A 224,407-nucleotide genomic window follows, 5' to 3' on the forward strand; every position below is an offset into this window, starting at 1 on the left:
GCGTCGACGCGGACGAGCGCGGCACGATCGACCTCAAGCTGCAGGGCACGGCCGTCTTCGTCGACGCCGCGCGCCTGTTCGGCCTGGCCCATGGCCTGCCCGCAACTTCGACAAGGGAGAGGTTGTCGGGCGCGGGCGCGCGCCTGGGCCTCGCGCCCGCGGAATACGAAGCTTGGGCGGCCGGCTTCGAGTTCCTCCAGATGCTGCGCCTGCGCGTGCAGCTGGAGTCTCCGTCGGCACCCGAGCCGAATCGGCTGGCAGTCGCCGCCCTGAACCACATCGACCGCCGTATCCTGAAGGAGTCGCTTCGCGTCGCCCGTTCGCTGCAGCAGCGCCTCCAGCTGGATTACGAGCGCTAGCATGAACTGGCTCGGCCGGTTCCGAAAGTCCCGGCCTGCGGTCGACGAAACGCGCTGGGTCGTGCTGGACGTGGAAACGAGCGGGCTCGACGCCGGGCGCGACAGACTGCTGGCCGTGGCCGCGATCGCGATGCGCGTGGACTGGGGAAGGAAAAGGTTGGCGATCGTCCCGGGCGATAGTTTCGAGGTCGTGCTGCGCCAGCACGAGGCCTCGGAACCGGACAACATCCTGCTGCACGGGATCGGCGCCCAGCGCCAGCGCAGCGGCGTCCCGGCGAGCGAAGCCCTGCGTTCGCTTCGCGATTACGCGGGACGCTCGCCGCTGGTGGCGTTCCACGCGGCGTTCGACCGCAGGATGATCGAGCGACATATGCATCCCGCGCTCGGCACCGAATGGTCGCCGGCATGGGTGGATATCGAGCAGCTTTGCGCGGCCACGCATGAGGGCGTTGCGGCCCGGTCGCTCGACGAGTGGATGGCGCACTTCGGCGTTCGCTGTGCGTTACGGCACCAGGCGGCTGCCGACACGCTGGCGGAGTGCGAACTGCTGCTGCGCATCTGGCCGCGGTTAGCGGCGGAGTGCGGCAACTGGCGCGACGTCGAGCGGCTCGCGGCGCGCCACCGCTGGATCGCCCGCGCCTGAGCGTCAGGTGACCTGTACCCCGATCGCGGCCCCGAAATAGAAGGCGATCTCTCCCAGCTGCTGCGTCGCGCCCAGGCTGTCGTGGGTGAAGCCTTGCAGCCGCCGCGCCAACATCCGTCGCATCCACAGCAAGGCCAAACCGCCGGCCATGACCGGCAGGATGGCGAACCCCGGGCCCTGCGCCACCCATGCCAGCGCCAGCGCCACCGCGGACCACGCGCCGGCGATGCCCAGTGACCGGTTTGTGACGCGTTCTGCCAAGGGCTTCCCGGCTGGGGCCGCGTCACCCAGATAGGCCAGTCCCGGCAGGCCGGGCAGCCCGCGCGCCAGCAGGAGGGGCCAGAAGCGCGACACCACGTGGCCCGCGAGCAGCGCCACCAACACTGCCACAGGTGACTGCGCCGCCAGGACGGCCAGGAGCGAGACTTTGGCCAACAGCGTGAGGACCAGCGCCAGCACGCCGAAGGCCCCAATGCGCGAATCCGCCATGATCTCGAGCGCACGCGCCACGTTCGCCGGCCCGCCCAATGCGTCAGCGACGCGAGCCAGGCCATTTTCATGCGCGCCTCCCGTCAATATCAACGTCGCAACCGTGCAGCCGACGGCCGCGGCCAACGGGGCGAAAGGGCTGCCGGGCAACAGAAGGCCCACCAGCGCGAAGGCGGCGCACGCCACGATGCCCACCAGCCAGCCGACGCCCGGGAAGTGCGCGGCGCTGGCCCGGGCATCGTCCGGGCCAGCGGCACCTATCCACTGAGCGAGCGCCCCGGTGACGGGAACGCGCGTGAAGGAGTGGACGGCGGCGAGGTAGTGGCGCATGAAGTTCACGCGCCGATGGTAGACCGGAAAAACAGCTAAAGGCCCGCGTCGTGCGGCTGGCCGATGAAACCGACCGACAAGGCGTTGGCGCCGGCGTTCACCGAGTTCGTTGGCGCCATCTCTTGCAAGGTGACGGTCACGTTTTTCGCGCTGGCTTCCTGCGCGAGTGAGCGGTACTCGGGCAGCGCCTCGACATCGGCCGTATCGCCCGAATAGCTCAGGCACACGAAAGGCGCGAGCAGCCCGCGCCCCAGCTCGCGCCGCGCCAGGTTGAGCACGTGCTGGCGCGCCGCCGCGGTGCCTCGCACCTTGGCCACGGCTTCGGTCTTGCCCTGCCACCCGCGCAGGATGGGCATGATGCCCAGCATCTTGGCGGCGGCTTGGCCCAGCATGCCCACGCTGTTGTCGCCGCGCGCGCGGGCGCGGGCCAGCAGGTAGTCGAGGTTGGAAGGCGCCAGATAGCCGTAGGCCGACTTGCTGAATGCCTGCATGTTGCTCCGGATGCTGGCCGCCATCGGTTCGGCCTCGAATTCGCGCAGCGCTTCCATCACCTGGACGCCGTAGCCCGAGAACAGGTTCATGCTGTCGTAGCACTCCACCAGCAGCGGCCCCTTGATGCCCGCGCGCATGCGCACCGGCATCGAATCGGTGATGACGCGCGACGCCGCCTCGAAGGCGCTCTTGAAGATCGGCGACCGCGTGGACATGACGAACAGGCCGAACACATGATCGAACTCCGTGGAGACCTGTTCCAGCAGGAACTTGCGGATCTCCACTTCGCCCGGCGGCATCGATTTGGACACTTCGGCCGTGCGCATGTCGAGAAGGCGCGAGTTGAAGTCCCGCGTGGCGGCGGGCTTGCGCTCGTCGATGTAGGTCTTGTCGCCGATGCGGATGCCCACCGGCAGCAGCCGCACGTGCGGGTTCTCGACCACATGCGGCGGCACTTCCGCCGCGGAGTCGATCACGATTCCGAGTCTGAGCATCAGCCTGCCTCCGGACGTCTCTTGTACTTCGGCCCCTGGCGGCAAGGCGCCGCCGGGTAACTGTTACATGCTACGTCTGAAGAAACAATCGGTAAACCGGGTTGTCCGTCTCTTCCACATAGGGATAACCCAAGGTCTCCAGGAATTCCTTGAACGCCTTGCTGTCGGCCTTGGGCACCTGCAGCCCCACGAGGATGCGGCCGTAGTCGGCGCCCTGGTTGCGGTAGTGAAAGAGCGAGATGTTCCAGTTGGGGCGCATCAGCGAGAGGAACTTCATCAGGCTACCGGGCCGCTCGGGGAAGACGAAACGCAGCAGGCGCTCATCACGCGCGAGGGACGAATGCCCACCTACCATGTGGCGGATGTGTTCTTTCGCCAGGTCGTCGTGCGTGAGGTCAAGCGTCTCGAAGCCGTGGCGCGTGAAGTTGGCCGCGATCTTCGCGGACTCGCCCTTGCCGTGCGTCGTCAGGCCGACGAACACATGGGCCTGCGCGGAATCGCTGATGCGGTAGTTGAACTCCGTCACGTTGCGCGTGCCGCCGGGCAGCGTGCCGATCAGCTCGCAGAAGCGCCGGAAACTGCCGCGCTCCTCGGGAATGGTCACCGCGAACAGTGCCTCGCGCTCTTCGCCCACTTCGGCCCGCTCGGCGACGAAGCGCAAGCGGTCGAAGTTCATGTTGGCGCCGCACAAGATGGCCGCGTAGGTTTCGCCGCGCGACTTCTTCTGCGACACGTACTGCTTGATCGCCGCAACCGCCATCGCGCCCGAAGGCTCGACGATGCTGCGCGTATCCACGAAGATGTCCTTGATCGCGGCGCAGACGGCATCCGTGTCGACGGTGATGAATTCATCCACCAGCTCGCGGGCCACGCGGAAGGTTTCCTCGCCGACCAGCTTCACCGCGGTGCCGTCGGCGAACAGGCCCACGTCGGCGAGCGTGACGCGCTTCTTCGCCGCCACCGACTGCATCATCGCGTCGGAGTCGTTCATCTGAACGCCGATCACCTTGACCTCGGGACGCACCGCCTTGATGTAGTTGGCCACGCCCGAGATCAGCCCGCCGCCGCCGATGGCGACGAAGACCGCATCGAGCGGCCCCTGGTGTTGCCGCAGGATTTCCATGGCGATGGTGCCCTGGCCCGCGATGACATCGGGGTCATCGAACGGATGGACGAACGTCAGCCCATTCTTTTTTTCCAGCTCCACTGCATGCAGATAGGCGTCGGAGTAGCTTTCACCGTGCAGCACGACCTCGCCGCCCAGGGTCTTGACGCTGTCGACCTTCAATTGCGGCGTGGTGACAGGCATGACGATCACGGCGCGCACCCCCATCCGGTGCGCCGACATCGCGACGCCCTGGGCATGGTTGCCGGCCGAGGCGCAGATCACGCCGCGCTTGAGCTGTTCGGGCGCGATGTGCGCCATCTTGTTGTAGGCGCCGCGCAGCTTGAAGCTGAACACCGCTTGCTGGTCTTCGCGCTTGAGCAGAATCTTGTTGTGCAGCCGGCGGCTGAGGTTCTTTGCCGGCTCCAGGGCCGACTCCACTGCCACGTCATAGACCTTCGCGTTGAGGATTTTCTTGAGGTAATCGGCCGGAGTTAGATGCTTTTTCATGACCCGGGAATCATAAGGGTCGGGTTAAGCCAAGAAAAAAGCCCCCGGGCCTTGCGATCCGGGGGCTGAATCCACCAAAGGAGAGGTGGAGGAGACAATCGGTAGCATGACGATTTCGTTATGCTGTGAAATCAGTATAGCCTGATATTTGTTGCGTTGCAGCACGATGGTTTGCCTCAAGGTGAGACAAACTTCACGAAGCTGCTTTGATAGGACGACACGATGGAATGCACAGTCAGTTGGACGGGGGCCACCGGGGCCCGGTCGGGGATGGGTTTCCTGGCGGAAACCGGCAGCGGCCATGTGCTGGTGATGGACGGCGCGCCCGACGAGGCCAAGCCGGAAAACGGTGGGCAGAACCTCGCGCCCCGCCCCATGGAAACGATGCTGGCCGGCGCCGGCGGATGCACGGCGTATGACGTCGTGCTGATCTTGAAGCGCAGCCGCCTCGACGTGCGCGGCTGCTCGGTGAAGCTCACGTCGGAGCGCGCGCCCACGGATCCCAAGGTGTTCACGAAGATCCACATGCATTTCACCGTGACGGGCAAGGATCTGACGGACAAAGCGGTGGAGCGCGCTATCGCCCTCAGTCACGACAAGTACTGCTCGGGGACGATCATGCTGGGCAAGACCGCGGAGATCACGACCAGCTTCGACTTGCTCTCGCCGGATGACAAATGACGCCGGCTACGCCGGGCATGACAAATGACACAGCGGGCGCCCGGCAGTCATTTGTCATGAGTCAGATGTAGTGGGCCGTGGTCGTCATGACCTTGGCCGCGGCCCGCATCAGCGCCTTGGCGGGCGCGGGCAGCTCGATGGCACCGGCCTGAAGCGCCTGCGCGGCATGCTCCGCTTCGTCTTCCTTCATCTGCACCACGATGGCGCGGGAGGCATGGTCACCGGCCGGCAGGCGATCCAGGTGGCCTTGCAGGTGCGCCTCCACCTGCTTTTCGGTCTCGACCACGAAGCCCAGGCTGATGCGGTCGCCCAGTCGCCCGGCCACCAGGCCCAGGCCGAATGCGCCCGCATACCAGAGTGGGTTGAGCAGGGAAGGGCGGGCGTCGAGTTCTGCCAAGCGGTCCGCCGTCCACGCGAGATGATCGGTTTCTTCCGCCGCCGCTTTTTGGAAGTGCCGGCGCAAGGTCGGATCGCTGGTGGCGAGCGCCTGCGCGGTGTACAGCGCCTGCGCACAGACTTCGCCCACGTGATTGACCCGCATCAGCGCTGCTGCGTGGCGCTTCTCGTTTTCCGCGAGCCGCGTTTCGTCGCCCGGCACCACCGGACAAGGCCGCGCGGCACGGGGCTTTGCGAAAAGGGTCTTCAATGCGCTGTCTGCGGCGCCCAGGAGTCGGTCCATGCACAGAGTTTAGAGGACCTCGCACCGCAAAGAGGCTGTAATTCCTGCGTTGTACTGCCCGTTCAGGGTTTGCCCGCGTTTTTTCGCCATCCGAAAGATCGCCCGGCGTTGTTGTGTGCATTCCACTGAGCAGTTCGTTTGTGTTGTCGGGGTGCAACGAAACGCCAGTTCGACGGCTAAATCCTTTGCGAAAGGAATGCCCCTCTGGTGCAATAACGACAACCTTCCAAAAGGAGGTTGGCCCGGGGATCCGGCGGGAGCACAAGAGTGCCTGCATTACGTGACCCCTTCGCACCGGAGCCCTATGTTTAACCTTGGAGAAACTTGCATGAAAAAGTCCCTGATTGCTCTGGCCGCGCTGGCATCGTTCGCCGGCTTCGCCTCTGCCCAATCTTCCGTCACGCTGTTCGGTATCGTTGACGCCACCATCGCCCACGGTTCGGGCTCCATCGCCGACAAGACCCAGCTGACCAACTCGGGCTACAACAGCTCGCGTCTGGGCTTCCGTGGCACGGAAGACCTGGGCGGCGGCATGTCCGCTTCGTTCTGGCTGGAAGCCGGCCTGTCGAACGACGACGGCCAAGGCGCTGGCACGAACTCGAACAACCAAGCTTCTGGCGCCGGCGCTGCTGTTGCCGGTCGTCAAGGCCTGACGTTCAATCGTCGTTCGACGGTCAGCCTGGCCGGCGGCTGGGGCGAACTGCGCCTGGGTCGTGACTACAACCCGCAATTCTGGAACCTGACCGTGTTCGATCCGTTCGGCACCAACGGCGTGGGTACCAGCCAGGTCCTGAACTCGAATTCGGCCCTCACCGGCGCGGTCAACGTTCGTTCTTCCAACAGCATCGGCTACTTCCTGCCGGGTAAGCTGGGCGGCTTCTACGGCCAAGTCCAGTACTACATGGGTGAAAACGCACAAAACGGCGCCGCAACGGAAGACGACGGCACCGGCATGGGCGCTCGCGTCGGCTTCGCCAACGGCCCGTTCAACGTGGCTCTGGCCCTGGCTCGCACCAAGTACGCCGCTGGCGACCTGAAGACGGTCAACGTCGGCGGCCAATGGGACTTCGGCGTTGCCAAGCTGATGGGTCAGTACAGCCGTGACCGCGTGGAATCCGCTTCCACCGTGACCGGCAAGGGTGGCGTCATCGGTGCTCTGGTGCCGGTTGGCGCTGGCGAAATCCGCGTCGCTGCTTCGACCTACAAGTTCAGCCCGTCCGATGCCAAGACCAACAAGCTGGCTCTGGGCTACGTCCACAACCTGTCCAAGCGCACGGCCCTGTACACCACGGTCGCTCGCGTGAAGAACAGCGGCGGCGCAACCCAAGCCCTGAACGGCGCCTCGACCGGCCCGAACACCTCGTCCAGCGGTTTCGACCTGGGCCTGCGTCACTCGTTCTAATCCCACAGCTGGCCTTGTGCCAGCTTCGGATGAACAAGCTCAAAAAGCCGCCCTCGGGCGGCTTTTTTTATGGGGAATGCTCCCTGCCCAGATCGGGGCATTTCCGCTATGGTCGAGTCGGGCTAAGAGAACGTTGGGACTCATTCGATGATTTGCCGCTGGATTGGACAGGCCGGGCTGTGCGCACTCGTTGCGTCGGCGCTGGCTGGATGTGCGTCATATCCCCAACAAGGTGAAGGCGTTACGTTCCGCGGGAGCCCGTGGGCGGCGCAGTCGACGGGGCATGCGCCGGCATTGCCAAACCATGCCCCCGATGCCGGGTGGCAGCACCAGGCCTTTCCCGGCAAATCGCCGACACGCTTCAACTATGCGCGTAAGGACGGCCGTGATGCCCTCGCCGTGCTGGCCGCCTCTTCCGCGAGCATGCTTCGCACCAAAGTGCGAATCGAACCCACGCAACTGGCGGGTGTCCGCTTTTCATGGAAAGTGCCCCAGCTCATTGCGGGCGCGGACCTGGCTTCGCGGGATGCCGATGATTCGCCGGTGCGCGTGGTGCTGTTCTTCGAAGGCGATCGCTCGCGTTTCTCCGCGCGCGATTCCATGATGTCCGAACTCCTTCGCAGCATCACCGGCGAGGAAATGCCCTACGCGACGCTGATGTACGTGTGGTGCAACAAGCGCGAGCCCGGCACCGTTATCACGAGCCCGCGCACCGCGCGTGTGCGCACGGTGGTCGTTGAATCCGGCGCCCGCAAGTTGAACCAGTGGCTCGATTACGAGCGCGACATCCGCGCCGACTACGAGCGCGCGTTCGGCGAAGCGCCCGGCGCACTGGTGGGCATCGGCATCATGTCCGACAGTGACAACACGCGCAGCACCACCCAGGCCTGGTACGGGCCGGTGCGGCTGGATGGCCAGCCCACGCTGACCCGCTGACGCATCTGCGACAGTGACGGCCCGCGCGATGCGGCCGTGTCCGATTCTTTAAGCCTGAAGGAAATCCCTGTGTCGGCGCGGGCCTTGCTCTGCTAGCATCGCCTGTCGCTTTACTGCCTTCAAACAGTAGGAGTCAGAGCTGAAGATCTGACTCTCAATATCACACGATGTTCGCCTTCGTCCTGCGCCGCCTGTTCCAGGCTGTGATCGTCATGGTCGCAGTGGCGTTCATCGCCTTCATGCTGTTCCAGTACGTCGGCGACCCGATCGTTTTCCTGCTGGGCCAGGACGCCAAACCCGACCAGATCGCGCAGCTGCGCTCCGATCTGGGGCTCGACCAGCCCTTCTTCGTGCAGTTCTGGCACTTCCTCGTCAACGCTGCGCAGGGAGAGTTCGGCTTGAGCCTGCGCCAGGGCGCCAAGGTTTCGCGCTTGATCAGCGAGCGCTTCCCGGCCACGCTGGAGCTGGCGCTGGTGGCAGCCTTCGTCGCGGTGCTGGTCGGCATCCCGATGGGCGTTTACGCGGCGCTGCGCCGCGGCACCTTCATGAGCCAGGTGTTCCTCACCCTGTCCTTGCTTGGCGTTTCGCTGCCCACTTTCCTGATCGGAATTTTGCTGATCCTGGTGTTTGCCGTGGTGCTGGGCTGGTTTCCGAGCTTCGGCCGCGGCGAGGTCGTGTCGGTCGGCTGGTGGAACACCGGGCTGCTCACCATCGACGGCTGGCACCACATCGTGCTGCCGGCCATCACGCTCGCGATCTTCCAGCTCACGCTCATCATGCGCCTGGTGCGTGCCGAGATGCTCGAAGTGCTGCGCACCGACTACATCAAGTTCGCGCGGGCGCGCGGCCTGCCCGACCGCGCCATCCACTTCGGCCACGCGCTCAAGAACACGCTGGTGCCGGTGATGACCATCATCGGGCTGCAACTGGGAACGCTGATCGCTTTTTCCATCATCACGGAGACGGTGTTCCAGTGGCCCGGCATGGGCCTGCTGTTCATCCAGGCCGTGACCTTCGCCGACATTCCGGTGATGGCCGCGTACCTGTGCCTCATTGCGCTGATCTTCGTCATCATCAACCTGGTGGTGGACCTGCTGTACTTCGCGGTCGATCCGCGCCTGCGAGTTGCCAGCGCGAAAGGACATTGATGCTCGCTCCTCGACTCAGGGCCAACGGCCGCGCCTTCGCGCACATCGCGCAGTTCCACCCGGAGCTCACGGCGCTGCGGCGCGACCTGCACGCCCACCCCGAACTCGGCTTCGAGGAGGTGTACACCTCGGCCCGCGTCAACGAAGCGCTGAAGCTGTGCGGCGTCGACGAGATCCACACAGGCATCGGCAAGACCGGCGTGGTCGCGGTGATCAAGGGCAAAAGCACGGCGAGCGGCCGCATGACCGGCCTGCGTGCCGACATGGACGCGCTGACGATGGTCGAGCAGAACGACTTCTCCTGGAAGTCGACGAAGCAGGGAATGATGCACGGCTGTGGCCACGACGGCCACACGGCGATGCTGGTGGGGGCCGCGCGCTATCTGGCCGAGACCCGCAATTTCGATGGCACTGCGGTGCTCGTGTTCCAGCCCGGCGAAGAAGGCTTCGCGGGCGCCAAGCAGATGATCGAGGACGGCCTGTTCCAGCGCTTTCCGGTCCAGGCCATTTATGCCATGCACAACTGGCCGCAGATGAAGCCCGGCACCGTGGGCCTCAATCCCGGCCCGATGATGGCCGCGGCCGACAAGGTCACCATCGAGATCACCGGCAAGGGCGGCCATGGCGCGCATGCTTACCTGGCGATCGATCCGGTGCTGGTCGCGGCGCACATCATCACGGCGGTGCAGAGCATCGTCTCGCGCAATGTGCGGCCGATCGACGGAGCCGTGATCAGCTTGTGCGCCGTGCAGGCCGGCGACCTGCACGCGATGAGCGTCATCCCCGGCAAGGCCACCATCGTCGGCACCGTCCGTACCTTCAATCCGGAGGTGCAGGCACTGGTCGAGCGGCGCCTGAGCGAGCTGTGCAGCGCCGTGGCCCTGGGCATGGGTGCCACGGCAACGGTGCAATACGAGCGCATCTATCCGGCCACCACCAACTCCGCCGCTGAAGCGAAATTTGCGGGCGATGTGGCCGAGGGCCTGGTCGGCCCCGAACACGTGGACCGTGACATGGAGCCCAGCATGGGCGCCGAGGACTTCTCCTTCATGCTGCAGACCAAGCCCGGCGCGTACCTGCGCATCGGGCAGGGTGGCGAAGGCAACTGCTTCCTGCACAACGCCCGCTACGACTTCAACGACGACATTCTGCCGCTCGGCTCCGCGTTGCACGCGAGCCTCATCGAGCAGGGCATGCCACTCACCGCCTGATTCAAACGTATTTCTTCCAGAGGAGTTCACGATGAAATTCAATCCCACCCTGCTCATGGCCGCACTGGCCACGGCCAGCTTCGGCGCCGGCGCCGTCACGCTCAAGATCGGTAACCAGGGCGACGCGTTGTCGATGGACCCGCAGTCTCTCAACGAGTCGCTGCAGCTGACGGTGACGGAGAACATCTACGAACCGCTGGTGATGCGCGACCGCAACTTCAAGCTCGCGCCCGCACTCGCCACGTCATGGAAGCAGACCGCGCCGACGGTGTGGCGTTTCGAACTGCGTAAGGGCGTGCAATTCCATGACGGCACGCCGTTCACGGCCGACGACGTGATCTTCAGCTACACCCGTGCGATGGACCCGGGCAGCGACGTGCAGACCTACGTCGGCATCATCAAGGAGATCAGGAAGGTCAACGACCACACGATCGACATCGAGACCAAGTCGCCGTTCCCGATCCTGCCCGAGCTGTTCACCCACTTCAACATCATGAGCAAGAAGTGGTGCGAGACCAACCAGGCCACCAAGCCGGTGGACCGCCGCAAGGGCATCGAGAACGCCGCCTCGTTCCGCGCCAACGGCACCGGCCCGTACCGCCTGCGCGAGCGCCAGCCGAACGTGCGGACCACTTTCGTGCGCAACGGCAATTACTGGGGCAAGGTCGAAGGCAACGTCGACGAGGTGGTGTTCAACGTCATCGGCAACGACGCCACGCGCGTCGCCGCATTGGTCACCGGCGAAGTCGACATCATGGAGCCGGTGCCGGTGCAGGACATCGAGCGCATCAAGTCCGATTCCAAGCTGCAGGTGCTGCAAGGCCCCGAGCTGCGCGTGATCTTCCTGGGCATGGACCAGAAGCGCGACGAGCTGCTCTTTTCCAGCGTGAAGGGCAAGAACCCATTCAAGGACAAGCGCGTGCGTCAGGCCTTCTACCAGGCCATCGACGTCGAAGGCATCAAGCGCACCGTGATGCGCGGCGCGGCGACGCCCATCGCGGTGATGTTCCCCAAGCAGGTGAACGGCTACGTGCCCGAGCTGGACAAGCGCTTCCCCTATGACCCCGAAGCGTCGAAGAAGCTCCTGGCCGAGGCCGGTTATCCGAGCGGCTTCGAAGTGACGATGAACTGCCCCAACGACCGCTACGTCAACGACGCCGGCATCTGTCAGGCAGTGTCGGCCAATCTCGCGCGTGTGGGCGTGAAGATCAACCTGCTCGCCGAGACCAAGGGCACGTACTTCCCGAAGATCCTGCGCCGTGACACCAGCTTCTACATGCTCGGCTGGACGGCCAGCACCGTCGATGCGCACAACGTGATGGCACCGATCATGTCCACGCCGGGCGAAGGCGGACGCGGCCAGTTCAACCTGGGCGCCTACAGCAATCCCAAGGTTGACGAGCTGACGGTGAAGGTCGCCTCCGAGACCGACCAGAAGAAGCGTAACGAGATGATCCGTGAAGCCGTCAAGCTGCACCAGGACGACATCGGCCACATCCCGCTGCACCAGCAGGCGCTGAACTGGGGTGCCAAGAAGAGTGTGCAGGCCGTTCAGTGGCCGGACAACGGCATGCCGTGGAAGTACATCACGGTCAAGTGATGACGGGCGCCACAGGAGGCTGGTTCCACAGGGTTTGGCACAGCGACGTCGGCTACAGCTTCCGCACCTCACCGGTCGCGGTGGGCGCGGCCGTCGTCGCGTTCGTGTGCATCTTCTGCGCTGTCTTCGCCAACGTCGTCGCGCCGCACCAGCCGTTCGACCTGGCGACGCTGGAGCTGGGCGACGCGTTCCTGCCGCCCGCGTGGGCGCAGGACGGTCGCGCCAAATACCTGCTGGGCACCGACGATCAGGGCCGAGACATCCTGTCGGCCATCATGTATGGCGCGCGCATCTCGCTGCTGGTGGGGCTGGCCTCGGTCGTGCTGTCCGTGCTGATCGGCGTCAGCCTCGGGCTCCTGGCCGGCTTCATCGGTGGCCGCCTCGACGCGATCATCATGCGTGTGTGCGACGTCATCCTGTCCTTCCCCGCGATCCTGGTGGCGCTGCTGATCGCCGGCGTGGGCCGTGCGATGTTCCCCAATGCGAGCACGCTGGTGGCGTTCGTGGTGCTCGTGCTGTCGATCTCGCTCGCCGGCGGCGGAGGCTGGGTGCAGTACGCGCGCACGGTGCGCGGCTCCACACTGGTGGAGCGCAACCGCGAGTATGTGCAGGCAGCGCGCGTCACCGGCGTGACGCCGCTTCGCATCATGCGCAAGCACGTGCTGCCCAACATCCTCGGGCCGGTCATGGTGCTGGCGACCATCCAGGTGGCGACGGCCATCATCACCGAGGCGACGCTGTCCTTCCTCGGCGTCGGCGCACCGCCCAATTCGCCCTCGCTCGGCACGCTGATCCAGGTGGGCAACAAGTTCCTGTTCTCGGGCAACTGGTGGATCACGGTGTTCCCCGGCCTGATGCTGGTGATGATCGCCTTGAGCGTGAACCTGCTGGGCGATTGGCTGCGCGACGCCTTAAATCCAAGGCTCCGCTAATGACACTGCTCCAGGTCCAGAACCTCGTCGTCGAATTCCCCAGCCGCCACGGCACGCTGCGGGCGCTCGACGACATCAGCTTCGACATCGCGCCGGGCGAAATCCTGGGCGTCGTTGGCGAATCCGGCGCGGGCAAGTCGCTCACGGGTGCCGCCATCATCGGCCTGCTGGAGCCGCCGGGGCGCGTTGCGTCCGGGCAGATCCTGCTGGAGGGGCAGCGTGTCGACAACCTGTCGCACGAGCAGATGCGCCACATCCGCGGGCGCAAGATCGGCGCGATCTTCCAGGACCCGCTCACTTCGCTCAACCCGCTCTACACCGTCGGGCGCCAGCTCACGGAAACCATCCAGGCCCATCTGCCGGTGAGCAACGCCGAAGCGCGGCGGCGCGCGATCAGCTTGCTGGAAGACACGGGCATTCCTGCTGCCGCCGAGCGCATCGAACACTACCCGCACCAGTTTTCCGGCGGCATGCGGCAGCGCGTCGTGATTGCGCTGGCCCTGGCGGCCGAGCCCAAGCTGATCGTGGCCGATGAGCCGACGACGGCACTCGACGTTTCGATCCAGGCGCAGATCATCCAGTTGCTCAAGCGCGTCTGCAAGGACCGGGGCGCCGCGGTGATGCTGATCACGCACGACATGGGCGTGATCGCCGAAACCTGCGACCGCGTCGCCGTGATGTATGCGGGCCGCATCGCGGAAGTCGGCCCGGTGCACGAAGTCATCAACCAGTCGGCGCACCCCTATAGCATGGGCTTGATGGCGGCGATTCCCGACATCGCCATCGAGCGCGAGCGCTTGAACCAGATCGATGGTGCCATGCCCCGGCTGAACGCCATTCCGAAGGGCTGCGCGTACAACCCGCGCTGCCCTCGCGTTTTCGATCGTTGCCTGGTGGAACGGCCGGATTTGATTGAAGCCGGTGCGACGCGTGCGGCTTGCTGGCTGCATGACGTCAAGGTGGCTGCCTGATGAATCCCCTGGTTCAAGCTACCGATCTGGCCAAGACCTTCGACGTCTCGCCGCCATGGCTCAATCGCGTGCTCGAAGGCAAGCCGCGCCAGCTACTCCATGCCGTCGATGGCGTGAGCTTCGAGATCGCGAAGGGCCAGACGCTGGCCCTCGTCGGGGAGTCCGGCTGCGGCAAGAGCACGGTCGCCAAGCTGCTCGTCGGGCTCTACGAACCCACGCGCGGTGGCTTGACCTTTGCCGGTGAAGACGCGCACGCCACTTTCAAGACGCCGCAAGGCCGCCAGCTGCGCCGTCGCATCCAGATGATCTTCCAGGACCCGTACGCCAGCCTGAACCCGCGCTGGACGGTGGAAGACATCGTCGGTGAGCCGCTCAAGGAGCACCAGATCATCACCGATGCGGCGCGGCTGGAAGACAAGGTGGGCGAGCTGCTGAAGTCGGTGGGCCTGTCGCCGCTCGACATGGTGAAGTACCCGCACCAGTTCTCCGGCGGGCAGCGCCAGCGGATCTCGATCGCCCGTGCGCTGGCGACCGAGCCTGAATTCCTGGTGTGCGACGAACCCACCAGCGCGCTCGACGTGAGCGTGCAGGCGCAGGTGCTCAACATCATGAAGGACCTGCAGCGCGAGCGCGGCCTCACGTATCTCTTCATCTCGCACAACCTCGCCGTCGTGCGGCACGTGAGCGACCAGGTCGGCGTGATGTACCTTGGGCGCTTGGTGGAGCTGTCAGGCAAGCACCAGCTGTTCGGCAACCCGCGACATCCGTACACGCGCATGCTGCTGGATGCGATCCCGAAGATGCACGACACGGGCCGCGCGCGCACGCCGGTGCAAGGCGAGGTGCCGAACCCACTGAACCCGCCGAGCGGCTGCGCGTTCAACCCGCGTTGTCCGCACGCCAATGAGCGTTGCCGCGTCGAGCGGCCGGCGCTGCTGGAGATTGAAGGGATCCGCATCGCATGCCATGCGGTGGAAGAAGGGCGGATTTAGCGCCCGCGTCAGGCGTACCGCTTGTTCCGCAAATTGTTCTTCATCTCACGCAACAGCGGCTGCAAGCGCGGCCCGATGCGCAGCGCAACGGTCGTTGCGAGCACGTCGATGATCATCAGGTGCAGCAGCCGCGACACCATCGGGCTGTAGCGGTCGTAGCCTTCCGGGTGGTCCGCCGCCAGGTGGATATGCCCGGCCGACGCGAGCGGCGAACCGGTGGCCGTCATCACGATCGTGGTCGCGCCGTTCTTGCGGGCGATGTCGCAGGCATCCATCAGGTCCCGCGTGCGGCCCGAATTGGAGATCACCACCACGCAGTCGCCGGGGCCTAGCATCGATGCGCTCATCACCTGCATGTGGCCGTCGCTGTACGCAATGGTGTTGACGCCCAACCGGAAGAACTTGTGCTGCGCGTCCTGCGCGACGATGCCGGAGTTGCCGACGCCGTAGAACTCGATGCGGCGGCCCGTCTTGTAAGTGGCGGCCAGCGCCTCCACCGCCTTTTCGATCGCGAAGGTCGAGGCGTCGTTGCGATACTTGAGGAACGCCGCCACCGTGTTGTCGATCACCTTGACCAGCACGTCGCCGGTCTTGTCGTCGACGTCGACGCTGCGGTGGATGAAGGGCACGCCCTCGCTCACCGTGCCGGCCAGCTTGAGCTTGAAATCCGACAGGCCGTCGTAGCCGATGCTGCGGCAAAAGCGCACGACGGTCGGCTTGCTTACGTGCGCGCGGTCGGCCAGTTCACTCACCGGCAGGTTGGCGAAGGAGCGCGGATCGCTCAGCACCAGCTTGCCCACGCGCTGTTCGGCGGGGGCGAGGGAGGGCAGGGACGCCTTGATGCGGTCTAACATGATCGTGCCGCCGACGGGCCGCCCCTAGGCGGCACAGCCCCCTCGGGGGGCAGCGCACTACACGAAGTGAGAAGCGTGGGGGCTAACATTCTTCACTCCAGCAGTAAGCGTCGCGCGCGATCATCGCGCTGGCGGCGCTGGGCCCCCAGGTGCCCGCCGCGTAGGGGCGCGGGCCGGTGTTGTCGTTGCGCCAGAACTCCATGATCGGCTCGACCCAGCGCCAGGCTTCTTCCTGCTCGTCGCTGCGCACGAACAGGTTCAGGCGGCCATCGATCACGTCCAGCAGTAGCCGCTCGTAAGCACCCACGCGGCCGGAGCCGAAACGCTTGTCGAAGTCCAGGTCGAGGTGCACCGGCGACAGCGACTGGCCCGCGTTCTTCTGCTGCCGGTTGTCCTGGCCCTGGGCCAGCAGGTGCAGCTCCAGCCCGTCCTTGGGCTGCAGGTGGATCACCAGGCGATTGGCCGCGCCGGGCGGTGAGTTGAAGATGGCATGCGGCGCGGGGCGGAAATTGACGACGATGCGCGCATCGCGCCCGGCCAGCCGCTTGCCGGTGCGAATGTAGAACGGCACGCCGGCCCAGCGCCAGTTGGCGATCTCGGCACGCAGCGCGACGAAGGTCTCGGTCATGCTGTCGGGGTTCACGCCCGGCTCGCTGCGGTAACCGGGTACTTGCTCACCCGCGACGTTGCCGGCGCTGTACTGCCCGCGGATCACATCCTGCGCCAGGGCCTGCGGCGTCCAGGCCTTGAGCGAGCGCAGCACCTTGAGCTTCTCGTCGCGGATCGCGTCGGCATGCGCGTTGATGGGCGGTTCCATCGCCAGGGCGCAGAGCAGCTGCAGCGCGTGGTTCTGCACCATGTCGCGCAGCGCACCGGTCTGGTCGTAGAACGCGCCGCGCTTTTCGACGCCGAGGTCTTCGGCGATGGTGATCTGGATGTTGGCGATCGTCTCGCGCCGCCACAGCGGCTCGAACAGCGAATTGCCGAAGCGCAGCGCGAACAGGTTCTGTACCGAGGGCTTGCCCAGGTAGTGGTCGATGCGGAAGATCTGCTTCTCACTGAACACGCGTCTCACCGTTTCGTTGATCGCGCGGTTCGAAGCGAGGTCGTGGCCCAGCGGTTTTTCCAGCACGATGCGCGTGTTGGGCGTGTTGAGCCCCGCGGCGGCCAACTGCTCGCACGCGGCGGTAAAGAGCGATGGCGCCGTGGCCAGGTACATCACCACCGTGTCTGCGTTGCGTTCGCGCAGGTCGGCGGCAAGGCGCTGGTAGTCCTGCGGTTTCGATAGATCGACGCGCAGGAAATGCAGCAGGGCGGCGAAGCGGTCGAACTCCTCGGGCGAGGGTCGCTTGGCCAGATCGACCTCGTCGAAACGCGCGCGAATCAAAGCGCGGTACTGCTCGTCGCTCAGGTCGTCGCGGGCGACGCCGATGATGCGGCCGCCGGCGGGCAGCGTGCCGTGGCGGAAGGCCTGGAACAGGGCGGGCATCAGCTTGCGCCAGGCGAGGTCGCCGGTGCCGCCGAACAAGACGAGGTCAAAGCTCATGGTCGAGGTAGGTCAAACGAAAGGACGAAGGCGTAATGTAACTTAGTTTCACGAAAACACGAAAAACAGGCCCCTGCTGGTGACGGCATCCGGGATTTCCCCAGCGTGTTTCCCCCAAGATGGAGGGGCCGCGCCGCTCGCTATGCTTGAGACGTAATCCAGTTACGACCGAGGGACGATCATGAAGAAATATTTCGCTGCCGCCGCACTGGCCGGCTTCTCGCTTGGCGCCGCCGCGCAGGGCCAAGTCAACATCATCTGCTCGGTGCAGGCCGAGTGGTGCAACATGCTGTCCACGGTGTATGCGCGCACCACCGGGGTCAAGGTCAACGTGTCGATGAAGGGCTCGGGCGAAGCACTGGCCCAGCTCATCGCCGAGAAAGAAAACCCCAAGACCGACATCTGGTTCGGCGGCACGGGAGACCCGCACTTGCAGGCGGCCGAACAGGGGCTGACGCTCGAGTACAAGTCACCTTCGCTGCCGCAACTGCACGAATGGGCTCAGCAGCAGGCCAGGCAATCGAATTACAAGACCGTGGGCATCTATTCCGGCCCGCTGGGCTTCGGCTATAACCCGGAGCTGCTGGCCAAGAAGAAGCTGGCCGTGCCCAAGACCTGGGCCGACCTGACGCGGCCCGAGTACAAGGGCGACATCCAGGTGGCCAACCCCGCGTCCAGCGGCACGGCGTACACCATGATCGCGACGCTGGTGCAGTTGATGGGCGAAGAGAAAGCCTTCGACTACCTCAAGAGCCTGCACAAGAACGTGAGTGCCTATTCGCGGTCCGGCACCGGGCCGATCAAGGCCGTGGCGCGCGGCGAGACGGCGGTATCGATCAGCTTCGTGCACGACGGCCCCGGCGAAAAGATGCAAGGCTTTCCGGTTGAAACCATCACACCGGCCGACGGCACAGGCGCCGAGATCGGTTCCATGAGCATCATCAAGGGCTCCCGCAACCTGGAGGCCAGCAAGAAGTTCTACGAATGGGCGCTGACGCCGGGCGCGCAGGAAATGGCCGCCGCTGCCAAGCAGTTCCAGCTGCCGAGCAACAAGGCCGCCAAGGTCGATGCGCGGGTGCCCGATTTCAAGAAGATCAAGTTCATCAACTACGACTATGCGAAGTACGGCGCCAGCGCGGAGCGGCGTCGCCTGATCTCGCGTTGGGAAAAGGACGTCAACTCCCTGCCGCGTTGACGAGGCGCAGGCGTCCATGACTTCGTCTGCGCAGGGCGGCGAACTCGCACCGGCGGGGCTTGACCTCTTCTCCGCCCGCCGGCCTTCGGCCAACACCGCGTTGTGGCTGTGGTTGGCCCTGGGCGTGATTGGTTTGGTGGCACTGCCCTGGTATGCGCTGCAAGACGGCAATGGGCTGCTTGCGATCCCGCGCGTGTTCGGCGGCGACGACGCCGCCAGCGGCATCGTGCAGGCGGCCGTTCACGGCCGGCCGTGGCTCTGGCTGGGCCTGGTGGGGCTCGCGCTGTGCGCGCTGGCGGCGATGCGCACGCCCGGCCGCGCACAAGGCGCGCTGCTCGTCGCCGGTGGCTTGCTCGGCGCCGGCGGGCTGGGCCTCTCGGGCTTTCTCATCGGCGCGAAGGGCTGGAGCAGTGCAGCGTTGACTGGCCTTTTCGGAGAGTTGTCGCGCAACCAGTTCGGCATGGGCTGGGGCGGCTTCGTCGTGCTGGCGTCGCTGGTCGTGCTCATGGCATTCGGCATCGCTCGGCGCGGCTACTTCAAGGGCGACCTGTTCGTTGCCGCGGCGGTCGTTGCCAGCGGAACGCTGATGGCCGTGTTCATCCTGTTCCCCGTGCTCAAGGCGCTGTCCAGCGCGCTGTTGACCGAGGACGGGCAGTTCGCTGCCGGCGCATTGTGGGAGCGCGTGGCGAGCGAACGCAACTTCGGCCTCAGCTGCCTGGTCGGCGGCGTGCGATGCGGCGTGGCCTGGAACACGCTGTTCCTCGGCCTGCTCACGGCCACCACCACAACGCTGCTCGGCACGTTGATGGCCCTGATGTCCGAGCGGTCCGGCAAGCGGTACGGCCGTGCGCTCAATGTGCTGGCCATGCTGCCCATCATCACACCGCCGTTCGTCGTGGGCCTCGGCCTGATCCTGCTGTTCGGCCGCGCCGGCATCGTGAACCAGTTGCTCGAATCGGTGTTCGGCCTCGCGCCTTCGCGCTGGTTCTACGGCTGGTTCGGCGTGTGGGTGGCGCAGACCTTCGCGTTCACGCCGATTGCGTTCATGATCATGCGGGGCGTGGTGCAAGGCGTCGCGCCCAGCCTGGAAGAGGCGGCGCAGACGTTGCGCGCGAGTCCGCAGCGCACCTTCATGACGGTGACGCTGCCCCTGCTCACGCCAGGCCTGGCCAACGCGTTCCTCGTCGGTTTCATCGAAAGCATGGCCGACTTCGGCAACCCCATCGTGGTCGGCGGCCAGTTCTCCGTGTTGTCGACGGAAATTTTCTTCGCCATCGTCGGTGCGCAGTACGACCAGGGCCGAGCGGCTTCGCTGGCGTGGATCCTCACGCTGTTCGCACTGGCCGTGTTCGCGCTGCAGCGCGCCGTGCTCGGCAAGCAGAACTACACGACCGTCAGCGGCAAGGGCGACGGTGGCATGGCGATGGCGTTGCCGCCGCGCGTGCGGCTCGTGGTCAACAGCGTGGCGCTGCCATGGATCGCGTTCACGCTGCTGGTCTACCTGTTCGCGTTCGCCGGCGGCTTCGTGCAGACCTGGGGGCGCGACTACACGCTCACGCTGAACCACTTCAACACGGCGTTCGCGCTGGAGTGGGGCCAGTTCGGGATGGTGTGGGCCGGCACGGCCTGGAATTCGTTCTTCACGACGATCAAGCTGGCTGCGATCTCGGCGCCGTTGACGGCGGGCCTCGGCTTGCTCATCGCCTATCTTCTCGCACGCACCGAGTTCAAGGGCCAGGGCCTGTTCGAGTTTTCGGCGCTGCTGGCCTTCGCGATTCCCGGCACGGTGCTCGGCGTGAGCTACATCCTCGCGTTCAACGTGCCGCCGTTCGAGCTGACCGGCACCGGCCTCATCATCGTGCTGTGCTTCCTGTTCCGCAACCTGCCGGTCGGTGTGCGCGCGGGCACGGCGGCGTTCAAGCAGCTGGACCGCTCGCTGGACGAGGCGTCGATCATGCTGCGCGCATCGAGCATCCAGACGCTGCGCTACGTGGTGCTGCCCCTGCTCAAGCCGGCCCTTGTGGCCGCGCTGGTCTACAGCTTCGTGCGCGCCATCACCACGGTGTCGGCGGTCATCTTCCTCGTCACCGCCGAGAATGAACTGGCGACCACCTACATCATCGGCCGCGTCGGCAACGGCGACTACGGCGTGGCGCTCGCCTACTGCACCGTGCTGATCGTCCTGATGAGTGCTGCCACCGCGCTGATCCAGTTGCTGGTGGGCGAGCGCAAACTCGGGCGGCGCAAGGCGGCGACCGCACCCGCACTCACTTCGACCCAGGGAATGACATGAGCTCATCGGACGCAGGCATCGAATTCCGCGATGTCACCAAGCGCTACAGCGCGGATCCGTCAGCGCCGCTCGCCGTCAAGGGCATCAGCTTCCAGGTGCAGCGCGGCACGCTCACCACCATCCTGGGACCGTCGGGATGCGGCAAGACCACGACGCTGCGCATGATCGCGGGCCTGGAGGCGCCCACTTCCGGCACCATCCTGGTGGATGGCAAGGACGTCACCACGCTCGGGCCGGCCGACCGCAACGTGAGCATGATGTTCCAGAGCTACGCGCTGTTCCCGCACATGGACGTGGTGGAGAACGTCATGTATGGCCTGCGCATGTCGGGCGTGCCCAAGGCGACGGCGCGCGCGCGGGCGGTGGACGCGTTGCGCAATGTCGGGCTGGTGGGCTTCGACCTGCGGCTGCCGAGCGAGCTGTCCGGCGGCCAGCAGCAGCGCGTCGCGCTCGCGCGCGCCCTGGTGCTGGAGCCGGCCGTGCTGCTGTTCGACGAACCGCTCTCCAATCTCGACGCGCGCCTGCGCCGCGAGATGCGCGAGGAGATACGCTCGCTGCAGCAGCGGCTCAAGCTCACGGTGGCGTATGTCACGCACGACCAGAGCGAGGCTTTGGCCGTGAGCGACCAGATCATCGTCATGGACCACGGCATCATCGCGCAGCGCGGCACGCCGCAGGCGCTGTACGAATTCCCGTCCACCGAATTCGTGGCCGGCTTCATGGGCGAGGCGATGCTGTTCCCTGCCAAGGCCGACACGGGCGGCACCGTGTCGCTCGGGCCGCTGCGCATCAAGCCGAGGCAGGGCATGGTCGAGGGCGCGGTGAAGGTCGCGGTGCGTCCCGAAGCCTGGAACATCGGCCCGCCAGGCACCGGCCTGGGCGCGCGCCTGGCCAAGCTGGCCTACCTCGGAAGCAACTACGAATACACCTTCGACACAGAGCTGGGCCCGATCTTCGTGGTCTCGTCGGACCTGGGCCGGGTGCTCGAGGTGGGCAGCGACGTCGGGCTGGGGCTGGCCGACCATGGCGTCTCGGTGGTCCAGGTTTCGTAACGCCGACGACGCCACGGCCGGCGCGGGGCGCCCGATAATCCCCCGCATGAATCAACTCGAAGCGCTCAAGCAGTTCACCACCGTGGTCGCCGACACCGGCGACTTCAAGCAGATCGCGCAGTTCCGCCCGCGGGACGCCACCACCAATCCGTCGCTCATCCTCAAGGCCGTCAAGAAGCCCGAGTACGCGCCGCTGGTGTCGGAGATCGTTTCGAAGTTCAGGTGGGAGCCATTGGATGAGGTGATGGACCGGCTGCTGGTGCGCTTCGGCTGCGAAATCCTCTCGCTCATCCCTGGCCGCGTCTCCACCGAAGTGGATGCGCAGCTGAGTTTCGACAAGGCGGCGACCATCGCACGCGGCGAGCGCCTCATCGAGCTCTATCGCGCCGAAGGTATTCAAAGCGACCGTGTGCTCATCAAGGTGGCCGCCACCTGGGAAGGCATCCAGGCCGCCCGCGCGCTGGAACAGCGAGGCATCCACACCAACCTCACGCTGCTGTTTTCGGCGCACCAGGCCATGGCCTGCGCCGAGGCGAAGGTGAAGCTGATCTCGCCCTTCGTCGGCCGCATCTACGACTGGTACAAGAAATCGGCGGGCAAGGACTGGGACGAGGCCGCGAATGCCGGCGCCAACGATCCCGGCGTGATGGCGGTGCGCTGGATCTATGAAAACTACAAGCTCATGGGCATCAAGACCGAGGTGATGGGGGCGAGCTTCCGCAACCCCGGGCAGATCCTCGCGCTGGCGGGCTGCGACCTGCTCACCATCAGCCCCGAGCTGCTGGCACAACTGGCCGCGGCCCCTGGGCCGGTGCCGCGCGTGCTCGAGCCGCAGCCAGCGCAGGACATCGAGACTCGGCCGTACACCGAGGCGGAGTTCCGCTTCTGCATGAACCAGGACGCGATGGCGACCGAGAAGCTCGCCGAAGGCATCCGCGCCTTCGCGGCCGACGCGGTGGAGCTCGAGCAGCTGATGAAGGAGTTGCAGTCATGAGCGAAAGGCAGCCTTGCCACCAGACAGCGGCCTGGGCCGCCCTGGAAGACCACTACGACAAGGTCGGCAGCAAGTTCGATCTGCGGGATGCTTTCCAAAGCGACGGCAAGCGCTTCGAGACGTTCAGCCAGGACGCACCGCATGTCTTCGCCGACCTGTCGAAAAATCGGATCGACGCCACTGCGCAGATGCGCCTGTTCGAGCTCGCGCGCGCGTGCGGCCTGGAGCGGCACCGCGATGCGATGTTCGGCGGTGAACCTGTGAACAACACAGAGCAGCGTGCCGTGAAACATTGGCTGTTGCGCGTGCCGAAGGGTGCCAGTGTCGACCCGGATCTTGCATTGGTCCACGAGACGCTCGATGCGATGCTGGCCTATGCCGACCGGGTGCGGGCCGACAGTGCGATTACCGACGTGGTGAACATCGGCATCGGCGGCTCCGACCTGGGGCCGCAGATGGCCGTGACGGCGCTGCAAGCGTTCGCTGCTCAAGGCAAGCGCTTGCACTTCGTCTCCAACATCGACGGCCACGAGCTCGACGCGGTGTTGGCCACCGTGCGTCCGCAGAGCACGCTCTTCCTCATTGCGTCCAAGACCTTCACCACGCTGGAGACGATGACCAACGCGCGTTCCGCGAAGGCGTGGTTCGAAGCGCAGGGTGGCAGCGATATCGCGCGGCACTTCGCGGCGCTGACCACCAACGTCGCCGCCGCGCGCGAGTTCGGCATCGACACCACCTTCGGCTTCTGGGACTGGGTCGGCGGGCGCTATTCGATGTGGTCGGCCATCGGGCTGCCGATCGCCATCGCCGTCGGCGCGCAGGGCTTTCGCGATCTGTTGTCAGGCGCGCACGACATGGACCGGCACTTCGTCACGCAGCCGCTGGAGCGCAATTTGCCGGTGCGCCTGGGGTTGCTGGATGTGTGGAACCGCAACTTTCACGGCTTCACCAGCCGCAGCATCGCGCCGTATCACAGTGCGTTGCGGCGTGTGCCCGCCTTCCTGCAGCAGCTGGAGATGGAGAGCAATGGCAAGCGCGTGGATGAGCAGGGCCGTGCACTCGCTTTCGAAACTTCACCGGTGCTCTGGGGCGAGCCCGGCACCAACGGGCAGCACGCTTACTTCCAGATGCTGCACCAGGGCACCGACGTGGTGCCCGTGGAATTCATCGCCGTCGCCCGGCCCACGCACAAGTTGCCGACGCACCATGACTTGCTGCTGGCCAATGCCGTGGCGCAGGCGCAGGCACTGATGCAGGGCAAGGCCGACGCCGGCGGCCATCGCAATTTTCCCGGCAACCGGCCCAGCACGTTCTTTCTCTTGGACTCGCTCACGCCGAAGAGCCTGGGCGCGTTGCTGGCGCTGCACGAGCACCGCGTGTTCGTGAGCGGCTCGATCTGGGGCATCAACAGCTTCGACCAGTGGGGCGTGGAACTGGGCAAGGTGCTGGCGCTGGATGTGGCCGCGCGCCTGGCCAGCGGAGACGTTTCAGGGCTCGACGGGTCGTCTGCCGGCCTGCTTGGACGCCTGCGGGAATCGATGCGACAACAGTAGCGTCGCACGCGCCAAACGCCTATCATGGCGCGGGCAATTGGCCCGGAGAAGGAGAAGCGATGGATGACATTATTTCAGCAGTGAAAACCTGCTTTCAGAAGTACGTGGATTTCTCGGGCCGCGCTACGCGACCGGAGTTCTGGTGGTTCTTCCTGTTCCAGCTCGTGGTGCTGATCGTCACTGGGATGGTGAGTAACATTGTGTATGGCCTTGCCGCGCTCGCGATGTTGCTGCCCGGGCTGGCCGTGGGTGCCAGGCGCCTGCACGACATCGGCAAGAGTGGCTGGTGGCTGCTGATCGGCCTCATTCCCCTCGTCGGTCTTTACCTGCTGTACTTGCTCGCGCAACCCACCGGTCCCGCCAACGCATACGGCGGCGGCGCCGGCTCGCCGGACGCGCCGGCTGTCATTCCGCCCGGCCAGCAATAGCGCAAAGTACAGCACATAGCAGATAGCAAAAAGCGCCCAGGTGGGCGCTTTTCGGTTTCAGTTGGACACAATCTGGAGGGACGTATGGAAGAAGCAGAGATGGCAGGTGGTTCTCGGCGGACGGTGGATTCCGGGCGCGGCGTGGCCTGGTGGTCGGAATCGTGGACGCTGTTCATGAAGAATCCGGGGATGTGGCTCGTGTTCGGGCTGATCGTCCTCGTGGGCTTCATCGTGCTCAACTTCGTCCCCCTCATCGGCGGGCTCGCGGCCGCGGTGCTCGCTCAAGTCGTCGTCGGCGGCTGGGTGCTCTGCGCGCGCAAGCTCGATGGCGGAGAGTCGATCGACGTCAACAATTTGCTGGACATTTTCAAGGACAAGGAAAAGCTCACACCTTTGCTGGTGCTGGGCGTGCTCGCGGCAGTGGGCAGCCTGGTCATCGGTGTCGTGGTTGCCGTCATGGGCGGCGGCGCCCTGTTCGGGCTGATGGCTGGTGCCGGCGTGCGCAGCACGGGCGGCATGATGGCCGGCGCGGTGCTGGGGATGCTCGCCGTCCTGGTCGGCCTGGCGATGGGTTTCGTTCTGGGAATGGCGCTCTGGTTCGCCGCCGCGCTCGTGACTTTCCGCGGGCTCACTCCGGTGGATGCGTTGAAGACGAGTTGGTCTGCTTCTCTGGCGAACGTCATCCCCTTCCTGGTCTATGGCCTCATCTGGATCGTCGCTGCAGTCGTCGCTTCCATTCCGTTCATGCTGGGCTGGCTGTTGCTGGCGCCGCTGACGATGCTCGGCATCTACGTCTCTTACAAGGACATCTTCGAAGGCGCGCCAACCATCATCCTGGCGCCCGGCCAGCAGTAAGAGAAACAAAGGGCGCAACGCCCCACCCCCCGCAGGGGCACAAGGATCGCGCGAAGCAACGCGCAGGGCGATCCCTCAATAAAAAAACCGGGCTAAGCCCGGTTTTTTTATCTGTTCAGACCACTCCGAAATCGCAGCAGCGATTTCGGAGTGAAGGACTTTACATATCCATACCGCCCATGCCACCCATGCCGCCCATACCACCCATGCCAGCACCGCCGGCGCCGGACTCTTCCTTCGGCGCTTCGGCGACCATGGCTTCGGTCGTGAGCATCAGGGAAGAGACGGAGGCTGCGTTCTGCAGGGCCGTGCGCGTCACCTTGGTCGGGTCCAGGATACCCATTTCGATCATGTCGCCATAGGTGTCGTTGGCGGCGTTGAAGCCGTAGTTGCCCTTGCCTTGCAGCACGGCATTGACCACCACGCTCGGCTCGCCGCCGGCGTTGTAGACGATTTCGCGCAGGGGCGATTCGATGGCCTTGAGCACCAGCTTGATGCCGGCTTCCTGGTCAGCGTTGTCGCCCTTGATCTCGCCAGCGGTCTGCTTGGCGCGCAGCAGCGCGACGCCGCCACCGGCCACGATGCCTTCTTCAACGGCGGCACGGGTTGCGTGCAGCGCATCTTCGACGCGGGCCTTCTTTTCCTTCATCTCGACTTCGGTGGCAGCGCCAACCTTGATCACGGCAACACCGCCGGCCAGCTTGGCCACGCGCTCTTGCAGCTTTTCACGGTCGTAGTCGCTGGTGGCTTCTTCGATCTGGACGCGAATCTGCTTGACGCGCGCTTCGATGTCCGCGCCGGCGCCGGCGCCGTCGATGATCGTCGTGTTTTCCTTGCCCACTTCGATGCGCTTGGCTTGGCCGAGGTCGGCCAGCGTGACCTTCTCGAGCGTCAGGCCCACTTCTTCAGCGATGACCTTGCCGCCCGTCAGGATGGCGATGTCTTCCAGCATGGCCTTGCGGCGGTCGCCGAAGCCCGGTGCCTTGACGGCCACGACCTTCAGGATGCCGCGGATGGTGTTGACCACCAGCGTAGCCAGCGCTTCGCCTTCGACTTCTTCAGCGATGACCAGCAGCGGACGGCCGGCCTTGGCGACTTGTTCCAGGATCGGCAGCAGGTCACGGATGTTGCTGACCTTCTTGTCGTACAGCAGCACGAACGGGTTGTCGAGCAGCGCGGATTGCTTTTCCGGGTTGTTGATGAAGTAGGGCGACAGGTAGCCGCGGTCGAACTGCATGCCTTCGACGACTTCGAGTTCGCTGTCGAGCGACTTGCCGTCTTCAACGGTGATCACGCCTTCCTTGCCGACCTTGTCCATCGCGTCAGCGATGATCTTGCCGATGGTTTCGTCGCTGTTGGCCGAGATGGAGCCGACTTGCGCGATTTCCTTCGACGTCGTGGTGGCCTTCGAAGCCTTCTTCAGCTCGGCGACCAGGGCCGTCACGGCCTTGTCGATGCCGCGCTTCAGGTCCATCGGGTTCATGCCGGCGGCCACGTACTTCATGCCTTCGCGAACGATGGCTTGGGCGAGGACGGTTGCCGTCGTCGTGCCGTCACCGGCGATGTCGGAGGTCTTGGAAGCGACTTCCTTGACCATCTGCGCGCCCATGTTCTGCAGCTTGTCCTTCAGCTCGATTTCCTTGGCCACGGACACACCGTCCTTGGTCACGGTGGGGGCGCCGAAAGAGCGCTCGAGCACCACGTTGCGGCCCTTCGGGCCCAGGGTCACCTTGACTGCGTTGGCCAGGATGTTCACACCCTCGACCATGCGCGCGCGGGCTTCACCGCCGAAAATTACGTCTTTAGCTGCCATGTTGAATAGCTCCTTGAATGTGTTCGGGTATTACTTGGATTCGACGACTGCAAAGAGGTCGTCTTCCTTCATGACGAGCAACTCGTCGCCATCGACCTTGACGGTCTGGCCGCTGTACTTGCCGAACAGGACGCGGTCGCCCACCTTGACGTTCATGGCAACCAGCTCGCCCTTGTCGGACTTCTTGCCGGGGCCGACGGCCAGCACTTCACCTTGGTCCGGCTTTTCAGCGGCGGCGTCGGGGATCACGATGCCCGAGGCGGTCTTGGTTTCGCTGTCGATACGCTTGACGATCACGCGATCGGCGAGGGGGCGAAGTTTCATTGCATCTCCTTGACTTGAAACTGAGGAACGATAAAAAGCGCCAACGAAGTTAGCGCTCAGTAACTTTGGAGGATGGCTCTGCTGTTAGCACTCATCTCCCGCGAGTGCTAATGATAAGGCCATTTGGCGGGGATTCAAGCCCTGGCGTTGTGCCAGGTCGCCGATGGACGGGGTCGGAGTCGGCCTTGTGGCGTCTCTTCAAGTGAGGCATGACCTCGACGTGCTGGCCACTGCTCAAGAGGTACATTCATCAGCAACTGAGGAAGCCCATGAGAACCTTGTCCGTATCTGCCGTCCTGCCAACGATCGTGGCGGCCGTTTTGGTGGTGATCGCGGCGACCGGCTGCGCCGAGATGCTTCGTTCAGACAACGCGAATGCGCAGCACCAAAGCGCGCGGGCCAACAAAGAGGCCCTGGCCGCGGCGAAGGTGGCGACCAACCAGGCGGTGGCGGCACGACCGGTAGGCGGCGATGCCCTTGTGCGCTTGCTCGCCGGCAATACGCTGGTGAATGAATACCGCAAACAGGTGGCAGACGCCAAGCCCTACTTCACCACCTATGAGTACTTCAGCCCTGATGGGGCCTATATCGCGCGCGACACCTATTCACGCCGAACAATTCAGTACCAGGCGGTTGGCCGTTGGCGGGTCAGCCAAGACGTCTTGTGCATCAACGACAGGGCGGACCATGCAAGCGACAGGTGCTTCACCATCAAGATCACCTCTGCCAATGCCATTGAGTTCTGGAACCACAAGCCCGGCGATCCCTTCCACAACCTCATTGCGTCGACCGTGGCTATCGTGCGCCCCGGTTTGCAAACACCGGAATACGTCACCACATCGTCTCCGTATCAGCGATGAAACGCTGACCGTCGATATCCAATGAAGGGTGACTCTCGTTCGCACGGTCTGTGGGAGGCTTCAGCGTCAGCCGGGCCTGCCACGCCCGTGCTGCAAGGGCACACGCACGCCGACGTGGTCGTCATCGGCGCCGGTTTCACCGGCCTCTCGGCCGCGTTGCATCTGGCGGAAGGAGGCGCATCGGTCGCCGTGTTGGAGACGGTCGACATCGGGTTCGGCGGATCCGGGCGCAACGTTGGCCTGGTCAATGCCGGCATGTGGGTGATGCCGGAAGCCTTGCCGGGCGAACTGGGTCCCTTGCATGGCGGCCGGCTGCTGGAGCTGCTGGGCGACGGGCCTTCTCTTGTCTACGACATCGTCGAACGTCACGGCATCGACTGCGAGGCGGTGCGCCGCGGCACGCTGCATTGCGCCGTCGGGGCATCCGGGCTGGCCAACATCACCGAGCGGGCGCGGCAATGGCAAGCGCTTGGGGCGCCCGTCACGCTGCTGGACGCCCGAGAGACGGCGGAGAAAACCGGAACACATGCTTATCGCGGCTCGCTGCTCGACATGCGCGCCGGCACCATCCAGCCGCTTGCCTACGTCCGCGGACTCGCCCGCGCGGCGGTTGCCGCCGGTGCGCGCCTCCACGCGCACAGTCCTGTCGATGGGCTGGAGGATGTCGGCACGCATTGGCGCGTACGCAGTTCCACCGGCGGGGAAGTCCAAGCCCAATGGGTCATCGTCGCGACCAATGCCTACACGGGCCCCAACGGCGTTTGGCCCGAGCTGGGCGCGGAATTGGTTCGCCTGCCCTACTTCAACATGGCCACGCGGCCCTTGAGTGCAAAGACCCGGGAGCTGATATTGCCGGGCCTGCAGGGAGCCTGGGACACGCGGGACGTGCTCTCGTCGTTCCGCCTCGACAAAGCCGGCCGGCTGATCTTCGGCAGTGTCGGTGCGCTGCGCGGGACGGGTCTGGCCATTCACCGGTCCTGGGGCCGGCGGGCCCTGGCCAAGTTGTTCCCCGTGCTCGGGGGCGTCGAGTTCGAGCACGAGTGGTACGGATGGATCGGGATGACGCCCAATGCACTGCCCCGCTTTCACAAACTCGCCCGCAACACCGTTTCCTTCAGCGGCTACAACGGCCGCGGCATCGCGACGGGAACAACATTCGGGCAGCAGCTCGCCAAGCTGGTGTTGGGGCAGACCAAGGAGGAGGATCTACCGCTGCCGGCGACCCACGCCGAACCGGTTTCGCTGCGGCCGGTACGGGAGGCGTACTACGAAGTTGGTGCACAGGTGGCTCACCTCGTCTCGGCGCGCCTGTAGGCGGCCTGCGCGACTTCTTCCGGCGGCGCCGGCGACGCATCATCGCCCTGCGCGCCACGCACCAGGCACACCGCCTCCTCCGGCAGCGTGTCCAGCGCGATCCATTCGCCCCAGCCGGCCACGAGGTGCGGCTTGACCGGCAGCACCTCGCCCTTGCCGCGTTGCCAGTAGATCGTCATGCTGTGCCCGCGCAGGTTCAGCTTGATCCGGAACCACGACCAGTGGCCCGGCACGCGCGGGGCCAGCGAGAAGCCGTCCGGCCGCACCGTGAGGCCCAACAAGGTCTCGATCGACGCGCGATAGAGCCAGGCCGCCGAACCCGTGTACCAGCTCCATCCGCCGCGCCCCACATAGGGCGGCGCGCTGTAGATGTCGCCGGCCATCACATAGGGCTCCAGTTCGTACGCGGCGGCACGCTTCGGGTCGGCCGCGCGATGCGCCGGGCTGAGCGACTGAAAACTTTTCCACGCGCCCTCGGTGTCGCCCGTCATGGCCTGCGCCATCATCGCCCACACCGCGCCGTGCGAGTACTGGCCGCCGTTCTCGCGCACACCGGGCGGATACGCCTGGATGTAGCCGGGGTTGTCCATCGAGTGCTGCAGCGGTGGATGCAGCAGCCGCAACAGGCCGGCCTCACGGTCGATCAGCTGCTGGTCCAGAGCCTGCATCGAGGGCTGCGTGAAAGCGTCGGTGGATGCGCCCGACAGCACCGACCAGGCCTGCGCGATCAGGTCGATGCGGCACTCCGCGTTGGCGCTCGATCCCAGCGGCGCGCCGTTGTCGAAGAACGCGCGGCGGAACCACGCGCCGTCCCACCCGTGCGAATGCAGCGCCGCGATCCAGCCGGTGCGGGCATCCTTCCATCGTTGCGCGCGCTCCTGGTCGCCACGCGCCTGCGCGATCGGCGCAAACCGTTCGACCACTGTGCACAGGAACCAGGCCAGCCACACCGACTCGCCCTTGCCTTCGTGGCCGACGCGGTTCATGCCGTCGTTCCAGTCACCCGTCCCCATCAGCGGCAGGCCGTGTGCGCCGGTCCTGAGGCTGCGGTCGATGGTGCGTGCCGCATGTTCGTACGCGCTCGCGCTGTGGCCCGAAGGGTTGGGCGTGTAATACGCATCTTCGGCGCCATCGGGGATGGCCGGTCCGTCGATGAATTCGACCTGCTCGTCCAACACGCCGGCATCGCCGGTGATGTCGATGTAATGGGCCATCGCATAGGGCAGCCACAGCAAATCGTCGGAGAAATGGGTGCGCACGCCCGCGCCGCCGGGCGCGTGCCACCAGTGCTGCACGTCGCCTTCGGGAAACTGGCGCGACGCATTGAGCAGGATCTGCTCGCGCAGCCGCAGCGGATCGGCCAGGGCCAGCGCCATCGCGTCCTGCAGCTGGTCGCGAAACCCGAAGGCGCCGCCGGCCTGGTAGAAGCCTGCCTTGGCCCATAAGCGGCAGCTCACCGTCTGGTACAGCAGCCAGCGGTTGGCGAGCATGTCGAAGGCGGCATCGGGCGTGCGCACCTGCACCTGCCCGAGCAAACGCGACCACCATCCTTGGGCTTTCGCCAGTTCGGCCGTGCTGATCCTTGCGGACCAATCGGCCGCGAGTTGCCATGCGCCGTCGGGCGTGTCGGCGTGGCCCAGCAAGAAGGTGATCGTTACTTCTTCGTGCGCACCCAGTTCGATGTCGGTCGCCAGCGCCGCGGCCGGATCGACCGTGCCGCTGCGGCCCGCCATTGCACCGGGCAGTTCCATGCGGCCCGTCGTATCGAAAAACTCCGACCGGTCGCAGGTCCACTGCGAGACCGGCGCGTTGCCCGCGAGCGCCAGGAAAGCCGTGGCCCCGCCGAAACCGCCGCGGTGTTCGCGCTGCTCGGCAAAGAGCGCCTGGCCGCTGTCGCCGCGCCAGGTGCGCACCGTGCGCCGTTGTGCGTAGCTGTCGCCCAGCTGCCACTCCACCATGGCGAACACACGCAACCGCCGCTTGCCCGCGCCTTCGTTGCGGACGACGATGCGTACCAGCTTCACCGATTCGTCGATGGCCGCGAACCATGTCGTCTCTGTGTGCAGGCCGGCGCCGCTGGACTCGATCACCGAATAGCCCTGGCCGTGCCGCACGGAATAGGTCACCCGCGCCGGGGACAGCGCGCTGGGCGCGAGCGGGTGCAACCGCCGGCTGTCCTGGTCCTGCAGCAGCCAGTGCTCGCAGGCCGGGTCGCGCACCACGTCGTTCGACCACGGCGTCACCTGATGCATGCGGCTGTTGACGGCCCACGTGTAGCCGCTGCCGCGCTCGGACACCTGGAAGCCGAATCGCGGATTGGAGATGACGTTGACCCAGGGTCGCGGCGTGGATTGCCCGGGGCGCAACTCGAAGCAGAACTCGCCGGTCGACGGGTCGAACGCGCCGGTGACCGGTGCCGAAACCGTTGCGCCCGCGGCGGGAATGTCGGCCGCGTTGCGCTCCCAGCCGCGCGGCAGCGAGCCGCCCGCGCGCGCCTTGGCCCACGCGTCACGCAGGGCATCGACCTGCACGTCCAGCGGGCGCCCGTCGGCGTTGAAGACCGCTCGTGCCAGCCCGGCCAGCGTCGACTTCTCGGCCGCCGACAGTTCCTGCTCGCGGAGCAGGAAGAAGCCGCCGCCTTGCTGCTGGCCGAAGCTGTGCTGCACCGTTTGGAGCAGGCGGTCGCGCAGCGCCAGGATGTCGCGCTGCAGCGGCATCAGGTATGCCTGCGCCTCGCTGTTGAGCACCACGATGTCCACGGCCAGGCCGCCGAAGGTCCACCAGGGCTGGGCCCGCAGCAACGAGCTCACCAGCCGCATGCCGTTCGCAGAGTGAATGCGCACCAGCACGATCGGCTTGTCGCCCGAGATGCTCAGGCGCCAGAGTTGCCGCTGGTCCACCGCCGTGTGCTCCGAACCCAGCCGCGGCGCGCTGTACATCAGCGACGTGGTCAGGTCCTGCAGCGCGGCGTTGTCGTCGGGCGACAGGCCCAGGTCGCGCAGCCGCACCTGCGCGAGCGTGGCAGCCATGCGCATGGCGCGCTGCAGCTGCATCGGCTGCAGGTACTGGTCGATGCGGGCGGGCAGCTCTTCCCGCGTGGCCGCCGCGAGCGTGGCAAAACTCAGCCGCGCGGTCGCGCCCGGCGCAATGCGCAGTTGCACGCGCAGGCACGCAATCGGGTCCAAGCCCGTGGGCACCGGGCCTTCACCGGATTGCGCGTGCAGCGGGAAAGCCGGCGCCACCATTCGCGGGTTGCGGCCGAGGAATGTGTGCCGGTCGGCCACGCAGCCCACCGCGACGGCGTCGGCTGTGGCAGATGCAAGCATGTGAGCCACCGCCATCACCGCTTCTCCCTGCAGCCGTGGGTTGCGCCACAGCGTCAGCGCACGCCACTCGGGTTGCCATGCGGCCTGTGCGAACAAGCCCGAGAAAGCGGGGTGGGCCTCATCGGCGCGGGCGGGCGCCAGCACGGCTTCGAAATACGACACGAGCTCGCAGCGCAGCTCGGTGTCGCCGGTGTTGTGCAGCGTGACCATGCGCAGCTCGGTGTCGTCCTCGGGGCTCACCAGCACCGTCACCGTGCTGGTGATGTCGTCTCCCTGCGCGTCGAACTGCACCCGGTCGGCCATGAAGCGCGCTCCGTAGCGCCATCGCGCGCCCGGCGCGGGATTGGCGGTGAGCGACACGCCGTCTTCCTCGCCCTGCCGGCGCAGATAGAAGAACGTGCCGTACTGGTCGCGCAGCAGGTCGTCGCGCCAGCGCGAGACGGCCTGCCCGCGCCACCGGGAAGCGCCGGCGCCATTGGCGCGCAGCGCGACGCTGTAGTTGCCGTTGGACAGCAGCTGGGTGGGGTTCCAGCCGGGCACCAGCGGCGTGAGCTCGCGCGACTGGAAGGCCGGTGCCGGGTCGCCGTGCGCGGCCGCGGGCGGGGGCCGCGGGTCGGGCGTGCGCACGATCTGCCGCGGAGTCGCCTCCTGCAGCAGCGCATCGTGCGCGTGCACGATGGGTGCCGAAGCGAACCACTCCCGGGGGCCGCGCGCGCACAGCAGGTTGCAAAGCGACGCGAGCGACATGCCGTGGTGGTGGGCCATGTAGGTTTCCACCACGCTGTGCGACTGCTCCAACGGCTGGCGCGAGACGGTGAAATCGAGCGACTCGTACATGCCCAGCTCGCCGCGGCCGCCCAGGCGCTCGAGCGCCTTCAGGTTTTCCACCGCTTCAGCCGGCGCGAACATGGCGGCCATCAAGGTGGCGTAAGGCGCGATCACCTGGTCCGTCGGCGGCGTGCGGCGCAGCGCCAGGCGCGGCACGCCGAACGGCCCGTATTGGTAGGCGAGCGTGTGGTCCTGCGCGAAGTAGGCCGACTCGGACACACCCCAGGGCAGGCCGCGCTGGCGCCCGAACGCCTGGTGTTCGCGCACGGCGGAGCGCGCGGCGACGTCGAGCAGCCCGCCGCGCGGCTCCGGCATCAGCAGCGACGGCATGAGGTACTCGAACATGGACCCCGACCAGGACTTGAGGCCCGGCTGCGCGCCCACCGTCAGGTAAGGCCGGCCCAGCGCCAGCCAGTGCCGGCGCGGTACCTGGCCGGTGCCGATGGCCAGGAAGCTGGTGAGCCGTGCTTCCGATGCCAGCAGGTCGTAGTAGCCGGCGTCCAGCTCGTCTTCCTCCACCCGCAGGCCGATGTGGAACAGATGGCGGCGCGAGCTGTAAAGCGGGCGGAAGTCCATCGCGTCCGAGAGGGCCTGCACTCGCCCGGCCAATGCGATCAGGTCGTCGCGCGTATGTGATTCTTCATCGCGAGCGGCCAGGGCCCGGCAAGCCTCGCCCACCGTCAAAAGCAGGCAGGCCAGGTTGCCGCTGTCCACCGTCGAGACATAGGCCGGCGGCAGCACAGCCAGCGAGCGCGTGTCGTACCAGTTGAACAGGTGGCCGTGGTGCCGCCCCAGGCGCTCGATGCTGTCCAGCGTGGCCTGCAGGCGCGACACCAGTTCGGGTGTGCCGATCCATCCGAACTCCCGCGCGCAGCAAGCCGCCAGTAGGTACAGGCCGATGTTGGTCGGCGATGTGCGGTGGGCGATCGTCGGCTCCGGCACCATCTGCAGGTTGTCCGGCGGCAGGTGGTTGTCCTCGGCCGTCACGCAGCGCTCGAAGAACGACCAGGTGTCCCGCGCCACGGTCCGCAGGTAGGCGGCGTCGTCGTCTTCCAGCGCGTCCGGCGCGGCGAGGGGGCGGCTGGCCCACCAGCTGTAGACCGGCGCCAGCGTCCAACACAGGAACACCAGCGGGCCCGCGATGGGGTGCGGGCCGGAGGCCGCGGCAGCGGCCAGGCCTGCGGACAGCACTACGACGAAAGCGTCCTTGCGCACGAACGCGGCCAGCTCGGTGTGCGCCTGCGCATGGGCTTGCTCGGCCGTCATCCATTCCAGCAGCTTGCGGCGGCTGAAGGCCATGCGCCAGAGCGAGCGCAGCACGGCGTCGGCGAGGCGGCAGGCGGCAGCCCCGAGTTGCCCGAACTGCCACGCCGCCGCGACGAGGACCCTGGCGAGTTCGGCGCCGCCGCCGGCAAAGAAGTGCGGCAGCGTGATGCCACGGCGCGTGGGGACGAGTCCGGCGACGGCGCCCATCAACGGCCCCGCCAGCAGCGCGGCGCCTACGACCAGCAGGCAGGTCTTCAACGGCAACGCGCCGCTCAGCAGCACCCAGGCCAGCATGGCGAAGGAAGCCGGTATCACCAGTGACCGGCGGAGGTTGTCCCACATCTTCCACTGGCCCAGTGCGTCCAGCCCGTAGTGGCCTGGACGGAGCATCAGCGGCAGCAGCTGCCAGTCGCCGCGTGTCCACCGGTGCACGCGCGAGTTGGCCACGGCGGTGAGGTGGGGATGGTCCTCCAGCAAAGCCACGTCGCTCACATAGCCGCAGCGCGCAATCGTGCCTTCGAGCAGGTCGTGGCTGAGCACGGCCTCGCCAGGCAGGCGATCCGTCAGTACCGCGTGAACCGCCTCGACGTGGAGCAGGCCCTTGCCGGTGAAGCTGCCTCGGCCGAACAGATCCTGGTAGACGTCCGACGACACGTTGCCATACGGGTCCATGCCGCAACGCCCGGCGAAAAGCACGTGGTAGGGCGTGCGCTCCGGCCCGGACGGGATGGGCGCCACGACGCGCGGCTGCAGGATGCCGTAGCCCGCGGTCACGCGGCGGGTGTGCGGGTCGACCTTGGGGGCGGTGAGGGGGTGCGCGGCCACAGCTACCAGTTCGCGCAGCGTTCCCGGTGGTAGCCCCGTGTCGCTGTCGAGCGTGACGACGTACTTGATGCCGGGCAGCAACCGCATCCCCGGTGCCATCGGCAGGAAGCCCGTGGCATCTCCCGTGGCCAACAGGCGAACCAGCATCTCCAGCTTGCCGCGTTTGCGTTCCCAGCCCAGCCAGCGGCGTTGGGTTGCGCACCAGGCGCGTGGCCGGTGCAGCAGGACGAAGCGCGGCGGCTGCCCGGCGGGTGCGGGGTGGCAGATGTTCAGCTGGGCCACCTGTCGCGTCGCGTCCTCGAGCCGCTCGGCATCGGTGGGGATGGTGGCCTCGTCGGCATCCGCCCAGTCGGTCAGCAGCGCGAACTGCGCGTTGTCCTCGGAATTGGCCAGCCAGTGCAGCCGCAGCCGCTGCACCAACGCCTCGATCGATGCCGGCGACCCGAGAATCGACGGGATCACGACGAGGACGCGGTGCTCGGGCGGGATGCCTTCCGGGAAATCCAGGCGCGGCAGGATGTCGATCTTGATCGACTCGGACAACAGCCGATGCAGGAACGACGCGGCGGCTTCCGATGCCGGCAACGCCAGCAGCAGCAATGCGACGAGCGTGGGCCAGCCCTGCGAGGGAGCGAAATGCGCCGCCGCCCAGACCATCGCGGTGGTGCCCGCGGCGATGGCGCCGATATAGGCCGCCAGCCGCCAGCTTCGGCTGCGCGAAGGACGCACGCGCATCGGCATGCCCAGCTCGGCTGCCAGCTGCGATTGGCCCGGGCCGAACAGGTGCCAGCCGGCGGTCTGCCGCGCGGGGTCGTCTGCGGCGGCCGCGCGCGCGGCCCGCACCACAGCGGCCGCGACTTCGCACTCGGTCTTGCCGCTGCGGCGCGCCACGCGCTCCATGGAATAGGTGATTTGCTTGCGGGTGGATTCGCTTTCGCGGGCAAAGCTCGGCAGCTCGTGCAGCAACTGGAGCGGGCGGCTGAGCGGCTCGATCAGATCGACCCACCTCACCTGCCCGATCAACCGCAGTGTGGTGATGACGTTGCTGACGGTGAGGTTGGACGCCACCTGCGCAATCTGGCTTTCGGTCATCAACGCGTGGCCGTTCGGGCAATGCGACTCCACCCAGCCGACCATCGGCGGTGCGTTGTCCAGGCGCTCGGCCGGCAGGCGCTGCCACAGTTGCGTGAGGAAGCCGCGCTCCATGCCGCGTTCCTGCATCAGGGCGTGAAGCGCGTCCAGGTCTTCGAGCGTCAGGGCATCGGCCTCGTCCCATGCCGCGTGCGCCACTTCCCGGGCGACCTTGCTGAAAGCGATGTCGTCGGCCACCCGGCGCAGGTTTTCGAGCAGGACCACGCGCAGCGTCGTGGGCAACGCCCACAGCTCGGACAATCGCAGCTCGCTCACATCCTGGTAGGCGTTGAGGAAAGCCGCGAGGATGTTCGGGTTGAGCACACTGTCGGTGTGCGCCACATAGGCCCAGGCAATGCCGTAGACGCGCGGCAGGCCGTGCAGGTACGGCACGCTGAGCTTGGGCAACTCGGCGTAGTAACGCCGTGGCACGCCCTCGCGGATCTGCTGCAGCTGCGCCTCGACCAGGTGGAAATTGTCCAGCAGCCACTCGGCGGCCGGGGTTACGTAGTGGCCCGTCAGCGAGGTGAGGGCGACGTAGTCGTAGGCGCGGCGCAGGGCATGGATGTTGTCCTCGACGCGGGGGAAGAACGAAGGGCCCTTGGCACGGGTGCCGCCTTCCTCATCGATGTGTTGGGCCTGGGCCAGGCTGCGGCCGTGCTGCTCGAACCTCTGCAGTCCGAAGATCTCGGACCGCACCGGCGGCTCGGCAAGCTGCGGACCTTGGGTCAGGAAGCGGCGGGCAAAGGCTGAAAGCGCTCCGAGCTTGCTTGCGACGGCGGCGCTCACTCCGTCATACGAGTATGGACAGCGCGATGCCGCACGCCAGCACCACCGCTCCACTGGTCACGATGCGGGGCGCGGCAAGCCCATGCAGCGCCTCCAGCAGGAAGCGCACGCGAAACAGCCTGCCGCCGGCGCGCTGGCACACGCTCATGTGCGATTGCAAGGCAAGAAAGTCGCTGGCGACGAAGTCGTTGAACGGGACGGAGTGGTTATTGGGTTGCAGGCGGAGCATGGTTCTTTCTGACCGTCTCGAAGGGAAACCTCATCGTAGGAAATGCAGCACAAAACGTGTATCAGACGGCGCCTGTATTCATGTAGGCCATCACCGACAGAGTTGCTCGCTTGCGGCCAGGCCTGTGCAGTGCTACCGTGTGTTCACCCTTCAACGAAGGAGCTGCCATGAAGATCCTGGTCCCGGTGGATGGTTCGCCGCTTTCCCTCGAGGCGGTGCGGTACGCGCTGGCCCTGGTCAAGGAAGGCCTGCGGGCCGACCTGGTGCTGGCCAACGTGCAGGCACCGGCTTCCTTGTATGAGATCGTCGTCGTGCGCGACGCCGAGCTGATCCACGGCGCCAGCGCGGGTGCGGGCGCCCACTTGCTGGAGCCGGCGCAGGCGCTGTGCCGCGCGGCGGGCGTCGCCTTCGAGTGCGAGGTCGTGTCCGGCGACCCGGTTCCCGCGCTGTGCGACCTCGCGGAAGAACATGGCTGCGCGGCCATCGTCGTCGGGGCGCATGGGAAGGGCGCGCTGGCGAGTGCCTTGCTCGGATCGGTCTCGCATGCGTTGTCGCACGCATCGCCCGTGCCTGTCACCATCGTCCGGCTGCTCGATGATGACCGCGCCGAAGCCGGCCGCGAGCGGGCTGATTTGCCCGTGGCAGACGACCAGGAGCAGGCACCGCCGAGCTAGGAACGCCCCATCCGCGTATAGTCTCCGTCAATGGAGACATGCCGTGGCAGTTGAGAACGGTGGGCGCATCAAGCGCCACTTCGTGCTGCGGCGCGCGGCGCTGGCGCAGCGGCGCGCTTCGCGCCTGGACCCGGTGGTTCGCGGCTTGCTGTGGTCGGGCGCCGCCGGGTTGCTCTTCACCGTCCTGAACACGACCATGCGCGTGCTCGCCCAGGAGCTGCATCCGCTGGAAACCCAGTTCCTGCGCTACCTGTGCAGCCTGCTGGTCATGCTGCCGCTGGTGGCGAGTGCCGGACTCGCGGCATTCCGTCCCAACAACATCCCCAGCCAGTTCTCGCGCGGCGCCGTCCATACGGTGGGCCTCGTGATGTGGTTCACCGCGCTGCCATGGATATCGGTGGCCGACACCACCGCCATCGGCTTCACCGGCCCGATCTTCATCATGCTGGGCGCCGCATGGTTCTTCGGCGAGCGCATGCGCTGGGACCGGTGGGTCGGCGCGGTGATCGGCTTCGTCGGCGTGCTGATCGTTGTGGCGCCGAAGATGAACGCCAGCGGCGGTCCCTACACGCTGCTCATGCTCGCGTCGGCTCCGGTGTTCGCCGCCTCCTTCCTGATGACCAAGGCCTTGACCCGGTCCGAGCGCCCGACGGTGATCGTCATCTGGCAATCGATCACCATCACCTTGTTCAGCCTGCCCCTGGCCGTGCCTGTGTGGCAGTGGCCCAGCGCAATGCAATGGCTCGCCTTCATGGTCTGCGGCGTGCTGGGCAGCACGGCGCACTACTGCCTCACGCGGTCGTTCACCGTTGCCGACATTTCGGCCACCCAGTCCGTGAAGTTCCTGGATTTGGTGTGGGCCTCGATCGCGGGATGGCTCGTGTTCGCGGACATCCCGAACCGCTCGACGCTGATCGGCGGTGTGATCATCTGCGCGTCGACCTTGTGGATCGCGCGGCGCGAAGCGCGTGGTACCGTGCGGCCCTGAACATCATGCACACCACAGCACTCGTCCTTTTTTCCGGAGGCCAGGACTCCACCACCTGCCTGGCCTGGGCGCTCGAGAAGTACGAGCGCGTCGAAACCATTGCGTTCGACTACGGCCAGCGCCATCGCATCGAACTGCAGGCGCGTTTGACGGTGCTGGAGCAGTTGCGGCAGCAGTTCCCGCAGTGGGCGATGCGCCTGGGGGAGGACCATCTGCTGGACCTTGCGGTGCTGGGGCAAGTCAGCGAAACCTCGCTCACGCGGGACATGGCGTTCAGCATGGAGCAGTCGGGGCTGCCCAATACCTTCGTGCCCGGGCGCAACCTGATGTTCCTCACGCTGGCCGCGGCGCTGGCGTACCGGCGCGGGCTGCAGGTGCTGGTGACGGGTGTGTGCGAGACGGATTTCTCCGGCTACCCGGACTGCCGCGACGACACCATGAAGGCGATGCAGCTCGCGCTCTCGCTCGGCATGGACCGCCGCTTCCTGATCGAGACGCCGCTGATGTGGATCGACAAGGCGGCCACGTGGGAGCTTGCCCTGAAGTTGGGCGGCGATGCGCTGGTCGGCCTCATCGTCGAGCACACGCACACGTGCTACCTCGGCGAGCGTGGGCAGCGCCACGAATGGGGCTACGGCTGCGGCACGTGCCCTGCGTGCGAACTGCGGCAGCGCGGTTGGGAGCGCTGGCGGGCGTAGCAGGGCTGTCATTGCGGCTATGTCGACATGGCGGTGCGGGATCGGGGCGGCGGGGCACTCTGCGCTGCGAATGTCCCCCGTCGCGGCAAGCCGCTCCCTCCTCCTTTATTTCGCAGCGCAGAGCGCCCCACCACCCCGATCCGGGAGACGTTGCTGGTATTCGACCGTCGCGCGCCACCCGGCGTCCATGGCGGCGCACACGGTTCACTCTCGAGACACGGGTGCCGGATCGAGTCCGGGCATGACAGCCCGTCTATCCTTCGCGAAGCCGATAGACGGCGCCACCACCATCCCGCGCCGCCTCCAGCTCCCATCGCCTTGCATGAAATTCATCGAGCGCCGGCCGGTGTGCGATCGACACCATCGCGCCCCCTTTTCGCTTCACCATCGCCGCGAGCCGCTGGTAGAGCGTGCGCTCCGCCGGTTCATCCAGTGCGCTGGTCGCTTCGTCGGCGAGAACCCAAGCCGGTTGCTTGAGAAACACGCGAGCGAGCGCCAGCCGCTGCCGTTCCCCTCCTGACAGCTTCTGGCTCCACGCATCCTGGTCGTCCAGCCGCGTCGCGAGCTGAGGAAGCAGCGCTTCTTCCAGCGCCTGGCGCAACGCTTCATCGCTGTAACGCGCAGCGGGCTCGGGATACGCCAGCGCATCACGCAAGGGCCCGTCCGGGAAATACGGGTTCTGCGGGATCGCCATCGTGTCGGCAGGCAGGGACACTTTGCCTTGCGCGAAAGGCCAGATGCCGGCGAAGGCGCGGAACAGGGTGGACTTGCCACTGCCGGACGGGCCCTTGATCAACACGGAGTCGCCGGACGCGACCCGTAGCGAGAGACCGGACAGCAGTGTCGCGCCGGTGGGCAATTGCAGCGTGAGGTCATGAGCCGCGAGCCCGCTTGCGTTCGCTTCAACTTCCGGCCGCTGTGCCTGCGTTTGCGCGACGACGTTTTCCTCGAAGCTGGTGAGGCGGTCGGCGGTGGCGCGCCAGATCGCCAGACGGTTGTAATTGTCGATGAATCAGGACAGCGAGTCGTTGACCTCGCCGAACGCCGATGCGATCTGCTGCAGTTGGCCGAAAGTGATGGCGTTCGCGAAAAACCGCGGTGCAGCCACCAAATAGGGAAACACCAGCGCAGCCTGGCCGAAGAAGCTGGCGAACCAGACCAGGTTCTTGCGCGCCCGGATCAACTGCAGATAGTTGGTGGCCACGGCGAGAAACCGCCGGTCCAGATGGAAGCGCTCGACGTTCTCGCCCTTGTCGAGTGCGATGGCCTCGCAGTATTCGCGCACACGCACCATGTGGTGGCGGAAGTCGGCCTCATACCGCTGTTGCCGGAAGTTCAGCGCGATTTGCGGGCGGCCGATGTAGTGAGTAATGACGCTGCCGATCACACAATACCCCACCGCGGCCCAGACCATGTACCCGTGCAGTTGCATGTCATAGCCGGCGAAACTGAAAGCGAAGCCGCCGGACAGGCCCCACAACACGCCGACAAAACTGAACAGCGTGATCAGCGCATTGAGCGCGCCCATGGTCAGCGTCAAAGTGAAGTCGGTGAACTGGGCGAGATCTTCCTGGATGCGCTGGTCGGGGTTGTCGGGCACGCCGGTTTGATTCGAAAATCGTCCGAGTTCCATCCGGTAGAAGGCCTGGTCCGACAGCCACCGCTGCAGGTAGTACTTGGTCAGCCAGGTGCGCCAGCGCAACTCGAGCAGTTGGGTCAGGTAAAACTTGTAGACAGCGATGACGATGAATGCGAAGCCCAGGTAGAGCCAGCGCAGCAGCTGCACGCCGAACTCCGCCGCATCGCGTTTCTCTATCGCGTCGAAGAACGTGCGCTGCCAGTCATTGAAGAGAACGGCGTTGTAGACGTAGGCGAAGTTGAGCAGAACAATGGCCAGCAACAGGCCGCGCGCCTTCCACTTTTCTTCCGAATTGAAGTAGGGAGTGGTCAGGTCCCAGATCTTCCTGGAGGTGGACTTCACCAGCGCCAATTTTTCTGATGCGTTCATCCGGACGGGTCCTTCGCAATGGAGGCCCATCGTAGCGCGGCAGAATTTAAGCCCCCACGTTGGGGCGCCCCGGCGCTACCGCGGCACGTTCGAGATGCCGCTCGCCACATGCCCCGACGGCACATGGCGCGCGGCGTGGTCGACGTGGCCGGTCTGGTCGTCGAAGAAGAAATCGGGCTCGAACTCACGCAGGAATTCGCCCTTGGGCAGGCCGCCCAGGAACATCGCCTCGTCCACGCGGATGTCCCAGTTCATCAAGGTGCGAATGGCGCGTTCGTGCGCCGGTGCACTGCGCGCCGTGACGAGTGCGGTGCGCAGCCGCATCTTGGGCGTGCCCGCCTGCTGCATGCGGTGCAGCGCCACCAGCAGCGGCTTGAACGGGCCCTCGGGCAACGGCTGCGTGGCCTTGCTCGATTCATGCTGCTGGAACGCGTCCAGTCCTTCGGACTGGAACACGCGCTCGGCTTCGTCCGAGAACAGCACCGCGTCGCCGTCGAACGCAATGCGCACTTCGTTCGGATAGTTGTTGCCGGCGAGCACGGATTCGGTGAGCACTCGCGCGGCCGGAAAGCCCGCCGCCAATGCTTCCTTCACGTCTTCCGCATTGGCCGAAAGAAACAGGTGCGCGCCCAGCGGACGCAGGTAGCGGAAGGGCGAGCGGCCTTGCGTGAACACGCCGCGCTGCAGACGGATCTCGTTGGCCAGCCCCGAGCGGAAGATGCGCATGCCCGACACCGGGTCATTGCGCGAAAGGATCACCACCTCGACGCGTTGCGTCGCCGTGTCGTTGAACGCCAGCAGCTTCTTGATGAGCGAGAACGCGATGCCCGGCCCGGCCGGGAGGTCCATGCGCTCGAACTGCAGCTTCATGTAGGCCTGGGGGTCGCCGGATTCGTAGACCTTGTTCTCCTCTTCGAGGTTGAACAAGGCCCGCGAAGAGATCGCGACCACCAGCTTGTCGTCGAGCGAGACAGCCATCTTGCTACTTCACGAATTGATTCAGCTGGATGATCGGCAGGAGCACCGCCAGCACGATCAACATCACAACCAAACCCATCGCCACGATCAACAGCGGCTCCAAGATCGTGGCCAGCTGCACCGCGCGGCGCTGCACTTCGGCGCCGAGCTGGTTGGCGGCGCGTTGCAGCATCACCGGCAATTGGCCCGTCTGCTCGCCCAGCCGAGCGAACATCGGCAGCAGGCCGGGGAAGCGCTTCTTCTGCGCGATGGCGGATGCGAGTGGCGCGCCTTCGCGCACCAGCACGAGAGCGTCCATCGCGTCGGCCCGCATCGCGCGGTTGCTCAATGTTTCGGCGGCGGCTTGCAGCGCCTTGAGGATGGGCACGCCCGCACCGGCGAGCATGGCCAGCGTGCTGGCGAAGCGCGCTGCGTTGTAGCCGCGCGAGAGCCGGCCCACCAGCGGCAATTTGAGCCAGGCGGCGTCGAAGCGCTCGCGCGTGGCGCTGTTTCGCAGGGCCAGCCGCAAGGTCACGGTACCCGCTATGGCCACCGTGGCGGCCAGCCACCACCAGTTGCGCACCCCGGCGCTGACGGCCAGCATCGCGACGGTGAGGAAAGGCAACGAACGCTTGGTTCCCGCGAAAACATTGGCGACCTGCGGCACGACGTAGGCCACCAGGAACATGACAATCGCGAACGCGATGACGGTGACGATGGCCGGGTAGAGCGCCGCGCCCAGCAGCTTGGCCTGCAGCGCCTGGCGCTCTTCCAGGTCGTCGGCCAGCCGGTCCAGCACCAGGCCCAGGTTGCCGCTGGCCTCGCCGGCGCCGACGACGGCGATGAAGATGTCGGGGAATTCGCGCGGGAAGCGCGCCAGGGCCTTCGCGAACGACGAGCCCGCGTTGACTTCAGCACGCAGTGCCGCGACCAGATGGCGTTCGCGTTCGTTCTCGGTTTCGTCCGTCAGGGCCGTGAGCGCGCGCTCGAGCGGCAGGCCGGACCCGACCAGCCCGGCGAGTTGCCGCGTCCAGATCGCAAGGCCCGTCGAATTGAAGACAGCGCGGCTGAATGCGCGATCGCTCCAGCCGAAGCTCTGCTCATTGGCGGCCACGCCCGAGCTGACCGGTACCACTTCCAACGGCACCAGCGCCTGGGCCCGCAGCAGGCTGCGCACCGCCTTGGCGGTGTCGGCTTCCATCACGCCGCGGCGGGTGTCGCCCTGTGCGTCGAGGGCTTCGAAGGAATAAGCGGGCATCGGGGGATTATTCACCAGCAAATCGCTGCGCGATTTGCTGGTGGCCGATCAGTTGAAAAAGGCCGGGAAACCCGGCCTTTTTCAAAGGGGGCCGCACTCCATGTTATTGCGTGCGGCCTCGCTTACGGCATTCACGACTGCCGCAACTTGAACCGCTGCAGTTTGCCCGTCTCTGTCCGCGGCAGGCTGGCGACGAACTCGATCTCGCGCGGGTACTTGAACGGTGCGATGCTGGCTTTCACGTGGTCCTGCAGCGCCTTGGCCATCGCGGCGTCGCCGGTGTGGCCGGGCTTGAGCACGCAGAAGGCCTTGACGATCATGCCGCGTTCTTCATCCGGTTTGCCAATCACGCCGCATTCGGCCACCGCCGGGTGGCGCAGCAGGGCGTCTTCCACCTCGGGGCCGCCGACGTTGTAACCCGCCGTGATGATCATGTCGTCGGCACGGGCCTGGTAGAAAAAGTAGCCGTCATCATCCTGCATGAAGGCATCGCCGGGATAGTTCCAGCCGCCCTTCACGTAGTTGGCCTGGCGGGGGTCGTCCATGTATTTGCAGCCCGTGGGCCCGATCACGGCGAGTTTGCCGATGGTGCCGCGCGGCACTTCGTTGCCGTCGTCATCCACCACCTTCGCCGTGTAGCCGGGCACCACCTTGCCGATCGCACCGGGCCGGATGTCCGCGCCGGCCGACGAGATGAAGATGTGGAACATCTCGGTGGCGCCAATGCCGTCCAGCATCTCGATGCCGCTGGCCTGCTTCCACAGCTGACGCGTCGCGTCGGGCAGGCCTTCGCCGGCGCTCACGCTGATGCGCAGCTTGCCGACGCCGTGCTCGCGCGCGAACGGCGCCATCTGGCGATAGAACGTCGGCGCGGTGTAGCAGATCGTCGCACCCACTTCATTGATCGTACGCACCAGGCTCTCGGGCGAGTAAGGTGCGTCGGGGAAGTAGACGCTGGCGCCGGCCCACATCGGGAACACGAGCAGGCCGCCCAGCCCGAAGGTGAACGCCAGCGGCGGCGAGCCCACCACGATGTCGTCGGGTGTTGCACGCAGCGTGTGGCGCGGCCAGGCTTCGCAGGCTGCCATCACGTCGCGGTGCGTGTGCACGGCCGCCTTGGGCTTGCCCGTGGTGCCCGAGGTGAAGGCCATCATCGCGATGTCGTCGGCGTCCGTGGGGCAGGGCGCGAAGCCGCCTTTCTTCTGCGCGGACAGCACGGCGAGAGATCCCGGCGCGTCCAGCGTGTTGAACGGCACGACCGTACGCAGGGCGGTGTGATCGCGCCGCGCCACCTCGAGCTCGTCCAGCAGCTTGATGTCGCACAGCGCCGCCACGGGCTGCGCCTTGTCGATGATGTCGCCGAGCTCGAGCGCGCGCAGCAAGGGCATGGTGGCCACCGCGACCAGCCCGGCCTTGGTGACGGCCAGCCAGGCCAGCGCCATCGCCACCGAGTTGCCGCCGCGCAGCAGCACCCGGTTGCCGGGCACCAGGCCGAGGTCTTCGGTCAAGACGCGGCAGATGCGGTCGACCCGCTCGCGTACCTCGGCATAGCTCAGGGTGATCCTGCTCGATCGCAGCAGCGGCCGGTCACCCCAACCCTTGGCCGGCGCCTTGTCCAGCAGCTCCTCGACCAGGTTCAGGCGTCCTGAAAACTGAAGTTCGGGAAAGTCGTAGCGCAGTTGGGGCCAGGCCTCGCGCGGTGGCAGCCGGTCATGGACGAAGCGGTCTTGCTGGGCGGACATCGCGTGCTTCTCCCCCGCGTTCACGCCGCCGCATCGGCCCGCGACTGCGCGTGGTCCTTCACTTTGCCGAGCAGCTTGTGCAGGGTGGCGATGTCCTTCTCGGAAAGGCCGGCGAACGCGTCCACGATCCAGCTCTCATGCTGGTGCGCCATGTCGTGAAACAGTTTGCGGCCTTTCGGCGTCAGCCGCACGCGGTAGGCACGCCGGTCGCCCTCGACGTCGACACGGTCCACCAGGCCTTCGGCCACCAGCTGGTCGGTGATGCCGGTCACGTTGCCGCCGGTGACCATCATGCGGCGCGACAGCTCGTTCATCTTCAGCCCGTCGGGGGCCCGCTCGAGCTGCGCCATCAGGTCGAAGCGGGGCAGGGTGGTGTCGAAGCGCTCGCGCAACTGGCTGCGCACCTGTTTCTCCACGATCTGGGTGCAGGTGAGCAGGCGCAGCCAGAGGCGCAGCGCCTCCGGGTGTTCGCTGTGGGCGCGGGCTTCCATGTCCATGGCCGGGATCCTAGGCATCATCGTCTAAATAGTTTAAGCCTAAACGAAACGGTGTCAACCCGTGTTGCCCCGCTGTGTTGCCCCGCAAGGCCGATCGCGCCGGAAGCCCACCGCCGAGATGAAAGGGCCCCTGTCCTACAGGCCCAGGCGTTGACGGAAGAGCCAAAACTTGGCAAGAATTTGCGGATGGACACACTCCTGCGCAAGATCGAGTCACAGCTCGCCGGCTTGCCGGTGCCGACTGCGGTGCAGCTGCCGAAGGGCCAGCGTGTCGGCCCGCCGGCTGCGGCCGTCACGCTGTCCTTCAGGGACTGGTCGGCCCTCGCGAGCATGGCGGCTGGCCAGATCGGCCGCATGGCCGAGGACTTCGTCGAAAGCCGGGTGCAGCTCGATGGGCGCATGCGCGACCTGATGGCTGTCGCGGCGCGCCTGCTGCCCGGCACGCCCGTGGCCAGCGACACGGGGTGGTGGACGCAGTTGCTGCGCCGCGCGAAGTCGCTGTCGCTGCACTCGCCGCAGAAGGACGCGCGGCAGATCCAGTTCCACTACGACGTCTCGGACGATTTCTACGCGCTCTGGCTCGATCCCCGGCGCGTCTATTCGTGCGCCTACTTCCGCGAGACAGGCATGTCGCTCGCGCAGGCGCAAGAGGCCAAGCTCGACCACATCTGCCGCAAGCTGATGCTCGAGCCCGGCGAGCGCTTCCTGGACATCGGTGCCGGCTGGGGCGGGCTCTTGATGTGGGCGGCCGAGAACTACGGCGTCGACGCGACGGGCATCACGCTGTCGAAGAACCAGCATGCGCACGTGCAGCGGTTGATCGAAAGCAAAGGCCTGGCCGGCCGCGTGAAGATGGAGCTGCGCGATTACCGCGAGCTGCGCGAAGACGAAGGCTTCGACAAGATCGCGTCGGTGGGGATGTTCGAACACGTGGGACAGGCCAACATGCCCACGTATTTCGCCAAGATCCACCGGCTGCTCAAGCCCGGCGGCCTCGTGATGAACCACGGCATCACGGCCGACAGCATCGTGCCCAGCCAATTGGGCGCGGGCATGGGCGACTTCATCGAAAAGTACATCTTCCCGGGCGGCGAGTTGCTGCACATCAGCCACTTGCTGCGCGACCTGGCCGCGGCGGGGCTGGAGATGGTCGACACCGAAAACCTGCGGCCGCATTACGGGCGCACGCTGTGGGCCTGGTCGGACGCGCTGGAGTCGCGGCTGGATGAAGCGCAGCGGGTGCTCGAGACCACCGGCAATGCGCCGGACGCGCAGAAGGTGTTGCGCGCCTACCGGCTCTATCTCGCGGGCTGCGCCATGACGTTCGAGCAAGGCTGGATCGGCCTGCACCAGATTCTGGCGACGCGGCCGACCGGCGAGCTGCACGCGGGCGAGCTGCCGGGAGCACAATCGCCCTATCCCTTCAACCGGGGCTATATGTACAGCCCGTCCTAGATGCTCTACAAATTCAAGTCCAAGGCCGCCGGCGACGTCATCATGCTCGAGCCCAACGGCCGCCGCGTGCTGGAGATCGTCGGCAAGGATGCCGGTCCCAAAGGCATCATCCAGCCCGGGGAAATGCCGGCCGCCATCTCAGCGCTGGAAGCAGCCATCGCGAAGGAGGAGGCGGATCAGAAGGCCATGACAGACGAAGCCAAGGCCAAGGGCGAAGTGCCGCCCAAGTTCGAGGGCGTGTCATTGCGCCAGCGCGCCGTGCCTTTCGTCGACATGCTGCGCCGCTGCCAGCAGGCCAACGCCGAGATCGTCTGGGGCGTATAACCATTCACATTGAAAATGCTGCGCGTTTTCAATGTGGTTTGATCAGATGCAAAAAACGCGGCAAAGCCGCGTTTTTTGATAGGGAGCCGCCCTGCACGTTGTTTCGTACGGCAGGTTCCCCTGCGGGGATGCGATCTCAGTCCACCTTCGCGCCCGACACTTTCACCACCTGCGCCCACTTCTTGTGTTCCGCGTCAATGTGGCGCGCGAACTCGGCGGGGGTGTTGCCGCTGGGGATTGCGCCTTGCGCAAGCATCTTTTCCTTGATGGCCGGCGTGTTCAGCGACTTCGCGACTTCCTGCTGGATGCGGTTGACGATGTCGGCGGGCGTGCCGGCGGGCGCCAGCAGGCCGAACCATGAGGTGGCGTCAAAGCCCTTGATGCTCGCGGCCTCCTCGATTGTCGGGACGTCGGGCATGGCCGCCGATCGCTGGCGGCTGGTGACGGCCAGCGCCTTGAGTTTGCCTGCCTTGATCTGCGGCATCGACGAGGGCAGGTTGTCGAACATCACGTCCATGGTGCCGCCCACCATGTCCAGCAGCGCCGGGCCGGAGCCGCGGTACGGAAAGTGGACCATGTAGGTGCCGGTCATGCTCTTGAACAGCTCGCCGGCCAGGTGGATCGACGTGCCGTTGCCGCTCGAGGCCATGTTGACTTTGCCCGGGTGCGCCTTGGCGTACTTGACGAAGTCGGCCACGTTGTTGATGCCCAGGGTGCGCGCTTTCTCGGTCTGCATCACCATCACGTTGGGCACGCCGGCCACCAGGGTGACGGGCGCGAAGTCCTTGATCGGGTCGTAGGGCATCTTCTCGTATAGCGCGCGGTTGATACCGTGCGTGCCCACCGTTCCCATCAGCAGCGTGTAGCCGTCGGCGGGCGACTTGGCCACGATCTCGGCGCCGACGTTGCCGCCCGCGCCGGCGCGGTTGTCGACGATGAACTGCTGGCCGAATGCCTTCGACAACTCGGGCGCGATCGCGCGCGCCAGGATGTCGGTGGTGCCGCCGGCCGCGAACGGAACGACGATGCGCACGGGCTTGTTGGGCCAGCCGCTTTGTGCGCGGACCGGCAGCACAGCGAGCCCTGCGGCCGATGCGAGCGCCTCGAGGACGAGACGACGATTGGGTTGGGAAAAACTAGTCACAGCAAGTCTCCTGTTTTGGTGCTTCATCGACCCGATTGATGATGCCATCAATCGAACGAAAACAGGTGCCATGTGGGGGGTCACCGCGGAACCGGCTTTGCCGGGCCGCTGGTGGCGCCCCCTGAGGGGGAGGCGGCCGCAGGCCGCTTCGGGGGGGAGCCAGTTAATCGGCGTAGACGCCGGCGGCCTTGATGATGGGGCTCCACTTGGTGATCTCGGCCGCGACGAACTTCTTGTGTTCAGCTGCGTCGACGCGTTTGTCGGCCACGACGATGGCGCCCAGGCCTTCCTGCTTCTTGATGAAGTCCGGATCCTTCAGGGCCGCCTTGAGGGCGTCGTTCAGCTTCTTCTGCACGTCGGCGGGCGTGCCCTTCGGTGCGTACAGGCCGTGCCAGATGGTGACCTGGAAATTCGCCAGGCCCGACTCCTGCAGCGTCGGCAGGTCTTTCAGGGCCGGCGTCGGCAGGCGTTTGGAGGTGGTCACGGCATAGGCCTGCACCTTCTTGGCCTCGATCTGGCTGGTGGTGTTGGTGGTCTGGTCGCACATCAGGTCGATCTGGCCACCGATCAGGTCGGTCATGGCCGGGCCGGTGCCCTTGTACGGCACCGGGGTCATGTCGACCTTGAGCGCGTTTTGGAACAGGAGGCCGCACAGATGCGAGGCCGAGCCCACGCCCGCGTTGCCCAGGTTGATCTTGCCCTTGTTCTTGTCGATCCAGGACATGAGCGACTTGTAGTTGCCGGCTTCCAGCGTGGGACGGCCGATGAGGGTCATCGGCACTTCATTGACGAGGCCCAGGTATTCGAAGTCGCTGTCGACCTTGAACGGGATGTTGCGGACCAGCGTGGGCATGGTGGCCATGCCGATGTGATGCATCAGCAGCGTGTAGCCGTCCGGGTTGGCCTTGGCGACCTTGTTGGCGCCGATGGAACCGCCGGCGCCCGCAGCATTGTCGACCACGATCGTCGCACCGCCCATAGGCTTGCGCATGGCTTCGGCGAGGTCGCGCGCCACGCGGTCGGTGGGGCCGCCGGCCGAGAACGGCACGACGATGGTGACGACTTTGCCTGCGGCAGGGTAGCCCTGCGCGTGGGCGCCGAAGGCCGCCAGCGCGAGCAGGGCGACGGGCGTGAGGGTCTTGAGGATTTGTTTCATGGGTAGGGTCTCCTTGGTGGAACCCCTGAATCGTAGGCGCGGCCCGTGCGCTTGCCATCACGGGAAATACGTACCGCCGCCCTCGGGGAAGCCCTAGCTGAGCGGAATTTGACCCGGGTCAACTATTTGTAGCTGCGCGCGTCCTCGATCACCTTGCCGTCGTTAGGCAGGGAGCCCGGCTGCAGCAGTTGCACGTCGCCGCGCAGCTTGGTCACGTCGCGGATGGCTTCACCGATGCGCGCGTGCAGGTCTTGCGGCGCGGATGCGGCCTCGACCTTGAGCGTCATCACGTCGTTGGCCATCTCGCCGCTGACCACCAGCCGCGCCTTGATGACTTCAGGGAAGCGCCGTGCGATGTCGGCCACCTGGGCCGGGTGCACGAACATGCCGCGGATCTTGGTGGTCTGGTCGGCGCGGCCGAGCCAGCCCTTGATGCGGGTGTTGGTGCGGCCCGTCGGGCACCGGCCCGGCAGCAGTGCAGACAGGTCGCCGGTGCCGAAGCGGACAAGCGGGTAGCCAGGGCTGAGCGTGGTGACAACAACCTCGCCGACCTCGCCTTCAGGCACCGGATCGCCGGTGCCGGGCCGCACGATTTCCACGATGATGCCTTCGTCCAGCACCATGCCCTCCAGGCTCGCGGTTTCGTACGCGATCAAGCCGAGGTCGGCCGTGGCGTAGCTCTGGTACACAGTGACGCCGCGCTCGCCGAACCATGCTCGCAGGCTGGGCGGCAGCGCCTCGCCGCCGGTCATGGCCTTGCGCATGCTCGCGACATCGGTGCTGGCCTCCTGGGCTTTTTCCAGCAGGATGCGCAGGAAGCTCGGCGTGCCCACGTAAGCGTCGGGCTTCAGCTCGGCCATCGCCTGCAGCTGTTGTTCGGTCTGCCCGGTGCCGGCAGGAAAGACCGTGCAGCCCACGGCCCACGCACCCGATTCCATCAGGAAGGCGCCAGGCGTCATGTGGTAGCTGAAGGCGTTGTGCACCAGCTCGCCACTGCGGAAACCCGCCGCGTACATCGCCCGTCCCATGCGCCAGTAGTCTTTGCCGCTGCCCTCGGGTTCGTAGATCGGCCCGGGCGAGGCGTAGACCCGCGGCATCTTGGGCCCGCGCACCAGCGCCGAGAAGCCGCCGAACGGGTCGCTCGCCCGCACCGCCTTCTGGCGCTCCAGCAGTTCATGCTTGCGCGTCACCGGCAGCCGCGCCAATGCCTCGCGCGACGTGATGCTGTCGGCATCCACGCCCGCCAGGATCTGCGTGAACGCGGGGGCATTGGTCTGCGCGTGCGCAACCTGCTGCGGCAGCGCCGCCATCAGCGCGGCTTCCCGCGCGGCGGGATCGCGGCCTTCCAGCGCGTCGAAATAGTCCATCATCGAAGGTTCCGGGTTTGATCGGGGGCCACCGCGGAACCGGCTTCGCCGGGCCGCTGGAGGCGCCCCCTTGAGGGGGAGGCGCCGAAGGCGCTTCGGGGGTGGGTCATCACGCCAGCCAACGCTTGCGACGCTTGTAGCTTTTGACGTCGCGGAAGCTCTTGCGCTCGCCGCCGCCCACGCCCAGGTAGAACTCCTTGACGTCTTCATTGGTGGCCAGCTCGGCCGCCGGGCCGTCCATCACCACACGGCCGCTCTCCATGATGTAGCCGTAGTCGGAATACTTCAGCGCCATGTTGGTGTTCTGCTCGGCGAGGAGGAAGGTGACTTTCTCCTTGGTGTTCAGGTCCTTCACGATCTCGAACACCTCTTGCACGATCTGCGGTGCCAGGCCCATCGAGGGTTCGTCCAGCAACACCATCGTGGGGTTGGCCATCAGCGCGCGGCCAATGGCGCACATCTGCTGCTCGCCGCCCGAGGTGTACGCGGCCTGCGACGTGCGTCGCTGCTTGAGGCGTGGGAAGTAGGCGTAGACCTTGTCGAGGCTGGCCGCGACTTCACCCTTGCCTTTGCGCGTGTACGCGCCGGTCAGCAGGTTCTCTTCGATCGTCAGGTGGGCGAAGCAGTGCCGGCCTTCCATCACCTGCACCACGCCGCGCTGCACCAGGTCGGCGGGCGAAAGGTTCTCGATGCGCTCGCCGCGCAGCTCGATCGAGCCCTTGGTCACGGCGCCGCGCTCGCCCTTGAGCAGGTTGGAAACGGCGCGCAGCGTCGTGGTCTTTCCCGCGCCGTTGCCGCCCAGGATGGCCACGATGCCGCCTTCGGGCACCTGCAGCGAGACGCCCTTGAGCACGAGGATCACATGGTTGTAGATGACCTCGATGCCGTTGACGTTCAAGACGATGTTGGGTTTTTCCATTGCTTGCCTTTACCAATCGAAAGGAGCGCATCGCGCGTCCCTTTCGATTGGCGGCTCCTTGGAGCCGCTGTCCCTCCCGCTTGGCGGGAGGGGTTGGGGGAGGGTGCCGTCAGTACAACCCTGCCAGGGTGATCGGCGCTAGCCGATCAAGACTGGCAATCCGCAGGCGTCCGCGGAGTCAGCTTCTTGTCGGCCGCGTATTTCGCTGCCGTGCTCTTCACCAGCGGCTTGATGATCTGCTCGTCGCCTTGCAGCCAGTCGGAGGTGAACTTCCAGGCCTTGCCGTCCCAGGTGTGAATGCGGGCCCACGCGGCGCCCATGTGATCCACACACGAAGTGCTGATCGGCCGCATCACGCCGGCGAAGCCCAGGCCGTCCAGCTTGGCCTGCGTGAGGTTCAGGTTCTCCAGGCCATAGCGCACCTGCTCACCGGTCATGACCTTGCCCTTGCCGAAGCGCTCTTGCGCCGCGCGGATGCCTTCCAGCGCCAGCATCGCGCTCATGGCGCCGCGCATGTACAGCACCTGACCGACTTCGTCCTTCGGGCCGGTGCCCTGGCCCTTGCCGTGCACCATCGCCAGGATGTCCTTGACCACCTTCGACTCCGGCTCGGCGCCGTGCTGCATGGTCACCGCGTTGTAGCCCTTGGCGCCATCGCCCACGTCCTTCACGTCCGGCTCGGCACCGGACCACCACACGCCATACATCTTCTCGCGCGGATAGCCGGTGGCCTGCGCTTCCTTGATGGCGGTGGAGTTCATCACGCCCCAGCCCCACAGCAAGGTGTAATCCGGGCGGGCCTGGCGAATCTGCAGCCAGGTGGCCTTCTGTTCCACACCCGGTGATGCGACCGGCAGCAGCTGCAGATCGAAGCCGTGCATGCGGCTGCGTTCCTGCAGCAGCGCGATCGGCTCCTTGCCATAGGGGCTGTCGTGGTAAACCAGCGCGATCTTCTTGCCCTTCAGCTTGTCGAGCCCGCCTTCCTTCTTGCCGATGGCCTGGATGATGGCGTCGGCGGCGACCCAGTAGGTGCCGGCGATCGGGAAGTTCCACTTGAACACGGTGCCGTCAGCGCTTTCGCTGCGGCCATAGCCGATGCTCACCACCGGGATCTTATCGACCGGTGCCTTCTCGGTGATCGCGAAGGTCGCGCCGGTGGACAGCGGCTGGATCAACGACGCGCCGCCGTTCTTGCCCTTCAGGCGCTCATAGCACTCGACGCTGCGGGCCGTGTCATAGCCGGTTTCGCACTCTTCCCAGCTGAGCTTCACCCCGTTGAGGCCGCCCTTGGCGTTCATCAGCTTGAAATAGTCGACATAACCGTTGGCCCATGGCGTCCCGTTGGGGGCGAACGGGCCGGTGCGGTACGAGAGTATCGGGATGAACTGTTCCTTGGCTTGCGCCAATGCGTTGGTCGTCGCGACCGACGCGAGGGCCGCAACTGCCGCCACGGCCAGTGCGATGTTTCGAAGCTTCATGGTTTGTCTCCTGTCATAAAAAACTGAGTTGCCAGTAAACGGGTATTGCGAAAGAAGGGCATCGGTACTTGCGAGTAAATCGTTGGCGCTAGTGCGGGAAGGGCCAGAGCCGCAGCTTCTGCTTGCCGGTGGACCAAAGCTTGGCCAGGCCGTGCGGCTCCACGATGAGGAACCAAACGATCAGGCCACCGAAGATCATCAGCTCCGCGTGCGAGACGCCGGCCGTGGACATCGTGATGCCGAACAACCCGGTGAGCCAGGGCAGGAACTGGTTCAGGAAGATCGGCAGCACCACGATGAAGGCCGCGCCGAAAAAGCTGCCCATGATCGAGCCCATGCCGCCGATGATCACCATGAACAGCAGGCGGAACGACATGTCGACCGAGAACGCCGCCGGCTCCCAGGCGCCCAGGTAGACAAAGGCCCACAGGGCGCCGGCCACGCCGATGATGAAGGAGCTGACCGCGAACGCCGTGAGCTTGGCGTACATCGGGCGAATGCCGATCACGGCCGCTGCGACGTCCATGTCGCGGATCGCCATCCACTCGCGGCCGATGGCGCTGCGCACCAGGTTCTTGGCCATCAGCGCGATGACGGTCAGCACGGCCAGGCAGAACAGGTACTTGCTGGTGGAGCTTTCGATCGGAATCCCGAACACCTGCAGGTTCGACACCGCCACCGATCCGGAAGGCGTGTCCAGCGTGAACCACTTGATGCGCAGGAACATCCAGTCAGAAAAGAACTGCGCCGCCAAAGTCGTCACCGCCAGGTACAGCCCCTTCACGCGCAGGCTGGGCAAGCCGAACAGCAGGCCGAACGCCGTGGCGCACAAACCGCCCAGGATCAGCGCGGGGATGAGCGGCAGGCCCGGCAGCCGCACAAAGAAGTTGTATGCGCCGTAAGCGCCGACGGCCATGAACGCGCCCGAGCCGAGCGAGATCTGCCCGCAGTAGCCCACCAGGATGTTCACGCCCAACGCCGCGAGCGACATGATCAGGAACGGGATGATGATGGCGCGAAACAGGTAGTCGCTGGCAAAGGCCGGCACGACGATGAACGCGACTGCGAGGATCAGCAGAATCGCCAGCCGGTCCTGCGAGATCGGGAAGATCTGCTGGTCGGCGCGGTAGCTGGTTTTGAATTGACCGTTTTCGCGGTAGATCATTGTTTAATTTCCGATCGATGATCTTTTAGCTCCGACTAACTTTGCTTCGCAAAGTAAGTCTGCGCTGAAAGATTTTTTACTCGCGTATTTCATACGCGATCAATAATCTTTTCGCCGAAGAGACCTTGCGGCCTCACCAGCAGGAAGCCCAGCGCCAACACATACGCGAACCAGATCTCGATGCCGCCGCCCAGATAGGGACCAAGGAACACCTCGGCCATCTTCTCGCCCACGCCCAGGATCAGGCCGCCGACGATGGCCCCCGGCACGGAGGTGAGACCGCCCAGGATCACCAACGGCAGCGCCTTCAGCGCCAGCACCGACAGCGAGAACTGCACGCCGAGCTTGCTGCCCCAGATCATCCCGGCCACCAGCGCCACGAAGCCGGCGACGCTCCAGACGATGACCCAGATGCGGTTGAGCGGGATGCCGATCGACTGCGCCGCCTGGTGGTCGTCGGCCACGGCGCGCAGGGCGCGGCCCGTGCCCGTGTACTGGAAGAACGCGGCCAGCGCCGCGACCAGTGCGGCAGCGATCACCGCGGCCGCCACGTCTTCCTTGTTGATCAGCAGGCCGCCCTGGAAGGTGCTCTCCAAGAGGAAGATCGGGTCCTTGGGCATGCCGATGTCGATCTTGTAGATCGACGAGCCGAAGATGGTCTGACCGAAACCATCGAGAAAGTACGAGACGCCCAACGTCGCCATCAGCAGCGCGACGCCTTCCTGGTTGACCAGCTTGCCCAGCACCAGCTTCTCGATCAGCCAGGCCATGATGACCATGACCACCATTGCGCAGACGAAGGCCAGCGAGTTGGCGAGCCACTTGCTCTCCAGCCCGGTCCACTGCGGAATCCATTCGGCAAAGCGCGCCATGGCCAGCGCCGCGAACAGCACCATCGCGCCCTGCGCGAAGTTGAAGACGCCGGATGCCTTGAAGATCAGCACGAAGCCGAGCGCCACCAGCGAATACAGCATGCCCGACATCAGGCCGCCGATGATTGTTTCGAGATAGGGACCCATTTGCCAGCCTTATTCGGAGGTGCCCAGGTAGGCCTTGATGACCTCCGGGTTGTTGCGTACTTCGTCGGGCGTGCCGTCGCCGATCTTCTTGCCGTAGTCGAGCACCACCACCCGGTCGCTGATGTCCATCACCACGCCCATGTCGTGCTCGATGAGGACGACGGTGGTTCCGAACTCGTCGTTCACGTCCAGCACGAAGCGGCACATGTCCTGCTTTTCTTCGACGTTCATGCCGGCCATGGGTTCGTCCAGCAGCAGCACCTGCGGCTCCATCGCGAGCGCCCGGCCCAGGTCGACGCGCTTTTGCAGTCCGTAGGGAAGTTGCCCGACCGGCGTCTTACGGAAGGCCTGGATCTCCAGGAAGTCGACGATGTGTTCGACGAACTCGCGGTGGCGGATCTCTTCGCGCTCGGCCGGCCCGATGCGCAGTGCCTGCATGAAGAGGTTGCTCTTGATGCGCAGGTTGCGCCCCGTCATGATGTTGTCGAGCACGCTCATGCCCTTGAAGAGCGCCAGGTTCTGGAAGGTGCGGGCGACGCCCATCACCGCCACCTGGTGGCTGTTCATGTGCTTGAAGGTCTGGCCGCGAAAGGTGATCGATCCCTGCTGCGGCTGGTACACGCCGTTGATGCAGTTGAGCATCGAGCTCTTGCCGGCGCCGTTGGGGCCGATGATGGCGCGGATCTCGTGCTCCTTCACATTGAAGGAGATGTCGGTGAGCGCTTTCACGCCGCCGAACGACAGCGAGATGTTGTTCACGTCGAGGATCACATCGCCCGTCTTGCGGGCGCCACTCGCGGCCAGGTGTTCGGCTTCGGTCATCATGTTCATGCTGCCACCTTCACCGGAGCGAATGTCTTGGTGTCGACGATCTTCAAGGTGGCGCTGACGCTGCCGGTGCGGCCGTCCTCGAACTTCACCTGCGTTTCGATGTACTGCTCGCTCTTGCCACCGTACAGCGCATCGACCAGAACCTGGTACTTTTCGGCGATAAAGCCGCGCCGGACCTTGTTGGTGCGCGTGAGCTCCCCGTCGTCCGCGTCCAGCTCCTTGTGCAGCACCAGGAAGCGGCTGACCTGCGATCCGGCCAGCAAAGCGTCGGCCGCCAGGTCGGCGTTGACCTTCTCCACGCAGTCCTTGATGAGTTCGTAGACCTCGGGTTTTTGCGCGAGATCGGTGTAGCCCGCGTAAGGCAGGTTGCGGCGTTCGGCCCAGTTGCCCACCGCGTCGAAGTCGATGTTGATCATGGCGCAGACGCGCTCGCGGCCGTCGCCATAGGCCACCGCTTCCTTGATGTAGGGGAAGAACTTCAGCTTGTTCTCGACGTACTTCGGGGCGAACATCGCGCCGTCGTTCGCGCCGCCGGCGATGCGGCCAACGTCCTTCACACGGTCGATGATCTTTAGGTGGCCCTGCGCATCGAGGAAGCCCGCGTCGCTGGTGTGGTACCAGCCGTCGGCGGTGAGCACCTCGGCCGTGGCCGCCGGGTTCTTGTAGTAGCCCTTGAGCAGGCCACCCGAGCGAACCAGGATTTCGCCGTTGTCGGCCACCTTGATCTCGACGCCGCTGATCGGAATGCCGACCGTGTCGGCCTTGGCCTGGTCGTCCGGCTGCAGGCACACGAACACGGCCGTCTCGGTCGAGCCGTACAGCTGCTTCAGGTTGATGCCGATGGATCGGTAGAAGGTGAACAGGTCGGGCCCGATCGCCTCGCCCGCCGTGTAGCCGACGCGCACGCGCGAGAAGCCCAGGTTGTTGCGCAGCGGCCCGTAAACCATCGCGTCGCCGAGCTTGTACATGACGCGATCGAGCAAGCCCACGGGCTTGTGGTCCATCAGCGCCGGGCCGACACGTTTCGCGAGATCCATGAACGCATGGAACATCTTCCGCTTGAGCCAACCGGCGTCTTCCATGCGGATCATCACGGTGGTGAGCAGGCCCTCGAACACACGCGGCGGTGCAAAGTAATAAGTCGGCCCGATCTCTTTCAGGTCGATCATCACGGTGCCCGACGACTCGGGGCAGTTCACGACGTAGCCGCAGCACAGCCACTGCGCGTAGCTGAAGATGTTCTGGCCGATCCACGCGGGTGGCAGGTAGGCCAGCACTTCCTCGCGGTGGGTGAGTTTGTCGAACTGCGCGCCAGCGTGCGCGCGGTCGAGCAGCGTGCGGTGCGAGTGCACCACGCCCTTCGGGTTACCGGTGGTGCCCGAGGTGTAGAACATCGCCGCGACGTCGTCGGGCTTCGCGTTCGCAACCACGTCCTGGAAGAACCCCGGGTTCTTCTGCGCAAAGGCTTCGCCCGCCGCGATCAGCGCGTCCAGCGACTGCAGGCCCGGCTCCGCGTACTTGCGCAGGCCACGCGGGTCGTCGTAATAGATGGCAGCGAGCTGAGGGCACTGCTCGCGCACTTCCAGCAGCTTGTCGACCTGCTCCTGGTCTTCGGCGAACGCGAAGCGCACCTCGGCGTTGTTGATCGGGAATACGCACTCGGCGGCCACCGCGTCCTGGTACAGCGGGATCGGGATCGCGCCCAGCGATTGCACGGCGAGCATCGTGGCGTACAAGCGCGGCCGGTTGGCACCGACCACCACCATGTGTTCGCCGGCAGCGAGGCCTGCGGCGTGCAGCCCGCAGGCGAGGTGACGCACCAGCTGCGCCATGTCGGCCCAGGTGTGCGTCTGCCAGATGCCGTATTCCTTCTCGCGCATGGCCGGATCGGCGGGGCGCTGGGCTGCGTGCTGAAGCAGCAGCCGCGGGAACGTCGTCTCCATTTGCGTGTCCTTATTCGAAGCTCGGGTGAGATGGGCGAATGCTAGAAGTCACTTTGACGTTCCGTTGTCTTTGCGACGACATTCCTAGGGAATGTCCTAGTAGGGGCTGTCCGGAGCTTGATTCGCGTCAACAAAACGCGGATGTCGCCCCCAATTGGAATCATTCGCCTTTGGAACGACAATTCCTTCGCCATGACCACCGATCTGACTTTGCACCAGCGGCGCCGCGACCCGACCGCCGAAGAGCTGGAGGGCATCCCGTGGCTGAAGGTCCTCAAGCCCGACGAATACGCGCGCGCCGCCGGCCAGGTGAGGGTGGGCGACGCGATGCCGGGCGACCATGTGTGCCGCATGGGGCGGCCGGTGACCTACTGGTTCGGTGTGGTCGAAGGCCTGCTCAAGATGAGCAGCGACAACGAGCAGGGCCAGACCATGACCTTCAGCGGCCTGCCGCCCGGCGGCTGGTTCGGCGAGGGCACCGTGCTCAAGCGCGAGACGTACCGCTACAACGTCTCGGCGCTGCGCAAGAGCGTGGTCGCCGGCTTGCCGGTCGACAGCTTCCATTGGCTGCTGGATCACTCCATCGGCTTCAACCGCTTCGTGATGAACCAGCTCAACGAGCGGCTGGCGCAGTTCATCGCCGCGCGCGAGATCGATCGCATGCACAACCCGGATCTGCGTGTAGCCCGTAGCTTGGCAGCGCTGTTCAACCCGGTGCTCTTCCCCGGCGTCGGCGATGTCTTGCGCATCACGCAGCAGGAGCTGGCCTACCTCGTCGGCCTGTCGCGTCAGCGGGTGAATGAGGCGCTGACGGCGCTCGAGGCACAGGGAACTATCCGCGTCGAATATGGCGGCCTGCGCATCCTGCGCCTGGAGGCGCTGCGTTCGAGCGCGTTCGCGCGCGGTTCTGCGCTTCCCGAGACTTAGACTCGCGTCTCACGTTTGGCGCTCGTAGACCTCGCGGCAAAGCTGTGCGTGGGCGGGCTGCGGCGCGATGGCTACGGCGTTCGGCATCGCCTGCTTCGCAAGCTCCTGCCGAATCCCTTGCGCCGGGAGACCCCGCGACCCGCGCGAAAAAACTCTCTCCGCTTTGCTCCGTTCAAACAATTTTCGCGAGCATGAAACGGTCGCACGGCTGAAGCCGTGCTGGGTCGCGGGGTCACCCGCCGCAAGCGCCTGGGCTCTATTCGCGCCGCAGCCCGCCCACGCACAGCTTCGCAAACCATTGAGGCGCGCAACCGGTGGGGTGCCACCGCTTCGCTGTCCGCCCGGGTTTCGGCACGCCACCGCAGGCCCGCCACGCGCTCACTGCAACGCCGTGCATGGCCGGGCCGCGGCGCGAATAAAGCTCAGCGCGGGGACTCCGGCAGGAGCTTGCGAAAGCGAGCGATGCCGGACGCCGTAGCCATCGCGCCGCGGCCCGGCCATGCACGGCGTTGCCGCGAGGTCCCAGTGTGGGGTTTTGCGCGCACGCGAGGCATGGATTGCGAATCAAGTCCGCAATCACAGCCTGAGGTCAAGCACGCGACGACTGCGCCAAAGCTGCGGGCACCGCCAGCGTCGGCAGCCGCAACGCCCGCGCAATCGCGTCTTCGTGCCGTGCCATCACCGCGCTCCAATCGAATTCGTCCCGCGCGCGTGCGCGTCCCGCGTTGGCCAACTGGGCGGCGAGTGCTGGTGTGTGCAGCACCCGCGCAATGGCGTCGGCCAGGGCCCCTGCGTCGGCGGGCGGAACCAGAACGCCGTTGACGCCATCGCGCACCACGCTGGGCGTGCCGCCGCTGGCGGTGGCCACCAGTGGCAGGCCGGCCGCGTTGGCTTCGCACAGCACGCGGCCCATGGTTTCGACGTCGCGCACGGCGCCGCCGGCGTGGCGGCTTTCGTAGCTCGCCAGCACGAACAGGTCGCTGGCCCAGAAGTAGGGCGGCACGTCGTCATGCGGCACGCGGCCCGCGAATCGCACCATGCCTTCGAGCCCGAGCGCCTTCGCCCGCGCCTCGTAGGTCTTGCGCCTGCGGCCGTCGCCGACGACGATGAGCTTCAGCCGTGGAAACGCGGACTGCAGCAGGGTCAACGCGTCGAGCAGCACCTCCACGCCCTTCTTGGTGACGAGCCGGCAGACGGTGAGCAGAACAACGTCGTCGGGCGCCAGGCCCAGTGCCGCGCGTGACGATTCACGCCCTCCGGGGCTTGGCGCGAAGCGCCGGCTGTCGACGCCGCCGGAGACCACGTCGATGCGCTCGCGCGCGATGCCGATGCCCATCAGCAGGCCGGCGGTGAATTCGCTATTGGCCAGGATGCCGCAGTGCCCGGCCGCCGCGTCACGCATCAGCTGCTCTCGGGCGCGGCGAAAGACGCGGTCGACCCAGTCGGGGTGCTGGCCATGCTCCAGCCACCAGCGCAGCCCGCGCTGCACCGCCTGCGACCCGATGGCGCGGCTGCAAAGCGGGTAGGGATAGCCCAGCCAGGGCCGAAGGATGTCGTTGCCGACCGATCGGCACAAGAGCGGGACCGCAGTGCGCGTCCGCAGCAATCCGTAGAACACCGTGGACGCGTAGACGGCGTCGGGTGCGAATTCGCGGATCCGCTGCAGGATCAGCGCGATGTTGTGCCAATACCCCAGCCGTGACAGGATGCGGCGAACCGGATAGCCGCACTCGGCATCGAAGGCTTGGGCCTGCGCGGCCAAGGCCGGATCGGCCACGCGGTACGTCAGCACTTCGATGGCGGCGCTGGTGCGCGCGAGGTGCGAAGCCAAGTGACGCGCGTGCGTCTGCATGCCGCCCACCGACGGGGGCGCTTCGGTCAACACCAGCAGCAGGCGGGGGCCGTCCATGCTCATCAGTTTAAGGCGTCCGAGGCGGCACAATCGGGTCTGCCATGGAACCAACGCAACCGACCTCCCGCCTCAACAAACGCATGGCCGAATTGGGCCTGTGCTCGCGACGGGAGGCCGACGACTGGATCTCGAAAGGCTGGGTGCGCGTGGACGGTGCGGTCGCGCCGATGGGGCTGCAGGTGGGGCCCCAGGCCAGGATCGAGGTCGATCCCAAGGCGCGTGGCCAGCAACAGCAGCAGGTCACCATCCTGTTGAACAAGCCGATGGGCTATGTCAGCGGCCAGGCCGAGGACGGCCACGAGCCGGCGGTGGTGCTGGTGCACGAGCGCAATCACTGGAAGGGCGACGCCTCGAAAGTGCGGTTCGCATCGTCGCAGCTGCGCGGCCTCGCACCCGCGGGGCGGCTGGACATCGACTCCATCGGCCTCCTCGTGCTCACGCAGGACGGCCGCGTGGCGCGCCAGCTGATCGGCGAAGACAGCGGCATGGAGAAGGAATACCTGGTGCGTGTGACGTTCGGCGAGGTGGCCGCCGACGTGCAGAAGGCATTTCCCCCGGCGCAGCTGGCCCGCCTGCGGCACGGCCTGTCGCTGGACGGCCAGCCGCTCAAGCCGGCCCAGGTGGAGTGGCAGAACCCTGAGCAGCTGCGTTTCGTGCTGACGGAAGGCAAGAAGCGGCAGATCCGCCGCATGTGCGAGCAGGTCGGCCTGAAGGTGGTGGGCTTGAAGCGGATCCGCATCGGCAAGGTGGTACTGGGTTCATTGCCCGTTGGACAATGGCGTTATCTCGCTCCGCACGAGCGCTTCTAGGACCTCACATGAAAACGGCAATCACTGCATTCACGTTGGCGCTGGGCTTCCTGGCGGGCGCGCAGGCCCAGACCGGCACCGTCAACGCGATCTGCAGCACCGACCAGCCCTGGTGTGAACTGGCGGCGAAGGAGTTCACGCGGGCCACCGGCATCCGGGTCAACCAGTCCCACAAGCCGACCGGCGAAGCCCAGGCGCAGTTGCGGGCGGAGGCTGCCAACCCCAAGACCGACATCTGGTGGGGCGGCACGGGCGATCCGTACTATCAGGCGGCCGAAGTCGGCCTGCTCGACGCGTACCGGCCCGACTACCTGGGCGACCTGCACGGCTGGTCCGTCCGGCAGTACGCGATGAGCCAGAACCACGTGGGCGGCTTCTACACCAGCGCCATCGGCTTCGGCTGGAACGAGGAGTTGCTGAAAAAGAAGAAGCTTCCCGCGCCCCGGTGCTGGAAGGACCTGCTGGACCCGCGCTACAAGGGCGAGATCGAAACCTCGCACCCCGGCTCCAGCGGCACGGGCTACACCATCGTCGCGGGACTCGTGCAGCTGATGGGCGAAGACCAGGCTTTCGACTACCTCAAGAAGCTGCACAAGAACGTCACGCAGTACACCCGCAGTGGCCAGGCCCAGGCGCGCAACGTCGCCAAGGGGGAAGTGGCGATCGGTGTGAGCTTCATCTTCGGATTCGACAACGAGCGGGTGACCAACAAGTTCCCGGTCTACTCGGCCGCGCCTTGCGAGGGCACGGGCTACGAGGTCGGCGGCATCGCGCTGGTCAAGGGTTCGCGCAACCGGGAAGCTGCGAAGCGCTACTACGACTGGCTGATGAGCCCCGAGGGCCAGCAGGTGGGTGCCCGGGCCAACAGCCTGCAGGTGCCGGCCAACAAGACCTTCAAGCCCGACCCGCGGATCCCCGCCCTGGACAATGTCCGGCTGGTCAAATACGACTTCGAGAAGTACGGAAAGGCCGCCGAACGGCGCCGTCTGCTCGACCGTTGGGTCAAGGAAGTGGAGTCTCAGCCGCGTTAAGAAGCCCTAGAGGCCCCTGTCCAGGCTAATTCGGGGCTAAATATCCGGGCATAAGCTGTGGCTATTCCAATCAAGGAAGCACCATGCACACCCATCCGCTCCAACACCTGGCACTGGCTTTGCTCCTGTTTTTCGGCGTGGCCGGCACCGCCGTCGCGGCGGCCGCCGCCTGGGTTTTCGGCCTGACTGCCTGGCTGGCTTGCGTTGCCCTGCTGCTTTCGGCGATGCTGGTGGCCGGCGCCGTGAAACTCTATGAAGCATGGCGCGAGGCCCGCTGGGATGCGGGCCAGACGCTGCGATAGGAAGCCAAGATGCGTGTCCTGCTGGTGGAAGACGACGAGATGATCGGCCAGAGCCTGAAGCAGGCCCTGGGCGCCAACGGCTGGTCGGTCGATTGGGTCAAGGAAGGGCTGCTCGCGCAAAGCGCGATGGCCGACGGCGGCTACGCCTGCGTGCTGCTGGACCTGGGCCTGCCCAAGCGGGACGGCATCGAAGTGCTGCGCAAGGCGCGCAGCGTCGGCGACCACACGCCCGTGCTGGTGCTCACCGCGCGGGACGGCATCGACGAACGCATCACCGGCCTGGACGTGGGCGCAGACGACTACCTGGTCAAACCCTACGAATTCCGCGAGCTGCTGGCGCGCATGCGTGCGGTGATCCGCCGCCGCGACGGCAGCGCCCATTCGGTCATCGGCGGCGCCGATGTTCAGCTGGACCTCACCACGCGTGAAGTGCTGGTTCAGGGCGAGCGTTCCCAACTGTCGGCGCGTGAATTTGCGCTGCTCCATGCGCTGCTGGAGCGGCCCGGCGCCATCCTGTCGCGCGACCAGCTCGAAAGCCGCATCTATGGCTGGGGCGAAGAGGTGAGTAGCAACGCGGTCGACGTCCTGATCCACGGCATGCGGCGCAAGCTGGGGGCCGACACCATCCGCAACGTGCGCGGCCTGGGCTGGCGCATCGCGGCTTCCGGGCCGATGCCGGCGGCAGCCACCACGACTGCACCCGCCGGGAGCACGCCATGATGAAATTCCACAGCGCCGGCGCCGCGACGGTGCAGGGCTTTCCACAGGGCGGTTCGAACGCCGGAAAGCGTTTCCATGTGTTCCCGGAAGGGCGCATGTGCTCGCTCCGGCGCGTGTTGCTGATGTGGCTGGTGCCGCTGTTCCTGATCGTGGGCGCCGCTTCGGCCGCGTTCTCGTATTGGAGCTACAGCACGATGGTGCGGGAGTTCATGGACAGCCAGATGTCGCTGCTGGGCGAATCCATCGCCATGCAGGACGAACACCTGGTGCCGACCGTGCCCTCCGCTGAGCGGATCCACAAATGGGGTGCATACGTCGTGGAGGTGTACGGCACCGACGGGAAGCTCGAGGTTTCGTCCTGGCCCCGCCTGGTCGCCGGCCCGCAGGCCGCCGCCGGTTTTGCCGACATTCGCATCGACGGCGGCTCCTGGCGCGTGTATTCCACCGACCCCGCGGCCCATGGCGGCCGCCGCATCCAGGTGTTCCAGAGCGGCATGTTCCGCGCGCACCTCGCGGCAGAGCGGGCCGGCGCGGCGATCGCACCGGTGCTGATCCTGCTGCCGCTCGCCATCCTGATCCTGTGGGGTGTTTCCGGGGCGATGTCGCGTGCCGTGCAGGACATCGGCCGCCAAGCCGCCCAGCAGGACGAGCACACCATCGCCGAACTGCCGCTGGACCGCGTGCCCTACGAGCTCAGGCCGATGGTGGTGTCTTTCAACAGCCTGCTCGCGCGGCTGCGCGATGCCTTCGCCGCGCAGCGCCGCTTCGTGCAGGACGCCGCGCACGAGTTGCGCACACCGATCACCGCGGTGGCGCTGCAGCTGGAGAACGTGCGCGCCGACATGCCCGCCGGTGCCTGCCAGCAAAGCTTTGGCCAGCTCGAAGCCGGTGTGAGCCGTGCCCAGCGCCTGATCGACCAATTGCTCAAGCTGTCGCGCCAGGAAGCGCCGATGGTGGAAACGGTGGCGAGCGTTGACCTGCACGCGCAGCTGCATGAAAGCATGAACGCCCTGATCGCACTGGCGGACCAGCGCAACATCGATCTCGGCCTGGTGGGGCCGGAGCTTCAAGGGCCTGCACCCTGCTGGCCCTGTTCCGCGCACGACCTGCGCAGCGTGATCGACAACCTGATCGAGAACGCGTTGCGCTACACGCCCGAAGGCGGCGTGGTGGACGTGCGGCTCGTGACCGACGGCGCGAAGCCCGCGATCGAAGTGATCGACACCGGCCCGGGCATCCCGCCCGACCTGCTGCCGCGTGTGTTCGACCGCTTCTTCCGTGTGCCCGGCAGCAATGCTCGCGGCAGCGGCCTGGGCCTGTCGATCGCGCAATCGGCCGCGCAGCGCTGCGGCCTGCGCATCAGCCTGCGCAACCGCGACGATCGCAGCGGCCTCGTCGCGCGCATCGAGCCCGCGTAAACACGTCATCCCCGCGCAGGCGAGGACCCAGGGCGCCCGGATGCCCTGAATTCCCGCCTGCGCGGGAATGACGGCAAGTTCATCGACTCGGGCAAGACACATCTTCTTGCTAACCCGCAGCTAAGCAAACGCTAAGCCCCACCTAAAGACCGGCGCCTACAGTTCATTCACGGTTGATGCAGACAACAAGACACCAACCGAAATGTTCATCTCTACACACTGAAAGGTCTCCATCATGAATTCCAAAGCCATCCTCGCCATCGCCGCTTTCGCAGCTCTTGCCGGCACCGCCGCTCGCGCCGACGACATCACCGTCGACAACACGCCCTTCAATTCGGTGAAGACCCGCGCTGAAGTGCAAGCCGAACTGACGCAGTTCCAGAAGTCCGGCGTCAACCCCTGGTCGATCCGCTACAACCAGCTCGCCGGCTTCCAGTCGACCAAGAGCCGCGCACAAGTGCAGGCCGAATACGTCACCGAGCGCAACCAGGTCGCAGCGCTGACGGCTGAAGACAGCGGTTCCGCCTACCTGACGCAAGTCGCAGCTTCGCGCCAAGTGGGCACCACGCTGGCCGGCACGCCCGTCAACGGCCAATGAGCGCAACAAACGCGGGCTCGTCCCGCATCAAAGAAAAACCGCCTCTTGAGGCGGTTTTTCTTTGGCCCTGTGCTCGGAGCGCTGCACTTTGCGTTCTGAGACCTCGCGGCAACGCCGCACACGGCTGGGCCGCGGCGCGATGGCTACGACGTCCGGCATCGCCTGCTTCGCAGGCTCCTGCCGGATACCCCGCGCTGAACGGTCTTGCGGCCCGCGCGGCATAACTCCCTGCGCTTCGCTCCGGTCAGACAGATGCCGCGAGCATGAAACAAGGGGCCGCAAGACCGTCCACCGCGGGCGTCTGGGCTTTACTCGCGCCGCGGCCCAGCCGTGCGCGGCGTTGCAGTGAGATGGTGGCATGCCAGCGGTGGCGTGCTGAAATCCCGGCGGCCGACTAAGCATGGGCAAGCGACCAGTGGCGCGCTCAGAGGGTGGTGCGAAGCTGTGCGTGAGCGGGCTGCGGCGCGAGTAAAGCCCAGGCGACTGGGGTGGGTGGCCCCGCGGCCCAGCATGGCGGCGAGAGCGTGCAAAGCGCGCGTATCGCATCGTGCTAACTCTCAGCTAAGCCAACGCTAAGCCTCGCCTAAATAGCGGCGCCTACAGTTCATTCACGGTTGATGCTGAAGACAAACAAAGACACCAACCGCAAATTTTTTAACCCAGTCTCTCTTCACTCACTTTGAAAGGTTCCATCATGAACACCAAGTCCATCCTCGCCGTCGCCGCTTTCGCCGCCATCGCTTCCACCGGTGCTTACGCCGACGAAGCCGACTCGTCGCAGTTCGCCGTCAAGTTCGAAGGCAACCGCACCCGCGCTGAAGTGATCGCCGAAGCCTCCACCGTGTCGGCCACCCGCAGCACCGAGCCGGCTGGTTCGCGCGTTGCCGCTCCGCTGAAGTCCGGCACCGACGTGAAGGTCGTGCGCGCTCAAGCCGCAGAGGCCGTGCGCCTGGGCCAGATATCTTTCGGCGAAGCCCGCCCGCTGTAAACAGCGCCGCATTCCTCCAGAGAAACAAAAAACGCCCTTCGGGGCGTTTTTTTGTTTTGAGGGCGCAACGAAGCTAGAAGGTGATCGTGAGCACCGCGCCGCGGGCGGGAACCACGGCGGCGTGCAGCGGCTCTGCGGCCTCACGCGCCGCCAGGTCGATGCTGACGGTACCGCTCATGGCAGGCTCGAACGCCGCATGCACAGGCACCAGCTCCAGCGGCAAGGTCAGCGTGTGGGCGTCCCGGATAGCCTGCGCCGCAGTGCCGGAAGACTCCAGCACGAAGGCGGAAAACGGCAGCAGGTCGATGTTCATGGGCTTGGGGCGATTCGGGCGATGTTTAGGGAACCAGCAGGGGCGCGGTAGGCGATATTCTTAGGGCTGGGTGCGTTGAGGTAATGTAACGAGCTGTTTACCCTTCGCCAAGCATCTTGCGCCTTTCCGGCCGTTCAAAGTTGGGCTCGCGTCGACTTTTTCACGAGAAGGCGTCCGGGCTCGTCTCTCGCGTACATTTCCCTGCGCCCGAGGCGGTCTTGAAAACCGCGGCGCCGGCCCCAAGGTCAGGGGCGGTCAAAGCTTTCCTTTTCGTCCGAGAAAAATTGCCATGAGCCAGAAACAAACCCTCTCCTTCCAGGCCGAAGTGGCCCAGCTGCTGCACCTTGTCACCCATTCGCTCTATTCGAACAAGGAGATCTTCCTGCGGGAGTTGATTTCCAATGCCTCCGACGCCTGCGACAAGCTCCGCTTCGAGGCGCTGAACAACACCGGGCTGTATGAAGACGCGCCCAACCTGGAAGTGCGAATCAGCTTCGACAAAGACGCAAAGACGCTCACGATCGCCGACAACGGCATCGGCCTGTCGCAGCAGGAGGCGATCGACAACCTGGGAACCATCGCCAAGAGCGGCACCCGTGAATTCATGAACCGCCTCTCAGGCGACCAGAAGGCCGACGCGCAGCTCATCGGCCAGTTCGGCGTGGGCTTCTATTCAGGCTTCATCGTGGCCGACAAAATCACGGTCGAGTCGCGCCGCGCCGGCCTGCCGCCCGAAGAAGGCGTGCTTTGGGTCAGCACCGGCGCCGGCGACTTCGAAGTCGAAAGCATCGCCCGTCCCGCACGCGGCACCAGCGTGACGTTGCACCTGCGCGAAGACGCGTCGGACTACCTTTCCACCTGGAAGCTCAAATCGATTGTCGGCAAGTACTCCGACCACATCTCGCTGCCCATCCTCATGCAGAAGGAAGAATGGAAAGAGGGCGAGGAAGCATCAGGAGGCCCCGCCGGGGCCACGACGGGCGGCTCCATGGTCGTCACCGACGAGTGGGAGACGGTCAACCAGGCCAGCGCGCTGTGGACGCGGCCCCGCAAGGACATCACCGCCGAGCAGTACCAGGAGTTCTACAAGCAGATCAGCCACGACCACGAAGCGCCGCTGGCCTGGGCGCACAACCGCGTCGAGGGCTCGACCGAGTACATCCAGCTGCTCTACATCCCGTCGCACGCGCCTTTCGACCTCTTCAACCGTGACAAGGTGGCGGGCGTCAAGCTGTACGTCAAGCGCGTCTTCATCATGGACGAGGCCGAATCGCTGCTGCCCGCGTACCTGCGTTTCGTCAAGGGCGTGATCGATTCTTCGGATCTGCCCCTGAACGTGAGCCGCGAACTGCTGCAGGAAAGCCGCGACGTGAAAGCGATTCGCGAAGGCTCGACCAAGCGCGTGCTGGGCATGCTCGAAGAGATGGCCAAAGCCGAGAAGCAGGACGGCGCGTCGGAGGAAGACAAGAGCAAGTACGCGAAGTTCTACGCCGAGTTCGGCGCGGTGCTCAAGGAAGGCCTGGGTGAAGACTTCACCAACCGCGACCGTTTGGCTAGCCTGCTGCGCTTTGCCTCGACCAGTTCCGACACGACGAGCGTTTCGCTGGCGGACTACAAGGCGCGCATGAAGGAAGGCCAGGAGGCCATCTACTACATCACGGCCGACACGCTCGCCGCGGCGAAGAACAGCCCGCAGCTGGAGGTGTTCCGCAAGAAAGGCATCGAAGTCCTGCTGATGACCGATCGCGTGGACGAGTGGGCGCTGAACTACCTGAACGAATTCGACGGCACGCCGCTGCAATCGGTGGCCAAGGGCGCGGTCGACCTGGGCAAGCTGCAGGACGAAGCCGAGAAGAAGGCCGCGGAAGAGGCGGCCGAAGCCTTCAAGCCGGTGCTGGACAGGTTGAAGGAAGCGCTCAAGGACAAGGCGCAGGACGTGCGCATCACCACGCGCCTGGTCGATTCACCCGCTTGCCTGGTGGTGTCGGACCAGGGCATGAGCATGCAACTGGCGCGGATGCTGAAGCAGGCGGGGCAGAAGGCCCCTGAGGTCAAACCGGTGCTGGAGGTGAACCCCGAGCACGCCCTCGTGAAGAAGCTCGAAGGGTCCGATCGCTTCGACGACCTGGCGCACATCCTGTTCGACCAGGCCCTGCTGGCGGAGGGTGGCCTGCCGGAAGACCCCGCTGCCTACGTCCGGCGCGTGAATTCGCTGCTCGCTTAAAAAAAGAAGGGCCCCGTCGGGGCCCTTCTTACAACTGCGGGGATCACAGGCGCACATCACAGGCGCGTAACGCCGAGGATCGTTCCCACCAGCTTGCCATCGACATACAGCGCGCCTTCCGGGGCGCCGCTGTCGCCATACAAGGCGTGGAACTCGACGGTGCCCAGCGGCAGCGCACGTGCGGCGCGCGCGGCACTTTGCCTGAGGGCCAACTGCGTGAGCAGCTTGCTGGCGGCCTGCAAGGCGTCGGCCACGAGGTGAAGCAACGTGGCGCTCAAGGGGCGGGTCGTATCGGTGTCGGCCCAGCTCAAGGTCTTGGTCATTTCTCTTCTCCAGGAGGGCCGCCCCGCGCAGTGTGTGCTGTGGCGGCCCGGGTTTCAGGGGCTGTGGTTTCTCAATCGGCCGAGCTCGCGTCGCAGGGCCTGGGCGGCTTGCTGGCGGACGCCGTGGCCGGCGGTTTCGTGTCGGCCCGCCTGGCGCATGCGCGCCGCTGCGACCAGCGGGTTGCGTGGCTTGCGGGAACTGAGGGTCAAGGCGTTGGTATTCATCGAACGTTCTCCAGGAAAGGGGCCGCAAAAAGCAAAACGGCCCGGGGGCAATGCCACCGGGCCGTTCGCACCGCCTGCAAAAATCAGCAGGCTGGGGTGCGATGCCCCGGGGGGTTGTCGGCTCGCGATACAAAGGACTCATTGCCGCTACGGATACGCGGTGCGCCTGCCACGCACGAGAGGCGGGCGGCAACCAGGGTGATCGAAGGGGCGATGAAGAGCATGTACTGCGGGCTGGGTTGAGGGGATGGGCCTCGTCGACTGCCAAAACCGTCGACTTGCGCAAATGATAAAGAAATGTACTTTTTGCGCAAGTGATATTTATCACTAGACCTGGACGCGGCTGCGCCTGTCGCGTCCAGGCGACAGGGCGCGCGCGGTCAGCGCTTGCGTTTGAGGGGGGCGACGCCGGCCTGGGAGCGCTGCCACACGGCGTGGGCGTCGTCCTCGGCGCTGGGGGCGGGGCTGCGTGTGGCGGGAGCGGGCGCTGCCGGTGGGGCGCCGGTGGCAGCCGGCATCAGCACCTCGCCCAGCAGGTCCAGCAGGCGGGTGCGGGCGCGTTGCGGATGGCGCCGGTAGTAGGTGAGCACCAGCCCGACGATGAAACGCTCGTCGTCGTCCTGGGGCACGGGGCTCTCGCCGGCAGGCGGCGCGGCCGTACGCTGCGCGACTTGCCCGCCTGCGGCCGCGCCGTGGGACACGTCCATCCAGCCGGAAGGCTTGTGGCACAGCACCTCGAACTGGCGCGCCAGCCGTTCGCCGATCTGGCGGGAGCGGCTCTTGATCTGGCTCCAGTAGCTGGGCTGGATCTGCAGTCTTTCGGCGAAGCGCCCCTCCAGCCCGCGCAGGGTGGCGGTGTCGGGGTCTTTGACGGTATTGCGGACGAATTCGTCGAATAACGCCAGTGCGTTGTCCCGCCGGATCTGGGCAACGTCATGCTGGCCTGCTTGCATGGACCGCAATGATAAATCTTTCTGCATCTTGTGGTGCAGATGGCGATGCAATTGATAAAGGCAAGGGCGGCATGGCAAAAGCCGCGTCGCCCTGGGCCGGGGCACTCAAGCGGCGTCGAACCCGCCCTGGCGGCGCAGCGTGGCGCTCTCGTTGCCTGCCAGCAATTCGATCAGCGCCGCGGCTGCCGCCGGCTGTGCGCTGCGGCTGCACACCGCGGCTGTGTAGATGGTCGCCAGCTCGAACTTGTCGGGCAGCACGCCGGCCAGCTTCACGCCCGGCGTGTAGAGGATTTCAGTGACCTGGGTGCAGCCCACCAGGCTGTCGCCCGGCGCCGCCGCCATCTCGCGCATCGCGGTCACGCCGTTCGGGAAGGGCCGCAGGTGGGCCGCCCGCTCCTGGTCGAGGCCCAGCGTGCGCAGAACCTTCATGAAGTGGATGCCCGCAGTGGCCTTTTGCGGATCGGGGAAGTAGATGCCCTCGGCCTTGCGCAACAGGGCTTCGAGTGCCTTGGACGTTTCCACCGGCGGCAACGGCGCGCTCGCCTTCACCGCCACACCGGTTTTCACGCGTCCCAGCGCCCGGGCGCTGTTGGGGCGCATTTGGCCCTTGGACGCCAGTTGGGAAATCTGCTCGCCGGTGAGGATCATCACGTCGCAAGGCTCGCCGGCCAGCAGCTTCTCGCGCATGAGGCCGACGGGACCGAACGTGCCCTCGATCTTGCAACCGTGCCGGGCCGCGAACTGCTCCTGCAGTTGCACGACGAGGCCTTGCGCGGCGCCGCCGCTGAGAACGTGAAGCGTATCCATGTTGTTCGGTACCTTTATTCGACCTTGCCGATCTTCTTGACCACGTCCACCATGCGGCGGACGTCGGCCTGCACGTACTTCTCGAAATCCGGCGTGTCCTGGTACAGCACCGGGCTGCCGGCGTTCAGGATCACGTCCTTGACCTTGGCGTCGTTCGCCGCTGCGCGCGCGGCGGCGCGAAGGCGCTGCGCGACGGGCTCGGGCGTGGCCGCGGGGATGAACAAACCGGACCACTGCGCGTACTCGGCGTCGTAGCCCGCGTCCTTGAGGGAAGGCACGTCGGGCAGCGCGTCGAGCCGGCCGTTACCCCAGTGCGCCAGCACCCGCACCTTGCCTGCCTTCACATGCTGCAGCACCGTGGCCGGACCGGTGGAGACCGCGTCGATCTGGCCGCCGAGCAGCGCGACGATGGCGGGCGCCGCGCCGGTGAAGGGCACGTGCGTCATCTTGATGCCGGCGTTCTGCGCGAGGATTTCCATCGGGACGTGCATCGTGCCGTAGTTGCCGGACGAGCCGTAGTTGATGGCGCCCGGGCGCTTCTTCACGTCTTCCACGAAGTCCTTGACGGTTTTCCACGGCGCATCGGCACGCACCGCCAGCACCGTCGGGTCGGCCGTGAAGCGCGCAATCGGGCGCAGGGCGTTGAAGCTGTACATGGGCGCACGGCCGAGCAGCGCGTCGGCCTCCGGGATCACGCTGAAAGACGACAGCGCCATCAAGACGGTGTAGCCGTCGGCCGGCGCTTTCGCCGCTTGCGCCATGCCGATGCCGCCGCCGGCGCCGCCCTTGTTTTCGATCACCACGGGCTGGCCGAGCTCACGCGACATCGCCTCAGCCACAGGGCGCGCGACGATGTCCGCCAGGCCGCCCGCCGGGAACGGCACGATCATCGTGATGGGCTTGGACGGATAAGGCGTTTGCGCACCGGCGAGCCCGGCCGCGAACAACAAGGCGGAAGCGATGAGCAGGCGGCGATGCATGACGCGAATCTCCTGTGACGAGTGGCCCGAATTTTGGTTAGCATGCTACGTTCGCTACGCCATCGCGAGAGAGTTTTCCCCATGAAGTATTCCCTATGAAGATCGCCGCTTACACCCATCAGGGCCAGCCCGCTGTGGGGCTGGTTTCAGCCGACCTGAAAGAAGTCCGCCCGCTGGACTTGCCTGCTCATCTGCGGGCGTTTGGCGCGCTGCCTGTGATCGAGGCGCTGGCCCGTGGCGAGCCGATGCCGGCGCTGGGCCCGGCCGTGGCGCTGGAGCACATCCAACTCACCGCACCGCTGCCTCGGCCGCGCCGCAACATCTTCTGCGTCGGAAAGAACTATCACGCGCACGCGAAGGAGTTTGCGGGCAGCGGCTTCGACAGCAGCGCGAAGGCGGGCGGCGACATCCCCACCGTACCCATCTATTTCACCAAGGTGCCGGAGTCGGTGATCGGGCCGAACGAACCCATCCTCGTCGTGCCCGAAGTGTCCACGGCGATCGACTACGAAGCAGAGCTCGCAGTAGTGATCGGCACGGGAGGAAAGGGTATCAAGGCCGCGGATGCGATGAAGCACGTGTGGGGCTACACCATCATCAACGACGTGACGGCGCGCGACTGGCAGAGCCGCCACATGCAATGGGTGCTGGGCAAGTCGTTCGACACCTTCTGCCCGATGGGCCCGTGGCTGGTCAGCGCGGACGAGTGCGACGGCACGAAGACCAGCGTGCGCTGCTACGTCAACGGCGAGGAGCGGCAGAACGCGTCGACCACCGACCTGATCTTCGACATCCCGACGCTGATCGAGACGCTGTCGGCCGGCATCACCTTGTACCCCGGCGACGTCATCGCCACCGGCACGCCGGCCGGTGTTGGCATCGGCTTCAAACCGCCGAAGTACATGAAGGCGGGAGATGTGGTGCGGGTGGAGATCGACGGGATCGGGGTGCTGGAGAGCCCGGTTCGCTGACATGCTGGGGCGTCGGTTCGATGTGGCTCCCGCACTGGGCAACTGCTAAGATGTGACGAGTTACGTTGTACGCCGGAGGCTCGCAATGACCCACTCCAGTATCGAAGAACTTGAATCTGCCGCGTTGCAGTTGCCGCAGCCTCAGCGCGCCCAATTGGCCGAGCGGTTGCTTGCGAGCCTGGACGAGGATGACGAGGTTCTCGCTGCGTGGGTGGAACAGGCCGAACTGCGAGCCGATGCGCTGGAAAGCGGGCAGTCCGTCGCTATTCCGATCGATGAGGCCATCGCTCAGGCTCGCGCGGGCCTGCGCCCGTGAACCTTGTCGTTGAAGCGCAGGCGCAGGCCGAGCTCAACGACGCGCGAGACTACTATCTTGAGCACGCATCCGCGAATATCGCGAGAGCGTTCCTGGAGCAATTCGAGCGCGCTGTAAATCTTCTGCGTATGCATCCTGCCCTTGGCACTCCGGTATCGGCTCGATTGCGCAAGTTGCCGCTTCGCCGATTTCCATACTGGTTGATTTATCGGCTTCATGGCGAAACGCTCAGCATCCTGGCCGTCGCGCACCAGCGGCGCCGACCGGGGTATTGGAGTCGGTGGCGTTGAGCGTGGCCGGGCTTCGCATATCTTCGCTAGACAATGAAAATGCGCGATACCGGTAGCTGGCGCTTGGTTGTCGACCCTCCTCCGGCCATTCAGCCAGACCGGAAAATCTGCCTCTGACGCGCGATAGTGCTGACATTGGTTGGCGGGTTCTCTCTCCAACCAATGTCATAGCTCCCTCTCTCACCCTGGATAGCTACAGTCAGTCCGTCAGCCCCTGCACAGCCTCCGGCGGGAAAGAAAATTCGCAATGGTTGTCGAACTCCACGACGATCTTGTGACTGCGGGCGTTGAACTTGGCCGCAATCGCCAATGGCGTGTCTGAATCCCTGCGTCGCCCGCGTGCACTGGCTTCTCGAGCCTGGGCTTGCGAAATCCTGCTGGTCATACCCATTCTGTAAAAAGTCCACCAAGCCCTACACCACCAGCGCCGGCTCTTCCATCGCCTCGATCTGCTCCTCCAGCATCAGCACCTGGCCCTGCCAGTAGTCGCTGCTGCCGAACCACGGGAAGTTGATCGGAAAGATCGGGTCGTCCCAACGCCGCGCGAGCCATGCGCTGTAGTGGATCAGACGCAGCGTACGCAGCGGTTCGATCAGCGCGAGTTCCGCGCGGTCGAACTCGCGCATCTGTTCGTAGCCGTCGACCAGCGCGCCGAGTTGCCGTTGTCGTTGCGCCCGGTCGCCGGACAGCAGCATCCACAGGTCCTGCACCGCCGGCCCGGTGCGCGCGTCGTCGAGGTCGACGAAGTGCGGCCCCGCATCGGGCGTCCACAAGATGTTGCCGGGGTGGCAGTCCCCGTGCAGGCGGATCATCTTGATGTCGCGGTCCACGCGGTTGCCCAGCACGGTGTCGGCGATCATGCCCAGCGCCTTTTCACACTGCCTTTCCCATGCCGATTGCACGTCGAGCGGAATCATGTGGTGTTGCAGGAGCCAGTCGCGCGGCTCGACGCCGAAGGTCTTGAGGTCGAGCGCCGGGCGCGTTTCGAATGGCTTCGTTCTGCCCACCATGTGGATGCGCGCCAGGAAGCGGCCGATCCATTCCAGCACTTCCGTGTCGTCCAGTTCCGGCGCGCGGCCGCCGCGGCGCGGGCTCACGCTGAAGGCGAAGCCCTCGTGATGGTGCAGCGTCGCGCCATTCAATACCAGCGGCGCGACGGCGGGTACTTCGGCCGCCGCCAGCTCGGCGGAGAAGGCATGCTCTTCGAGGATCTGGGCTTCGCTCCAGCGGCCGGGCCGGTAGAACTTGGCGACCACCGCGCTGTGGCCTTCGACGGGTTCTTCCAGGTGCGCCTGGTAGACACGGTTTTCGTAGGAGCTCAGCGCCAGCAGGCGGCCGTCGCCGTGCAGGCCGACCGAGGCCAGCGCGTCCATGACCGCGTCAGGCGTGAGTGTTTGATAGGGGTGGGCCGTCGACATTCGGCATTGTCGCCTCTGGCTGCACGGTTACATCCGCGGCGCCGCTTCCCAGCCGGTCGAACGGCAGGCGCTGCTTGACCAGCATCACGCTGCAGGGCGCATCCATGGCAACGCGCACGGGCACGGTGGTAATGAGCCGCTGCAACTTCAGCCCATGCGTCGCCGCGCCGAGGATCATCAGACTGACGTCGTTGGCGCGCGAATAGCTCAGCAAAGCGGCCGCGACATCGCCGGACTCGAGCACGTGGAACGAGACCGGATGGGTCTGCAACTCCAGGCCTTGCGCCCACTGCCGGAGCCTATCCAGCTGGGAGCGGTGCACCTCCGTCTCGCTGATGCGCGAATCGGTGGCGTCGGTGTCGCCGGGGGCGATGACGGTCACGCAAGCCAGGCGCGCGCCCGGCCGCAGGCCCAGCGAACGCCCGGTGGCGCTGCGCAGGGAAAACAGCGTCGCGTCGGTCGCGTCCCGCCACGGCACCGCCACCATCACGATCGGAGCCTGCTCGATTTGCGCGGACGGCAGGGGGCTGGGCTGGTAGTGGAGACCGGCGGCTCTGAACCAGCGCTTGAGGTGGACTCGCCAGGACGTTCGAGTGGTGCGCTCGCCCCGCGCACCCACGAGCACCTGGTCCGGGTACGCGAGGTCGAACGCCAGCTGCGCGGCGGAACCGTAGCGCCGGCCGGCTTCGGGCTCCAGGCAGCGCAGGATGACCTCCTGCAGCCAGGCAGGGATTTGCGGGTCGTGCGCGCGCGGCGGCGCCGGGTCCATCCACAGACGCTGGCGCAGGCCACCGCGCGTTTCCGGATGGCCGAAGGGCAGCTCGCCGGTCGCCAGCTCGTAGAGCATCACGCCGATGGCGAACACGTCGCTGCGCGGGTCGCCGCGCACGCCCACCACCTGCTCCGGCGCGATCCACGGCGGCGAGCCGATGGCGACCCGCATCTCTTCGGCCAGCAGGTCCGGATAGTGGGCATGCCAGCTCAGGCCGAAGTCCAGCAGCACCGCGCTGCCGTCGGGCCGGATCATCACGTTGCCGGGCTTCAAGTCCAGGTGCACGGCGTCCTGCTCGTGCAGGCTGTGCGCGGCCGTGGCCATGGCCGCTCCGAGCCGTGCGATCTCCCGCGCATCGGGACGCCGCCGTTCCAACGTCGCGCGGTCGAGCCGATGCTGCAAAGGCTCGCCATCGATGTGCTCCATCACGAGGTAGGGCAGCCGCGCGAGATCGCCCGCGGCGACGAATCTGGGCACGTGCGGCCCGGCGAGTACCTGCAGCAACTGGTACTCGACTTCGAAGCTCACGATGTTTTCGGCGCCGTCGCCGGGCGTCATGCGCGGCACCTTCATCACCATCGGGAACGCGGCCGCGCGCGCGGGATCGGCGTAAGTCACTGCATAGATATGCGCCATCCCCCCGGCATGCAGGCAGTCGCCAACGAGGAATCCGTCGATGCGGGTGCTGGGTTCCAGCAGCTTCATCGTGTCAGGTTCCCTCGGCCAGCCGCGCCGCATCGGCCTCGGGCAGGCCGGCGGCACGGATGGCGCGCGCGGCGGCCGCGTGGTCGTAAGGCACTCGCAGGAAAGTGAGCGTCAGCGCCGCGGCGTCGAACAGCGCATACATCGCGTCGCTGCGGCCGTCGCGGGGCTGGCCGGTCGAGCCCACGGTGGCCAGCCAGCGCCGATGGCGCTGCACCGGTATCGCGATGCCGGGCGTCGGCTCGAACGGCATGGCCTTGCCCGAGGCGCCGCGATAGAAAAGCCGCTGTTCATGCACGTGGCCGCCGAACACGTGGGTCGCACCCCCCGCGTGGTCGAGGCTGTCGCCCGCGCGCCGGGCGTCCACCACGTAGGTCCACTTCGCCGGGTCATGCGTGCTGGCGTGTACCAGCAGGATGAAGTCCTGGCGCAGCGTGAGCGGGAGCGCCGAGAGGAAATCGCGTTGTGCGGCGGTGAGCTGCGTCGCCGTCCAAGCGGCACCGGCTTGGTCGGCGCGGTCGCTGCCCGGGGTCGGTGCCAACGCGGCGTCGTCATGGTTTCCGCGCACCACCCATGCGCCTTGCGCCGCCATCTCCATCACGGTGTTCATCACCGGACCCGGATCGCCGCCATAGCCCACGAGGTCCCCGAGAAAAGCGTACTGGTCCGCGCCGCGAGTCCGTGCATCGGCCAGGCATGCGTCGAGCGCTTGCCGGTTCGCGTGCAGGTCGGACAGGAGGGCGAGTTTCACAAAGCGATTCGGTCGAGCTTCCCATCATCCGCCGTCGGCCTCGCTGGGCACCGGCCGGCGGGCGCTACCGGTTGATGAAGATCAAACGAAGCACAGGATGTGCCCAACACGCGGGTCGCCTCGACCGGCCAGTACCTGGCCATACGCTTGCGCCACTTCCTCCGCGCCACGATGCTGCTGCACACTCAGCCAGGGTTGCTGCGCATCGGTGGCGCGGGCGCTGAACGCGTGCCAGGCCGTAACCAGTTTTTTGCCGAGTTCCGCCGGGCCCCAGTCGGCCTGGCGCTTCTTGATCTGTGCCGGAGCGAAAAACAAGGTCGCGCGCGGGCCGGGCAAATCCTTCCCGCCACCCAGCTGCTCCACGTGCGTGCCGCCGATCGAGCAGCTGTATTTCAGGTTGGCGAAGCGGGTGTGGATTCGCTTGCGCAAGTCGGCGTTGCCTGCGAAGTCGATGTACACGCACTCTGCGTCGGCGGCCACCTGGTCGAGTTCCTCGTAGGTCAGGACGTGGCTGTAGCAGCCCAGGCTTTCGCAGAAGGCCTTGTTGCCGGCCGACGTGAGGCCGACGACTTCGATGCCCGGGCGCTGGATGAGCTGGAAGGCTGTGCCATAGGCCGTCTTGCTCGAAGCGCTGGACAGCAGCGCGATGTCGGCACCGAAGAAATCGTTGTCGGCGAAGAAATCGTCGATCAGCCAGGAGGTGACGAACAGCGGGCGCAGCAAGGCCTGCACGTCTTCCGTGGCGGGGTTGTAGAACGGGTCGGCGGTGGTGCGCAGGTAATGGTTGTAGACGGCATGCAGGGCAGCGCGGTGCGGTGCCGCGTCGCTGAAGCCGGCGGCTGAAAGCCGGCCGGGCTGCAGCACCGCCTCGTTCGCCATGGGCCAGTAGCCGTAGAGGCGCTCGCCCACGGCCACGCCCGGGTGCAGCGATTGCAGCACGGTGCCGAAGCCCCACACCGGCACGATGCCCCAGCCTGCCTCCCCCGTGGGGAAGAACTGCCAGTAGTTCATCGCGTCGCCGAACGCGGCATAGGTGATGTTGTTGGACGTCAGCGCGAAGGAGTCGACGCGCACACGGATCTGGCCGTCAGTCAGGGGTGCGGGCTCGCGCGTGTCGATGCGTGTGGTGCCCAGCTGGTCCTGGCGCACGAGGAGGGTGGTGGTGCTCATCGACGAACCCTAAACGAAACGGCCCGCCGGTTCAACACCGGCGGGCCGCGTATGTGACTCCCCCCCGAAGCGGCTGCGCCGCCTCCCCCTCAGGGGGCGCCACCAGCGGCCCGGCGAAGCCGGTTCCGCGGTGGCCCGTGACGGGACTGCCTGGGTTAGACGAGCGTAACAGCGACGGCGATGTTGCCGCGGGTGGCGTTGGAGTACGGGCACACCTTGTGGGCGGCGTCGATGAGGCCCTGCGCGGCGGCGCGCTCCATGCCGGGCAGCGTGACGTTCAGGCGGGCGGCGATGCCGTAGACGGCGCCGACCGGGCCCAGGTCGACTTCAGCGTCGACGGCCAGGTCGGCCGGCAGCGTGATCTTCATCTTGCCGGCGACGGCCTTCATCGCGCCGATGAAACAGGCGGAGTAGCCGGCCGCGAACAGTTGCTCGGGGTTGGTACCGCTGCCGCCCATGCCGGGGGGCGAGAGCTTGATGTCAAGCTTGCCGTCGTCGGTGCGCGAGGCGCCGTCACGGCCGCCGGTCGTGTGGGCCTTGGCGGTGTAGAGGACTTTGTCGAGTTGCGTGGTCATGGTGGCTCCTTGAGTTCAGGTTGAGAAAAAGGGTTGGGATAAACAGGGGAATCAGCCGGCGAGCTGCGTGCGCAAGTCGCGCAGACGCTCCTTGAGCTGCATCAGCTCGCCGATGGAACATTGGCTCGCGGCACGGATGCAGCCGGGGATCTTTTCTGCGCGCGCCTTGAGCTTGCGGCCCTGGGCCGTGAGCGTGACGTGCACGCGCCGCTCGTCTTCCACGGCGCGGATGCGGGCCACGAAGCCCATCGCCTCCAGGCGCTTGAGCAGCGGCGTCAGCGTGCCGGAGTCGAGAAACAGGCGCTCGCCCAGCTCGGACACCATCACGCCGTCACGCTCCCACAGCACCAGCATGGCGAGGTACTGCGGGTACGTCAGCCCCAACTCTTCGAGCAGCGGCTTGTACAACTTGGTCATGGCCAACGACGTGGAGTACAGGGCAAAGCACAGCTGGTTGTCCAGCAGCAGGGCCTGGTCGGGGTCGTATTTTTGCGGCATGGCTGAATTGTAGCGTCAAATTCAATTGTGTGCAATTTAATTGCCAGGCACCGCTTGTCGCGGGAGGAGGGTGAGGCTTTTGTGTCGTCAGCGACCGGCGAAACGCGCAGGCCGTTTTTCCACGAACGACCGGACGCCCTCGGCCGCGTCCTCGCTGTTGGCGAGGCGCTGCTGGACATCGATGAAATCGCCCATCGCCGCGAGCGGCCCTTGTTCGACCGCCTTGAGTGCGTTCAGCCGCGTGGCCGTCACCGCCAGCGGCGCTTGTTCTGCAATGGCCTGCGCAATGCGCAGCGCTTCATCCAGCTCGTGTCCGGCGGGCACCACGCGCTGCACGAAGTTCAGGCGCAGGGCCTCGCCGCTGCCGAACTCGTCGCCGGTCAGCAAGTGCAGCATCGCGTTGCCCAGCCCGGCACGCTCGGCCATGCGCAGCGTCGCGCCGCCGGTGGCCATGATCCCGCGCTTGACCTCCAGCTGCGAGAACCTGCAGTCGTCGGCGGCCACCACGATGTCCGCCGCCAGCATCAGCTCGATGCCCAGCGTGTACGTGATGCCCTTGACGGCCACCACCATGGGCTTGGTGCGGCGCCGGTAGCCGGGCGTGCCCAGGTCGGTCGGCTCGACCAACCCCAATGGAATCGCCTTCTCGCCGCGCTGCATCAGCGGCGCGATGGTCGGCAGGTCCAGGCCCGCGGTGAAATGCTTGCCGAAAGCGTGCAGCACGCCCACACGGAGTTCCTCGTCGTCGTCGAGCCGTGTGTACGCCTCACCCAGTTCGCGAAACATGCGCGGGGTGAAGCCGTTCAACTTGGCGGGGCGGTTGATGCCGATCAGCAGCAGCGTACCGCGCCGCTCGGTGGTGATGGTGCCTTCCGGCGGCGGGGTCTCGGGGTTCATGGCGTCAGGAGAAGTGCAGGTTGGAAATGCGGATCCAGGGCAGCAACAGGCCGCCGGTGTCGATGCGCTCGCGGCTCACGCCGGCGATGTCGCGCAGCATCCGCGCCATGTTGCCCGTGACCATGCACTCCGACAGGGCCGCGCCGACCGCGCCATCGCGGATGACGAAGCTGTTCTTGATCACCCCGGAAAAGTCACCGTTCGCGGCCGGGTTCCCCATCGAGAACTGACCCACCACGGCGCCGCGATGAACACCGGCCACCAGCTGCTCACGCGGTGTCTCGCCGGCGGCGATCTCCCAGCCGGAGGCGGCCGTCGCGACGTGAGGCAGACCCGTCTTTCTGCTGCCGTACAGGCTGGGCGTCAGCGTCTGAAGGACGCCGTTGCGCACCACGTCGACCGACGGCGCGATGAAACCGTCTGGCGATACCGGCGCCACGCCGGGCGCGTCGAACCTGCTGCGCAGCGAAAGCAGGGGCGCTGCAATCGCCTGGCCGACGCTTTCGCGGAACAATGAACTGCCCGCGATCAGCTGAACGTCGCCCAACTGTCCCTGCAGCCAGCCCAGCAGCGATGCGACAGCGTGCGGCGACAGGACGACGTCGCCCACGAACTTCTCACCGAGCGGGCGCGCATGGATCTGGTGCTCGGTCTCGCGCATCATCTCGCCGATGCCGAAATGCGCGTGGGCCGGCCCGATCTGCAGGTCGTCCGCCGCGCCATAGGCATAGTTGAGCGAGCTCACGGCTTTGCCTTCGCGGGCGCCGCCTTCCACCATCATTCCGTACCAGCCCACGCTGCCGCCCAGCGCGCTGCCGCCGGTGGTGAGCGTCTGCCACTGGTAGAGCGTGTGTTTGGCATCTGCCGCTTCGATCGTCATCTTCGGCGTTTCGCGCACGCGAAACTCGAGCAGTTCGCTCATCTTGCCCGCCAGCAGGTCCAGCTGCGGCTCCTGCGGGCCTTTGACGATGCGCTTGCTCTGGCCGGACGAGACCGCGTTTGCCGGGTCCTGAGGCGCGGAGGCCGCATCGGCGAATAGCCCGGCGATGCGTATGCGCACTGCCTCCGGGTCCAGGTCGGCCACTTCGGTGCTCGCCATGCGACCATGGACGATGCCCATCAGCGAGAGCTTGCGCGAATCGGTGCTGCGCAAGAGGCTGGGCTCGTTGTGGTTGACGTTCAGCTCGTTGAGCTGGGTGTGGCCCGCGGTGACCTGGGCCTGCTCGAACCCGGCGGCGCGCATCTGCGCCAACGCCTGCTCGGCGACGTCGTGAAGGGACGGGGCTTGCATCATTCGCCTCCCAGATGGGCGCGCACGCGCAGCGCCGGGCCGCCCATGGAAACGACCATGGGCTGCTTCTTGCCGCAGTAGCCGGAGCAGTTCCACGACATGTCGTCGGAGACAGCGTCGGCGGACTGCAGCACCTTGATCGCGGAGCCCGACATCGTGGTGTCGCGGATGGCGCGGCCCAATTTGCCGCCCTTGATCTCGTAGGCGAGCGGGATGCCGAACATGAATTCGGTGGTGGAGTCGGCCTGACCGTTGGCCGTCTTCATCAGGTAGTAGCCGTCGTCGACCTCGGAGATCATCTCGGCCAGCTTGCGCGTGCCCGGCAGGATGACGGTGTTGCGCATGCGCACGAGGGGCTCGTCGGTCGGCGCGTAGGCTCGCGCGCTGCCGGTGGGCTGCAAGCCCAGGCGCTGCGCCGTTTCGCGGCTGCTCATGAAGTCGGTGAGAACGCCGTCCTTGATCAGCACCGCGTCGCGCGCGGGCGTGCCTTCGTCGTCGCAGTAGACCGGGATCATCGCTTCCTGCCCGTTGAAGGTGTGCGCCACATCGATCATGCTGACCAGCTCGCTGGCGATGCGCTGCCCGACGAGGTCCCCCGTCACGGCGCCGCCCAGCACGATGTCGGCTTCGCACGGATGGCCCATGGCCTCATGGGCAAGAATGCCCGCGAGCTCCGGGGCCAGCACGATGGTGTGCTGGCCGCCGCGTGCGGCGACGGCGTGACGCTTGGCCTGCAGGTGGCCGTGCAGTTCGTCGAGCCAGCCGGCCAGCGCCTCGACCGAGAGATCCAGGTCCGCCAGGCTGCCCTTGGCCGAGATCGGTTCGGACAGCTCCACCGGCGTGCCGCTGTCGCCGATGGCGGTGAACGTCACTGCGCAGGCAGCGCGCTGGATGCTGTTGAGCACGTCGCTGCCGGTGCTGGTGGACACCCATTTGCTGTGGTGCTCGTCCTGCATCCCGATGCGCACGGACACGAGTTCCGGATAGCGCTGCTTGCACCAGACCTGGATGGCCGTCATGCGGTCCACGCAATCGGCCTGGCTGAGGGCCGGGCGGCCGCGAAAGACATGCTCGCCGCGGTAAGTGCCGCCGGGCAGGGGCCGCGTGTCTTTTGCGCCGAACCGGGCCATCGTCTGGGCGTTCTGGCCGGCCTGCGCCTTCATGCGTTCGACACTGGCGCCGCTCGTGTCGTTGGTGGACGCAAAGCCCCAATAGCCGGCGCGGTAGGTGCGCGCACTGGCGCCTGCTTCGGTGGTCTGCGAGTTGAGGGTGAGGTTGCCGTCCACCATGAGGATGCGGCGCTTGCGCAGCTCGTGGCGGCGCGTTTCGGTGTAGTCCATGGGTGCTCCCTGATTTGGGAGCTCCATTAAATCAAAAGCCGGGAACTCATCAATGCGAGTCAGAACACCGATTCGGCGGGCTCCGTCCGCAGGTCGAGCACGTCGTCGAGCACCTCGTCCAGCAGCATCAGGTCGCGGTAGACGCCCAGCCCAAGCAGTGGCGGGCCGCTGCTGGCCTTGCGCACGTCGTTCTCGCCCAGCATCCAGCGCAGCACGAACATGCGTGACTCGCGGTAGGGCCAAATCTGCTCCAGCTCGGCGGACAGGTGCGGGTCGGCCAGCAGCTCGCTGCTTCTTGTCGACGGCTCTTCCCACACCGGCGCTGTCTGGCCGAAGCGCTGCCTGAAGGCCACTCGCGCGACGTCCCACTCGCTCTTGCGATCGAGCTGTTTGTACAACTCGAGCAACTCCAGGAAGACCCAGGGGCTCGTGTAGCGGAAATCGACCAGGTGCTCTTGCAGCAGCAGCACCGCCGCGACGTAGTCGCCGCGCTTGCGCCGCCGCTTCAGCTTGCCGTCGAGCTGGTGCAGGTCGATCAACGTGGCCTCGCGCCGCGAGATCGTTTCGCCGATTGCCGTCACATAAATGGCGCGTGCGGCCTCCGCCGGGTTCGGGCTGTCGGGCAGGATCTGGCTGAGGCCCCCGGCGGTCGTCATGATGGATGCGCCGGGGGGTTGAACATCGGCCCACAGCACCGAGTCCTTCTCGGTCTCCAGCAGACGCCGGCGCCTGCGTTCGACCAGCCATCCGAACGTCGCGGCGGCGGCTGCGCCGAACAGCAACCAGCTGCTGGTCGATGTCGCCGTACCCCTGGTCACCATGCCATTCGGCGGCGGCTGCTTGCCCGCGGCCGCCGATGCGGCTGGCGCCGGCCCGTCCACTTGCTGCACCGGTATCCACGCCAGCTCACGCGAGGGCCGCAGCGCCAGCGGCTCGCCTTCCTCCGGCAGGCCGACGGGGTCCACTGACGTGACGCCGGTGGTGGTCATGAGGGTTGCGATCGGCTCGTGGCGCCGCAGCGCCGCTCAGTAGGTGTACACGCCTCGCCCGCTCTTGCGGCCCAGGTGGCCGGCGGCCACCATTTCCTTGAGCAGCGGGCATGGGCGGTACTTGGAGTCGCCGTATTCGGTGAGATAGACCTGCATCACCGCCAGGCACACATCGAGGCCGATCATGTCGGCCAGCGCCAGCGGGCCGATCGGCTGGTTGCATCCCAGCTTCATGCCGGCATCGATGTCCTCGGCCGTCGCGAGGCCTTCGGACAACACGAAAAATGCCTCGTTGATCATCGGCACCAGGATGCGGTTGACGACGAAGCCGGGCGCATTCTTCACCGTGATGGGCGTCTTGCCCAGCGCCAGCGCCAACGCCTTCACGGCGTCGTGCGCGGTGTCGCTGGTTTGCAGGCCGCGGATGATCTCCACCAGCGCCATCATCGGCACCGGGTTGAAGAAGTGCATGCCGATGAACTGCTCTGGACGCGAGGTGGCCGCGGCCAGTTGCGTGATCGAGATCGACGAGGTGTTGGACGCGAGGATCACATCAGGCGCCAGGATCGAATCGACCTGCTTCAAGATCTTGACCTTGAGCTCGTGGTTCTCGGTCGCGGCTTCGATCACGATCTGTGCGGCCTTGAGGTCGTCGTAATTCGTGCTGCCTTTGATACGCGCTACCGCCGCGTCCTTGTCCGCCGCGCTCAGCTTGTCTTTCTTGACCAGCCGGTCCAGGCTGCCGGACACGGTGGCCAAACCCTTGCCGACCGCGGCGTCGCTGATGTCGACCATCACGGCCCGCAACCCGGCCACGGCGCACACCTGCGCGATGCCGTTGCCCATGGTGCCCGCGCCAATGATGCCCACAGTTTGAATACCCATTGCTTTTCTCTTTCGTAAGACAGCCCGCAATGGTACAAGCAGCCTGCCCACGTCGCTACTTTCGTTGTAAGGTGTCGGCATTGATTAGAGGTGTGAGATGGCAGACCAATTCGACTACGTCATCGTGGGCGGCGGCTCCGCGGGCTGCGTTCTGGCGGGGCGCCTCAGCGAGGACCCGGGCGTGAAGGTGGCGTTGCTGGAGGCCGGCCCGCCCGATCGCAACGTTCTGATCCACTGCCCGGCGGGCCTGGCGGTGCTCGCCAAGAACGGCGAGGCCAACTGGGCTTTCCAGACCGTGCCGCAGCCTGGCCTCAACGGCAGACGCGGTTACCAGCCGCGCGGCAAGGTGCTGGGCGGATCGAGCTCGGTCAATGCCATGATCTACGCGCGCGGCCACCGCAGCGACTACGACAGCTGGGCGGCAGAAGGCAACTCCGGCTGGGCGTGGAGCGACGTGCTGCCGTACTTCAAGCGGGCCGAGCACAACGAGCGTGGTGCCGACGACTTCCACGGCACCGGCGGCCCGCTCAACGTGATGGACCTGCGCAGCCCGAACCGCTTCGGCCCGCTGTTCATCGAAGCGGCCGTGCAGGCCGGCTATCCACGCAACGACGACTTCAACGGCGCGCACCAACAGGGCGTCGGCATGTACCAGGTGACGCACAAGAACGGCGAGCGCTTTTCCGCGGCCAAGGCGTACCTCACGCCCCATCTGGGACGGCCCAACCTGCAGGTGATCACCGGCGCCCACACCACGCGCATCCTCATGGACGGCAAGCGCGCCACCGGCGTTGAATACCACCAAGGTGGCCAGGTCAAGCAGGTGAAGGCGGCACGCGAAGTGCTGCTCTCCGCCGGCGCGCTGATGTCGCCGCAGATCCTCATGCACTCGGGCATCGGCCCCGCTGCGCACCTGCAGAGCAAGGGCGTCTCGGTGCTGCACGACCTGGCGGGGGTCGGCCGCAACCTGCACGACCACGTCGACGTGGTGCAGGTCGTCGACGCGCCCGCACTGAAGGATTTGTTCGGACTCTCAGCGGCAGGCGTCGTGCGCGTCGTCAAAGGCATTTTCGAGTGGCGGAAGCACCGCAGCGGCATGCTCACCACCAACTTCGCCGAAGCCGGCGGGTTCATCAAGAGCAGCGCGGCCGAGCCGGTGCCTGATCTGCAATTGCACTTCGTCATCGGCAAACTGGTAGACCATGGCCGCAAGACGGTGTTCGGGCACGGCTACTCTTGCCACGTGTGCCTGTTGCGACCGGCCAGTCGCGGCAGCGTGCAGCTGGCCGGCAACGACCCGATGGCCGCGCCGCTCATCGACCCGAATTTCCTGGGCGAACAAGCCGACGCACAGCGCCTGGTGGACGGCTTCAAGATCATGCGCAACATCCTTCAGCAGCCCGCACTCGCAGGCTACGGCGGGCGCGAGCTGCCCGCGTCGGCAAACGCGCGCAGCGACGCTGAGATCGAGCAGTTCGTCCGTGACCGCGCCGACACGATCTACCACCCTGTTGGCAGCTGCCGCATGGGCAGCGGCGAAGGCGCCGTCGTCGATGCACAGTTGCGAGTGCACGGTATTGCCGGGCTGCGCGTGGTGGACGCGTCCATCATGCCCAGCATCGTCGGTGGCAACACCAACGCGCCGACCATCATGATCGCCGAGAAGGCCGCGGACATGATCAAGGCCGCCGCCGTGCGTGAGCGTGAAGCAGTTCACAACTACGCGCCCGCCGACGCCGCCGCCGGGGAATTTAAGGAGTCTTTAGGGATTGCTTAAGCAATTCTTAGCGGCGCGCGCCGCCTCGCGTTTCTAGACTTCGCTGCATGGTTCGGTGCACGGTGCACCGGCCTTCATCCGAAGAAAGAAACGCAAATGAAGAACGATTCCAACGAAGTGCGACAGGTTGCCGCTGTACAGGCGCAACACACGACGGAGCAGCACACTACGCAGCCGCAGAACACGGCGCAGGCCCCCCGCGTCGACATGTACGGCGGCATCCACAAGGCGCTGCGCGCCCTGATGGCCGATACGCTGCTCGCCGTGGGCCGCATGGACGCCGAGGACGATCTCGAGCTCGCGCAAGTCACCGAGCGGGTGCTCGCGCTGCTCGATTCCTGCGCTTCGCACCTGAAGCATGAAAACGAATTCGTGCACGCGGCCATCGAGGCGCGCGCTCCAGGCGCGAGCGAGCGTATCGCGCACGAGCACGATGAGCACGAAAAGCACATCGCTTCATTGGCCGACGCGGTCGTTGCATTGCGCGGGTGCGCGGCCGAACAACGTGCGATGAGCGCACTGGAGCTCTACCGCGCCCTCTCGCTCTTCATTGCCGAGAACTACCAGCACATGCACATCGAAGAGACCGCGCACAACGCCGTGCTGTGGGCGCGCTACACCGATGCCGAATTGATGGAGATCCACGATCGGCTTGTCGCCTCGATCCCGCCCGCGGAAATGATGGAGATCGCGCGCTGGATGATCCCGTTCATGAACCCGGCCGAGCGAGCCGGTATGCTGGGCGGCATGAAGCAGCAGGCGCCCGCGCCCGCATTTCAGGCCGTGCTGGACACCGTGCGGCCGCACCTGACGGAACGAGAGTGGGTGAAGTTGGCGCGGGCGCTGGACCTGCCGGCGGTGGCTGGCCTGGTTGCCTGAGAGTCTGTCATCCATGCACCCGGAAATCCCTCGGTGCTGTTAGGCCGCGCGCGGCAACGCCGTGCATGGCCGGGCCGCGGCGCGATGGCTACGGCGTCCGGCATCCCTTGCTGTCGCAAGCTCCTGCCGGAGTCCCCGCGCTGAACGGTCTTGCGGCCCTGCGCAAAACAACTCACTTCGCTTTGCTCCGTTCAAACAAGTTTTGCGAGCATGAAACGGTCGCGTCGCAAGCGACGCTGGGCCGCAAGACCATTCACCGCGGGCGCCTGTGCTTTATTCGCGCCGCGACCCGGCCATGCACGGCGTTGCGGTGAGGCCGTCGGGTGCCGCCGGTGAGGCGCGGTGTTGTGATGAGGCCGTCAAGTGCCGCGGTGATGCACGGTCTTGTGACGAAGCATGAAGCGTCGGGACCCACTCGTGGATCACCTCGATGGTGATGCGAAGCTGTGCGTGGGCGGGCTGTGGCGCGAATAAAGCACAGGCGCTTGCGGCGGGCGACCCCGCGACCGTCTCATGCTCGCGAAAACTGTTTGACCGCAGCGAAGCGCAGGGAGTTTTTTCGCGCGGGTCGTGGGGTCTCCCGGCGCAAGGAATTCGGCAGGAGCTTGCGACAGCAAGCGATGCCGAACGCCGTAGCCATCGCGCCGCAGCCCGCCCACGCACAGATTCGCCGGCGCGGCCCACGAACACAAAGACAGAAGTCATGGATTGCGGATCAAGCGAAGCCCGCACTGACAGTCAAGCCAATCACTGAGCTTCAGCAAGCTCGATCGGGCGCTGCACTTCCAGGCGGAACCGGCCGCGGCCGGTCTTCTCGATCCGGATGTGCGGTCCATGTTCTACCAACCGGCGGCGCAGCAACACCAGGCGTGCTTCAAGATTGTCGGCGACGTCCGGCAGCGGGATCGATGCATCCAGCCGCAGCTCGCGATTGGAGAATTCCGTTCGGCCGTGCTGCACGTAATCCTTGAGCAGCTTCCACAAGATGGCCCCGGCCACGCCCTTGATCAGGTAGGCGTCGCCGATGAACACGCTGTCGTTGATGGGGAAATGCCGCACCTGCAGCGCCCGTTCGGGCTGAGCTTGCTGAAGCTCCTGGACCGGCTCAGGGCGAACGGGGGCATCTGCAGTCGCGTCCGGCGCTTCGGTGCCCGCGTGCATCAGGTCGATGGCCGCGCCCAGGTGGCCCGCCATCGCAACCAGCATGTCCTCGTCCTCGAAGCCGAACTGCATATCGCGCGGGCTCTCGACGAAAAGCACACCCAACAACTTCCCCGCGGACAGCACCGGCACCGCAAGCTGGCTATGCGGTTCCGCGAGACCGGGGTAGGGGATTTCGGTAATGGCTTCGATGTCGGGCACGTTGGCCTCGAAGCTGCTGCGGATGGCCTGGCTGTACAAGTAGGCATTGGCCATGTGCATGATGCGCACCGGCGTCCGTTCGCGCGCGGCAACGCCGATCACGCCTTGACCCATGCCGACTTCCGAGCCGACGCCGGAGGTGGCATAACCGCAACTCGCCACGGTGTAGAGCCGTTCGGCCGCGCTGTCGTGCATCAGCACCATGGCGTGCTGCACGCCCATGAAGTCGGACAGCGTGGCCAGCACGGCGCTGAGCGCTTCGTCCAGCGAGGTGCAGCGCGCCAGCCGTTCGCTGCAGCGGCGCACGGCCGTGAGCATGCCGCTGCGCGGCGGCGGGGCGGGCATCGGATCGCCTTCGACAGCCTCGATCAGCGCCACCTCGTAGACATCGGAGCCGAGCAGGCGGAACACGCCCTGCATGCCGGTGTGCGACGCGATGCCGGCGAGCTGCGCCTTCATGCCCTCGAAGAGCGGCCCTTCGGTCTCGGTGCGCAGGTAGCGGATGTTCAGGCGGAAGTACCCCGCGGTGTGTGGGTGGATCAGCAGCACCGTGGCGTACGGATTGGCCAGTATGTTCTGGCGGGTCTTGTTGAAGAACTGGAACGACAGTGCGACGTGCCGCTCGTCGACGTAGTACACCTGCGAGATGTAGGCCACGTTCGGCATGCCGTCCGCGCCGCAGGTGGACATCACCGCCGGGATCGCGCCCTCCAGGCACAGGCGAATGTCGCCCAGCTGCGCGGTCTTCATGCGCCACCGCCAGACAGCCGGGTCCCGGCTCTGGGACCGGGCGTTTGGTCATAGGCCAGCTCGGGCTCGAAGGTGACGGCCACAACGTCTTCGAGGCGGTGCGCCAGCATGGCGCGCGGCACCTCCGGCGGATAGCCGACCAGCTGGATTTCGTGTTCCATGGATGCGAGGTAGCGCGCCAGCACCGGCGCGTCGGCCGCCTCGGCATCGCGCAGCGTGGCGCGCGTGGCCTTGACCTGCACGGTGCGATGGGTCGACGGCTCGCTGAACACCACCGCGATGTGGCCGGTGGCGGCGATGTCCTGCACCAGCTGGCGCGATTGCCGGCGCGACACGTAGACCGTGATGGCGCGCCCTCCATCGGCCACGCTGCTGCCCACGGCGCGCATCAGGCTGGGCCGCATGGCGGCGTCGCGCGACGCCACGTTGACGGACACGCCGCGCTCCATCATGGCGGCCAGGTCCGGGGGCAGGAGGCTCGGTGAACTCATGGCTTCAGGCCTTGAATCGTTTGCGGGTCAGCGCCAGCGCGACCCAGAAAGAACCAACCGTATACACGAGAAGCACGAGCGCGTTGCGCAGCGGGTGTGCCGGCCACTGGTCCATGAACATCGGGCGCACCAGTTCCACCGCGTTCGAAAGCGGCAGCCAGTCCGACACCACGCGCACCCCCGCCGGCAACTGCTCACGCGGGAAGAACACGCCGGACAGGAACATCATGGGCGTGAGGAACAGGGTGAAGTAGTAGGTGAAGAAATCGTAGCTCTTGGCCAGCGCGTTGAAGATGAGCGCGATGCACGAGAAGGTGATGCCCGCGCCCAGCAGGACGAACCAGGCGGCCACCAGCTTGGGGCTGGCGCTGATGCCCAGGCCCAGCATCACGCACAGGATGGCGGTGACGGTGAAGATGGCCTTGAAGCCGGCCCACAGCATCTCGGCCAGCACGATGCTGTCCAGGCTGACCGGCGCATTCATGATGCCGTCCCACGTCTTTTGCACGTGCATGCGCGAGAAAGCGGAGTAGAGCGCCTCGAAGGACGCGGCGTTCATCGAGCTCATGCAGATCGAGCCGCTGGCGAGGAACAGGATGTAAGGCACGGCCGTGGTGCCCGCCGTGGTGGTGATGTTCACCTGCCCGACGAGCGCGCCCATCCCGTAGCCGAAGGCCACCAGCCACATCAGGGGCTCGGCGATGTTGCCCACCAGGCTGGGGATGGCCAGCTTGCGCCAGACCAGCAGGTTGCGCAGGAACACCGGCCACCAGCGGAACGACAGATCAGGGAAGCGCCAGATGCTCATGGCAGCAGTAGAGTTCATGCCTCCTCCCTGATCTGCCGGCCCGTGAGTTTGAGGAACAAATCCTCCAGGTTCGCCGGCCGGTGCAAGGTGCGCAGCCCCGGATGCGCCGCAAGGCCATCGAGCAGCGGCTTCGCGTCCAGCGTATAGAAGAAAACCGTTTCGCCGCTCACCTCGACGCGCGCCGCCATCGCCTTCAGCGGCGAATCCACCAGCGCCAACGCGCCGTTGCCATAAGCCTCGACCACGTCAGGCTCCAGGTATTGGGCGATCAGGTCGCGCGGCCGCCCTTCGGCGATCTTCCGGCCGTGGTCCAGCACCAACAGGCGCGAGCAAAGCCGCTCGGCTTCGTCCATGAAGTGGGTGGTGAGCAGGATCGACTTGCCCTGCTGCAGCAGCAGTTGCAACCGCTCCCACATCAGGTGGCGCGCCTGCGGGTCCAGGCCCGTGGTCGGCTCGTCCAGCATCAGCAGGCGCGGATCGTTCACCAGGGCCCGGGCCAGCGACAGCCGCCGGCGCATGCCGCCCGACAGCTCGCCGGGCTTGGCATCGGCCTTGTGCGACAGCGCGGCGAATTCCAGCAGGCGGGGAATGCGCTCGCGGATCTGAGCGTCCTTCATGCCGAAGTAGCGGCCGTACACCAGCAGGTTCTCGGCGCAGGTGAAGTCCGGATCGAGCGTGTCGAACTGGCTCACCACGCCCAGCTGCGCCTTGATGGCCAATGCGTCCTGCGGCATGGACAGGCCCAGGGCGGAAATCCAGCCCTGGCCGGGCGGCGTGAGGCCCAGGCACATGCGGATCGTGGTGGTCTTCCCCGCGCCGTTCGGCCCGATCACGCCCAGGCATTCGCCCTTGGCGATCTTGAACGACAGGCCTTTGACGACCTCGGTCTCGCCATAGCGCTTGCTAAGCTCGCGCGCCTCCAACAGATGCTCCGTCATGCCTTTATTGTGGCCCACGGCCCGGGCCGGTTGGCGTCAGCATAGAATTTTCGCTTTTCGCAACTACCGGTGATCGAATTGCCCAACCGCCTGGCCGTGACGCCGCAATACCTGCTGCCCAAGCGGCTGCTCACCGTGTTCGCCGGCCAGGTGGCGAACATGCGCGGCGGGCCGATCACCCGCGCCATCATCCGCAGGTTCGTCGCCAAGTACCGCGTCAACATGGCCGAGGCGGCCGATTCGCGCATCGAAAGCTACGCCACCTTCAACGATTTCTTCACGCGCGCGCTGCGCGAAGGCGCGCGGCCCATCGCCGATGCGCCTTTCATCTGCCCTGTGGATGCGGCCATCAGCCAGTACGGGCCCATCGAGCACGACCAGATCTTCCAGGCCAAGGGCCACAGCTATTCGACGCGCGCGCTGGTCGGCGGTGACCAGCAGCTCGCGCACCAGTTCGACCACGGCCATTTCGCCACGCTGTACCTCGCGCCCAAGGATTACCACCGCATCCACATGCCGTGCGACGGGCGCTTGACGCGGATGATCTATATCCCGGGCGACCTGTTCTCGGTCAATCCGCTCACCGCGCGCCACGTGCCCAGCCTGTTCGCGCGCAACGAGCGTGTGGTGTGCGTGTTCGAGACGGCTCATGGCCCGTTCGTCAACGTGCTGGTCGGCGCCACCATCGTCGGCAGCGTGGCGACAGTCTGGCACGGCGTGGTGAACCCGCCGCGCACCCGTGACATCCGGGAATGGCGCTACGACAAGGAAAACATCGTCCTGCACCAGGGCGCGGAGATGGGTCGCTTCCTGCTCGGCTCCACTGTCGTCATGCTGTTCCCGAAGAACGTGGTGAGCTTCCACGCTGATTGGGCGCCCACGAAACCGGTGCGGCTGGGGGAGGCGATGGCGACGGTGGCTGCGGGCGACGGCGCGCTCTGAGGAGAGCGATTCGGTCGTCAATCCAGAAAAGGGTTGCGAATGCGCAGCGTGCGGTCGATCAGCAAGCCGTGCTGCATGTCTTCCGAAAATAGCGTGGTGCAATTCGCAACCAACGCGGACGCGACGATCATGGCGTCGTACACACTGAGGCTGTAGCGCTCCGCCAGGCGCCTGCCTGTGTCGTGCGTCTCCACCGTCAGCGGCTCGACGGGGCAAGAGGCGCGGATGGCTTGGGCCAACTCGTCGATTTCTTCCCAACGCATGGCCAGTTTGCGCCGCGCTACGTTGGTCAGTTCGTTGAGAACCTGCACGCTGATCCGCGCGCCGCCGCCCACCAGCGCTTCGGCCCGATCGGCCTTTGCGCTGTCCGCGGACAGCAGGTAGAGCAGAACGTTGGTGTCGACAAACGCCTCAGCCGCGGGCATGGGCGTCGTCGCGGTCGAACTTGAAATCGGCAGGCAGCTTGCCGCGCAAACGCCTCAGGCGCGCCAGCAGCGCGCCGTTGCCCGGCTTCTTCCGGACCTGGAAGCTCCGTTCGCCGGCGACCACCACTTCCACGTCGTCACCTTCCTGCAGTTGCAGGACGTCCACGACCGCGGCGGGCAACCGGATGGCAAGACTATTGCCCCACTTTGAAACTTGCATGACGCGCCTTTCGGCTGGATATACACAAAGACAATGTATATCCAGCCGGCGCCGGCGTCAACCTAACAGCGTCGCGGCATCCACATACGGATACCCCAGGTCGCGCGCCACCGCCTCATACGTCACTTTCCCCTGGCACACATTGAGCCCGCGGCGCAGGTGCACATCGTCCTGGAGCGCCGCCTTCCAGCCCTTGTCCGCCAGCGCGAGGGCATGGCCGATCGTGGCGTTGTTCAAGGCGAACGTGGACGTGCGCGCCACCGCGCCGGGCATGTTGGCCACGCAGTAATGCACTACTCCGTCGACCCCGTACACCGGCTCAGCATGCGTCGTCGCGTGCGATGTTTCGAAGCAGCCGCCCTGGTCGATCGCCACGTCCACCACCACCGCGCCCTTCTTCATGCGCGAGATGTGGGAACGCGTCACCAGCTTGGGTGCCGCGGCGCCCGGCACCAGCACACCGCCGATTACCAGGTCCGCATCGAGTACCGCGTCCTCGATGCTCTGCGCGGTGGAGTAGAGCGTGGTGATGCGGTTGCCAAAGACCAGGTCCAGCTGCCGCAGACGGTCAACGTTCTTGTCCAGCACCGTCACGCGTGCACCCAGGCCGAGTGCCATTTGCAGCGCGTGCGTTCCGACGACGCCCGCGCCGATCACGGCCACATGGCCCGGCGCGACGCCCGGCACACCGCCCAGCAGCACCCCGCGACCGCCGTGCGCGATCTCCAGGTAATGCGCGCCGGCCTGCACCGACATCCGGCCGGCAACCTCACTCATCGGCGCGAGCAGCGGGAGCCCGCCGCCGGGGCCGGTGATGGTTTCGTAGGCGATGCACACGGCGCCCGATTCGACCAGCGCCCGGGTCTGCTCCGGATCGGGCGCGAGGTGCAGGTAGGTGTAGAGGATCTGGCCCGGCCGCAGCATGCGGCATTCCTGCGGCTGGGGCTCCTTCACTTTCACGATCATGTCGGCGTGGGCGAAGATGTCGTTCGCCGCCCCGGCGATCTGTGCGCCCGCCGCCTGATACTGTTCGTCGGCCAACCCGATGGCCGCGCCGGCGCCGGCCTGCACCCACACCTCATGCCCGTGCGCGGAGAGCTCGCGCACGCTGGCCGGCGTCAGGCCGACGCGGTATTCATGGTTCTTGATTTCCTTGGGCACGCCGATGCGCATGGCTGTCTCCTGTCGTTGTGACGACCATTCTGGAGAGATGCGCGGCAATAAGCCAACAGGTTCAACCGGTTGGCGCCGGTATTCGGGCGGCTAATGCACCGGCCGGCTCGCCAGCCAAGCCCTCGGCGACGAGCCCGACGCCTGCGCGAAGGCGCGCGAGAAAGAGGCGGCGCTCGCGTAGCCCAGTTCGCTGCTGGCCTCCTTCACAGATGCGCCGCCTGCCAGCATCGTCTGCGCGATCGAGACGCGCCAGCGCAGCAGGTAGTCGGCGGGCGCGATTCCGAGCAGCGCCTTGAATTCCGAGGCGAACGCACTCCGGGACATGCCGGCCGCCTCGGCCATGGACGCCAGCGACCAGGGCTCGCCCGGCCGCTCGTGCAACGCCGTCAACGCGCGGGCCAATTTGGGATGGGCGAGCCCCGTCAGCAAGCCGCGCGGGATGCCCGCCTCTTGCGGGTGATCGAGCAGCCAGCGCAGCAGCTGCAGCACCAGCACTTCGAACAGCCGGTCTGCCAGGAGGCGGTGACCGCAGCGCAGCCGTTCTGATTCGGCGAAGAGCAATGCCAGCGTGTGCTCCAGCCCTTCGGCCGAGCGCAGCGGCAGCACGATGACGGGCGGCAACGCCACAACCAGTGGATGCCGGTCGCCGCCTTCGAAGTCCAACGTGGCACATACGAATTCGGCGCCTTCGGAGGGCGCGTTGTGGAAGTGATGTTCGAGCGGACGCGGGTAGAACAGCAGCGTGGGCTCGGCCACCTTGATTTTTCTTGGCACGCCGGAACGGCCGCGGTGCGTGACGACCAATTCGCCGCGTCGCAGCACGTGCAGGAAGCCGCGGCCGGGCTCCGCGGCGAAGTGGGTGACACCGCACAGCGCGCCGCTGTGAAAGAGATGGGCGCGCACGCGAAAGCGCTCCAGCAGCGCCGACAGCCGGTCGATGGGCGGGAGCAGGGTCGGGGGCTTCACTTGGATGATTTGGTATGAAACATGGACTGAATGGCGCTAATCATACGAGACCAGGCCGGACACTGATGCGGTGCGTCGCAGCACATCGCGCAATTACCGAAAGACAACACATGACACACCGGATCCACCTTCACCCACTCGCCGCGGCCTTGGTCCTTGCAATCTCAGCGCAGGGCAGCCTGGCGCACGGCAGCGACCACGCCGGGGGACTGGCGAGCCAAGCCGCGCCCGCCGTCAAGGCGCCGTACGACATCGTCCACACGAAGATCACGACCGAGGGCAACACCGCGGTGTTTCACATGGCCGTATCCGGAAAGGCCGGGGCGCTGAAGCCTTCAAAAAGCGGAAAGCTCGCGGGCGCCAGCGTGTTCTCTTATGTCTGGCCGACCAGCCTGGACCCATCGACGGTCGGGTTCGAACCGAAGTCCGGCATCCTCGCGTTCGCCGTGACAGCGCATCCCGATTTCGACGACACGCCGTTGTTCGACGAGGACGGCGATGGCAATCCGGGAAACGACGGCAAGCTGTGGCACTCGCACTGGGTGGTGCTCCAGCCCGACGAGGCCTGCGGGCCGCGCGCGCTGAAGGTGGTCGACATCCCCGAAGGCAGCAAGCCGCGCGTGCCGAAGACCTGGCCCGGCCTGCCACTCCTGATCGACAGCCCGGGCTGGCAGCCCTCGTTCAGGAAGGGCACGTTGCAAGTGCGGGTGCCCTTCGACGACATCGGGGCCGTGCAGGAAGCGCGCTTCGATGGCGTCACCGCCGGGCTGCGCGTGAATGCCAGCGTGCACGCGCCGCTGCTGTGCGTGGTCAACGTGTTCAAGGTCGCGTCGGGCGACCTTTCATTGCCCGGACGGGTGGGCCGCTAGCCGCCTGGTATTGCTCGTCCGTCAGCCCGATGGCCGCGCCGGCCGCGGCCTCAACCGGTTGGCGGCGGCATTCGGGCGACCAAGGAAAAGCCTCTTTGACCTGCCTCAAGTCAGGGTCGAAGCTGCTGCCATAACCTGGGCTTGTCCGAACGCATCGAAAGCTTTGGGCCGTTCGACCCATTGGCTCAGCCTGTTTCAACTCTTGGGGTAGCAATCATGAAATCTTTTCGCATCAGCAAACTCCTGGCAGCCGCAGGCGCCGCACTCGCAATCTCGGCTGCAGGCTTGCACCTGCCGGCATTCGCGCAGACCGACGCTGCGGGGACACAGACCACGGTCGAGCGTGGCGTCACCGTCAAGGTGACGCCCAAAACCCTTTCCGGCGCAGTATGGGAGTTCGCAGTCGTCCTGGACACCCATGCCGAAGACCTTAAAGACGATCTCCAGAAGACAGCGGTGCTTGTGGTCGACGGCCGGGAGATCCAGCCGATTGCCTGGCAGGGTCCTGGCGCGGGAGGTCACCACCGTGAAGGCTTGCTCACCTTTGCCGCGCCCGCAGGCGCAGCCGGCCTCGTCGAGGTTCGGATCAGGCGCGAAGGGGAGGCCGCTCCTCGTGTGTTTCGGTGGAACACGGCAACGCTGAAATGAGCGCAGTCCGCAGCGGCTTCAGGGAACCGGCCGTTGGCGGGCCTTGGGAGCTGGATCAAGTTGAGAGCCGGCGCTCATTTTTCGGCCCTGAGCGAGTCCTCTTCCACTCGCACGGTCCTCAACCGCAGTGCGTTGGCGATGACGCTCACGGACGACAGCGCCATGGCCGCGGCCGCGATGATCGGTGAGAGCAGCCAGCCAAAGAACGGGTAGAGCACCCCGGCAGCGAGCGGCACGCCGGCCACGTTGTAAACGAAGGACAGGAAAAGGTTCTGACGGATGTTTCGCATGGTGGCGCGCGACAGCCGGCGCGCGCGCACGATGCCCAGCAGGTCGCCCTTCAGCAGCGTGATCCCGGAGCTTTCCATCGCGACGTCGGTGCCGGTGCCCATGGCGATCCCGACTTCCGCGGCGGCCAGTGCGGGCGCGTCGTTCACGCCGTCCCCCGCCATCGCCACGATCCGTCCCTCGCTGCGCAGTCGCTGGACGATTTTCGCCTTGTCTTCCGGGAACACTTCCGCGACGACTTCGTCGATCCCGAGCTGCTCGCCCACCGCCAGGGCAGTGGTCTTCCCGTCGCCGGTGAGCATCACGATCCTGACGCCCGCTTCGCGCAGTGCGTGGAGGGCTGCAGCCGTGGTCTGCTTGATCGGATCGGCGATGGCGACGAATCCGGCAAGCCTGCGGTCCCAAGCCACAAAAATGACCGTCGCGGATCGTGCCCTCTGTTCCTCTGCGGCGGCCTGAAGTGGCGACACATCGATGCGGTGCTCGGCAAGGAACTTGGCTGCCCCGCTCACAAGTTGGACCCCGCCAAGGCTGCCGACCACGCCTTTGCCAACCGGAGAGTCGAAGTCGGTCACTTCAGTGAAAGGGAGCTTGCGATCCTGGGCCGCGGCCACGACGGCCATCGCCAGCGGGTGTTCGCTGGCGCGCTCCACGCTCGCGAGCTTCTGAAGAACGTCTTCAGCCTCAAACCCCACCGCCGGTTCAATGTGCACGACCTTGGGCCGGCCTTCGGTCAACGTTCCGGTCTTGTCGACGACCAGCGTGTCGACCTTCTCCATGCGCTCCAAAGCCTCGGCATCGCGGATCAGCACGCCATGCTGGGCACCGCGCCCAACCCCCACCATGATGGACATGGGCGTCGCGAGACCCAGCGCACAAGGGCACGCGATGATGAGCACCGCCACGGAGGTGATCAGCGCATAAGAGAGCGCGGGGCTGGGCCCCCACAGCAGCCACACGGCGAAAGTGACCAGGGCCACGGCGATCACGACTGGAACGAACCACCCGGCCACCTGGTCGGCCATGCGTTGAATGGGCGCGCGGCTGCGCTGTGCGGCCGCGACCATGTGCACGATCTGAGAAAGCAGCGTGTCGGCGCCCACCTTTTCCGCACGCATCACAAAGCCGCCGGTCTGGTTGATCGTTCCGGCGGTGACTTTGGAACCTGGCACTTTGGATACGGGCATGGGTTCACCGGTCACCATCGATTCGTCCACCGTGCCTTTGCCCTCGACGAGCTCGCCGTCCACCGGCACCTTCTCGCCCGGGCGAACCCGCAGCCGCTCACCGGCCTGGATCGCGTCGATCTGAACCGTTTCGTCCGATCCGTCGGCACGGACGCGGATCGCGGTTTTGGGGGCCAGGTCCAGAAGGGCCTTGATGGCGCCCGAAGTCTTCTCACGGGCGCGCAGCTCAAGCACCTGGCCGAGAAGGACCAGGACAGTGATCACCGCGGCGGCTTCGAAGTAGATGGCGACCGCCCCGTGATCGCCGCGCAGTTCAGCGGGAAACAGTCCCGGGGCGAGCGTGCCCACCATCGAGTAGATCCAGGCCGCGCCCGTGCCGAGTGCGATCAAGGTGAACATGTTGAGACTGCGGTTGCGCACGGACGCCCAGGCCCGTACGAAGAAGGGCCATCCTGCCCACAGCACGGCAGGCGTGCCAAGCGCCATCTGTATCCAGTTCGAAGTCTGGGGCCGCAGCCAATGGCCGATGTCGAGGACGTGGCTGCCCATTTCCAGCGCGAACACCGGTAAGGTGAGCACCAAGCCGATCCAGAACCTGCGGGTCATGTCCCTCAGTTCGGGACTGTCGCCTGCGTCACCGCTTGCCACGACGGGCTCGAGTGCCATGCCGCAGATCGGGCAACTGCCCGGCCCCATTTGGCGGATCTGCGGATGCATCGGGCAGGTGTATTCACCGGCCGAAGCCGGCGTGGCTACGCTGTGCACGCGATGATCGTGTCCATGCTTAGCTGTTGCGCGGGCCATTGTTGTCCCGACTCTCGCCACGCGAATGGCCGCCGTGATCATGTCCGCGATGCATGAAGATGTGCATCAACGGACAGGCGGCCAAAAACGCAAAGGGAAGCAACGCCAGCACGTGGTCTTTGTGTGCAACCCATAGGTAGGCGCTCGCGACCACGGCGACGATGGTCGAGACGACGCCGAATGGCGTCTTCCAGAAAGAAGGGCGTGGGTGCTGCTGGTCCATGGTCGGCTCCTGAACTATCCGCAGCATGAGCCGGCGGCCGGTGCAGACGCTTGACCTGCCTCAACTGACTCGGGCTTTCGGGAGCCACAGCCACAGCCGCATCCGGCTTCGCCGCTGACGCGGACCCGCTTTCGCGGGACGTCGACCTCGACGCGCGCGGACTCATCCACTGCGGAGACCGCCTTGGCGATGGCGCTCGCGCAATGCCCGCAGGCGATATCGCTGACTTGGAAGGTAACCATGGCTTGTCCTTTTGAAGTGATGAAGCAACTATCAACCCTCCCATGGTGTCAAGGTCAAGAACTTTTTTTCCAGAATCGCCGCTGAGTTCGTCCTGTTCGAAGCACGTTGATCCATGTCAATGGGCTGGGCGGGGGACACGCGTAATGTGGAGTTCCAGCATTCCATTCCCCCCAGTCAACCTTGAAGGAAATTCCATGAAGCTGATTTCACGAGTAGTTCCGTTGGTTTCATCCGCGCTCCTGGCAGTGGGGCTGGCCGGCTGTGCCGCACCGCAAAAGAGCAACGCTCATGCTCATTCGGACACCGGCTCGATGGACATGCAGGCCATGTGCGAGATGCACAAGAAGATGATGAGCGGCAAACCTCCGGCAGAACAGCAGGCAATGATGCAGGAGCACATGAAGTCCATGGCGCCGGAAATGCGTCAGCGCGCGCAGGCAATGCACGAGAAGTGCAAGTAGGCTCACCACAGCTGGCCTGCCTTACTTCACCGGCTGTATTTCGGTGACTGTAAATTTCCCACCGTCATTGGCTGCCCGGAAGCGGACCTTGTCGCCGGGCTGAACCTTGTCCAGCATGGCGTCGTCCGTGACGTTGAAGACCATGGTCATCGGTGGCATGTCCAGGTTCCGGATCTGGCCGTGCTTGAGCGTGATCTTCCTGTTCTCCTTGTCCACCTTGCGAACCTCGGCGTCGGTCATATCCGCGGGCTGGGTCAATGCAGGCGTGGACACCAGTGCGGCAACTGCGAGCAGGCTCGTTCCCAGAATCGATCGGGCGATTTTCATGATGTACTTCCTTCATCGTTTCAATGAATGATCAGTGGGGCATCAGTTCTTCTGGCCCTTGGCTTGGGCCGGCGCCTTCGCATCGGCGACGACCTTGATCTTGCCCACCATGCCGGCCTGGTAGTGGCCCGCGATCAGGCACGCGAAATCGAAATCGCCGGCCCGGTTGAAGCTCCACACCAGGTCACCGGTCTTGCCGGCCGGGACGTGAGCCTGGTAGGGCTCGTCGTGCTCCATGGTCGGAAACTTGGCCATCAGGGCGGCGTGTTCGTCGAGTTCTTTTTTGGTGCCGATGACCATCTCGTGCATCACCTTGCCGGTGTTCTTGACAACGAACCTGACCGTCTCGCCTTGCTTTACTTCGATCTTGTCGGGGGTGAAGCGCATGGTGTCTGTCATGGTGATTTCGACGGTCCGCTTCACGGCCTTCGAATCACCGGCGATGCCCCAGTCTTTCTGTTCCTTCTTGACGGGGCCGTCCTTCTTCTTGTTGTGGTCCTCGCCTTCGTGGGCGGCCGCCGCCAGCGACAGGCCGATCAGGGCCACGGCGCACAGTGCGTTGATTCGTTTCATTTTTGAGTCCTTTCAAAAGGGGTCAATGGCCCGAGTGGCCGGATGGGGGTTTGCGGATCTGGACTTCCACGGGCTTGCGCGGCGCGGAACTGTTGTTCGGTGCCGTCCTGGCGGGCATGGAGCCGGATCCGGAATGGCTGGCGCGCGGCGCAGCGGGCAAGTTGCCTGTGAACTCGTACGCCACCGTGCCGGGCGGGTGCTTGAACCACTCCGGGTTGCGGTAGTCACCCGGCTTCTGGTCGCGGCGCACCTTGAGGACGGTGAACATGCCGCCCATCTCCAAGGCGCCGAACGGGCCATCGCCACTCATCATGGGAGCCGTGTTGTCCGGCAGCGGCATCGTCATCTCGGCCATGTCAGCCATGCCGCGCTCGCCCATCACCATGTAGTCCGGTACGAGGTTCGTGATCTCCTTGACCACCTTCCTATGGTCCACACCGATCATGGTAGGCACGTCGTGGCCCATGGCGTTCATCGTGTGGTGGCTCTTGTGGCAGTGGAACGCCCAGTCCCCTTCCTCGTCGGCGAGGAACTCGACCTGCCGCATCTGGCCGACGGCCACATCGGTCGTGACTTCGTGCCAGCGGGTGCTCTTCGGCGTCGGCCCGCCGTCGGTGCCGGTGACGACGAACTCGTGGCCGTGCAGATGGATCGGATGGTTCGTCATCGTGAGGTTGCCCATGCGGATGCGCACCTTGTCTCCCTTGCGCACGTTCATCGAGTCGATGCCTGGAAAAATCCGCGTGTTGAACGCGAAGAGATTGAAGTCCAGCATCGTCATGATCTTTGGCGTGAAGGAGCCGGGCTCGATGTCGAACGACTGCATGAGGAACACGAAATCGCGGTCGACCGGGTCGATCAGCGGATGGCGTTCGCGCGGGTGCGTGACCCAGAAGCCCATCATTCCCATCGCCATCTGCACCATCTCGTCGGCATGGGGGTGGTACATGAACGTGCCTGGGCGCCGCGCGGTGAACTCGTACACGAAGGTCTTGCCCGGGGGGATGTGCTTTTGGGTGAGGCCGGCCACGCCATCCATGCCGTTGGGCAGGCGCTGGCCGTGCCAGTGAACGCTGGTGTGTTCGGGCAGCTTGTTGGTCACGAACATGCGGACGCGGTCGCCTTCCACCACCTCGATGGTCGGGCCGGGCGACTGGCCGTTGTAGCCCCACAGGTGGGCCTTGAAGCCCGGCGCCATCTCGCGCACGACGGGCTCGGCCACCAGGTGGAATTCCTTGACGCCGTTGTTCATGCGCCAGGGCAGCGTCCAGCCGTTGAGCGTGACGACCGGGTTGTAAGGGCGGCCGGTGTCCGGCGCCAAGGGTGCGGCGGTATCCGGCTTCGTCCGGAGGGTGGGCTCGGGCAACGCGGCCATGGCGACCTTGCTGACCGAGGCGGCTGCCACCGCGCCGGTGATGGCGCCTGCGCCTCGGAGGAAATTTCGTCTGTCGTTCATTGGGTGATCCATGTCGGGGTCAGTGCGCGTCTTCGCCGGCGCTGCCAGTTCGGGTGGAAACCGGTGTGGCGCCCATCGCGATGGGCTTGCCGATGAGCGCGGCGGCGAGGGCGGCCTCTGCAAGCCAGAACTGCTGCTGGGCATGGATCGCGGCCATCACGGTCGCGATCTGGTCGCGGTTGTCGGCCAGCAGCTCGAAAACCCCGATCAGCATGCCGTTGTAGCGAAGCACGTTCTCTTCGGAGATCGTGGCGCGCAGGGGGACCACCTCGTCGCGGTAATGCCTGGCCAGATCGAGCGCCGTGCGGTAGGCCGAGTAGCTCTCGCGCAGCTGCGACGAGGCCGAACGAACGACCGCGTCGTACCGGTTGGCGGCGAGCAAAGACTGCGCGTTCATGGCCGCGCGTTGCGGTCCGCCCCAGTCGAACAGCGGCAAACGGACTTCGAGTTCGAAGCCGCGCGCGGTCTGCCGGGTCCCTTCGCGATTGTCGAAGACGGTGTCGCGCCGCACGCCGGCCTCCAGGTCGAGCAAGGAATTAAGTAACGCAATGCCCTGCGAGCGCCCGGCCGCCTCAAGCTGCAGCTTGGCGAGTTGCACGTCGAGACGCTGTTGCAAAGCGGCTGCGCTCACGTCGGCGGGTGCCTTCGGTTCCTTGGGCAGATCCGGCAGGCGGTCGGGCAACTTCAGTCCGCGCGCCTGTTCGGTGGCCAGGCCCAACTGGCGGACCAGCTCCTCGCGCGCGGCGGTTTCCGCGTGCCTCGCGGACGCCAGCTGCGAGGTGGCATCCGCATAGAAAGCGTGCTGCCGGGCGCGCTGCAATCGGGTGAAGTTGCCCACCTGCTGCATGCGGCGGGCGAGTTCGGCGCTGGCTTGCGCGCTTCGGTTGACCTGCTCGGCGTATGCGAGCAGTTGACGCGCCGCCACGGCGCGCACCCAGGCTTGGCGGACCTGGCTGACCTGTTCGACGACGTTGGCACTCAGCTGCGTCTTGGCCTGAGCGACCTGGTTGCGCGCAATCACCTGGCGTTGCGGCAACGTGAGCAGATCCAAGAGCCCGAACGACAGCAGCCGTCCGATCTCGAGTTCCTGGCCGACGCGCACACGCTCGAAGGTGAAGATCGGATTACCGATGCGGCCGGCCTGGTTGGCGTTCGCCATGTCGGCCCAGCTTTGGGCGATCAATGCCTGCACCGATGGGCTGTTGGCCAGCGCGAGCTGCACGGCATCGTCCATGGAAAGTGGCTTGTCGAGCAGTTCGACAGACAGCCGCTCGCGCGCCTGGCGCTGCAGGTCCGTGCGTGACAGTTCGAGCTTGCCGTTCGTGAAGCCGGGCGTGGCCCGGCTGGTCTCCTGCACGGCGTCATCGATATTCACGGTGGCGCAGCCGGCAAGGACCAGCACGGCGGCGGCAGCAACGGGGAAGCGTAGTTTTCTTGGCATGGCCGTCCTCGTCATGGCTTGGCGTGGCCCGAGTGCGGGCCCTGGCCGGCCGGGGCCGTGCCTTGCGCTTCGTTGGCGTAGGCACGCCAGCCGCCGATGCGGCCCACGTTGTCGTTCGCCTCGCGCCACGCCAGCGGCTTTGGGTCAGCGAATGGCTGGTAGCCCTCCAGCGCGGAGCGGTACGTCAGGCCGTTGGCCACCGCAGCCGATGCGGCGGGCCGAGCGGCCGGGGCCGCCGGCGCTGGCGCAGACGGCGCCGCAGTCTGCTGGGCGTTGGCCGCCAGTGCGCCACTGAGAGTGAGCAGGACGGCCCAGCTTGGGCTGGAGAAAAGGGATAGGGGGAACATGTAAACCTCGCGCGAAATGGATGGCGCGTGCCGGGTCGCATTGCCGGCACGGACGAGCGTGATCCCGGCGCCGCGGCATCAGCCGCGACGCGCCAGGGGGCTCAGGCGCGAGGTGGTTTGTCGGGAACGAGCAATGGCCGGCTGTGCGCCGCCATCAGAGGCTCACCCGGATCGGCGCGGCCGGGCACGTCCGGAGCCACGACCCAAGGAGTCTGGGCAATGGCCACTGCGTGGCAACACGTGGCGCAGGCGCTGCACTTGTGCATCAGGTTCGAGGCGGAAGCGCCGACGCTGGTCTTGACGATGCTTTTGTCTGCCGGGGCCTTGGCCTCCGACTGATGCTTCGCATGATCGTGCCCAGGCGTGCCGGTCGCATGGTTGTGCTCTGCCGCGGCGACTTGCACTTGCACTTGCGCGTGGTGTGCCGTCCCCTGCCCGCAGAAGAGCATGGACGCAGCCGCGAATCCCTGAATGGGAACCGCGAACATGACGATCCAGGCCAAGAACAATCGAAGGTACGGCATCGCGTTTTGATTCTAGCGAACTCGAAAGCCCAGCAGTGGTCTCTACTCCGGCTTCACCCCGGCCTGGCGGGCGATCGCGCCCCAGCGTGCCACTTCGCCGCGCATGAAAGTTCTCAGTTCGTCGCGGGATGAAGCCTTGAGGTCGATACCGAGCGTGCTCAGCCGCTCGCGCGTCGAAGGATGCGCCAGCGCGGCCGCGATCTCGGCGCGCAACCGCTCGACCACCTCGATCGGCGTGGTCGCCGGCGCGACAACGGCCCACCATTGGTTGAAATCCATGCCATCGATACCGGCTTCGCGTGCGGTGGGCACATTGGGCAGGGCGGGCAGCCGGACTTGGCCCGTCACCACCAGCGGCGACAGCTTGCCGGCGCCGTAGAGGGAGCTGCCGCTCGCCAGCGTAGCGAAATGCGCGGCCACCATGCCCGCGGCCACGTCGGTCAAGGCCGGCGCCGAGCCGCGATAGGGTACGGCGACGTACTTGAAGGCGCCGCGCGATGCGAACACCTCCGCCGCCAAGTGGCTGCTGGAGCCCGCACCGCTGTGCGCGATCGCCAACGGCGCCGCCGTCTTCCTGGCGCGCTGAACGAACGCCTTGGCATCGCCGGCCTTGAATTCGGCGGGATTCGCAAACAGCACAAGGGGCGAAGTCCCGACGAGGCTGACCGGAGTGAAGTCGCGCAGCAGGTCGTAGGGCAGCTTGGCGACCACGGCCGGCTGGATGGCATGCGGCAACTCCACGATGGCGAGCGTGTAACCGTCGGGCGCGGCCTTGGCCGCGGCGTCGGTGCCGATCTGCCCGGATGCGCCGGAGCGGTTGTCGACGATGACGCTCTGGCCGAGCGTGGCGCTCATGCGCTGCGCGATCGCCCGCGCGATGGCGTCGGTGCTGCCACCGGGCGCCCACGGCACGATGAGTTTCACGGGCTTGTCGGGATAGGCGGCGTGCGCCATTGTGGTGGCGGCGGTGAGGGCCGCCGCGACGATCAGGGAAGTGAGGGAGCGAAGCATGTCAAGCCTTTCGAGTCAGGATAAAGCAGCGGGTTCGAAGGGATCGCGGTCACCCTTCGCGGTCAGGATGAGCAACGCGTGTTCGGAAGGGGCGATTCGCTGGTCTGCCAGCAGTTGCGTCAAGGCGCCGACGGTGGAGCCGGCGCAGAGTTCCACCCACAGGCCTTCCTGCGCGAGACGGGTCGCGCCGCGGAAAGCCTGGCCGTCATCGACCACGGCCGCGCCACCGCCGCTGGATCGCACGGCGTGCAGCTGCTGCAGCGTCACAGTGCCGCCCGCGATCGAGAACTGCGCCGTCGTGCCGGGAAACTCGTTTTGCGCCGGCGCGCCTTCCAGCACCTTGGCCAGGCGCGCAAACGGCTCGACCACCCACAGCCGTGGCAGCCTCTCGATGAGCCCGGCCGCGAGCAGGTCCCGGAATCCGCTGTAGATGCCCCACAGCAGGTCGCCGCGCGCCGTGGGCACGAGCACGTGATCAGGCACGCAACCGTCGGCCACGCACTCCAGTGCGATCGCGCGATAGCCCTCGACACCGAAGGCGGGACTGCCGACGGGCGGCAGGCAGTAGTTGGTCAAAGCGAACGCGCCGTCATCCTCCACTCGCCGGCGCACATGCTCCCATCGGTCGGCGCCGCGATCGAAGGCCACGCGACGCGCCCCCAGGCGCTGCAAGGCGCGCACAAATGTCTCAGGCATTGCCTGATAAGTCGCCGCCTCGCAGGCCAGGCCCGCGGCGGCGCAGTACGCCGCCGCCGAGATGGCTGCGTTGCCGCTGGAGGCGAGCACCACGGACTGCGCGCCGGCATCCAGTGCGCGCGTGACGCCTTGCGACGACATCCGGTCCTTGTGGGAGCCGGTCGGGTTCATGCCTTCGTGCTTGACGCTCAGCCGCGCCACGCCAAGGTCGGCGGCCAGGCGCGGCAACTCCATGCACGGTGTCTCGCCTTCGCCCAGCGACACGCCGGAGAGGTACGGCAACCACGCCCCCCAGCGAAAGCCGGAGCCGGAGGGTTGCAGCGATGTGGGCAGGTCGGCGTAGACCGCTTCGAGGCTCGAGGGCTTTTGGGTCCGTTCACAAACCGGGCAGCCGCGGGGGTAGTCGCCGATGTCCAGCACGTGCGAACAGCTGATGCAACGCAGGTGGGACAGGCGCGGGTTGCGCTGGAAACGGCGGGGGTTCATCGTTGACTACTGCGTTGTAAAAAAAGAAGGGCTGGAGATTCAGAAGCGGTGCCGCAGACCCGCGACCAACGACGACGGCGACGGACCGTTGAGGCCGTTGTCCAGGCCGAAGGTCGCGCCATTCTGGTTGCGCAGCTTGGCGTAGCGGAAATACAGATCCGTTCGCTTGGACAGCAGGTACTCCGCGCCGATGCTGTAGCCCTTGGCGTCGCGGTCCGGCGCGGTCTTGTCGTTGACGCGGCCGACGGTGGCCTGCAGCGTCAGCGCCCCAATCGGTACGCCGACGCCGATCCAGTAGTTGGCCTCGTCCAGATTGGCCGCGCCTTCCTCGCGGATGCGGTAGGCGCCATAGAGCTTGGCGGCACCGAAATCGTAGGAGCCGCCCAGGGAGTGCCAGGTGCGGCGATCCGTCGCGGCAGCGTTGCGCAGGCTGTCATAGCCGTACGCGAGGTACAGCGGGCCGTTGTAGTACTGCAGCGACGCGCCGACATCATCCAGCGCGCCGGAGACTCCACCGGCGCGCTCGCCGAACGCGTACATCACGCGACCGACGAAACCGGCCATGCGCGGCGTCTCGTAGACGATGGCGTTGTCGGAGCGGAACACCGTGTTGGCATAGGTGTTGGGCGGCGAAGCGACGGAGCCGGCATCGAACGGGTCCATGCCGAAGACGGCGCGCGCCTCGGGCCGGAACTGGCGCCCGAAGGTGACCTGGCCCCAGTGGCCGCCCAGGCCGACCCAGCTCTGGCGGTTGAACATCAGGCCGCCGCCGGTGCCGGCGCCGCTGCCGTTGTCGGCGTTCACCGCGGCTTCCAGGCTGAAGATGGCACGCAGGCCGCCACCGAGGTCTTCGGTGCCACGGAAACCCAGTCGCGACGCCGAGCCTTGGCCGGAAACCAGACGAGTGGCCGAAACGCCGGCGCCGTTGGAGGCGCGCTCGACGGCGGTGTCGACGATGCCGTAAAGCGTCACGGAGGATTGCGCCCAAGCGCCGCAGGCGCCGGCCGCAAGCGCCGCGGCGAACGCGGGCTTGAACAGGTTTTTTGTTTTCATTGTGTGGAGGTGTGTGAGCTGATCGTGAGAGCGGATCGATCTACTTGGAGGGGGCCGCTTCGATCAGCTTGAGGGCCTGCTTCATGTTCTCGACGGCCTCGGTCTCCAGCGCCTCGTAGACCGGCCTCTCGTGGGCGAGCTGCGCGAAGATCTCGCGCGCCTTGGCGATCTTGGCCGGATCGGTCGCCTTGGGATTGGCCAGCGCCGCCTCGAGCCGCTTGTACTCGCTGGACAGGAAGGCCGGCTGCTCGCCCAGTTCGCGCAAGCCGGCGTTGGTCAGGCTGCGAATTCGCAGCAGCATCTTGATGTCGGCCTGGTCCATCTGGCCCTGGGCTCGCTCCAGCGCGAGCCGGGCCTGGATGGCTTCCTTGCTGTCCAACTTCTTGGCGGATGCCAGCTGCTGATACCTGGCGATGTCCGGTCCGAAGTCGTGGGCCTGCGCCGCGGCGGCGAACAGCAGCAGGGATGGAATCAGTGCGATGCGAATGTTCATTTTCTCTCTCCTGAGTAGTGATCGAGCATTGGCAGTCTAGGAAGCAGGCGATAAGATGATTGATAGAGTTCTTATCACTTGATAAGCAGGATTTATATGCGTGTGACCGAGATCGAGACCTTCCGCGCGCTCATGTCGAGCGGCTCCGCACGCAAGGCGGCCGCGCTGCTCGGGGTGACGCAGCCCGCGGTCAGCCAGTCGCTCAAACGGCTGGAAACCGAGGCAGGCTTCGAGCTGTTCCAGCGGCTGCGGGGTCGGCTGCATCCCACGCCAGAAGCCAAGGCCCTCCTGATCGACGTCGAGAGGATGTTCGTCGGCTTGAGCGCCATCGAACACCGGGTCCGCACCCTGCGCGAGTTCGGGCTGGACCAACTGCAAGTCGCTTGCTATCCGGCCTTTGGCCTGGGGTTCATGCCCCGATGCCTGGAGAAGCTGGCCGCGTCAACCAAGGCTGAAGGTCGGCCCCAGGTGTCGCTGCAGATCCTGAGTTCCAAGGAGGTTCGTGAACGCGTTGTGACGGGGCAAGCCGACTTCGGGCTGATGGCGGATGAAGTGTCGGTGGAGGGACTCGAAGCCACGACATTCGCCAGATTCGCCGGTGTCGTCGTGATGAAGAAGGGGCATCCTTTGGCGCGGCACAAGCACATCCGCCCCGAACAATTGGCGGAAGTGCCGTTTCTCGCGCTGAATCCGGAAGACGCGTCCCGCCGGCGCCTGGAGGCCATGCTGGCCGAGCACGGCGTCTCGCTGTCGGTTGCCGTTCATACGCCCTACGCGGTGAGCGTGTGCGAGATGGCACTGCGCGGGCTGGGCGTAGGGATCATCAATCCCATCACCGCGGTGGACTACGCGGAGCGTGGGCTGGTGATCCGGCGATTGAGCATCGACGTGACGTTCTCGTGCTACCTCGCGATTCCGGCGGGCAAGGTGTTGTCGGGCACGGCGAAGCGGTTTCTTTCGCTCATGCGCAAGCAGCTCCAGGAGGACGAGCAGAAGTTGCGCGACTACCTCAAAGCCGTGTAGGCGAACGAATATTCGGTGCCGAAAGACGGCGCCTACTGGAAAGCCACCTCGTCGAAGCTGCGCAGCTTGCGGCTGTGAAGCCGCTGGCTGCCTTCGTCGCGCAGGATCTCGATGGCGCGCATGCCGATGCGCAGGTGCTGGTCGACACGCTCGCGGTAGAAATGGTTGGCCATGCCGGGCAGTTTGATTTCGCCGTGCAGCGGCTTGTCGGAGACGCACAGCAGCGTGCCGTACGGCACGCGGAAGCGGAACCCGTTCGCGGCGATGGTGGCGCTTTCCATGTCCAGCGCCACGGCGCGGCTCTGGCTGAAGCGGCGCTGCGGCACATTGCCGGGCAGCAACTCCCAGTTGCGGTTGTCGGTGGAGGCGACGGTGCCGGTGCGCATGATGCGCTTCAGGTCCGCGCCGTTGAAGCCGGTCACGTCGGCCACGGCCTTTTCCAGCGCGAGCTGGATTTCGGCCAGCGCGGGAATCGGCACCCACAGCGGCAGTTCCTCATCCAGCACGTGGTCTTCACGCACGTAGGCGTGGGCCAGCACGTAGTCTCCCAGCTGCTGGCTGTTGCGCAGGCCGGCGCAGTGGCCCAGCATCATCCAGGCATGTGGGCGCAGCACCGCGACGTGGTCGGTGATGGTCTTGGCGTTGGCGGGGCCGACACCGATGTTGATCATGGTGATGCCGCCGTGGTTGGGGCGCGTCAGGTGGTAGGCCGGCATCTGCGGCAGGCGCGGCGGCACGGCGCCGTAATCATCGGCGGCTTCCCTCGTGATGCCCGCGCGCCGCGTGACCACGTTGCCCGGTTCGATGAACGCGGTGTAGTCGCTGTCCGCCTTGGCCATCTCCTCGTGCCCCAGGCGCACGAACTCGTCGATGTAGAACTGGTAGTTGGTGAACAGCACGAAGTTCTGGAACCAGTCGGGCGCGGTGCCGGTGTAGTGGCGCAGGCGGTGCAGCGAATAGTCCACGCGCGCGGCTGTGAAGAGGGCGAGCGGCTGCGCCTCGCCGGGGCGCGCCTCCCAGGTGCCGTTGGCGATGCCGTCGTCCATGGCGCCGAGATCGGGCAGGTCGAACACGTCGCGCATCAGCATCCGCCGCTCGGGGCTGAGCGTGCCTTCGATGTGGTCGTTCTCGGCAAACGAGAAGTGGATCGGGATGGGCTGCGTGCTGGTGCCGACTTCCAGCTCGACGCCGTGGTTTTGCAGCAGCAGCCGGAACTGCTCCAGATAGTAGTTGCCGTACAGGTCGGGCCGCGTCAGCGTGGTTTCGAACCGGCCGGCGCCGGCGACGAAGCCATACGACAGCCCCGAGGCTTCCAGCGCGGCCTGGCGCACCACCGTATCGGTGTGGATGCGCACGAACGGGTAGCAGGCGCGCACGTGCCCGGGCATGGCTTCACCGGCCACGAAGCGCTGCATCGCGCTGCGCAAATGGTCGATCTGCTGGGTGTAGATCGTGCGGACCTGATCCAGCGCGCTGACCGGGTCGCTGTGGCGGGAAGGTGCGATGAACGGCGGCATATAGGGCATATGGGCCTATTGTGCAACGCACGAAAGCCGCCTGCTTCGTACCGCTGATGTACCGCTGACGTACTGCTGAGTGTGCGAGAAAGCGTCCTACAAGCTGTAACGAAGGCAGATGACGTTACAAGACCTCTGCCTCGGCCAAAGTTCACCCCACACCAACAAGGTTTGAACCTCACAGGAGTTGAGCGAATGAGAACAGAAGCAATGGCCGGCAATCCTTTTGCACTGATGACCGATCCGGGCACGGTGCGCCAGATGATCGAGAGCTCCGAATCTCTGAGAAGGTTGAGCCAACGGCAATGCCATCCGCTGGACAAGGCCGTGATTCGTAGCGCCAGCGCCGAACTGGCCGCCTACGACGCCAAGATCGACCGCACCACCATCTACCTGCCGCCCGAAGAAGACAAGTCGACGACCGCGCTGGTGCGCTCTTCGTACCCCGAATCGGTGAACTGAGCGACGCTTTGTCATTGCGGGCTTGACCCCGCAAATCCATGCCTCGCGTGCACGTGCCAAACCCCGCACTCTGAGACCTCGCGGCAACGCCGTGCATGGCCGGGCCGCGGCGCGATGGCTACGGCGTCCGGCTGCGGCGCTGTCGCGCCTATAGCCGGATTCCCCGCGCTGAACGGTCTTGCGGCCCTGCGCAAAACAACTCACTCCGCCTTGCTCCGTTCAAACAAGTTTTGCGAGCATGAGACGGTCGCGTCGCAAGCGACGCTGGGCCGCAAGACCGTCCACCGCGGGCGCCTGAGCTTTATTCGCGCCGCGGCCCGGCCGTGCACGGCGTTGCAGTGGCGGGTGGCGTGCCTGCGGCGGCGCGCCGAAACCCGCCCACGCACAGCTTTGCCGCGCGGCCTCAGAACCCAAAGAACGAATTCGGGGTCATGGATTGCGGGGCAAGCCCGCAATGAGAGCCCGCATTAGCAGTTAGCTGCGGCCCCGGCCGTGGCCGCGCCCGCCGTCGTCGCCGCCTTGCCCGCGGCCCTCGTCGCGGGACTCACGGCCCTGACGGCCTTCGCCACGCCCTTCGCCGCGTCCGTCACCCTTGCCTTCGCCCCCACGGCGCTGCTGCGCTTCGGGCGATGCGCCTTGCGGCGGCGCCTGGCGTATCGCGCGCTGCTGCACTTGCTGCTCTTGCATCTGCTGGCGGTGCAGCTGTTGCTGCTGTTGCCGCACGGCGTGGTCCTGCGCCGCCTGTTGTTGACGCACCGCCCGCTCCTGCTGCATCTGCTGCTGGCGGATCGCGTGTTCCTGCGCTTGCTGTTGGCGGCGCAGCTCGTCCTGCTGGCGCTGGCCTTGCATCTGCATTTGCTGTTCGCGTTGCGCGCGTTGCTGCTCACGGACGGCACGTTCCTGCTCACGCGCCCCGCGCTGCTCCTGGTGCATTTGGATGCGGCGCTGCTGATCTTCCTGCCGCTCCTGCTGCCGGCGCGGCTCCTGCCATTGACGGCCCGGCAGCTGATTCTGGAACACCGGTGGCGGGAGATTGGCGACCACACCTGCACTCACGCCCAGCGGTGGCGGTGGCGTCACGCGCAGGCGCGACGCGCGGATATCGGCATAGCGGTTGGCGTACGGCTGCGGCAGGGCGGGCTGGGGCATCACGTGCACGCGGCCCACGTCGGCGACGCCGTTGCGCTGCCAATGCCGGTGCACCGGACGGCCGCGGCTGAAGTCTTCCGTGCGAACGGAGGTCCAGACGCCGGGCCGGTTCTGGTACAGGTAATGATCGCCGCGATGGCGGTGGTCCACGACGATGTACCGGTTGACGCCGCTGATGTAGCGCGGGCTCGTGCGGTAGGCGGGGCGCCAGACCTCGCCCGGGCCGAGCGGGAACCAACCCACGCCGGAGCCGAATGAAAAGGTGGCACTGCCGCCGCTGCCGACGAATGCGACCAGCGCTGGCGCATAGACCGGGCGCGGACCGATGCGGCCCGGCACCCAGGCCCAGCGCGAGCCGATCAGGGCCCAACGGCCGTAGTGGAAGGGTGCGAAGCCCCAGGGCGCGTCGTCGACCCACGTCCAGCCCCACGGCGCGATGAAGTCCCAATGGCCGTAACGATAGGGCGCCCAGTCGGCGACGGTCACGCGGGGGTACCACACGGGGCCATAGTCGGTGTCTTGCGACCAGGTGCCGTTGCTGTCCAGCTGCTGATAGCCCACGACTTCGCGCGGAACGTAGCGCGCGGTGAGCGATTGGTCTTCGGCCCGGTTGAGGTCGGCGGCCCAGCGGTCGAAAGCATCTTCGCCAGGCATGGCGCGCACGGAGACGCGTTCAAGATCCCGGCCGGTGAACGTCACGACCTGCCCACCCACGAGTTCCTGCGCCTGGCCATTGGCGCCATAGACCAAGGCGGCGCCGTCGCGCACCGTCACGCGCGTTGTGCCCTGCGCCGGATCGACGTCCAGGCGGTAGTCGCCCGGCTGGGTCGCCCGGAATGCCAGCTGCGGCGTGTCGATCTCGAAGTTCTCGCCACTTTGCACCTGTCGCACGCGGGCGTTGAGGGTGCCTGCGTTCAGGCTGGCCTGCAGCGCCTCGGCGTCCAGCGCGGCCACATCCAGGAAAGTCTGGCTGTCCATGTGCAGCGCCGCGGAGCCGACGTGCAGTTCGGCGCGCGCGCCCTTGTCCGTCCAGAGCCGGTCACCGCGCGTGATGGGGCGGTTCGGGATGGCGTCCAGCCAATCGGTCTCGCCGGCGGGCGCGAACACCACGGAGCCTTCGATCTGGCTGAGGGTGGCAACGCGCGCCGGCGGATCGGCGGCGACTTGTGCCGGCGCCTGTGCCTGCGCCTGGGCGACGCCCCAGCCGAACGCCAGCAGCAGCGGCAACGCGCGTGCAATCGCGAAGCGGGCAAATGATCGAGTGGTCATGGCAGTCTCCATTGTCATTGTGTTTGGAACGCGCGGGGCCCGCATCAGCTCATCGGCCCGGAGTTGAGGATCGGGATGCCGCGCGAGCGGCGGTCGTCGCGCAGGTCGGGCCGGCCGCCACGCAGGCGCAACTGCTGTTGCTGCTGCTCCCACGCCTGCTGGTCACGCCGCCACTGTTCGGCCAGCGCCTGCTGCTGGCGCGCAATCGCCGCGCGCTGGGCCTGCTGCTGCGCCAGTTCGCGCTCTTGCCGTTCCTGGGCCTCGCGCTTCGCCTGCTGCTCTTCGCGCTGCATGCGTTGCTCGCGCAGTGCCTGCGCGTCGCGCTCGGCGGAACGGCGGGCCTGCTCGACGTGCTGGGCATGCAGTTCGCGGCGCTGCTGTTCCTCGCGGCGGGCGACGGCCTCGCGCTTGGCCTGCTCGGCTTGTTTGGCCAACTGCTCGCGCTTCAGCTGCTCGGCGCGCTTGGCGGTCTGCTCGCGCTGCAGCTCCGCGCGCTTGGCCGACTGCTCGCGTTTCGCCTGCTCGGCTTGCCTGGCCAGCAGCTCTCGCTTGGCGGCCTGTTCGCGCTCGCGCTTCGCGACCAATTCACGTTTGGCCTGTGCTTCCGCCAGCTTGGCCTGTTTGGCCGCGGCGATTTGCTCCCGCTTCGCCGCGGCGAGCTGCTCACGTTTTGTTTCTGCGATTTGCTCGCGCCTGGCTTCCGCGCGGCGAGCCAACTGTTCGCGCTTGCTCTGCTCGGCGCGGCGCGCCTGCTTCTCGCGCCGGGCTTGTTCTTCCGCGCGGTCCTGCTCCAGCTTCGCCTGCTCAATGCGGGCCTGCTCCGCCGCTTTGGCGCGTTCGGCCTTGGCGCGCTCTGCAGTGGCACGTGCGGCCTTCGCGATTTCCGCCTTGGCCTTCTCGGCCTTTGCCACTTCAGCCTTCGCCATTTCGGAGTTCACCACTTCTGCCTTCGCCGCTTCGGCGCGCTTGGCAGGTGCCGCGGCCTGAGGCTGCACCGCAGGCAGCACGGCCGGCACAGCGGCGGCAACCACGGGCGGCGCTGCCGGTGCCTTCGCAGCCGCAACAACCGGCACGGCTGCCTTGGCCTGCTGTTGACGCGCTCGTTCGGCCTCTGCCCGTTGTTGTTGCGCCGCTTGCAGAACACGCTGCACTTCGGCTTGCTGCTGGGCGGCGGCTTGCACGCGGGCGGCATGCGCTGCAGCTTGTGCCAGCGCCGCAGCCTGCACCGCGGCTTGCGTCGCTGGCTTGGGTTCCGAAGCGGGCTTGGGTTGCGATGCCGGCGCAACCGCGACCTGTGTCGCTGGAGCGGCAACGCGACGCGGTGCCGGCGGCGTGTCCGGTTGGGGCACCGTCACTTTCGCCGGAGCAACGCGCGACATCGCGATGGTGCCGCCGCGTTCGGGCATGGGAGGCGGCGGCACGATCTGGGCGTTGGTCAGCGAGTTGGCGGCGATGCGCAGCCAGCCCGCGCCGGCCGGCTTGCCGCGATGGAATTCCTCGGCGGGAATCGACGTGAGGGCTTCGGGCTTGCGCTGGTTCGCGTACGTTGGGTTGGCTTCCAGCTTGAGGTTCTGGTTGAGGTTGCTCATGTAGACCGGGCTCGCGCGGTAGCCGGGTTGCCACACTTCGCCGGGTGCCAGCGGGAACCAGGCCACGCCGGGCTTGCCGGCAATGACGGGAAGGTTCCATTGGGTGGCGCTGCCGTTGCCGCCACCGACGAACGCCACCAGCGCCGGCGCATACACCGGTTTCAACGACAGGCGCCCCGGCACCCAGGCCCAACGCGAGCCGATCATTGCCCAGCGCCCATAGTGGAAGGGCGCGAAGCCCCAGGCCGCGTCGTCCATCCAGGTCCAGCCCCAGGGCGACATCCACTCCCAGTGGCCGTTGCGGTAGGGCGCCCAGTTCGCAGGCATTCCCTGAGGGAACCACACCGACCCGTGGGTTGCGTCCTGCGACCACTGGCCGGCGGAATCGAGCTCCTGGTAGCCGACGACTTCGCGCGGCACGTAGCGCGCGGAGACCGATTGCTCCTCACGCCGGTTGCGGTCAGCGGCCCAGCGGTCGAAATTGTCTTGCGGCGGCGACTCCTGCACGGACACCTGCGCCAGCGTGCGGTCGCGGAACGTGATCTGCTGGCCGCCGCCCAGTGGCAAGACCTGCCCCGCCTCGCCGTAAACGGCGCCGGTCCCCGAGTGGATCGTCACGCGCGTGATGCCGCGCACCGGATCGACGTCGATGCGGTAGTCGCCCGGATAGGCGGCGCGGTACGCGAGGTTCGGCGTGTCGATCTCGAAGTTCTCGCCCTCGGGCAGCGTGCGGATGCGCACGTACACCGAGCCCTGCGTCACGCTCAGCTGGGCGGCCCGGTCGTCGAGCTGCAGGATTTCCACGTGCGTGCTGGGGGCCATGCGCACGGCCGACGAGCCCACCTGCATCTCGGCGCGCGAGCGGCGCTCGGTCCACACCCGGTCGCCGCGTGTGAGCGGGCGATTGCGGATCGCGTCGGTCCATTCGTTGTCGCCCGCCTGCGAGAAAGCCACCGCGCCTTCGGCCAGGTTCACGCGTCCCACGCGGCTCGGCGGATCGGCCTGCGCCATCGCGCGCGCGCCTAACAGCGCCAGCAGCACCAAAGGTAACAGGCGCGCAAAGAAAACGTGAAGAAGGTGGGCAGGGCTCATGAGCATTCTCTCCAGGAAGTAGAACGCTTTCGCCCCCGAAAAGATCGCAAAGCCCAGGTAAAGGCGGGCTCTCTCGCCCGCGTTTTTTGTAATGCTGTGTAAAGCCGCTGCGCGTCAGCCGGCGAGGGGCTCGCGCATCGTGACAAATTCCTCAGCGGCGGTGGGATGGATGCCGATGGTGCTGTCGAACACCGCCTTGGTCGCGCCGGCCTTCATCGCCACCGCGAAGCCCTGCACGACCTCGCCCGCGTCGGGGCCGACCATGTGCAGGCCGATCACGCGATCTGTCGCCGCATCGACCAGCAGCTTCATCAAGGTGCGCTCGCCGTTGCCGCTCAAGGTGTGCTTCAGGGCCCGGAACTCGCTGCGGAATACCGTGACTTTCTCAAAGGTCTTGCGCGCTTCGCCTTCGGTGTAGCCGACGGTGGCGATGTTCGGGTGCGTGAACACCGCGGTCGGGATGAAGTCGTAACCCATCGTGCGTTTGCCCTGGCCGAACAGGTGGTCGACCACCACCATCGCCTCGCCCAACGCAACCGGCGTGAGCTGTATCCGCGCGGTGACGTCGCCCAGTGCGTAGATCGAGGGAACGGAGGTGCGATAGAGCGCATCGACGACGATCGCGCCGGCCTTGCTTTGCGCGACGCCGGCTGTGTCGAGGCCCAACCCTACGACGTTCGGCACGCGGCCGGTCGCATAGAGCACGGTGTCGGCGGTGACGGTGCTGCCGTCCAGCAAGGTCACTTCGAGCCCCGACGATGTCTTGCGGATTGCGCGGACGTCGCTGCCGGTGCGCAGGTCGATGCCGTGCTTGCGCGTCTCCTGCGTGATGAAGGCGCGCACGTCGGCGTCGAAGCCCCGCAGGATCTGCTCGCCCCGGTAGAGCTGCGTCACCTTCGAGCCCAGGCCGTTGAAGATGGAGGCGAACTCGCACGCGATATAGCCGCCGCCCACCACCAGCAGGCGTTTGGGGAAAGGGTCGAGATCGAACATGCTGTCGGAGGTGACGGCGTGCTCGCAGCCCGGGAACTTCGGCACGCTCGGCGTGCCACCGGTCGCGACCAGGATGTTCTGCGCCGTGATATTTTTCTCGCCTTCTTCGGTGCGAACCTTCGCCGTGTGGCCGTCCACCAACTGGGCCCAGCCGCGCACGATCTCCACACCCGGGCCCTGCAGCAGTTGCTGGTAGACGCCATTCAACCGCGTGATCTCTTTCGCGCGGTTCGCTTTCAGCCGGGCCCAGTCGAATTGCGGCGGCTTCACGTCCCAGCCGAACCCGGCGGCGTCCTGGAAGTCGTGGGCGAAATGCGCAGCGTAGCTATAGAGCTTCTTGGGAATGCAGCCGACGTTGACGCAAGTGCCGCCCAACGCGGCCGCCTCGGCAAGCCCGACGCGCGCGCCGCGCTGCGCCGCCATGCGCGCGGCGCGCACACCGCCGGAGCCGCCGCCGATGACGAAGAGGTCGTAGTCGTGAGCCATGGAATCGTGTCCCTTTTTCAAGTTCGAAAAGCGGTGATGTCGTTGCGGATCCAGTCGATGAACAACCGCGTGCGGGCCGGCAGCAGCCGTGCATGCGGGTAGACCACGCTGATCGGTCGGGGCGGGCGCTCGAATCTTTCAAGCACGATCTTCAGGCGCTTCTGCGCGATGAAAGGCGCCACCTGGTAGGAGAAGAACATGCCGAAGCCCGCGCCGTCGGCGCAGGCCTGCACGGCGGGCAGCACGTGGTTGAAATCGAGGTTGCCGGACACGTTCACGCGGAACGCGCGGCCGTTCTCCTGGAAGTCGCCCCAGGTCGGCTTGCCCGCGATCATCCGGATGCAGTTGGCCTGCTGCAGGTCGCGCGGATGCTTCGGAACGCCATGCTTGCGCAGGTAGGCCGGGGTGGCGACGACGACACGGCGGATCTGCCCCAATGGCAGGGCGACCAGAGACGAATCCTCGAGCGCGCCGATGCGGACGCCCAGGTCCATGCCTTCTTCCAGCAGGTTCACCACCCGGTCCAGCAGCACCACGCTGCAGCGCATCTGGTCGTACTGCCGCACGAAACGCGTGACGGCCGGCGCCACCCACATCTGGCCGAAAGCGACCGGGGCGGTGATGCTGAGGTGGCCGGCCGGCTCGGTCGCGCCGGCCGTGAGCGCCGCTTCCGACTCCTCCAGCGCCAGCAGCACCTGGCGGCAGTTGTCCAGGTGCTGGCGGCCTTCTTCGGTGAGCGAGATGCGTCGCGTCGTGCGATTGAACAGGCGCACGCCCAATTCCGCCTCGTAGGCAGCCAGCGAACGCACCACCGCCGGAAGCGAGGCGCCGGTGCTGCGCGCCGCGGCCGTGAGGCTGCCTTCGTCGGCGATCCGAACGAAGGTTTGCATGGCTTTGAATTTGTCCATCAGGCCCTGATTAATCCATATATCGGAAGAGTCCTGTGCAGACCGGGGTATTTATTCAAACGGGCGCAGCAAACAGAATCCGGGCTTCCCCATCCAGGAGCCCTCCATGAACAACGCCTCGCCCGCCCGACCGATCCGCCTGCACCGCATGGCCTTGTCGGGGCATTGCCACCGCATCGAGCTGTTCCTCTCCCTGCTCGGGCTGCCGTACGAACTGGTGGAGATCGACCTCGCCGCCGGCGCGCACAAGTCTCCGGAGTTCCTGCGCATGAACCCTTTCGGCCAGGTGCCGGTGATCCAGGACGGCGATGTGACCCTGGCCGATTCGAACGCCATCCTGGTCTATCTGCAAGGACGTTACGCGCCCGGGCAATGGCTGCCGAGCGATCCGCTGGCCGCTGCGCAGGTGCAGCGATGGCTGTCGGTCGCTGCCGGGCCGCTGGCCTTCGGTGCGGCGGCTGCGCGCGTGATCCAGCTGTTCCGGCGGCCGGACGACCCTGCGGCCGCCATCGCGCGCGCCAATGCGCTGCTGAAGGTGATGGATGCCGAACTGGCTACGCGCGCATTCCTCACGAGCGATCAGCCGACGATCGCCGACATCGCCAACTACAGCTACATCGCGCACGCGCCGGAAGGCAATGTGTCGCTCGAGCCCTACCCGCATGTACGCGCCTGGCTGCAACGGATTGAAGCCTTACCGCGCTTCGTGCCGATGATGAAGTCGGCAGTCGGCCTGGCGGGCTGAGCAAGCCATGAGCGGCGACACTTTTCACGAAGGCGAAACGGCGCTGCAAGAACGCACGGGCGTGCGTGCGCGGCTCGCCGACGCCGGCCCGCGCGTGATCCGCGACCACATGCCGGACCAGCACCGCGAGTTCTTCGCGCAGTTGCCCTTCCTGGTCGCGGGCACGGTCGATGCGCAAGGCCAGCCCTGGGCTTCAGTGCTGGCCGGCGCGCCGGGTTTCGTGACGTCGCCCGATCCGAAGCGGCTGGACGTGCGTGCCCAGCCGCTGTCGCATGAACCCTTGTCGGAGAACCTAGCGGCCGGTGCGCCTATCGGCCTGCTCGGCATCGAGCCGCACACCCGGCGGCGCAACCGGATGAACGGGCACGTCTCGCGGTTCGACGACAGTGGCTTCAGCGTTGTCGTTGAACAGAGCTTCGGCAACTGCCCCAAGTACATCCAGGCGCGGCGTCCGGAGTTCACCAGCGCGTCTTCAACGGGGCCTGCACAGCGGCTGGATGCACTCGACGAAGCGGCGCGCGCGCTGATCGCCCGCGCCGACACCTTCTTCATCGCGACCGCCCATCCCCAGGCGGGTCGGGGCGACGCGCGGGCCTTCGGCGTGGACGTGTCGCATCGCGGCGGCAAGCCGGGCTTCGTGCGGGTCGACCGCGACGGCACGCTGACTGTGCCGGACTTCATCGGCAACTTTTTCTTCAACACACTCGGCAACCTGTCGGTGAACCCGCGCTGCGGCCTGCTGTTCATCGATTTCGACAATGGCGACATGCTGCAGGTCGCGGCGCGCGGCGAGATCATCCACGACGACGCCGAGGTGCTGGCTTTCGAAGGCGCGCAGCGGCTGCTGCGGTTTCAAGTTGTGTCCGTCTTGCGCTGGCCAAGCGCCTTGCCGCTGCGCTGGGGCGAGGCGGAAATGTCGCCGGTACTGGCGGCGACGGGCTCCTGGCGCTGACGGCCCTGGAAGTCGACCGTCTATGATTTGCGAATGACGGTCCTGTCTCACAGCGCGCGAAAGCTTGGCCATGCCGGGCGGGCGCCGCTGCGCTGGCTCGCCGGCTGGTGGCGCATCATCTTCTTCGGCGCATCGGTGCTGGTGCTGGCGCTGTCGCCCTCCAGTTACGGGCGGGAAACGCGCCAGGCCCTGATGCGCCACATCTATGTCGATACGGCGCCCATCCTCGGCTGGTTCACTGTCCTGTGTGCCTTGCTCACTTTGGTGATCACACGCATCGTGGTGGTCACGGCCATCAGTTACGGCTTGTCTCGCTATGCCCTCGAGATGGTGATCCGCGTTCTGGTGCTGGAATTGATCCCGCTCACGGCGGCGCTCTTCGTCGCCTTGCGCTGCACGATCCCGAACGGGGCCGCTCTGGCGGAGATGCGCCGAACCGGCCAATTCGATGCGCTGGCCGCGCGCGGCGTCGACCCCGTGGTGACGCAGGTGCTGCCTCGCGCGCTGGCCGGCATCTTCGCCACATTGACGCTGGCGGCGCTCAGCTGCGTGGTGGCGCTGGTGCTGGCCTACCTCGCGGTCTTCGGCTGGACGTTGGCGGGTGTGGCTGCCTACACGCATGTGTTCGGCCATGTGTTCAATCCGGCGGTCGCGCTGATCTTCGTGCTCAAGACCGTCTTCTTCAGCCTGGCCGTGTCCATCATTCCGATGGCCTCGGGCCTGTACGACATCGAGGGCGACGGCTCTCGCGAAAGCGCCGCGTTGCAGGGGCTCGTGCGCATGTTCGCCGTGCTGCTGCTGCTCGAGGCGGCGTCGCTCGCAGGCAACTACACCTGACGCCCATGGAAGAAAAACCCGACACACCGGTCAGCAATTCCGAACCCGCGCCCTCGCGGCCGGTGCGCAATCTCGAGCTCAAGGCGGCGCTGCTGCTGGTGTTCACCGGTCTGCTCATCGTGGGCTCGGTGCTGTACCTGCTCTACGCGCGCGGCGTGTTCCAGGCGACGCAGACCTTGGTGCTGGTGACGGAAGACTCCGAAGGCGTGGTTGTCGGCATGGACATGACCTTCGCGGGCTTCCCGATCGGGCGGGTGCGTCGCGTCGAGCTCGCCCAGACCGGCAACGTCCGCGTCATCATCGACGTCGCCCAGAAAGACGCGCACTGGTTGCGCACATCCAGCGTCTTCACGCTGGTGCGCGGCCTCGTGGGCGGCACCAACATCCGTGCCTATTCGGGCGTGCTCACGGATCCGCCGCTGCCCGATGGTGCCGAACGGCCGGCGCTGCGCGGCGACGCCACGGCGGAGCTGCCGCGCGTGCTGGCGTCCGCCAAGGAAGTGCTGGAGAACGTGAGCGCGATGACGGCGGAGGACGCCGCGTTGCGCGCGTCGCTGGCGAACCTGCAGGAAGTGACGGCCAAGCTCAAGGGTCCGCGCGGCGCGTTGGGCGTGATGTTCGGCAACGACGCCGACGCGCAGAAGCTCGTGGCCGCGCTGGACCGCACCAATGCGTTGTTGGCGCGAGTCGATGCGCTCACCGCGAAAGCGGACACCCAGGTGTTCGGCCCCGACGGTGTGATGAAGGAAGCGCGGGCCACGGTGTCGCAGCTCAATGGCCTCCTGGCCGAAACCCGCACGAGCCTCAAGAAAGTGGACGCGGTGCTGGTCGAGGCGCAGGGCATCAGCGCGAACGTGAAGGGCGCGACCAACGACCTCGGAAGCCTGCGTGCGGACGTCGAAGCCAACCTTCACAAGGTCGAGGGCCTCATCAACGAGCTGAACCGGAAGTGGCCCTTCGCTCGCGAGACGGAGGTCAAGTTGCCATGAGGTTGATCCTGTCCTTGGCCGTCGCCGCGGCGCTGCTGGCCGGCTGCGGCAACAAGCCGCGCGCGCCCGACTGGCAGATGAACGCCCACGACAGCCTCGAGCGCTACGTCACGGCGTACATGACGGGTAATGCCCGGGTCGAGGCGGCGGAATTCGAGCGCGCACGCAACGCGCTGTCGGCGACGGGGCAAGCGGGGCTGGTGGCGCGTGCGGAGCTGACGCGGTGTGCCGCGCGCGTGGCCAGCCTGGCCGTCGAACCCTGCGAAGGCTTCGAGCGGCTGCGTGCGGATGCGCCCGCGGCCGAGCGCGCCTATGCGGATTACCTGGCCGGGCGCATCGCCCCCACCGATGTGCCGCTGCTGCCGGCACAGCACCGCGCCGTGGCCGCAGGGCAGGGCGACGCGGCGGCGTTGGGCGCGATCGAGGACCCGCTCTCACGCCTGGTCGCAGCCGGTGTTTTATTTCGCAGTGGCAGGGCGTCGCCGCCGGTGCTGGTGCTGGCCAGCGACACGGCCTCGGCCCAGGGCTGGCGCCGGCCGCTGCTGGCCTGGCTGGGCGTGCAGGCGCAGCGTGCGGAGCAAGCGGGCGCCACCGAAGAAGCGCAGCGGCTGCGCCGGCGTATGGCGTTGGTGGCGGGGGAAAAGTAGCCGTGCTGCTCAAAGTAGGCGAACTCGCGAAACACGCGGGCCTCACGGTGCGCACGCTGCACCACTACGACGAGATCGGCCTGCTCAAGCCTTCGGGCCGCTCGGAGTCCGGCTACCGGCTGTACAGCCGCGAAGACGTCGCGCGCCTGCACGGCATCCAGGCGCTGCGCCAGCTGGGCCTCGCGCTGGCGGATATCGGCGCCATGCTCGAGAAGGGCGGCACGCCGCCGGGCCTGATCATCGACCAGCAGATGCGGGCGCTGGATCGCGAGATCGCACGCGCCACCGAACTGCGGGACCACCTGGGCTTGTTGCAGCACCAACTGGCGAAGGGGAACGAGCCGGGCATGGCGGACTGGCTGGACACGCTGGGGCTGATGAAGACCTACGGCAAGTACTTCAGCGCTGCGGAGCTCAAGACCATATTCGCGAACTGGAACCTGATCGAAAACGACTGGGAGCCGCTGGTTGCCGCAGTGCGCGAGGTGATGAACCAGGGGTTTGCGGCCGACGCGCCGGAAGTGCAGCCACTCGCGCAGCGCTGGATGCGGCTGATGCTGCGCTGGATGGACGGCAACTTCGACCTCATCGACCGCTGGGGCGAGATGTACGAAAAGGAGCCTTCCGCGGCAGGGCGCAATGGGGCGCCCCAGTCGGACATGATCGAGTTCATCCGCCGCGCCATCGACCTGCGCATGGCGTTGCTGTGCAAGTACCTGACGCTCGCGGAGATCCGGCGGTTTCGCCATATTCCGGACGAAGAGTGGCAGGCCATGGCGTGCCGGGTCAAGGAGCTGATGGACCGCGGCGTTGCCCCCGGCAGCGACCCCGCGCAGGCGATGGTCGGTCAATGGCTGGCGCTGCTCGACCGGTTGGTCGGGGACGACCAAGCCGTGCGCGCTCGCCTGCTGCTGGCCCAGGCCAGCGAGCCGCTGCTGCAGGCCGGGTCGACGCTGCCCGCGCCGGCCCGGGCCTATCTGCGCCAATGCATGGCCCAGGGCTTGACCCTCACGTGACGTGAGGGTCTAGAGTCGGCTTCCATGACGGAACCGACTCCAACAACAACTCCCGAACACCTGCCCCCGCAGCGCCTGCATGCGCTGGACAACCTGCGCGCGCTGGCCATGTGGCTGGGCATCGTGCTGCACGTCTCGGCGATCCATTGGGTCAACCCGTCCCCGCTGCCTTGGCGCGACGAGCAGCGCACCATCGTCGCGGATTTGCTGGGCGCGTTCATCCACAGCTTTCGCATGCCGGTGTTCTTCATCCTGGCGGGCTACTTCGTTGCGATGCTGCTGCATCAGCACGGCGCGGGCGGCATGCTGAAGAACCGCGCGAAACGGCTCGGCCTGCCGTTCGCCGTGTTCTGGCTGCCCATCTTCAGCGCGTGCGTGGTGCTGGCGCTGCTGTTCGTTCATCGCATGGCGCGCGGCACCTGGGGACTCGACCCAGTATTGCTGCAGCGGCAGGCACCGAACGTGCCCCAGGGGCCGTCGACCATGCACATGTGGTTTCTGTGGATGCTGCTGTGGCTCTGTGTCCTCACGGCGGCGCTGCATCGCTTCGGCGGCGCCCCGGTGCGCCGCATCGGGTCGGCCCTGGCGGCGGCATTGGGGTTCATCGGCGCGAGCTGGGGGGGCTTCATGGTGCTGGCGCTTCCGCTGGCCGTGACCGGTGCGGTCTATCCGAACGGGATCGTCACACCCAATGGCTCGTTCCTGCCGCCGCTCGCGGAATGGGTGCACAACGGCCTGTTCTTCGCGTTTGGCTTGTCCGTCTACGCGTGCCGCGAGCACTTGCTGCCGCTGTTCACGCGCCGGGCCTGGGCGTACGCCGCGGCGGGCCTGCCGTTCTTCTTCGGTACGCTGGTACTGATGGAGATGCTGCGCCAGCCGGACCGGCCGATCGCGCACCTGCCGTTCTGGATCGCGCTGGCCTACAACTGCGCCACGTGGCTCTGGAGTTTTGCGCTGATCGGCCTGGCGCTGCGGTACATGCCGCGCCGCAACGCAGTGCTGGGCTACCTTGCCGACAGCTCGTACTGGGTCTATCTCGTGCACATGCCCGCCACGATCGGCTTCGGCGCGCTGCTCTTCGGCGTGCCGATCCCCGCGTTGGGCAAGATGGGGCTGAACATCGCCGCGACCACGCTGCTGTGCCTGGCTACCTACCACCTGTTCGTGCGCTTCACGCCGGTCAGCATCTTGCTGAACGGCAAGCGCCATCCCCGAAAAATCCAAGGAGTGCTGGCGCATGCCAACCCATGACAACCCGGCGCGAGCCGAACTTTTCCGCGACCGCAATTTCCGGTGGCTGATCGGCGGCGGCAGTCTCTCGCTGCTGGGCGACCAGTTCACGCTGATCGCCTTGCCGTGGCTCGTGCTGACCATGACCGGCGACACGCTGGTGCTGGGCACCGTGCTGGCGCTCATCAGCGTGCCGCGCGCGCTGTTCATCCTGGTGGGCGGCGCCATCGTCGACCGCTATTCGCCCAAGCAGGTGCTGATGATCACCAAGTACGTCAACACCGTGCTGCTGGGCGCACTGGCAGCACTCGTCTTCACCGGCACGTTGACGCTGCCGCTGGTCTACGCTCTGTCGCTGGGCATCGGGCTGGCAACAGCGTTCAGCATCCCGTCGGGCACGGCGATGATGCCGCATGTGGTGCAGCCCGCGCAGCTCCAGGCCGCGAACAGCATCCAGCTCGGCCTGCGCCAGTTGTCGATGTTCGTCGGCCCGCTGCTCGCGGGCCTCCTGATCGCGCTGTTCGGTGACGGCGCCGGAGGTGCAGGCAGCGCCATGGCCAACGCCCAGGGCATCGCCGTGGCTTTCGCGTTCGACGCGTTCAGTTTCGGCATCACGATCTGGACGCTGGCCCAAGTGAAGACGCGGCCGACGCCCCCACGCACGGCAGGGCCCACCCCGGCGGTGTGGGCCTCCATCGCCGAAGGCCTGCGCCATTTCTGGCGCGACGTCGAACTGCGCACCTGCTTCATCTACTGGTCGGCGATCGCGCTGCTGATCATGGGCCCGATCCACATCGCGCTGCCGGTACTCGCCAGCACGCAACCTGGCCTGGGCGCCGCGGCGTTCGGCATCATGGTCGGCGCCCACGGCGCCGGCACCCTGGCCGGCATGATCGCGTCCGGCGTCAAGTCGAACCTGCGCATCGGCAGCCTGGGCACCACCATCCTGGCGTTCGACGCCGTCATCGGCCTGCTGTTCATCCCGATGGGGCAGATCGGTGCCGCATGGCAGGGCGCGGGCCTGATGCTCACCATCGGCTTGCTCGGCGGCTTCATGCAGGTGGCGGTTTTCACCTGGATCCAGCGCCGCGTGCCGCCCGCGCTGCTGGGCCGCGCGATGAGCCTGTTCATGTTCATCTTCATGGGCCTCGCGCCGGTCTCGGCGGCCATCACGGGCTGGATCATGCGCGGCATCACGCTCGGCCAGCTGTTCGCCGGCTGCGGCGCGACCTTGGTGGTGCTGGCGGTCATCGCGTTCGTGGGTTCGCAGATGCGCAACGTGACCGACGCGAGCCCGGCGACGCGCTGACACCGGTTCCGTTCACGGCGGATTTACAGAAAGTTTTCCTTGCGGCAATATCCGCCCGGGGAGCTCGCGCGTTGTTGTAGACGTGGGCCCACGCCACCTTCGACAACCAGGAGCCTTTCATGAAGAAGCAAAGCTTGATCATCGTCCTCGCGCTGGCCGCCGCCGGCGCGGCCGTTGCGCAGACCCCGTCCGTTGACCCGGCGACGCCGCGCGTCGACCGGCGCGAGGCGCGGCAGGAAAAACGCATTGCAAAGGGCAAGGCATCGGGCGAGTTGACGCCCAAGGAAGCGGCGAAGCTCGAAGCCCAGCAGGGCCGCATCCAGGCGGCCGAAGCCGAGGCCAAGAGCGATGGCAAGGTCACCGCCAAGGAACGCGCGGAGCTCACGCATCGCCAAAACAAGGCCAATCGCAAGATTCGCCGCAACAAGCACGACGCGCAGAAGACCAGCTAGGGCCGTTAACGCTATGAAGCGACCGCGCGTGTAGTCGAGCTCTATCGCCTCGCGCGTGGTGATGGCGACAACGCCATAAAAAAAGCCCGGCACCTTGCGGTGCCGGGCTTAGCGGGCTGGCTTGCCTTGCGGCAAGCCCACTTCGCCTTAGGGCTTGCTGGCCGTGGGGAACGGCCAGGCTGCCTGCGGGTTCAGCGTGGTCTGCGCCGCCGGCGCTGCCGGGGCGGCAGCGGCCGCTTTGGCTACCGGTTTGGCAGCAGGCTTTTTCGCTGCTTTCTTGGCAGCAGGCTTTTTCGCAGCCTTTTTGGCAGCAGGCTTTTTCTTCGCAGCCGGCTTCTTCTTGGCGGCCGCCTTTTTGGCGGTCGTCTTCTTGGCTGCGGCCTTCTTCGCCGGAGCCTTCTTCGCAGCGGCCTTCTTGGCCGCCGGGCGCTTAGCGGCCGCCTTCTTGGCTGCCGGGCGCTTCGCTGCGGCCTTCTTCGCCGGAGCCTTCTTCGCAGCGGCCTTCTTGGCCGGAGCCTTCTTTGCCGTTGCCTTCTTTGCGGCCGGACGCTTCGCTGCGGCCTTCTTTGCCGGGGCCTTCTTCGCGGCCGATTTCTTTGCAGTTGCCATTTCTATCTCCTGTTCAAGTTGATCAACATCAACCAAAGAAGCACTCCATGCTTGTTGGATTGCATGAAGCGATTCATGAGGTTGGGCCAAGGCCCAGCATCATGAACACCGTTGCCCGCCCTGGCGCCTGGCTCTTGCGGCCGGTCGCCAACGCGGACGAATCTCAAACTCGTCCTATTCGTTCAATCCCAGGAAAGCGCGCCACCCGTCTGGTATTCGATCACGCGGGTTTCGAAGAAATTGCGCTCTTTCTTCAGGTCAATCATTTCGCTCATCCACGGGAAAGGATTTTCCTCGTTGGGGAAGAGCGCTTCGAGGCCAATCTGCGTGGCGCGGCGATTCGCGATGTAGCGCAGGTAGCCCTTGAACATGGACGCGTTCATGCCCAGCACGCCACGCGGCATGGTGTCTTCGGCATAACGGTATTCGAGCTCGACGGCCTTCTGGAACAGGGTCTTGATCTCCGCCTTGAACTCGGAAGTCCAGAGGTGCGGGTTCTCGAGCTTGAGCTGGTTGATCAGGTCGATGCCGAAGTTGCAGTGCATCGACTCGTCGCGCAGGATGTACTGGTACTGCTCGGCGGCACCGGTCATCTTGTTCTGCCGGCCCAGCGCCAGGATCTGGGTGAAGCCGACGTAGAAGAACAGGCCCTCCATCAGGCAGGCGAAAACGATCAGGCTCTTGAGCAGCGTCTGGTCGTTTTCCGGCGTGCCGGTGTGGAAGTTCGGGTCCATGATCGCCTCGATGAAGGGGATCAGGAACTGGTCCTTGTCGCGGATCGACTGGACTTCGTTGTAGGCGTTGAAGATCTCCGCCTCGTCCAGACCCAGCGACTCCACGATGTACTGGTAGGCGTGGGTGTGGATCGCTTCTTCGAACGCCTGGCGCAGCAGGAACTGGCGGCACTCGGGCGCCGTGATGTGGCGGTAGGTGCCCAGCACGATGTTGTTGGCGGCCAGCGAATCGGCGGTGACGAAGAAGCCGAGGTTGCGCTTGATGATGCGGCGCTCGTCCTCGGTCAGACCGTTCGGGTCTTTCCACAGGGCGATGTCGCGGTTCATGTTCACTTCCTGCGGCATCCAGTGGTTGGCGCAGGTGGCGAGGTACTTTTCCCAGGCCCACTTGTACTTGAACGGCACCAGCTGGTTGACGTCGGTCTGGCCGTTGATGATGCGCTTGTCGGCGGCGTTGACGCGGCGGTGGCTGGCCGGTTGCGCGACGTGCGACTGCACCGCGGCAGCAACACGCGAAGGTGCTGCGGCCGGCGCCAATGCGGCATCGTCGAGGGTGCGCAAAGCAGGTTGGGGAATCTGGGAGGCTTGCGAAACAGGTGAAGAGTTCACCTCGCGGAGGGAGTGGCTCACCTCGCGGTTCGTGAATGAACCGCTGTTCTGCGCTGGCGATGTGGGCTTGACTTCTTCGTCCCAGGTCAACATAAGTTTTCCAATGCTCGGATTATGTGAGCAGTGATGAGAAATGCAAAGTGTCCGTTCACATCACTGCCCGATTGTGTTGCTCAATTGCATCGCGATGTGTCAGAGAAGACCGACAAAATTTCGCGATGCGCATGGTCGCTCTCACGTCATTGGCAGGCTTCGCAGCCCGGGTCGTCGATCGCGCAGAACTTGATGTCGGTGGCCGGAGACGTTGCGTTCACGCTCGCATCCATCTGCGCCTTTGCAGTGGCGGCGGCCTTCTCGAGTGCACCCATGTTGCCGCTCGCCGTGCCCGACGACACCGCGTTCAGGCGGCCCGATTGCACGGTCGATTTTTCGGCGTGCGTCGCGCTCGTCGTGCGCAGGTAGTAGGTCGTCTTCAGCCCGCGCAGCCACGCCAGCTTGTACGTGTCGTCGAGCTTCTTGCCCGACGCGCCCGCCATATAGATATTGAGCGACTGCGCCTGGTCGATCCACTTCTGGCGGCGCGCCGCGGCTTCCACCAGCCACACCGGCTCGACTTCGAATGCGGTGGCGTACAGCGCCTTCACTTCCTGCGGCACGCGGTCGATGGGGCGCAGCGATCCGTCGAAGTGCTTCAGGTCCATGACCATCACGTCGTCCCACAGGCCCAGGCGCTTCAGGTCGCGCACCAGGTAGTGGTTGATGACGGTGAACTCGCCCGACAGGTTCGACTTGACCGAGAGGTTGCCGAAGCAGGGCTCGATCGAGGCGTCCACGCCGATGATGTTGGAGATGGTGGCCGTGGGCGCGATGGCCACGCAGTTGGAGTTGCGCATGCCGTCCTTGGCGATCTTCTTGCGCAGGGCATCCCAGTCCAGCGTGGCCGAACGGTCGACCTCGACATAAGACGGGGAAGGGACCCCGTCTTTCGACAGGCCCGTGCCGCGTTGCGTGGCCAGCAGGTCCAACGTGTCCAGCGGCAGGATGCCCTTGTCCCACAAGGAGCCCTTGTAGCTGGAGTACTTGCCGCGCTCTTTCGCGAGCTCGGTCGAGGCCCAGTAGGCGTGGTAGCAGACGGCTTCCATCGACGTGTCGGCGAACGCGACAGCTTCATCCGACGCGTAGGGGATCCGCAGTTCGTACAACGAGTCCTGGAAGCCCATGATGCCCAGGCCGACCGGGCGGTGGCGCATGTTGGAGTCGCGGGCCTTCTTGACGGCGTAGTAGTTGATGTCGATCACGTTGTCGAGCATGCGCATCGCCGTGGTGATCGTCTTCTTGAGCTTGTCGTGGTCGAGCCGTGAGGCGACGTCACCATCGCTGCCGCCGTCCTTCAAATGCTGCAGCAGGTTCACGGAACCCAGGTTGCAGACGGCGGTTTCGGTGTCGCTGGTGTTGAGCGTGATCTCGGTGCACAGGTTGGACGAGTGCACGACGCCGATGTGTTGCTGGGGCGAGCGGATGTTGCAGGCGTCCTTGAAGGTGATCCAGGGATGGCCGGTCTCGAACAGCATCGAGAGCATCTTGCGCCACATGTCGGTGGCCTGCACCGTCTTGCTGGGCTTGATCTCGCCGCGCTTGGCCTTCTCTTCGTACTTGACGTAGGCCTTCTCGAACTCGATGCCGAACAGGTCGTGCAGGTCGGGCACGGAAGAGGGCGAGAACAGCGTCCATTCACCCTTTTCCATCACGCGGCGCATGAACAGGTCGGGGATCCAGTTGGCCGTGTTCATGTCGTGCGTCCGGCGTCTGTCGTCGCCGGTGTTCTTGCGCAGCTCGAGAAACTCCTCGATGTCCAGGTGCCAGGACTCCAGGTACGTGCAGACCGCGCCCTTGCGCTTGCCGCCCTGGTTCACGGCCACGGCCGTGTCGTTGACCACTTTCAGGAACGGCACGACGCCTTGCGACTCGCCGTTGGTGCCCTTGATATGGGAGCCCAGGGCGCGCACGCGGGTCCAGTCGTTGCCGAGGCCGCCGGCGAACTTGGACAGGAGGGCGTTTTCCTTGATCGACTCGTAGATGCCGTCCAGATCGTCCGGCACCGTGGTCAGGTAGCACGACGACAGCTGCGAGCGCAGCGTGCCGGCGTTGAACAGCGTGGGCGTGCTGGACATGAAGTCGAAGCTCGACAGCACTTCGTAGAACTCGATGGCGCGGGCTTCGCGGTCGATCTCGTTGAGCGACAGGCCCATGGCCACGCGCATGAAGAAGGCCTGCGGCAGCTCGATGCGGGTCTTGCGCACGTGCAGGAAGTAGCGGTCGTACAGCGTCTGCAGGCCCAGGTAGTCGAACTTCAGGTCGCGGTCGGCCTTGAGGGCGGCGCCGAGCTTCTTCAGGTCGAACTGCAGCAGCTTCTCGTCGAGCAAGTCGTTGTCGACCCCCTTCTTGATGAAGCCGGGGAAGTAGTCGGCGTAGCTGCCGGCCATTTCCGCCGGCGGCAGGTCGCGGCCCAGCACCTCCTTGAAGATGGTGTGCAGCAGCAGGCGCGCCGTGGCGTAGGTGTAGTCCGGGTCCTTTTCGATCAGGGTGCGGGCGGCCAGGATGGAAGCCTTGTAGACCTCGTCCATCGGGACGCCGTCGTACAGGTTGCGCATGGTCTCGGCCATGATCGGGTCCGGCTTGATGTCGGCGCCCAGGTTCTGGCAGGCGGAAACGATCAGGCCCTTCAGGTTGTCCAGGTCCAGCGGGATGCGCTGGCCGCCGTCGAGCGCGTGCAGCGTCGGCGCCGCCGGCACGTCCTGGACGTTCTGCTTGGCGCGCTCCTGGGTGCGGCGTTCACGGTAGAGCACATAGGCGCGGGCGATCTCATGGTGCCCGCCGCGCATCAAGCCGAGCTCGACCTGGTCCTGCACGTCTTCTATATGGAAGGTGCCGCCGCCCGGTCGCGAACGCACCATGGCGCGGATCACCGCCTGCGTCAGGCTGTCCACGGTTTCGCGCACGCTGGCCGAGGCCGCGCCTTGCGTGCCGTGCACGGCCAGGAAGGCTTTCATCATCGCGATGGCGATCTTGTTCGGCTCGAACGGCACCACGGCGCCGTTGCGGCGAATGATCTGGTAGTTGGCGAGGGGGTTGGCGGTCGCCTCGAGGGCTTTGGTGGCCGGAGACTGGACGCCGGCAGCACTCGTCGGGGTCGTGATATTCAGGGCTGATTGCATCTGCATTCTTCCTCGAGCTGTGATTATTTTTGCGAGGGCGAAGTGTACCCTCAGACCGACCCCAAGCACTATATATGGGGTGCGCTACGTGTCAAGCTCACTACAGGTAGTGGTTTTCCAGGAATGTCGATATGCTGTGGACAGGCTGTTGAACCCAGTGTGCCGTTGAGCGCGGCACCTTGCAGAGACACGAGAAATCATCCACACGCCAAGTGTGGCGCGGGCTTGCAAGGGGAAATGCTTTGGAGCCCGCGCGGACACTGCACATCAGCGTTGGGTAACACGCTGTTGCCAATTTTCGTGACCAAGCCTGCGATGACAATCGCGCGGCGACCTGCGCGCGGCTATCCCGGGAAAAAACGCGCCGGCCATGCCAGGTGGCGCTGCAGCAAGGCCCAGTCGAACCCCGTGCCCGGATCGCCTTTGCGGCCTGGTGCGATGTGCTCGTGGCCCGCGATGTGCTGCACCGGGTAGTGCTGCGCGATGGCGGCGCACACACCCGCGAGCGTCTCGTACTGCCCGGGTTCGAACGGCTCGCCTTCGAGCCCCTCCAGCTCGATGCCGACGGAGTCGTCGTTGCAGTTGTCGCGGCCGCGGTAGTGCGAAGCACCCGCGTGCCAGGCCCGGTCGTCGCAACTCACGAACTGCCACAACTCACCGTTGCGGCGGACGTAGAAGTGCGACGACACCTGCATGCCCTCGATGGACTTGAAGTACGGATGGGCATGCCAGTCCAGGGTGTTGGTGAAAAGGCGCTGCACTTCGTCGCCGCCGTAACGGCCGGGCGGCAGGCTGATCGAGTGCACGACGACCAGGTCGATGGCGGCGCCCGCCGGCCGTGCGCCGAAATTGGGGGAATCCAGCCGGCGCGCAAAGCGGTACCAGCCGCGCTGCCAGAGGCCCGAGGCGCTGTCAGGCGGTGCCGTCATTCGGTTCGTCGCCCGGCGCGGTGATGGCCAGTCGCGCGATGCGGTAGCGGATCTGGCGCAGCGACAGGCCCAGCCGCTGTGCCGCCGCCGTGCGGTTGAAGCCGCTTTCGTGCAGCGCCTGCACCAGGATTTCCCGTTCCTGCTGGTCGAGGTAGGCCTGCAGGTCGGGCGGCACGGTGGTCGCCGCGCGCACAGGCTGCGCGGCCGGCGCGTTCACGGGCGTCGCCATGTCCTGCGCCGGTGGCCCTGGCGCCCGGGTCGGCGCGAAATCGACCTGCAGGTCTTCGCCGTCGGACAGCGCGACGGCCCGGTGCAACAGGTTTTCCAGCTCCCGCACATTGCCGTTCAGCGGGTGTTCGGCCAATTGCTCGACCACGGAAGCCGACAGCACCGGCAGCGGCATCCCCGATTCCTGCGCGATGCGTGCCAGCAGGGCCTCGCACAACGCCGGCAAATCTTCCCGGCGTTCGCGCAGCGGCGGCACCAGGATTTCGATGACGTTCAGGCGGTAGTAGAGGTCTTGCCGGAAACGGCCCGCATGCACGTCGGCCGCGAGGTCCTTGTGCGTCGCGCTGACGACGCGCACGTCGACGGCGTCTTCCTGCGTCGATCCCAGCGAACGCACCTGACGTTCCTGGATGGCGCGCAGCAGCTTGGACTGCATCGCGAGCGGCAGGTCGCCTATCTCGTCGAGAAACAGGGTGCCGCCTCCCGCCGCCTGGAAATAGCCTTCGCGGTCGGCGGTGGCGCCCGTGTACGAGCCCTTGCGTGCCCCGAAGAATTCCGCTTCGAGCAGCGATTCGGGGATGGCGCTGCAGTTGACGGCGACGAAGGGCCCCTCGGCGCGGTGGCTGCAAGCGTGGATCGCGCGCGCCACCAGCTCCTTGCCGGTGCCCGACTCGCCGCGTACCAGCACGGGTGCCATGCTGCGCGCCACCTTGGCGATGCGCTCCTTGACGACGCGCATGGCCTGCGACTCGCCCACCAGCCGCTGCAGCGCAGCCTGGCCGCTCGGCGGGCGTTCGGCGTTTCCGCTGCTGCGCGCCGCGGCAGGCATGGCACTGCGTGCGCGCACCGGGACCCCGCTGTCCTGGATCGCGGACGCCACCACGGTGCGGAACTGCTTCAGGTCGACGGGCTTGGTGAGGTAGTCGAACGCGCCGGCCTTGAGCGCTTCCACCGCGTTCTCGGCCGAGCCATAGGCCGTCATCACGATGCAGCGCTCGCCGCGCTGCTGCGCCAGCATGCGGTGCAGCAAGTCCAGCCCCAGGCCGTCGGGCAGCCGCATGTCGGTGATCACCGCGTCGAACTTCTTGGCCTGCAGCTGTTCCCAGGCCTCGGCCAACGTACCGGCCGCGTCCACACGATAGCCTTCGCGCAGGAGCGTGAGCTCGTACAGCGTGCGAAGGTCGGGCTCGTCGTCGACGACCAGGACTTGTGCGGGGGCGGAAGGGGGAGTCGACATCAGGTGGTGATTGTGTCAAATGACGCGGCCCGGGCAAGCGGCGCGCCGGCCGCCCGAAAGACGACGTAGAACTCGTTGCCGTCTCGCGCATCGGCGCCCGCACCGTCGGCCACACGCCGGTAGCCGATCGAGGCGCCGTGGCGCTCGCACAGCTCGCGGCAGATGTACAGGCCGAGGCCGCTCGAGCGGCTCTCGGACGAAAAGAAAGGTTCGAACAGGTGGCGCTGCACCGTCGGTTCGAGCGGCGCGCCGTCGCTCCACACCGTAAGGCCGGCATGGCCTTCCTTCACGCCCGTGGCCACGCGGATCGAGCCCGGCGCGTGGCTGGCGTAACGCAGTGCGTTGTCCAACAGGTTGACCAGCACGCGCCGCAGGTGGTCGGCATCGAACGGGACTTGCGCCTTGGGCGCCGAGAGCGCGACGCGCAGCCGTGCGCCGCTGCGCGTCTGCATGGCCCAGTCGCTGCACGCCGCGGCGGCGCTGGCGTCCAGCTCCAGTGCCGGCGGCGTGCTGATGCCCTGGTGCTGCACCCGCGATATGTCGAGGATTTCGTCGACGATCTGGGCCAGGCGCTGCGCGTTCTTGCGCACGAGCGCGCTGAGCTGCCGCAGCGCGGGCTCGCGCAGGTCTTCTTCCATGAGCGCGTTGGCCTGGGCGATGGCCGCCAACGGGTTGCGGATCTCGTGGGCGACGGCCGCGGACATGCGGCCCATGGCTGCCAGTTTCTCCGTGCGCAGCCGCGCCTCCATTTCGCGCAGGTCTTCCAGGAACATCACGCACAGGCTCTCGGCCTGGTGTTCGTCGGATGTGAGCCGCGTGCGCACGTGGAAGCGGCGCGGGCTGGCGCCGTCTTCCTCCAGCGCCACTTCCGCGCGCTGCGCCTCGCGCTGGCTGAACGTGAGCTCGGTCAGCGCGAGCATGGGCCGCCACTGCGGATTCGCGCTCAACTCGATGGCCGGCTGGCCGGAATCGTCCAGGCCCAGCAAAGTGCGCGCGGCCGGATTCGCGTTGTGCACCTGGCCGCGGGCGTCGACCACCAGCACGCCATCGGACAGGCTTTCGATCACCAGTGCATTGACCTGGGCCTGCATGCGTGCGGCCTGCTGGCTTTCGCGCGCGGTCTGTTCCTCGCGTGCGAGGCGTGCCGACAGCTGGTTGGACAGGAAGGCCAGCGCAAAAAAGCCGCTGCCGGTGAGGCCGGCCTGCAGGAAGCGCGCTGCGCTCTCGGCGGGAACGTGCAGCGACTGCACCCAGGCATCGGTCAACAGCAGGATCGCGACGCCGGCGGCCGTTCCCAACGCCAGCAGTGCGGAGCCCAGCACCGAACCCATCAACACGGGCAGCGCGAACAGCGGCGAGTAGTTGATGCCGCCCGCCTGCAGGAACTGCAGCGTCGAGAACGCGAGCAGGTCGATGCCGATGGTGGACACCCACTGCGGATCGAACGTCTTGCCCGGGGGCAGCGGCCGGGTGAACACGCGCACGGCCCCCGTGGCTGCCAGGTAGGTGACGCACAGCCCGATCAGCCAGCGGCTGATGTTGAGCGCGGGGGCGAAGATGAACAGCGTACACAGCAGCACCAGGAGCAGCACCGCGATCGCCACGCGCGCGGTCATGAAGCCACGCCACAAGCGGGAGAACGCCGAGCCCTCGTTCAGTCCCGGCGCGGGGATGGCGCTGAAGCTGCTCTCCAGGGGCGGAGCGGACACGTCGTCAGTCCTTGCGTGAACGGTGTTCGACGCAGCAATACAGCTGGCCGTCGGGCCCGGGCAGCGCATCGGCTCGCGGCAGGTGCACGTGGCACACCGGGCATTGCACCATGTCTTGCGGCAGCGGAGGCGGCGCCTTCTTCGCCGGTTTGGCGCGCGGCGCGCCGGCGTCGCGACCTTTGCGCCAGAACCAGACCGCGGCCAGCACCACCAGCAGGAGGATGAGGTATTTCATGAGGGGCGCCTGAGCACCACTTCGAGCACGAAGCGCGAACCGGCGTAGGCCAGGAGCAGGAGCAGCGAGCCGACGTACAGCACGCGCACGGCTTTGCGCCCGCGCCAACCGAAGCGCAGCCGGCCCAGCAGGAGAAAGGCGAACACGCCCCACGCGAGGATCGAGAACACGGTCTTGTGGTCCCACCGCACGCCGCTCTTGCCGTACAGCGCGTCGCTGAACAACAAACCGGCAAACAGCGTGGCTGACAGCAGAATGAAGCCCGCGGTTGCGAAGCGAAACGTCAGCCGTTCCAGCGTCAGCAGCGGCAGGCCGGCGTGCGGATCGGCGGCCTGGCGGATGTGCCGCTCGGCACGCGTCATCAGCCAGGCATGGACAACGGCGGCGGCGAACAGGCCATAAGAAGAGATGCCGAGGGCCCAATGCAGCGGCAGCCACGGCGACGCGCTCACGTGCAACGGCGCGCCCGGATAGGCCAGCGCCAGCAGCACGGCCAGGCTGCCCAGGCCGGCAAGGGCCCAGCGCGCCTGCAACTGCGGGAACATCTGGCGCTCGACGGCGTACACCGTGAGGACGAGCCAGGCCGTCACCGACAGCGCGGGCGCGAAGCCGAAGCGAGGCGGGTCGCCCAGCAGGCCCCAGGCCAGCACCAGGCCATGCAGGAGCCATGCGGCGAGCAGGGCCATACGCGCTGCGCGCTCCGACAGGCGAGCCGCGCCCGCGGCGGGCACCGCGTAGGCGAGGGCGGCCGCCAGCGTCAGCACCAGGCTCGCGGGGGATGGACTAGAGTTCACGGGCCCTTAGAATCATGGGTCACAGTTTAGCCTTGCTTCCAAGGTGAAGCGCATCCATCCGGCTCGCACCGGCGCACTGCCTCATGGCCTCCACACTCACCGACAAGCTCTCACGCCTGGCCAAGGAAATCCGCGGCCAGGCCCGCATCACCGAAGCCAACGTGCAGGACATGCTGCGCGAGGTCCGCATGGCGCTGCTCGAAGCCGACGTGGCGCTGCCGGTGGTGCGCGACTTCATCGCGCGGGTCAAGGAAAAGGCGCTCGGCCAGGAAGTGCTGGGTTCGCTCTCGCCCGGCCAGGCGCTGGTGGGCATCGTCAACCGCGAGCTGGCCGCCACCATGGGCCAGGGCGTTTCCGACATCAACCTCGCCGCGCAGCCGCCGGCGGTGATCCTGATGGCGGGCCTGCAAGGCGCGGGCAAGACCACCACGACCGCCAAGCTGGCCAAGCACCTGATCGAAAAGCGCAAGAAGAAGGTTCTCACCGTATCTGGCGACGTTTACCGCCCTGCGGCCATCGAGCAGTTGAAAACGGTGACGGCACAAGCCGGTGCCGAATGGTTCCCCTCGTCGCCGGACCAGAAGCCGGTCGACATCGCCAAGGCCGCGCTCGACTTCGCGAAGCGCGGCTACTTCGACGTGCTGCTGGTCGACACGGCCGGCCGCCTCGCCATCGACGAAAACCTGATGCGCGAGATCAAGGAACTGCACGCGGCACTGAACCCGGTGGAAACGCTGTTCGTGGTCGACGCGATGCAGGGCCAGGACGCGATCAACACCGCCAAGGCCTTCAAGGAAGCGCTGCCGCTCACCGGCATCATCCTGACCAAGATGGACGGCGACTCGCGCGGCGGCGCGGCGCTGTCGGTGCGGCAGGTGACGGGCGCGCCGATCAAGTTCGCCGGCGTCAGCGAGAAGATCGACGGGCTGGAGGTGTTCGACGCCGAGCGCCATGCCGGCCGCATCCTGGGCATGGGCGACATCGTCGCGCTGGTCGAGCAGGTCACGGCCGGCGTCGACATGGAGGCGGCGCAGAAGCTCGCCGCCAAGGTCAAGAGCGGCGGCTTCGACCTGAGCGATTTCCTGGCGCAGATCCAGCAGATGAAGCAGATGGGCGGCCTCACCAGCCTGATGGACAAGATGCCCGCGGCGATGCAGGCCAAGGCCGGCCAGGTCGACATGGGCAAGGCCGAGAAGGACATCAAGCGCAAGGAGGGCATCATCCAGAGCATGACGCCGCTGGAGCGGCGCAAGCCCGAGCTGATCAAGGCCACCCGCAAGCGCCGCATCGCCGCCGGCGCCGGCGTGCAGGTTCAGGAAGTGAACCGCCTGCTCAACGAGTTCGAGCAGATGCAGGGGATGATGAAGAAGATGAAGGGCGGCGGCCTCATGAAGATGATGAAGCGCATGGGCGGGATGAAGGGCGGGATGCCCGGCATGCCGCGCTGAGCCTTTTGCTTTCTTGCCGGGGGCGGGTTGGGGGATGCTCTGTGGAGCGAATGTCCCCCGTCCCGGTCCGGACCACCGCAACATCAGGCGGCGAGTTTTTCCTTCAGCACGACTTCGCCCCGCAGCGAATGCGAATTCGCTTCCGTGACTGTCACATCGATCATCTGCCCGACCAGCCGCTTCGGGCCCTTGAAGTTGACCATGCGGTTGCACTCGGTGCGGCCCGCCAGTTCGCTCGGGTTCTTCCGCGACGGGCCTTCCACAAGGATGCGCTGCACCGTGCCGACGCGGCTCTCGCTGATCGCGCGCATGTTGCCTTCGATCACCGCCTGCACCTGCTGCAGCCGCTTGAGTTTGACTTCGTGCGGTGTGTCGTCGTGCAGCGTGGCGGCGGGCGTGCCCGGACGCGGACTGAAGATGAAGCTGAAGCTGTTGTCGTAGCCCACGTCATCGAGCAGCTTCATCAGCTTGGCGTGGTCTTCGTCGGTCTCGCCGGGGAAGCCGACGATGAAGTCGCTGGACAAGGCCATCTCGGGGCGGATCGCCCTCAGCTTGCGCACCGTGCTCTTGTATTCCATCGCCGTGTAGCCGCGCTTCATCGCCATCAGGATGCGGTCGCTGCCGTGCTGCACCGGCAGGTGCAGGTGGCTCACCAGCTTGGGCACCTTGGCGTACACCTCGATCAGGCGCTGGGTGAACTCGTTCGGGTGGCTGGTGGTGTATCGGATGCGCTCGATGCCGGGAATCTCGGCGACGTATTCGATCAGCAGGGCGAAGTCGGCGATCTCGGCTGAATCGCCCATCTTGCCGCGGTAGGCGTTGACGTTCTGGCCCAGCAGCGTCACTTCCTTCACGCCCTGGTCAGCCAGGCCCGCCACTTCGACCAGCACGTCCTCGAACGGCCGCGAGACTTCCTCGCCGCGCGTGTACGGCACCACGCAGTAGCTGCAGTATTTGGAGCAGCCTTCCATGATGCTGACGAAGGCGGTGGCGCCGTCCACGCGGGCCGGGGGCAGGTTGTCGAACTTCTCGATCTCCGGGAAGCTGATGTCCACCTGCGCGCGCTTCTGCTCGGTGCGCTGGCGCAGCAGCTCGGGCAGGCGGTGCAGCGTCTGCGGGCCGAACACCACGTCCACATAAGGCGCCCGCTCGATGATGGCCGCGCCTTCCTGGCTGGCGACGCAACCGCCCACGCCGATCAGCACGCCCTTTTTCTTGAGATGCTTGACGCGGCCCAGGTCGCTGAACACCTTCTCTTGCGCCTTCTCGCGCACCGAGCAGGTGTTGAAGAGGATCAGGTCGGCTTCTTCCACATCCTGGGTGGCCTCATAGCCCTGCGCCGCATGCATCACGTCCACCATCTTGTCCGAGTCGTACTCGTTCATCTGGCAGCCGAACGTCTTGATAAAGACCTTTTTTGGCAATGGAGCCCCCACGTTTGCCGCCGGGGCGGCTGCTCTGGACGTGCCGCCGTCAGAGTCGGCGGCTCTTCGCCCCGTCCCAGCCTGCGCAGGCAGGCTGGGAGCCGCGGGGCTCAGCCCCTCAGGGGCGTTCGCTAGCTTGAAGCGGTTCTGCGCGTCGCTCATGACAAATGCCGCCTCAACGCCGCGCGCCGAAGATCAGCGCCAGCAGTTCGATGAAACGCTGCGCGCCATTGGCGCCCGAGCCCGCACCGCCCAGCTTGGTGTATTCGTCGTCGGTCAGGATCCAGACTTCATGGATCAGGCCCGCCGCGTCGCGGCGATACACCACGGGCAAGGTCTTGCCGACGATGCCGCCGGACAGCACCAGCATGTTGTTCAGGTCGCGGATGCGAGAGCCGGGCGAGAGCCGGTCGGGCTTGCCGTCGAGCGTGATCTCGGGCGGTGCGGTGACGACGAGCTTGCCCAGGACGACGTCCTTGGGCGCGTCGCGCTGGATGCCCTGGGCCGAGGCCGTGACGGCAAACGTGAGGAACAGGCCGGCCAGGAACGCGGAAAACGCGCTTCTTGCCCGGCTCTTCGTGCAGCGATTCATGGTGTACATCCAGAGGCTGTGGAGGGGAGGGAATGGCGATTTTACCGGCTTGCGGTCCGCAGCTCCGGCGGCGGCTCCCATGAGTGGGCCCAGTAACTCACCGTGAGGGATTGCGGGAAAAGCGACAAGACGCTCTTGCGGTCCAGCCATCGTCCGTCGCGCATCATCGGCTTTCGAAACAGGCGATCGTGGATGCGGTCGTTCCAGTCGAGCGGAAAGAAGACGTGGCCTGGCACCGCGGCCACGCGTGTGGGGCGTGGTTCCGGCGCCAGGGCCGACGGCAAGCGGTTGCGGATGTCCGCGATGCGCCGCGGGACTTCGGCATCGACATCGCGTCGTGTGTACAGCTCGTGGACACGCTTGAGCAGCACCGGGCCGGTGATGAAATCCGGCCGCTGCTCCTTCACCGGCACGGGTTCAAGCAACAGCGACATCGCCAGCAGCCAGAACTCCTGCCGCGGTGCCGACAGCATCAGGGCATTGGGCAGCGAGTGCTCGAAGTGCGGGTTGGTGCCCATCCGCCCGAGGACGACGTCGGCGATGTTCAGCATGGAGTCGAGGGGCCGCAGGCATTCGGTATCCAAGTCGACGTAGACGCCGCCGTGGTGATAGAGAAAGAAGTAACGCACCACATCCGCCCGGTAGATCTCGGCGGGGTAGGCGTTGTAGGTGTCGAGGAACCACGGGTAGTGCTCCGCGATGAAAGCGCGGTTGTCGTCATCGTCCCATAGGCGATAGTCATACGTGGGGTTCTCGCTGCGAAACGTCGCCGCCCAGTACGCAAAGTTCTCGGGAAAGTCCGTCTTTGACTTCCAGGTTTGGAACAGGATCTTGGGGATGGGCATCGGGCAACGAATCCCTCACGGCGGCGCATGCCGCACAAAATGCCCTGCGCGAGTGCAGGGCAGGCCCGAGTTTATCAACCAGTAGACAGCGCATCCCAACGCGGGCAGAGTACGCCCTGGCTTCTCCGCGCCAAAGCAAGAGGCCGGTGTCGTTCTCCGCCAACCCTTCGCAAGGTGCGCCAATGATTCATTCCGAATACCTCAAAGCAGCCCAGGATGCTGTCGCTCATGTGAAAAGCAAGGTGCGTTATCGCGGCCTCAACACGGCGGGAGGCTGGATCCGGCACCCGGACGAGGTCCCGGGGAAATTCGTGGCTCGCATCAGCTCGAAGATCATGGGGGCCTCCAGAAGCGCTGCGTATGGCGGCAGTTTCGACGCGGAGCTCTACATTGACGAGGTCGCGAAGCTGGGTCTTGAGTCGGGTACGGGCAACTGCTCCGAGTTGTCCGCCATCGCCTTTCTGTACCTGAAAGCAAAGGGCATCGCGCCCATCGAATACTTCGGTGTGCTGCGGGGCGCATGGAACCATGCCTTCGTGGTGCTGAACCGCGACGCCAGCGTTCCCATCACCGACTTCGCGACGTGGAGTTATCAGGCCGTGGTCTGCGACCCGCTGTACGACCGGGCTGCGGATGCCGGGCACCTTGCCACCTGGTACAGCCGCATGTTCCCGATCAAGGAAACCGACATGTGGTATCGGCTCGACCCGGCGTGAAGCCGGCGCCGGCGGTGGGCAAAAAGAAAAGGGATAGCCGGCCGGCTATCCCTTTGGAGTCTGGTGGCGCTTCACGGATTCGAACCGCGGACCTGTGGATTATGATTCCATCGCTCTAACCGACTGAGCTAAAGCGCCATTCAAGGCGCTTTTTTTCTAAAGCGCCAATCACGGCGCTTCTTTTGAATTCGCCGAGCCCACGATTATAGCCAAACCGGCCCGCGTCAGCTCCCCCGGGCCAATTTCCCCAACTCCTGCGCCACCAACCGCACGATCAGCCGGTCGAGCGTGTCCACCGAGTAATTTTTCACATCGTGCACGGTTTCGCGGCCCGGGCCGCTGGCCGGATCGTGCGCGTTGGCATAGGTCAGGAAGACGAACTGGCCGCCCGTGTACTGGGCGATCTGGCGCTGGATGAACTCTCCTTGCTTGTCCAGGCCGCTCGCGCCCACGCCGAACACCTTGATGCCCTTGCCCAGCGCCGCCACCATGTCGTCGTCGTATTGAGGCCCGCCATAGTCCAGGTGGGGCGGCGCATCGGCGAGCAGCACCACCATGCGGGTGGCGCCGTCGCCTCGCCAGCTGATGTTGTGCACCGTGTCGTGCAAAGCCTCGTTCATCGCTTCCGGGTAGTCGCCGCCGCCGGCCGCCTGGAGCGGGCCCAGCGCTCCACGCAGGAATCCGTCCAGGTCGTTGGTCAGGTCGTGGCTGCGCAGCAGGAAGGCATCGGTCTTGTCGCGGTACGCCACCAGGCCGAAGCACAGGTCGGGCTGGCTCGGCAGACGGGAAACTTCGGCCGAAATGCTGCGCAGCGTCGTCTTGAGCTTGTCGATCTCGTCGGCCATCGACCCCGTGGCGTCGACCAGGAACACCAGGTCCAGCCGGGCTCGCGGCTCGGCGGCGCGGGCGTCCAGCACGACTTCGACAGCACTCTTCTGGCCACGTGTGAGGCGCCCGAACGACTGCCGGCCATCCTTGCGCACGGCCACGTCGTATTGCTGCGAACGCGAGGGATCGAATGCGTTGGGATGCAGCCAGACCTGGCCGGCGGCGTCGGTGCGTGCCCACATCGCGTGGCCGCTCGAGCCTTGCACCGCCACCTCGGCGTCGGCAATGCCGCGGCCGCGTGCGTCCTTCACCTCCAGCAAATAGCGCTCACGGATGTCGCGCGCGCGGTGTTGCACGCGGGTGCGGTTGCGAAACCCCAGGTAGGACGTGAAGTCGGCGTTGTCGTCGACCACGCCGGCAGTGACGGGGCCGTGCGTGGGCGCCTGCTGCTGCTGCTGCGGTTGTGGCGAGGGATACATGGGCGGCGGCATGGGATGTGCCGAGGAAGCGAGCGACTCGCGCGCGGCGTCGGCCATGCCACGGCCGCTTTCCGCGCGCGCTGCGGGGGCCGCGGGCGCCCACGCACGGGCGCCAGTGCCGGCGTCTTCCGCGATCGCCGGTGCCGACTTCGCCATCCGGTCGCGCAGGTCGCGCCGGCTCGTCGCCTGTTCGGCATACATGCCCGGGACTTCGCGCGTCTGTAGCGGCCGCGCGCAGTGCGGGGCCGACGGTGCCTGGAAGTTCGGGACCGTGCGCGCAACTGGCATGGGCACGGGCGCCGGCCACTGTGTCGGCTTGGGCTCGGGCCAGCTGCCGGGTGGCAGCGGCGAATGGGCCGTCGCATTGCAGGCAGCGAGCACCAGCTGGGCGACCAGCAGCAGGACGAGTTTGCGCGGGGGGCGGCGGTTGTTCATGGAAGGCCTCCAGGTTGTGGTGAAGGCTGATACGACCGGTGGGACCGGGCGGGGTGAAAGATTTCGGAAGGTTTAACCCCGAGGCCCGGGTTGGCCCGTATCACGTGGTGTGAAAATCTATTCATGTCCCGCCCCCGCAGCAACATGCCCGACGAGCAACTGATGCTGGCCTATGCCCAGGGCGATGCCGCCGCTTTCGACGAGCTCTACGCGCGCCATGAGGGCGCGCTGTACCGCTTCGTGCGGCGCCTGCTGGGCGCGCCCATGGCGGCGCAGGCCGACGAGGTGTTCCAGGACACTTGGTTGCGCATCGTCGCCGCCCGCGCCAGCTTCGCGCCGCAGGGAGCTGCCTGGCGGACCTGGGCTTTCACGATCGCGCATAACGTGGCGATGGACCGGCTGCGCACCAGTGGGCGCGAAGTCGGCCTCGAAGCACAGGACGACGGCTCGGATCCGCTGGAGTGGCTGGCGGCAACGCTGGACATGACGCACCCGTCCAGCGAGGACACGGCCTTCTGGCGCGCCGCCGGCAGGCAATTGCTGCAGTGCCTGGACGAGTTGCCCGAGGCGCAGCGTGCCGCGTTCCTGCTGCACCACGAAGACGGCGCGAGCGTCGAGGACCTCGCGCAGCGGTTGGGCCTGCAATTCGAAACCGCCAAGAGCCGGCTGCGTTACGCGCTGCAGAAACTGCGCGGCTGCATGCGCCGCTACCTTGAAGTGTTGGAGACCCCGGCATGACGGGCTTGCGCGACGCTCGCCTGCACAAGGCTCTGGAGTCGGCGCCGGACGGCGATTTGCGGCCGGCCGAGCGAGTGCGCCGCGAGATTCTCGCGAAGGCTCATCAAGCCGTCGCCCCCGCGTCGGCGGTGCCCTGGTGGAAGGCCTTGTGGGAAAGCGCGGGGCGCCGCAATTCGCCCTGGAACGCCGCGTTCGCCACGCTGGTGATCGCCGGCTTTGTGACAGTGCTGTGGTTCGATCGAGAGGTGCCGGGGCCGCAGCCGGAAACAACGCAGGCCGATGGGCGCGTGCCATCTGCAGCCGCTCCTGCGCCTCCAGTCCCGGCAGCGGCGCCTGCTCCCGCAACGGCACCTGCAGCCCCCACGGCACCGGCACCTGCACCGGCGCAGGTCAAACCGGCAAAGCCGGCGGTGGATGCTGCAACGCGTGTGGCTCCAACGCCGCCTGCGGAAATGGCGCAAGCACGCAAGAGCGAGCCCGCGCTGTCGGCGCGGCAAAGCGGCCCTGCGCAAGTAGCGGCAGGTGGCGGCGAGCCGGCACGTGAGCGTCGTGCAGACACGAAATCCTTGCGTGACGAGGACACGCGCGCGTTGGCCAAGAGCGCCCAACCGCAAGCGGAAGCAGCGGCGCCCGCGACCGCGCCGCTGCAGGAATCCATAGGCGCTGCAGCCGGGACCGCTGCCGCACCCAGGGCCGCCCCCATGGCGAGACCGGCGGCGCCTGTGCAAGCAGCACCGGCCGCGCCCGCACCGGCGCCGGTGATCGCGCCGCAACGCGATGCCATGGCGAGCGGCTGGACCCACGCGAAAGTGTCGGTCGGCGGCCGTGAGGTGGAAGTCGAAAGAAGCCAGGCCGGCCGGCTGGCCGCGTTGCTCGGCGCGATAGAGCGCGGGCCTCGGGGCGAGGACCCGCTGGAAGGCCCTGTCATCTTGAAGATCGAGCTCAGCGAGCAGGGCGCGCCCGTCGATGTTCTGGAGGTGGTGGGCGCGCAAGTGCGGTGGGCCCGGCTGCGCGCAGGGCAGCGCTCGAGTTTCGTCGCAAAGCCGGAGCCCGCGCAGCTGCAGGCGCTGCAGGCAGAGGTCAACCGTCTGGCCGGTCGATAGGGCCGGCGCGGCAGCATGGATGCCGGATCAAATTCGGCATGGCACGCGTGCGCTTCTATTGATGCTTGAACTGCGCCTTGCGCTTGTTCACGAAGGCGTCCATGCCTTCCTTCTGGTCGCTGGTGGCGAAGAGCGCGTGGAACATGCGGCGTTCGAACATGATGCCGTCGGCCAGGCCGCCTTCGAACGACCGGTTGACCGACTCCTTGGCCGCCATCACCGCGATCTGCGAGAAGTCGCAGATCACCAGCGCCGCGGCCAGCGTTTCGTCCATCAGCTTGTCCAGCGGCACCACGCGGCTGACGAGGCCCGCGCGCTCGGCCTCAGCCGCGTCCATCATGCGCGCCGTGAGCGCCATGTCCATCGCCTTGGCCTTGCCCACCGCGCGCGGCAGGCGCTGCGTGCCCCCGGCGCCGGGGATGATGCCGATCTTGATCTCGGGCTGGCCGAACTTCGCGTTGTCGGCGGCGATGATGAAGTCGCACATCATCGCCAGCTCGCAGCCGCCGCCCAGCGCAAAGCCGCTCACCGCAGCGATCACCGGCTTGCGGACCGAACGGATGGTCTCCCAGTTGCGCGTGATGTAGTCGCCCTTGTAGACGTCGGCGAATTCGTACTTGGCCATCGCGGCGATGTCGGCGCCGGCGGCGAAGGCCTTCTCGCTGCCGGTGATGATCATGCAGCCGATGGCTCCGTCGGCATCGAAGGCCTTGAGCGCGGCGCCCAGTTCATCCATGAGCTGGTTGTTGAGGGCGTTGAGCTGCTTGGGGCGGTTCAGCGTGATGACGCCGACCTTGCCGCCTTCGGTGCGCACTTCGATGAGTTCGTAGGCCATGGATCTTTCTCCTTGTCTTGATCTTTCGACTATACCGAGACGCGCATTAGCCGACCGCTTGGTCGGGCAATGATAGAGTAGCGTCGCGAGACTGCACGCCAGCCCTTGGAGACATGACATGACAGAACAGAACGTCCTCTACGAAACCCGCGGCGCCGTGGCCCTGGTGACGCTCAACCGCCCGCAGGCCCTGAACAGCTTCACCCGCCGCATGCACCAGGCGCTGTGGGATGCGTTCGACAGGATCGAAGCCGACAAGGCCATCCGCGCACTGGTGATCACGGGCGCGGGCCGCGGCTTTTGCGCCGGCGCCGACCTGGCCGAGTTCGACTTCGAGCCGGGGCCGGACCTGGTCAAGCGCGCCGACCCGGGCCCGGTGATCGACCAGTGCTTCAACCCAACGGTTCGCAAGCTCCAGGCCTTGCGCGTGCCGACGATCGCGGCGGTGAACGGCGTGGCGGCCGGGGCGGGCGCCTCGCTGGCTATGACCTGCGACCTGGCTGTGGCCGCTTCCAACGCCACCTTCATCCAGGCCTTCAGCAAGATCGGGCTGGTGCCGGACGCCGGCGGCACCTGGTTCCTCATCAAGAAGCTGGGGCTCGCCCGCGCCATGGGCACGGCGATGCTGGGCGACAAGGTCAGCGCCAAAGACGCTAAGGAGTGGGGGATGATCTGGGACGTGGCGGCCGAGGGTGAGGACTGTGTGGACGCAGCGATGAAACTGGCGCAGCGCTTGGCCACCATGCCCACCAAGGCCCTGGTCGAAACACGCAAGCTGCTGCGGGCCGCCGCGAGCAACGAGCTCGACCAGCAACTGGATGCCGAGCGCGACACGCAGTCGGCGTTGGGCAAGACGCACGACTACATCGAAGGCGTGATGGCCTTCCGCGAGAAGCGTCCAGCCAACTTCAAGGGCGAATAAAAATGACCCACCCCCGAAGCGCCTTCAGCGCCTCCCCCTCAAGGGGGCGCCACCAGCGGCCCGGCAAAGCCGGTTCCGCGGTGGCCCCCGAATGGGATCACTGACATGAACGAACGTGATCTGGCCGCGCGCGTGGGCGAGACGATGTTCGCGGCCGACCGCGCCAGCCGCGACTTCATGGGCATGGAACTGGTGAGCTGCGAACCGGGCCGCGCAGTGCTGCGCATGACCGTGCGCGAGTCCATGCTCAACGGGCACGACATCTGCCATGGCGGCCTCATCTTCACCCTGGCCGATTCGACCTTTGCCTTCGCCTGCAACAGCCGCAACAACGTGACGGTGGCGGCGGGTTGCAGCATCGAATTCCTCAAACCCGTGCAACGGGGCGACGTGCTCACTTGCGAGGGCATCGAGAAGACTCTGCAGGGCCGGCACGGCATCTACGACATGACGGTCACCAACCAGGCCGGTGAAACGGTCGCGATGTTTCGCGGCAAGAGCACGCAGATCAAAGGCAACGTCGTCGCGGGGTTGGCATGAACACATTCCCGCTGGAGCCCATCGAGAAAGCCGGCGTCGACGAGCTGCGCGGGCTGCAGCAAAAGCGCCTGAAGGCGACCCTGCGCCATGCCTACGACAATTCGCCGGTCTACCGCGCGAAGTTCGACGCGGCGGGGGTCCACCCGGACGATTGCCGCACGCTGGCGGACCTGGCGAAGTTTCCCTTCACCACCAAGAGCGACCTGCGGGACAGTTACCCATTCGGCATGTTCGCGGTGCCGCGCGAGCAATGCGCACGCATCCATGCCTCGAGCGGCACCACCGGCAAACCCACCGTGGTGGGCTACACCAAGAACGACATCGACACGTGGGCCCATGTGATGGCGCGCAGCATCCGCGCGTCGGGCGCGCGGCCGGGCGACCTGGTGCACGTGAGCTACGGCTACGGGCTCTTCACCGGCGGGCTGGGCGCGCACTATGGCGCAGAAAAACTGGGTCTGACAGTGGTTCCATTCGGCGGCGGGCAGACCGAGCGCCAGGTGCAACTGATCAACGACTTCCGCCCCGACATCATCATGGTGACGCCAAGCTACATGCTGGCCATCGCCGATGAATTCGAGCGGCAGGGGCTGGACCCGGCGAAGGCCAGCCTGCGCCTCGGCATCTTTGGCGCGGAGCCCTGGACCAACGACATGCGCATGGCTATCCAGCAACGCATGAACATCGAAGCCGTGGACATCTACGGGCTTTCGGAAGTGATGGGCCCGGGCGTCGCTAACGAATGCGTCGAGACCAAGGACGGCCCCACGATCTGGGAAGACCACTTCTATCCCGAGATCATCGACCCGGACACGGGCGCGGTGCTGCCGGACGGCGAATTCGGCGAACTGGTCTTCACCAGCCTCACCAAAGAGGCGCTGCCCATCATCCGCTACCGCACGCGCGACCTGACGCGCCTGTTGCCCGGCACGGCGCGCACCATGCGCCGCATGGAAAAGATCACCGGCCGCAGCGACGACATGATGATCGTGCGGGGCGTCAATGTCTTTCCGACGCAGATCGAGGAGCTGATTCTGAAGCGCGCGGAACTCGCGCCGCACTACCTGTGCATCCTCACGCGTGAGGGGCCGCTCGACGCACTGACGGTCGCCGTCGAAGCGCGCCATGATGTGGCGCAGGATTCCGAACAAGCCCAGGCGGCGGCGCAGCAACTGGCGCACGATATCAAGACCTTCATCGGGACGTCCGCGAAGATCGAAGTGCGCGCGGCGGGCGGGATCGAGCGCAGCGGGGGCAAGGCGAAGCGAGTCCTCGACCAACGCAAGGGTCTCTAGCGCTGCTCGATCTTCAACACCATCAAATCGAGATGGGCCTCGTCGCCCATCTTCACGCGGATGCGCACCGGCAAATACTGCAGGCTGGGCGCGAACCACATCTCGGCGGTGATGTTGCCGCGCGGGTTGGCGATGGGACGGGGCTTGAGGTGAAACGCCTCGATCGGGCCGAGCTCGGGCAGCTGGAGCGTTTCGCGCGCGACCACGTCGTAGGTCCACAGGTCCACCGCCCCCGGCCGCGCCATCCAGAAGCTCACGCTGCGGCCCACCTCCAGCGTCTCCTGCCCGCTCGAGAAGCGGTGGCTGAGCTCGACGAATTGGCTGGCCGTGTCCTGCACACCCGCCGGCCGGGGCACATTGCGGCCGTCGTGCAGCACGATGGCTTCGGCGCCCAATCGCACGCCGCGGGTGCGATTCGGTTGCGATTCTTCGTACGCCTTCGGTGCCAGGCCCTGGGGGGTGACTTCGCCCTGGCTCGTCATGCTGACGGACAGCACAGTGAGGTCGATCTCCACCCGCGTTTGATAGTTGCCCTCCTGGCGCTGCCATTGGACGCGCGCGTTCCCATGAAGATCGCCGCGCCAGTAGCCGCCCAGGCGGTAGTTCAAGCGCGTATCGGCGGGCCAGCTGTCCAGTGCACCAACAGCGGCGGAGGCGGGTGATCCAGGCGCATTGGCGGCGGCAACGGTTTCCTGCGCGGCAGGCGGCACAGGCTCGGGGGGCGGCGGCGTTACGGGGGACGAGGCGGGCGGTGCCGGCGCAGACGCTGAAGGCGCCGCAGGCACGGGAGCGGGCTTGTTGTCGATCGCCGCGACCGCCACGCGCCGCGGCTTCGGACGCGGGGCGACATGAACCACAGCCTGGGGTGGAACGGTCACCGTTTCGGGGCGCAGCAATCGGGTGAACATCGGCGCGGCCAGCGGCCGCAGCCGAGGCGGCGACTCCAGCTCGCGCGCCAGCCATTGCAGCACCAGCCCGTGAAACACCAGCACGGCCACCAGCAGCGCCAGCAGCCGGCGGCCGGTGTGGCTCAGGCGTGCGAGGCCAGCCATGGCTGGGCCCGGGCCGCGTCGCGCAAGACCAGGCGCCATGTCGTGACAGCCGGCGGCAGGTTCAGTTCCAGGCGCAGCATCCGCCGGTCACGCGCGACCAGCGCGGTGACTTTCTTATGGGCGCCCGCATAGAACAGCAGGTCGTCCAGCTTGGTCAGGCGCCACCCTGTACCGGCGACCTCGACGCCCAGCCACTCGTCGTTGGCGGCGATGCCTGCCTGTTCGGCGGCGCCGCCTCGCAGCACGGTCTTGACCTGGATCCCGGACGCCTCGGTGACGCGCACGCCCAGGCGCTGCTGCAGTTGCGACGGCTCTTCCAGCACGCCGATGCCGTGCGGCTGCAGCACGTCCTCCAGCGGGAGCTCGCGCGTGCCGTGCACCCAGGCGGCGATCTCACGGGTGAAGGCGCGTCCGCCCAGCTCCTTGAGCACGGCCGCGAAGTCGGCTTCGGTCATCGGGCCGGCCTTGCAACGCACCCACAGCGCACGCATCACCTCGTCCAGGTTGGTGTGGCCCTCGGCGCGCAGCGTCAAATCGAAGCACAGCGCCACCAGCGCGCCCTTGGTGTAGTAGCTCACGGTGGCATTGGCCGTGTTCTCGTCCTGCCGGTAGTACTTGACCCAGGCGTCGAAGCTGGCCTGTGCCACCGCCTGCACTTCGCGTCCGGGTGTCTGCAGCACCTGGTTGATGGTCTTGTTCAGCAGCTTCAGGTAAGTCGCGTCGTCGATCAGCCCGCCGCGGCGCAGCAGCAGGTCGTCGTAGTAGCTCGTGAACCCCTCGAAAAACCACAGCAGCTGGGTGTAGTTTTCCCGGCCGTAGTCGTAGTGCGTGAATTCCGCGGGCCGCAGGTGCTTCACGTTCCAGGTGTGGAAGTACTCGTGGCTGATGAGGCCCAGCAAGGTGACGTAGCCGTCGGTCATGCGCGCCTCACCCAGGCGCGGCAGGTCGCGGCGCGAGGCGATCAGCGCCGTGGAGTTGCGGTGCTCCAGCCCGCCGTAGCCGTCGTCGACGGCGTTGAGCATGAACAGGTAGCTCTTGTGCGGCGGGCGCTTCCGGTCGTGCCAGAAGCGGATCTCGGTCTCGCAAATCTTGTGCACGTCGGCCAGCAGGCGCGCGCTGTCGAAGGATTCGACCGCCCCGGCCACCACCAGCCGGTGCGGCACGCCGCCGGCCTTGAAATCGGCGCTCCAGAAGGTGCCCATCTCCACCGGACAGTCGACCAGTTCGTCGTAGTCGGCCGCCAGATAAGTGCCGAAGCCGCGCTTGCCGACCTTGTGCGGGGCCAGGCCGGTGGCGGCTTCCCAATGTGCGATGCCCTTGCCGGCCACCAGCTCGAGCGAGTGCACGACGCTCTCCTGGCCGTGCACCTTCAGGCACAGGCTGGTGCCGTTGAAGAAGCCGCGCTGGGTGTCGAGCCAGGCCGTGCGCACCGAGTTGTCGAAGGCGTAGACCTCGTACGTCAGCACCAGCGGGCTGCTGGGCACGCACTCGATTTGCCAGTTGTGTTTGTCGACCTGCTGTACCGCGACGGCGCGGCCCGCTTGCCGGGCGGCCAGGCGCTGCAGGTTCTTGGAGAACTCGCGCACCAGGTAGCTGCCGGGGATCCACACCGGGAGCGACACGCGCTGCTGCGCGGCGGGCTGGTCGATGCTGAGGGTGACGCGGAACAGGTGCGCGTGCAGGTCGGCCGCTTCGACGCGGTAATGCACGCTTGCGCCGCGGGGCGAAGAGGAGGTCACTGCTTGATGTCGGCCAACAGCTTCTCGACGTCCGCCGCGGCGATCGCGCCCGGGACGCGGGTGCCGTTGGTGAAGATCATGGTCGGCGTGCCGGTGATCTTGTACTTGCGGCCGAACTCGACGTTGCGGCTCACGGCCGCGGTGTCGCAACTCGCGGCGGCGATGCCCTGGTCGCGCACCATGTAATCGAGCCAGGCCTTGCCCTTGTCCTTGGCGCACCAGAGGTTGCGCGACTTGGCGTCGGAATCGGGGCCCAGGATGGGGTAGAGGAACATGTAGATGGTGACGTTGTCCACCTTCTGCAGGTCGCGCTCGAAACGTTTGCAGTAGCCGCAGTTCGGGTCTTCGAACAGCGCGACCTTGCGCTTGCCGTTGCCGCGCACGATGGGGAACGCGTCCTTCAGCGGCAGCGCCGCGAAGTCGATCGCCATGAGTTTTTCGGTGCGCTCCTCGGTCAGGTTGCGCTGCGCCTTGGCGTCGATGAGCTGGCCATGGATGACGAAGTTGCCCTCGGCGTCGGTGTAGTACACGTCCATCCCGATGCGGATCTCGTACAGCCCCGGCATCGGCGTGCGGGTCACCTCGTCGATCTTGCCCATTTGCGGCAGCCGGTCGGCCAGGTTCTTGCGGATCGCCGCTTCCTGGCCCTGCGCATGCACTTGCGTTGCCGCGGCAACGAGCCCGACGGCCAACAGCGTTGCCAACACAATGTTCTTGATCGATTTCATTCTTTGTCCATCACTTCAAAATCTGCCCCATGGCCCGGCGCGCGACCCAGGCCTTGAGTGGCCCGCTGCGGTCGAATCCCGTCATGCCCCAATTGCGCAGGCCCCGCCACGGCTCGGCCTGCTGCGCAAACAGCTGCTGCAGGCCGTCGGTGGTGGCGCTCATTGCCAGCACGTCGGCCTTGCGTGAGCGCTCATACCGCCGCAGCAGCCGCAAGTCGCCGGCGCCGCGCCAGTATTCGCGCTCATGCAGGACCTTCGCCAATTCCCTCGCATCCGCCAGCCCCAGGTTCAGCCCCTGTCCGGCCAGGGGGTGCACCGTGTGGGCCGCGTCGCCCGCCAGCACCCAGCCCGAGTGCACCCCGGGAAGCAAGCTTCCCGGGGACCCCGCTTGCCCGCACCATCGGTCGGCCTGCGCCAGCTGCAGCGGCCACACGGCGCGCTCGCTGGCCAAGACCATCTTGCCCAGGGCACCCTGGCTGGCCGCCTCGACCTGCGCCGCGAATGCCGCGGCGTCCAATGCCTGCAGCGCCGGAGCGCGTTGCTCTTGAACTGACCAGACAACGGCCACCGAGTTCCCGGCCGCGCCGCCCAAAGGCAGGAATGCCAGGATTTCGCCTTCGGCGAACCACTGGCGCGCCACCTGCCCATGGGGTTTTTCACAGTGCATGCGCGCCGCGATGGCCCGCTGCGAGTAGGGCGTGACGTTGTACTGGACGCCGAACTCCGCCCGCGTGATGCTGGCCTTGCCCTCGCACACCGCGGTGAGCGGCGCGGGCTGGGCGGTGTCCAGCCATTCGACCAGCGGCTGGTAGCGCAAGGCATCGGCCAGGCGCTCCTGCAATGCCTGGACCTCGACGATCCACGCCAGGGCCGGTGCCCCTTCGCCCGCGGCGCTGAACTGCACGTGGCCACCGTCGTCGCCATGGACTTCCATGGCGCGCACCGCGGTGGCATGTTGTTCGTCGGGCCATGCCCGCACGGTTTCCAGCAGTTCCCTGGACGCGGTGTTGAGTGCGTAGGCGCGTACGTCGCTGGCCGCACCGCCGGGAAAGTCGGGGCCGCGCACGAGGCCTACGCGCAGGCGCTCGCGCGCCAGCAAAAGAGCCAGGGTGCGGCCGACAATACCGGCACCGCGGATACAGACATCGAGGGCTTGCGGCATAGAGGGGATTGTAGGAGGCACAATTCCTTCATGAACTCCACCCCCGACGTCACCGCCCGCATCGCCCGCCTGTTCATCTACCCCGTCAAGTCCTGCGCGGGCGTTGAAGTGAGTGAGGCGGTGCTGACCGAAACCGGGCTCGACCTGGACCGGGCCTGGATGCTGGTGGACGAGGAGGGCGAGTTCGTGAGCCAGCGCGAATTGCCGCGCATGGCGCTGGTCAAGCCCCAGCTCAAGCACTATGAAGTCGTGCTGCGCGCACCCGGCATGCTCGCGCTGCACCTGCAGATCGACGCCGTGGAAGCCCCGGCGCGCGTGCGGGTGTGGGACGACGAGGTGAATGCCTACGACATGGGCGACACCGCGGCCCAGTGGTTCAGCGATTTCCTGGGCAAGAAGCTGCGGCTGGTGCGTTTCGATCCCGAGCAGCGCCGTGTCTCCAACCGCAAGTGGACCGGCGACGTCGAAGCCCTCAACCAGTTCAGTGACGGCTTCCCCGTCCTGGTGGCGAGCGAGGCTTCGCTGGCCGAGCTCAATCGGCGGCTGGCGGCCGCGGGCCACGCCGAGGTGGGCATCGAGCGCTTCCGGCCCAACATTGTCCTGGCCGGCGTGGATGCGCATGACGAGGACCGGCTGGACACGATGCGCATCCGTGCCGACGAGGAAGTGCATCTGCGGCCGGTCAAGCCCTGCCCGCGCTGCCCCATCCCGAACATCGACCCGGCCACCGCCCAGAGCAGCCCCGAGGTCAGCGACACACTGCAGGCCTATCGCAAGAACGACGTGGTGGGCGGCGCCGTGACTTTCGGCATGAACGCCATCGTGCTGCAGGGGTTGGACCAGACCCTCAGGGTCGGCCAGTCCGTCACTGCCGATTGGCGCTTCGAGTAAAGGGCGAAGGCGACACGAGCCCGACCGGGCCGGCGCGCGGCGGCACGCTGTCGGATTCCAGCAGCGACGAGTCCGAACTGAGCGGCGCGGGCTCCGTGTTCTGCGGCTCCAGAAAACGGATCGGACGGCGGGTGCGCGGCGACATGCCACGCAGCAGCCCGTCGAGCGCTTCCACCAGCTCGGGCGCTTCAGCCGCGCGTTCTTCCAGCAGCACGGCCGCGATATGGAACTGGAGCGTGACGTCGGGCTTGAGTCCCTGCAGCGGCATGAGGCCGGCGGCGATCAGGCGCGCGGCGCGGTCGGTGACCGCGATGCGGGAAGAGACACCTTCGAGGATCAGGCCGAAGCGGGCCTCGCCGATGCGGCTCACGGTGTCCACGTCGCGCAGCAGGCGCCGCAACTTGATGACGCTTCGCAGCAGGCTTTGTTCGGCAACCGCCGAGCCATAGTAGTCCTTGATGCGCGGGTAGTTCACGAGGTCTATGAATACCAGTGCCGAATTTTCCTTGTCGCGCTTGTAGCGCGCCACCACTTGCCTCAGGCGGTCATGGAACAGGTGCGGCGCCAGCAGCCCGGTGAGCGCGTCCTGGCTGGAGAGGGCCTGCTCGCGAATTTCCGCGCCGTGGCGTTCACGCGACCGGATATTCAGCGCCACCAGCAGGAGCGGCACCTGCACGGCCATCGCGACGACGATCGCGTACTGCGTGGCGAACGACACCGGCAGGAGGCCGAACAGCCGCGCCAGGGGCATGGTCAGCGTCAGGGCGTAGGGCAGCGACGCGGCCAGTACCCAGGCACCGACCACGTCACCCCTGCGCCATCCCGCCACGGCGATGGCCACGCTCATGGCCGAACTCGCCAGGATGTAGGCCGCAAGCATCGCCAGCGCCACCGGCTTGTCCAGGAACGGGTACAGGGCGGCCATGCCGATCCCCGCCAGCCCGGTTGCGTACACCACGCGGTCCATCACCGCATGCCGGGCAGAAATGCCGGTAAGGCCGCGCACGAAGAGCAGTGCCGCCGCCACCGCCAGGATCGCGAGGGCGGCCGGCGGGGCGTCGCGCAGCGCGCCGAATCCCGGCCACAACAGGTGGGCCGCCACACCGGTGTATGCGCCGACCCCGAGCATCGTGGTGAGGGCGTACATGGCGTACCAGGCGTAGGCGGCGTCGCGGTAGATCACGCTTTGCGCCAGGCAGACCGCGATCAGCAGCATCAGTGCGCCGAAGGTCAACCCGAGCGCGAGGTACTCGATCTGGATGCGCTGGTCATAAGCGACCTCCGACATCAGCTGGACCGGGAAATTGGCGCTGGTGAGGTGGCGGATGCGCACATAGACATCGCGTGGCTGGCCCGGTGGCAGGTCGAGCCGGAAGTGCGGGTAGCGGCCCGGCTCCGGCCATGCGGCAACGGCGACGGTGTCCCCGGCGGTCTCGGCGAGCCACCGCCCGCCGGCGTCCTGCTGGTAGACCGTCACGGCGTCGAGCGCCGGCATCGGAAACGCCAGCACCCAGCCATGGCGCTCGCTGCGGCCCCGCACCAGCCGCAAGTGATACCAGAGCGTGCCGTGCTCGCCCAGGGCATAGATGTTGTCGGCGCGATTGGGCAGGAAAAGGGCCTTTCCGTGCAGCAGCACCTGCTCGAGCGTGACGGTGCCGGCGGGGTCGACCCAAACCTGGCCGATCTCCAGCGCATTGAAGGCCGACTGCGCGTCGCCCAGCGGGAGGGCGGTGGGCACGGCGGCGGCCGCGCTCCCGAGCCAGAAAGCGCAGAGCGCCAGGGCGAATAGTTCACGCAGGCGGCTCGCCAAGAGCCCGGCCAGCCGGTCCCCGGCCTCGCGCCAGTCGCATGGCATACACTTCCGGGCTCGGTTTTCTGGAACAGCCATGAGTTTGAAGTGCGGGATCGTCGGTCTACCCAATGTGGGGAAATCCACCTTGTTCAATGCGTTGACCAAAGCGGGCATCGCCGCGGAAAACTACCCTTTTTGCACGATCGAGCCCAACGTGGGCATCGTGGAACTCCCTGACCCGCGCCTGGCGAAACTGGCTGAAATCGTCAAGCCTGAACGCATCGTGCCAGCCATTGTCGAGTTTGTCGATATCGCCGGCCTGGTGGCGGGCGCCAGCAAGGGCGAGGGGCTCGGCAACCAGTTCCTGGCCCACATCCGCGAGACTGACGCCACGCTGAACGTGGTGCGCTGTTTCGACGACGACAACGTCATCCACGTCAACGGCAAGGTCGACCCGATCTCCGACATCGAGGTGATCCAGACCGAGTTGTGCCTGGCCGACATGGGCACCGTCGAAAAGGCGCTGCACCGCCACAACAAGACGGCGCGCTCGGGCGACAAGGAAGCCGCCAAGATCGTCGCTGTGCTGGAAAAGTGCGAGGCCGCGCTGAACCAGGGCAAGGCCGTTCGCACCATCGCCTTCAGCAAGGAAGAACTGCCGCTGGTCAAGCCGCTGTGCCTCATCACCGCCAAGCCCGCCATGTTCGTCGGCAACGTCGACGAGAAGGGCTTCGACAACAACCCCTACCTGGATCGCCTGCGCGAATACGCTGCGGCGCAGAACGCGCCTGTCGTGGCGATCTGCGCCAAGATGGAAGCCGAAATGGCCGACATGAGCGACGAGGACAAGCAGATGTTCCTGGCCGAGATCGGGCAGGACGAGCCGGGATTGAACCGCCTGATCCGCGCGGCGTTCACGCTGCTGGGCCTGCAGACCTACTTCACCGCGGGCGTGAAGGAAGTGCGCGCCTGGACCATCCACGTCGGCGACACCGGCCCGCAGGCGGCCGGCGTGATCCACACCGACTTCGAGCGCGGCTACATTCGCGCGCAGACCATCGCGTTCGACGACTTCATCGCGTTCAAAGGCGAGCAGGGCGCGAAAGACGCGGGCAAGATGCGCAGCGAAGGCAAAGAGTACGTCGTCAAGGATGGCGACGTCATGAATTTCCTGTTCAACGTCTGAACGGCGCGAACCCTGCTGGCGCCGGACCGACGCGCTCAAATTCATCTTCGAACGTCCTCAGCATGGCGGCTTTTTCCGCATCTCCCGTGTAGCTCGAACGGACCGCGTTGAGGATGACTTGCCGGATGTCGGACGGCGTGAATCCGACACCCAGGATGGCGTGCAGGCACTCGTCGGTGAGCGTGGTCCGAAACAGCGCCGGATCGTCTGTGTTCAGGGTGACGACGCAACCGGCATCGAACAGGCGCTTGGCGGGGTGCGCTTCGTAGGAGGGATACACCCCTAGCCAGCGGAAGCCCGCGATTCAGATAGAACTGCGGAGTCCAGGTCACTTCGGCATAGCGCACGTTCTGCTCCGCCAGCGCCGCCGATAGGTCGGCGACTGCCATGTGGAAGTCTTCCGGCCGCTGCAGGCATTGGACTCCGAGTCGAAGCATGTTCGCAAAGTCGTTAAAGGTGCGATAGCGGTAATAGGGCTGGGATTGCTCGGGCGTGGAAAACGGCAGGCGAACCTTGTTCCGGTCCGCCAGGCGCAACAGGGTTCGAGGCCTGAGCGACCCTTCCAGGTGCACGTGCAATTCCGCTTTCGGCAAGGCCTTCGGATAGGCGCGAAGCGCGGTGAGGTCCGGCATGGGACCGAACTTTTATCGGATCGGCACCAACGCATCGGCGACGCTCGCGTCCAGCAGCAGCCCTTTGCCCAGCGCCGCGCTTTCCACGGTGGCCCCCGCGCCAAACACCGCCTTCGCCTTCGCAAGCAGCGCCGGATCCGACACATCGACGATGACCCGGTGGGGAGACAGGTGCGCACTGAAACCGAGCCAGGCTGCGCCGTCCATGCGCGAGGACGCCGGGTCGCGGGCCTCGGGCGGCCGTGTGTCCAGCACCAGCACATCGCAGTGGTCCACCGGCCAGCCTCGATTCAAGATGCCCTTGTCGCTCACGCAGATCACCATGGCTTCGACGCTCTGGTCGTTGCAGAGCATTCTTGCGCCGGCAAACGCGCCGGCGGCGTCATTGCACACGAGCTCCCGGCCCACATGAACCTGGTTTCCGCAAACCAGGCCGGCGTTCACTCCTTTGGCGAGCAAATCGCGATGCAAGGCCGGCCCCGCACCATCCGTGGCCGCTTGCGCGCCCACGACGACCGCCACCGGTATGCGCCCGTCCGTGCCGCCAAGCAGGCTGGCCAGCATGGGCTTGTGCATGGTCGTGAACATCTGGGGCTGCGCGTTGACCTCGCAGATGGAGGCGCCGCCTTCCAGCCATGAACGACCAATGTCCGGAATGAGCAGGTCGACACCGGCAACGTCGAGCCGCAAAAGGCGCGTCGCCCGTACCGCGAGGGAGAGATTGTCCGGGTGCACGTGGTCCAGGGGCACGGGTGTGGGCACGCCTCCCGACGCGACGTTCGAAGCGCTTCGCAGCCGGACGAACCGGCCCGCGCCGGGGACAGATTCCCAGTCGAGGTCTTGTTCGACGAGGAGCCCAAGCGCCTCCTTGTCGTCCGCAATCCCGTGCAGAAACCGCCGATCGTCCGCCGCGTGTTTTCGATCCAGGTTCTGCCGTTCGAGCAGCCCTTTCACCGAGTCGACGCCGTTCCCCGTCACGCCGCCGGGCACGCGCTCCAGCACGCCGTGGACTTCGCCGTGCACCACCTGGATGCGAAAGTCGCGGCCGTTGACGTGCCTTTCGACGAGGACCTGTTTCGAGAGCGCAACCGCGTTGGCGTAGGCCTCGCGCACTGCCGCGGCGGTACGGATGTTGACCCAAACGCCTTTCCCGCCGTCGAGGTCGATGGGCTTGACGACGACCGGGTAGCCCATTTTTTCAGCCGCGGCCACAGCTTCCCGTTCATTGTGAACTGCGACATGTTCCGGGACCGGGACGCCGTTGGTCCGCAGCACCGCCGCGCCGTCGACCTTGTTGCGCGCCAGGTTCGTGCCGATCTTGGAGGTCTGGTCGGTGAAGGAGCTTTGAAGCCAGCGCCCCTTGGCGCCCCAACCGAAAAGGAAGATGTCGCCTCTCAGGTGCGCCCAGGGCACGCGCAGTTCGTCGGCCGCCGCGAGGAACCAGGCCGGGTTGAACCCGCGCATGCCGGTGTGCTTCAGGCTTTTGAGGAGCTGCGAAAAGTTGGTGTTGAGACCTTGACGGGCGTCCGCGGACTTCGCGTCGATTCCGAACAGGTTGATTGCGCCGATAACGAAGTTCACCGCGCTCGTCGCCGCTCCATGCTGCATGCACGGCTGCTGGATCAGGTGCAGGGTGCCACCGGGCCGCTGCACCACGGACGCGCGTGCGGGCTGGAACACCGAGTGCGATCCGGCCCGAAGAAGGGCTGTCGGCCACATCAGGAGGCGCGTCACCACGGGGTCGCTGCTGCGCTCGGCGGCGAGGGCGGTGGCATCCGGCCCGACAAGGCCCGAGAGGATGGAGTCAAGTTCGAGCAGCCCGTGTTCGTTTGCTTTGTCCGCGTGCACCGCATATTGCAGCGACGGCTGCCGCACACCCCACGCGTAGCCCTGGAATGTCATTGCGTTGCCAACCGGCTTGACGACGTGCGCGAACTCGGTTGACTGCGGGGGTACTTGGCTCATGGGTCGCTTGCTTTGGACGGCGTTGGCTCATTTTCGCCCAACTCCCCGCGACACCTTTCGCAAGCGCTAATTCGGCAACATCCGCAGCAAGATCGGCGTCATGATTGCGTAGCGCAGGAACTTGCCGACCAGCATGTAACCAACGCATGGCCAGAACGAAAGCCTGAGCCACCCCGCCACGGCGCACAACGGATCACCGACAAGCGGCAGCCAGGCCAGCAGGCAGGCCTTGGGTCCCAGCCGTTCGAGCCATTCGATTGCCTTCAGGTGCGACTTGGACTTGCCGTATTTGTCGGCCACCTGGTGCGCGCCGTATCCCATCCACCAGTCGACGATGCCACCCAAGGTGTTCCCGGCGGTGGCCACGAAGACAGCGCTCCAGAACAGCTCGGGATTGAGCATGAGCAGGCCGACCAGGGCTGGCTCCGAACCCACGGGCAACAGTGTCGCGGAGATGAAGGCCGCGACGAACAGCGTCGTCAACCCATAGCGCGGCAACGCGAGCAGCGCCAGGATGGGTTCGAGCCAGGTCATGCCGGATTATGGTGATGCGCGGCACCGTGAACCTGTAGGCGCATACGCAGTTCCTTTATTTCAATGGCTGAAATGCGGCGGGCATACAATCGTGCCTCATTTTTCAGCAGCCCCGCCTCTCCTCTCCCATGAACATCGGCCCCCACCAACTTGCGAACAACCTGTTCGCGGCGCCGATGGCGGGCGTGACGGACCGGCCGTTCCGGCAGTTGTGCCGCAGGCTGGGTGCGGGCTATGCGGTGAGCGAGATGGTCACGTCGCGCCGCGACCTCTGGAACACGCTCAAGACGTCGCGGCGCGCCAACCACGAGGGCGAGCCCGGCCCGATCGCGGTGCAGATCGCCGGCACAGACGCGGCGATGATGGCCGAAGCCGCCGTCTACAACATCGACCGCGGCGCGCAGATCATCGACATCAACATGGGTTGCCCGGCCAAGAAGGTCTGCAACAAGTGGGCGGGTTCCGCGCTGATGCAGGACGAAACGTTGGCCGTCGCGATCGCGCAGGCGGTGGTGGAAGCGGCCGCGCCGCACGGTGTGCCGGTCACGCTGAAGATGCGCACGGGCTGGTGCCAAGCCGAAAAGAATGCGGTGCGCCTCGCGCGCCTCTTCGAGGGCGTGGGCGTGCAGATGCTCACGGTTCACGGCCGAACGCGCGAGCAAGGCTACGGCGGCCAGGCGGAGTACGACACCATCGCCGCGGTGAAGGCTGCCGTGCGTGTGCCGGTCGTGGCCAATGGCGACATCACGACACCGGAGAAGGCACGCGAAGTGCTCGCCTTCACCCAGGCCGACGCGGTCATGATCGGGCGCGCGGCGCAAGGCCGGCCGTGGATCTTCCGTGAGATCGCGCATTTCCTCGCGACGGGCACGCACCTGGCCGCGCCGCTGGTCGGCGAAGTGCGGCGCTTGTTGCTGGAGCATTTGCAGGACCACTACGCGCTCTATGGCGAGTTCACCGGCGTGCGCAGCGCGCGCAAGCACATTGCCTGGTACGTGAAGTCGCTGCCGGGTGGCGCCGAGTTCCGTGCGCGCATGAACACAATCGAGGACTGCGTGGCCCAGTTGCACGCGGTAGCGGAATTTTTTGATGAATTGGGCAGCGGCGCGGACCGCATGCCCAACGCAGGGTTGGCGATGCAAGACGATAACGAACAAGAAGCAGAGGAAGTCAACGCATGAGCGCTGCGATGAACCGCTTCGAGCAAGCTCGCGCCCCCTTGGGGGGCAGTGCTGCCGCCTTGGCGGCAGACGTGGGGGCTCGATGAGCAAAAAGCACATAGAAGAGTGTGTGCGCGCGAGCCTGGAAGGCTACTTCCGGGACCTGCGCGGCACCGAGCCCGACGGCATGTACGAGATGCTGGTCAAGGTGGTTGAAAAGCCGCTGCTCGAAGTCGTGATGGCGAAAGCCGACCAGAACCAGTCCAAGGCCGCGGAATGGCTCGGGCTGAACCGCAACACCCTGCGCAAGAAGCTGGTCGAACACCGCTTGCTTAAGTAACAAGACAACCAAGACGCATCCATGCAAGCACTCATTTCCGTCTCCGACAAGACCGGCATCGTCGAATTCGCCCAGGCGCTGCACGCGCTGGGCATACGGCTCATCTCCACCGGCGGCACCGCCAAGCTGCTGGCTGACGCCGGCTTGCCGGTCACCGAAGTGGCCCAGGTGACGGATTTCCCGGAGATGCTGGACGGCCGCGTGAAGACGCTGCATCCGAAGGTGCATGGCGGGCTGCTGGCGCGGCGAGAACTGCCTGAGCACATGGCGGCATTGAAGGCGCATGGTATCGACGAGATTGACCTGCTGGTGGTCAACCTGTACCCGTTCGAGGCCACGGTCGCCAAGCCCGGCTGCACGCTGGAAGATGCGATCGAGAACATCGACATCGGCGGCCCGGCGATGGTCCGGTCCGCGGCCAAGAACTGGAAAGACGTGGGCGTGCTGACCGACGCGTCGCAATATGCGCTCGTGCTGGACGAACTCAAGACGGCGGGCAAGCTCTCGGACAAGACGCGCTTTGCCCTGTCGGTCGCCGCGTTCAACCGCATCAGCAACTATGACGGGGCCATCAGCGACTACCTCTCCAGCATCCTGGAAGAGGGCGGCCGCAGCCTGTTCCCTTCGCAAGCCAACGGCCGCTTCGTGAAGCTGCAGGACCTGCGTTATGGCGAGAACCCGCATCAGCACGCCGCGTTCTACCGCGATCTCCACCCCGCTCCCGGCTCACTCGTCACGGCGCGCCAGCTGCAGGGCAAGGAGCTGTCGTACAACAACATCGCCGATGCCGATGCCGCGTGGGAATGCGTGAAGGGCTTCGACGTGCCGGCCTGCGTGATCGTCAAGCACGCCAACCCGTGCGGCGTGGCCGTGGGCAAGGACGCGCTCGAGGGCTACACCAAGGCGCTCAAGACCGATCCGACCTCGGCCTTCGGCGGCATCATCGCGTTCAACCGCGTCGTGGACGCCGGCGCCGCGCAGGCGGTTGCCAAGCAATTTGTCGAAGTGCTGATGGCGCCGGAATTCACGGCCGAAGCGTTGGAAGTATTCAAGGCCAAGGCCAACGTCCGCGTGCTCCAGATTGCCCTGCCTCCGGGCGGCCCGGCGGATTGGGACAACGGCCGCAATGCGATGGACGTCAAGCGCGTGGGATCGGGCCTGCTGATGCAGACGGCCGACAACCGCGAAATGACGCTGGGCGAACTGAAAGTCGTCACGCAGAAGCAGCCGACGCCCGAGCAATTGCAGGATCTGCTTTTCGCCTGGAAGGTCGCGAAATACGTCAAATCCAACGCCATCGTCTTTTGCAAGGACGGCATGACCATGGGCGTGGGCGCGGGCCAGATGAGCCGGATCGACTCGGCCAAGATCGCGAGCATCAAGGCAGCGAATGCGGGCTTGTCCCTGCAGGGCACCGCGGCGGCCAGCGATGCATTCTTCCCCTTCCGCGACGGCCTCGATGTGATCATCGACCAGGGTGCCAGCTGCGTGATCCAGCCGGGCGGCAGCATGCGCGATGCCGAAGTCATCGCCGCCGCCGACGAACGCGGCGTGGCGATGGTGTTCTCAGGCGTCAGGCATTTCAGGCATTGAGGCTGGCAAAGACCGCTTTCGCCGCTGAAATTGTTTCAGCGAGGTCCGAGGGCGTGTGGGCCGCGCTTACAAATCCGGCTTCGTACAGGGCTGGTGCGATGTAGATGCCGCGGTCCAGCAGCCCGTGGAAAAGCTGGTTGAAGCGCGGACTGTCGGTCTTCATGACGGCCGGATAGTTCTGCGGCAGTTCGGGCAGCAGAAAGAATCCGAACATCCCGCCTTCGCAGTCGGCGCTGAAAGCAACACTTTCTGCCGCAGCGGCTTGGCTGAGACCATCGACCAGCGACCGGGTTGCGGCCGCGAGACCATCAAAAAATCCCGGTTTCTGTATTTCTTTCAAAGTGGCGAGGCCACAGGCCGTGGCCACCGGATTGCCCGACAAAGTGCCCGCCTGGTACACCGGCCCGAGCGGCGCCAGATGCTCCATCACGGCCCTCGGCCCGCCGAACGCGGCGAGCGGCATGCCGCCGCCGATCACCTTGCCCATCACCGAGATGTCGGGCTTGAAGCCGGGGATCGCCTTCGCATAGACGCTCTGCGCGCCGCCCAGCGCGACGCGGAAACCGGTCATCACTTCGTCGAACACCAGCAACGCGCCGTGCTGGGTACACAGCTCGCGGCAGCGCGTCATGAAAGGCACGCTGGCCCGCACGAAATTCATGTTGCCCGCGATCGGTTCGATCACCAGGCATGCGAGGTCCTTGCCATGCAGCGCAAAGGCTTCTTCGAGCTGGGCGACGTTGTTGTATTCGAGGACCAGCGTGTGCTGCACCACTTCCGGCGGCACGCCCGCACTGGTGGGGTTGCCGAAGGTCGCGAGGCCCGACCCGGCCTTCACGAGCAGGGCGTCCGCGTGGCCGTGGTAACAGCCTTCGAACTTGATCAGTTTGCTGCGGCCCGTCGCGCCGCGCGCAAGCCGGATCGCGCTCATCGCCGCTTCGGTGCCCGAGCTCACCAGGCGCACCATTTCGATGGACGGCACCAGCTTCACGATCTCTTCGGCGAGCTCCACTTCGCGCTCGGTCGGGGCACCGAAAGAGAAGCCCTCCAGTGCGGCCTTCTGCACCGCTTCCACCACGGCCGGGTGGCCGTGGCCGAGGATCATCGGCCCCCACGAGCCGATGTAATCGATGTAGCGCTTGTCGTTAGCGTCCCAGAAATACGCGCCCTGTGCGCGGGCGACAAAACGGGGCGTGCCGCCGACGGCCTTGAAGGCGCGCACGGGCGAGTTCACGCCGCCGGGGATGAGCGCTTTCGCGCGCTCGAACAACATTTCGTTCTTGTCCATGAGGGTCAGTGTTTCGTATCGCGCGCTGGCATGTCGAAGACTTGCAGGGCCTGCGCTTCTTCGTCGGTGAGTTGTTGCGTTTCGCCTTCGGGCTGGGCCCAGAACAGGCGGTCGGGAACGACGTTGCCCATGCCGGGGCGAAAGCCCGCATCGAGGCAGCGGTCGAGGTAGCTGAGGGCTTCGGTGGCCGCTGCCGCGAGATCGGTCCCGCTTGCAACCAGCGCGGCCAACGCCGCCGACAGCGTATCGCCCGCGCCGGAAAAGATCGCTTCGAAGCGCTCGAACTTCTCGCTGCCGATCACGGCCTGCGGCGTCGCCAGCACGTTGTCGATGTATTGCTCGGGCAGCGGGATGCCGGTGACCAATGTATAGGGCACGCCCATCTCGGAGGCGGCCTTCGCGATGTCGCGGGCGGTGGGGCTGCGGTCGCTGTTCCAGTCGGGCAAGAGCCAGCGCCACAGCGTGCTGTGGTTTCCCACCAACACGGTGGTCTGCGGCAGCATCAGCTCGCGGAAGGCGTCGAGGTACAGGTCGATCTGTGTTTCGTCCCACCAGGAGAGGTTCGGCATGTAGGCAATGAGCGGCACTTCCGCGTAGTCGGCTGCGATCTCGGCGATGGTGCTGATCGCCTCGGGGCTGCCGACGAAGCCGACCTTGAAAACCTGCACCGAAACATCTTCGAGGATGGCGCGTGCCTGTTCGGCGACGGCTTCTTCCTCGAAGGCGAAATGGTCGAATACCTCGGCCGTGTCGCGTGCATAGGCGCCTGTTACAACTGGCAAGGCGTGCGCGCCGACCGACGCAATCGCGGTTACATCTGCCGCGAGTCCGGCCGCGCCGCTGGGGTCGCTGGCGTTGAACACCATCACGCACGCGGGGTTCGAATCGTCGTCGTCGCCTTCAGGCGAGGCTTCGGTGTCGATGGGGATGTTGGGGTTTGTCATAGGCCTGAATCTTCCAGCCGTTGGCACGCTGTGCGGTGGTGCGGCGAAGGGCCTCGATACAATCGTTGCATTCTATTCGAAGGCCCTTTAAGCTGTGACTGAAACGAAAACCTGGATGTGTCTGATTTGCGGGTGGATTTACGACGAAGCAGCCGGAGCCCCCGATCATGGCATCGCACCCGGGACCTTGTGGTCTCAGGTTCCGATGAACTGGACTTGCCCCGAGTGTGGTGCCCGCAAGGAAGATTTTGAAATGGTGCAGATCTAAAGGGCGGCGTTGTTACATCTTCGGATGATGCCGCACCCACAGCAGTTACAAATGAGGAGCAGCGTCAAGTGAGCACGACTGGGTTCAAGGTGCTGGTGATCGACGACAGCAACACGATCCGGCGCAGTGCAGAGATTTTCCTGAAGCAGGGTGGCCACGATGTATTGCTGGCCGAGGATGGTTTTGACGCGTTGGCGAAGGTCAACGATTACCAGCCCAACCTGATCTTCTGCGACATCCTCATGCCCCGCCTCGATGGTTACCAGACCTGCGCGATCATCAAGCGCAACGCCAAATTCGCCTCGGTGCCCGTGGTGATGCTGTCTTCCAAGGACGGCGTCTTCGACAAGGCGCGGGGCCGCATGGTCGGGTCGCAAGACTACCTGACCAAACCGTTTACCAAGGACCAGCTGTTGCAGACCGTGCAGCAGTTCGGGGCCGCAAAAGAAGGAGTGATGTGATGGCGATTAAAAAAGTCCTCGTCGTGGACGATTCCAAGACCGAGTTGATGTTCATGACGGATTTGCTGCAGAAGAACGGCTTCGCCGTGAAGACGGCCGAGAACGCCGAAGACGCCTTCCGGCGCCTGGCCGAAGAGAAGCCGGACTTGATCTTGATGGATGTGGTGATGCCGGGCCAGAACGGCTTCCAGCTGACGCGTGCCATCACGCGTGACCCGCTCTATGCCGACGTGCCGATCATCATGTGCACGTCGAAGAACCAGGAGACCGACCGGGTCTGGGGCATGCGGCAAGGGGCGCGGGATTACATCACGAAACCTGTGGATGCCGATGAGTTGATGGCCAAGATCAAGGCCCTTAGTTGATCTCTTAACGAAACTCGAGACATGGCCAATCGCGAAGCGCTTCGAGAACTCCAAAGCCGGCTGGCAAGCCGGCTCCAGGCCGCCCGCACGGAAGGTGTGCAGGCGTCGTGGCTGGCCGTTGAATCCGCAGGTGCCAAGTACCTGTTCCCGCTCGCCCAGTCGGGCGAGATTTTCCCTTTTGCCAACGCGCAGCCGGTGCCCTACACGCAGGACTGGTTCCTGGGCGTGGCCAACCTGCGCGGCGGCCTCTACGGGGTCGTGGACCTGGCCAGCTTCATGGCCGGCCGCGCCCCCGCCATGCGTTCCGATGCCACGCGGGCCGAATCCCGGCTCGTTGCGCTCAACGCGATGCTTGAAGTCAATTGCGCCCTGCTCATCGACCGGCTGGCGGGCCTGCGCAACCTGGATGCCTTTTCTTCTTCCAGCGAACCGCCCGAAGGTGCGCCTGGATATTTCGGCAGCGGCTACACCGATGCCAATGGTGCGTACTGGCAGGAGATCAACCTCCAGGCGCTATCGCAACAACCCCAGTTCCTGAGCATCAGCGCTTAAGCCCTAGTTCCCCGGAAGGCCTTCACCATGTCCGTCGTTGAGAAACTGTCCAGCCTGTTTTCGAAAAAGAGAGCCGACCCGGTCGCCGAAACCACCGGCGACCTGAGCCTCGGCATGCCCGATGCGTCCATCGACCCGATGATGGCGACGGGCGCCATGGAGAGCAGCCAGGCCGTCGCGATGACACCGGCCGACCCGGACAGCATCGGCCAGGACGAGTCCGCTGCCTCGCCGCTCGACGCGATCCAGGAAGCCGAACTGATTTCCGTGCCGCTGCTCGGGCGGCGCACCATCATTACGCACCAGCGGATCCTGTTCACCTTGCTGGCCCTGTCGCTGGTGGTGTTGGGCTCGGTGGCTGTGTTCGCGGTGCGGCAGGCCGACACGGTCGCCCAGCAGGTGGCCGGTACCGGCCAGTCGCTGATGCAGTCGCAGCGCCTCGCCAAATCGGTGTCGCAGGCCCTGGTGGGTAGCGCACAGGCCTTCCCCGACGTGAAGGAAAGCGCCGGCGTGCTGGCCAAGACGGTGCGCGGCCTGAAGGGCGGCGACGAGTCGCTGCGCCTGCAGCCGGTGGGCACTGAACTCCAGGAAGACGTCGAAAAGATCCTTCCCATGATGGAGCGCGCTGAAAAGAACGCCGGCACCGTCATGAGCCAGGAGAAGATCCTGACGCAGGTGGGCAACGCCCTGCGCACGATTAACCGCCAGTCTTCCGACCTGCTGGAAATCGCGGAAACGGTGTCGTCGCTGAAGCTGCAGCAGAACGCCCCCCCCGCCGAAATCTCCGCCGCCGGCCAGCTGGTGATGTTGACGCAGCGTATCGGTAAGTCGGCCAACGAATTCCTGACGATGGAAGGCGTGTCGCCCGAGGCCGTGTTCCTGCTGGGCAAGGACTTGAACTCGTTCAAGGAAATCGCGCAAGGCCTGCTCGATGGCAGCCCCGAGCTGCGGCTGGCCGGCTCGAAAGACCCGCAGACCCGCGAGCGCCTGGAAGCGCTGATGAAGCTCTACGAACAGACCCGCACGCAAGCCGGCGCCATTCTGGGCAACCTGCAGGGCCTGGTGTCCGCCCGTGAAGCGCAGGCGGCGATCATTGCCGACAGCGAGCCGCTGCGCCGCTCGATGGAAGACCTGCAGGGCAAGCTGTCCGCACAGACCGGCCTGGGCGTCGGCGCCTTGGTCGCCCTGGGCATCGCGGCCTTGTTCGCGATCATGTGCTCCGTCGGCTTGGCCTACGTGCAGCTGCAGGACAGCCGCAAGCGCCAGACGGTGGCCGAAGCGCAGCGGCTGGAAGCCGAGCAGCAGGAGCAGGAAGCCAAGCGCGTGAACGACGCCAACCAGGCGGCCATTTTGCGACTGATGAACGAACTGCAGACAGTGGCCGAAGGCGACCTGACGCAGGAAGCCACGGTGACGGAAGACATCACGGGCGCCATCGCCGACTCGGTGAACTACACGGTGGAAGAGTTGCGGCAGCTGGTGGGTAACGTGCAGAACACGGCGACGAAGGTGGCCCAGACGACGGCGCAGGTGGAAAGCACGTCGACCGAGCTGCTGGCGGCGTCCACGGAGCAGCTGCGCGAAATTCGCGAAACCGGCCAGTCGGTGCTCGACATGGCAGGCCGAATCAACCAGGTGTCGGGCCAGGCGCAAGAGTCAGCCCAGGTGGCCCGGCAATCGCTGCTGGCCGCCGAGTCTGGTCTCTCGGCCGTGCAGAACGCCATCGGCGGCATGAACTCGATTCGCGACCAGATCCAGGAAACTTCCAAGCGGATCAAGCGGCTGGGTGAATCGTCGCAGGAGATTGGTGAAATCACGGAGCTGATCTCGGACATTACCGAACAGACGAACGTGCTGGCTCTTAACGCGGCCATTCAAGCGGCGTCAGCCGGTGAAGCCGGACGAGGCTTCTCGGTGGTGGCCGAAGAAGTGCAGCGACTGGCCGAACGCTCCGCGGACGCCACGCGCCAGATCTCGGCGCTGGTGAAGGCCATTCAGACCGACACGCAGGATGCCGTGGCCGCCATGGAACGCTCCACGCAGGGTGTGGTGGAAGGGGCCAAGCTGTCGGACAACGCAGGCACGGCGCTGACCGAGATCGACCAGGTGTCGCGCAAACTCGCTGACCTGATTGAGCAGATTTCGAACTCCGCGTCGAAAGAAGCCGAGTCCGCCAACGTCGTGGCCGGCAACATCCAGCACATTTTCGCGGTGACGGAACAGACCGGAGAAGGTACCCGCTCGACGGCCCAGCAGGTGCGCGAACTCTCCCGCATGGCCGAGGAACTCCGCCAGTCGGTGTCGCGATTCAAAATCGCCTGAATGATGGCTCCCCCCCGAGGCGCCTTCGGCGTGAAGTCACAGCCAGAGGCTGTGACTCTTCGATGCCGTCCAGACCTGCGCAGGCAGGTCTGGAGCCGCGGCCTCTCAGCCCCCTCAATGGGGCGCCACCAGCGGCCCGGCAAAGCCGGTTCCGCGGTGGCCCCCGTACTACATAGCACGGGTGTGTGATGGAAGCAGCAACCGAAATCGATGTCGCCACCACAGACCTGGGCCCGTTGGCCTGGGTGCTGGACGAACTGCGCAAGTCGCTCGACTCCGCGTCTGCCGCGCTTCGCCGCTTCGTGCGCGACACCGCCCTCGCGCGGGGCACGGACATGGCCTCGGTCGATGGCGGGCACCTGCGCATCGCGCGGCAGCAGCTGCACCAGGCGGTCGGCGCGCTCGAGATGGTGGGGCTGGGCGCCCCGGCGCACATGCTGCGCTGCATGGAAGCGGCCGTCCAGAAATTCGTCGAGAAGCCGGAGCTGTGCAATGAGGCCGCGTCCGCCAAAGTGGAGCGCGCGGGCTTCGCGCTGACCGAATACCTCGAAGGCGTGCTGATGGGCAAGGCCGCGTCCGCCGTGGCGCTGTTCCCGCAGTACCGCGACGTGCAGGAGCTCGCCGGCGCGGACCGCATCCATCCCGCCGACCTGTGGGGCATGGAGTGGCGCTGGAACGACCCGGCCACGCCAGCGGTCGGCGAAGCGCGCGTCTACGATCCGGCCGTTCGCGCGCGCATGGACCAGGCGGTGCTGAAAGTCATGAAGTCGGGCGACCCCGATGCCGCCCGCGAGATGGTCAAGGTGAGCCTGTCGCTCGCGGCCACGCAGTCGGCGCGCCAGCCGAAGATTTTCTGGAAGATTTGCGCGGGCTATTTCGAGGCCGTGGGCCTTGGCCTGCTGCCGCTCGATCTCTATGTGAAGCGCGCCGGTTCGCGCGTGCTGCTGCAATACGCCGCGCTCGCCAAGGGCGAGCTGGGCGTGTCCGACCGCCTGGCCCAGGACCTGGTCTTCTTCTGTTCGCAAGCCGTTCCGGCGCAGGGCTCGGATGCGCCGTCCCTGGCCGCCGTGCGCGAGGCCTGGACGCTCGCGCGGTTCACGCCGGTCGACTACCAGACGGCGCAGTACGGCCGGTTCGACCCGGTGCTGCTGGCGCAGGCGCGCAAGCGCATCGTCGCCGCCAAGGAAACATGGTCGGGCCTTTCGGGTGGGGACGTGAGCAAGCTCAAGGGCCTCACGGACCAGTTCCACCTGGTTAGCGATTCGCTCACCAAGCTGCACCCGCCCAGCGCGCCGCTGGCCGCGTCGCTTTCCAGCGTGATCGATGCCGTCGCGCGCTCGGGCCGTGCGCCCGCCGCCGAACTTGCGATGGAAGTCGCGACGGCCGTGCTGTACCTCGAAGCGGCATTCGAAGACCTGGATCCGGCCGACAACGAACTGGCCGTCCGCACCGCGCGGCTGGCCGAGCGCCTGAATACCGCCAGCCAGGGCGGCCAGCCGGAAGCGCTGGAACCCTGGATGGAAGAGCTGTACCGCCGCGTCAGCGACCGCCAGACCATGGGCAGCGTCGTGGGCGAGCTGCGCGGCACGCTGGGCGAGCTCGAGAAGCTGCTCGACCAGTTCTTCCGCAACACCCAGGACAAGGCGCCGCTGCGCGATGCGCCGGGCCATCTGGCCCAGATGCGCGGTGTGCTTTCCGTGCTCGGCCTCGACCAGGCCGCGCAGGCCGTGTTGCGCATGCGCGAGGCCGTCGAGGAAATCATCGTCACCGAGATCGACGACGAGCGCGCCCGTACGGCCGGCACGTTCGACAAGTTGGGCAACAACCTGGGCGCGCTGGGTTTCCTCATCGACATGCTCAATTACCAGCCGTCGCTGGCCAAGAAGCTGTTCGTCTATGACGACAGCACGGGCGAGCTGCGGCCGCTGATGGGACGCACCGGGCACTCCGTGCCGGAAAACGACGAGCCGGCCGACAACCTGTCGCAGCAAGTGATGTCGGTCGTGAGCAAGGCTGCCGAATCGGGGTTCAGCGAGCTCAGCAGCGAACTGGGGACGATCGAAGCCCAGGCCACGCTGGCCGAGAACAAGGGCGTGGCCCACGCCGCGCGCGAGATGGCGGCGGCGGTGTCCGCGCACAACTCTGGCGCCGCCGCGACGGCGCTGGGCAACCTGGCAGCGGCCGTGGCGACGCCGGTGGCCCCGGCGTCCGAGTCGGCGTCCGAACCGGACATCGAAGAAGACGACCTGCGCGACATCTTCCTGGAAGAGGCGCGCGAAGTCGTGCAGAACGGCTTGACGGCCATCAGCGCATTGGCGGCGAATCCAGGCGACGTGTCCGAGCTGACGACGCTGCGCCGCGCCTTCCATACTCTCAAGGGCAGCTCCCGGATGGTCGGCCTCACCGAGTTCGGCGAGGCGGCCTGGTCGCTCGAGCAGGTGCTCAACACCTGGCTGGCTGACCAGAAGGCCGCTACCGAAGACCTGCGGACTTTGGCGGGAAATGCGATGCGCGGCTTCTCGCGCTGGACCGATGACATCGCTGCCAACAGCGACGGCAAGTGGAGGGCGGGCATGTTCCGCGGCCCGGCCGATGCGCTGCGCACCGAACACAAACTGCTGCCGCTGGCACTGCCGCCCGAGACGCCCGCAGCCGAGGTTCTCGAAGTTGCGGCCGCGGAAGCGGTCGCGGTGGAACCGGTGATCGTGGAGATTCCCGGGGTGTTCGAGATGCCCGAGCCACCCGCCCCCGCGGTCGTGGCGCTTCCATCGGCCCTGCAGGTGGCGGAATTCGATCTCCAGCTGAGCAAGACCCAGAAGCTGGAACCGGTGCAGGTGGAGTCCGCGCCGTCCGAGCCCGAACCGATCTCCTTCGAGCTCGACCTGGGGCTGGTCGCCAAACCGGAAGCAGCGGCTGTTGCCACGCCGGAACCTGAAGTATCCGCACCCGCGCCCGTTGCTCCCGCCAAGCCTGCGTCGTTCGACATGACGCAGGTGATCCGTGGCGAAGCGCCCGAGGCGGCGGAGATCCCCCTCGACGAGTTGCCACCCGACTTCGATTTCGAGCTCGCGCCCGAGGCGCCGGCGCAAGACCGGCCGGCCGTGGAGATGCCCGTTGAAATCCAGGGCATCGACTTCGAGAGCCTGGCCGCTCTCGGCGGCACGCCGGCGGAGCCGGTGCCCGAAACGCCAGCAGTTCAAGCGCCTGCCGACGCGGGCCTGGAAATTTCCTTCTCCGAGGACGCAGCCGCAATCGACCTCGCAGCTTTCGACCTGCTGCCGCCGGAAGCCCCGGCCGTTGTTGAAGTGGCCGAGGCCGCCGAGCCCGCCGAAGCGATCGACGATCAGGTCAAGGTCATCGGCAGCACGCTGCGCATCGGCATCCCGCTGTACAACGTTTACCTGAACGAAGCCGACGAGTGGTCTCGCCGCCTCGCCACGGAAGTGGCGGAGTGGGCGCTGGAGCTGAACCAGCAGGTGCCCGATTCAACCGTGGGCCTGGCGCACGCGCTGGCCGGCAGTTCCGCCACGGTGGGCTTCCACGCGCTGTCCGACATCGCCCGCGCGCTGGAAAGCGCGCTGCTGCAGACCCAATCGCTCGCCTACGGCACGCCGCAGCACGGCAAGGCTTTCACCGAAGCGGCCGAAGAGATCCGGCGCCTGTTGCACCAGTTCGCCGCGGGCTTCCTGAAGGACCCGGACGCCGGCCTGATCCGCGCTCTCGTGGCCTTGAAGGACCTGGATATCCCGCAGCGGGCCGACATGCAGGAAGAGGATCCGTTCTCGGACTTCGCCGCACTCGAGCCCGTTGCCGCGCAGGCGCCCGAGCCTGAGCCGCCTGTCGTGCAACCGCCTGTCGCTGCGCCGGCACCGGTGGCCATTTCCGCGCCCGCGCCGGTCTTTGTCGTACCCGTTTCCATCGCGCCGCCTGTGCCCGTGCTCATGCCCGTTGCAGCCCCTGCGCCCGTGGCGCCGGTGGTCAGCCGCATCGTCACCGACTTCGGCGACGACCAGGACGACATCGACATCGTCGACGCGATCGACCCCGACCTGTTCCCGATCTTCGAGGAAGAGGCGATCGAACTCATGCCGCAACTGGGTGGCGCCCTGCGGCAGTGGGCAGCACGTCCGGAGAATCGCAGCGCGCGCGACGAAGTGCTGCGGGCCCTGCACACGCTCAAGGGCAGCGCGCGGCTGGCCGGCGCCCTGCGGCTGGGCGAGCTGACGCACCGCATGGAGTCGGAGATCGAGCACCTTGGCTCCGGCGGCGCGACCGACGCCGACCTCGAAGGGCTGCTGCACAGTTTCGACAACATGCAGGGGAATTTCGACCGGCTGCGCGCAACCGGCGGCATGCCGCCGGTTCCCGAAGTGCGGGCCGACGCCACACCCGAAGCGCCGCGCCTCGCCGACATACCCGCGGCTTCGGCCGCCGACGAAACGGCCACGCCGACGCCGACGGTGTCGCAGCCGGAACCGTCCGCCGACCCCGCGCTCAGGCGCGCGCTGCTGGCGCGCCCCGTCACCACCAATCTTGCGCCGCAGCGCGCGGCGGCCAACCAGGCTGTGCGCGTGCGCTCGCAGCTGCTGGACCGCCTGGTCAACCAGGCCGGCGAGGTGATGATCACGCGCTCGCGCCTGGAGGCCGAGTTGCGCCAGCTGCGTGGCTCGCTAACCGACTTGACGGGCAACCTGGACCGCCTGCGCAGCCAGCTGCGCGACATCGAGCTGCAAGCCGAGTCGCAGATGCAGTCTCGCTTGGCGCAAGCCAAGGATTCCGCGGCGGGCTTCGATCCGCTGGAGTTCGACCGATTCACCCGTGTGCAGGAGCTCACGCGCATGATGGCCGAGTCGGTGAACGACGTGGCCACGGTGCAGCGCAACCTGCAGCGCACCGTTGAATCGACCGAAGACGACCTGATCGCCCAGGCCCGCCAGACGCGCGAACTGCAGCGGGACCTGCTACGCACCCGCATGGTGGAGTTCGAAGGCATTTCCGATCGCCTGTACCGCGTGATCCGGCTCGCGTCGAAAGAAACGGGCAAGCAGGTGAAGCTGGACATCACCGGCGGCTCGATCGAAATGGACCGCGGCGTGCTGGACCGCATGACGCCCGCATTCGAGCACCTGCTGCGCAATTGCGTGGCGCATGGCATCGAGGACCCGGCGGTCCGCGTTGCCGCGGGCAAGGACGCGTCGGGCACCATCCTGATCGGGCTGCACCACGAAGGCAACGACGTGTCGGTGGAGTTCAAGGACGACGGCAGCGGCCTGAACCTGCCGCGAATCCGCGAAAAGGCGCTGCAGCAGGGCATGATCTCGCCCGGCCAGGAAATTTCCGACCAGGAAGCCGCGCAGATGATCTTCATGCCGGGCTTTTCGACGGCCACGCAGGTCACCGAGCTGTCCGGCCGCGGGATCGGCATGGACGTCGTTCGCGCGGAGGTGAACGCGCTGGGCGGACGCATCGAAACGACGACGGCTGCCGGCCAGGGCACCAGCTTCAAGCTGGTGCTGCCGCTGACCACCGCGGTGACGCAGGTGGTGATGATTCGCAGCGGCACGCTGTCGGTTGGCGTGCCCGCCAACGTGGTGGAAATCGTCCGCCGCGCCACAGCCAAGGAAGTGCAGCAGGCCTACAACACGGGCTTCTACGAGATGGGCGGCGAGCAGCTGCCGTTCTACTGGTCGGGCGCTTTGCTCCAGGCCTCCCAGCGCACCGCCGAGCCGCAGGGCAGGACACTGCCGGTGGTGGTGTTCCGAAGCGCCGCACAGCGAATCGCCGTGCACGTCGACGAAGTGCTGGGCAACCAGGAAGTGGTGGTGAAGAACCTCGGGCCGCAGCTCGCCCGCCTGCCTGGCCTCGCCGGGATGACGGTGCTGGCATCCGGCGCGGTGGTGCTGATCTACAACCCGGTCGCGTTGACGGCCGTGTACGGTGAGCAGGCGCGCCAGCTCAGCGCCGACAACGCGCAGCCGGACGTGCTGGAACGGGCCGGCGCACCCGCCAAGCCGGAGCCGCTGGCGCCGGCGGCTCCGCAGATCCCGCTGGTCCTGGTGGTCGACGACTCGATCACGGTGCGCCGCGTGACGCAACGCCTGCTGCAGCGCGAAGGTTACCGCGTCAGCATGGCGGCCGACGGCCTGCAGGCGCTGGAGCGGCTGGCGGAGGAAAAGCCCACGGTGGTGCTGTCGGACATCGAGATGCCGCGCATGGACGGCTTCGACCTGGCCCGCAACATCCGTGGCGACGCCCGCCTGAAAGACCTGCCGATCATCATGATCACCTCGCGCATCGCCGAAAAGCACCGCGAGCACGCCAAGGAGCTGGGCGTCGACCACTACCTGGGCAAGCCCTACTCGGAAGAAGAGCTGCTCAGCCTGGTCAAGCACTACTGCACGGCGATGATCTCCGTCTGATCAGGCCGGGGCCTGGCGGACGGCGCCGTAGCGGCTTAACGTCCGCGCCCGGGCTTCGTCATGGTCGACCACCGGCCGCGGATAGTCTTTCCCCAGTTCGATGCCCGCCGCTGCCAGCAACAGCGCACCCGTCTCCCACGGCGCGTGCCGCGCGTCCACCGGCAAATCGGCAAGCTGCGGCAGCCATTGCGCGATGAACGCGCCTTCGGCATCGAACTTGCGGCTCTGGCTCACCGGGTTGAAGATGCGGAAGTACGGCTGCGCGTCGCAGCCGGTCGAGGCCGCCCATTGCCAGCCGCCGTTGTTGGCCGCGAGGTCGTAGTCGAGCAGTTTCTCCGCGAAATAGCGCTCGCCACGGCGCCAGTCGATCCCGAGATCCTTGGTGAGAAAGCTCGCCGTCACCATGCGCAGGCGGTTGTGCATATACCCCGTGCGATTGAGCTGCACCATGGCTGCATCGACCAGCGGATAGCCCGTGCGTCCTTCGCACCAGGCGGCGAACAGTTCGTCGGCCTGTGCGCCGGTTTCCCAGTCGATGGCGTCGTATGCCGGCTTGAAGCTACCCTGGGTGACATGCGGAAAATTGGCCAGGATCTGGAAATAGAAGTCGCGCCAGATCAATTCGCCGAGCCACACGTCCGAACCCTCGCCCGGGTTCGAGCGCGCGGCGCGCACAGCCTCGCGAACCGACAGCGTCCCGAAGCGCAGGTGCACGCTCAAGTAGCTGGGACCCTTCACCGAGGGAAAGTCGCGTGCAGCGCCATAACGGTCGATGCGGGTCAGGAAGTCGTCCAGGAGGCGCCGGGCGCCCGCGACGCCGGCCGGCACGGCGAGCGCGGCCAGGTCCGTGGGTTCAAACCCGATCTGCGCGAGCGAAGGCACGCCTTGCCGCATCGCCGGGGGCCGGGTCACCAGCCGGCGCGCCAGGCGCTCGACCGCGCAAGGCGCCAACGCTGGGTCGCCAACCTTGGCCAGCCACGCTCTCTTGTAGGGCGTGAAAACGGTGTACGGCGTTTGCGACTGTGTGAGCAGCTCGCGGCCTTCGAAAACCACTTGGTCTTTGTCCAGATGAAAGACGATCCGCTGCGCGGCCAATGCTGTTCGCACCCGGTCGTCGCGCTCCAAAGCGTCCGGCTCGTAGTCGCGGTTGGCGAAAACCGCCTCGATGCCCAAAGTGCGGGCCAACGTCGGCACCTCGACCGCGGCGACGGCGTGGCGCACGATCAGCCCTGCTCCCGGGGCGGCGGCGAGCGCGCGCAACGCCGCGTCGAGCTGCACCAGGCATTCGTGGATGAATTCGACGCGGCGGTCCTGGCGCGGCAACGCGTCCAGGATCTCCCGGTCGAAGACGAACACGCAGTGAACCTGCCGGCAACGCGCCAGCGCTCGGCGCAGCGCCGCATTGTCGTGGGCCCGCAGGTCGCGCCGAAACCACATCAGACCAGCCGCGTAGGGTGTTTCCATTTCTGCGCCGGCAGGCGGGGGCCCGGAGTTAAAATTCGATCATGCCCGCCGACGACACCTCGATCAACCTCACGCATCATTTCCTGATCGCGATGCCGGGGATGGAGGACGAGGCGTTTGCCAAGAGCGTCGTCTACCTGTGTGAGCACAGCGCCCGCGGCGCGCTGGGCCTGGTGATCAACAAGCCCAGCGACATCAACCTGCGCAACCTGTTCGACAAGGTCGAACTGCCGTTGGGCCGCGACGACCTGGCTGCGACGCCGGTGTTTCAGGGCGGCCCGGTGCAAACGGAGCGCGGTTTCGTTTTGCACGAGGCCGTGTTCGCTTCCGACGCGGCGCCCAGCGAGCCGGTCTACGCATCGACCATGACGATTCCCGGTGGGTTGGAGATGACCACGTCCAAGGACGTCCTGGAGGCGCTCTCCACCGGTGCCGGCCCGCGCAAGGTGCTGGTCTCGCTCGGCTACTCGGCCTGGGGCGAGGGCCAGCTGGAGTCTGAAATCGCCGAGAACAGCTGGCTCACGGTCGGCGCCGATCTGCGCGTCATCTTCGACACGCCCATCGAGCAACGCTACGACAAAGCCCTCGCCCTGCTCGGGCTGCAGGCGTACATGCTCTCTCCAGACGCGGGGCATTCATGAGCCCCCACGCTTGTCACTTCGTGTACTGCGCTGCCCCCCAAGGGGGCCACATCCGCCTTGGGGCGGCCCGGCGGAGGACGGCGTGAGCCCTCCGATGCTTGATGTCCCCTCCCACTTCCAGACCTTTTTAGCTTTCGATTTCGGTGCCAAGCGCACCGGGGTTGCCGTGGGCAATCGCCTCTTGGGCACCGCCACGCCCCAGGCGACGATCAGGGCCGAGGGCGATGCGCGCCTGGAGGCGGCTCAGGCGCGCGTGCGCGAATGGCAGCCCGATGCGGTGGTGGTCGGCGTACCGTTCCATCCCGATGGCGCGAGCCACGACAATACGGCGCGGGCGAAAAAATTCGCCCGCCAGCTGCGGGGGCGGCTGAAGGTGCCGGTGTACGAAGTGGACGAACGCTACAGCACCACCGAAGCACTGTCGGCGGGCGCGAGCGACGCGGATGCAGGCGCGGCCTGCGTGATTCTTGAACAATTTTTGAGGAGCTTGAAGTGAGCAACCTCGTTTTGGATGCAGAGGCCCTGTATCGCGAGCTGCTGCGCGGCGTGCAGCAGATGCGCGCCCCCGACACCCGGCTGGTGGGCATCACCTCCGGCGGCGCGTGGCTCGCCGAACGCCTGCACAAGGACCTCGGCCTGACGGGCGAGGTCGGCGTGATCTCTTCGGCGATGCACCGCGACGATTTTGCCAAGCGCGGCCTGTCCGGCGCGGGCCAGCAGACGCAGCTGCGCTTCGACGTCAACGATTCGCACATCGTGCTGCTGGACGACGTTCTCTACACGGGGCGCACCATCCGCGCTGTGCTCAATGAGCTGTTCGACTACGGCCGCCCGGCCAGCGTGAAGCTCGCGGTGCTGGTGGACCGCGGCGGGCGTGAATTGCCGGTGCAGGCGGACTACGCCGCGGCGCGCGTGACGATCCCGGCTGCGCAATCGCTGGCACTGGCGAGAGACGACGCAGGCAAGTTCAGCTTCAAGGTGGAGGGCTGAAATCGATATGCTCTACAAACGAAACCCCCAACTCAACAAGAACGGCGAACTCATTCACCTGCTCTCCATCGAGGGCTTGCCGCGTGAGATCGTCACGCACATCCTCGACACGGCGGGCAGCTTCGTCAGCGTCAGCGACCGCGAAGTGAAGAAGGTGCCGCTCCTGCGCGGCAAGAGCGTGTTCAACCTGTTCTTCGAGAATTCGACGCGCACCCGCACCACCTTCGAGATCGCGGCGACGCGCCTCTCCGCCGACGTGATCAACCTGGACATCGCGCGCTCCTCGGCCTCCAAGGGTGAATCGCTGCTGGACACCATCGCCAACCTCTCCGCCATGGCCGCCGACCTCTTCGTGGTGCGGCACAGCGAATCGGGCGCGCCCTACCTCATTGCCCAGCATGTCGCGCCGCACGTGCACGTGATCAATGCGGGCGACGGCCGTCACGCGCACCCGACGCAGGGCCTGTTGGACATGTACACGATCCGGCACTACAAGAAGGACTTCTCCAACCTCACGGTGGCGATCGTCGGCGACGTGCTGCACTCGCGCGTCGCGCGTTCCGACATCCACGCGCTCACCACGCTGGGCTGCGCCGAAGTGCGGGTGGTGGGGCCCAAGACGCTGGTGCCGGCCGACATGTCGCAAATGGGCGTGCGCGTCTTCCACTCGCTGGAAGAGGGCATCAAGGGCTGCGACGTCGTCATCATGCTGAGGCTGCAGAACGAGCGCATGACCGGCGCGCTGCTGCCCTCGTCGCAGGAGTTCTCCAAGAGCTTTGGCCTCACGCCGGAGAAACTGCAGCACGCCAAGCCCGACGCCATCGTGATGCACCCCGGGCCTATCAACCGCGGCGTGGAGATCGACTCGGCGGTGGTCGACGGCAAGCAGAGCGTCATCCTGCCGCAGGTCACGTTCGGCATCGCGGTGCGCATGGCTGTCATGAGCATCGTCGCGGGGAACGAAGCATGAAGATCCTCATCAAGAACGGCCGGGTGATGAACCCCGCCACCAATTTCGACGAAATCTGCGACATCGCGCTGGCGGCGGGCCGCATCGTTTCGATCGGCAAGATCGCGCCGACGTTCGCGCCCAGCAGGACCATCGACGCATCCGGCTGCATCGTCGCGCCGGGCCTGGTCGACCTGGCGGCGCGGCTGCGCGAACCCGGCCACGAGCACGAGGGCATGCTGGAGAGTGAGATGGCCGCGGCCGTCGCCGGCGGTGTCACCAGCCTGGTGTGCCCGCCCGACACCGAGCCGGTGCTTGACGAGCCGGGCCTGGTCGAGATGCTGAAGTTCCGCGCCGAAAAGCTGCACCAGGCGCGCGTGTTCCCGCTCGGCGCTCTCACGCGCAACCTTGAAGGCGAAACGCTCACAGAGATGATGGAGCTGACGGAATCCGGCTGCGTCGGCTTCAGCCAGGCCGAAGTGCCGTTGGAGAGCACGCAGGTGCTGCAACGCGCGCTGCAATACGCGGCCACCTACGGCTACACCACCTGGCTGCGGCCGCAGGAACTGCACCTGGGCAAGGGCGTCGCCGCGAGCGGCGCTCTGGCCACGCGGCTCGGGCTGTCCGGCGTGCCGGTGGCCGCGGAGACCATCGCGCTGTACACGATCTTCGAGCTCGTGAAGTCCACCGGCGCGCGTGTCCACCTGTGCCGCTTGAGCAGCGCGGCGGGCGTCGAGCTGGTGCGCCAGGCGAAGGAGCAGGGCCTGCCCATCACCTGCGACGTCAGCATCAACTCGTTGCACCTCACGGATGTGGACATCGGCTACTTCGACAGCCGCATGCGCCTGAACCCGCCGCTGCGCCAGCAGCGTGACCGCGACGCGTTGCGCGAAGGCCTGGCCGACGGCACCATCGACGCACTGGTGTCGGACCACACGCCGGTCGACGAGGACGCGAAGACGCTGCCCTTCGCCGAAGCCGAACCGGGCGCCACCGGGCTGGAACTTCTGCTGGGCCTGGCGCTCAAGTGGGGCCAGGAAAGCGGATGCGGCCTCACGCGCGCCCTCGCGGTTCTGACCAGCGAGCCGGCACGCGTGCTGGGCTCCGCGCTGGGCACGCTGCAGGCGAGTGCGGGTCAGCTGGTCGAAGGCGGCATCGCGGATGTCTGCGTGTTCGACACCCAAGCCGAATGGACAGTGACCGCCGAGTCGCTGCGCAGCCAGGGCAAACACACACCGTTCTCGGGCTACGAGCTGCCAGGGCGCGTGCGCTGCACCATCGCCGGCGGCCAGGTCGCGTACGAAGGTCAGGAAAGGCTCTGAAAGTCCCGCGCGCCGTCTGGCGATTCGCCCGCGGCTTCGTGCACGCGCTGGCGGGGCTGGCGAGCGTCGTCTTCATGTTTCCGCGAATGAGCGAGGCGCAGCGGCAGGAGCGGGTCCAGGCGTGGTCGTGCGGCATGCTGGGCGTCATGGGCATCGCGCTGCAGGTGCGCGGTACGCCGCCTGGAGCCGGGCCGATGCTGCTCGCGGCCAACCACATCTCCTGGCTGGACATCCTGGTGATGCATGCGGCGCGCCACTGCCGCTTCGTCGCCAAGTCCGAAGTGCGGCACTGGCCCTTGATCGGCACGCTGGCGACCGGCGCCGGCACGCTCTACATCGAACGCGAATCGCGGCGCGATGCCATGCGTGTCGTGCACCACATGGCCGAGAGCCTGAAGGCCGGCGACATCCTGGCCGTGTTTCCGGAGGGAACAACCAGCGACGGCGTCACGCTGCTGCCGTTTCATGCCAACTTGCTGCAGGCGGCCATTTCCGCCGACGCTCCCGTGCAGCCTGTGGCGCTGCAATTCATCGACACCGCGAGCGGGGAAGCGAGCCTCACACCGTGCTACATCGACGACGACACCCTGGTCGGCTCGATCTGGCGCACGTTGAGCGGTCCGCCGATCACGGCGGTGGTGAGCTATGGTGCGCCGGAGTTTGCACGAGGCCGCGGGCGCCGGGCGTGGGCCGCCGATCTGCGCGAGGCGGTGGATGCGTTGCGGCGCTGAAGAAAAAATCAGGCCGCAGGCTGCCGCGCGAACGTGACCACGTGATCCATCTCGGCACGGATGCCGATCCACTCGCCGATCTTGTGGTCGTGGTGACTGGGCACGTGGGCCAGCACGATTTGCCCGCTGGCCAGCCGCAAGGTGTAGAGAAACTCCGAGCCGCGGAATGCCTTGCGCATGATCTCCGCCTTCACCGGCGCGTCGTCGTCGTGGACGATGTCGTCGGCGCGCAGCAGCACGTCGCACTCACCCGATGCAAAAGCGTGGGGCAGGCCGCGTTCGGACAGGTCGGGCAATTCGCCCAGCGGTGTTTGCACGATGACTTCGTCGCCCAACTCGCGCAGCGTGGCCGGCGCGAAGACGCCGTGGCCGATGAAGTCGGCGACGAAGCGCGTGGCCGGGCGGTGGTACAGCGTGTAGGCGTCGTCCCATTGGTGCAGCCGGCCTTCGTGCATGACGCCGATCACGTCGCCGATGGCAAAGGCTTCCAGCTGGTCGTGCGTCACGAAGAGGGCGGTGGCGTGCGCGGCCTTGAGGATCGCGCGAATCTCGTGGGCTAGGCGCTCGCGCAGGTCGACGTCGAGGTTCGAAAAGGGCTCGTCCAATAGCAGTAGCTTCGGCTGCGGCGCCAGCGCCCGCGCCAGCGCCACGCGTTGCTGCTGTCCGCCGGAGAGTTCGTGGGGGAAGCGCCGCTCGATGCCCGGAAGGCCGACCAGCGCCAGGACTTCGGCCACGCGCGCGGCGCGCTCGGGCCTGGGCAGCTGATGGATGCCGAAGCCGACGTTGCGGCCCACATCGATGTGCGGAAACAGGGCGTAGTCCTGGAAAACCATGCCGATCCGCCGCGCTTCGGCGGGAACGTGGGTGTCGGCGCTGCCGACCACTTCGCCCGCGATGCGGATATCGCCGGCCGTCGCGCGCTCCAGGCCCGCGACCGCGCGCAATAACGTCGTCTTGCCGCAGCCGGAGGGGCCGATCAGCACGCCGATGTCACCCGCGCGAAGGCCGAACGACACGTCATCGACCGCGGGAAGGGGGCGCCCCGCGTACTGGACCCTCAACTTCGAGACCTCGACGAACATGAAGCCGATTGTAGATGCTTACAATTCTCATTTGCATCGACAGGCATCCCCCTGGCATTCCCGACCTTCCACGCCATGAGCGCCCGCCGGCTCCAAGACCTCTTGCTCCTCCTGGTGGCCGCCCTCCTGGTACTGCCGGTGCTCGCCATCTTCGGCTCCTGGCTGCAGTGGGACGGGCGCAGCGCGCAGATCCTGGGCGAGATGGCCGGCACGGTTTTGCCGGGCTATGCCTGGACCAGCTTGGGCCTGTGCGTCGTGGTCGGTGCCGGTGTGGCGCTGGTGGGCGGGGCGGCGGCGGCGGCCGTGACACTGTTCGACTTTCCGGGCCGCCGCACCTTCGAATGGGCGCTGCTGCTGCCCCTGGCGATGCCCGCGTACGTGGTGGCCTACGCCTATACCGATTACCTGCAGTTCAGCGGCCCGATGCAGACCTGGCTGCGCGCCACCTTCGGGCTGGAAGGCCGGGTGCTGCCGGAGGTTCGCAGCGTCGGCGGCGCGGCGCTGGTGTTCATCTTCTCGCTCTATCCCTACGTCTACCTGCTGGCCCGCACCGCGCTGGGCGAGCGTGCCGGGCACCTGATGGAAGCCGCCCGGCTGCTGGGCGCGCCGCTGCGCCGGCGCATCCGCCAAGTGGCCATGCCGTTGGCGCGGCCGGCGATCGCGGCCGGCGTGGCGCTCGCGCTCATGGAGACGCTGGCCGATTTCGGCGTCTCGAGCTACTTCGGCATCCAGACCTTCACCACCGGCATCTACAAGGCCTGGCTGGCGATGGACAACCGCATCGCCGCCGCGCAGCTCGCGACGCTGCTGCTGATCGTGGTGGCGTCCTTGCTCGCGCTGGAACGCCGCGCGCAAAAGCGCCTGCGCTTTGCCGCGCCGCGCGGCACGCGCGCAGGCTCGGCCGAAGCGCAGCCCATCGCGCTGCGTGGCGGCCGGTTGGCGATGGCCTGGGCGGTGTGCGGGCTGCCGGTGCTGCTCGGGTTCGTGTTGCCGGTGCTGTTCATGCTGCGTCCGCTGGCCGCAGACTGGTCGGTGCTGCCCTGGGACCGTTTCGTCCAATGGTCGTTCAACAGCGTGCGCCTGGGGGTCATCAGCGCCGTGCTGGCGGTGTCGATCGCGATGCTGCTGGCCTTCAGCCTGCGCCGCGCGCCCGATGCGGTGACTCGCGGCGCAGTACAGCTTGCGGCGCTGGGCTATGCGGTGCCGGGTGCGGTGATCGTGGTGGGCCTGTTGTTGCCGGTCGGTTGGCTGCAAGAGGCCGCACCCCGCGCCGGCGTGGGCGGCTGGGTGACCGCCACGGTGCTTGGCGTCGTGTGGGCGTACCTGGTGCGCTTCGTGTCGGTGGCGCTGCAATCGGTGCAAAGCGGGTACTCACGCATCCCGGGCAGCTTCGACGATTCGGCGCGCATGCTGGGCGCCGCGGGTTTCGCGATGCTGGCGCGCGTGCACTGGCCGCTGCTGCGCCGCTCGAGCGCGGCGGCGGCGCTGCTGGTGTTCGTCGATGTGATGAAGGAACTGCCGGCCACACTGGTGTTGCGCCCCTTCAACACCGACACGCTCGCGGTGGTGGCCTACCAGCTCGCGCGCGACGAACGCCTGGGCGAGGCCGCGTTGCCGTCGCTCGCCCTCGTGCTGGTGGGGCTGATCCCGGTGATGCTGCTAAGCCGCACACTGCGTTCGCGGCCGTAGGGCCTGTCAAGGCGTGCGCCGATCCTTTATCCTGCGCGCATGGTGCAGCTCATCCTCTTGCGCATGCCGCGCTGCCTTGCGATGGCCGCGGCGCTGCTGCTGGCCGCCGGCGCAGCCACGGCGGCGACGGCGCCGGCTGCGCGCGGCGGCGTGCTCGATCTTTCGGCCTGGGACTTCGAGCGTGACGGCATCGTCTCGCTTGACGGCGAGTGGCGCTTCCACCCGGGCGTGCTGCTGCCTTCCGGCCAGGCCGCCCCGGACGCCGGCGGGGCCCTGCGCGTGCCCAGTGCGTGGAACACCGCGTTGGGCAGTGGACACGGTGTCGGAACCTACCGGCTGCGCGTCATCTGCCCCGGCGCCGGCGCGAAGTCGCTGTCGCTAACGCTGCCGTTCGAGCACAGCGCCGCGACGTTTCACGTCAATGGCGAACTGCTGGCGCAGCAAGGGGTGCCGGGCATGTCGCGGGCCGCCGAGCGACCCGTGCTGGGCAACCAGACCGTGCCCATCGGCGAGCTCGCCTGCCCGCTGGAGCTGAACGTCCAGGCGTCCAACTTCCAGGTGTTTCGTGGCGGCATGGTGCGCAGCATCCAGCTGGGCACGGCGCGGCAGCTCGTCGAGCGGCGCGAGGGCGCTCTGGCCCGCAGCCTGGTGGCGATGGGCAGCGTGATGGTGCTCGGCCTGCTGTCGCTCATCTTCTTCCTGTGGCGGCGCCAGGACCGCATCCCGCTGTACTTCGGCGTGTATTGCCTGTCGTTCGCGTTCAGCATCGGGATGGCGGGGGAGCGCCCGCTGCAATCGGTGGTGTCGGGACTGGGCTTCGAAAGCCAGTTCCGGCTGCTGTTCGCCAATTGGTTCCTGGGCCTGGCGATCTTTCCGCTGTTCCTGCGTGCGCTGTATCGAACCGAGGTCGGGCTGGCGCCGCTGCGGGGCATCCTGGCGTTGAGCGGCGGGGGCATATTGCTGGCGCTGCTGACGCCCATCCATGTGTTCTCGTACTCGGCGCCGGTGCTCCAGGCCGGCGGGGTGGTCGTGGCGCTCTACGTGACTTTCGTTCTGGTGCGCGCGCTGCAGCATCGCCAGCGCGGCGCCGGCATCCTGCTGGCCGGCCTGGCGATCCTGGTGGCGGCCGTCGCGCACGACGTGATCTTCTTCCAGCACATCCTGGCGGTCAGCCTGCTGCCTTTCGCCGCCGTCGGCATCGTGCTGGCGCCCGCGGTGCTGCTGGCGCAGCGTTTCGCGCGGGCGTTGGCCGCGGAAGAGGCGCGAGTGATCGAGCAGCGCGGCCGCACCGACATGCTGATGCGCGCGACCAAGGCCGGCCTGCTGGACTGGGATGCCGTCAACAACGCCGTCGGCTACACCGAGCGGTACAAGGAGATGTTCGGCTATCCGGCCGACGCGGATCCCGCGGGCATGCCAGGCTTTCGCGACATGCTGCATCCCGACGAACGCGACCACGTCTACGGCCTGTTCCTGCAGCAGCTGCGCGACCGCTCGGTGCGCGACGCGGTGCGCCAGTACCAGCCGCTGGAGTACCGGATGCGCCGCGCCGACGGCGAATGGCTCTGGGTGCACGCCGAGGGCATCGGCGTGTGCGGCGCGGACGGCCGGACGCTGCGCTTCGTCTGTTCGTTCATCGACATTTCGGACAGCAAGCGGCACGAGATCGAGATGTCCGACCGCATCAAGTTCATCAACGACCTGTTCGATTCGGTGCCGCTGGGCCTGGCGCTGCGCGACCCCGATGGGCGCTACCTGGTCGTCAACCGGACCTGGGAACGGTACATCGGCCTGCAGCGCGAAAGCGTGATCGGCACTTCGCTCGCGGACGTGGACGACCCGGCGGCGCGCGCCACGCTGGCGCTGGACCGCGATGCGCTCGCGCAGGGGCCCGGCGCCACTTCACCGGCGCGCGACTACGACTACAACGGCCGGCGCTACATGCAGACGCGCACGGTGATGGTCGACTCGCAAGGCCAGCGCATCGGCGTGCTGGCGGCCAGCCTGGACATCACCGAGAAGTACGCGACCGAACAGGCGCTGGCCGTGGAGCGCGAACGGCTGCGGCTGCTGGTGCGCTCGACGAAGGCGGGCTTCGGCGACTGGGACGCGGTGCGCAACGAGGTCACCTACAGCGGGCGCTTCAAACAGATGCTGGGCTTCTCGCCCAACACCGACAGCTCGCGCTGGCCGAGCATCTTCGAGATGATGCACCCGGACGACCGCGAGGCCGCGCGGGAGCAGTTCCGCGCCATGATCCGCCGCAAGACGACGCCGGGCGAGCAGGAACCCGGCACGGCCATGTCGTACCGGCTGCGCCGCCGCGACGGCAGCTACATCTGGATCCACGCCGAGGGCATCGCACAGGTCGACACCGAAGGCCGCACCCGGCGCTTCATCACGTCGTACCTGGACGTCACGGCGTTCCGCGAAAACGAGGCGGCGCTGCGCGCCTCGCGCGACCAGGTCGCGGCGCAGGCCGCGCAACTGGAAGCGCAGAACGAAACGCTGAAAGAGAACGTGCGGCTGCGCGAGGAAGTGGACCGCATCAGCCGCCACGACATCAAGACGCCGCTCAACAGCATCGTCGCCGTGCCGCGCCTGCTGCGCGAAGAACGCAAGCTGGGCCCCGAAGCCGACGAGCTTCTGGGCATCGTCGAGCGTGCCGGCTACCGCATCCTGTCGATGGTCAACCTCTCGCTGGACCTGTTCAAGATGGAGCAAGGCAGCTACGTCTTCCGGCCGGACGCCGTCGACCTGGTCGACCTCCTGGCCAAGGTGGCGATCGACGTGGGCATGCATGCCGAGTCCAAGCAGGTGAGGCTGAAGGTGGACGCGGCCGAGGCACCGTACGCGTGGGCCGAAGAGTTGCTGTGCTATTCGATGCTGGCCAACTTGCTGAAGAACGCGGTGGAAGCGTCGCCCGAGGGCGCGGTCGTCACCGTGCGTGCGCGCGCCGGCGAGGGCGGCCGCGTCGAGCTGCGCATCCACAACCGCGGCGTCGTGCCCGAAGCCATCCGCGGCAACTTCTTCCAGAAGTACGCGACGCAGGGCAAGGCCAGCGGCACCGGCCTGGGCACCTACTCGGCACGGGTGATGGCGCAGGTGCAGGACGGCGCCATCGAGATGGAGACCTCGGAGCAAGAAGGCACCACGCTCACCGTGCGGCTGCGCGCCGCGCCGCCCGGGGCCGTGCCCGCCACCGTGCGCCACGCGGCGGGACGGCAGGGGGTGGAGCCATTGCGGATTGCGTCGCTGCCGCCCCTGCGCGTGCTGCTGGTGGACGACGACGAGTACAACCTGCTGATCGTCCGGCGCTTCCTGCCGACTCCTCCGTTCACCGTCGATACGGCGATCAACGGCCGCGTGGCGCTGGCGGCGGCCGAACTGCAATGGCCCGATGTGGTCTTCATGGACCTGGACATGCCGGTGATGGGCGGCTTGCAGGCGGTGGGGGAATTGCGGGCGATGGAGCGCGCGACGCTGGCGCAGCGATGCACGATGGTCGCCCTGTCATCGCACGACGACGACGAGACGCGGCGCGCCAGCCTGGCCGCCGGCTTCGACAGCTACCTGACCAAGCCGGTCACGCGCGAAGCGATCCACGAAACCCTGCTGGAGCTCACAACGCTCATCGGTGCGGCCGAAGCGGCGCGCGCTCCGGCGCCCTCGGCGGAACCTGCCCTGCCGGCACCCGGCGACCCGGTGGTGCTGGACCCGGACATCCAGCCCCTGCTGCAAGACTTCATCGAATCGCGCCGCGGGCTCATCGCCGGCATGGACAAGGCCATGCAGGGTGGCGACCGGGGCGAAGTTCGCCGCCTGGCGCACCAGCTGGCCGGCAGCTTCGGTCTCTACGGCTTCCTGTGGGCCAGCGACCAGAGCCGCGCGATCGAGCGCGATTTCAGCGAGATCGATGCGTCGGAACTGAGCGCCGCCGCGGCGCGGATGGCCGACCATCTCGACACCGTCGAGATTCGTTTCGCGCAGGACTGAAGAGCCTGTAACATGCCGTACGAGGTGCCCATGACCGACAAGAAAAAACTCCTGCTGATCGACGACGACGCCGCGGTGATCGCGCACCTGGTCATCAAGCTGTCCAAGTTCTACGAGATCGTCTCCACGACCGACCCCGCTCGTGCGGCCGAGATGGCCCGTACGGAGCTGCCCGACGTCATCCTCTGCGACATCGACATGCCGGGTATGGGCGGAGGCGAGGTCGCGGCGGCCCTCGGCGGCGACACGGCCACGGAAGGCATTCCGTTCATCTACCTCACCGCGCTCGTGTCGCCAGAAGAAGCGCGCGAACTGGACGGGCAAGTGGGCGGCCGGCGGGGCGTGGCCAAGCGCGCTCCGCTGTCGGAACTGGTGCGCGCTATCGATGAGGCTTGCCGCCGCTAGTCGGCCGAGTCCGATTCAGCTCAGAGATCGTCGCTCCACTCCGGTCGGCCGGTCGCCGGTTTGCGGAAGACGACTTCACCCGTGGGCACATGCACCACGCGGATTTCCTCGCCCATCGGTTTGGTACTGCTCTTCGCGGCCATGGCGACTGCCAGTGCGCGGTCGCTGAACAGATATTGGCGCGAGCCGGAGGCCGGGAACAGGCCGGAGGCGATGGGATGGCTGCTTTCGACGCGGAAATCTGCTGACGTCATTTGAACCTCGCTGCTTGTCTCACTGCTCGTGGATTTCTTCGCTGCTATTGCGCTGAACATTCGCGCTGGACATTCCATGGTAGGTGGCACCGGTGACATCGCAATGACCGTTTGGCAATGGCGTCGTCACAGCTGTAACCGGTCGCAATGGTGCGTTGCAACAGGTTAACGGCAGCGCGGCCTTTGTCTGTAGGTTTCCGCTCACGGACACTGTCGGCGATTTCCACGGTCCACGCAACACGCCTAAGGGTTAGTGCTGAGGCTCCTGTCGAGGGACTGGTCCCCTCGACAGGAATCGAACCTGTATCTGGCGCTTAGGAGGCGCCCGTTCTATCCATTGAACTACGAGGAGGCAGGAACGGGATTGTAGAGGCGCGCGTGCCGCTACTTGCTCAGCAGCCGCATCGCCTCTTCCAGGCCCTTGATCGTCAGCGGGTACATGCGGTTGTTCACCAACTGCTGGATGACGCTGATGCTCTGCCTGTACTGCCAGACACCTTGCGGCTCGGGGTTGATCCACGCGAACTTGGGGAAGGCGTTGGTCAGGCGCTGCATCCACTCCGCGCCGGCTTCCTCGTTGTTGTATTCCACGCTGCCGCCGGGCTGAAGGATTTCATACGGGCTCATCGTGGCGTCGCCGACGAAGATCAGCTTGTAGTCCTTGTTGTACTTGCGGATGATGTCCCAGGTGGCGAACTTCTCCGAGAAGCGGCGGCGGTTGTTCTTCCACATGAAGTCGTAGACGCAGTTGTGGAAGTAGTAGAACTCCAGGTGCTTGAACTCCGCCTTGGCCGCGGAAAACATCTCTTCCACGCGGTGGATGTGCTCGTCCATCGTGCCGCCGACATCCATCAGCAGCAGGATCTTCACGTTGTTATGCCGCTCCGGCACCATCTTGATGTCGAGCCAGCCGGCGTTGGCGGCGGTGGAGCGGATCGTGTCGTCCAGGTCCAGCTCGTCGGCCGCGCCTTCGCGCGCGAACTTGCGCAGGCGCCGTAACGCGACCTTGATGTTGCGCGTGCCCAGCTCCTGGGTGTCGTCGTAGTCCTTGTAGGCGCGCTGGTCCCAGACTTTCACCGCGCTCTTGTTGCGCCCCTTGTCCTGGCCGATGCGGATGCCCTGCGGGTTGAAGCCGTAGGCGCCGAAGGGCGAAGTGCCACCGGTGCCGATCATCTTGCTGCCGCCTTCGTGCCGCTCCTTCTGCTCCTCGAAGCGCTTCTTGAGCGTCTCCATCAGCTCGTCCCAGCCCATCTTTTCGATCTTGGCTTTTTCCTCGGGACTGAGTTCGAGTTCCAGGTTCTTGCGCAGCCACTCGAGCGGGACGTCCTTGGTGAAGTCCGCGACCATCTCCACGCCCTTGAAGTAGGCGGCGAACGCGCGGTCGAATTTGTCGTAGTGCTTCTCGTCCTTCACCAGGGTCGTGCGCGAGAGGTAGTAGAAGTCGTCGATCTTGTAGCCGTCTTCACTGTTGGGCCCAACAACGCCTTCCTTCAGCGCTTCCATCAGCGTGAGGTATTCCTTGACGGAAACGGGCAGCTTGGCGCTGCGCAGGGTGTAGAAAAAGTCGATGAGCATGGCGTTAAGTGGCCTTGGCCAATCCATTATCGGCCGAAGCCTGTATCGCTGCAGCGTCGATGCGCCGGCGCACGAACCATGGCGGCACGATGCTGCGCCGGCGCAGCGCCACCACCAGCAGCGCAGCCGTGAAGGCTGAGCACACGACGATCGCGACCACCGAGGCTTCGGCGCCGAACGCGCCGCCGCTCAGCCAGTCGGGCCCGGTCCGGACAGAGACAAGCCATCCGGGGTCGCTGGTGCCCGACACGGGCACGCCCCAAATCATGCCTTGCGTGAAATTCCATGCCATGTGCAGCCCGATGCACAGCGGCAACGAACGCGACACATGGAACAGCAGGCCGAACAGCAGCCCGGCTTCGATCGAAATGGCGAGCGATGTCCAAAGAGTCGCCCCGGGATTGAAGATGTGGCCGAAGCCGAAGATCGCCGCGGAAATCAACAAGGCGGCCCAGGTGCCGAGGCCTTCCTCCATGATTCGGAAGAGAACACCGCGGGTGACGATTTCTTCGGTGATCGCTGCCCCCAGCCCGAACAGCAGAAGAGGTTTGAGCCAGGCCGCATCCGGATTGGTACCGGTGACCTGATAGCTGCCTGCCAACCAGAGCACGCCCACCACCGCGGTGATGAGCAAGAAGCCCAGCAGCGTGCCGGCCGCGCCATGGGGCAAGACTCTGCGCCAGGCAAGCTCGAGCGGACGGCGGCGCTCGATCACATACACGAGGAACAGGTAGGCGCTCAAGGCAGGCACCACCTGCATCGAAAACCGGGCGAGCAGATGCGGCGTTTCGGGCGCACCTTTGCCCATCCACCCGGCGGTGACGAAGAGGATGCGCATCAGGAAGATCAGGCCCCCAAAGATGCCCATGAAGAGAAGGACCCGTGCCAGCGGCGAGTAGGGCCACCACCGTCTCCAGCCCGTCACGCCGGCGGGCGTGCTGAACGCGATCACCGGTCCTGTCATGTCACGTCCGAGGCTTCACCAGCTGGTATTGAAGGTGTGCCTTGACTTCCGGCCATTCGCCCGCGGCCAGGCTGTACATGACGGTGTCGCGCACCGTGCCGTCGCGGCGCGGCGCGTGGTGGCGCAGCACGCCGTCCTTGCGCGCGCCCAGGCGCTCGATGGCCTTCTGGCTGGCGAAGTTGTAGTTGTCGGTGCGCCAGCCCAGCATCTTGGCGCCCAGCGTCTCGAACGCGTGCGTCATCAGCAGCAGCTTGCAGGTGGTATTGACGTGGCTGCGCTGCCAGCTCTTGCCGTACCAGGTGTAGCCGATCTCCAGGCGCTCGATGGGCACCACGATGTCGTGGTAGCGCGTGGAGCCGATGATCTTGCCGCTGGCCAGGTCGCGCACGACGAAGGGCAGCATGTGGCCCTGCTCGCGCCCCTTGAGGGCAAAAGCGACATACACGTCTTCTTCGCCGGGTGCCGGCACGGAAGTGATGCGCAGGTTCCAGAGTTCGCCGTCGCGCGCGGCGGCGGCGAGGTCAGGGGTATGCGCTTCGCTGAGGGGCTCCAGCCGCAGCTGCGGCGTCTCCAGCGTGCACGGCTCGGGCTTGTGCATTCATTTGTCCTTCTTGCGGGCGGCGCGCCACTTGCGCGCCAGCTGCAATCCTATCCCGCCGCCCAGGCCCACGAGCACGATGCCACCGATGCTTGCGTTGCTGTAGCCGGCCTCGAAGATGTCCAGGCCGAACAGGGTGCCGACCCAATAGCCCGCCAGCGCACCGCCGATGAAGCCTATGGCGTCGGAGAGCCCTTCGAGCAGCAGCCGGTTCATCGGTTGTGCCGCTGCATGAACACGAGCTTCTCGAATAGGGTCACGTCCTGTTCGTTCTTCAAGAGCGCGCCCACCAGCGGCGGGACGGCGACCTTGTCTTCCTTGCTTTGCAGCGCTTCCAGCGGGATGTCTTCCGCGACCAGGAGCTTGAGCCAATCGAGCAGCTCGCTGGTCGACGGTTTTTTCTTCAGGCCAGGCAGGTTGCGCACGTCGTAGAACGTCTTCATCGCGGCCGTCAGGAGTTCCTTCTTCAGGCCGGGGAAGTGCACGTCGACGATCTGCTTCATCGTGTCGGCGTCGGGGAACTTGATGTAGTGGAAGAAGCAGCGGCGCAGGAAGGCGTCGGGCAGCTCCTTCTCGTTGTTCGAGGTGATGAACACCAGCGGCCGGTGCCTGGCCTTGACCAGCTCGCGCGTCTCGTAGACGTAGAACTCCATGCGATCGAGTTCGCGCAGCAGGTCGTTCGGGAATTCGATGTCGGCCTTGTCGATCTCGTCGATCAGCAGGGCGACCGGCTTGTCGGCGGTGAAAGCCTGCCACAGCACACCCTTGACGATGTAGTTGTGGATGTCCTTGACCTTTTCGTCACCCAATTGCGAATCGCGCAGGCGGCTGACGGCGTCGTATTCGTACAAGCCCTGCTGCGCCTTGGTGGTCGACTTGATGTGCCATTGCAGCAATGGCACGTTCAGCGCCTGGGCCACTTCTTCGGCCAGCATGGTCTTGCCGGTGCCGGGCTCGCCCTTGACGAGCAGGGGGCGCTTGAGGGTGATCGCCGCGTTCACCGCGAGCATCAGGTCTTGCGTGGCGACGTAGTTCTGTGAGCCTTGGAACTTCATGGGGGTAGGGCGGTGAAAGAGCGGCGGCAGCCCGCCGGATATAATCGAAGGTTGATTAGAAGACTGACCTCTTTCTCGATTGTGCGCGCAAAATGAACAAGTTGTTGACCACGCTCTTCGCCCTGGCTGTCGCTTCCGTGACCGGCTCGGCTCTTGCACAAGCGGCGGCTCCGGCCCAGGCCGCTTCGGCGCCCGCGGCGGCGGCCCAGAAGACTGCACCCGCGGCACCCGCCGGCGCAAAGTCGCTGGAGGCCAAGGTCGCGATGTGCGTGGGCTGCCACGGCATCAAGGGCTACCAGGCCACTTTCCCCGAGGTCCACAAGGTCCCCATGATCGCCGGCCAGAGCGCGAAGTACCTCGTGGCCGCCCTCACGGCATATAAGCAGGGTGACCGCAAGCACCCGACGATGCGTGGCATCGCCGACTCCCTGTCCGACCAGGACATGGCCGACATCGCCGGCTACTACGAGTCGCTGGGCAAGGATCCGGCCCAGAACCTGCCCGCCGCTGCCGACAAGGCGCCCAGCCCGCAAGTCGCCGCGTTGCTGCAAAAAGCCGCCTGCGTTTCCTGCCACGGCGCCAACTACGCCAAGCCAATCGACCCGAGCTACCCGAAGATCGCGGGCCAGCACGCCGACTACATGTTCGTGGCGCTGAAGGCCTACAAGACAGAAGGCAACCCGCAGGTCGGCCGCGCCAACGGCGTGATGGGCGCCATTGCCAAGCAGTTCTCCAATGCCGAACTCAAGGCTTTGGCGGGCTATGTCAGTTCGCTGGATGGCGATCTGAAGACCGTTCCCGAGCACCGCTTCCGGTAGCACCCTACGGGCAAAGGAGTAAACAGGGCCCGCTTTGCGGGCCTTGTCCTTTTTTGGCTATCAATCCTTAGTCGCCCGCCGCTGCACGCAGGCGATGTAGGCGGCGCCGTCGGGTGGCCTGCCGGAACGCTGGCTCTCCCAGAGCATCTGCCCGAGGCATTCCATGGCCTCATGGTGCGCGTCGTGGATCGAGTCGCGGCGCGCCGCCAGCAGTTCCACCGCCTGGCGGATGCCGCGCGGCTGGTCGATGGAGCATTGCTCGCTGATCGACAAGTGCATCGACAGGTGCAGGAAGGGATTGGTCTTGCCGTCTTGCCCGTCGTAGGTGCGGGCCACGGCGGCTTCGATGTCCGCCAGGTCGGCTTCGTATTCCGGGTGCTCGGCCAGCCACTGCCCGGCCAGTGTTTCCAGGGCATCGAGCGGCTGGCCCGCGCGGGTCTTGGCGTGGACGGCGCAGAAAAAGCGCCGCACGTCCTCTTGCGAAGGGTTGAACATGCCGCCCAGCGTAGCATGCAGGCCCTGTCCTACGGCTGAGCCGGGATTGGCGTGCTACTCTGCCGCCATGACCCCCATTCGAATCGCTGGAATCGTCTTGCTGGTGCTCGGGATCGCCGGTTTCTTCACCGGCGGTTTCAGCTTCACCAAGGAAACCACCAAGGCCCAGATCGGGCCGCTCAAGCTCCAGGTGCAGGAGAAGGAGTCGGTGAACGTGCCGCAGTGGCTGAGCCTGGGCGCGATCGTCATCGGCGGCGTGCTGCTGGCTTTCGGCCTCAGCCGCAAGTAGAGAAGCGAACGCGCGGGCAGCCTCAGGCGCCTTGTGTGCCCAGCAGGCGCGAGATCGCCTGGGCGGCTTCCAGCAGCGGGGGCAGCATCGTGTCCTGCATCGCCTTGCTGCTCGTGCGGTTGGCTTGGCCGCTGATGTTCAGCGCGGCCACCGTCCGCCCGGTGCGGTTGGTGATAGGCGCGGCGATCGAGATCAGTCCCTCTTCCAGTTCCTGGTTCACCAGGCACCAGCCCTGCTTGCGGGCCTGCTGCACTTTCACCATCAGCGCTTCCACGTCGGTGATGGTGTGGCGGGTCAGTGGACCTCGCTTGGAGGTGCGCAGGCGCCGCAGCGCTTCATCGTCGGGCAGGCCGGCCAGCAGCATCCGGCCCATCGACGTGCAGTAGGCCGGCAGCCGCGAGCCGACACCCAGGCCGATGCTCATGATCTTGCGGGTGGGCACGCGCAACACGTAGACGATGTCCGTGCCTTCCAGTGCCGCGGCCGAGCATGATTCCTTGACCTGCTCCACCAGCGCTTCCATGACCGGCTCGGCCAGGTTCCAGATCGGCATCGACGACAGGTAGGCAAAGCCCAGGTCCAGGATGCGCGGCGTCAGCGAGAACAGCTTCCCGTCGCTCTCCACATAGCCCAGGGTCTGCAGCGTCAGCAGGATGCGGCGGGCGCCGGCGCGCGTGAGGCCCGCGCGGCCCGCGACCTCGGTGAGTGTCTGCCGCGGTGCCTGCGCGCTGAAGGACCGGATCACTTCCAGCCCGCGCGCGAACGACTGCACGTAGCTGTCGCCGGGCTTGAGTTCACCGCCCTCGAATGTGGAAATTGCCATAAGACGCGAATGCCCCTAAAATTCTGGATGCGAACACTTGTGCAGTATTAGAACAAGTGAGCCGTTTCTTGGCAAGCGGCTGGCGGTGCCGCTGGCGCACTTTCGGAAGACATCTCATGATCGACAAGATCGCCGCTTCGGTGGCGCAGGCCCTGCAGGGGGTGCCCGACGGCGCCACCGTGATGATCGGCGGCTTCGGCACCGCCGGCATCCCCAATGAACTGATCGCCGGCCTGATCGACCAGGGCGCGCGCGACCTCACCGTGGTCAACAACAATGCGGGCAACGGCGACGAAGGCCTGGCCGCGCTGCTGAAGGCCGGGCGTGTGCGCAAGATCGTCTGCAGCTTCCCGCGGCAGGCCGACAGCCACGTCTTCGATGCGCTGTACCGCTGCGGCAAGCTCGAGCTGGAGCTGGTGCCGCAAGGCAACCTCGCCGAGCGCATTCGCGCCGCCGGTGCCGGCATCGGCGCATTCTTCTCGCCGACGGGCTACGGCACTGAGCTGGCGAAGGGCAAGGAGACGCGAGAGATCAAAGGCAAGCATTACGTGCTGGAGCAACCGATCTACGGCGACGTCGCGCTGATCAAGGCCGAGCGCGGCGACCGCTGGGGCAACCTCACCTACCGCATGGCCGCGCGCAACTTCGGCCCGGTGATGGCCATGGCGGCCAAGCAGACCATCGCCACCGTGCACGAGATCGTGGAACTCGGCACGCTGGATCCGGAGAATGTGGTGACACCCGGCATCTTCGTCAGCAAGATCGTGAAGATCGACCGCGTCGCCACGCAGGCCGGCGGCTTCAAACAGGCAGCCTGAACATGACCTACCAGAAACGCACCAAAGACCAGCTCGCGCAACGTGTCGCGCGCGACATCCACGACGGCGCCTACGTCAACCTCGGCATCGGCATGCCGACGCTGGTGGCCAACCACCTGCCCGCGGGCATCGAGGTGATCCTGCACAGCGAGAACGGCATCCTCGGCATGGGCCCGGCGCCCGTCGAGGGCCAGGAAGACTACGACCTGATCAACGCCGGCAAGCAGCCGGTGACGCTGCTTGCGGGCGGCGCCTTCTTCCACCATGCGGACAGCTTCGCGATGATGCGCGGCGGCCACCTCGACATCTGCGTGCTGGGCGCGTTCCAGGTGTCGGCCTCGGGCGACCTGGCGAACTGGCACACCGGCGAGAAGGACGCCATCCCCGCCGTCGGCGGCGCGATGGACCTGGCCATCGGGGCCAAGCAGACCTGGGTGATGATGGATCTGCTGACCAAGAAGGGCGAGAGCAAAGTCGTTGCCCAATGCACTTATCCGTTGACCGGCATCGCCTGCGTGAAGCGCATCTACGGCGATCTCGCCACACTGGACTGCACGCCGCAGGGCCTGAAGCTCGTCGACAAGGTCGACGGCCTGTCGCACGCCGAACTCGAACAACTCATCGGGCTGCCGATCGCGGCCTGAAACAACAGGAAGACACCATGAGCACACAAGCCTTCATCTGCGACGCCATTCGCACGCCCTTCGGCCGCTACGGCGGCGCACTGTCCTCCATCCGCACCGACGACCTCGGCGCGATCCCGCTCAAGGCGTTGATGGCGCGCAACCCCAAGGTCGATTGGCAGGCCGTCACCGACGTGATCTACGGCTGTGCCAACCAGGCCGGCGAAGACAACCGCAACGTCGCGCGCATGGCAAGCCTGTTGGCCGGCCTGCCGCTCGACCTGCCCGGCGCCACCCTCAACCGCCTGTGCGGCTCGGGGCTCGACGCTGTCGGCACCGCGGCGCGTGCCATCAAGTCGGGCGAGGCAACGCTGATGATCGCCGGCGGCGTGGAAAGCATGAGCCGCGCGCCCTTCGTCATGCCGAAGGCCGAAAGCGCGTTCTCGCGCGCCAACGCGGTGTACGACACCACCATCGGCTGGCGCTTCGTTAACAAGCTGATGAAGGAGATGTACGGCGTCGACTCCATGCCGGAGACCGCCGAGAACGTCGCCACCGACTACAAGATCGAGCGCGAGGCGCAGGACCGCATGGCGCTGGCGTCGCAACTCAAGGCCGTGGCCGCGCAGAAGGCCGGCTACTTCGACAGCGAGATCGTGCCGGTGACGATCGCTCAGAAGAAGGGCGACCCGATCGTCGTGGCCAAGGATGAGCACCCGCGCGAAACCAGCCTGGAAACGCTGGCCAAGCTCAAGGGCGTGGTCAAGCCCGACGGAACGGTGACGGCCGGCAACGCCAGCGGCGTGAACGACGGCGCCTGCGCGCTGCTGCTGGCCGACGAAGGCACTGCCGCGCGCTACGGCTTGACGCCGCGCGCGCGTGTGGTCGGCATGGCCACTGCCGGTGTGGCGCCGCGCGTCATGGGCATCGGCCCGGCACCGGCGACGCAGAAGGTGCTGGCCCTCACCGGCATCACGCTGGAACAGCTCGACGTGATCGAACTCAACGAAGCCTTCGCCGCGCAGGGCCTGGCCGTGCTGCGCACGCTGGGGCTCAAGGACGACGACCCGCGCGTCAACCCGAACGGCGGCGCCATCGCCCTCGGCCATCCGCTGGGCGCCTCCGGCGCGCGGCTCGCGACGACGGCCGTGAACCAGCTGCACAAGACCGGTGGACGCTACGCGCTGTGCACCATGTGCATCGGCGTCGGCCAGGGCATCGCCGTGATCCTCGAACGCGTCTGAGCAGGAAAACTATTTTCCGCGTGGCGCGTTGAACGAGGCCCGTCATCTGTTCACACTACGCACTGTGAACAGCTTCATCTACAACAGCCAGCCCGCCCGTGTCGTGTTCGGCGCCGGCGCGCTGGCGCACCTGGCGCGCGAGATCGAGGCACTGGGCGCGCGCAAGGCCCTGGTCCTTTGCACGCCGGAGCAACGGACGTCGGCTGAGCGGGTGGCTGACCTGCTGGGCGCCCGTGCCGCCGGCATCTTCGACCGCGCCGTGATGCACGTGCCGATCGAGACTGCGCGCGAGGCGCGAGAGGTGGCTCGCGAGCTGGGTGCCGATTGCGCCGTCGCCATCGGCGGCGGTTCGACCACGGGCCTGGGCAAGGCCATCGCACTCGACTCGGGCTTGCCGATCCTTGCCATCCCCACCACCTATGCCGGCAGCGAGATGACTCCGATCTACGGCATCACCGAAGGCGGGTTGAAGAAGACCGGCAGGGATGCACGCGTGCTGCCCCGTACCGTGATCTACGACCCCGAGCTGACTTTGGGCCTGCCCGTGTCGATGAGCGTGACCAGCGGCATCAATGCCATCGCGCATGCGGCCGAGGGCCTGTACGCCACGGATGCCAACCCGATCATGGACCTGATGGCGCAGGAAGGCATCGCGGCGCTCGGCCGGGCGCTCCCCGCCATCGTGCAGAGTCCGCGCGACGTCGAAGCGCGCAGCGACGCGCTGTACGGCGCCTGGCTGTGCGGCACCGTGCTGGGCAACGTCGGCATGGCCCTGCACCACAAGCTGTGCCACACGCTGGGCGGCAGCTTCAACCTGCCGCACGCGGAAACGCACACCATCGTGCTGCCGCACGCACTGGCCTACAACGCGGCGGCGGCGCCACAGGCGATGGCGCGCATCGCGAGAGCGCTGGGGGGAATGACGGCTGCGCAGGCGGTGTACGACCTCGCGAAGAACAGCGGCGCGCCGGTCGCGCTGCAAGACATCGGCATGAAGGAAGCCGACCTGGACCGCGCCTGCGACATCGCGATGCAGAACCAGTACCCCAACCCGCGGCCGCTGGAACGCGGAGCGATCCGGCTGCTGCTGCAGGACGCCTTCGAAGGCGCGCGCCCCACCGCTTGACGTGCCTTCAGGGCGTGCTGATGGGCGGAATGATGTCCACCGGCATCACCGCATCCGCCTGCACGAACCCGAACACCTGCGCGTAGAAGAACAGCTCCGCCTCCAGGCTGCGCTGGATGTTCTCGAGCCGGCGAAAACCGTGCCCTTCGCCTTCGAAAGGCACGTAGGCCACCGGGATGCCGCGCGAGCGCAGCGCGTCGACCATGGACACCGACTGCGAAGGCGGCACCACTTTGTCGTCCAGCCCCTGGAAAAAGATCATCGGGCAAGACAGCTTGTCGGTGTGCAGGCTCGGCGAGCGTTCGCGGTACAGGGCGTCGCGCTGCGGCGGCGGCGCGACCAGGTAGCTGGTGTAGCGCGACTCGAATTTGTGCGTGTCCGCGTCCAGCGCGGCCAGGTCGCTCACGCCGTAATGGCTGGCTCCGGCCTGGAACACGCGGTGGAACGTGAGCGCGCACAGCGTGGTGAAGCCGCTCGCGCTGCCGCCGCGGATCGCCATGCGGATTGGATCGACCCGGCCGCGCTGTGCGAGATACTGCGCGCCCGCCACGCAATCCTCCACATCGACGATGCCCCACTGGCCTTTCAGCAAGTCCATGTAGGCGCGGCCGTAGCCGGTGCTGCCGCCGTAGTTGACGTCCAGCACCGCGAAGCCGCGGCTGGTCCAGAACTGGATCGACAACCGCAGGCTGTTGGTGCTCATCGACGTCGGCCCGCCGTGGCTGGTGACAATGAGCGGGGGCAGTTCACCCGTCGGCGCTTCGCAGTCGCCGTTGGTGGGCGGGTAGAAGAAGCCGTACGAGTCGCGGCCGCCCGCGCTGGGGAAGGTGATGCTCTCCGGCGTGGAAAGATACTGCGCGGAAGGCACTTCCTGCATGGCCTGCGCCAGCACCTCGTGATGGCCGCTGGCCACGTCGATCCGCACGATCTGGTCGGGCAGGTGCGCGGCGGCGGCGTGGACGACGATGAAGCCTTCGCCTGCGCGCAGCTCCTTCACGTCGGTGAAGGGTGAGGCCAGGGTGACGAGCGTGCCGGATTGCAAGTCGATCTTTACCAGACGGCTCACCGCGCCTTCGATGCAGGCGGCGACCAACTCGTGGCTGCCGGTGAAGCCGTAGAGCGACTGCGCGAACACCCACATCGGTTGCCCGAACTCGGCCTGCATGGCGTAGGCCGGCGCCAGGGTGTCGTTGTTCACGCGGTACAGGTTCCACCAGCCGGTGCGGTCGGACACCACGAACAACTCGCCGGCCGGCGACCAGGCTGGCTGGCAGAGCGACTCCGAGGCACTGCCGGCGACGCGGCGCGTGTTCGTGAGCTGACCGTTCGCGGCTACATCGCCCAACCAGAGTTCCGAGCCGTTCCAGGGCATCAGCGGTTGGTTCCAGCAGATCCACGCCAACTGCCGGCCATCGGGCGACAACCGGGGCGCGGCGAAGAAATCGAAGCCGGATGCCAGCACCATCTGCGGCGCGGCAGGGTCGAGCGGCAGCGCCACCAGCGAGTTGACTGGCTCATGCCCGCCCGCGCTGTGGTCCTCGCGTACCGCGATCAATCGATTGCGCCCTGCGTCGAATTCGAAGTCGGCATGCCGGTGCTGGCCGTTGGCGGTCAGCGGCTGCGGTGCCGCGTCAGGCGCCTGCGCATATACCAGGTTGTCGGCGAAGTTGGAGAAGTAGGCGGTGCCGCCATGCACGGCGTAGGCGCCGCCGCCGTATTCATGGACGCGGCTGCGGACGTTGAACGGCGCGGGCGTGACGGCTTCGCCGGCCCCTTGCGCGGCGCGGCGCACCGCCGCCACCCGGCCCGCCTCGGCCGGCCGGCCTTCCAGCCAGAAGATCGAGTCGCCGTCGATGCGCGGTGCCGAGAGCGGCTTGACGCCGGCCGCCACGCGCTGCGCGCCCAAGGGCGAGGGCCAGGTGCCGTAGGGGGCTGTGATGCGTTCGCTCAAAGTGATCTCCTTTCGTGGGTCAGTAAACGCCCAGCCGCCCGGTCCACTTCTTCTCGTAGTTCATCTTCTCGAAGTGCTCGGCGATGAAGTCGATGAAGGTGCGAACCTTGGCCGAGAGGTGCTTGCGGCTGGGGTAGGCCAGGTTGATGGTCAGGCGCGGCAGGTCCCAATCGTCCAGTACCGGCACCAGCCGGCCGGCGACGATGTCGTCATAGAGGATGTAAGTGGGTTGCACCAGGATGCCCATGCCGTCCAGCGCGGCGGCACGCAGGATCTGGCCGTCGTTCGATTCGAGCAGGCCCTTCACGGTGATCACGCGAGTCTCGCCGCCGCGCGTGAAGCGCAGATCGTTCGGGTTGTTGGAGTAGGTGTAGATCAGCAACTTGTGCCGCTGCAGGTCGTCCAGCGCTTTCGGGAAGCCGTGCTCGGCCAGGTAGCGCGGCGCGGCTGCCAGGATGCGGCGCGTCTCGCCGAGGCGGCGGACGGTGACGTTCGAGTCGGGCTCGAACTCGCGCGTGCGGATCGCCACGTCGATGTTGTTGTCGATGATGTCGAAGTAGCGGTTGGCCGCTTCCACGTGCACCGTGACGTTGGGGTAGCGCCGGGTGTATTCCTTCAGCAGCGGCGCGATGTGGTGCATGGCAAACGAAAGCGATGCGGTGATCCGCAGCGTGCCCGTCGGGTTGAGCGCGGTGGCGTTCACCTGCGCTTCGGCGTCCTTGAGGTCGGCCAGGATGGCCTTGGCCCGATGCAGGAACTCCTGGCCGGTGTCGGTGAGGTACAGGCGGCGCGTGTTGCGTTCCACCAGCCGGGCACCCAGACGCTCTTCCAGCGCCGACAGGTGGCGGCTGGCCGCGGCGTTGGACAAATCGAGCGCCTCGGCCGCACGGCTCAAGCTGCCGGTTTCGGCGACCTGCACGAACAACTCGATCTCGGTGAAGCGGTCCAAACCCGGGCTCCTTTGTTGGGCTGCGCCCAGTGTAGGCCCGGGCGGGCGGCGGGCTGTTTTTCGCTGCGAGAAAAAGTCATTTGCGCGGAGGGCCTTTCGCTGGCGGGCGCGGCCTTCTACATTCCACTCATCGAGAGACTCGCCGACAAGGACACCGCATGCGCAACCTCAACCAGGACACCATCACCCAGGCCGTGATCGCGCGCTTTGCCGGCACGCCCGATCCGCGCCTGAAAGAGATCATGACGAGCCTGGTGCAGCACTTGCACGCGTTCGCACGAGAGGTCAAACTCACCGAGGCGGAGTGGTTCCAGGGCATCCAGTTCCTCACGCGCGTCGGCGAGATGACCGACGAGAAGCGGCAGGAGTTCATCCTGCTGTCCGACACGCTGGGCCTGTCGATGCTGACGGTGGCGATGAACAACGACAAGCCGGCCGGCTGCACCGAGGCCACCGTGTTCGGCCCATTCCATGTCGAAGGCGCACCTCACTACGAACACGGCCAGGACGTGGCGAACGGTGCCGTCGGTGAGCCGTGCGAGGTGCGCGGAATGTTGCGCGGCAACGGCGGCGAGCCCGTGCCAGGCGCCGTGATCGAAGTCTGGCAGGCCGATGCCGAGGGCAAGTACGACGTGCAGCGCGAAGGGCTTGAGCAGCACCAGGCGCGCGGGGTGCTGAAGTCCGGGCCGCGGGGCGAATACGACTTCAAGACCATCCTGGCCGAGGCCTACCCGATCCCCGACGACGGCCCCGTGGGCGACATGCTGCGCGCCACCAACCGCCATCCATGGCGGCCGGCGCATTTGCATTTCATGATCAAGGCGCCGGGCTACGAAACGCTGATCACGCACGTATTTCGCAACGGCGACCGGTACCTCGACTCCGACGCGGTGTTCGGCGTGCGCGAGTCGTTGGTGGCCGACTGGGTCAAGCAGCCGGGCGGCGTCTGGCGGGTGGACTACGACTTCGTGCTCAATCCGATGCATGCCGAGGCCAAAGCTTGATCCGCCACATCGTGATGTGGAACGTGCGTGGCAGCACGGCTGTCGACAAAGCGGCCAACATCCTGCTGCTGCGCCGCAGTTTCGAGAGCTTGCGCGGCCGCGTGCCCGGCCTGCTGCATCTGGAGATCGGCGCAGACCGCAGCGCCGTCGACTATGCCTGCGACGTGGTGCTGTTCAGCGAATTCGAATCGCAAGCCGCGCTGGACGCTTACGCCACGCACCCGGAACACTTGCGCGTCAAGCGCGAACTGGGCGACCTGCGCACAGCGCGCTACCAGGTGGACTATGACCCCAAGGAGACTCCTGAATGAATGACGACATGAAAGACAAGCTGCTGATCCGCGAGCTGGTCGAGCGCTGGGCGGTGTGGCGCGACGCGGGCGACTGGGAGCGCTTCGCCACCGTGTGGCACCCCCAAGGTGTGATGATGGCCACCTGGTTCCAGGGGCCGTTCGCCGAGTTCATCCGCGTCACGAAAGAGGGCTGGGCCAAGGGCGTGAGCATCCTGCACTTCCTGGGCGGCGCGGCGATCGAGGTCAACGGCGAGCGCGCCATCGCGCAGACCAAGATGACGATCTCGCAGCGCGGCATGGTCGAAGGCGCCGACGGGCCGGTGTTGTGCGACGTGGTCTGCACAGGGCGCTTCTACGACTTCGTCACGAAGCATGACGGCTGCTGGAAGCTGCTGCACCGACAGCCGATCTACGAGAAGGACCGCATCGACCCGTTGGATTCGACGGCGCAGATCAAGCTCGACGCCGCGGCGCTGGCGACCTTTCCTGAAGGCTATCGGCACCTTGCCTACATCCAGACGCGCATCGGCTACCAGGTCAAGATGGACATGCCCATGCTCAAGGGGCCTGCCGTGGAAGAGCTGTACCGCCGCGGCGCGCAATGGCTCGCCGGCGGCGAACTGGAACGCTAGATGAAAACACTTCTTTTCGCATTCGCGCTGTTCGCCTCGGTGCTTCCGCAGGCACACGCCCAGGCCTACCCCGCCAAGCCCATCCGCATCATCGTGCCGCAGCCGCCCGGCGGCGGCTTCGACACGGTGGCCCGCCTGCTGGCGGACCGCATGGGCAAGCAGATGAACCAAAGCTTCATCGTCGAGAACAAGGCGGGGTCCGGCACCTTGATCGGCACCGACGCGGCGGCCAAGTCCGCGCCCGACGGCTACACGCTGCTGGCGCGCAAGGACCTGGCGCAGAAGTCGCTCAAGGAAGTGATGGCCCATGCGAAGGCCAACCCGGACAAGCTGTACTACGCGTCGGGCGGCAATGGTTCGGGGCAGCACGTGCTGGCGGCGGCGCTGTGGCACCTGGCCGGCGTCCAGGTCGCGCACGTGCCGTATCGCGGCGCGCAGGCGGCCTACCAGGACCTGCTGGGCGGCCGGGTCGACCTGTTCTTCGACCTGTCGTCGACGGCGCGCGCGCAGGTCGACGCCGGCAACGTTCGCGCGCTGGCGGTGTCGGGGGCGGCTCGCAACCCCATGCATCCCGACGTGCCGACGGTCACCAAAACGGGCACCGCGCTGGAGTTCGAATCGTGGTTCGGGCTGTTCGCCCCGGCGCGCACGCCACCCGCTATCCTCGAGCGCTTGCGCACGGACTTCGCGCGCGTGGCTGCATCACCGGAGTTGCAGGAGGCTTTCGCCAAGGCCGGCGGCAACTGGTTGTCGCGCCCGCCCGAGCAGCCGTTCGACGGCAAGCCGGTGGCGATCATGGGCGCCAGCCCGGGCATGGTGGGCACGGCGCGCGTGCAGTACCACCTGCGCCAGGTGCTGCTGTTCATGAACACCTTCACGCTCAACAAGCCGGAAGTGTTCATCAACCAGGCCGCGTCGAAGTTCAGCGCCGAAGGCGAGCTGATCGACCCGCCGACCGCGAAGGTCATCGGCGAGCTGCTGGCTGGCCTGGAGAGCCTGAAGAAGCGCCTGGGGTAGGGGCTGTAGGCGACAATGACGACGCCTTGAATCTGCCGCTGCTCACCGATCCGTTTTTCTATTTCGTCGCGATTCCCGCGGTGCTGCTGCTGGGCCTCAGCAAGAGCGGCTTCGGCGCCGGCTTCGGCTCGCTGGCCGTGCCGATGATGGCGCTGGCCATCACGGTGCCTCAGGCCGCGGCCATCCTCATGCCGGTGCTGCTGGTCATGGACCTGATGAGCGTCGCGGCCTTTCGCCGTCACTTCGACCGCGAGCTGCTGCGCTTCCTGCTGCCCTGCGGCCTGTTGGGGACGGTGGTGGGGACCTTGCTCTTCAAGGTGCTGGATCCGCGCCTGGTGGCTGGCATCGTCGGCGTTTTCACGCTGCTGTTCCTGGCGCAGCGCCTGGTGTTCCCGCCCAAGCCCGACAGCCCGCATCCACCGAAGTGGCTCGGCGCCATCCTCACGGTCACGGCGGGTTTCACCAGCTTCATCTCGCACGCCGGCAGCCCGCCGATCAATGCCTACGTCATCCCGATGCGGCTGGCGCCGCTGACGTTCGCGGCGACCATGTCGCTGTTCTTCTTCGTCATCAACCTGAGCAAGTGGATTCCCTACGCATGGCTCGGGTTGCTGGACACGCGCAACATGGCGACGTCGCTCGCGCTGTTGCCGTTCGCGCCGATCGGCGTGGTGGCGGGGGTGCGGCTCGCGCACCACATCAAGCCGACGCTTTTTTACCGGCTGGTCTATGCCGGCATGTTCCTCACCGGCTGCAAGCTGGTGTGGGACGGATTCTTTTCAAAGTGAACTGAAGGCCGAAGCGCGGGCTTCGGCCACCTCGCGCGGCAGATCGGCTTCGAGCGCGGAGATCACCCGTTCCATGCGGTGGCGCTCGGTCACGTCATGGAAGCTCGTCACGGCACCCACGCGCTTGCCGCGCACGCGCTGCGGCCGCACCTGGCATTCGAAGATGCGCCCGTCGGTGAGCTCGATCACGCTGAACTGCTCCGTGTCGGGGTGAGCCTTGCGATCCTCGACGTTGGTCAGAAAGCGCGCCGGGTCCTTCACCTGGGACAGCTGCATCGCGAGCAGCGCGCCGTCGTTGAGGTTGGCCAGCCTTTCCTCGGGAATCGACCACATCTCGACGAAACGCGTGTTGTAGTGCATGGCGCGGCCGAAGTAGCCCATGGCCAGGATGCCGTCGGTCGTCGAGTCCAGCGTCGCGAGCAGCAGGGCCAGGGCGGCCCGCGCCTCGGTGAGTTCCTGTGTGCGGCCCTCCAGCGTGCGCGTGGTCGTGCCCAATTTTTGCGTGGCTGTGGCGAGCGCCCGTCGCGCCTCGGCCAGTTCCTGTGCCAGCCGGTTAACAAGGTCCGTGAGGCCGGCGGACTGCGGGGGTGCCTGGTGCCTGGCTGCCTGCGGCCCGGCGGCTTGTGCCTGCGTCATGAAAATACACCTTTGGACGTGAAGCGCTGGGGTGCGCGATGAATGAATGAGACCATGCCGATGTGCCCGGCCCTTAGGCCAATTGCCTAGCGGGCTCTAGTGATTCGCCCTGGGGTTGCAAGAAGGCTTTCAGCGCCGCGACCAGTTCGGCCAGCGGGGTGTCCAGCTCGCCGACGAGCCACTCGATTTCGGCGGCGGGCGCGCCCTCGCGGAGGCCCGTTTCCAGCGCTTCGGCGCGGGACTGGATCTGCGTGGCGCCCACGTTGCCGGAGACCGCCTTCGACGTGTGCACCAGGCGCTCGGCCGTGGCGCGGTCGCCGGTGGCCAGTGCGCCGCGGATCTCGCGCACCAGATGCTCCTGCCCGGCGACGTAGCGCCGCAGCATCGCCAGGTACAGCGGCTTCTTGCCCAGCATACGGGACAGCCCGAGTGCAGTGTCCAGGCCCAACACGCCGTGCGGGAGTTCGCCGCCGGCGCCGGAGTCGGTCGCGCGCGATGCGGGTCGCGCAGCCGCTGCAGCCACGGAGGCGGCCGATGTCGCCGCAGTTGCGGCCGCGGGCCGCGGGCGAGCCCACCGCAGCAGGATGGACGTCAGCTCGTTCGGGTCGATCGGCTTGACCAGGAAGTCGTTCATGCCCGCATCCATGCACCTGCGGCGGTCCTGCTCCATGGCGTTGGCGGTCATTGCCACGATCGGCAGCCCGGCGAAGCCCGGCAACTTGCGGATCTCGCGTGTGCTGGTGATGCCATCCATCACCGGCATCTGCATGTCCATGAAGACCAGGTCATAAGCAGCGTTCTGCACCATGTCCAGGGCGACCTGGCCGTTGTCGGCGACGTCCACCACGAGGCCGCAGTCCTCCAGCAATTCGCGGGCGACCTGCTGGTTGATGTCGTTGTCTTCCACCAGCAGGATGCGCGCGCCGCGCACGGCCGCCAGCCGGTGGTCGGCCTGCGCTCCTTCGTCGGCCGCCGCGGCGGAAGGCGCGCGCCTGCCGCCCAATACGCCCATGGTCGTGTCGAACAGGATGGAGGCACTGACGGGCTTGACCAGCACATTCTGGATTCCGGAATTTTCGGCTTCCTTGAGCACTTCCTCGCGGCCGTGCGCCGTCACCATCAGGAACATGGGCGGCGAGGCCAGGCCCAGCGAACGGATGCTGCGCGCCGTCTGCATGCCGTCCATGCCGGGCATGCGCCAGTCGAGGTAGACCACGTCGTAGGGCCGGCCCAAAGCGGCGGCACGGCGCACTTCCTCCACCGCGGCGAGCCCGGAAGACACTTCGCTCGTCAGGAAAGTCATGCCTTGCAGCATGTCGACGATGACCGCTCGCGCGTGGTCGCTGTCGTCGACGACCAGCGCGCGTCGCCCGCGCAGGTCGGGGTTGGGCATAAGCTCGCGCTGCACCGCCGAGCCGATGCCCACGCGGGCTGAGAACCAGAAGGTGCTGCCCTTGCCGAATTCGCTTTCAACACCGACGTCGCCGCCCATGAGTTCAGCCAGTCTCTTGGAGATGGCCAAGCCCAGGCCGGTGCCCCCGAACTTCCGGGTCGTCGACGTATCGGCCTGCGAGAAGCTCTGGAACAGGCGGCCCGTCTGGTCGGGCGTGAGGCCGATGCCGGTGTCCTGCACGCGGAAGTGCAGGAGCACGTCACTCTCGGTCCGCTCGCTTGCTCGCACCGAGATGACGATCTCGCCTTTTTCCGTGAACTTCACGGCGTTGTTGGCATAGTTGATCAGCACCTGGCCCAGGCGCAGCGAGTCGCCCACCAAGTTGGCCGGCACATCGGGCGCCACTTCGAACACCAGCTCGAGCCCCTTCGCGTGGCACTTCTCGCTGATCAGGCTCCCGGTGTTGTCCAGCAGCTTCTCCAGTTCGAAGTCGACGCTCTCCAGGTCGAGCTTGCCCGCTTCGACCTTGGAAAAATCCAGGATGTCGTTGATCACGCCGAGCAGGTGCTGGCCGGAAGTTTGCACCTTGGCGATGTAGTCGCGCTGGCGCGCGGTGAGGTCGGTCTTGAGCACCAGGTGCGACAGGCCGATGATCGCGTTCATCGGCGTGCGGATCTCGTGGCTCATGTTGGCGAGGAAGTCCGACTTCATGCGAGTGGCTTCCTCGGCCGTCTCCCTACCGCGCCGAATCCCTTCCTCGATCTTCTTGCGCTCGGTGATGTTTCGGCTGATTCCGAGGATGCCCTGCGGATCGCCCTGCTCATCCCATAGGGGAGAGGTCACGGTCTCGAACAGGACGCGCTGGCCGTCGGGATAGGTGATCCAGTATTCGGCGGAGCACTCTCGCAGTTCGGCCAGTACCTGGACATGGCGTTCGTCCATGTCTTGGGCGACGTCATTGCCGAATACGTCCCGGGACTTGAGGCCGCGGATTTCATTGACGGGACGGCCGACGCTCGCGGCAAACGCCGTGTTGCAACCGAGGTAGCGGCCCTTCAGGTCCTTGTAGAAAACCCGATCGGGAATGGAGTCGATCAGGGACTGCAGCGTGGCGGCCTGGCGATTCTTTTCCTGCTCCGCGCGCTTCTGGCCGGTGATGTCCTTGAACGATGCGACGCTGAGCTCGCGCTTGTCGTCACGCGCAACAAAGAGGCTCACCTCCACGTCCAGGATGGTTCCGTCCTTGTGCCGATTGATGGATTGAAAGGTCAACGGTGCGCCGGGTTTTCTCGGCTCCTTGCCTATTTCACGTTTCCTCTCAGGCGAGTAAGTTGGGTCAATCTGGCAGAGCGGCATGCCGACGAATTCCTCCGCCGAATAACCCAGCGTGTCGCACGCGCCCTTGTTCGCGTAGATCACTGTGCCTTCGCCGGGGTTGACCCAGAACATCGGCCCCGAGTTTTCGACCACCAGCGAGTCGAACATCATCTTCTCTTCGGAGCGAAGCCGCTCCGTGACGTCGCGGAAGATGATGACGCTGCCCACGCACTTGCCGTGGACGCGCTGCGGCATGACGTGCCGCTCCAGGGTGCGCCCGTCCTTCAGTTCCACCAGGCTGCAGTGCTCCGACTCCGGGTTGCGGCGGCGCTCGTCCAGTTTCGCCTGCCAGGCCAGCGGATCCACCACGTGCGCCAGCTGGAATTCCACCAACGTGACGCCATCCAGGTCGCTCAGCTTGTCTTCCGGGATGCCCCAGAGCTCGACGAACCGGATGTTGTAGTAGATGGAGTCGTCCGAATACTGGAGCGTCAGGATGCCGTCGTTCGCGGCGTCCAGCGTCGACACCAGGAGCTCGTGAGAGCTGCGCAGCAACGCGAGCTGGCGGTCGCGGATGTCGAGCCGGGATTCGCTGGTGGCGAGTTTGTCGCGGGCTTCGGCCAGGGCCGCGCGGGCCTGGGCGAGCTCCTGCTCCAGCGTGGGCGCTTCGCCGGCTTCAGCCAGGGCGTGGGACAAATCGGTGGGGGCGCGATCCATGCGACTGCTCGCTTTCATGAGGAGCCTCATGAGACCATCCGGGCCGGCGCGGGGCCTAAGCAAAATGCCTAAGCAGCCTAGGCGATTTGCCGCAGGGCCGGCCCGCGGTCAGGCTTGCCAAGCCAGCCGGATACGCCGGTCAGGCACCCCAGTCGGGCGGGCGTTCCCGGCCCTCGCGGCGGCGCTTGTCGCGCTCGGCGCGCTCTTGCGCCATCTGCTCTTCCAGCTGGGCGCGGCCCTGCTTGATCACGGCGATCACCTTGGCGCGGTCCTTGTGATGCGGATACATGCGCTCGAACAGTTCCAGGTTGTGTCGGCGAAAGCGCACCGCGTGATTGCGCGCCTCGTGCGGGGCGAACCCCAGCGCTTCCAGCACGGTGCGGGCGCTGCGCAGGCTGGACTCGAACACCTCCCGCTCCACCCGCATCACGCCGCGGTCGCGCAGCTCGTTCCAGTGCGTGACGTCCCTCGCCCGCGCGATCAGCTCCAGATGCGGGAAATGTTCGCGCGCCAGGTCGACGATGGCCAGCGACTGCTCCTTGTCGTCCACGGCGACCACCAGGATCTTCGCCGTCTCGGCGCCGGCGGTGCGCAGCAGGTCCAGTCGCGAGGCGTCGCCGTAGAACACCTTGTAGCCGAAGGAGCGCGCCGCCTCGATCATGTCGGCGTCGTGGTCCAGCACCGTCGCGGCGATGCCCTGGGCGCCCAGCATGCGGCCGATGATCTGACCGTAGCGGCCAAAGCCCGCGATGATGATCGGCGCGCTCTGCAGCTCGTCGATCTCGTCGAGCTGTGTCACGTTGCAGTTGGCCCAGCGCGGCAGCAGCAGCTTGTCGATGGCGACCAGCACCAGCGGGCTCAGAAGCATCGACACCGCCACGGCGCCGATCAGCAGGGACGACGTCTCGGGGGGCAGCACACGCGCGCCGAGCGCAGCCTGGAACACCACGAAGGCGAATTCGCCGCCCTGCGCCAGCAGCAGGGTGAAGACGGGCCGCTCCTGCACCGGCAGGCCCATCGCCTTGGCGAGGCCGTAGATGACCAGTCCCTTGATGGCCAAAAATCCCACCACCACCGCAGCCATCACCAGTGGGGACTTCATCAGCACGCCGAAGTCGATGCTCATCCCGACGGCGATGAAGAACAGGCCCAGCAGCAGGCCCTTGAACGGCTCGATGTCGGTTTCCAGTTCGCGCCGGTATTCGCTCTCGGCCAGCAGCACGCCGGCCAGGAAAGCGCCCAGGGCCATCGACAGACCGACCAGCTGCATCAGCGCGGCAATCGCCACCACCAGCAGCAGCGACGCCGCGGTAAAGATCTCGGGCGTGTTGCTCTTGGCGATCCAACGCAGGACGGGTCGCAGCAGCAGGCGCCCACCCAGGATGATCCCGCCGATCACGGCCACGATCTTGCCGGCCTCCCACCACATGCTGCCACCCTCGGTGGCATTGGCCGCGCCGCCCAGCAACGGCAGCAGCGCCAGGATCGGGATGGCCGCGACGTCCTGGAACAGCAGGATCGAAAAGCCGGATTGCCCCGTCGACGTCGGCAGCAGGTTTCGTTCGCCCATCACCTGCAGGGCGATGGCGGTGGAAGACAGGGCCAGGCCCAGCGCAGCGACCAGGCTCACGCGCCACGACAGGCCCGCCAGCATGCCGGCGGCAAAGAGCAGGGCTGCGCAGCCCAGCACCTGGGCGCTGCCCCAGCCGAAGATGGGTCGGCGCAGGCTCCAGAGGCGCCGCGGCTCCAGTTCGAGGCCGACCAGGAACAGCATCAGCACCACGCCGAACTCGGCGAAATGCAGGATGTCTTCCACGTTGCTGACCAGGCCGAGGCCCCAGGGGCCGATGGCAATGCCTGCTGCCAGGTAGCCGATGATGGAGCCCAGGCCCAGCGCGCGCGAAAGCGGCACCGCAAACACCGCGGCGCCCAGATAGATAAGGCTGTTGATCAGCCAGGCAGGTGCGTGTTCCATGTCTCTTTCATTCCGCGCTCGCATCCGCGCCGGAAAGGGGCCTATCGGTCGTCGGCACCTCGCAGGCCGGGCAAGCGAGCAGGTCCTCGATCTCCGGCCACTCGGGGTAGGTTCGCAGGCGGTCGGCAAACACTTCGACGTGCTGGGCCACGGCGTCTTCATGCGCGCGATGCGCGCCGTGCAGCAACAAGGGCGGCAGAAAGCGCATGCCGCACAGGGCGGCGGTCTGCTCATAGGGCGGCAGGAATGCTTCGAAGAAGTAGCGGTTGTAGCTCTGGGGGTGGTAGGAACTCTCCGGACCGCCGGTCGTCGCGACCAGCCACAAGTCTTTGCCTTGCAGCGCCGTGCCGCCCGGGCCGTAGGCCCAGCCATAAGTGAGCACTTCATCCAGCCAGAGCTTGAGGAGCGCCGGCATGGAGTACCACTGGATCGGATGCAGCAGCACCACAAGGCGTGCCTGTTGCGCGACGGCCTGTTCGACTCCAGTGTCGATGTCGTAATCCGGATAGAGGGCGTAGAGGTCGCGCACCTGGACGCCGCCGCCGCCGCGGGCGGCTTCCAGCAGGCGCTTGTTCACGCGCGATTCGCGCCAGTTCGGGTGGGCCGCCAGCACGAGGATGCCGCTGGATTGCCCTTCACCCACCGGCGCGGGCAGTGGAGCGTGGGGCGCTTGTTTGATCGACTCGGCCATACCGGTAACATAGCGCAAAGCGGCCCACCTCTCGAAAAGCCGCCCAACCGAGGAGCCAAGTCATGGAGCGCTTGGCGAGGGGCCCCAGCTTGCTGGGGATCGACACGGGGAATGGCTTGACATGGGCGACGCCCGAAAAGCACGAAGACCTACTAACGTAGAGGAGCCCATCATGCCGGTCGTGGTTGTTGCCAATCCCAAAGGCGGAGTCGGAAAGTCGACCATGGCCACCAACATTGCGGGCTATTTCGCCGGCAAGGGCCATGGGGTGATGCTCGGCGACGCCGACCGCCAGCAGTCCTCGCACCTGTGGCTGGGGCTGCGGCCTCCCGCGGCGCGGCCCATCAGCACCTGGGAACTGGCCGAGGGCAACATCGTCAAGCCGCCCAAGGGCGTCACGCATGTGGTGCTCGACACGCCGGCTGGCATGCACGGGGCGATGTTCAAGCAGGTGTTGCAGTTGGCAGACAAGGTGGTTGTCCCGCTGCAGCCCAGCGTCTTCGACATCTTCGCCACGCGGCACTTCCTGGACGAGCTGGCCGAACACCGCAAGGCCAGCAAGATGCAGGTGGGCATCGTCGGCATGCGGGTGGACCCGCGCACCATCGCGGCCGACAAGCTGCATGAGTTCGTGGACAGCCTGGGGCTCCCGGTACTCGGCTACCTGCGCCACACGCAGAATTACATCCACCTGGCCGCGCGCGGCCTGACGCTGTTCGACGTCGCGCCGGGCCGTGTGGAGCGCGACCTGGAGCAATGGCAAGGCATCTGTCGCTGGCTGGACACGTAAGGCGGGGCGCGAGCGGTTAGGGTAGCGACCATGAAAACCCTCGAAAGCCTTTCCGAACTGCCCGCGCTGGTAGGCCAGGAACTCGCGGTGAGCGACTGGCTCACCGTGACGCAGGAGCAGGTCAACCTGTTCGCCCAAGCCACCGGTGACCACCAATGGATTCACGTCGATGTGGAGAAGGCCAAGGCCGGACCTTTCGGCGCGCCGATCGCGCACGGATTCCTGACCCTGTCCCTCATCCCCCGGTTCTTCGAATCGTCGTTCGAAATTCGCAATTCGAGCATGGGTGTGAACTACGGGCTGAACAAGGTTCGCTTCACCGCGCCGGTGCCGGTGGGCAGCCGCCTTCGCGGGCGCATGAAGCTGCTGTCGTGCGAGCCGATCGACAACGACGGCATGCAGATGGCGTGGCTGGTGACGGTGGAACGCGAGGGCAGCGACAAGCCCGCGTGCATCGCCGAGTCACTGACGCGGCGTTATCCCTAGGACCTCTTCTCTTAACAGGCCTTAGCCAAACCCGTTCTGCCGCCAAGCCTCGAACACCGTCACCGCGACCGCGTTCGAGAGGTTGAGGCTGCGCTGGCCTTCGCGCATCGGCAGCCGCAGCCGTTGCTCGGGCGGAAAGGATTCGCGCAGCTGCGGCGTGAGCCCCCGCGTTTCAGAGCCGAAGACGAGCCAGTCACCGGGAAGGAACGCCACGTCGTGGACGGCGCGGGTGCCCTTGGTCGTCAGCGCGAACAGCCGCGCCGCGTCCGGGCGCATCGAAGCGACGAACGCGTCCCAGTTCTCATGGCGCCGAAGTTCGGCGTATTCGTGGTAATCCAGCCCGGCGCGGCGCATGTGCTTGTCGTCCATGGAAAAGCCGAGCGGCTCGATGAGGTCGAGCGTGCAGCCGGTGTTCGCGGCCAGCCGGATCACATTGCCGGTGTTGGGCGGGATTTCGGGCTCGACCAGGACGATGTGGAACATGTGGGGAAATGACAAATGACGAAATGACAAAGGACAAATGACCAAACGCCGGCTTCTCGGTCATTTGTCATTAAAGCGCAGCGAAGTCATCTGTCATCCGTACGAGCGAGAACTAGGCCCGTCACGTTTGCCGCTCCAGCTTGCCGCACTGCCAACGCGGCGGCGAACAGCGACGCGCCGCTGGTCATCACGTCGTCCACCAGCACGACGTTCCGGCCGCGCAGGCCCGCGGCGCGAAGGGGCTCGACCGCGAAGGCGCCTTCCACGTTCTTCAGGCGGCCTTTCAAGTCGAGATCGGTTTGCGCCAGTGTGTGCCGCACGCGCAGCAGCAGCCCGGCGTCCGTCTTTTGCGGCGCGAGTGCCCGGGCAAGCAGCAGCGCCTGGTTGAAGCCACGCTCGGCCAGGCGCTGCGTCGAGAGCGGCACTGGCAGAACCAGGTCGCAACTCTCGAGCGCCGGTTCCACCCAGGGCGCGCTGCGCATCAACGTGGCGAAAGTGCGTGCCCAGCCCGCCTGCCCGCCGAACTTGTACTGCGTGATCAGGGCTGACCAAGGATAGTCGTAAGGCAGCGCCGCATGACACGCGTCCAGCGGCGGCGGCGATTGCAGGCAGCGCCCGCATTCGTTTACACCAGGCCCCACCGGCAGCGCGCACCGGCGGCAGCGGGGCTGGGGCTGGGCAAACCGGGCCACGCAGGCCTCGCACACGGGCTCTGCCGGCCAGGCCTTGCACACGGCGCATTGGCCGGGCAGGGCCGCGGCAAGGCCTTCGAAAAGCGGGCGGCGCATCGGCGTCAATATACTCGCCGCACATCGCACCATGGCCCAAGAGAACCCGCCCACCATCGACCCTGTCGCCGCGCAGCACTGGCAGCGCGCCGCGCCGCCGAGGTCGCCGTGGCTGCACGAAGAGGTGGCGCGCCGCATGGAAGACCGGCTGCAGTGGATTCGCCTGGAGCCCAAGGCCTGGGGCCATTGGGAGCCGGTGCGCGGGGGGCTCGCCGCCCACGCGCTGGTCGAGCGGCGGTATCCCCGCGCGCAGTGCTTCGTGGCCGAAAGCAGCCCGGCCGCCAACCCGGCTGCCCGCATCGGCCGTCCGTGGTGGCGCCGGTGGACCGGCCCCAAGCTGACATTCGGCCCGATGCCCGACGGCGCGGTGCAAATGCTGTGGGCCAACATGGCGCTGCACATGGCGGCGCAGCCGCAGGCGTTGATCGCGCAATGGCATCGCGCACTGGCGCCCGAGGGCTTCCTGATGTTTTCCTGCCTGGGGCCGGACACCCTGCGGGAATTGCGGGCGTTGTACGCCGCATTGGGCTGGCCCGCCCCGGCGCACGAATTCACCGACATGCACGACTGGGGCGACATGCTGGTCCACGGCGGCTTTGCCGAGCCGGTGATGGACATGGAGCGCATCACCCTGACTTGGGAAACACCCGAGCGCATGCTGGCGGAGTTGCGCGAACTGGGTGCCAATCTGCATCGGGCGCGTTTTCCGGCCTTGCGCGGGCGGCGCTGGAAGGCGCGGCTGCTGGACGAACTGGCACAAGGCTTGCGCCAACCCGACGGCCGTCTGGCGCTGACCTTCGAGATCATCTACGGCCACGCCGTGAAGCCGCAGCCGGTCGTGCGGGTGAGCGAGCGCAGTGCGGTGTCGCTCGAGGACATGCGCGCGTTGCTCCACTCCGACAAGCGCCCGCGGTCCTGAGCGCTCCCCGGCCCCCGGGGCATCGGTGATAACCCGCGCTACAATGCCGGGTTGATTTGGGCGCCACCGTGATGGGTTTGATTGAGGTCTAGCCAGTGAAAACTATGAAGAGCATTTCCTACAAGTTGGCTTCGCTGCTGCTCGCCGCGGGCGCATTCAGCCCGGTGGCCCACGCGGTCAACGACCTTCCCGGCGGCCCGGCCGTTCGCCAGCTCAATCTGCACGCCGCCGCCACGCGCATGGCCGTCGAGCAGGCCTGGCTGCACTGGTTCATGCTGATCACCTGCACGGTGATCTTCATCGCGGTGTTCGGCGTGATGTTCTATTCCATCTGGAAGCACCGCAAATCGGTGGGCCACAAGCCCGCGAATTTCCACGAATCCGTCACCGTCGAGGTGATCTGGACCATCGTCCCCTTCCTCATCGTGATCGGCATGGCGCTGCCCGCCACCAAGGTCCTGGTCGCCTCCAAGGACACCAGCAACGCCGACCTGACCGTCAAGGCCACCGGCTACCAGTGGAAATGGGGCTACGACTACCTGAAGGGTGAAGGCGAGGGCGTCAGCTTCCTCTCCACGCTGGACAGCACCCACCGCGAGATCTCGAACGACGGCGCCAAGGGCGATGTGCCCGACGACTACCTGTTCAAGGTCGACAACCCGCTGGTGGTGCCGGTCAACAAGAAGATCCGCGTGATCACCACCGCGAACGACGTGATCCACGCCTGGGGCGTCCCGGCCTTCGGCATCAAGCAGGACGCGATCCCCGGCTTCGTGCGCGACACCTGGTTCCGCAGCGAGAAGGTAGGCGACTTCTACGGCCAGTGCTACGAGCTGTGCGGCAAGGAGCATGCCTACATGCCGATCCACGTGAAGGTGGTGACGGCCGAGCAGTACGCCGTCTGGGTCGACGGCGAGAAGAAAAAGATGGCCGCCAAGCAGGACGATCCGAGCAAGGTCTGGACGCTGGACGACATCAACAAGCGCGGCGAGAAGGTCTACGCCGCCAATTGCGCGGCCTGCCACCAGGCCAACGGCAAGGGCGCCGGCCCGATCAAGCCGCTGGATGCCTCGCCCATGGTGCTGGACGCCGACAAGAACAAGCAGATCCACATCGTGCTCAATGGCAAGGGCGCCATGCCGGCCTGGAAGCAGCTGTCCGACACGGACCTGGCCGCGGTGATCAGCTTCACCAAGAACAGCTGGTCCAACAAGACCGGCCAGCTGGTGCAGCCGGCCGAAGTGCTGGCGCAGCGCGGCAAGTAAGCAGCAGTCAAGAACGCATTAGGAAATCCAGATGAGCGCAGTCCTCGACCCCCACGGCCACGCTGTTCACGGCGAACACGACGACCACCATGACCACGCGCCCACGGGCTGGCGCCGCTGGGTGTTCGCGACGAACCACAAGGACATCGGCACGCTGTACCTGCTGTTCTCGTTCTTCATGCTGATGTTCGGCGGCCTGCTGGCCATGCTGATCCGCCTGGAGCTGTTCCAGCCCGGCCTGCAGTTCGTGAACCCCGAGCTGTTCAACCAGCTCACCACCATGCACGGCCTGATCATGGTGTTCGGCGCCATCATGCCTGCCTTCGTGGGCTTCGCGAACTGGATGATCCCGCTGCAGATCGGCGCGGCCGACATGGCTTTCGCGCGGATGAACAACTTCAGCTTCTGGCTGCTGATCCCCGCCGGCATCATGCTGGTGGGCTCGTTCTTCATGCCCGGCGGCGCACCCGCCGCGGGCTGGACGCTGTACGCGCCATTGACGCTGCAGATGGGCCCGTCGATGGACGCGGGTATTTTCGCGATGCACATCCTCGGCGCGTCGTCGATCATGGGCTCGATCAACATCATCGTGACCATCCTGAACATGCGCGCGCCGGGCATGACGCTGATGAAGATGCCGATGTTCTCCTGGACGTGGCTCATTACCGCCTACCTGCTGATCGCCGTGATGCCCGTGCTGGCCGGCGCGATCACCATGACGCTGACGGACCGCCACTTCGGCACGACGTTCTTCAACCCCGCCGGCGGCGGTGACCCGGTGATGTACCAGCACATCTTCTGGTTCTTCGGCCACCCCGAGGTCTACATCATGATCTTGCCGGCGTTCGGCATCATCAGCCAGGTGGTCCCCGCCTTCGCGCGCAAGCGCCTGTTCGGCTACGCATCGATGGTCTACGCCACGTCGTCGATCGCCATCCTGTCGTTCATCGTGTGGGCCCACCACATGTTCACGACCGGCATGCCCGTCACCGGCCAGCTGTTCTTCATGTACGCCACGATGCTGATCGCGGTGCCCACCGCCGTGAAGATCTTCAACTGGATCGCCACCATGTGGCAGGGCTCGATGACCTTCGAGACGCCCATGCTGTTCGCCGTCGGCTTCATCTTCGTGTTCACGATGGGCGGCTTCACCGGCCTCATCCTGGCCATGGCGCCGATCGACCTGCTGTTGCAGGACACCTACTACGTCGTGGCGCACTTCCACTACGTGCTGGTGGCCGGCTCGCTGTACGCGATGTTCTCGGGCTTCTACTACTGGGCGCCCAAGTGGACGGGCGTGATGTACAGCGAAACGCGCGGCAAGATCCACTTCTGGTGGTCGCTGATCGCTTTCAACATCACGTTCTTCCCGATGCACTTCCTGGGCCTGGCCGGCATGCCCCGCCGCTATGCCGACTACCCGATGCAGTTCGCGGATTTCAACCTGGTTGCGTCGATCGGCGGTTTCGCCTTCGGCCTGGCGCAGGTGTACTTCTTCTTCTGGGTCGTGCTGCCGATGATGCGCGGCAAGGGCGCGACCGCGCCGCAGCGCCCTTGGAACGATCCGGACGGCAAGGGTGCGGAAGGCCTGGAGTGGGAAGTGCCGTCCCCCGCGCCTTTCCACACGTTCGAAACGCCCCCGCGCCTGGACCCCACGGCCACCCGAATCCTGGACGCCCGCGTCCAGCACAAGAGTCACTGAGCAAGCTTTCCATGGCGCTGAGCCCCGAACAGAAAAAGCACAACCTGCGGACGGCGCTGATCCTGGCGTCGATCGCGGCGGTGTTCCTGCTCGGCTTCTTCGCCAAAGTCTTCTGGCTGAGCCGTTGATCGCCATTCCATGAGCGTTCGCACCGAAAACGTCAAGATGGTTGGCAAACTGGCCGTGGTCGCGGCCGGCATGTTCGCCTTCGGCTATGCCCTCATTCCGATCTACAAGCACATCTGCGAGATGACGGGCATCAACATCCTGTCGCTGTCCGAGCGGCAGGTGCCCGGCAGCGCAAGCACGGGTGGCGACGTCAAGCTCAATACCCAGGTCGACACCAGCCGCACCATCACGGTCGAGTTCGACGCCAATTCGCGCGGGCCGTGGGAGTTCAAGCCCCAACAGCGCTCGGTGCAAGTGCACCCGGGCGAGCTGGCCACCGTGATGTACGAGTTCCAGAACGTGCAGAACCGGGCCATGTCCGCCCAGGCGATCCCGAGCTACGCGCCGCACCAGGCTGCCGCGCACTTCAACAAGCTCGAGTGCTTCTGCTTCCAGCAGTACACGCTGCAAGCCGGCGAAAAGAAGCAATGGCCGGTAGCATTCGTCATCGACCCCAAGCTGTCCAAGGACGTGACCACGATCACCCTGTCGTACACCTTCTTCGAAGTGGGCAGCAAGACGCCGGCCGCGCCCACGGCCGCCGTCGCCGCGGGAACGGAGCCGCGCTCGTGAGCGCCGCCGCCATGACGCAGAACAAGACGTCGTT

Annotated in this window: 208 protein-coding genes, 2 tRNA genes and 2 pseudogenes (2 of these 212 only partly in view); 100 read left to right on the top strand and 112 right to left on the bottom strand. The window is 66.3% G+C overall.

The window, feature by feature from the left end; genetic code table 11:
* Positions 1-359, top strand: the final stretch of a protein-coding gene (locus EEB15_RS00855; protein ID WP_141507637.1) for a DUF294 nucleotidyltransferase-like domain-containing protein. It extends 1,543 nt beyond the left edge of the window; 359 of the gene's 1,902 nt are visible here — the last part of the coding sequence; its start codon lies beyond the left edge, outside the window; it ends in the stop codon at positions 357-359.
* A 1-nt stretch (position 360) separates the two neighbouring features.
* Entirely contained in the window at positions 361-1,002 is a 642-nt protein-coding gene (locus tag EEB15_RS00860; RefSeq protein WP_141507638.1) for a PolC-type DNA polymerase III, read from the top strand.
* Between the two features lie 3 nt (positions 1,003-1,005).
* On the opposite strand, the gene EEB15_RS00865 is transcribed toward EEB15_RS00860, so the two are convergent.
* The 3 genes from EEB15_RS00865 to ilvA form a co-directional block, all read right to left on the bottom strand.
* Positions 1,006-1,821, bottom strand: coding sequence for an adenosylcobinamide-GDP ribazoletransferase (locus tag EEB15_RS00865; RefSeq protein WP_370283297.1), 816 nt, complete (start codon positions 1,819-1,821; stop codon positions 1,006-1,008).
* Between the two features lie 35 nt (positions 1,822-1,856).
* Complete coding sequence (locus EEB15_RS00870; RefSeq protein WP_141507640.1) at positions 1,857-2,807, bottom strand: DegV family protein; 951 nt, start codon at positions 2,805-2,807, stop codon at positions 1,857-1,859.
* 70 nt (positions 2,808-2,877) lie between these two features.
* A complete protein-coding gene (gene ilvA / locus EEB15_RS00875; RefSeq protein WP_141507641.1) occupies positions 2,878-4,422 on the bottom strand; it encodes a threonine ammonia-lyase, biosynthetic in 1,545 nt (514 codons plus the stop codon).
* Between the two features lie 222 nt (positions 4,423-4,644).
* Between ilvA and EEB15_RS00880 the strand changes: the two genes are divergently transcribed.
* On the top strand, positions 4,645-5,103 hold the full coding sequence (locus tag EEB15_RS00880) for an OsmC family protein (protein ID WP_141507642.1): 459 nt from the start codon (positions 4,645-4,647) through the stop codon (positions 5,101-5,103).
* Between the two features lie 61 nt (positions 5,104-5,164).
* On the opposite strand, the gene coq7 is transcribed toward EEB15_RS00880, so the two are convergent.
* Positions 5,165-5,782 carry a 2-polyprenyl-3-methyl-6-methoxy-1,4-benzoquinone monooxygenase gene (gene coq7 / locus EEB15_RS00885; protein WP_141507643.1) on the bottom strand — a complete coding sequence of 206 codons (618 nt, stop codon included), beginning with the start codon at positions 5,780-5,782 and terminating at the stop codon, positions 5,165-5,167.
* Positions 5,783-6,110: 328 nt separating this feature from the next.
* Here coq7 and EEB15_RS00890 point away from each other — a divergent pair, with 328 nt between their 5' ends.
* From EEB15_RS00890 to EEB15_RS00925, 8 genes are all read left to right on the top strand, one after another.
* Complete coding sequence (locus tag EEB15_RS00890) at positions 6,111-7,184, top strand: porin (protein WP_141507644.1); 1,074 nt, start codon at positions 6,111-6,113, stop codon at positions 7,182-7,184.
* Between the two features lie 294 nt (positions 7,185-7,478).
* Positions 7,479-8,120: a DUF3047 domain-containing protein gene (locus EEB15_RS00895; protein WP_233259292.1), complete on the top strand. Its 642-nt coding sequence runs from the start codon at positions 7,479-7,481 to the stop codon at positions 8,118-8,120.
* Between the two features lie 167 nt (positions 8,121-8,287).
* Positions 8,288-9,268, top strand: coding sequence for an ABC transporter permease (locus EEB15_RS00900; protein WP_141507646.1), 981 nt, complete (start codon positions 8,288-8,290; stop codon positions 9,266-9,268).
* On the top strand, positions 9,268-10,479 hold the full coding sequence (locus EEB15_RS00905; protein WP_141507647.1) for a M20 aminoacylase family protein: 1,212 nt from the start codon (positions 9,268-9,270) through the stop codon (positions 10,477-10,479). Before EEB15_RS00900 ends, EEB15_RS00905 begins: the two co-directional genes overlap by 1 nt.
* Before the next feature lie 31 nt (positions 10,480-10,510).
* Complete coding sequence (locus EEB15_RS00910; RefSeq protein ID WP_141507648.1) at positions 10,511-12,079, top strand: ABC transporter substrate-binding protein; 1,569 nt, start codon at positions 10,511-10,513, stop codon at positions 12,077-12,079.
* Complete coding sequence (locus tag EEB15_RS00915; protein WP_141507649.1) at positions 12,079-13,011, top strand: ABC transporter permease; 933 nt, start codon at positions 12,079-12,081, stop codon at positions 13,009-13,011. The genes EEB15_RS00910 and EEB15_RS00915 overlap by 1 nt, the downstream gene beginning before the upstream one ends.
* Positions 13,011-13,982 (top strand): ABC transporter ATP-binding protein, encoded by a 972-nt coding sequence (locus EEB15_RS00920; RefSeq protein WP_141507650.1) that lies wholly within the window; start codon positions 13,011-13,013, stop codon positions 13,980-13,982. Before EEB15_RS00915 ends, EEB15_RS00920 begins: the two co-directional genes overlap by 1 nt.
* A complete protein-coding gene (locus tag EEB15_RS00925) occupies positions 13,982-14,974 on the top strand; it encodes an ABC transporter ATP-binding protein (RefSeq protein ID WP_141507651.1) in 993 nt (330 codons plus the stop codon). The genes EEB15_RS00920 and EEB15_RS00925 overlap by 1 nt, the downstream gene beginning before the upstream one ends.
* A gap of 8 nt (positions 14,975-14,982) precedes the next feature.
* Here the strand turns inward: EEB15_RS00925 and EEB15_RS00930 are convergent, their stop codons facing one another.
* Positions 14,983-15,828, bottom strand: coding sequence for a MurR/RpiR family transcriptional regulator (locus EEB15_RS00930; protein WP_141507652.1), 846 nt, complete (start codon positions 15,826-15,828; stop codon positions 14,983-14,985).
* Positions 15,829-15,910: 82 nt separating this feature from the next.
* On the bottom strand, positions 15,911-17,374 hold the full coding sequence (gene zwf, locus EEB15_RS00940) for a glucose-6-phosphate dehydrogenase (protein WP_141507653.1): 1,464 nt from the start codon (positions 17,372-17,374) through the stop codon (positions 15,911-15,913).
* Positions 17,375-17,555: 181 nt separating this feature from the next.
* Between zwf and EEB15_RS00945 the strand changes: the two genes are divergently transcribed.
* The 7 genes from EEB15_RS00945 (at position 17,556) to EEB15_RS00975 (ending at position 25,744) form a co-directional block, all read left to right on the top strand.
* On the top strand, positions 17,556-18,569 hold the full coding sequence (locus EEB15_RS00945) for an ABC transporter substrate-binding protein (RefSeq protein WP_141507654.1): 1,014 nt from the start codon (positions 17,556-17,558) through the stop codon (positions 18,567-18,569).
* A 16-nt stretch (positions 18,570-18,585) separates the two neighbouring features.
* Positions 18,586-20,862, top strand: coding sequence for an iron ABC transporter permease (locus EEB15_RS00950; protein ID WP_141507655.1), 2,277 nt, complete (start codon positions 18,586-18,588; stop codon positions 20,860-20,862).
* Positions 20,859-21,914 carry an ABC transporter ATP-binding protein gene (locus EEB15_RS00955; protein ID WP_141507656.1) on the top strand — a complete coding sequence of 352 codons (1,056 nt, stop codon included), beginning with the start codon at positions 20,859-20,861 and terminating at the stop codon, positions 21,912-21,914. Before EEB15_RS00950 ends, EEB15_RS00955 begins: the two co-directional genes overlap by 4 nt.
* Positions 21,915-21,960: 46 nt before the next feature.
* Positions 21,961-22,908, top strand: coding sequence for a transaldolase (gene tal / locus EEB15_RS00960; protein ID WP_141507657.1), 948 nt, complete (start codon positions 21,961-21,963; stop codon positions 22,906-22,908).
* Complete coding sequence (gene pgi, locus EEB15_RS00965; RefSeq protein ID WP_141507658.1) at positions 22,905-24,461, top strand: glucose-6-phosphate isomerase; 1,557 nt, start codon at positions 22,905-22,907, stop codon at positions 24,459-24,461. Before tal ends, pgi begins: the two co-directional genes overlap by 4 nt.
* 59 nt (positions 24,462-24,520) lie before the next feature.
* Positions 24,521-24,889: a DUF805 domain-containing protein gene (locus EEB15_RS00970; RefSeq protein WP_141507659.1), complete on the top strand. Its 369-nt coding sequence runs from the start codon at positions 24,521-24,523 to the stop codon at positions 24,887-24,889.
* Positions 24,890-24,973: 84 nt separating this feature from the next.
* On the top strand, positions 24,974-25,744 hold the full coding sequence (locus EEB15_RS00975) for a BPSS1780 family membrane protein (protein ID WP_141507660.1): 771 nt from the start codon (positions 24,974-24,976) through the stop codon (positions 25,742-25,744).
* 160 nt (positions 25,745-25,904) lie between these two features.
* Here EEB15_RS00975 and groL read toward each other — a convergent pair whose 3' ends face one another.
* On the bottom strand, positions 25,905-27,557 hold the full coding sequence (gene groL, locus EEB15_RS00980; RefSeq protein WP_141507661.1) for a chaperonin GroEL: 1,653 nt from the start codon (positions 27,555-27,557) through the stop codon (positions 25,905-25,907).
* A gap of 30 nt (positions 27,558-27,587) precedes the next feature.
* Positions 27,588-27,881: a co-chaperone GroES gene (groES, locus tag EEB15_RS00985; RefSeq protein WP_141507662.1), complete on the bottom strand. Its 294-nt coding sequence runs from the start codon at positions 27,879-27,881 to the stop codon at positions 27,588-27,590.
* A 269-nt stretch (positions 27,882-28,150) separates the two neighbouring features.
* On the opposite strand from groES, the gene EEB15_RS00990 reads away from it, so the two are divergent.
* Together EEB15_RS00990 and EEB15_RS00995 are read left to right on the top strand one after the other, a co-directional pair.
* Positions 28,151-28,741 (top strand): hypothetical protein, encoded by a 591-nt coding sequence (locus tag EEB15_RS00990; RefSeq protein ID WP_141507663.1) that lies wholly within the window; start codon positions 28,151-28,153, stop codon positions 28,739-28,741.
* A 21-nt stretch (positions 28,742-28,762) separates the two neighbouring features.
* Positions 28,763-30,055 (top strand): FAD-binding oxidoreductase, encoded by a 1,293-nt coding sequence (locus EEB15_RS00995; protein ID WP_141507664.1) that lies wholly within the window; start codon positions 28,763-28,765, stop codon positions 30,053-30,055.
* Here the strand turns inward: EEB15_RS00995 and EEB15_RS01000 are convergent.
* Both EEB15_RS01000 and EEB15_RS01005 read right to left on the bottom strand, forming a co-directional pair.
* A complete protein-coding gene (locus EEB15_RS01000; protein ID WP_141507665.1) occupies positions 30,031-38,220 on the bottom strand; it encodes a GH36-type glycosyl hydrolase domain-containing protein in 8,190 nt (2,729 codons plus the stop codon). The two genes, EEB15_RS00995 and EEB15_RS01000, sit on opposite strands and share 25 nt — an antisense overlap.
* 4 nt (positions 38,221-38,224) lie before the next feature.
* Complete coding sequence (locus EEB15_RS01005) at positions 38,225-38,449, bottom strand: hypothetical protein (protein WP_141507666.1); 225 nt, start codon at positions 38,447-38,449, stop codon at positions 38,225-38,227.
* Between the two features lie 167 nt (positions 38,450-38,616).
* Between EEB15_RS01005 and EEB15_RS01010 the strand changes: the two genes are divergently transcribed.
* The 3 genes from EEB15_RS01010 to queC are packed head-to-tail and all read left to right on the top strand — an operon-like array spanning position 38,617 to position 40,809.
* Positions 38,617-39,123 carry a universal stress protein gene (locus EEB15_RS01010; RefSeq protein WP_141507667.1) on the top strand — a complete coding sequence of 169 codons (507 nt, stop codon included), beginning with the start codon at positions 38,617-38,619 and terminating at the stop codon, positions 39,121-39,123.
* A gap of 43 nt (positions 39,124-39,166) precedes the next feature.
* Positions 39,167-40,111: a DMT family transporter gene (locus EEB15_RS01015; protein ID WP_233259293.1), complete on the top strand. Its 945-nt coding sequence runs from the start codon at positions 39,167-39,169 to the stop codon at positions 40,109-40,111.
* A 5-nt stretch (positions 40,112-40,116) separates the two neighbouring features.
* The gene (gene queC / locus EEB15_RS01020) at positions 40,117-40,809 is read left to right on the top strand and encodes a 7-cyano-7-deazaguanine synthase QueC (RefSeq protein WP_141507668.1); all 693 of its coding nucleotides are present in this window, start codon (positions 40,117-40,119) and stop codon (positions 40,807-40,809) included.
* Positions 40,810-41,062: 253 nt separating this feature from the next.
* Here the strand turns inward: queC and EEB15_RS01025 are convergent.
* The 5 genes and pseudogenes from EEB15_RS01025 to EEB15_RS01045 all read right to left on the bottom strand — a co-directional run bounded on the left by EEB15_RS01025 (position 41,063) and on the right by EEB15_RS01045 (position 47,271).
* Positions 41,063-42,817, bottom strand: a pseudogene (locus tag EEB15_RS01025) (ABC transporter ATP-binding protein/permease).
* A gap of 75 nt (positions 42,818-42,892) precedes the next feature.
* Positions 42,893-43,795 (bottom strand): 5'-nucleotidase, encoded by a 903-nt coding sequence (locus EEB15_RS01030; RefSeq protein WP_141507669.1) that lies wholly within the window; start codon positions 43,793-43,795, stop codon positions 42,893-42,895.
* Positions 43,796-43,799: 4 nt separating this feature from the next.
* Positions 43,800-45,032: a type II secretion system inner membrane protein GspF gene (gspF, locus tag EEB15_RS01035; RefSeq protein WP_141507670.1), complete on the bottom strand. Its 1,233-nt coding sequence runs from the start codon at positions 45,030-45,032 to the stop codon at positions 43,800-43,802.
* Positions 45,033-45,163: 131 nt separating this feature from the next.
* On the bottom strand, positions 45,164-46,774 hold the full coding sequence (locus EEB15_RS01040) for an AMP-binding protein (protein ID WP_141507671.1): 1,611 nt from the start codon (positions 46,772-46,774) through the stop codon (positions 45,164-45,166).
* 20 nt (positions 46,775-46,794) lie between these two features.
* Positions 46,795-47,271 carry a MarR family winged helix-turn-helix transcriptional regulator gene (locus tag EEB15_RS01045; protein ID WP_141507672.1) on the bottom strand — a complete coding sequence of 159 codons (477 nt, stop codon included), beginning with the start codon at positions 47,269-47,271 and terminating at the stop codon, positions 46,795-46,797.
* A 186-nt stretch (positions 47,272-47,457) separates the two neighbouring features.
* On the opposite strand from EEB15_RS01045, the gene EEB15_RS01050 reads away from it, so the two are divergent.
* Both EEB15_RS01050 and EEB15_RS01055 read left to right on the top strand, forming a co-directional pair.
* Positions 47,458-48,726, top strand: a complete 1,269-nt coding sequence (locus tag EEB15_RS01050; RefSeq protein ID WP_141507673.1) for a class I SAM-dependent methyltransferase — start codon at positions 47,458-47,460, stop codon at positions 48,724-48,726.
* Positions 48,727-49,050, top strand: coding sequence for a DUF1840 domain-containing protein (locus EEB15_RS01055; RefSeq protein WP_141507674.1), 324 nt, complete (start codon positions 48,727-48,729; stop codon positions 49,048-49,050).
* 136 nt (positions 49,051-49,186) lie between these two features.
* Here EEB15_RS01055 and EEB15_RS01060 read toward each other — a convergent pair whose 3' ends face one another.
* From EEB15_RS01060 to EEB15_RS01100, 9 genes are all read right to left on the bottom strand, one after another.
* A complete protein-coding gene (locus EEB15_RS01060; RefSeq protein ID WP_141507675.1) occupies positions 49,187-50,221 on the bottom strand; it encodes a tripartite tricarboxylate transporter substrate binding protein in 1,035 nt (344 codons plus the stop codon).
* Between the two features lie 136 nt (positions 50,222-50,357).
* On the bottom strand, positions 50,358-51,350 hold the full coding sequence (locus tag EEB15_RS01065) for a tripartite tricarboxylate transporter substrate-binding protein (RefSeq protein ID WP_141507676.1): 993 nt from the start codon (positions 51,348-51,350) through the stop codon (positions 50,358-50,360).
* Between the two features lie 122 nt (positions 51,351-51,472).
* On the bottom strand, positions 51,473-52,720 hold the full coding sequence (locus EEB15_RS01070) for a phenylacetate--CoA ligase family protein (RefSeq protein WP_141507677.1): 1,248 nt from the start codon (positions 52,718-52,720) through the stop codon (positions 51,473-51,475).
* Positions 52,721-52,826: 106 nt separating this feature from the next.
* Positions 52,827-53,636, bottom strand: a complete 810-nt coding sequence (locus EEB15_RS01075; protein ID WP_141507678.1) for an ABC transporter ATP-binding protein — start codon at positions 53,634-53,636, stop codon at positions 52,827-52,829.
* Positions 53,637-53,782: 146 nt separating this feature from the next.
* Positions 53,783-55,114: an ABC transporter substrate-binding protein gene (locus tag EEB15_RS01080; RefSeq protein WP_141507679.1), complete on the bottom strand. Its 1,332-nt coding sequence runs from the start codon at positions 55,112-55,114 to the stop codon at positions 53,783-53,785.
* 88 nt (positions 55,115-55,202) lie between these two features.
* Positions 55,203-56,279 carry a branched-chain amino acid ABC transporter permease gene (locus tag EEB15_RS01085; RefSeq protein ID WP_141507680.1) on the bottom strand — a complete coding sequence of 359 codons (1,077 nt, stop codon included), beginning with the start codon at positions 56,277-56,279 and terminating at the stop codon, positions 55,203-55,205.
* Positions 56,280-56,368: 89 nt separating this feature from the next.
* Positions 56,369-57,298 (bottom strand): branched-chain amino acid ABC transporter permease, encoded by a 930-nt coding sequence (locus EEB15_RS01090; protein WP_141507681.1) that lies wholly within the window; start codon positions 57,296-57,298, stop codon positions 56,369-56,371.
* A 9-nt stretch (positions 57,299-57,307) separates the two neighbouring features.
* The gene (locus EEB15_RS01095) at positions 57,308-58,129 is read right to left on the bottom strand and encodes an ABC transporter ATP-binding protein (RefSeq protein ID WP_199236428.1); all 822 of its coding nucleotides are present in this window, start codon (positions 58,127-58,129) and stop codon (positions 57,308-57,310) included.
* Positions 58,126-60,072, bottom strand: a complete 1,947-nt coding sequence (locus EEB15_RS01100; protein WP_141507682.1) for a long-chain fatty acid--CoA ligase — start codon at positions 60,070-60,072, stop codon at positions 58,126-58,128. Before EEB15_RS01100 ends, EEB15_RS01095 begins: the two co-directional genes overlap by 4 nt.
* Before the next feature lie 192 nt (positions 60,073-60,264).
* Between EEB15_RS01100 and EEB15_RS01105 the strand changes: the two genes are divergently transcribed.
* A complete protein-coding gene (locus EEB15_RS01105) occupies positions 60,265-60,999 on the top strand; it encodes a Crp/Fnr family transcriptional regulator (protein WP_141507683.1) in 735 nt (244 codons plus the stop codon).
* 589 nt (positions 61,000-61,588) lie between these two features.
* On the opposite strand, the gene EEB15_RS01110 is transcribed toward EEB15_RS01105, so the two are convergent.
* Positions 61,589-62,908: a glycosyltransferase family 4 protein gene (locus EEB15_RS01110; RefSeq protein WP_158289954.1), complete on the bottom strand. Its 1,320-nt coding sequence runs from the start codon at positions 62,906-62,908 to the stop codon at positions 61,589-61,591.
* A 44-nt stretch (positions 62,909-62,952) separates the two neighbouring features.
* On the opposite strand from EEB15_RS01110, the gene EEB15_RS01115 reads away from it, so the two are divergent.
* From EEB15_RS01115 to EEB15_RS01145, 7 genes are all read left to right on the top strand, one after another.
* Complete coding sequence (locus tag EEB15_RS01115; RefSeq protein WP_199236429.1) at positions 62,953-63,720, top strand: pseudouridine synthase; 768 nt, start codon at positions 62,953-62,955, stop codon at positions 63,718-63,720.
* An 8-nt stretch (positions 63,721-63,728) separates the two neighbouring features.
* A complete protein-coding gene (locus EEB15_RS01120; RefSeq protein ID WP_141507685.1) occupies positions 63,729-64,751 on the top strand; it encodes an ABC transporter substrate-binding protein in 1,023 nt (340 codons plus the stop codon).
* A gap of 83 nt (positions 64,752-64,834) precedes the next feature.
* The gene (locus EEB15_RS01125; RefSeq protein ID WP_141507686.1) at positions 64,835-65,053 is read left to right on the top strand and encodes a hypothetical protein; all 219 of its coding nucleotides are present in this window, start codon (positions 64,835-64,837) and stop codon (positions 65,051-65,053) included.
* A gap of 9 nt (positions 65,054-65,062) precedes the next feature.
* Positions 65,063-65,773: a response regulator transcription factor gene (locus tag EEB15_RS01130; RefSeq protein ID WP_141507687.1), complete on the top strand. Its 711-nt coding sequence runs from the start codon at positions 65,063-65,065 to the stop codon at positions 65,771-65,773.
* Positions 65,770-67,191 carry a HAMP domain-containing sensor histidine kinase gene (locus EEB15_RS01135; RefSeq protein ID WP_233259294.1) on the top strand — a complete coding sequence of 474 codons (1,422 nt, stop codon included), beginning with the start codon at positions 65,770-65,772 and terminating at the stop codon, positions 67,189-67,191. Before EEB15_RS01130 ends, EEB15_RS01135 begins: the two co-directional genes overlap by 4 nt.
* A 235-nt stretch (positions 67,192-67,426) precedes the next feature.
* Positions 67,427-67,789, top strand: coding sequence for a DUF4148 domain-containing protein (locus tag EEB15_RS01140; protein WP_141507688.1), 363 nt, complete (start codon positions 67,427-67,429; stop codon positions 67,787-67,789).
* 694 nt (positions 67,790-68,483) lie between these two features.
* Positions 68,484-68,777 (top strand): DUF4148 domain-containing protein, encoded by a 294-nt coding sequence (locus EEB15_RS01145; protein ID WP_141507689.1) that lies wholly within the window; start codon positions 68,484-68,486, stop codon positions 68,775-68,777.
* A 73-nt stretch (positions 68,778-68,850) separates the two neighbouring features.
* Here the strand turns inward: EEB15_RS01145 and EEB15_RS01150 are convergent, their stop codons facing one another.
* The gene (locus EEB15_RS01150; protein WP_141507690.1) at positions 68,851-69,090 is read right to left on the bottom strand and encodes a hypothetical protein; all 240 of its coding nucleotides are present in this window, start codon (positions 69,088-69,090) and stop codon (positions 68,851-68,853) included.
* Positions 69,091-69,379: 289 nt separating this feature from the next.
* Between EEB15_RS01150 and htpG the strand changes: the two genes are divergently transcribed.
* A complete protein-coding gene (htpG, locus tag EEB15_RS01155) occupies positions 69,380-71,314 on the top strand; it encodes a molecular chaperone HtpG (protein ID WP_141507691.1) in 1,935 nt (644 codons plus the stop codon).
* A gap of 56 nt (positions 71,315-71,370) precedes the next feature.
* Here the strand turns inward: htpG and EEB15_RS01160 are convergent, their stop codons facing one another.
* The 5 genes from EEB15_RS01160 to EEB15_RS01175 form a co-directional block, all read right to left on the bottom strand.
* Positions 71,371-71,637, bottom strand: a complete 267-nt coding sequence (locus tag EEB15_RS01160; RefSeq protein WP_141507692.1) for a hypothetical protein — start codon at positions 71,635-71,637, stop codon at positions 71,371-71,373.
* Between the two features lie 54 nt (positions 71,638-71,691).
* A complete protein-coding gene (locus tag EEB15_RS33930; RefSeq protein WP_199236430.1) occupies positions 71,692-71,862 on the bottom strand; it encodes a hypothetical protein in 171 nt (56 codons plus the stop codon).
* Positions 71,863-72,242: 380 nt separating this feature from the next.
* Positions 72,243-72,815: a hypothetical protein gene (locus EEB15_RS01165; RefSeq protein ID WP_233259295.1), complete on the bottom strand. Its 573-nt coding sequence runs from the start codon at positions 72,813-72,815 to the stop codon at positions 72,243-72,245.
* 105 nt (positions 72,816-72,920) lie between these two features.
* The gene (locus EEB15_RS01170; protein WP_141507693.1) at positions 72,921-73,622 is read right to left on the bottom strand and encodes a substrate-binding domain-containing protein; all 702 of its coding nucleotides are present in this window, start codon (positions 73,620-73,622) and stop codon (positions 72,921-72,923) included.
* 14 nt (positions 73,623-73,636) lie between these two features.
* Positions 73,637-74,602: a tripartite tricarboxylate transporter substrate binding protein gene (locus EEB15_RS01175; protein WP_141507694.1), complete on the bottom strand. Its 966-nt coding sequence runs from the start codon at positions 74,600-74,602 to the stop codon at positions 73,637-73,639.
* 95 nt (positions 74,603-74,697) lie between these two features.
* On the opposite strand from EEB15_RS01175, the gene EEB15_RS01180 reads away from it, so the two are divergent.
* The 3 genes from EEB15_RS01180 to EEB15_RS34545 all read left to right on the top strand — a co-directional run bounded on the left by EEB15_RS01180 (position 74,698) and on the right by EEB15_RS34545 (position 76,179).
* Positions 74,698-75,573 (top strand): fumarylacetoacetate hydrolase family protein, encoded by an 876-nt coding sequence (locus tag EEB15_RS01180; RefSeq protein WP_141507695.1) that lies wholly within the window; start codon positions 74,698-74,700, stop codon positions 75,571-75,573.
* An 85-nt stretch (positions 75,574-75,658) separates the two neighbouring features.
* A complete protein-coding gene (locus EEB15_RS01185; protein WP_141507696.1) occupies positions 75,659-75,889 on the top strand; it encodes an addiction module protein in 231 nt (76 codons plus the stop codon).
* Positions 75,886-76,179 (top strand): type II toxin-antitoxin system RelE/ParE family toxin, encoded by a 294-nt coding sequence (locus EEB15_RS34545; protein ID WP_141507697.1) that lies wholly within the window; start codon positions 75,886-75,888, stop codon positions 76,177-76,179. The genes EEB15_RS01185 and EEB15_RS34545 overlap by 4 nt, the downstream gene beginning before the upstream one ends.
* A 413-nt stretch (positions 76,180-76,592) precedes the next feature.
* On the opposite strand, the gene EEB15_RS01195 is transcribed toward EEB15_RS34545, so the two are convergent.
* The 11 genes from EEB15_RS01195 to EEB15_RS01240 all read right to left on the bottom strand — a co-directional run bounded on the left by EEB15_RS01195 (position 76,593) and on the right by EEB15_RS01240 (position 87,467).
* Positions 76,593-77,597 (bottom strand): serine/threonine protein kinase, encoded by a 1,005-nt coding sequence (locus tag EEB15_RS01195; RefSeq protein WP_141507698.1) that lies wholly within the window; start codon positions 77,595-77,597, stop codon positions 76,593-76,595.
* The gene (locus EEB15_RS01200) at positions 77,560-79,074 is read right to left on the bottom strand and encodes a bifunctional serine/threonine-protein kinase/universal stress protein (protein ID WP_141507699.1); all 1,515 of its coding nucleotides are present in this window, start codon (positions 79,072-79,074) and stop codon (positions 77,560-77,562) included. The genes EEB15_RS01195 and EEB15_RS01200 overlap by 38 nt, the downstream gene beginning before the upstream one ends.
* Before the next feature lie 4 nt (positions 79,075-79,078).
* Complete coding sequence (locus tag EEB15_RS01205) at positions 79,079-79,822, bottom strand: metallophosphoesterase (RefSeq protein WP_141507700.1); 744 nt, start codon at positions 79,820-79,822, stop codon at positions 79,079-79,081.
* An 81-nt stretch (positions 79,823-79,903) separates the two neighbouring features.
* Positions 79,904-80,992 (bottom strand): DUF2855 family protein, encoded by a 1,089-nt coding sequence (locus tag EEB15_RS01210; protein ID WP_141507701.1) that lies wholly within the window; start codon positions 80,990-80,992, stop codon positions 79,904-79,906.
* 155 nt (positions 80,993-81,147) lie between these two features.
* The gene (locus tag EEB15_RS01215; RefSeq protein WP_141507702.1) at positions 81,148-81,567 is read right to left on the bottom strand and encodes an organic hydroperoxide resistance protein; all 420 of its coding nucleotides are present in this window, start codon (positions 81,565-81,567) and stop codon (positions 81,148-81,150) included.
* 51 nt (positions 81,568-81,618) lie between these two features.
* Positions 81,619-82,065 (bottom strand): MarR family winged helix-turn-helix transcriptional regulator, encoded by a 447-nt coding sequence (locus EEB15_RS01220; protein ID WP_141507703.1) that lies wholly within the window; start codon positions 82,063-82,065, stop codon positions 81,619-81,621.
* Positions 82,066-82,152: 87 nt separating this feature from the next.
* Positions 82,153-82,962: a crotonase/enoyl-CoA hydratase family protein gene (locus tag EEB15_RS01225; protein ID WP_141507704.1), complete on the bottom strand. Its 810-nt coding sequence runs from the start codon at positions 82,960-82,962 to the stop codon at positions 82,153-82,155.
* Positions 82,963-82,966: 4 nt separating this feature from the next.
* Positions 82,967-84,256: a metallopeptidase TldD-related protein gene (locus tag EEB15_RS01230; RefSeq protein ID WP_141507705.1), complete on the bottom strand. Its 1,290-nt coding sequence runs from the start codon at positions 84,254-84,256 to the stop codon at positions 82,967-82,969.
* A complete protein-coding gene (locus tag EEB15_RS33535) occupies positions 84,253-85,593 on the bottom strand; it encodes a TldD/PmbA family protein (RefSeq protein ID WP_158289955.1) in 1,341 nt (446 codons plus the stop codon). Before EEB15_RS33535 ends, EEB15_RS01230 begins: the two co-directional genes overlap by 4 nt.
* 59 nt (positions 85,594-85,652) lie before the next feature.
* Positions 85,653-86,582 (bottom strand): hypothetical protein, encoded by a 930-nt coding sequence (locus tag EEB15_RS33540; protein WP_158289956.1) that lies wholly within the window; start codon positions 86,580-86,582, stop codon positions 85,653-85,655.
* 36 nt (positions 86,583-86,618) lie between these two features.
* Positions 86,619-87,467, bottom strand: coding sequence for a 3-hydroxybutyryl-CoA dehydrogenase (locus EEB15_RS01240; protein WP_141507707.1), 849 nt, complete (start codon positions 87,465-87,467; stop codon positions 86,619-86,621).
* Positions 87,468-87,564: 97 nt separating this feature from the next.
* Between EEB15_RS01240 and EEB15_RS01245 the strand changes: the two genes are divergently transcribed.
* Both EEB15_RS01245 and EEB15_RS01250 read left to right on the top strand, forming a co-directional pair.
* Positions 87,565-89,244: a GMC family oxidoreductase gene (locus EEB15_RS01245; protein WP_141507708.1), complete on the top strand. Its 1,680-nt coding sequence runs from the start codon at positions 87,565-87,567 to the stop codon at positions 89,242-89,244.
* A 96-nt stretch (positions 89,245-89,340) separates the two neighbouring features.
* Positions 89,341-90,123, top strand: a complete 783-nt coding sequence (locus tag EEB15_RS01250) for a hemerythrin domain-containing protein (protein ID WP_141507709.1) — start codon at positions 89,341-89,343, stop codon at positions 90,121-90,123.
* A 747-nt stretch (positions 90,124-90,870) separates the two neighbouring features.
* On the opposite strand, the gene EEB15_RS01255 is transcribed toward EEB15_RS01250, so the two are convergent.
* From EEB15_RS01255 to EEB15_RS01270, 4 genes are read right to left on the bottom strand one after another with little or no spacing between them, the layout of a single operon-like run.
* A complete protein-coding gene (locus EEB15_RS01255; protein ID WP_141507710.1) occupies positions 90,871-92,235 on the bottom strand; it encodes a GAF domain-containing protein in 1,365 nt (454 codons plus the stop codon).
* Positions 92,232-92,726 carry a pyridoxamine 5'-phosphate oxidase family protein gene (locus EEB15_RS01260; protein WP_141507711.1) on the bottom strand — a complete coding sequence of 165 codons (495 nt, stop codon included), beginning with the start codon at positions 92,724-92,726 and terminating at the stop codon, positions 92,232-92,234. The genes EEB15_RS01255 and EEB15_RS01260 overlap by 4 nt, the downstream gene beginning before the upstream one ends.
* A 4-nt stretch (positions 92,727-92,730) precedes the next feature.
* Complete coding sequence (locus tag EEB15_RS01265) at positions 92,731-93,552, bottom strand: ABC transporter permease (RefSeq protein ID WP_141507712.1); 822 nt, start codon at positions 93,550-93,552, stop codon at positions 92,731-92,733.
* Positions 93,549-94,472 carry an ATP-binding cassette domain-containing protein gene (locus tag EEB15_RS01270; protein ID WP_141507713.1) on the bottom strand — a complete coding sequence of 308 codons (924 nt, stop codon included), beginning with the start codon at positions 94,470-94,472 and terminating at the stop codon, positions 93,549-93,551. The genes EEB15_RS01265 and EEB15_RS01270 overlap by 4 nt, the downstream gene beginning before the upstream one ends.
* A gap of 78 nt (positions 94,473-94,550) precedes the next feature.
* On the opposite strand from EEB15_RS01270, the gene asd reads away from it, so the two are divergent.
* Complete coding sequence (gene asd / locus EEB15_RS01275; protein WP_141508009.1) at positions 94,551-95,414, top strand: archaetidylserine decarboxylase; 864 nt, start codon at positions 94,551-94,553, stop codon at positions 95,412-95,414.
* Between the two features lie 17 nt (positions 95,415-95,431).
* On the opposite strand, the gene EEB15_RS01280 is transcribed toward asd, so the two are convergent.
* From EEB15_RS01280 to EEB15_RS01295, 4 genes are all read right to left on the bottom strand, one after another.
* Positions 95,432-95,839, bottom strand: a complete 408-nt coding sequence (locus EEB15_RS01280) for a PIN domain-containing protein (RefSeq protein WP_141507714.1) — start codon at positions 95,837-95,839, stop codon at positions 95,432-95,434.
* Positions 95,826-96,059 carry an AbrB/MazE/SpoVT family DNA-binding domain-containing protein gene (locus EEB15_RS01285; protein WP_141507715.1) on the bottom strand — a complete coding sequence of 78 codons (234 nt, stop codon included), beginning with the start codon at positions 96,057-96,059 and terminating at the stop codon, positions 95,826-95,828. The genes EEB15_RS01280 and EEB15_RS01285 overlap by 14 nt, the downstream gene beginning before the upstream one ends.
* A 57-nt stretch (positions 96,060-96,116) precedes the next feature.
* The gene (ald, locus tag EEB15_RS01290) at positions 96,117-97,232 is read right to left on the bottom strand and encodes an alanine dehydrogenase (protein WP_141507716.1); all 1,116 of its coding nucleotides are present in this window, start codon (positions 97,230-97,232) and stop codon (positions 96,117-96,119) included.
* Between the two features lie 90 nt (positions 97,233-97,322).
* On the bottom strand, positions 97,323-98,198 hold the full coding sequence (locus EEB15_RS01295) for an AraC family transcriptional regulator (protein WP_233259296.1): 876 nt from the start codon (positions 98,196-98,198) through the stop codon (positions 97,323-97,325).
* A gap of 110 nt (positions 98,199-98,308) precedes the next feature.
* On the opposite strand from EEB15_RS01295, the gene EEB15_RS01300 reads away from it, so the two are divergent.
* A complete protein-coding gene (locus tag EEB15_RS01300; RefSeq protein ID WP_141507717.1) occupies positions 98,309-99,067 on the top strand; it encodes a hypothetical protein in 759 nt (252 codons plus the stop codon).
* Positions 99,068-99,208: 141 nt separating this feature from the next.
* A complete protein-coding gene (locus EEB15_RS01305; RefSeq protein WP_141507718.1) occupies positions 99,209-99,715 on the top strand; it encodes a hypothetical protein in 507 nt (168 codons plus the stop codon).
* 74 nt (positions 99,716-99,789) lie between these two features.
* On the opposite strand, the gene EEB15_RS01310 is transcribed toward EEB15_RS01305, so the two are convergent.
* From EEB15_RS01310 to EEB15_RS01320, 3 genes are read right to left on the bottom strand one after another with little or no spacing between them, the layout of a single operon-like run.
* Complete coding sequence (locus EEB15_RS01310) at positions 99,790-102,036, bottom strand: copper-translocating P-type ATPase (RefSeq protein ID WP_370283265.1); 2,247 nt, start codon at positions 102,034-102,036, stop codon at positions 99,790-99,792.
* Positions 101,975-102,217, bottom strand: a complete 243-nt coding sequence (locus tag EEB15_RS01315) for a DUF2933 domain-containing protein (RefSeq protein ID WP_141507720.1) — start codon at positions 102,215-102,217, stop codon at positions 101,975-101,977. The genes EEB15_RS01310 and EEB15_RS01315 overlap by 62 nt, the downstream gene beginning before the upstream one ends.
* A 14-nt stretch (positions 102,218-102,231) precedes the next feature.
* Positions 102,232-102,459 (bottom strand): heavy-metal-associated domain-containing protein, encoded by a 228-nt coding sequence (locus EEB15_RS01320; protein WP_141507721.1) that lies wholly within the window; start codon positions 102,457-102,459, stop codon positions 102,232-102,234.
* A 195-nt stretch (positions 102,460-102,654) separates the two neighbouring features.
* Here EEB15_RS01320 and EEB15_RS01325 point away from each other — a divergent pair, with 195 nt between their 5' ends.
* Positions 102,655-102,921 carry a hypothetical protein gene (locus EEB15_RS01325; RefSeq protein ID WP_141507722.1) on the top strand — a complete coding sequence of 89 codons (267 nt, stop codon included), beginning with the start codon at positions 102,655-102,657 and terminating at the stop codon, positions 102,919-102,921.
* Between the two features lie 21 nt (positions 102,922-102,942).
* Here EEB15_RS01325 and EEB15_RS01330 read toward each other — a convergent pair whose 3' ends face one another.
* From EEB15_RS01330 to EEB15_RS01375, 10 genes are all read right to left on the bottom strand, one after another.
* On the bottom strand, positions 102,943-103,248 hold the full coding sequence (locus tag EEB15_RS01330) for a copper-binding protein (RefSeq protein ID WP_141507723.1): 306 nt from the start codon (positions 103,246-103,248) through the stop codon (positions 102,943-102,945).
* 42 nt (positions 103,249-103,290) lie between these two features.
* Positions 103,291-103,821 carry a plastocyanin/azurin family copper-binding protein gene (locus EEB15_RS01335; protein ID WP_141507724.1) on the bottom strand — a complete coding sequence of 177 codons (531 nt, stop codon included), beginning with the start codon at positions 103,819-103,821 and terminating at the stop codon, positions 103,291-103,293.
* A 22-nt stretch (positions 103,822-103,843) separates the two neighbouring features.
* A complete protein-coding gene (locus EEB15_RS01340; protein ID WP_141507725.1) occupies positions 103,844-105,277 on the bottom strand; it encodes a multicopper oxidase family protein in 1,434 nt (477 codons plus the stop codon).
* 19 nt (positions 105,278-105,296) lie between these two features.
* The gene (locus EEB15_RS01345) at positions 105,297-106,718 is read right to left on the bottom strand and encodes a TolC family protein (RefSeq protein WP_141507726.1); all 1,422 of its coding nucleotides are present in this window, start codon (positions 106,716-106,718) and stop codon (positions 105,297-105,299) included.
* Between the two features lie 11 nt (positions 106,719-106,729).
* Entirely contained in the window at positions 106,730-107,065 is a 336-nt protein-coding gene (locus EEB15_RS01350; RefSeq protein ID WP_141507727.1) for a hypothetical protein, read from the bottom strand.
* Between the two features lie 101 nt (positions 107,066-107,166).
* Positions 107,167-107,589 (bottom strand): hypothetical protein, encoded by a 423-nt coding sequence (locus EEB15_RS01355; RefSeq protein WP_141507728.1) that lies wholly within the window; start codon positions 107,587-107,589, stop codon positions 107,167-107,169.
* A 42-nt stretch (positions 107,590-107,631) separates the two neighbouring features.
* The gene (locus tag EEB15_RS01360) at positions 107,632-108,600 is read right to left on the bottom strand and encodes a tripartite tricarboxylate transporter substrate binding protein (RefSeq protein ID WP_141507729.1); all 969 of its coding nucleotides are present in this window, start codon (positions 108,598-108,600) and stop codon (positions 107,632-107,634) included.
* A 15-nt stretch (positions 108,601-108,615) separates the two neighbouring features.
* Positions 108,616-109,782 carry a pyridoxal-phosphate dependent enzyme gene (locus EEB15_RS01365; RefSeq protein WP_141507730.1) on the bottom strand — a complete coding sequence of 389 codons (1,167 nt, stop codon included), beginning with the start codon at positions 109,780-109,782 and terminating at the stop codon, positions 108,616-108,618.
* A 39-nt stretch (positions 109,783-109,821) separates the two neighbouring features.
* Entirely contained in the window at positions 109,822-110,835 is a 1,014-nt protein-coding gene (locus EEB15_RS01370; RefSeq protein ID WP_141507731.1) for a porin, read from the bottom strand.
* Positions 110,836-110,875: 40 nt separating this feature from the next.
* Positions 110,876-111,328 carry a hypothetical protein gene (locus EEB15_RS01375; protein ID WP_141507732.1) on the bottom strand — a complete coding sequence of 151 codons (453 nt, stop codon included), beginning with the start codon at positions 111,326-111,328 and terminating at the stop codon, positions 110,876-110,878.
* Positions 111,329-111,424: 96 nt separating this feature from the next.
* On the opposite strand from EEB15_RS01375, the gene EEB15_RS01380 reads away from it, so the two are divergent.
* Complete coding sequence (locus EEB15_RS01380; protein ID WP_141507733.1) at positions 111,425-112,351, top strand: LysR substrate-binding domain-containing protein; 927 nt, start codon at positions 111,425-111,427, stop codon at positions 112,349-112,351.
* A gap of 32 nt (positions 112,352-112,383) precedes the next feature.
* Here the strand turns inward: EEB15_RS01380 and EEB15_RS01385 are convergent, their stop codons facing one another.
* Positions 112,384-113,877, bottom strand: a complete 1,494-nt coding sequence (locus EEB15_RS01385; protein WP_141507734.1) for an AMP nucleosidase — start codon at positions 113,875-113,877, stop codon at positions 112,384-112,386.
* A gap of 186 nt (positions 113,878-114,063) precedes the next feature.
* Here EEB15_RS01385 and EEB15_RS01390 point away from each other — a divergent pair, with 186 nt between their 5' ends.
* Entirely contained in the window at positions 114,064-114,330 is a 267-nt protein-coding gene (locus EEB15_RS01390) for a hypothetical protein (protein WP_141507735.1), read from the top strand.
* Positions 114,331-114,804: 474 nt separating this feature from the next.
* Here EEB15_RS01390 and EEB15_RS01395 read toward each other — a convergent pair whose 3' ends face one another.
* The 4 genes from EEB15_RS01395 to EEB15_RS01410 all read right to left on the bottom strand — a co-directional run bounded on the left by EEB15_RS01395 (position 114,805) and on the right by EEB15_RS01410 (position 121,816).
* Positions 114,805-116,748 (bottom strand): DUF6600 domain-containing protein, encoded by a 1,944-nt coding sequence (locus EEB15_RS01395; RefSeq protein WP_141507736.1) that lies wholly within the window; start codon positions 116,746-116,748, stop codon positions 114,805-114,807.
* Between the two features lie 44 nt (positions 116,749-116,792).
* Positions 116,793-119,429, bottom strand: coding sequence for a DUF6600 domain-containing protein (locus EEB15_RS01400; RefSeq protein ID WP_141507737.1), 2,637 nt, complete (start codon positions 119,427-119,429; stop codon positions 116,793-116,795).
* Positions 119,430-119,543: 114 nt separating this feature from the next.
* A complete protein-coding gene (gene gorA, locus EEB15_RS01405) occupies positions 119,544-120,908 on the bottom strand; it encodes a glutathione-disulfide reductase (protein ID WP_141507738.1) in 1,365 nt (454 codons plus the stop codon).
* Positions 120,909-120,925: 17 nt separating this feature from the next.
* A complete protein-coding gene (locus EEB15_RS01410; protein WP_141507739.1) occupies positions 120,926-121,816 on the bottom strand; it encodes a LysR family transcriptional regulator in 891 nt (296 codons plus the stop codon).
* 106 nt (positions 121,817-121,922) lie between these two features.
* On the opposite strand from EEB15_RS01410, the gene EEB15_RS01415 reads away from it, so the two are divergent.
* From EEB15_RS01415 to EEB15_RS01455, 9 genes are all read left to right on the top strand, one after another.
* The gene (locus tag EEB15_RS01415; protein WP_141507740.1) at positions 121,923-122,561 is read left to right on the top strand and encodes a glutathione S-transferase family protein; all 639 of its coding nucleotides are present in this window, start codon (positions 121,923-121,925) and stop codon (positions 122,559-122,561) included.
* A 7-nt stretch (positions 122,562-122,568) separates the two neighbouring features.
* Complete coding sequence (locus EEB15_RS01420) at positions 122,569-123,513, top strand: pyridoxamine 5'-phosphate oxidase family protein (protein WP_141507741.1); 945 nt, start codon at positions 122,569-122,571, stop codon at positions 123,511-123,513.
* Positions 123,514-123,546: 33 nt separating this feature from the next.
* Positions 123,547-124,350 carry an ABC transporter permease gene (locus EEB15_RS01425; protein ID WP_141507742.1) on the top strand — a complete coding sequence of 268 codons (804 nt, stop codon included), beginning with the start codon at positions 123,547-123,549 and terminating at the stop codon, positions 124,348-124,350.
* A 5-nt stretch (positions 124,351-124,355) separates the two neighbouring features.
* Positions 124,356-125,339, top strand: a complete 984-nt coding sequence (locus tag EEB15_RS01430; RefSeq protein WP_141507743.1) for an MlaD family protein — start codon at positions 124,356-124,358, stop codon at positions 125,337-125,339.
* Positions 125,336-125,986 (top strand): hypothetical protein, encoded by a 651-nt coding sequence (locus tag EEB15_RS01435; protein WP_141507744.1) that lies wholly within the window; start codon positions 125,336-125,338, stop codon positions 125,984-125,986. Before EEB15_RS01430 ends, EEB15_RS01435 begins: the two co-directional genes overlap by 4 nt.
* A 2-nt stretch (positions 125,987-125,988) precedes the next feature.
* A complete protein-coding gene (locus EEB15_RS01440) occupies positions 125,989-127,002 on the top strand; it encodes a MerR family transcriptional regulator (RefSeq protein ID WP_141507745.1) in 1,014 nt (337 codons plus the stop codon).
* A gap of 24 nt (positions 127,003-127,026) precedes the next feature.
* Positions 127,027-128,253 (top strand): acyltransferase family protein, encoded by a 1,227-nt coding sequence (locus tag EEB15_RS01445; RefSeq protein ID WP_141507746.1) that lies wholly within the window; start codon positions 127,027-127,029, stop codon positions 128,251-128,253.
* Positions 128,240-129,541 (top strand): MFS transporter, encoded by a 1,302-nt coding sequence (locus tag EEB15_RS01450; RefSeq protein ID WP_141507747.1) that lies wholly within the window; start codon positions 128,240-128,242, stop codon positions 129,539-129,541. Before EEB15_RS01445 ends, EEB15_RS01450 begins: the two co-directional genes overlap by 14 nt.
* A gap of 119 nt (positions 129,542-129,660) precedes the next feature.
* On the top strand, positions 129,661-129,993 hold the full coding sequence (locus tag EEB15_RS01455) for a hypothetical protein (RefSeq protein ID WP_199236431.1): 333 nt from the start codon (positions 129,661-129,663) through the stop codon (positions 129,991-129,993).
* 147 nt (positions 129,994-130,140) lie between these two features.
* On the opposite strand, the gene EEB15_RS01460 is transcribed toward EEB15_RS01455, so the two are convergent.
* From EEB15_RS01460 to EEB15_RS01495, 8 genes are all read right to left on the bottom strand, one after another.
* Positions 130,141-130,602: a histone H1-like DNA-binding protein gene (locus EEB15_RS01460; RefSeq protein WP_141508012.1), complete on the bottom strand. Its 462-nt coding sequence runs from the start codon at positions 130,600-130,602 to the stop codon at positions 130,141-130,143.
* Between the two features lie 182 nt (positions 130,603-130,784).
* Positions 130,785-132,038, bottom strand: coding sequence for a ribonucleotide-diphosphate reductase subunit beta (locus EEB15_RS01465; protein ID WP_141507748.1), 1,254 nt, complete (start codon positions 132,036-132,038; stop codon positions 130,785-130,787).
* A 146-nt stretch (positions 132,039-132,184) separates the two neighbouring features.
* Positions 132,185-135,160 (bottom strand): ribonucleoside-diphosphate reductase subunit alpha, encoded by a 2,976-nt coding sequence (locus EEB15_RS01470; protein ID WP_141507749.1) that lies wholly within the window; start codon positions 135,158-135,160, stop codon positions 132,185-132,187.
* Between the two features lie 344 nt (positions 135,161-135,504).
* Positions 135,505-136,089: a 1,6-anhydro-N-acetylmuramyl-L-alanine amidase AmpD gene (ampD, locus tag EEB15_RS01475; RefSeq protein ID WP_141507750.1), complete on the bottom strand. Its 585-nt coding sequence runs from the start codon at positions 136,087-136,089 to the stop codon at positions 135,505-135,507.
* Positions 136,073-137,554 carry a sigma-54 dependent transcriptional regulator gene (locus EEB15_RS01480; protein ID WP_141507751.1) on the bottom strand — a complete coding sequence of 494 codons (1,482 nt, stop codon included), beginning with the start codon at positions 137,552-137,554 and terminating at the stop codon, positions 136,073-136,075. Before EEB15_RS01480 ends, ampD begins: the two co-directional genes overlap by 17 nt.
* Entirely contained in the window at positions 137,554-139,263 is a 1,710-nt protein-coding gene (locus EEB15_RS01485; RefSeq protein ID WP_233259297.1) for a PAS domain-containing sensor histidine kinase, read from the bottom strand. Before EEB15_RS01485 ends, EEB15_RS01480 begins: the two co-directional genes overlap by 1 nt.
* Before the next feature lie 4 nt (positions 139,264-139,267).
* Positions 139,268-139,498 (bottom strand): PP0621 family protein, encoded by a 231-nt coding sequence (locus EEB15_RS01490; protein WP_141507753.1) that lies wholly within the window; start codon positions 139,496-139,498, stop codon positions 139,268-139,270.
* Positions 139,495-140,292 (bottom strand): inner membrane protein YpjD, encoded by a 798-nt coding sequence (locus EEB15_RS01495; protein WP_141507754.1) that lies wholly within the window; start codon positions 140,290-140,292, stop codon positions 139,495-139,497. Before EEB15_RS01495 ends, EEB15_RS01490 begins: the two co-directional genes overlap by 4 nt.
* Positions 140,293-140,375: 83 nt before the next feature.
* Here EEB15_RS01495 and ffh point away from each other — a divergent pair, with 83 nt between their 5' ends.
* Positions 140,376-141,740: a signal recognition particle protein gene (ffh, locus tag EEB15_RS01500; protein ID WP_141507755.1), complete on the top strand. Its 1,365-nt coding sequence runs from the start codon at positions 140,376-140,378 to the stop codon at positions 141,738-141,740.
* Between the two features lie 83 nt (positions 141,741-141,823).
* Here the strand turns inward: ffh and miaB are convergent, their stop codons facing one another.
* The 3 genes from miaB to EEB15_RS01515 form a co-directional block, all read right to left on the bottom strand.
* The gene (miaB, locus tag EEB15_RS01505) at positions 141,824-143,164 is read right to left on the bottom strand and encodes a tRNA (N6-isopentenyl adenosine(37)-C2)-methylthiotransferase MiaB (RefSeq protein WP_141507756.1); all 1,341 of its coding nucleotides are present in this window, start codon (positions 143,162-143,164) and stop codon (positions 141,824-141,826) included.
* Positions 143,165-143,339: 175 nt separating this feature from the next.
* Positions 143,340-143,756: a hypothetical protein gene (locus tag EEB15_RS01510; protein ID WP_141507757.1), complete on the bottom strand. Its 417-nt coding sequence runs from the start codon at positions 143,754-143,756 to the stop codon at positions 143,340-143,342.
* A 41-nt stretch (positions 143,757-143,797) separates the two neighbouring features.
* A complete protein-coding gene (locus tag EEB15_RS01515) occupies positions 143,798-144,601 on the bottom strand; it encodes a glycosyltransferase family 32 protein (RefSeq protein WP_141507758.1) in 804 nt (267 codons plus the stop codon).
* A gap of 146 nt (positions 144,602-144,747) precedes the next feature.
* Between EEB15_RS01515 and EEB15_RS01520 the strand changes: the two genes are divergently transcribed.
* Complete coding sequence (locus EEB15_RS01520; protein ID WP_141507759.1) at positions 144,748-145,317, top strand: hypothetical protein; 570 nt, start codon at positions 144,748-144,750, stop codon at positions 145,315-145,317.
* 61 nt (positions 145,318-145,378) lie between these two features.
* Here the strand turns inward: EEB15_RS01520 and EEB15_RS01525 are convergent.
* Positions 145,379-145,455: transfer RNA gene (locus EEB15_RS01525), tRNA-Met, on the bottom strand.
* Positions 145,456-145,541: 86 nt separating this feature from the next.
* Complete coding sequence (locus tag EEB15_RS01530; protein WP_141507760.1) at positions 145,542-147,059, bottom strand: VWA domain-containing protein; 1,518 nt, start codon at positions 147,057-147,059, stop codon at positions 145,542-145,544.
* 123 nt (positions 147,060-147,182) lie between these two features.
* Between EEB15_RS01530 and EEB15_RS01535 the strand changes: the two genes are divergently transcribed.
* Together EEB15_RS01535 and EEB15_RS33545 are read left to right on the top strand one after the other, a co-directional pair.
* The gene (locus tag EEB15_RS01535) at positions 147,183-147,797 is read left to right on the top strand and encodes a sigma-70 family RNA polymerase sigma factor (RefSeq protein ID WP_233259298.1); all 615 of its coding nucleotides are present in this window, start codon (positions 147,183-147,185) and stop codon (positions 147,795-147,797) included.
* The gene (locus EEB15_RS33545) at positions 147,794-148,900 is read left to right on the top strand and encodes a hypothetical protein (protein ID WP_158289957.1); all 1,107 of its coding nucleotides are present in this window, start codon (positions 147,794-147,796) and stop codon (positions 148,898-148,900) included. The genes EEB15_RS01535 and EEB15_RS33545 overlap by 4 nt, the downstream gene beginning before the upstream one ends.
* A 55-nt stretch (positions 148,901-148,955) precedes the next feature.
* Here the strand turns inward: EEB15_RS33545 and EEB15_RS01550 are convergent, their stop codons facing one another.
* Positions 148,956-149,735, bottom strand: coding sequence for an enoyl-CoA hydratase (locus EEB15_RS01550; RefSeq protein WP_141507763.1), 780 nt, complete (start codon positions 149,733-149,735; stop codon positions 148,956-148,958).
* Positions 149,736-149,853: 118 nt separating this feature from the next.
* Between EEB15_RS01550 and EEB15_RS01555 the strand changes: the two genes are divergently transcribed.
* The 3 genes from EEB15_RS01555 to paaK all read left to right on the top strand — a co-directional run bounded on the left by EEB15_RS01555 (position 149,854) and on the right by paaK (position 152,492).
* Positions 149,854-150,657: an enoyl-CoA hydratase-related protein gene (locus tag EEB15_RS01555; RefSeq protein WP_141507764.1), complete on the top strand. Its 804-nt coding sequence runs from the start codon at positions 149,854-149,856 to the stop codon at positions 150,655-150,657.
* A gap of 144 nt (positions 150,658-150,801) precedes the next feature.
* The gene (gene paaI, locus EEB15_RS01560) at positions 150,802-151,197 is read left to right on the top strand and encodes a hydroxyphenylacetyl-CoA thioesterase PaaI (RefSeq protein WP_141508014.1); all 396 of its coding nucleotides are present in this window, start codon (positions 150,802-150,804) and stop codon (positions 151,195-151,197) included.
* Positions 151,194-152,492 (top strand): phenylacetate--CoA ligase PaaK, encoded by a 1,299-nt coding sequence (gene paaK / locus EEB15_RS01565; RefSeq protein ID WP_141507765.1) that lies wholly within the window; start codon positions 151,194-151,196, stop codon positions 152,490-152,492. Before paaI ends, paaK begins: the two co-directional genes overlap by 4 nt.
* On the opposite strand, the gene EEB15_RS01570 is transcribed toward paaK, so the two are convergent.
* The 4 genes from EEB15_RS01570 to EEB15_RS01585 are packed head-to-tail and all read right to left on the bottom strand — an operon-like array spanning position 152,489 to position 157,173.
* Entirely contained in the window at positions 152,489-153,544 is a 1,056-nt protein-coding gene (locus EEB15_RS01570; protein ID WP_141507766.1) for a DUF3108 domain-containing protein, read from the bottom strand. The genes paaK and EEB15_RS01570 overlap by 4 nt on opposite strands.
* Positions 153,523-155,283: a M61 family metallopeptidase gene (locus EEB15_RS01575; protein WP_141507767.1), complete on the bottom strand. Its 1,761-nt coding sequence runs from the start codon at positions 155,281-155,283 to the stop codon at positions 153,523-153,525. The genes EEB15_RS01570 and EEB15_RS01575 overlap by 22 nt, the downstream gene beginning before the upstream one ends.
* Positions 155,280-156,011, bottom strand: coding sequence for a DsbC family protein (locus EEB15_RS01580; protein ID WP_141507768.1), 732 nt, complete (start codon positions 156,009-156,011; stop codon positions 155,280-155,282). Before EEB15_RS01580 ends, EEB15_RS01575 begins: the two co-directional genes overlap by 4 nt.
* 10 nt (positions 156,012-156,021) lie before the next feature.
* The gene (locus EEB15_RS01585; RefSeq protein ID WP_141507769.1) at positions 156,022-157,173 is read right to left on the bottom strand and encodes an FAD-dependent monooxygenase; all 1,152 of its coding nucleotides are present in this window, start codon (positions 157,171-157,173) and stop codon (positions 156,022-156,024) included.
* Between the two features lie 30 nt (positions 157,174-157,203).
* Between EEB15_RS01585 and EEB15_RS01590 the strand changes: the two genes are divergently transcribed.
* Positions 157,204-158,064, top strand: a complete 861-nt coding sequence (locus EEB15_RS01590) for an MOSC domain-containing protein (RefSeq protein WP_141507770.1) — start codon at positions 157,204-157,206, stop codon at positions 158,062-158,064.
* On the opposite strand, the gene EEB15_RS01595 is transcribed toward EEB15_RS01590, so the two are convergent.
* A complete protein-coding gene (locus EEB15_RS01595) occupies positions 158,039-159,919 on the bottom strand; it encodes a 7TM diverse intracellular signaling domain-containing protein (RefSeq protein ID WP_158289958.1) in 1,881 nt (626 codons plus the stop codon). The two genes, EEB15_RS01590 and EEB15_RS01595, sit on opposite strands and share 26 nt — an antisense overlap.
* 31 nt (positions 159,920-159,950) lie before the next feature.
* On the opposite strand from EEB15_RS01595, the gene ychF reads away from it, so the two are divergent.
* The gene (gene ychF / locus EEB15_RS01600) at positions 159,951-161,042 is read left to right on the top strand and encodes a redox-regulated ATPase YchF (RefSeq protein WP_141507772.1); all 1,092 of its coding nucleotides are present in this window, start codon (positions 159,951-159,953) and stop codon (positions 161,040-161,042) included.
* Here ychF and EEB15_RS33550 read toward each other — a convergent pair.
* The 4 genes and pseudogenes from EEB15_RS33550 to EEB15_RS01615 form a co-directional block, all read right to left on the bottom strand.
* Positions 161,032-161,322 (bottom strand): hypothetical protein, encoded by a 291-nt coding sequence (locus EEB15_RS33550; protein WP_158289959.1) that lies wholly within the window; start codon positions 161,320-161,322, stop codon positions 161,032-161,034. The two genes, ychF and EEB15_RS33550, sit on opposite strands and share 11 nt — an antisense overlap.
* A gap of 25 nt (positions 161,323-161,347) precedes the next feature.
* Positions 161,348-161,674: pseudogene (locus tag EEB15_RS34550) on the bottom strand (adenosine deaminase); the annotation flags it as partial.
* Positions 161,675-161,686: 12 nt separating this feature from the next.
* Positions 161,687-163,639, bottom strand: a complete 1,953-nt coding sequence (locus EEB15_RS01610; protein ID WP_141507774.1) for an acetate--CoA ligase family protein — start codon at positions 163,637-163,639, stop codon at positions 161,687-161,689.
* A 66-nt stretch (positions 163,640-163,705) separates the two neighbouring features.
* Positions 163,706-164,173 carry a YqaA family protein gene (locus tag EEB15_RS01615; RefSeq protein ID WP_141507775.1) on the bottom strand — a complete coding sequence of 156 codons (468 nt, stop codon included), beginning with the start codon at positions 164,171-164,173 and terminating at the stop codon, positions 163,706-163,708.
* 128 nt (positions 164,174-164,301) lie between these two features.
* Between EEB15_RS01615 and dusB the strand changes: the two genes are divergently transcribed.
* From dusB to purH, 3 genes are all read left to right on the top strand, one after another.
* Entirely contained in the window at positions 164,302-165,354 is a 1,053-nt protein-coding gene (gene dusB, locus EEB15_RS01620; RefSeq protein WP_141507776.1) for a tRNA dihydrouridine synthase DusB, read from the top strand.
* An 82-nt stretch (positions 165,355-165,436) separates the two neighbouring features.
* The gene (locus tag EEB15_RS01625; protein ID WP_141507777.1) at positions 165,437-165,673 is read left to right on the top strand and encodes a Fis family transcriptional regulator; all 237 of its coding nucleotides are present in this window, start codon (positions 165,437-165,439) and stop codon (positions 165,671-165,673) included.
* Positions 165,674-165,694: 21 nt separating this feature from the next.
* Positions 165,695-167,266 carry a bifunctional phosphoribosylaminoimidazolecarboxamide formyltransferase/IMP cyclohydrolase gene (gene purH / locus EEB15_RS01630; protein ID WP_141507778.1) on the top strand — a complete coding sequence of 524 codons (1,572 nt, stop codon included), beginning with the start codon at positions 165,695-165,697 and terminating at the stop codon, positions 167,264-167,266.
* Here the strand turns inward: purH and hemL are convergent.
* A complete protein-coding gene (gene hemL / locus EEB15_RS01635) occupies positions 167,256-168,554 on the bottom strand; it encodes a glutamate-1-semialdehyde 2,1-aminomutase (protein ID WP_141507779.1) in 1,299 nt (432 codons plus the stop codon). The two genes, purH and hemL, sit on opposite strands and share 11 nt — an antisense overlap.
* Before the next feature lie 5 nt (positions 168,555-168,559).
* Positions 168,560-169,498 carry a bifunctional hydroxymethylpyrimidine kinase/phosphomethylpyrimidine kinase gene (locus EEB15_RS01640; protein ID WP_141507780.1) on the bottom strand — a complete coding sequence of 313 codons (939 nt, stop codon included), beginning with the start codon at positions 169,496-169,498 and terminating at the stop codon, positions 168,560-168,562.
* A 115-nt stretch (positions 169,499-169,613) separates the two neighbouring features.
* On the opposite strand from EEB15_RS01640, the gene EEB15_RS01645 reads away from it, so the two are divergent.
* The 6 genes from EEB15_RS01645 (at position 169,614) to EEB15_RS01670 (ending at position 179,885) form a co-directional block, all read left to right on the top strand.
* A complete protein-coding gene (locus EEB15_RS01645; RefSeq protein ID WP_255466278.1) occupies positions 169,614-169,766 on the top strand; it encodes a rubredoxin in 153 nt (50 codons plus the stop codon).
* A gap of 68 nt (positions 169,767-169,834) precedes the next feature.
* Complete coding sequence (locus EEB15_RS01650) at positions 169,835-170,227, top strand: PleD family two-component system response regulator (protein WP_141507782.1); 393 nt, start codon at positions 169,835-169,837, stop codon at positions 170,225-170,227.
* The gene (locus EEB15_RS01655) at positions 170,227-170,592 is read left to right on the top strand and encodes a response regulator transcription factor (RefSeq protein WP_141507783.1); all 366 of its coding nucleotides are present in this window, start codon (positions 170,227-170,229) and stop codon (positions 170,590-170,592) included. The genes EEB15_RS01650 and EEB15_RS01655 overlap by 1 nt, the downstream gene beginning before the upstream one ends.
* A gap of 21 nt (positions 170,593-170,613) precedes the next feature.
* Positions 170,614-171,144: a chemotaxis protein CheW gene (locus EEB15_RS01660; RefSeq protein WP_141507784.1), complete on the top strand. Its 531-nt coding sequence runs from the start codon at positions 170,614-170,616 to the stop codon at positions 171,142-171,144.
* A 27-nt stretch (positions 171,145-171,171) separates the two neighbouring features.
* Positions 171,172-173,466: a methyl-accepting chemotaxis protein gene (locus tag EEB15_RS01665; RefSeq protein WP_141507785.1), complete on the top strand. Its 2,295-nt coding sequence runs from the start codon at positions 171,172-171,174 to the stop codon at positions 173,464-173,466.
* A 188-nt stretch (positions 173,467-173,654) separates the two neighbouring features.
* Positions 173,655-179,885: an Hpt domain-containing protein gene (locus EEB15_RS01670; RefSeq protein ID WP_141507786.1), complete on the top strand. Its 6,231-nt coding sequence runs from the start codon at positions 173,655-173,657 to the stop codon at positions 179,883-179,885.
* Here the strand turns inward: EEB15_RS01670 and EEB15_RS01675 are convergent, their stop codons facing one another.
* A complete protein-coding gene (locus EEB15_RS01675; RefSeq protein ID WP_141507787.1) occupies positions 179,886-181,349 on the bottom strand; it encodes a deoxyribodipyrimidine photo-lyase in 1,464 nt (487 codons plus the stop codon).
* Positions 181,350-181,390: 41 nt separating this feature from the next.
* On the opposite strand from EEB15_RS01675, the gene EEB15_RS01680 reads away from it, so the two are divergent.
* From EEB15_RS01680 to EEB15_RS01705, 6 genes are all read left to right on the top strand, one after another.
* Positions 181,391-181,990, top strand: coding sequence for a YqgE/AlgH family protein (locus EEB15_RS01680; RefSeq protein WP_141507788.1), 600 nt, complete (start codon positions 181,391-181,393; stop codon positions 181,988-181,990).
* A gap of 94 nt (positions 181,991-182,084) precedes the next feature.
* Positions 182,085-182,486 (top strand): Holliday junction resolvase RuvX, encoded by a 402-nt coding sequence (gene ruvX / locus EEB15_RS01685; RefSeq protein ID WP_141508015.1) that lies wholly within the window; start codon positions 182,085-182,087, stop codon positions 182,484-182,486.
* Positions 182,483-182,980 (top strand): bifunctional pyr operon transcriptional regulator/uracil phosphoribosyltransferase PyrR, encoded by a 498-nt coding sequence (gene pyrR / locus EEB15_RS01690; RefSeq protein ID WP_141507789.1) that lies wholly within the window; start codon positions 182,483-182,485, stop codon positions 182,978-182,980. Before ruvX ends, pyrR begins: the two co-directional genes overlap by 4 nt.
* Positions 182,981-182,987: 7 nt before the next feature.
* Entirely contained in the window at positions 182,988-183,950 is a 963-nt protein-coding gene (locus tag EEB15_RS01695; protein WP_141507790.1) for an aspartate carbamoyltransferase catalytic subunit, read from the top strand.
* A complete protein-coding gene (locus tag EEB15_RS01700; protein ID WP_141507791.1) occupies positions 183,947-185,251 on the top strand; it encodes a dihydroorotase in 1,305 nt (434 codons plus the stop codon). Before EEB15_RS01695 ends, EEB15_RS01700 begins: the two co-directional genes overlap by 4 nt.
* Positions 185,248-185,982 (top strand): lysophospholipid acyltransferase family protein, encoded by a 735-nt coding sequence (locus EEB15_RS01705; protein ID WP_370283299.1) that lies wholly within the window; start codon positions 185,248-185,250, stop codon positions 185,980-185,982. Before EEB15_RS01700 ends, EEB15_RS01705 begins: the two co-directional genes overlap by 4 nt.
* A gap of 8 nt (positions 185,983-185,990) precedes the next feature.
* On the opposite strand, the gene EEB15_RS01710 is transcribed toward EEB15_RS01705, so the two are convergent.
* A complete protein-coding gene (locus EEB15_RS01710) occupies positions 185,991-187,064 on the bottom strand; it encodes an ABC transporter ATP-binding protein (protein ID WP_141507792.1) in 1,074 nt (357 codons plus the stop codon).
* A gap of 75 nt (positions 187,065-187,139) precedes the next feature.
* On the opposite strand from EEB15_RS01710, the gene EEB15_RS01715 reads away from it, so the two are divergent.
* The 3 genes from EEB15_RS01715 to EEB15_RS01725 are packed head-to-tail and all read left to right on the top strand — an operon-like array spanning position 187,140 to position 193,154.
* On the top strand, positions 187,140-188,753 hold the full coding sequence (locus tag EEB15_RS01715) for an iron ABC transporter permease (RefSeq protein WP_141507793.1): 1,614 nt from the start codon (positions 187,140-187,142) through the stop codon (positions 188,751-188,753).
* A gap of 39 nt (positions 188,754-188,792) precedes the next feature.
* Positions 188,793-192,749: a PAS domain-containing protein gene (locus tag EEB15_RS01720; protein WP_141507794.1), complete on the top strand. Its 3,957-nt coding sequence runs from the start codon at positions 188,793-188,795 to the stop codon at positions 192,747-192,749.
* A gap of 30 nt (positions 192,750-192,779) precedes the next feature.
* Positions 192,780-193,154: a two-component system response regulator gene (locus tag EEB15_RS01725; protein WP_158289960.1), complete on the top strand. Its 375-nt coding sequence runs from the start codon at positions 192,780-192,782 to the stop codon at positions 193,152-193,154.
* A gap of 20 nt (positions 193,155-193,174) precedes the next feature.
* Here the strand turns inward: EEB15_RS01725 and EEB15_RS01730 are convergent, their stop codons facing one another.
* The 7 genes from EEB15_RS01730 to EEB15_RS01760 form a co-directional block, all read right to left on the bottom strand.
* Positions 193,175-193,408, bottom strand: coding sequence for a hypothetical protein (locus EEB15_RS01730; RefSeq protein ID WP_141507796.1), 234 nt, complete (start codon positions 193,406-193,408; stop codon positions 193,175-193,177).
* A gap of 277 nt (positions 193,409-193,685) precedes the next feature.
* Positions 193,686-193,760 (bottom strand) — tRNA-Arg (locus EEB15_RS01735).
* A 32-nt stretch (positions 193,761-193,792) separates the two neighbouring features.
* Complete coding sequence (locus EEB15_RS01740) at positions 193,793-194,983, bottom strand: VWA domain-containing protein (protein WP_141507797.1); 1,191 nt, start codon at positions 194,981-194,983, stop codon at positions 193,793-193,795.
* A 4-nt stretch (positions 194,984-194,987) separates the two neighbouring features.
* Entirely contained in the window at positions 194,988-195,947 is a 960-nt protein-coding gene (locus EEB15_RS01745; protein ID WP_141507798.1) for a CPBP family intramembrane glutamic endopeptidase, read from the bottom strand.
* A gap of 1 nt (position 195,948) precedes the next feature.
* A complete protein-coding gene (locus EEB15_RS01750) occupies positions 195,949-196,545 on the bottom strand; it encodes a GNAT family N-acetyltransferase (RefSeq protein WP_141507799.1) in 597 nt (198 codons plus the stop codon).
* Positions 196,546-196,761: a hypothetical protein gene (locus EEB15_RS01755; RefSeq protein WP_141507800.1), complete on the bottom strand. Its 216-nt coding sequence runs from the start codon at positions 196,759-196,761 to the stop codon at positions 196,546-196,548.
* Positions 196,758-197,600 (bottom strand): MoxR family ATPase, encoded by an 843-nt coding sequence (locus EEB15_RS01760; protein ID WP_141507801.1) that lies wholly within the window; start codon positions 197,598-197,600, stop codon positions 196,758-196,760. The genes EEB15_RS01755 and EEB15_RS01760 overlap by 4 nt, the downstream gene beginning before the upstream one ends.
* Before the next feature lie 92 nt (positions 197,601-197,692).
* Between EEB15_RS01760 and EEB15_RS01765 the strand changes: the two genes are divergently transcribed.
* Positions 197,693-198,418 carry a cytochrome c gene (locus tag EEB15_RS01765; RefSeq protein ID WP_141507802.1) on the top strand — a complete coding sequence of 242 codons (726 nt, stop codon included), beginning with the start codon at positions 197,693-197,695 and terminating at the stop codon, positions 198,416-198,418.
* Positions 198,419-198,478: 60 nt separating this feature from the next.
* Here the strand turns inward: EEB15_RS01765 and EEB15_RS01770 are convergent, their stop codons facing one another.
* Positions 198,479-198,913, bottom strand: a complete 435-nt coding sequence (locus EEB15_RS01770) for a DUF1841 family protein (protein WP_141507803.1) — start codon at positions 198,911-198,913, stop codon at positions 198,479-198,481.
* Between the two features lie 67 nt (positions 198,914-198,980).
* Here EEB15_RS01770 and EEB15_RS01775 point away from each other — a divergent pair, with 67 nt between their 5' ends.
* Positions 198,981-199,202 carry a hypothetical protein gene (locus EEB15_RS01775; RefSeq protein ID WP_199236432.1) on the top strand — a complete coding sequence of 74 codons (222 nt, stop codon included), beginning with the start codon at positions 198,981-198,983 and terminating at the stop codon, positions 199,200-199,202.
* Between the two features lie 22 nt (positions 199,203-199,224).
* Here the strand turns inward: EEB15_RS01775 and EEB15_RS01780 are convergent, their stop codons facing one another.
* Positions 199,225-200,025 carry an IclR family transcriptional regulator gene (locus tag EEB15_RS01780; protein WP_141507804.1) on the bottom strand — a complete coding sequence of 267 codons (801 nt, stop codon included), beginning with the start codon at positions 200,023-200,025 and terminating at the stop codon, positions 199,225-199,227.
* A 116-nt stretch (positions 200,026-200,141) separates the two neighbouring features.
* Between EEB15_RS01780 and EEB15_RS01785 the strand changes: the two genes are divergently transcribed.
* The 4 genes from EEB15_RS01785 (at position 200,142) to EEB15_RS01800 (ending at position 203,836) form a co-directional block, all read left to right on the top strand.
* Positions 200,142-200,843, top strand: coding sequence for a 3-oxoacid CoA-transferase subunit A (locus EEB15_RS01785; RefSeq protein WP_141507805.1), 702 nt, complete (start codon positions 200,142-200,144; stop codon positions 200,841-200,843).
* Positions 200,844-200,845: 2 nt separating this feature from the next.
* Positions 200,846-201,487 carry a 3-oxoacid CoA-transferase subunit B gene (locus EEB15_RS01790; protein WP_141507806.1) on the top strand — a complete coding sequence of 214 codons (642 nt, stop codon included), beginning with the start codon at positions 200,846-200,848 and terminating at the stop codon, positions 201,485-201,487.
* Positions 201,488-201,504: 17 nt separating this feature from the next.
* Positions 201,505-202,710, top strand: coding sequence for a 3-oxoadipyl-CoA thiolase (pcaF, locus tag EEB15_RS01795; protein WP_141507807.1), 1,206 nt, complete (start codon positions 201,505-201,507; stop codon positions 202,708-202,710).
* A gap of 64 nt (positions 202,711-202,774) precedes the next feature.
* The gene (locus EEB15_RS01800) at positions 202,775-203,836 is read left to right on the top strand and encodes a maleylacetate reductase (protein WP_141507808.1); all 1,062 of its coding nucleotides are present in this window, start codon (positions 202,775-202,777) and stop codon (positions 203,834-203,836) included.
* Between the two features lie 7 nt (positions 203,837-203,843).
* On the opposite strand, the gene EEB15_RS01805 is transcribed toward EEB15_RS01800, so the two are convergent.
* Positions 203,844-205,787: a prolyl oligopeptidase family serine peptidase gene (locus tag EEB15_RS01805; protein WP_370283273.1), complete on the bottom strand. Its 1,944-nt coding sequence runs from the start codon at positions 205,785-205,787 to the stop codon at positions 203,844-203,846.
* Between the two features lie 19 nt (positions 205,788-205,806).
* Complete coding sequence (locus EEB15_RS01810; protein WP_141507810.1) at positions 205,807-206,736, bottom strand: LysR family transcriptional regulator; 930 nt, start codon at positions 206,734-206,736, stop codon at positions 205,807-205,809.
* Positions 206,737-206,894: 158 nt separating this feature from the next.
* Between EEB15_RS01810 and EEB15_RS01815 the strand changes: the two genes are divergently transcribed.
* Genes EEB15_RS01815 through EEB15_RS01835 form a run of 5 tightly spaced genes read left to right on the top strand, consistent with a single transcriptional unit; the run spans position 206,895 to position 210,470 of the window.
* Positions 206,895-207,740, top strand: a complete 846-nt coding sequence (locus EEB15_RS01815) for an intradiol ring-cleavage dioxygenase (RefSeq protein ID WP_141507811.1) — start codon at positions 206,895-206,897, stop codon at positions 207,738-207,740.
* Positions 207,737-208,051, top strand: a complete 315-nt coding sequence (locus EEB15_RS01820; RefSeq protein ID WP_233259301.1) for a Dabb family protein — start codon at positions 207,737-207,739, stop codon at positions 208,049-208,051. Before EEB15_RS01815 ends, EEB15_RS01820 begins: the two co-directional genes overlap by 4 nt.
* Entirely contained in the window at positions 208,048-208,665 is a 618-nt protein-coding gene (locus tag EEB15_RS01825) for a nuclear transport factor 2 family protein (RefSeq protein ID WP_141507812.1), read from the top strand. The genes EEB15_RS01820 and EEB15_RS01825 overlap by 4 nt, the downstream gene beginning before the upstream one ends.
* Positions 208,666-209,682 (top strand): tripartite tricarboxylate transporter substrate-binding protein, encoded by a 1,017-nt coding sequence (locus EEB15_RS01830; protein ID WP_141507813.1) that lies wholly within the window; start codon positions 208,666-208,668, stop codon positions 209,680-209,682.
* Between the two features lie 26 nt (positions 209,683-209,708).
* Positions 209,709-210,470, top strand: a complete 762-nt coding sequence (locus tag EEB15_RS01835; protein ID WP_141507814.1) for a sulfite exporter TauE/SafE family protein — start codon at positions 209,709-209,711, stop codon at positions 210,468-210,470.
* Here EEB15_RS01835 and EEB15_RS01840 read toward each other — a convergent pair.
* The 4 genes from EEB15_RS01840 to EEB15_RS01855 form a co-directional block, all read right to left on the bottom strand.
* Entirely contained in the window at positions 210,462-211,106 is a 645-nt protein-coding gene (locus EEB15_RS01840) for a PAS domain S-box protein (RefSeq protein WP_141507815.1), read from the bottom strand. The two genes, EEB15_RS01835 and EEB15_RS01840, sit on opposite strands and share 9 nt — an antisense overlap.
* Positions 211,107-211,179: 73 nt before the next feature.
* A complete protein-coding gene (locus tag EEB15_RS01845) occupies positions 211,180-214,551 on the bottom strand; it encodes a PAS domain-containing hybrid sensor histidine kinase/response regulator (RefSeq protein ID WP_158289961.1) in 3,372 nt (1,123 codons plus the stop codon).
* Positions 214,552-214,672: 121 nt separating this feature from the next.
* Positions 214,673-216,508 carry a glutathione-regulated potassium-efflux system protein KefC gene (gene kefC / locus EEB15_RS01850; RefSeq protein WP_141507817.1) on the bottom strand — a complete coding sequence of 612 codons (1,836 nt, stop codon included), beginning with the start codon at positions 216,506-216,508 and terminating at the stop codon, positions 214,673-214,675.
* 7 nt (positions 216,509-216,515) lie between these two features.
* Positions 216,516-217,199 carry an NAD(P)H-dependent oxidoreductase gene (locus EEB15_RS01855; protein WP_141507818.1) on the bottom strand — a complete coding sequence of 228 codons (684 nt, stop codon included), beginning with the start codon at positions 217,197-217,199 and terminating at the stop codon, positions 216,516-216,518.
* A gap of 172 nt (positions 217,200-217,371) precedes the next feature.
* Between EEB15_RS01855 and EEB15_RS01860 the strand changes: the two genes are divergently transcribed.
* Together EEB15_RS01860 and EEB15_RS01865 are read left to right on the top strand one after the other, a co-directional pair.
* Positions 217,372-217,989, top strand: a complete 618-nt coding sequence (locus EEB15_RS01860; RefSeq protein ID WP_141507819.1) for a ParA family protein — start codon at positions 217,372-217,374, stop codon at positions 217,987-217,989.
* Positions 217,990-218,019: 30 nt separating this feature from the next.
* A complete protein-coding gene (locus EEB15_RS01865; protein ID WP_141507820.1) occupies positions 218,020-218,475 on the top strand; it encodes a MaoC family dehydratase in 456 nt (151 codons plus the stop codon).
* Positions 218,476-218,496: 21 nt separating this feature from the next.
* Here EEB15_RS01865 and trmL read toward each other — a convergent pair whose 3' ends face one another.
* Both trmL and EEB15_RS01875 read right to left on the bottom strand, forming a co-directional pair.
* On the bottom strand, positions 218,497-218,958 hold the full coding sequence (gene trmL, locus EEB15_RS01870) for a tRNA (uridine(34)/cytosine(34)/5-carboxymethylaminomethyluridine(34)-2'-O)-methyltransferase TrmL (protein WP_141507821.1): 462 nt from the start codon (positions 218,956-218,958) through the stop codon (positions 218,497-218,499).
* Between the two features lie 86 nt (positions 218,959-219,044).
* On the bottom strand, positions 219,045-219,746 hold the full coding sequence (locus tag EEB15_RS01875; protein WP_141507822.1) for a ComF family protein: 702 nt from the start codon (positions 219,744-219,746) through the stop codon (positions 219,045-219,047).
* A gap of 31 nt (positions 219,747-219,777) precedes the next feature.
* On the opposite strand from EEB15_RS01875, the gene EEB15_RS01880 reads away from it, so the two are divergent.
* The 6 genes from EEB15_RS01880 to EEB15_RS01900 form a co-directional block, all read left to right on the top strand.
* On the top strand, positions 219,778-220,665 hold the full coding sequence (locus EEB15_RS01880) for a biotin synthase (protein ID WP_141507823.1): 888 nt from the start codon (positions 219,778-219,780) through the stop codon (positions 220,663-220,665).
* A 104-nt stretch (positions 220,666-220,769) separates the two neighbouring features.
* Positions 220,770-221,930, top strand: coding sequence for a cytochrome c oxidase subunit II (coxB, locus tag EEB15_RS01885; protein ID WP_141507824.1), 1,161 nt, complete (start codon positions 220,770-220,772; stop codon positions 221,928-221,930).
* Between the two features lie 31 nt (positions 221,931-221,961).
* On the top strand, positions 221,962-223,632 hold the full coding sequence (gene ctaD / locus EEB15_RS01890) for a cytochrome c oxidase subunit I (RefSeq protein WP_141507825.1): 1,671 nt from the start codon (positions 221,962-221,964) through the stop codon (positions 223,630-223,632).
* An 11-nt stretch (positions 223,633-223,643) separates the two neighbouring features.
* Positions 223,644-223,760 carry a cytochrome oxidase small assembly protein gene (locus tag EEB15_RS34120; protein ID WP_233259302.1) on the top strand — a complete coding sequence of 39 codons (117 nt, stop codon included), beginning with the start codon at positions 223,644-223,646 and terminating at the stop codon, positions 223,758-223,760.
* Between the two features lie 10 nt (positions 223,761-223,770).
* Positions 223,771-224,373 (top strand): cytochrome c oxidase assembly protein, encoded by a 603-nt coding sequence (locus EEB15_RS01895; protein ID WP_141507826.1) that lies wholly within the window; start codon positions 223,771-223,773, stop codon positions 224,371-224,373.
* An 11-nt stretch (positions 224,374-224,384) separates the two neighbouring features.
* Positions 224,385-224,407, top strand: the 5' end (the start) of a protein-coding gene (locus EEB15_RS01900) for a DUF2970 domain-containing protein (RefSeq protein WP_141508019.1). It continues 175 nt past the right edge of the window; 23 of the gene's 198 nt are visible here — the first part of the coding sequence; it begins with the start codon at positions 224,385-224,387; its stop codon lies beyond the right edge, outside the window.

The sequence above is a fragment of the Ramlibacter sp. WS9 genome (genome assembly GCF_003797765.1).
GTDB lineage: Bacteria > Pseudomonadota > Gammaproteobacteria > Burkholderiales > Burkholderiaceae_C > Ramlibacter.

Bases quoted from the DNA above. Each gene is read 5' to 3' on its own strand.
- EEB15_RS00860 (WP_141507638.1), top strand. From the start codon at position 361: ATGAACTGGCTCGGCCGGTTCCGAAAGTCCCGGCCTGCGGTCGACGAA.
- EEB15_RS00865 (WP_370283297.1), bottom strand. From the start codon at position 1,821: ATGCGCCACTACCTCGCCGCCGTCCACTCCTTCACGCGCGTTCCCGTC.
- EEB15_RS00870 (WP_141507640.1), bottom strand. From the start codon at position 2,807: ATGCTCAGACTCGGAATCGTGATCGACTCCGCGGCGGAAGTGCCGCCG.
- ilvA (WP_141507641.1), bottom strand. From the start codon at position 4,422: ATGAAAAAGCATCTAACTCCGGCCGATTACCTCAAGAAAATCCTCAAC.
- EEB15_RS00880 (WP_141507642.1), top strand. From the start codon at position 4,645: ATGGAATGCACAGTCAGTTGGACGGGGGCCACCGGGGCCCGGTCGGGG.
- coq7 (WP_141507643.1), bottom strand. From the start codon at position 5,782: ATGGACCGACTCCTGGGCGCCGCAGACAGCGCATTGAAGACCCTTTTC.
- EEB15_RS00890 (WP_141507644.1), top strand. From the start codon at position 6,111: ATGAAAAAGTCCCTGATTGCTCTGGCCGCGCTGGCATCGTTCGCCGGC.
- EEB15_RS00900 (WP_141507646.1), top strand. From the start codon at position 8,288: ATGTTCGCCTTCGTCCTGCGCCGCCTGTTCCAGGCTGTGATCGTCATG.
- EEB15_RS00905 (WP_141507647.1), top strand. From the start codon at position 9,268: ATGCTCGCTCCTCGACTCAGGGCCAACGGCCGCGCCTTCGCGCACATC.
- EEB15_RS00910 (WP_141507648.1), top strand. From the start codon at position 10,511: ATGAAATTCAATCCCACCCTGCTCATGGCCGCACTGGCCACGGCCAGC.
- EEB15_RS00915 (WP_141507649.1), top strand. From the start codon at position 12,079: ATGACGGGCGCCACAGGAGGCTGGTTCCACAGGGTTTGGCACAGCGAC.
- EEB15_RS00920 (WP_141507650.1), top strand. From the start codon at position 13,011: ATGACACTGCTCCAGGTCCAGAACCTCGTCGTCGAATTCCCCAGCCGC.
- EEB15_RS00925 (WP_141507651.1), top strand. From the start codon at position 13,982: ATGAATCCCCTGGTTCAAGCTACCGATCTGGCCAAGACCTTCGACGTC.
- EEB15_RS00930 (WP_141507652.1), bottom strand. From the start codon at position 15,828: ATGTTAGACCGCATCAAGGCGTCCCTGCCCTCCCTCGCCCCCGCCGAA.
- zwf (WP_141507653.1), bottom strand. From the start codon at position 17,374: ATGAGCTTTGACCTCGTCTTGTTCGGCGGCACCGGCGACCTCGCCTGG.
- EEB15_RS00945 (WP_141507654.1), top strand. From the start codon at position 17,556: ATGAAGAAATATTTCGCTGCCGCCGCACTGGCCGGCTTCTCGCTTGGC.
- EEB15_RS00950 (WP_141507655.1), top strand. From the start codon at position 18,586: ATGACTTCGTCTGCGCAGGGCGGCGAACTCGCACCGGCGGGGCTTGAC.
- EEB15_RS00955 (WP_141507656.1), top strand. From the start codon at position 20,859: ATGAGCTCATCGGACGCAGGCATCGAATTCCGCGATGTCACCAAGCGC.
- tal (WP_141507657.1), top strand. From the start codon at position 21,961: ATGAATCAACTCGAAGCGCTCAAGCAGTTCACCACCGTGGTCGCCGAC.
- pgi (WP_141507658.1), top strand. From the start codon at position 22,905: ATGAGCGAAAGGCAGCCTTGCCACCAGACAGCGGCCTGGGCCGCCCTG.
- EEB15_RS00970 (WP_141507659.1), top strand. From the start codon at position 24,521: ATGGATGACATTATTTCAGCAGTGAAAACCTGCTTTCAGAAGTACGTG.
- EEB15_RS00975 (WP_141507660.1), top strand. From the start codon at position 24,974: ATGGAAGAAGCAGAGATGGCAGGTGGTTCTCGGCGGACGGTGGATTCC.
- groL (WP_141507661.1), bottom strand. From the start codon at position 27,557: ATGGCAGCTAAAGACGTAATTTTCGGCGGTGAAGCCCGCGCGCGCATG.
- groES (WP_141507662.1), bottom strand. From the start codon at position 27,881: ATGAAACTTCGCCCCCTCGCCGATCGCGTGATCGTCAAGCGTATCGAC.
- EEB15_RS00990 (WP_141507663.1), top strand. From the start codon at position 28,151: ATGAGAACCTTGTCCGTATCTGCCGTCCTGCCAACGATCGTGGCGGCC.
- EEB15_RS00995 (WP_141507664.1), top strand. From the start codon at position 28,763: ATGAAGGGTGACTCTCGTTCGCACGGTCTGTGGGAGGCTTCAGCGTCA.
- EEB15_RS01005 (WP_141507666.1), bottom strand. From the start codon at position 38,449: ATGCTCCGCCTGCAACCCAATAACCACTCCGTCCCGTTCAACGACTTC.
- EEB15_RS01010 (WP_141507667.1), top strand. From the start codon at position 38,617: ATGAAGATCCTGGTCCCGGTGGATGGTTCGCCGCTTTCCCTCGAGGCG.
- queC (WP_141507668.1), top strand. From the start codon at position 40,117: ATGCACACCACAGCACTCGTCCTTTTTTCCGGAGGCCAGGACTCCACC.
- EEB15_RS01030 (WP_141507669.1), bottom strand. From the start codon at position 43,795: ATGGCTGTCTCGCTCGACGACAAGCTGGTGGTCGCGATCTCTTCGCGG.
- gspF (WP_141507670.1), bottom strand. From the start codon at position 45,032: ATGCCCGCTTATTCCTTCGAAGCCCTCGACGCACAGGGCGACACCCGC.
- EEB15_RS01040 (WP_141507671.1), bottom strand. From the start codon at position 46,774: ATGTCCGCCCAGCAAGACCGCTTCGTCCATGACCGGCTGCCACCGCGC.
- EEB15_RS01045 (WP_141507672.1), bottom strand. From the start codon at position 47,271: ATGGACATGGAAGCCCGCGCCCACAGCGAACACCCGGAGGCGCTGCGC.
- EEB15_RS01050 (WP_141507673.1), top strand. From the start codon at position 47,458: ATGGACACACTCCTGCGCAAGATCGAGTCACAGCTCGCCGGCTTGCCG.
- EEB15_RS01055 (WP_141507674.1), top strand. From the start codon at position 48,727: ATGCTCTACAAATTCAAGTCCAAGGCCGCCGGCGACGTCATCATGCTC.
- EEB15_RS01060 (WP_141507675.1), bottom strand. From the start codon at position 50,221: ATGAAGCACCAAAACAGGAGACTTGCTGTGACTAGTTTTTCCCAACCC.
- EEB15_RS01065 (WP_141507676.1), bottom strand. From the start codon at position 51,350: ATGAAACAAATCCTCAAGACCCTCACGCCCGTCGCCCTGCTCGCGCTG.
- EEB15_RS01070 (WP_141507677.1), bottom strand. From the start codon at position 52,720: ATGATGGACTATTTCGACGCGCTGGAAGGCCGCGATCCCGCCGCGCGG.
- EEB15_RS01075 (WP_141507678.1), bottom strand. From the start codon at position 53,636: ATGGAAAAACCCAACATCGTCTTGAACGTCAACGGCATCGAGGTCATC.
- EEB15_RS01080 (WP_141507679.1), bottom strand. From the start codon at position 55,114: ATGAAGCTTCGAAACATCGCACTGGCCGTGGCGGCAGTTGCGGCCCTC.
- EEB15_RS01085 (WP_141507680.1), bottom strand. From the start codon at position 56,279: ATGATCTACCGCGAAAACGGTCAATTCAAAACCAGCTACCGCGCCGAC.
- EEB15_RS01090 (WP_141507681.1), bottom strand. From the start codon at position 57,298: ATGGGTCCCTATCTCGAAACAATCATCGGCGGCCTGATGTCGGGCATG.
- EEB15_RS01095 (WP_199236428.1), bottom strand. From the start codon at position 58,129: ATGAACATGATGACCGAAGCCGAACACCTGGCCGCGAGTGGCGCCCGC.
- EEB15_RS01100 (WP_141507682.1), bottom strand. From the start codon at position 60,072: ATGGAGACGACGTTCCCGCGGCTGCTGCTTCAGCACGCAGCCCAGCGC.
- EEB15_RS01105 (WP_141507683.1), top strand. From the start codon at position 60,265: ATGACCACCGATCTGACTTTGCACCAGCGGCGCCGCGACCCGACCGCC.
- EEB15_RS01110 (WP_158289954.1), bottom strand. From the start codon at position 62,908: ATGGACGGCCCCCGCCTGCTGCTGGTGTTGACCGAAGCGCCCCCGTCG.
- EEB15_RS01115 (WP_199236429.1), top strand. From the start codon at position 62,953: ATGGAACCAACGCAACCGACCTCCCGCCTCAACAAACGCATGGCCGAA.
- EEB15_RS01120 (WP_141507685.1), top strand. From the start codon at position 63,729: ATGAAAACGGCAATCACTGCATTCACGTTGGCGCTGGGCTTCCTGGCG.
- EEB15_RS01125 (WP_141507686.1), top strand. From the start codon at position 64,835: ATGCACACCCATCCGCTCCAACACCTGGCACTGGCTTTGCTCCTGTTT.
- EEB15_RS01130 (WP_141507687.1), top strand. From the start codon at position 65,063: ATGCGTGTCCTGCTGGTGGAAGACGACGAGATGATCGGCCAGAGCCTG.
- EEB15_RS01135 (WP_233259294.1), top strand. From the start codon at position 65,770: ATGATGAAATTCCACAGCGCCGGCGCCGCGACGGTGCAGGGCTTTCCA.
- EEB15_RS01140 (WP_141507688.1), top strand. From the start codon at position 67,427: ATGAATTCCAAAGCCATCCTCGCCATCGCCGCTTTCGCAGCTCTTGCC.
- EEB15_RS01145 (WP_141507689.1), top strand. From the start codon at position 68,484: ATGAACACCAAGTCCATCCTCGCCGTCGCCGCTTTCGCCGCCATCGCT.
- EEB15_RS01150 (WP_141507690.1), bottom strand. From the start codon at position 69,090: ATGAACATCGACCTGCTGCCGTTTTCCGCCTTCGTGCTGGAGTCTTCC.
- htpG (WP_141507691.1), top strand. From the start codon at position 69,380: ATGAGCCAGAAACAAACCCTCTCCTTCCAGGCCGAAGTGGCCCAGCTG.
- EEB15_RS01160 (WP_141507692.1), bottom strand. From the start codon at position 71,637: ATGACCAAGACCTTGAGCTGGGCCGACACCGATACGACCCGCCCCTTG.
- EEB15_RS33930 (WP_199236430.1), bottom strand. From the start codon at position 71,862: ATGAATACCAACGCCTTGACCCTCAGTTCCCGCAAGCCACGCAACCCG.
- EEB15_RS01165 (WP_233259295.1), bottom strand. From the start codon at position 72,815: ATGCAAGCAGGCCAGCATGACGTTGCCCAGATCCGGCGGGACAACGCA.
- EEB15_RS01170 (WP_141507693.1), bottom strand. From the start codon at position 73,622: ATGGATACGCTTCACGTTCTCAGCGGCGGCGCCGCGCAAGGCCTCGTC.
- EEB15_RS01175 (WP_141507694.1), bottom strand. From the start codon at position 74,602: ATGCATCGCCGCCTGCTCATCGCTTCCGCCTTGTTGTTCGCGGCCGGG.
- EEB15_RS01180 (WP_141507695.1), top strand. From the start codon at position 74,698: ATGAAGATCGCCGCTTACACCCATCAGGGCCAGCCCGCTGTGGGGCTG.
- EEB15_RS01185 (WP_141507696.1), top strand. From the start codon at position 75,659: ATGACCCACTCCAGTATCGAAGAACTTGAATCTGCCGCGTTGCAGTTG.
- EEB15_RS01195 (WP_141507698.1), bottom strand. From the start codon at position 77,597: ATGTCGACGGCCCACCCCTATCAAACACTCACGCCTGACGCGGTCATG.
- EEB15_RS01200 (WP_141507699.1), bottom strand. From the start codon at position 79,074: ATGAAGCTGCTGGAACCCAGCACCCGCATCGACGGATTCCTCGTTGGC.
- EEB15_RS01210 (WP_141507701.1), bottom strand. From the start codon at position 80,992: ATGAGCACCACCACCCTCCTCGTGCGCCAGGACCAGCTGGGCACCACA.
- EEB15_RS01215 (WP_141507702.1), bottom strand. From the start codon at position 81,567: ATGACCACGCAACTCGACAAAGTCCTCTACACCGCCAAGGCCCACACG.
- EEB15_RS01220 (WP_141507703.1), bottom strand. From the start codon at position 82,065: ATGCCGCAAAAATACGACCCCGACCAGGCCCTGCTGCTGGACAACCAG.
- EEB15_RS01225 (WP_141507704.1), bottom strand. From the start codon at position 82,962: ATGAACCCCGAGACCCCGCCGCCGGAAGGCACCATCACCACCGAGCGG.
- EEB15_RS01230 (WP_141507705.1), bottom strand. From the start codon at position 84,256: ATGATGCAAGCCCCGTCCCTTCACGACGTCGCCGAGCAGGCGTTGGCG.
- EEB15_RS33535 (WP_158289955.1), bottom strand. From the start codon at position 85,593: ATGGACTACACCGAAACGCGCCGCCACGAGCTGCGCAAGCGCCGCATC.
- EEB15_RS33540 (WP_158289956.1), bottom strand. From the start codon at position 86,582: ATGACCACCACCGGCGTCACGTCAGTGGACCCCGTCGGCCTGCCGGAG.
- EEB15_RS01240 (WP_141507707.1), bottom strand. From the start codon at position 87,467: ATGGGTATTCAAACTGTGGGCATCATTGGCGCGGGCACCATGGGCAAC.
- EEB15_RS01245 (WP_141507708.1), top strand. From the start codon at position 87,565: ATGGCAGACCAATTCGACTACGTCATCGTGGGCGGCGGCTCCGCGGGC.
- EEB15_RS01250 (WP_141507709.1), top strand. From the start codon at position 89,341: ATGAAGAACGATTCCAACGAAGTGCGACAGGTTGCCGCTGTACAGGCG.
- EEB15_RS01255 (WP_141507710.1), bottom strand. From the start codon at position 92,235: ATGAAGACCGCGCAGCTGGGCGACATTCGCCTGTGCCTGGAGGGCGCG.
- EEB15_RS01260 (WP_141507711.1), bottom strand. From the start codon at position 92,726: ATGAGTTCACCGAGCCTCCTGCCCCCGGACCTGGCCGCCATGATGGAG.
- EEB15_RS01265 (WP_141507712.1), bottom strand. From the start codon at position 93,552: ATGAACTCTACTGCTGCCATGAGCATCTGGCGCTTCCCTGATCTGTCG.
- EEB15_RS01270 (WP_141507713.1), bottom strand. From the start codon at position 94,472: ATGACGGAGCATCTGTTGGAGGCGCGCGAGCTTAGCAAGCGCTATGGC.
- EEB15_RS01280 (WP_141507714.1), bottom strand. From the start codon at position 95,839: ATGCCCGCGGCTGAGGCGTTTGTCGACACCAACGTTCTGCTCTACCTG.
- EEB15_RS01285 (WP_141507715.1), bottom strand. From the start codon at position 96,059: ATGCAAGTTTCAAAGTGGGGCAATAGTCTTGCCATCCGGTTGCCCGCC.
- ald (WP_141507716.1), bottom strand. From the start codon at position 97,232: ATGCGCATCGGCGTGCCCAAGGAAATCAAGAACCATGAATACCGCGTC.
- EEB15_RS01300 (WP_141507717.1), top strand. From the start codon at position 98,309: ATGACACACCGGATCCACCTTCACCCACTCGCCGCGGCCTTGGTCCTT.
- EEB15_RS01310 (WP_370283265.1), bottom strand. From the start codon at position 102,036: ATGATCACGGCGGCCATTCGCGTGGCGAGAGTCGGGACAACAATGGCC.
- EEB15_RS01315 (WP_141507720.1), bottom strand. From the start codon at position 102,217: ATGGACCAGCAGCACCCACGCCCTTCTTTCTGGAAGACGCCATTCGGC.
- EEB15_RS01320 (WP_141507721.1), bottom strand. From the start codon at position 102,459: ATGGTTACCTTCCAAGTCAGCGATATCGCCTGCGGGCATTGCGCGAGC.
- EEB15_RS01325 (WP_141507722.1), top strand. From the start codon at position 102,655: ATGAAGCTGATTTCACGAGTAGTTCCGTTGGTTTCATCCGCGCTCCTG.
- EEB15_RS01330 (WP_141507723.1), bottom strand. From the start codon at position 103,248: ATGAAAATCGCCCGATCGATTCTGGGAACGAGCCTGCTCGCAGTTGCC.
- EEB15_RS01335 (WP_141507724.1), bottom strand. From the start codon at position 103,821: ATGAAACGAATCAACGCACTGTGCGCCGTGGCCCTGATCGGCCTGTCG.
- EEB15_RS01340 (WP_141507725.1), bottom strand. From the start codon at position 105,277: ATGAACGACAGACGAAATTTCCTCCGAGGCGCAGGCGCCATCACCGGC.
- EEB15_RS01345 (WP_141507726.1), bottom strand. From the start codon at position 106,718: ATGCCAAGAAAACTACGCTTCCCCGTTGCTGCCGCCGCCGTGCTGGTC.
- EEB15_RS01350 (WP_141507727.1), bottom strand. From the start codon at position 107,065: ATGTTCCCCCTATCCCTTTTCTCCAGCCCAAGCTGGGCCGTCCTGCTC.
- EEB15_RS01355 (WP_141507728.1), bottom strand. From the start codon at position 107,589: ATGCCGTACCTTCGATTGTTCTTGGCCTGGATCGTCATGTTCGCGGTT.
- EEB15_RS01360 (WP_141507729.1), bottom strand. From the start codon at position 108,600: ATGCTTCGCTCCCTCACTTCCCTGATCGTCGCGGCGGCCCTCACCGCC.
- EEB15_RS01365 (WP_141507730.1), bottom strand. From the start codon at position 109,782: ATGAACCCCCGCCGTTTCCAGCGCAACCCGCGCCTGTCCCACCTGCGT.
- EEB15_RS01370 (WP_141507731.1), bottom strand. From the start codon at position 110,835: ATGAAAACAAAAAACCTGTTCAAGCCCGCGTTCGCCGCGGCGCTTGCG.
- EEB15_RS01375 (WP_141507732.1), bottom strand. From the start codon at position 111,328: ATGAACATTCGCATCGCACTGATTCCATCCCTGCTGCTGTTCGCCGCC.
- EEB15_RS01380 (WP_141507733.1), top strand. From the start codon at position 111,425: ATGCGTGTGACCGAGATCGAGACCTTCCGCGCGCTCATGTCGAGCGGC.
- EEB15_RS01385 (WP_141507734.1), bottom strand. From the start codon at position 113,877: ATGCCCTATATGCCGCCGTTCATCGCACCTTCCCGCCACAGCGACCCG.
- EEB15_RS01390 (WP_141507735.1), top strand. From the start codon at position 114,064: ATGAGAACAGAAGCAATGGCCGGCAATCCTTTTGCACTGATGACCGAT.
- EEB15_RS01395 (WP_141507736.1), bottom strand. From the start codon at position 116,748: ATGACCACTCGATCATTTGCCCGCTTCGCGATTGCACGCGCGTTGCCG.
- EEB15_RS01400 (WP_141507737.1), bottom strand. From the start codon at position 119,429: ATGAGCCCTGCCCACCTTCTTCACGTTTTCTTTGCGCGCCTGTTACCT.
- gorA (WP_141507738.1), bottom strand. From the start codon at position 120,908: ATGGCTCACGACTACGACCTCTTCGTCATCGGCGGCGGCTCCGGCGGT.
- EEB15_RS01410 (WP_141507739.1), bottom strand. From the start codon at position 121,816: ATGGACAAATTCAAAGCCATGCAAACCTTCGTTCGGATCGCCGACGAA.
- EEB15_RS01415 (WP_141507740.1), top strand. From the start codon at position 121,923: ATGAACAACGCCTCGCCCGCCCGACCGATCCGCCTGCACCGCATGGCC.
- EEB15_RS01420 (WP_141507741.1), top strand. From the start codon at position 122,569: ATGAGCGGCGACACTTTTCACGAAGGCGAAACGGCGCTGCAAGAACGC.
- EEB15_RS01425 (WP_141507742.1), top strand. From the start codon at position 123,547: ATGACGGTCCTGTCTCACAGCGCGCGAAAGCTTGGCCATGCCGGGCGG.
- EEB15_RS01430 (WP_141507743.1), top strand. From the start codon at position 124,356: ATGGAAGAAAAACCCGACACACCGGTCAGCAATTCCGAACCCGCGCCC.
- EEB15_RS01435 (WP_141507744.1), top strand. From the start codon at position 125,336: ATGAGGTTGATCCTGTCCTTGGCCGTCGCCGCGGCGCTGCTGGCCGGC.
- EEB15_RS01445 (WP_141507746.1), top strand. From the start codon at position 127,027: ATGACGGAACCGACTCCAACAACAACTCCCGAACACCTGCCCCCGCAG.
- EEB15_RS01450 (WP_141507747.1), top strand. From the start codon at position 128,240: ATGCCAACCCATGACAACCCGGCGCGAGCCGAACTTTTCCGCGACCGC.
- EEB15_RS01455 (WP_199236431.1), top strand. From the start codon at position 129,661: ATGAAGAAGCAAAGCTTGATCATCGTCCTCGCGCTGGCCGCCGCCGGC.
- EEB15_RS01460 (WP_141508012.1), bottom strand. From the start codon at position 130,602: ATGGCAACTGCAAAGAAATCGGCCGCGAAGAAGGCCCCGGCAAAGAAG.
- EEB15_RS01465 (WP_141507748.1), bottom strand. From the start codon at position 132,038: ATGTTGACCTGGGACGAAGAAGTCAAGCCCACATCGCCAGCGCAGAAC.
- EEB15_RS01470 (WP_141507749.1), bottom strand. From the start codon at position 135,160: ATGCAATCAGCCCTGAATATCACGACCCCGACGAGTGCTGCCGGCGTC.
- ampD (WP_141507750.1), bottom strand. From the start codon at position 136,089: ATGACGGCACCGCCTGACAGCGCCTCGGGCCTCTGGCAGCGCGGCTGG.
- EEB15_RS01480 (WP_141507751.1), bottom strand. From the start codon at position 137,554: ATGTCGACTCCCCCTTCCGCCCCCGCACAAGTCCTGGTCGTCGACGAC.
- EEB15_RS01490 (WP_141507753.1), bottom strand. From the start codon at position 139,498: ATGAAATACCTCATCCTCCTGCTGGTGGTGCTGGCCGCGGTCTGGTTC.
- ffh (WP_141507755.1), top strand. From the start codon at position 140,376: ATGGCCTCCACACTCACCGACAAGCTCTCACGCCTGGCCAAGGAAATC.
- EEB15_RS01510 (WP_141507757.1), bottom strand. From the start codon at position 143,756: ATGAATCGCTGCACGAAGAGCCGGGCAAGAAGCGCGTTTTCCGCGTTC.
- EEB15_RS01515 (WP_141507758.1), bottom strand. From the start codon at position 144,601: ATGCCCATCCCCAAGATCCTGTTCCAAACCTGGAAGTCAAAGACGGAC.
- EEB15_RS01530 (WP_141507760.1), bottom strand. From the start codon at position 147,059: ATGAACAACCGCCGCCCCCCGCGCAAACTCGTCCTGCTGCTGGTCGCC.
- EEB15_RS01535 (WP_233259298.1), top strand. From the start codon at position 147,183: ATGTCCCGCCCCCGCAGCAACATGCCCGACGAGCAACTGATGCTGGCC.
- EEB15_RS33545 (WP_158289957.1), top strand. From the start codon at position 147,794: ATGACGGGCTTGCGCGACGCTCGCCTGCACAAGGCTCTGGAGTCGGCG.
- EEB15_RS01550 (WP_141507763.1), bottom strand. From the start codon at position 149,735: ATGGCCTACGAACTCATCGAAGTGCGCACCGAAGGCGGCAAGGTCGGC.
- EEB15_RS01555 (WP_141507764.1), top strand. From the start codon at position 149,854: ATGACAGAACAGAACGTCCTCTACGAAACCCGCGGCGCCGTGGCCCTG.
- paaI (WP_141508014.1), top strand. From the start codon at position 150,802: ATGTTCGCGGCCGACCGCGCCAGCCGCGACTTCATGGGCATGGAACTG.
- paaK (WP_141507765.1), top strand. From the start codon at position 151,194: ATGAACACATTCCCGCTGGAGCCCATCGAGAAAGCCGGCGTCGACGAG.
- EEB15_RS01570 (WP_141507766.1), bottom strand. From the start codon at position 153,544: ATGGCTGGCCTCGCACGCCTGAGCCACACCGGCCGCCGGCTGCTGGCG.
- EEB15_RS01580 (WP_141507768.1), bottom strand. From the start codon at position 156,011: ATGAAATCGATCAAGAACATTGTGTTGGCAACGCTGTTGGCCGTCGGG.
- EEB15_RS01585 (WP_141507769.1), bottom strand. From the start codon at position 157,173: ATGCCGCAAGCCCTCGATGTCTGTATCCGCGGTGCCGGTATTGTCGGC.
- EEB15_RS01590 (WP_141507770.1), top strand. From the start codon at position 157,204: ATGAACTCCACCCCCGACGTCACCGCCCGCATCGCCCGCCTGTTCATC.
- EEB15_RS01595 (WP_158289958.1), bottom strand. From the start codon at position 159,919: ATGCCATGCGACTGGCGCGAGGCCGGGGACCGGCTGGCCGGGCTCTTG.
- ychF (WP_141507772.1), top strand. From the start codon at position 159,951: ATGAGTTTGAAGTGCGGGATCGTCGGTCTACCCAATGTGGGGAAATCC.
- EEB15_RS01610 (WP_141507774.1), bottom strand. From the start codon at position 163,639: ATGAGCCAAGTACCCCCGCAGTCAACCGAGTTCGCGCACGTCGTCAAG.
- EEB15_RS01615 (WP_141507775.1), bottom strand. From the start codon at position 164,173: ATGACCTGGCTCGAACCCATCCTGGCGCTGCTCGCGTTGCCGCGCTAT.
- dusB (WP_141507776.1), top strand. From the start codon at position 164,302: ATGAACATCGGCCCCCACCAACTTGCGAACAACCTGTTCGCGGCGCCG.
- EEB15_RS01625 (WP_141507777.1), top strand. From the start codon at position 165,437: ATGAGCAAAAAGCACATAGAAGAGTGTGTGCGCGCGAGCCTGGAAGGC.
- purH (WP_141507778.1), top strand. From the start codon at position 165,695: ATGCAAGCACTCATTTCCGTCTCCGACAAGACCGGCATCGTCGAATTC.
- hemL (WP_141507779.1), bottom strand. From the start codon at position 168,554: ATGGACAAGAACGAAATGTTGTTCGAGCGCGCGAAAGCGCTCATCCCC.
- EEB15_RS01640 (WP_141507780.1), bottom strand. From the start codon at position 169,498: ATGACAAACCCCAACATCCCCATCGACACCGAAGCCTCGCCTGAAGGC.
- EEB15_RS01645 (WP_255466278.1), top strand. From the start codon at position 169,614: ATGTGTCTGATTTGCGGGTGGATTTACGACGAAGCAGCCGGAGCCCCC.
- EEB15_RS01655 (WP_141507783.1), top strand. From the start codon at position 170,227: ATGGCGATTAAAAAAGTCCTCGTCGTGGACGATTCCAAGACCGAGTTG.
- EEB15_RS01660 (WP_141507784.1), top strand. From the start codon at position 170,614: ATGGCCAATCGCGAAGCGCTTCGAGAACTCCAAAGCCGGCTGGCAAGC.
- EEB15_RS01665 (WP_141507785.1), top strand. From the start codon at position 171,172: ATGTCCGTCGTTGAGAAACTGTCCAGCCTGTTTTCGAAAAAGAGAGCC.
- EEB15_RS01670 (WP_141507786.1), top strand. From the start codon at position 173,655: ATGGAAGCAGCAACCGAAATCGATGTCGCCACCACAGACCTGGGCCCG.
- EEB15_RS01675 (WP_141507787.1), bottom strand. From the start codon at position 181,349: ATGGAAACACCCTACGCGGCTGGTCTGATGTGGTTTCGGCGCGACCTG.
- EEB15_RS01680 (WP_141507788.1), top strand. From the start codon at position 181,391: ATGCCCGCCGACGACACCTCGATCAACCTCACGCATCATTTCCTGATC.
- ruvX (WP_141508015.1), top strand. From the start codon at position 182,085: ATGCTTGATGTCCCCTCCCACTTCCAGACCTTTTTAGCTTTCGATTTC.
- EEB15_RS01695 (WP_141507790.1), top strand. From the start codon at position 182,988: ATGCTCTACAAACGAAACCCCCAACTCAACAAGAACGGCGAACTCATT.
- EEB15_RS01700 (WP_141507791.1), top strand. From the start codon at position 183,947: ATGAAGATCCTCATCAAGAACGGCCGGGTGATGAACCCCGCCACCAAT.
- EEB15_RS01710 (WP_141507792.1), bottom strand. From the start codon at position 187,064: ATGTTCGTCGAGGTCTCGAAGTTGAGGGTCCAGTACGCGGGGCGCCCC.
- EEB15_RS01715 (WP_141507793.1), top strand. From the start codon at position 187,140: ATGAGCGCCCGCCGGCTCCAAGACCTCTTGCTCCTCCTGGTGGCCGCC.
- EEB15_RS01720 (WP_141507794.1), top strand. From the start codon at position 188,793: ATGGTGCAGCTCATCCTCTTGCGCATGCCGCGCTGCCTTGCGATGGCC.
- EEB15_RS01725 (WP_158289960.1), top strand. From the start codon at position 192,780: ATGACCGACAAGAAAAAACTCCTGCTGATCGACGACGACGCCGCGGTG.
- EEB15_RS01730 (WP_141507796.1), bottom strand. From the start codon at position 193,408: ATGACGTCAGCAGATTTCCGCGTCGAAAGCAGCCATCCCATCGCCTCC.
- EEB15_RS01740 (WP_141507797.1), bottom strand. From the start codon at position 194,983: ATGCTCATCGACTTTTTCTACACCCTGCGCAGCGCCAAGCTGCCCGTT.
- EEB15_RS01745 (WP_141507798.1), bottom strand. From the start codon at position 195,947: ATGACAGGACCGGTGATCGCGTTCAGCACGCCCGCCGGCGTGACGGGC.
- EEB15_RS01750 (WP_141507799.1), bottom strand. From the start codon at position 196,545: ATGCACAAGCCCGAGCCGTGCACGCTGGAGACGCCGCAGCTGCGGCTG.
- EEB15_RS01755 (WP_141507800.1), bottom strand. From the start codon at position 196,761: ATGAACCGGCTGCTGCTCGAAGGGCTCTCCGACGCCATAGGCTTCATC.
- EEB15_RS01760 (WP_141507801.1), bottom strand. From the start codon at position 197,600: ATGAAGTTCCAAGGCTCACAGAACTACGTCGCCACGCAAGACCTGATG.
- EEB15_RS01765 (WP_141507802.1), top strand. From the start codon at position 197,693: ATGAACAAGTTGTTGACCACGCTCTTCGCCCTGGCTGTCGCTTCCGTG.
- EEB15_RS01770 (WP_141507803.1), bottom strand. From the start codon at position 198,913: ATGTTCAACCCTTCGCAAGAGGACGTGCGGCGCTTTTTCTGCGCCGTC.
- EEB15_RS01775 (WP_199236432.1), top strand. From the start codon at position 198,981: ATGACCCCCATTCGAATCGCTGGAATCGTCTTGCTGGTGCTCGGGATC.
- EEB15_RS01780 (WP_141507804.1), bottom strand. From the start codon at position 200,025: ATGGCAATTTCCACATTCGAGGGCGGTGAACTCAAGCCCGGCGACAGC.
- EEB15_RS01785 (WP_141507805.1), top strand. From the start codon at position 200,142: ATGATCGACAAGATCGCCGCTTCGGTGGCGCAGGCCCTGCAGGGGGTG.
- EEB15_RS01790 (WP_141507806.1), top strand. From the start codon at position 200,846: ATGACCTACCAGAAACGCACCAAAGACCAGCTCGCGCAACGTGTCGCG.
- pcaF (WP_141507807.1), top strand. From the start codon at position 201,505: ATGAGCACACAAGCCTTCATCTGCGACGCCATTCGCACGCCCTTCGGC.
- EEB15_RS01815 (WP_141507811.1), top strand. From the start codon at position 206,895: ATGCGCAACCTCAACCAGGACACCATCACCCAGGCCGTGATCGCGCGC.
- EEB15_RS01825 (WP_141507812.1), top strand. From the start codon at position 208,048: ATGAATGACGACATGAAAGACAAGCTGCTGATCCGCGAGCTGGTCGAG.
- EEB15_RS01830 (WP_141507813.1), top strand. From the start codon at position 208,666: ATGAAAACACTTCTTTTCGCATTCGCGCTGTTCGCCTCGGTGCTTCCG.
- EEB15_RS01840 (WP_141507815.1), bottom strand. From the start codon at position 211,106: ATGACGCAGGCACAAGCCGCCGGGCCGCAGGCAGCCAGGCACCAGGCA.
- EEB15_RS01845 (WP_158289961.1), bottom strand. From the start codon at position 214,551: ATGAAAGCGAGCAGTCGCATGGATCGCGCCCCCACCGATTTGTCCCAC.
- kefC (WP_141507817.1), bottom strand. From the start codon at position 216,508: ATGGAACACGCACCTGCCTGGCTGATCAACAGCCTTATCTATCTGGGC.
- EEB15_RS01855 (WP_141507818.1), bottom strand. From the start codon at position 217,199: ATGGCCGAGTCGATCAAACAAGCGCCCCACGCTCCACTGCCCGCGCCG.
- EEB15_RS01860 (WP_141507819.1), top strand. From the start codon at position 217,372: ATGCCGGTCGTGGTTGTTGCCAATCCCAAAGGCGGAGTCGGAAAGTCG.
- EEB15_RS01865 (WP_141507820.1), top strand. From the start codon at position 218,020: ATGAAAACCCTCGAAAGCCTTTCCGAACTGCCCGCGCTGGTAGGCCAG.
- trmL (WP_141507821.1), bottom strand. From the start codon at position 218,958: ATGTTCCACATCGTCCTGGTCGAGCCCGAAATCCCGCCCAACACCGGC.
- EEB15_RS01875 (WP_141507822.1), bottom strand. From the start codon at position 219,746: ATGCGCCGCCCGCTTTTCGAAGGCCTTGCCGCGGCCCTGCCCGGCCAA.
- EEB15_RS01880 (WP_141507823.1), top strand. From the start codon at position 219,778: ATGGCCCAAGAGAACCCGCCCACCATCGACCCTGTCGCCGCGCAGCAC.
- coxB (WP_141507824.1), top strand. From the start codon at position 220,770: ATGAAGAGCATTTCCTACAAGTTGGCTTCGCTGCTGCTCGCCGCGGGC.
- ctaD (WP_141507825.1), top strand. From the start codon at position 221,962: ATGAGCGCAGTCCTCGACCCCCACGGCCACGCTGTTCACGGCGAACAC.
- EEB15_RS34120 (WP_233259302.1), top strand. From the start codon at position 223,644: ATGGCGCTGAGCCCCGAACAGAAAAAGCACAACCTGCGGACGGCGCTG.
- EEB15_RS01895 (WP_141507826.1), top strand. From the start codon at position 223,771: ATGAGCGTTCGCACCGAAAACGTCAAGATGGTTGGCAAACTGGCCGTG.